The organism is Imperialibacter sp., assembly GCF_040222815.1.
GTDB lineage: Bacteria > Bacteroidota > Bacteroidia > Cytophagales > Cyclobacteriaceae > Imperialibacter.
The window spans coordinates 57,672-288,357 of the sequence record NZ_JAVKCH010000001.1 but is presented as its reverse complement, the minus strand read 5'-3'; the positions used below and the strand labels follow the sequence as shown (position 1 = coordinate 288,357).

General features: G+C 47.0%; 179 protein-coding genes and 1 pseudogene (2 of these 180 only partly in view). 84 read left to right on the top strand and 96 right to left on the bottom strand.

Translation table 11 applies throughout. The features are described from left to right. Positions 1–604, bottom strand: the 5' portion of a protein-coding gene (ppgK, locus tag RIF36_RS01145; RefSeq protein ID WP_151996697.1) for a polyphosphate--glucose phosphotransferase. Its footprint begins 137 nt before the window's first position; 604 of the gene's 741 nt are visible here — the first part of the coding sequence; its start codon is at positions 602–604; its stop codon lies beyond the left edge, outside the window. Between the two features lie 129 nt (positions 605–733). Here ppgK and RIF36_RS01140 point away from each other — a divergent pair, with 129 nt between their 5' ends. Further along, complete coding sequence (locus RIF36_RS01140; RefSeq protein ID WP_350071692.1) at positions 734–1,066, top strand: PadR family transcriptional regulator; 333 nt, start codon at positions 734–736, stop codon at positions 1,064–1,066. After that, positions 1,063–3,723, top strand: coding sequence for an ABC transporter permease (locus RIF36_RS01135; protein ID WP_350118758.1), 2,661 nt, complete (start codon positions 1,063–1,065; stop codon positions 3,721–3,723). Before RIF36_RS01140 ends, RIF36_RS01135 begins: the two co-directional genes overlap by 4 nt. A gap of 19 nt (positions 3,724–3,742) precedes the next feature. Here the strand turns inward: RIF36_RS01135 and RIF36_RS01130 are convergent, their stop codons facing one another. Together RIF36_RS01130 and RIF36_RS01125 are read right to left on the bottom strand one after the other, a co-directional pair. Then, positions 3,743–3,994 carry a glutaredoxin family protein gene (locus RIF36_RS01130; RefSeq protein ID WP_151996694.1) on the bottom strand — a complete coding sequence of 84 codons (252 nt, stop codon included), beginning with the start codon at positions 3,992–3,994 and terminating at the stop codon, positions 3,743–3,745. After that, positions 3,991–5,163: a cation:proton antiporter gene (locus tag RIF36_RS01125; protein ID WP_350118756.1), complete on the bottom strand. Its 1,173-nt coding sequence runs from the start codon at positions 5,161–5,163 to the stop codon at positions 3,991–3,993. The genes RIF36_RS01130 and RIF36_RS01125 overlap by 4 nt, the downstream gene beginning before the upstream one ends. Positions 5,164–5,477: 314 nt before the next feature. Between RIF36_RS01125 and nagB the strand changes: the two genes are divergently transcribed. Beyond that, on the top strand, positions 5,478–7,442 hold the full coding sequence (nagB, locus tag RIF36_RS01120) for a glucosamine-6-phosphate deaminase (RefSeq protein ID WP_350118753.1): 1,965 nt from the start codon (positions 5,478–5,480) through the stop codon (positions 7,440–7,442). A gap of 33 nt (positions 7,443–7,475) precedes the next feature. Next, a complete protein-coding gene (locus RIF36_RS01115; RefSeq protein WP_350118750.1) occupies positions 7,476–8,426 on the top strand; it encodes a nitrilase family protein in 951 nt (316 codons plus the stop codon). Positions 8,427–8,456: 30 nt separating this feature from the next. On the opposite strand, the gene RIF36_RS01110 is transcribed toward RIF36_RS01115, so the two are convergent. Continuing rightward, positions 8,457–9,032 (bottom strand): 2'-5' RNA ligase family protein, encoded by a 576-nt coding sequence (locus RIF36_RS01110; RefSeq protein WP_350071707.1) that lies wholly within the window; start codon positions 9,030–9,032, stop codon positions 8,457–8,459. 95 nt (positions 9,033–9,127) lie between these two features. Between RIF36_RS01110 and RIF36_RS01105 the strand changes: the two genes are divergently transcribed. After that, a complete protein-coding gene (locus RIF36_RS01105) occupies positions 9,128–10,582 on the top strand; it encodes a gluconokinase (protein ID WP_350118747.1) in 1,455 nt (484 codons plus the stop codon). 16 nt (positions 10,583–10,598) lie between these two features. Here RIF36_RS01105 and RIF36_RS01100 read toward each other — a convergent pair whose 3' ends face one another. The 3 genes from RIF36_RS01100 to RIF36_RS01090 are packed head-to-tail and all read right to left on the bottom strand — an operon-like array spanning position 10,599 to position 13,953. Further along, positions 10,599–11,153: a Maf family nucleotide pyrophosphatase gene (locus tag RIF36_RS01100; RefSeq protein ID WP_350149248.1), complete on the bottom strand. Its 555-nt coding sequence runs from the start codon at positions 11,151–11,153 to the stop codon at positions 10,599–10,601. Further along, the gene (locus RIF36_RS01095) at positions 11,137–12,438 is read right to left on the bottom strand and encodes a DUF1015 domain-containing protein (RefSeq protein WP_350118741.1); all 1,302 of its coding nucleotides are present in this window, start codon (positions 12,436–12,438) and stop codon (positions 11,137–11,139) included. Before RIF36_RS01095 ends, RIF36_RS01100 begins: the two co-directional genes overlap by 17 nt. A gap of 9 nt (positions 12,439–12,447) precedes the next feature. Then, positions 12,448–13,953, bottom strand: coding sequence for an acetyl-CoA carboxylase biotin carboxylase subunit (locus tag RIF36_RS01090; RefSeq protein ID WP_350118738.1), 1,506 nt, complete (start codon positions 13,951–13,953; stop codon positions 12,448–12,450). Between the two features lie 159 nt (positions 13,954–14,112). Between RIF36_RS01090 and RIF36_RS01085 the strand changes: the two genes are divergently transcribed. Both RIF36_RS01085 and RIF36_RS01080 read left to right on the top strand, forming a co-directional pair. Further along, positions 14,113–15,363, top strand: a complete 1,251-nt coding sequence (locus RIF36_RS01085) for an aminotransferase class I/II-fold pyridoxal phosphate-dependent enzyme (protein ID WP_350118735.1) — start codon at positions 14,113–14,115, stop codon at positions 15,361–15,363. 95 nt (positions 15,364–15,458) lie between these two features. Beyond that, on the top strand, positions 15,459–15,632 hold the full coding sequence (locus RIF36_RS01080) for a BF3379 family histone-like protein (RefSeq protein ID WP_151996684.1): 174 nt from the start codon (positions 15,459–15,461) through the stop codon (positions 15,630–15,632). Positions 15,633–15,724: 92 nt separating this feature from the next. Here the strand turns inward: RIF36_RS01080 and dapA are convergent, their stop codons facing one another. The 9 genes from dapA to RIF36_RS01035 are packed head-to-tail and all read right to left on the bottom strand — an operon-like array spanning position 15,725 to position 23,302. Continuing rightward, positions 15,725–16,600 carry a 4-hydroxy-tetrahydrodipicolinate synthase gene (gene dapA, locus RIF36_RS01075; RefSeq protein WP_350118732.1) on the bottom strand — a complete coding sequence of 292 codons (876 nt, stop codon included), beginning with the start codon at positions 16,598–16,600 and terminating at the stop codon, positions 15,725–15,727. Further along, a complete protein-coding gene (locus tag RIF36_RS01070) occupies positions 16,593–17,114 on the bottom strand; it encodes a DUF6913 domain-containing protein (protein ID WP_350118729.1) in 522 nt (173 codons plus the stop codon). Before RIF36_RS01070 ends, dapA begins: the two co-directional genes overlap by 8 nt. Continuing rightward, positions 17,114–19,168, bottom strand: coding sequence for an NAD-dependent DNA ligase LigA (gene ligA, locus RIF36_RS01065; protein ID WP_350118726.1), 2,055 nt, complete (start codon positions 19,166–19,168; stop codon positions 17,114–17,116). Before ligA ends, RIF36_RS01070 begins: the two co-directional genes overlap by 1 nt. Before the next feature lie 49 nt (positions 19,169–19,217). Beyond that, on the bottom strand, positions 19,218–19,418 hold the full coding sequence (gene xseB / locus RIF36_RS01060) for an exodeoxyribonuclease VII small subunit (protein WP_350071727.1): 201 nt from the start codon (positions 19,416–19,418) through the stop codon (positions 19,218–19,220). Then, the gene (gene xseA, locus RIF36_RS01055) at positions 19,411–20,715 is read right to left on the bottom strand and encodes an exodeoxyribonuclease VII large subunit (protein ID WP_350118723.1); all 1,305 of its coding nucleotides are present in this window, start codon (positions 20,713–20,715) and stop codon (positions 19,411–19,413) included. Before xseA ends, xseB begins: the two co-directional genes overlap by 8 nt. 30 nt (positions 20,716–20,745) lie before the next feature. Next, the gene (locus RIF36_RS01050) at positions 20,746–21,711 is read right to left on the bottom strand and encodes a hypothetical protein (protein ID WP_350118720.1); all 966 of its coding nucleotides are present in this window, start codon (positions 21,709–21,711) and stop codon (positions 20,746–20,748) included. A 48-nt stretch (positions 21,712–21,759) separates the two neighbouring features. Further along, positions 21,760–22,257, bottom strand: coding sequence for a hypothetical protein (locus RIF36_RS01045; RefSeq protein ID WP_350092923.1), 498 nt, complete (start codon positions 22,255–22,257; stop codon positions 21,760–21,762). Between the two features lie 10 nt (positions 22,258–22,267). Then, positions 22,268–22,720 (bottom strand): hypothetical protein, encoded by a 453-nt coding sequence (locus RIF36_RS01040; protein ID WP_350118718.1) that lies wholly within the window; start codon positions 22,718–22,720, stop codon positions 22,268–22,270. A gap of 42 nt (positions 22,721–22,762) precedes the next feature. Beyond that, on the bottom strand, positions 22,763–23,302 hold the full coding sequence (locus RIF36_RS01035) for an RNA polymerase sigma factor (RefSeq protein WP_350092929.1): 540 nt from the start codon (positions 23,300–23,302) through the stop codon (positions 22,763–22,765). 184 nt (positions 23,303–23,486) lie between these two features. On the opposite strand from RIF36_RS01035, the gene RIF36_RS01030 reads away from it, so the two are divergent. Further along, complete coding sequence (locus RIF36_RS01030) at positions 23,487–23,939, top strand: MarR family winged helix-turn-helix transcriptional regulator (RefSeq protein ID WP_350071738.1); 453 nt, start codon at positions 23,487–23,489, stop codon at positions 23,937–23,939. A gap of 16 nt (positions 23,940–23,955) precedes the next feature. Here RIF36_RS01030 and RIF36_RS01025 read toward each other — a convergent pair whose 3' ends face one another. From RIF36_RS01025 to RIF36_RS01015, 3 genes are all read right to left on the bottom strand, one after another. Next, positions 23,956–25,608 carry a glycerol-3-phosphate dehydrogenase/oxidase gene (locus RIF36_RS01025; protein WP_350118715.1) on the bottom strand — a complete coding sequence of 551 codons (1,653 nt, stop codon included), beginning with the start codon at positions 25,606–25,608 and terminating at the stop codon, positions 23,956–23,958. 65 nt (positions 25,609–25,673) lie between these two features. After that, positions 25,674–26,597 (bottom strand): universal stress protein, encoded by a 924-nt coding sequence (locus tag RIF36_RS01020; RefSeq protein ID WP_151996672.1) that lies wholly within the window; start codon positions 26,595–26,597, stop codon positions 25,674–25,676. Positions 26,598–26,722: 125 nt separating this feature from the next. Next, complete coding sequence (locus tag RIF36_RS01015) at positions 26,723–27,808, bottom strand: aminotransferase class V-fold PLP-dependent enzyme (RefSeq protein ID WP_350118712.1); 1,086 nt, start codon at positions 27,806–27,808, stop codon at positions 26,723–26,725. Positions 27,809–28,016: 208 nt separating this feature from the next. On the opposite strand from RIF36_RS01015, the gene RIF36_RS01010 reads away from it, so the two are divergent. Both RIF36_RS01010 and RIF36_RS01005 read left to right on the top strand, forming a co-directional pair. After that, on the top strand, positions 28,017–31,466 hold the full coding sequence (locus RIF36_RS01010) for a ThuA domain-containing protein (RefSeq protein WP_350118709.1): 3,450 nt from the start codon (positions 28,017–28,019) through the stop codon (positions 31,464–31,466). A gap of 89 nt (positions 31,467–31,555) precedes the next feature. Continuing rightward, positions 31,556–32,164, top strand: coding sequence for a 3-keto-disaccharide hydrolase (locus RIF36_RS01005; RefSeq protein ID WP_502880832.1), 609 nt, complete (start codon positions 31,556–31,558; stop codon positions 32,162–32,164). Positions 32,165–32,767: 603 nt separating this feature from the next. Here the strand turns inward: RIF36_RS01005 and RIF36_RS01000 are convergent. Both RIF36_RS01000 and RIF36_RS00995 read right to left on the bottom strand, forming a co-directional pair. After that, a complete protein-coding gene (locus RIF36_RS01000; RefSeq protein ID WP_350071748.1) occupies positions 32,768–34,105 on the bottom strand; it encodes a vanadium-dependent haloperoxidase in 1,338 nt (445 codons plus the stop codon). After that, complete coding sequence (locus RIF36_RS00995) at positions 34,105–37,461, bottom strand: VCBS repeat-containing protein (RefSeq protein WP_350118706.1); 3,357 nt, start codon at positions 37,459–37,461, stop codon at positions 34,105–34,107. The genes RIF36_RS01000 and RIF36_RS00995 overlap by 1 nt, the downstream gene beginning before the upstream one ends. A 289-nt stretch (positions 37,462–37,750) precedes the next feature. Here RIF36_RS00995 and RIF36_RS00990 point away from each other — a divergent pair, with 289 nt between their 5' ends. The 3 genes from RIF36_RS00990 (at position 37,751) to RIF36_RS00980 (ending at position 41,062) form a co-directional block, all read left to right on the top strand. Continuing rightward, the gene (locus RIF36_RS00990; protein ID WP_350071752.1) at positions 37,751–39,259 is read left to right on the top strand and encodes an outer membrane protein assembly factor BamB family protein; all 1,509 of its coding nucleotides are present in this window, start codon (positions 37,751–37,753) and stop codon (positions 39,257–39,259) included. Positions 39,260–39,357: 98 nt separating this feature from the next. Continuing rightward, positions 39,358–39,807, top strand: coding sequence for a KTSC domain-containing protein (locus tag RIF36_RS00985; protein WP_350071754.1), 450 nt, complete (start codon positions 39,358–39,360; stop codon positions 39,805–39,807). A gap of 280 nt (positions 39,808–40,087) precedes the next feature. Then, positions 40,088–41,062, top strand: a complete 975-nt coding sequence (locus RIF36_RS00980; RefSeq protein ID WP_350118703.1) for a hypothetical protein — start codon at positions 40,088–40,090, stop codon at positions 41,060–41,062. Between the two features lie 134 nt (positions 41,063–41,196). On the opposite strand, the gene RIF36_RS00975 is transcribed toward RIF36_RS00980, so the two are convergent. Further along, positions 41,197–41,577, bottom strand: a complete 381-nt coding sequence (locus RIF36_RS00975) for a DoxX family protein (protein ID WP_350071758.1) — start codon at positions 41,575–41,577, stop codon at positions 41,197–41,199. A 217-nt stretch (positions 41,578–41,794) separates the two neighbouring features. Here RIF36_RS00975 and RIF36_RS00970 point away from each other — a divergent pair, with 217 nt between their 5' ends. From RIF36_RS00970 to RIF36_RS00955, 4 genes and pseudogenes are all read left to right on the top strand, one after another. After that, a complete protein-coding gene (locus tag RIF36_RS00970; RefSeq protein WP_350071760.1) occupies positions 41,795–42,172 on the top strand; it encodes a hypothetical protein in 378 nt (125 codons plus the stop codon). Positions 42,173–42,178: 6 nt separating this feature from the next. Further along, a complete protein-coding gene (locus RIF36_RS00965) occupies positions 42,179–42,736 on the top strand; it encodes a hypothetical protein (RefSeq protein WP_350071762.1) in 558 nt (185 codons plus the stop codon). 124 nt (positions 42,737–42,860) lie between these two features. Continuing rightward, positions 42,861–43,949: pseudogene (locus tag RIF36_RS00960) on the top strand (lactonase family protein); the annotation flags it as partial. 18 nt (positions 43,950–43,967) lie between these two features. Continuing rightward, positions 43,968–44,348, top strand: coding sequence for a nuclear transport factor 2 family protein (locus tag RIF36_RS00955; protein ID WP_350118795.1), 381 nt, complete (start codon positions 43,968–43,970; stop codon positions 44,346–44,348). 7 nt (positions 44,349–44,355) lie between these two features. On the opposite strand, the gene RIF36_RS00950 is transcribed toward RIF36_RS00955, so the two are convergent. After that, positions 44,356–46,059: a PQQ-dependent sugar dehydrogenase gene (locus tag RIF36_RS00950; RefSeq protein WP_350118701.1), complete on the bottom strand. Its 1,704-nt coding sequence runs from the start codon at positions 46,057–46,059 to the stop codon at positions 44,356–44,358. A gap of 251 nt (positions 46,060–46,310) precedes the next feature. On the opposite strand from RIF36_RS00950, the gene RIF36_RS00945 reads away from it, so the two are divergent. The 11 genes from RIF36_RS00945 (at position 46,311) to RIF36_RS00895 (ending at position 56,302) form a co-directional block, all read left to right on the top strand. Next, complete coding sequence (locus RIF36_RS00945; RefSeq protein ID WP_350118698.1) at positions 46,311–47,468, top strand: hypothetical protein; 1,158 nt, start codon at positions 46,311–46,313, stop codon at positions 47,466–47,468. Beyond that, positions 47,468–48,673: a ChbG/HpnK family deacetylase gene (locus tag RIF36_RS00940; protein WP_350118695.1), complete on the top strand. Its 1,206-nt coding sequence runs from the start codon at positions 47,468–47,470 to the stop codon at positions 48,671–48,673. The genes RIF36_RS00945 and RIF36_RS00940 overlap by 1 nt, the downstream gene beginning before the upstream one ends. A gap of 76 nt (positions 48,674–48,749) precedes the next feature. Continuing rightward, on the top strand, positions 48,750–50,000 hold the full coding sequence (locus tag RIF36_RS00935) for a hypothetical protein (protein ID WP_350118692.1): 1,251 nt from the start codon (positions 48,750–48,752) through the stop codon (positions 49,998–50,000). Between the two features lie 109 nt (positions 50,001–50,109). Continuing rightward, the gene (locus RIF36_RS00930) at positions 50,110–50,829 is read left to right on the top strand and encodes a LiaF transmembrane domain-containing protein (protein WP_350071774.1); all 720 of its coding nucleotides are present in this window, start codon (positions 50,110–50,112) and stop codon (positions 50,827–50,829) included. Between the two features lie 2 nt (positions 50,830–50,831). Beyond that, positions 50,832–51,170 (top strand): DUF4288 domain-containing protein, encoded by a 339-nt coding sequence (locus tag RIF36_RS00925; RefSeq protein ID WP_350118689.1) that lies wholly within the window; start codon positions 50,832–50,834, stop codon positions 51,168–51,170. Between the two features lies 1 nt (position 51,171). Beyond that, complete coding sequence (locus RIF36_RS00920; RefSeq protein ID WP_350118686.1) at positions 51,172–52,212, top strand: sensor histidine kinase; 1,041 nt, start codon at positions 51,172–51,174, stop codon at positions 52,210–52,212. Beyond that, the gene (locus RIF36_RS00915; protein ID WP_350118683.1) at positions 52,209–52,943 is read left to right on the top strand and encodes a LytR/AlgR family response regulator transcription factor; all 735 of its coding nucleotides are present in this window, start codon (positions 52,209–52,211) and stop codon (positions 52,941–52,943) included. Before RIF36_RS00920 ends, RIF36_RS00915 begins: the two co-directional genes overlap by 4 nt. Positions 52,944–53,110: 167 nt before the next feature. After that, positions 53,111–53,317, top strand: a complete 207-nt coding sequence (locus RIF36_RS00910) for a hypothetical protein (protein ID WP_151996645.1) — start codon at positions 53,111–53,113, stop codon at positions 53,315–53,317. A 37-nt stretch (positions 53,318–53,354) separates the two neighbouring features. After that, positions 53,355–54,389 (top strand): alpha/beta hydrolase, encoded by a 1,035-nt coding sequence (locus RIF36_RS00905; RefSeq protein ID WP_350071782.1) that lies wholly within the window; start codon positions 53,355–53,357, stop codon positions 54,387–54,389. Between the two features lie 117 nt (positions 54,390–54,506). Next, positions 54,507–55,127: a hypothetical protein gene (locus RIF36_RS00900; RefSeq protein ID WP_350071784.1), complete on the top strand. Its 621-nt coding sequence runs from the start codon at positions 54,507–54,509 to the stop codon at positions 55,125–55,127. A gap of 284 nt (positions 55,128–55,411) precedes the next feature. Next, entirely contained in the window at positions 55,412–56,302 is an 891-nt protein-coding gene (locus RIF36_RS00895) for a fatty acid desaturase family protein (RefSeq protein ID WP_350071786.1), read from the top strand. A gap of 29 nt (positions 56,303–56,331) precedes the next feature. Here the strand turns inward: RIF36_RS00895 and RIF36_RS00890 are convergent, their stop codons facing one another. Together RIF36_RS00890 and RIF36_RS00885 are read right to left on the bottom strand one after the other, a co-directional pair. After that, positions 56,332–57,588: a multidrug effflux MFS transporter gene (locus tag RIF36_RS00890; RefSeq protein WP_350118680.1), complete on the bottom strand. Its 1,257-nt coding sequence runs from the start codon at positions 57,586–57,588 to the stop codon at positions 56,332–56,334. A gap of 172 nt (positions 57,589–57,760) precedes the next feature. Next, a complete protein-coding gene (locus tag RIF36_RS00885; RefSeq protein WP_350118677.1) occupies positions 57,761–59,188 on the bottom strand; it encodes a carboxylesterase family protein in 1,428 nt (475 codons plus the stop codon). Positions 59,189–59,471: 283 nt separating this feature from the next. Between RIF36_RS00885 and RIF36_RS00880 the strand changes: the two genes are divergently transcribed. Continuing rightward, positions 59,472–59,810: a PadR family transcriptional regulator gene (locus RIF36_RS00880; RefSeq protein WP_350071792.1), complete on the top strand. Its 339-nt coding sequence runs from the start codon at positions 59,472–59,474 to the stop codon at positions 59,808–59,810. Further along, positions 59,807–62,416: an ABC transporter permease gene (locus RIF36_RS00875; protein ID WP_350118674.1), complete on the top strand. Its 2,610-nt coding sequence runs from the start codon at positions 59,807–59,809 to the stop codon at positions 62,414–62,416. The genes RIF36_RS00880 and RIF36_RS00875 overlap by 4 nt, the downstream gene beginning before the upstream one ends. 118 nt (positions 62,417–62,534) lie before the next feature. Here the strand turns inward: RIF36_RS00875 and RIF36_RS00870 are convergent, their stop codons facing one another. The 3 genes from RIF36_RS00870 to RIF36_RS00860 are packed head-to-tail and all read right to left on the bottom strand — an operon-like array spanning position 62,535 to position 65,534. Continuing rightward, positions 62,535–63,209 (bottom strand): ABC transporter ATP-binding protein, encoded by a 675-nt coding sequence (locus RIF36_RS00870; protein WP_350118671.1) that lies wholly within the window; start codon positions 63,207–63,209, stop codon positions 62,535–62,537. A gap of 1 nt (position 63,210) precedes the next feature. Then, positions 63,211–64,470 carry an ABC transporter permease gene (locus RIF36_RS00865; protein WP_350118668.1) on the bottom strand — a complete coding sequence of 420 codons (1,260 nt, stop codon included), beginning with the start codon at positions 64,468–64,470 and terminating at the stop codon, positions 63,211–63,213. Continuing rightward, a complete protein-coding gene (locus RIF36_RS00860; RefSeq protein ID WP_350118665.1) occupies positions 64,467–65,534 on the bottom strand; it encodes an efflux RND transporter periplasmic adaptor subunit in 1,068 nt (355 codons plus the stop codon). Before RIF36_RS00860 ends, RIF36_RS00865 begins: the two co-directional genes overlap by 4 nt. Positions 65,535–65,757: 223 nt before the next feature. Here RIF36_RS00860 and RIF36_RS00855 point away from each other — a divergent pair, with 223 nt between their 5' ends. Beyond that, positions 65,758–66,441, top strand: coding sequence for a hypothetical protein (locus tag RIF36_RS00855; protein ID WP_350118662.1), 684 nt, complete (start codon positions 65,758–65,760; stop codon positions 66,439–66,441). Here the strand turns inward: RIF36_RS00855 and RIF36_RS00850 are convergent. The 4 genes from RIF36_RS00850 to RIF36_RS00835 form a co-directional block, all read right to left on the bottom strand. Next, a complete protein-coding gene (locus RIF36_RS00850) occupies positions 66,438–66,953 on the bottom strand; it encodes a hypothetical protein (RefSeq protein ID WP_350118659.1) in 516 nt (171 codons plus the stop codon). The genes RIF36_RS00855 and RIF36_RS00850 overlap by 4 nt on opposite strands. A gap of 123 nt (positions 66,954–67,076) precedes the next feature. Next, a complete protein-coding gene (locus RIF36_RS00845) occupies positions 67,077–67,637 on the bottom strand; it encodes a hypothetical protein (RefSeq protein WP_350118656.1) in 561 nt (186 codons plus the stop codon). Positions 67,638–67,743: 106 nt separating this feature from the next. Further along, positions 67,744–69,366, bottom strand: a complete 1,623-nt coding sequence (locus RIF36_RS00840) for a SusD/RagB family nutrient-binding outer membrane lipoprotein (RefSeq protein ID WP_350118653.1) — start codon at positions 69,364–69,366, stop codon at positions 67,744–67,746. 18 nt (positions 69,367–69,384) lie between these two features. Further along, positions 69,385–72,636 carry a SusC/RagA family TonB-linked outer membrane protein gene (locus RIF36_RS00835; protein WP_350118650.1) on the bottom strand — a complete coding sequence of 1,084 codons (3,252 nt, stop codon included), beginning with the start codon at positions 72,634–72,636 and terminating at the stop codon, positions 69,385–69,387. 616 nt (positions 72,637–73,252) lie between these two features. Between RIF36_RS00835 and RIF36_RS00830 the strand changes: the two genes are divergently transcribed. Continuing rightward, the gene (locus RIF36_RS00830; protein WP_350118647.1) at positions 73,253–77,326 is read left to right on the top strand and encodes a hybrid sensor histidine kinase/response regulator transcription factor; all 4,074 of its coding nucleotides are present in this window, start codon (positions 73,253–73,255) and stop codon (positions 77,324–77,326) included. A gap of 13 nt (positions 77,327–77,339) precedes the next feature. On the opposite strand, the gene RIF36_RS00825 is transcribed toward RIF36_RS00830, so the two are convergent. The 9 genes from RIF36_RS00825 to RIF36_RS00785 all read right to left on the bottom strand — a co-directional run bounded on the left by RIF36_RS00825 (position 77,340) and on the right by RIF36_RS00785 (position 88,325). Continuing rightward, the gene (locus tag RIF36_RS00825) at positions 77,340–78,239 is read right to left on the bottom strand and encodes a sugar phosphate isomerase/epimerase family protein (protein WP_350118644.1); all 900 of its coding nucleotides are present in this window, start codon (positions 78,237–78,239) and stop codon (positions 77,340–77,342) included. Between the two features lie 122 nt (positions 78,240–78,361). Then, entirely contained in the window at positions 78,362–78,970 is a 609-nt protein-coding gene (locus RIF36_RS00820; RefSeq protein WP_350086010.1) for a DUF2911 domain-containing protein, read from the bottom strand. 46 nt (positions 78,971–79,016) lie between these two features. Continuing rightward, complete coding sequence (locus tag RIF36_RS00815) at positions 79,017–80,237, bottom strand: hypothetical protein (protein ID WP_350118642.1); 1,221 nt, start codon at positions 80,235–80,237, stop codon at positions 79,017–79,019. After that, positions 80,234–80,758, bottom strand: a complete 525-nt coding sequence (locus RIF36_RS00810) for a TlpA family protein disulfide reductase (RefSeq protein ID WP_350118639.1) — start codon at positions 80,756–80,758, stop codon at positions 80,234–80,236. The genes RIF36_RS00815 and RIF36_RS00810 overlap by 4 nt, the downstream gene beginning before the upstream one ends. Continuing rightward, complete coding sequence (locus RIF36_RS00805) at positions 80,759–81,019, bottom strand: heavy metal-binding domain-containing protein (protein ID WP_350118636.1); 261 nt, start codon at positions 81,017–81,019, stop codon at positions 80,759–80,761. It abuts the gene before it with no gap. A 25-nt stretch (positions 81,020–81,044) separates the two neighbouring features. Next, positions 81,045–82,829, bottom strand: coding sequence for an efflux RND transporter periplasmic adaptor subunit (locus tag RIF36_RS00800; RefSeq protein WP_350118633.1), 1,785 nt, complete (start codon positions 82,827–82,829; stop codon positions 81,045–81,047). Between the two features lies 1 nt (position 82,830). Next, the gene (locus tag RIF36_RS00795) at positions 82,831–84,066 is read right to left on the bottom strand and encodes a TolC family protein (RefSeq protein WP_350118630.1); all 1,236 of its coding nucleotides are present in this window, start codon (positions 84,064–84,066) and stop codon (positions 82,831–82,833) included. After that, positions 84,063–87,866 carry an efflux RND transporter permease subunit gene (locus RIF36_RS00790; RefSeq protein WP_350118627.1) on the bottom strand — a complete coding sequence of 1,268 codons (3,804 nt, stop codon included), beginning with the start codon at positions 87,864–87,866 and terminating at the stop codon, positions 84,063–84,065. Before RIF36_RS00790 ends, RIF36_RS00795 begins: the two co-directional genes overlap by 4 nt. A 72-nt stretch (positions 87,867–87,938) precedes the next feature. Then, positions 87,939–88,325, bottom strand: a complete 387-nt coding sequence (locus RIF36_RS00785) for an HYC_CC_PP family protein (protein WP_350118624.1) — start codon at positions 88,323–88,325, stop codon at positions 87,939–87,941. A 362-nt stretch (positions 88,326–88,687) separates the two neighbouring features. Between RIF36_RS00785 and RIF36_RS00780 the strand changes: the two genes are divergently transcribed. The 4 genes from RIF36_RS00780 (at position 88,688) to RIF36_RS00765 (ending at position 95,604) form a co-directional block, all read left to right on the top strand. Next, positions 88,688–90,652 (top strand): tetratricopeptide repeat-containing sensor histidine kinase, encoded by a 1,965-nt coding sequence (locus tag RIF36_RS00780; RefSeq protein ID WP_350118621.1) that lies wholly within the window; start codon positions 88,688–88,690, stop codon positions 90,650–90,652. Further along, positions 90,649–92,649: a tetratricopeptide repeat-containing sensor histidine kinase gene (locus RIF36_RS00775; RefSeq protein WP_350118619.1), complete on the top strand. Its 2,001-nt coding sequence runs from the start codon at positions 90,649–90,651 to the stop codon at positions 92,647–92,649. The genes RIF36_RS00780 and RIF36_RS00775 overlap by 4 nt, the downstream gene beginning before the upstream one ends. A 301-nt stretch (positions 92,650–92,950) precedes the next feature. Beyond that, positions 92,951–93,694, top strand: coding sequence for a response regulator (locus RIF36_RS00770; protein WP_350086040.1), 744 nt, complete (start codon positions 92,951–92,953; stop codon positions 93,692–93,694). Between the two features lie 608 nt (positions 93,695–94,302). Then, a complete protein-coding gene (locus RIF36_RS00765) occupies positions 94,303–95,604 on the top strand; it encodes an aminotransferase class V-fold PLP-dependent enzyme (protein ID WP_350118616.1) in 1,302 nt (433 codons plus the stop codon). A 45-nt stretch (positions 95,605–95,649) separates the two neighbouring features. On the opposite strand, the gene RIF36_RS00760 is transcribed toward RIF36_RS00765, so the two are convergent. Next, the gene (locus RIF36_RS00760; protein WP_350086046.1) at positions 95,650–97,113 is read right to left on the bottom strand and encodes a sensor histidine kinase; all 1,464 of its coding nucleotides are present in this window, start codon (positions 97,111–97,113) and stop codon (positions 95,650–95,652) included. Between the two features lie 567 nt (positions 97,114–97,680). Here RIF36_RS00760 and greB point away from each other — a divergent pair. Then, positions 97,681–98,196: a transcription elongation factor GreB gene (greB, locus tag RIF36_RS00755; protein ID WP_350118613.1), complete on the top strand. Its 516-nt coding sequence runs from the start codon at positions 97,681–97,683 to the stop codon at positions 98,194–98,196. Positions 98,197–98,255: 59 nt separating this feature from the next. Further along, complete coding sequence (locus RIF36_RS00750) at positions 98,256–99,464, top strand: IS256 family transposase (RefSeq protein ID WP_350118610.1); 1,209 nt, start codon at positions 98,256–98,258, stop codon at positions 99,462–99,464. Positions 99,465–99,793: 329 nt separating this feature from the next. On the opposite strand, the gene RIF36_RS00745 is transcribed toward RIF36_RS00750, so the two are convergent. Next, positions 99,794–100,921 carry a hypothetical protein gene (locus RIF36_RS00745; protein ID WP_350118607.1) on the bottom strand — a complete coding sequence of 376 codons (1,128 nt, stop codon included), beginning with the start codon at positions 100,919–100,921 and terminating at the stop codon, positions 99,794–99,796. Positions 100,922–101,140: 219 nt separating this feature from the next. On the opposite strand from RIF36_RS00745, the gene RIF36_RS00740 reads away from it, so the two are divergent. The 5 genes from RIF36_RS00740 (at position 101,141) to RIF36_RS00720 (ending at position 105,489) form a co-directional block, all read left to right on the top strand. Further along, positions 101,141–102,193, top strand: coding sequence for a sensor histidine kinase (locus RIF36_RS00740; RefSeq protein WP_350118604.1), 1,053 nt, complete (start codon positions 101,141–101,143; stop codon positions 102,191–102,193). After that, positions 102,186–102,881, top strand: coding sequence for a LytR/AlgR family response regulator transcription factor (locus RIF36_RS00735; RefSeq protein WP_350118601.1), 696 nt, complete (start codon positions 102,186–102,188; stop codon positions 102,879–102,881). The genes RIF36_RS00740 and RIF36_RS00735 overlap by 8 nt, the downstream gene beginning before the upstream one ends. A 121-nt stretch (positions 102,882–103,002) precedes the next feature. Next, complete coding sequence (locus RIF36_RS00730; RefSeq protein ID WP_350118598.1) at positions 103,003–103,683, top strand: porin family protein; 681 nt, start codon at positions 103,003–103,005, stop codon at positions 103,681–103,683. A gap of 48 nt (positions 103,684–103,731) precedes the next feature. Further along, positions 103,732–104,430, top strand: a complete 699-nt coding sequence (locus RIF36_RS00725; protein ID WP_350118595.1) for a DUF4386 domain-containing protein — start codon at positions 103,732–103,734, stop codon at positions 104,428–104,430. A gap of 144 nt (positions 104,431–104,574) precedes the next feature. Beyond that, positions 104,575–105,489 carry an NAD(P)-dependent alcohol dehydrogenase gene (locus tag RIF36_RS00720; RefSeq protein ID WP_350118592.1) on the top strand — a complete coding sequence of 305 codons (915 nt, stop codon included), beginning with the start codon at positions 104,575–104,577 and terminating at the stop codon, positions 105,487–105,489. Positions 105,490–105,620: 131 nt separating this feature from the next. Here the strand turns inward: RIF36_RS00720 and RIF36_RS00715 are convergent, their stop codons facing one another. Further along, entirely contained in the window at positions 105,621–106,520 is a 900-nt protein-coding gene (locus tag RIF36_RS00715) for a hypothetical protein (RefSeq protein WP_350118589.1), read from the bottom strand. Between the two features lie 26 nt (positions 106,521–106,546). Next, positions 106,547–107,488, bottom strand: a complete 942-nt coding sequence (locus tag RIF36_RS00710; protein ID WP_350118586.1) for a TolB-like translocation protein — start codon at positions 107,486–107,488, stop codon at positions 106,547–106,549. Between the two features lie 366 nt (positions 107,489–107,854). Between RIF36_RS00710 and RIF36_RS00705 the strand changes: the two genes are divergently transcribed. Both RIF36_RS00705 and RIF36_RS00700 read left to right on the top strand, forming a co-directional pair. Then, the gene (locus RIF36_RS00705) at positions 107,855–109,321 is read left to right on the top strand and encodes a histidine kinase (protein ID WP_350118583.1); all 1,467 of its coding nucleotides are present in this window, start codon (positions 107,855–107,857) and stop codon (positions 109,319–109,321) included. 4 nt (positions 109,322–109,325) lie between these two features. Further along, on the top strand, positions 109,326–110,024 hold the full coding sequence (locus RIF36_RS00700; protein ID WP_350071863.1) for a LytR/AlgR family response regulator transcription factor: 699 nt from the start codon (positions 109,326–109,328) through the stop codon (positions 110,022–110,024). Positions 110,025–110,087: 63 nt separating this feature from the next. Here the strand turns inward: RIF36_RS00700 and RIF36_RS00695 are convergent, their stop codons facing one another. The 3 genes from RIF36_RS00695 to RIF36_RS00685 form a co-directional block, all read right to left on the bottom strand. Beyond that, positions 110,088–111,161: a WD40/YVTN/BNR-like repeat-containing protein gene (locus RIF36_RS00695; protein WP_350118581.1), complete on the bottom strand. Its 1,074-nt coding sequence runs from the start codon at positions 111,159–111,161 to the stop codon at positions 110,088–110,090. Positions 111,162–111,409: 248 nt separating this feature from the next. Next, positions 111,410–112,477 carry a Fic family protein gene (locus RIF36_RS00690; RefSeq protein WP_350118579.1) on the bottom strand — a complete coding sequence of 356 codons (1,068 nt, stop codon included), beginning with the start codon at positions 112,475–112,477 and terminating at the stop codon, positions 111,410–111,412. An 80-nt stretch (positions 112,478–112,557) separates the two neighbouring features. Beyond that, positions 112,558–113,190 carry an SPOR domain-containing protein gene (locus tag RIF36_RS00685; RefSeq protein ID WP_350118577.1) on the bottom strand — a complete coding sequence of 211 codons (633 nt, stop codon included), beginning with the start codon at positions 113,188–113,190 and terminating at the stop codon, positions 112,558–112,560. A gap of 346 nt (positions 113,191–113,536) precedes the next feature. Here RIF36_RS00685 and RIF36_RS00680 point away from each other — a divergent pair, with 346 nt between their 5' ends. Continuing rightward, positions 113,537–117,034, top strand: coding sequence for a DUF8202 domain-containing protein (locus tag RIF36_RS00680; RefSeq protein WP_350118575.1), 3,498 nt, complete (start codon positions 113,537–113,539; stop codon positions 117,032–117,034). Between the two features lie 238 nt (positions 117,035–117,272). Here the strand turns inward: RIF36_RS00680 and RIF36_RS00675 are convergent, their stop codons facing one another. From RIF36_RS00675 to RIF36_RS00655, 5 genes are all read right to left on the bottom strand, one after another. Next, a complete protein-coding gene (locus RIF36_RS00675) occupies positions 117,273–117,884 on the bottom strand; it encodes a MarR family winged helix-turn-helix transcriptional regulator (protein ID WP_350118573.1) in 612 nt (203 codons plus the stop codon). A gap of 33 nt (positions 117,885–117,917) precedes the next feature. Beyond that, positions 117,918–118,385 (bottom strand): hypothetical protein, encoded by a 468-nt coding sequence (locus RIF36_RS00670; RefSeq protein ID WP_350118570.1) that lies wholly within the window; start codon positions 118,383–118,385, stop codon positions 117,918–117,920. A gap of 119 nt (positions 118,386–118,504) precedes the next feature. Next, entirely contained in the window at positions 118,505–118,768 is a 264-nt protein-coding gene (locus tag RIF36_RS00665; protein ID WP_350118567.1) for a DUF2024 family protein, read from the bottom strand. A 67-nt stretch (positions 118,769–118,835) separates the two neighbouring features. After that, entirely contained in the window at positions 118,836–119,411 is a 576-nt protein-coding gene (locus tag RIF36_RS00660; RefSeq protein ID WP_350118564.1) for a protoglobin domain-containing protein, read from the bottom strand. Positions 119,412–119,919: 508 nt separating this feature from the next. Then, positions 119,920–120,297, bottom strand: a complete 378-nt coding sequence (locus RIF36_RS00655; protein WP_350118561.1) for a Fur family transcriptional regulator — start codon at positions 120,295–120,297, stop codon at positions 119,920–119,922. 87 nt (positions 120,298–120,384) lie between these two features. Here RIF36_RS00655 and RIF36_RS00650 point away from each other — a divergent pair, with 87 nt between their 5' ends. Genes RIF36_RS00650 through RIF36_RS00640 form a run of 3 tightly spaced genes read left to right on the top strand, consistent with a single transcriptional unit; the run spans position 120,385 to position 122,264 of the window. Continuing rightward, positions 120,385–121,386 (top strand): NAD(P)/FAD-dependent oxidoreductase, encoded by a 1,002-nt coding sequence (locus RIF36_RS00650; protein WP_350118558.1) that lies wholly within the window; start codon positions 120,385–120,387, stop codon positions 121,384–121,386. A 16-nt stretch (positions 121,387–121,402) separates the two neighbouring features. Then, positions 121,403–121,648, top strand: a complete 246-nt coding sequence (locus RIF36_RS00645; protein ID WP_350118555.1) for a hypothetical protein — start codon at positions 121,403–121,405, stop codon at positions 121,646–121,648. 1 nt (position 121,649) lies between these two features. Then, a complete protein-coding gene (locus RIF36_RS00640; RefSeq protein ID WP_350118552.1) occupies positions 121,650–122,264 on the top strand; it encodes a class I SAM-dependent methyltransferase in 615 nt (204 codons plus the stop codon). 36 nt (positions 122,265–122,300) lie between these two features. On the opposite strand, the gene RIF36_RS00635 is transcribed toward RIF36_RS00640, so the two are convergent. The 3 genes from RIF36_RS00635 to RIF36_RS00625 all read right to left on the bottom strand — a co-directional run bounded on the left by RIF36_RS00635 (position 122,301) and on the right by RIF36_RS00625 (position 124,566). Beyond that, the gene (locus RIF36_RS00635; protein WP_350071887.1) at positions 122,301–122,978 is read right to left on the bottom strand and encodes a VLRF1 family release factor; all 678 of its coding nucleotides are present in this window, start codon (positions 122,976–122,978) and stop codon (positions 122,301–122,303) included. Between the two features lie 79 nt (positions 122,979–123,057). Next, a complete protein-coding gene (locus RIF36_RS00630) occupies positions 123,058–123,813 on the bottom strand; it encodes a DUF5715 family protein (RefSeq protein ID WP_350071889.1) in 756 nt (251 codons plus the stop codon). A gap of 255 nt (positions 123,814–124,068) precedes the next feature. Further along, a complete protein-coding gene (locus RIF36_RS00625; protein ID WP_350071891.1) occupies positions 124,069–124,566 on the bottom strand; it encodes a hypothetical protein in 498 nt (165 codons plus the stop codon). A gap of 278 nt (positions 124,567–124,844) precedes the next feature. Between RIF36_RS00625 and RIF36_RS00620 the strand changes: the two genes are divergently transcribed. Further along, positions 124,845–126,785, top strand: a complete 1,941-nt coding sequence (locus RIF36_RS00620; RefSeq protein WP_350118549.1) for a hypothetical protein — start codon at positions 124,845–124,847, stop codon at positions 126,783–126,785. A 62-nt stretch (positions 126,786–126,847) separates the two neighbouring features. Here the strand turns inward: RIF36_RS00620 and RIF36_RS00615 are convergent, their stop codons facing one another. The 5 genes from RIF36_RS00615 to RIF36_RS00595 form a co-directional block, all read right to left on the bottom strand. After that, positions 126,848–127,132: a hypothetical protein gene (locus tag RIF36_RS00615; protein WP_350118546.1), complete on the bottom strand. Its 285-nt coding sequence runs from the start codon at positions 127,130–127,132 to the stop codon at positions 126,848–126,850. A 57-nt stretch (positions 127,133–127,189) separates the two neighbouring features. After that, positions 127,190–128,527, bottom strand: a complete 1,338-nt coding sequence (locus RIF36_RS00610; protein WP_350071897.1) for an alkaline phosphatase PhoX — start codon at positions 128,525–128,527, stop codon at positions 127,190–127,192. Positions 128,528–128,598: 71 nt separating this feature from the next. Next, complete coding sequence (locus RIF36_RS00605; protein ID WP_350071899.1) at positions 128,599–129,696, bottom strand: phosphatidylinositol-specific phospholipase C1-like protein; 1,098 nt, start codon at positions 129,694–129,696, stop codon at positions 128,599–128,601. A gap of 81 nt (positions 129,697–129,777) precedes the next feature. Then, positions 129,778–131,529: a RagB/SusD family nutrient uptake outer membrane protein gene (locus tag RIF36_RS00600; protein ID WP_350071901.1), complete on the bottom strand. Its 1,752-nt coding sequence runs from the start codon at positions 131,527–131,529 to the stop codon at positions 129,778–129,780. Positions 131,530–131,578: 49 nt separating this feature from the next. Next, complete coding sequence (locus tag RIF36_RS00595) at positions 131,579–134,650, bottom strand: SusC/RagA family TonB-linked outer membrane protein (protein ID WP_350118543.1); 3,072 nt, start codon at positions 134,648–134,650, stop codon at positions 131,579–131,581. A gap of 490 nt (positions 134,651–135,140) precedes the next feature. On the opposite strand from RIF36_RS00595, the gene RIF36_RS00590 reads away from it, so the two are divergent. The 5 genes from RIF36_RS00590 to RIF36_RS00570 all read left to right on the top strand — a co-directional run bounded on the left by RIF36_RS00590 (position 135,141) and on the right by RIF36_RS00570 (position 141,488). After that, entirely contained in the window at positions 135,141–137,708 is a 2,568-nt protein-coding gene (locus RIF36_RS00590) for a M14 family metallopeptidase (RefSeq protein WP_350149247.1), read from the top strand. A gap of 236 nt (positions 137,709–137,944) precedes the next feature. Then, positions 137,945–138,565, top strand: coding sequence for a TatD family hydrolase (locus RIF36_RS00585; RefSeq protein ID WP_350118537.1), 621 nt, complete (start codon positions 137,945–137,947; stop codon positions 138,563–138,565). Next, on the top strand, positions 138,562–139,278 hold the full coding sequence (locus tag RIF36_RS00580; RefSeq protein ID WP_350118534.1) for a tRNA threonylcarbamoyladenosine dehydratase: 717 nt from the start codon (positions 138,562–138,564) through the stop codon (positions 139,276–139,278). Before RIF36_RS00585 ends, RIF36_RS00580 begins: the two co-directional genes overlap by 4 nt. 141 nt (positions 139,279–139,419) lie before the next feature. Beyond that, a complete protein-coding gene (locus tag RIF36_RS00575; protein ID WP_350149246.1) occupies positions 139,420–140,409 on the top strand; it encodes an SDR family oxidoreductase in 990 nt (329 codons plus the stop codon). A gap of 116 nt (positions 140,410–140,525) precedes the next feature. Continuing rightward, positions 140,526–141,488: a M14 family metallopeptidase gene (locus RIF36_RS00570; protein WP_350123470.1), complete on the top strand. Its 963-nt coding sequence runs from the start codon at positions 140,526–140,528 to the stop codon at positions 141,486–141,488. 103 nt (positions 141,489–141,591) lie between these two features. Here the strand turns inward: RIF36_RS00570 and RIF36_RS00565 are convergent, their stop codons facing one another. Next, on the bottom strand, positions 141,592–143,613 hold the full coding sequence (locus RIF36_RS00565; protein WP_350123467.1) for a M13 family metallopeptidase: 2,022 nt from the start codon (positions 143,611–143,613) through the stop codon (positions 141,592–141,594). 195 nt (positions 143,614–143,808) lie between these two features. Here RIF36_RS00565 and RIF36_RS00560 point away from each other — a divergent pair, with 195 nt between their 5' ends. The 8 genes from RIF36_RS00560 to RIF36_RS00525 all read left to right on the top strand — a co-directional run bounded on the left by RIF36_RS00560 (position 143,809) and on the right by RIF36_RS00525 (position 155,014). Next, complete coding sequence (locus RIF36_RS00560; RefSeq protein ID WP_350123464.1) at positions 143,809–144,849, top strand: helix-turn-helix domain-containing protein; 1,041 nt, start codon at positions 143,809–143,811, stop codon at positions 144,847–144,849. 84 nt (positions 144,850–144,933) lie between these two features. After that, complete coding sequence (locus RIF36_RS00555; protein ID WP_350123461.1) at positions 144,934–146,046, top strand: type 1 glutamine amidotransferase domain-containing protein; 1,113 nt, start codon at positions 144,934–144,936, stop codon at positions 146,044–146,046. 251 nt (positions 146,047–146,297) lie between these two features. Continuing rightward, positions 146,298–146,441, top strand: a complete 144-nt coding sequence (locus RIF36_RS00550) for a hypothetical protein (RefSeq protein ID WP_350123458.1) — start codon at positions 146,298–146,300, stop codon at positions 146,439–146,441. Then, a complete protein-coding gene (locus RIF36_RS00545; RefSeq protein ID WP_350071927.1) occupies positions 146,434–147,030 on the top strand; it encodes an RNA polymerase sigma factor in 597 nt (198 codons plus the stop codon). Before RIF36_RS00550 ends, RIF36_RS00545 begins: the two co-directional genes overlap by 8 nt. Positions 147,031–147,130: 100 nt before the next feature. Then, positions 147,131–148,135 (top strand): FecR family protein, encoded by a 1,005-nt coding sequence (locus RIF36_RS00540; protein WP_350123455.1) that lies wholly within the window; start codon positions 147,131–147,133, stop codon positions 148,133–148,135. Between the two features lie 45 nt (positions 148,136–148,180). Next, positions 148,181–151,747 (top strand): SusC/RagA family TonB-linked outer membrane protein, encoded by a 3,567-nt coding sequence (locus RIF36_RS00535; RefSeq protein WP_350123452.1) that lies wholly within the window; start codon positions 148,181–148,183, stop codon positions 151,745–151,747. A gap of 11 nt (positions 151,748–151,758) precedes the next feature. Further along, the gene (locus RIF36_RS00530; protein WP_350123449.1) at positions 151,759–153,276 is read left to right on the top strand and encodes a SusD/RagB family nutrient-binding outer membrane lipoprotein; all 1,518 of its coding nucleotides are present in this window, start codon (positions 151,759–151,761) and stop codon (positions 153,274–153,276) included. A 253-nt stretch (positions 153,277–153,529) separates the two neighbouring features. Further along, positions 153,530–155,014, top strand: coding sequence for a mandelate racemase/muconate lactonizing enzyme family protein (locus RIF36_RS00525; protein WP_350123446.1), 1,485 nt, complete (start codon positions 153,530–153,532; stop codon positions 155,012–155,014). A gap of 103 nt (positions 155,015–155,117) precedes the next feature. Here the strand turns inward: RIF36_RS00525 and trxA are convergent, their stop codons facing one another. The 4 genes from trxA to RIF36_RS00505 all read right to left on the bottom strand — a co-directional run bounded on the left by trxA (position 155,118) and on the right by RIF36_RS00505 (position 156,932). Then, complete coding sequence (gene trxA, locus RIF36_RS00520; RefSeq protein ID WP_350071107.1) at positions 155,118–155,477, bottom strand: thioredoxin; 360 nt, start codon at positions 155,475–155,477, stop codon at positions 155,118–155,120. A gap of 715 nt (positions 155,478–156,192) precedes the next feature. After that, a complete protein-coding gene (locus tag RIF36_RS00515; RefSeq protein ID WP_350123443.1) occupies positions 156,193–156,324 on the bottom strand; it encodes a hypothetical protein in 132 nt (43 codons plus the stop codon). A 59-nt stretch (positions 156,325–156,383) separates the two neighbouring features. Then, on the bottom strand, positions 156,384–156,755 hold the full coding sequence (locus RIF36_RS00510) for a hypothetical protein (protein ID WP_350123440.1): 372 nt from the start codon (positions 156,753–156,755) through the stop codon (positions 156,384–156,386). 9 nt (positions 156,756–156,764) lie between these two features. Then, positions 156,765–156,932: a hypothetical protein gene (locus tag RIF36_RS00505; RefSeq protein WP_350123437.1), complete on the bottom strand. Its 168-nt coding sequence runs from the start codon at positions 156,930–156,932 to the stop codon at positions 156,765–156,767. Between the two features lie 62 nt (positions 156,933–156,994). Here RIF36_RS00505 and RIF36_RS00500 point away from each other — a divergent pair, with 62 nt between their 5' ends. From RIF36_RS00500 to RIF36_RS00430, 15 genes are all read left to right on the top strand, one after another. Then, on the top strand, positions 156,995–157,831 hold the full coding sequence (locus RIF36_RS00500; protein ID WP_350123434.1) for an ABC transporter ATP-binding protein: 837 nt from the start codon (positions 156,995–156,997) through the stop codon (positions 157,829–157,831). Next, positions 157,821–158,618, top strand: coding sequence for a hypothetical protein (locus RIF36_RS00495; protein WP_350123431.1), 798 nt, complete (start codon positions 157,821–157,823; stop codon positions 158,616–158,618). The genes RIF36_RS00500 and RIF36_RS00495 overlap by 11 nt, the downstream gene beginning before the upstream one ends. 1 nt (position 158,619) lies before the next feature. Then, positions 158,620–158,976 carry a GntR family transcriptional regulator gene (locus RIF36_RS00490; RefSeq protein WP_350123429.1) on the top strand — a complete coding sequence of 119 codons (357 nt, stop codon included), beginning with the start codon at positions 158,620–158,622 and terminating at the stop codon, positions 158,974–158,976. Between the two features lie 5 nt (positions 158,977–158,981). Continuing rightward, entirely contained in the window at positions 158,982–159,662 is a 681-nt protein-coding gene (locus RIF36_RS00485; protein ID WP_350123426.1) for a GIN domain-containing protein, read from the top strand. Positions 159,663–159,760: 98 nt separating this feature from the next. Further along, complete coding sequence (locus RIF36_RS00480) at positions 159,761–160,651, top strand: ABC transporter ATP-binding protein (RefSeq protein ID WP_350088617.1); 891 nt, start codon at positions 159,761–159,763, stop codon at positions 160,649–160,651. After that, the gene (locus tag RIF36_RS00475; RefSeq protein WP_350123423.1) at positions 160,648–163,980 is read left to right on the top strand and encodes a golvesin C-terminal-like domain-containing protein; all 3,333 of its coding nucleotides are present in this window, start codon (positions 160,648–160,650) and stop codon (positions 163,978–163,980) included. The genes RIF36_RS00480 and RIF36_RS00475 overlap by 4 nt, the downstream gene beginning before the upstream one ends. Before the next feature lie 5 nt (positions 163,981–163,985). Beyond that, the gene (locus RIF36_RS00470; protein ID WP_350123420.1) at positions 163,986–165,509 is read left to right on the top strand and encodes a TolC family protein; all 1,524 of its coding nucleotides are present in this window, start codon (positions 163,986–163,988) and stop codon (positions 165,507–165,509) included. A 41-nt stretch (positions 165,510–165,550) separates the two neighbouring features. Continuing rightward, the gene (locus tag RIF36_RS00465; protein WP_350149245.1) at positions 165,551–166,609 is read left to right on the top strand and encodes an efflux RND transporter periplasmic adaptor subunit; all 1,059 of its coding nucleotides are present in this window, start codon (positions 165,551–165,553) and stop codon (positions 166,607–166,609) included. A 34-nt stretch (positions 166,610–166,643) separates the two neighbouring features. Continuing rightward, positions 166,644–167,357, top strand: a complete 714-nt coding sequence (locus RIF36_RS00460; RefSeq protein ID WP_350123414.1) for a CPBP family intramembrane glutamic endopeptidase — start codon at positions 166,644–166,646, stop codon at positions 167,355–167,357. A gap of 94 nt (positions 167,358–167,451) precedes the next feature. Next, complete coding sequence (locus RIF36_RS00455) at positions 167,452–167,652, top strand: hypothetical protein (RefSeq protein WP_350123411.1); 201 nt, start codon at positions 167,452–167,454, stop codon at positions 167,650–167,652. A 34-nt stretch (positions 167,653–167,686) separates the two neighbouring features. Beyond that, on the top strand, positions 167,687–167,911 hold the full coding sequence (locus RIF36_RS00450; RefSeq protein ID WP_350123408.1) for a hypothetical protein: 225 nt from the start codon (positions 167,687–167,689) through the stop codon (positions 167,909–167,911). Positions 167,912–167,942: 31 nt separating this feature from the next. After that, a complete protein-coding gene (locus RIF36_RS00445; RefSeq protein WP_350123405.1) occupies positions 167,943–171,119 on the top strand; it encodes an efflux RND transporter permease subunit in 3,177 nt (1,058 codons plus the stop codon). After that, on the top strand, positions 171,112–175,845 hold the full coding sequence (locus RIF36_RS00440) for an efflux RND transporter permease subunit (RefSeq protein ID WP_350123402.1): 4,734 nt from the start codon (positions 171,112–171,114) through the stop codon (positions 175,843–175,845). The genes RIF36_RS00445 and RIF36_RS00440 overlap by 8 nt, the downstream gene beginning before the upstream one ends. Beyond that, positions 175,817–176,518, top strand: a complete 702-nt coding sequence (locus RIF36_RS00435; protein ID WP_350086681.1) for an ABC transporter permease — start codon at positions 175,817–175,819, stop codon at positions 176,516–176,518. Before RIF36_RS00440 ends, RIF36_RS00435 begins: the two co-directional genes overlap by 29 nt. 944 nt (positions 176,519–177,462) lie before the next feature. Next, positions 177,463–177,984: a hypothetical protein gene (locus RIF36_RS00430; protein WP_350086678.1), complete on the top strand. Its 522-nt coding sequence runs from the start codon at positions 177,463–177,465 to the stop codon at positions 177,982–177,984. Here the strand turns inward: RIF36_RS00430 and RIF36_RS00425 are convergent. The 9 genes from RIF36_RS00425 to RIF36_RS00385 all read right to left on the bottom strand — a co-directional run bounded on the left by RIF36_RS00425 (position 177,973) and on the right by RIF36_RS00385 (position 188,693). After that, positions 177,973–178,131, bottom strand: a complete 159-nt coding sequence (locus tag RIF36_RS00425) for a hypothetical protein (protein WP_350086674.1) — start codon at positions 178,129–178,131, stop codon at positions 177,973–177,975. The two genes, RIF36_RS00430 and RIF36_RS00425, sit on opposite strands and share 12 nt — an antisense overlap. A gap of 18 nt (positions 178,132–178,149) precedes the next feature. After that, positions 178,150–178,476: a hypothetical protein gene (locus tag RIF36_RS00420; protein ID WP_350086671.1), complete on the bottom strand. Its 327-nt coding sequence runs from the start codon at positions 178,474–178,476 to the stop codon at positions 178,150–178,152. Positions 178,477–178,647: 171 nt separating this feature from the next. Next, entirely contained in the window at positions 178,648–179,904 is a 1,257-nt protein-coding gene (locus RIF36_RS00415) for a hypothetical protein (protein WP_350123399.1), read from the bottom strand. Between the two features lie 29 nt (positions 179,905–179,933). Further along, a complete protein-coding gene (locus tag RIF36_RS00410) occupies positions 179,934–183,218 on the bottom strand; it encodes a type I restriction endonuclease subunit R (protein ID WP_350123396.1) in 3,285 nt (1,094 codons plus the stop codon). A 52-nt stretch (positions 183,219–183,270) separates the two neighbouring features. Beyond that, entirely contained in the window at positions 183,271–183,888 is a 618-nt protein-coding gene (locus RIF36_RS00405) for a hypothetical protein (protein WP_350123393.1), read from the bottom strand. Then, positions 183,885–184,634 (bottom strand): PDDEXK-like family protein, encoded by a 750-nt coding sequence (locus tag RIF36_RS00400; protein ID WP_350123391.1) that lies wholly within the window; start codon positions 184,632–184,634, stop codon positions 183,885–183,887. The genes RIF36_RS00405 and RIF36_RS00400 overlap by 4 nt, the downstream gene beginning before the upstream one ends. Beyond that, a complete protein-coding gene (locus tag RIF36_RS00395; protein WP_350123388.1) occupies positions 184,631–185,812 on the bottom strand; it encodes a restriction endonuclease subunit S in 1,182 nt (393 codons plus the stop codon). The genes RIF36_RS00400 and RIF36_RS00395 overlap by 4 nt, the downstream gene beginning before the upstream one ends. Before the next feature lie 106 nt (positions 185,813–185,918). Next, complete coding sequence (locus tag RIF36_RS00390; protein ID WP_350123385.1) at positions 185,919–188,054, bottom strand: type I restriction-modification system subunit M; 2,136 nt, start codon at positions 188,052–188,054, stop codon at positions 185,919–185,921. Between the two features lie 48 nt (positions 188,055–188,102). Further along, positions 188,103–188,693, bottom strand: coding sequence for a hypothetical protein (locus RIF36_RS00385; protein ID WP_350123382.1), 591 nt, complete (start codon positions 188,691–188,693; stop codon positions 188,103–188,105). 98 nt (positions 188,694–188,791) lie between these two features. On the opposite strand from RIF36_RS00385, the gene RIF36_RS00380 reads away from it, so the two are divergent. Further along, positions 188,792–190,405, top strand: coding sequence for an ATP-dependent nuclease (locus RIF36_RS00380; RefSeq protein ID WP_350086648.1), 1,614 nt, complete (start codon positions 188,792–188,794; stop codon positions 190,403–190,405). A gap of 214 nt (positions 190,406–190,619) precedes the next feature. Here the strand turns inward: RIF36_RS00380 and RIF36_RS00375 are convergent, their stop codons facing one another. Together RIF36_RS00375 and RIF36_RS00370 are read right to left on the bottom strand one after the other, a co-directional pair. Beyond that, the gene (locus RIF36_RS00375; RefSeq protein WP_350123379.1) at positions 190,620–191,045 is read right to left on the bottom strand and encodes an HU family DNA-binding protein; all 426 of its coding nucleotides are present in this window, start codon (positions 191,043–191,045) and stop codon (positions 190,620–190,622) included. A gap of 970 nt (positions 191,046–192,015) precedes the next feature. After that, positions 192,016–192,186, bottom strand: a complete 171-nt coding sequence (locus RIF36_RS00370) for a hypothetical protein (protein WP_350123376.1) — start codon at positions 192,184–192,186, stop codon at positions 192,016–192,018. Between the two features lie 341 nt (positions 192,187–192,527). Between RIF36_RS00370 and RIF36_RS00365 the strand changes: the two genes are divergently transcribed. Then, the gene (locus tag RIF36_RS00365) at positions 192,528–194,921 is read left to right on the top strand and encodes a caspase family protein (protein WP_350123373.1); all 2,394 of its coding nucleotides are present in this window, start codon (positions 192,528–192,530) and stop codon (positions 194,919–194,921) included. A 1,515-nt stretch (positions 194,922–196,436) separates the two neighbouring features. Here RIF36_RS00365 and ttcA read toward each other — a convergent pair. Next, positions 196,437–197,246 carry a tRNA 2-thiocytidine(32) synthetase TtcA gene (gene ttcA / locus RIF36_RS00360; RefSeq protein WP_350149244.1) on the bottom strand — a complete coding sequence of 270 codons (810 nt, stop codon included), beginning with the start codon at positions 197,244–197,246 and terminating at the stop codon, positions 196,437–196,439. A gap of 246 nt (positions 197,247–197,492) precedes the next feature. On the opposite strand from ttcA, the gene RIF36_RS00355 reads away from it, so the two are divergent. After that, positions 197,493–198,026, top strand: a complete 534-nt coding sequence (locus tag RIF36_RS00355) for a class I SAM-dependent methyltransferase (protein WP_350128332.1) — start codon at positions 197,493–197,495, stop codon at positions 198,024–198,026. On the opposite strand, the gene RIF36_RS00350 is transcribed toward RIF36_RS00355, so the two are convergent. The 3 genes from RIF36_RS00350 to RIF36_RS00340 all read right to left on the bottom strand — a co-directional run bounded on the left by RIF36_RS00350 (position 198,010) and on the right by RIF36_RS00340 (position 201,132). Further along, a complete protein-coding gene (locus tag RIF36_RS00350) occupies positions 198,010–198,657 on the bottom strand; it encodes a hypothetical protein (RefSeq protein WP_350128329.1) in 648 nt (215 codons plus the stop codon). The genes RIF36_RS00355 and RIF36_RS00350 overlap by 17 nt on opposite strands. Positions 198,658–198,732: 75 nt before the next feature. Continuing rightward, positions 198,733–199,308 (bottom strand): Crp/Fnr family transcriptional regulator, encoded by a 576-nt coding sequence (locus RIF36_RS00345; protein WP_350128326.1) that lies wholly within the window; start codon positions 199,306–199,308, stop codon positions 198,733–198,735. 75 nt (positions 199,309–199,383) lie between these two features. After that, complete coding sequence (locus RIF36_RS00340; protein WP_350128323.1) at positions 199,384–201,132, bottom strand: outer membrane protein assembly factor BamB family protein; 1,749 nt, start codon at positions 201,130–201,132, stop codon at positions 199,384–199,386. A gap of 134 nt (positions 201,133–201,266) precedes the next feature. On the opposite strand from RIF36_RS00340, the gene RIF36_RS00335 reads away from it, so the two are divergent. Beyond that, positions 201,267–202,547, top strand: a complete 1,281-nt coding sequence (locus RIF36_RS00335) for a hypothetical protein (RefSeq protein ID WP_350128320.1) — start codon at positions 201,267–201,269, stop codon at positions 202,545–202,547. 165 nt (positions 202,548–202,712) lie between these two features. Here RIF36_RS00335 and RIF36_RS00330 read toward each other — a convergent pair whose 3' ends face one another. From RIF36_RS00330 to RIF36_RS00310, 5 genes are all read right to left on the bottom strand, one after another. Continuing rightward, a complete protein-coding gene (locus tag RIF36_RS00330; RefSeq protein WP_350128317.1) occupies positions 202,713–204,626 on the bottom strand; it encodes a CASTOR/POLLUX-related putative ion channel in 1,914 nt (637 codons plus the stop codon). 243 nt (positions 204,627–204,869) lie between these two features. After that, positions 204,870–205,256 carry a hypothetical protein gene (locus tag RIF36_RS00325; RefSeq protein ID WP_350128314.1) on the bottom strand — a complete coding sequence of 129 codons (387 nt, stop codon included), beginning with the start codon at positions 205,254–205,256 and terminating at the stop codon, positions 204,870–204,872. A 173-nt stretch (positions 205,257–205,429) separates the two neighbouring features. Beyond that, complete coding sequence (locus tag RIF36_RS00320) at positions 205,430–207,484, bottom strand: beta-N-acetylhexosaminidase family protein (RefSeq protein ID WP_350149243.1); 2,055 nt, start codon at positions 207,482–207,484, stop codon at positions 205,430–205,432. 112 nt (positions 207,485–207,596) lie between these two features. Then, positions 207,597–208,088, bottom strand: coding sequence for a hypothetical protein (locus tag RIF36_RS00315; protein ID WP_350128308.1), 492 nt, complete (start codon positions 208,086–208,088; stop codon positions 207,597–207,599). 101 nt (positions 208,089–208,189) lie between these two features. Beyond that, positions 208,190–210,181, bottom strand: coding sequence for an alpha-amylase family protein (locus RIF36_RS00310; RefSeq protein ID WP_350128305.1), 1,992 nt, complete (start codon positions 210,179–210,181; stop codon positions 208,190–208,192). A 381-nt stretch (positions 210,182–210,562) separates the two neighbouring features. Between RIF36_RS00310 and RIF36_RS00305 the strand changes: the two genes are divergently transcribed. Beyond that, complete coding sequence (locus tag RIF36_RS00305) at positions 210,563–213,682, top strand: WD40/YVTN/BNR-like repeat-containing protein (RefSeq protein ID WP_350128302.1); 3,120 nt, start codon at positions 210,563–210,565, stop codon at positions 213,680–213,682. A gap of 40 nt (positions 213,683–213,722) precedes the next feature. Here RIF36_RS00305 and RIF36_RS00300 read toward each other — a convergent pair whose 3' ends face one another. Beyond that, on the bottom strand, positions 213,723–215,603 hold the full coding sequence (locus RIF36_RS00300; RefSeq protein WP_350128299.1) for a DEAD/DEAH box helicase: 1,881 nt from the start codon (positions 215,601–215,603) through the stop codon (positions 213,723–213,725). 239 nt (positions 215,604–215,842) lie between these two features. On the opposite strand from RIF36_RS00300, the gene RIF36_RS00295 reads away from it, so the two are divergent. Further along, entirely contained in the window at positions 215,843–218,821 is a 2,979-nt protein-coding gene (locus RIF36_RS00295; protein ID WP_350128296.1) for a DNA polymerase III subunit alpha, read from the top strand. A 53-nt stretch (positions 218,822–218,874) separates the two neighbouring features. Here RIF36_RS00295 and RIF36_RS00290 read toward each other — a convergent pair whose 3' ends face one another. The 9 genes from RIF36_RS00290 to RIF36_RS00250 form a co-directional block, all read right to left on the bottom strand. Further along, on the bottom strand, positions 218,875–220,071 hold the full coding sequence (locus RIF36_RS00290) for a tetratricopeptide repeat protein (RefSeq protein ID WP_350078182.1): 1,197 nt from the start codon (positions 220,069–220,071) through the stop codon (positions 218,875–218,877). A 77-nt stretch (positions 220,072–220,148) separates the two neighbouring features. Continuing rightward, on the bottom strand, positions 220,149–222,701 hold the full coding sequence (gyrA, locus tag RIF36_RS00285) for a DNA gyrase subunit A (protein WP_350078180.1): 2,553 nt from the start codon (positions 222,699–222,701) through the stop codon (positions 220,149–220,151). A 100-nt stretch (positions 222,702–222,801) separates the two neighbouring features. Next, positions 222,802–223,923, bottom strand: coding sequence for a hypothetical protein (locus RIF36_RS00280; RefSeq protein ID WP_350128293.1), 1,122 nt, complete (start codon positions 223,921–223,923; stop codon positions 222,802–222,804). 53 nt (positions 223,924–223,976) lie between these two features. Then, on the bottom strand, positions 223,977–224,936 hold the full coding sequence (locus RIF36_RS00275; protein WP_350078176.1) for an FKBP-type peptidyl-prolyl cis-trans isomerase: 960 nt from the start codon (positions 224,934–224,936) through the stop codon (positions 223,977–223,979). A 60-nt stretch (positions 224,937–224,996) separates the two neighbouring features. After that, positions 224,997–225,611 carry a hypothetical protein gene (locus RIF36_RS00270; RefSeq protein ID WP_350128290.1) on the bottom strand — a complete coding sequence of 205 codons (615 nt, stop codon included), beginning with the start codon at positions 225,609–225,611 and terminating at the stop codon, positions 224,997–224,999. Positions 225,612–225,732: 121 nt separating this feature from the next. Further along, positions 225,733–226,254 carry a hypothetical protein gene (locus RIF36_RS00265; protein ID WP_350121620.1) on the bottom strand — a complete coding sequence of 174 codons (522 nt, stop codon included), beginning with the start codon at positions 226,252–226,254 and terminating at the stop codon, positions 225,733–225,735. A gap of 131 nt (positions 226,255–226,385) precedes the next feature. Next, entirely contained in the window at positions 226,386–227,795 is a 1,410-nt protein-coding gene (locus tag RIF36_RS00260; RefSeq protein ID WP_350128287.1) for a COG3014 family protein, read from the bottom strand. Positions 227,796–227,918: 123 nt separating this feature from the next. Next, the gene (locus tag RIF36_RS00255; RefSeq protein ID WP_151996521.1) at positions 227,919–228,509 is read right to left on the bottom strand and encodes a penicillin-binding protein activator LpoB; all 591 of its coding nucleotides are present in this window, start codon (positions 228,507–228,509) and stop codon (positions 227,919–227,921) included. Between the two features lie 52 nt (positions 228,510–228,561). After that, positions 228,562–230,686 carry the 3' portion of a TonB-dependent receptor gene (locus tag RIF36_RS00250; RefSeq protein WP_350128283.1) on the bottom strand. It continues 260 nt past the right edge of the window, so the window shows 2,125 of its 2,385 coding nt (coding positions 261–2,385); the start codon falls outside the window, past its right edge — the gene reads right to left on this strand; it ends in the stop codon at positions 228,562–228,564.

Genomic DNA, 230,686 nt, shown 5'->3' with positions numbered 1-230,686 from the left:
CGACAATTAGATCGGGCCACAGCAGAAATTCCAGCCTCTTGAGGTATTCATTAAATCTTTTGCCCCAAACTTCCCAGTCAAGCTCTTGTTTTTCCTTCACACTGGCAGATGCATAGTGCTCACCGAAGGTGTTGTTCACCATGATATACCCCAGCTCAGTATTGGGAAAAAGCCTTTTCTTGTAGAAGATGGAGGTGCCTATGCCCGTTCCTGCAGCCACCATGATTACGGATCCTTTTTCCTTTTTGCCAGCGCCAAACTTCACTTCGGCTAATCCAGCGGCATCCACATCGTTGATAAGGTGTGTAGGGCAGCCTGTAGCCATTTCGAAGGCTTTACCAGCATTGAGGCCAATCCACTTTTCGTCGATATTGGAGGCGGTCATCACAATTTCTTTCTTGATGGCAGCCGGGAAACCAATGCCAATGATGCCTTTCCAGTCAAAGTGTTCAACAATGGCTTTAACAGTGGCAATCATTGCATCTGGTGTGGCTGGGGAGGGTGTAGGGATTCTGAACCGATCTTCCATGAAGGAGCCTGTTCTTGTATCCACGGGAGCTGCTTTCATGCCTGTGCCACCAATATCAATGCCTAAAACCACCATTGTACTCTGTTTAAAGGATGTTTCCGCTAAGCTATAATATCTCTTTCTATATAAAAATTATTCTTTTGCTCTCTTTTGTAGAACAAATATCCCCTTACCTTCGTATTAGTTCTACAAAATAGAGTGACTATGAAAGGCGACGTATTGGGTGAGTTTGAAGAAATCATCTTGTTGATAGTAGGGGTGCTTGGCCAGGATGCCTATGGACTGGGTATCCGAGACGAGCTTGAAAAGCAAACAGGGCGCAGTGCTGCCATTGGTGCTGTGCACGCCACGCTCAACCGCCTGCAAGAAAAGGGATATGTGGAGTCCGGCATGAAGGAAGGCACGCAGGAGCGGGGAGGAAGACGAAAAAGGGTCTTTCAAATGACTGGTTTAGGGAAAAAGGCCCTGACTGATTCAAAGGATGTGCGGGTTAATTTGTGGAGTCAGCTCCCCGATTTGAATATTGGAAAAGTATGAACAATTCGTCTCCAGACATCGGAAGACCACCCATTTGGGCCGACAGGTTGCTGGAATTCTTCTGTAAGGGCGAGTTGCTGGAAGAGGTGCAAGGTGATCTTGCTGAGTACTATTTCAGAACTTATAAACAGAAGGGAAGGCGGAAGGCGGGTATCGTCTATTGGTACCATGTGATCAACTTTCTGCGCCCTTTTGCATTGAAAAAGCTAAAGTCAAACTCAAATACAACAACAATGATTCGTTTCAACCTAATGATTGCTCTCAGGAACCTGAACCGCTACCGGTTCTATTCTTTCCTGAACATCTCCGGCCTCGCCATAGGGTTGGCAAGCTGTCTTTTTATCATGCTTTTTGTGATGGATGAGCTCAGCTATGACAAGTTCCATCCCGACTATAAAAGGATATACAGGGTGGCGTCAGACCTGAGGTTTGGCAACAACCAATTCGATTTTCCTGTCACGCCTGCTCCTATGGCAGAGTCATTTTTGAAGGACTTCCCTGAGATTGAAATGGCCGGCAAAATGCGAACCTACGGTACTGGCCTCGTTAAAAAAGGAGATGCTTTCTATAAACAAAAGAACATATTTTATGCTTCGCAGGGGCTGCTGGATATTTTTCGGTTTCCCACCATATACGGCTCCCTGGATAATGCCATTACCGAACCCAATACTATTGTATTGTCTCATTCTTCTGCTAAAAAGATATTCGGCGATATGAACCCCGTTGGGGAGAGCGTTAAGATAGATGAACGGTTAACCGTAAAGGTTTCCGGCGTGTATGAGGATCTGCCTGAAAACAGCCATTTTCATCCGGAGCTCTTGATTTCGATAGAAAACGACCGGGGCAATGACAATGTTTGGCTGGGCAATAACTACTACACCTATTTTTTGCTGAATGCCCAGAACGACGAAACAGGCCTTGAAGCGAAATTTGCCTCGGTGTATGAAAAGTATTTTGCTCCGCAGCTCAAGGAAATGGTGGGTGTGGACTTTAATGAGATGATGGCAAGTGGCGATCATATCAACTATTACCTTCAGCCAGTGGCCGACATTCATCTTAATTCTCATTTGGCCGTTGAAGTGGAGGCCAATGGAAGCATGGAATATGTTTACATTTTCAGTGCCATCGCTTTATTTATTCTGGTTATTGCCTGCATTAATTTCATGAACCTGTCTACAGCAAGAGCCGCCATGAGGGCCAAGGAGGTAGGGATCAAGAAGGTGCTCGGATCGGTGCGCCGACAGCTCATTAGCCAATTTCTTACTGAATCCATTCTGTTCGCCTTTCTGGCTTCCCTGGTCGCTGTTATTCTCGTGGTATTGCTGCTGCCGCTTTTCAACAGCTTCAGCGGAAAAGAAGTCGGGCACATCCTACTCGATCGGCCAATTGTTTGGGTTTATCTCGTTGCCGCCGTGTTTGGCATTGGTGTATTGGCCGGGCTTTATCCAGCCTTTTACCTGTCGAAGTATCAGCCGACTGCGGTTTTGAAAGGCACTTACCAGGCAGGTAGCAGGGCTAGCTGGTTTCGAAACGTGCTGGTGGTTTTTCAATTCGCCACTTCGTTGTTCCTTATTATTGGGTCTCTTACGGTGTACAGTCAATTGAATTACACTCAAAACCGGGACCTGGGCTTTGACAGAGAACAGGTAATAATACTTGAAAATGTTGGTAACCTTGGAGACAAGAACAAAGTGCTCAGGAACGAACTAGCCAAGAATGCTTCTGTCGTAAATACCTCTATATCCTCTTTTTATCCTCTGAGCGACTTCCGCTCCGACCAGCCGTTTCTCCCCGAGGGCACAACCAGCATTGAAGAATCAGTTTCGTGCCAGGTCTGGTCTGTTGATTTTGATTACCTAAAGACCTTTGAAATGGAGGTTCTCAGCGGGCGGGACTTTGATATCCAAATGCCAAGTGATTCTTCGGGGGTTGTGATCAATGAAACTGCTGCGAAAAGGTTTGGCATTGAGCAGGCTACGGGCCAAAAGATTAAGGTGCTGGGTGATTTCGGTGTGCAAGGTAAAAAGGAATTCACGGTTCTTGGTGTGGTAAAGGATTTTCACTTCGAATCGTTGAGAAACAATGTAGTGCCTGTTTTACTATTCATCACAAAATACTCAGCAGACCACATGGCTGTAAGACTAAAGACAGACAACCTTTCCAGGACATTGGCCGACCTTGAAGAAACCTGGAGTCAGGTCGCCGGGGGCATTCCTTTCGAATATCAGTTTCTGAACCAGTCTTTCGAAGCAAAGTACCGGTCGGAGAGCCAGCTAGGCACTATCTTCGCCGTTTTTTCAGGGCTAGCCATCTTTATAGGCTGTCTGGGGCTTTTTGGACTCTCGGCCTACACTGCCGAAAGAAGAAAGAAGGAGCTTGGTATTCGCAAAGTGCTGGGTGCTGAGGTGTTCTCGCTGGTGAGGCTGCTCTTCACCGAATTTTCTATCCTCCTGGTGATAGCCATAATTGTCGCCATTCCATTAGCCTGGTATGCGATGAACCTTTGGCTGAACGATTTTGCTTACAGAGTTGGCTTGAGCCTGGGCACTTTCGTTGTGTCCAGCCTGATAGTCATCCTTGTTGGGTTGGTCACTGTCAGCTTTCAATCCTTCAAGGCTGCGAGATCAAATCCGGTTGATAATCTGAAATACGAATAGTAAGTTGGCAGGCAGGCGGTCACACCAACTTGTTCCTTTTCAAGCTCTCCCGTAGTTTTTCTATGGGAGGGTTTTTCATTTTGTCGTCACCCACCACAACCATCGGGAATTTGACCAGCCCTCCGTTCATCGCCTTCACTTCCTCCATCGCCTTATCGTCTTTTTCGATGTCCAGAAATTCGAAGTCTACCCACTCACTTTGAAGATAATTACGAAACCCTGATGTTTTGGGGCACCAATCGGCACCATATAGTTTTGGTTTTTCGCTCATGCAGAAGCTGGTTTAGCAAAAATGTTAGAAAGCCTGTCGGCGTTTTGAATGACCAACGGAGTAATGGCCATCGTTATGATAGCAACCGGAATGAAAACCTTAAAGTTCGTTTCTGAAATCAGTCCCTGATTGAATCCAGCTTTGACCAGGATGAAGGAAAACTCCCCAACCTGCATGATCATAAGAGAGGAAATGATTGCAGTCTTCGTGGGTACCTGCAGCGACTTTCCGGCAAAAAAGCCACCGAAAAACTTAAGGATAAGAACGAGAAATACTCCCATCATCACAAGCAGTGGACTTTCAAAAAATATGCGATAGTCGAGGAGCATGCCAAGCGAAATAAAGAAGAAGCTGATAAAGACATACCTGAAAGGTAAAAAGCAGCTAATGGCCAGTTTATTATAGTCGGTTTCAGCCACAATCAAACCCGCAATAAATGCTCCCAGTGCCAGCGAAAGGCCAAGGTAGGACGTGATGGTGGTTATCATGCAAACAATAAAGATGGTGGCAATCAGAAACACCTCCTGGCTTTTAGTTTTCATCACAATCACTAAAAAAGGTGGAATAAGGTATCGGGCCGCCAGCACAGCACCTGCCAAAAGTGCCGCAAGCTTGAGTACCAGAATGGCAATGTCCATGACCCAATCGCTGCTCTGCCCCGAAAGGATAGGTACCAAAAGCATCATAGGAACGATGGCAATGTCTTGAAACAACAGAATGGCAAGGATCAGCTTGCCGTGGCTTGTAGGAATTTCTATTCTGTCCTGGAGCTGCTTGATCACTATTGCAGTGCTGCTGCAAGTGACAATAAACCCAAGGAATACTGCCTGATTCCATGAAACACCAAAGAGCCTGGAGAGAAGCGTTGAAAGCAGAATTGTGAATATCACTTGAAGCGTGCCTCCCACTAGCACATATTTCTTAATCTTCAGCAGGTTCTTGATCGAAAACTCAAGCCCAACCGAAAAAAGAAGTAGAATGACACCAATTTCTGCAAACACTTCCACCTCGGTAGCACCATTTAAGATACCGAAGGTGGTGGGGCTTACAATGATTCCTGTGAGAAGAAAACCAACGAGGTAGGGGATTCTAAAATTATTACATACAAGTACAACCAGGATAGTTATACCGAAAATGATGCCTATAGTAAGTAAAATAGGAAGATGCATAAAGGAACTGGGTTGGTCGTATGCTTTTAGCTAAAATTTCATGAAATTTCCTACAATAGCAAAAATTCAATCGCAGAAGTAGTAATTTGAAAGGCTCACACCTGAAAAATGGACATAAAAGGATACGCCCAGCGGAGAAGGCCCTGCCGGAGCAGAATTGAAGGGTTGCTCTTGGAACTGGTAATGATAGATACTCCGGAGATTGTGTTTTCATCAGTTGATTGAACAAAACTAAAAAAAATGCTTTCAAATAGCTTTGTGTGCGCACACATTTTTTATACCTTGCAACAGATTTGGAAACAAACGACACCAAGATGACAACAAAAACCGCCAAAGGATACGACTTCGTCGCTGTGCCTGACATCAGAACAGTAGATAAAAAGGAACTGACTCGTTTTGAGAGAATTCCCACAGAGATTTTGCCCACCAGTCAGCTTGCTTCGCTCAATGTGGCCAAAGAAATTGCTGAACTGATAAAAGCTAAGGCTGCCAAAGGAGAAAAGTGTGTGCTGGGGCTTGCCACCGGTTCCACCCCAACCCAGGTGTACAACCAGCTCGTAAGAATGCACAAGGAAGAAGGGCTCAGCTTCAAAAATGTGATCACATTCAACCTGGACGAGTATTTTCCTATGCAGCCGAATGAACTACAAAGCTACGTGCGGTTCATGAAAGAGTACCTTTTTGACCATGTGGACATAGACATGGCCAACGTAAATATACCTGACGGCACCGTAGCTAAAGAAAACGTTTATGAATATTGCCGCAACTATGAAGCGAAAATTGACAGCGTAGGAGGTATTGACCTTCAGCTTTTGGGCATTGGCCGCACAGGTCACATCGGCTTCAACGAGCCGGGTTCTTCCATAACCTCACCAACAAGAATGATTACCCTTGACCACATCACAAGGGTAGATGCTGCAAGCGACTTTTTTGCGCAGGAAAATGTCCCTCGTCATGCCATCACCATGGGTGTAGGCACTATCATGAAAGCCAAAAAGATTATTCTGATGGCCTGGGGTGAAGGAAAAGCCAAAGTTATAGCAAGAACAATAGAAGGCGACGTGTCTGAGCAAGTGCCAGCTACGTATCTGCAGCGTCATTCAAACACACAGTTCTATCTGGATATTTCTGCTTCGGCCGAACTGACGAGGGTGAAAATGCCATGGCTGGTAGGTGAAGTAACCTGGGACGACTACCTGACGAAGAAAGCCATTATCTGGCTTTGCCAGAAGATGGATAAGCCTATTTTGAAATTGACCGACAGAGACTATGCCGAACATGGCATGAGTGATCTGGTGACAGAACATGGCCCTGCCTATCAGATCAATATCAGGTTGTTCAATGAGCTGCAGCACACCATTACCGGATGGCCTGGAGGCAAGCCCAATGCTGACGACACGCATCGTCCGGAAAGGGCAATGCCTGCCACCAAACGTGCGATCATCTTCAGTCCACACCCCGACGACGATGTAATCAGCATGGGCGGTACGTTTATCAGGCTGGTTGACCAGGGTCACGAGGTTCATGTAGCTTACCAGACATCTGGCAATATTGCGGTGTTTGATGACGATGTGATCCGTTTTGCTGACTTTTTCCGTGACTTGAGAAAAGAATTCAACTATTCCAATCCTCAGGAAACAGATCTCTATAAAGGAGTGAAGGAAGCTTTGAAAAAGAAAAAGCCAGGAGAGGTAGACACACCAGAAGTGATGAAGATCAAAGCATTGATCAGGCGCTCAGAAGCCAAGGCTGGTGCTCGTTATGTGGGCATTCCTGACGAGCAAATGCACTTCCTGGATATGCCGTTCTACGAAACAGGTAAAGTAAGAAAGAAACCGATTGGTGAAGATGACATCAAGCTCATCATGGACTTGCTTGACAAGGTGAAGCCTCATCAAATCTACGCAGCTGGTGACTTGTCGGATCCACACGGCACGCACAGGGTATGTCTTGATGCCATTCTCCAGGCCGTCGACAGAATGAAGGGTGAGAAATGGATGGATGACTGTAGGGTTTGGCTCTACAGAGGTGCATGGCAGGAATGGGAGATTGAGAACATTGACATGGCCGTGCCTATTAGCCCCGACGAGCTGATGAGAAAACGAAAGGCCATCTTCAAGCACCAGTCGCAGAAAGACGCTGCTGTGTTCCCCGGCAACGACGCCAGAGAGTTCTGGCAACGAGCTGAAGACAGAAACCACGACACCGCCAGGATTTACGATTTACTTGGCCTTGCTGAGTATGAAGCCATTGAAGCATTCAGAAGGTATTATTTCTAACAAAAAAGGGGCTTCGAGCCCCTTTATTTTTCTATGGAAAAGAAGCCGATAAAAATTGCAGTTGCCCAATTTCAACCTAAGGATGGCGACAAAGCTTACAACCTCTCAGTGATTGATAAGCTCACCAAAGCTGCCAGCGATAAGGGTGCCGACGTGGTCAGCTTTCATGAAATGTCCATTACTGCCTACACCTTCTTCAAGAACCTTTCAAAGGATGAGGTATTTGCTCATGCCGAGACAGTTCCTGATGGATCAAGCTGTCGGCGGCTGATAGACATCTCCAGAAAACACAACATAGCGGTGCTGGCCGGTCTTGTGGAGCTGGACGGAGATAAAGTATACAACACCTATGTGTGTGTAACAAAAGATGGTGTGATAGCCAAGTTTCGTAAGCTTCATCCATTCATTAGTGAGTACCTCAGTCCAGGTAACGAATATGTTGTTTTTGACCTGCTGGGTTGGACATGTGGCATCCTGATTTGCTACGATAATAATGTGGTAGAAAATGTGAGGGCCACCGCACTGTTAGGTGCTGAGGTCATTTTTGCGCCCCACGTAACCATGTGCACACCTTCGGCCATGCCTGGCAGGGGGTATGTTGACGATGCACTCTGGCAAAAAAGAGACACCGATCCTGTGCCGCTTCGTATGGAGTTTGACGGGCCCAAAGGCAGGGCATGGCTGCTTCGCTGGCTACCCGCAAGAGCCTATGACAACGGCGTGTACTATGTCTTTTCCAACCCCATCGGCTACGACGGAGAGCACCTGAAAAATGGCAATTCCCTTGTCCTTGATCCTTACGGCGAAATATTGACCGAAATTCGGAGTTTTGAAGATGAAGTGAGTGTAGCCACTATCACGCCGGAGAAGCTAACACTGGCAGGAGGCTACCGATACAGAAAGGCCAGAAGACCGTCGCTCTATAAGGATATTATTGGGAAAGAACACGAGTCGATCACTAAGCCGACGTGGCTGAAATCATAGTACCGCTTGCCGTGAATTGCATGTCTGCTTCTAATTGCTTGCCAGCATAATTTCCCGGTACGGGCCCCACTTTAACGGCTCTTCCTTTTGCTGTTTTCTCTTGAGTACGACCAACCTGTCGCAGGTAAAGGATTTTTGAAAACGCAGGGTCTTAATATCATCCCAGGCTTTCTCAAACAAATCAATCGGGATCGTTCGTCCAAGGGTAATGTGCGGGTCGTAGCTATGTTTCCGTAGTCTGAAAAAATTGGCCAGCCACTTTTGAAGGTAAACGATACTGTCCTTTCTCTCTATATTCACGTAGAGCGTCCGGCTTTTTTGCCCATGAGAGTAATAGTCAAATCCGTTAACATCTACCTGAAATGAAGGCATCCAGCTGATATTCATCAGCTCCAGCATGTGATCCATTTGGTCAGTGCTGGAGATATTAAAAAGAGAGATATGTGGCGTGGAATGGTGACCCGCATATCTGCTGCCAATGGCGTTAAAAACTCGATCTTTCAATGCTACAACATCTTTTTCTATCTCTTTCAAATGGATCAAAAACAAATATTCGAACACCTGCTGACTTCTCTGGGCTGGAAACAAGGAAGAACTTTCGCTCATCTGGATCAAATTTTAGTCTTGGTTTTCATATTAGTAAAAAGAAACGATTTAATTCGCCATAAGTTTACAGATCATAGGTTTTCGAAGATAATTGGATGCAGTACCTCGTCGGTTTAGATATTGGCACTACCAGCACAAAAGCAGTTGCATTTGGCATTGATGGCAGGCAACTCAAAGTAGTCAATAATAATTACCCTCTTATTTCTCCACAGGAGGGTTGGTTTGAACAGGCTCCAGGGCAAATTGTTCGTGCATCGGAGACTGCATTGAAAACGCTGATTGAGCAGCTAGGAGAAGAGCCGCTGGCTGTAAGCATTTCATCGGCGATGCATGGACTAATGCTGATAGGTAAGAATGGCGAGCCTATCACCAACCTGATTATTTGGGCAGATAACCGAAGCGACAAGGAAGCCAGACAGCTAAAGGCCAGCGACGAGGGTTCAGCCATCTATTTTGCGTCAGGCACGCCTATTCACCCGATGTCACCGTTGTGCAAACTGCTCTGGCTGCAAAAAAACCGACCCGATCTGATGCAGCGGGCAGAGAAATTCGTGTCGATCAAAGAATACATTATTCATCGATGGACAGGGGAGTACCTGTTGGATCAGTCGCTGGCTTCTGCCACCGGCTTGTACAATAACGAGTCGACAAAATGGAATGACCTGGCATTGCGGGTGGCCGGAATAAACGAGGGGCAGTTGCCTGAGGTAGTACCAACAACGACAATTCTCCCGAAGCTCAAAGTCGGCGTCGCTCAGCAGCTTGGTGTTGAAGCCGATACTCCGGTGGTTATAGGGGCCAGCGATGGTTGCCTGGCCAACCTGGGATCAGGTGTGCTCGACGCAACGACTGCCTCGCTGACCATCGGAACCAGCAGCGCCTACCGTAAAACCATCGATAGATTTGTCATTGATGACAGGCAAAGTGTGTTTAACTATATCCTTACAAGCGACTTGTACGTTGTTGGCGGGCCGTCTAACAACGGAGGTGTGGTGGCACAGTGGTTTGAAAAGGAATTTGGCGACGGTGAGTTTGATGAGCAGGCACTCAGGTCGATCAAATCCGGTAGTGACGGTTTAATTTTTCTCCCTTATCTGCTCGGCGAAAGAGCCCCGATATGGGATCCGGAATCAAAGGGTGTGTTTTTTGGCGTGCAGATGAACCACACCAGAAATCATTTCTATAAAGCGGTGTGGGAAGGTGTTTTCCAGGCTGCACATCATATTGCGGAAACTGTTGATCACGTAACGGGAGAGGTGGAAAACGTGGTAGTAAGTGGTGGTTTTGCGAAGTCAGACTACCTGATTCAAACCCTGGCCAATGTGCTTCAAAAGCCTTGCTGGCTATGCAACTCTGCCGAAAGTTCATCTTTTGGTGCCGCTATTCTTGGCCTGCATGCCATTGGCGAACTAAAGGACCTGAAGGACGCATCCGGGCTGGTACATTTTGAAAAGGAGTTTTTGCCAGATCCGACGGAGGCGCAAGTCTATCAGGAAGGCCTGGAAAAGTCGAAAAGAATTTATAGCAAGCTGAAAGATGAGTTCAGATAAAGTACCTATAGGCAGTTCAAAGGCTGTATTTCATCAGTCGTTGGTATACTTCCTGAATGGGTAAACCCACCACATTAAAGTAGGAACCCTCTATGCCCGTGATGCCAATCATTCCGATCCACTCCTGTATACCATAGGCACCTGCCTTGTCGAATGGTTTGTAATTACTGATATAGTAATCAATTTCTTCATTGGTCAGCTCTTTGAAGGTTACCTGGGTTGATACCGAAAAGGAGTCAGCCCCGTCTGGTGCTGCAATGCAGACGCCCGTAATTACGTCGTGCGAACGGCCCGATAATCTGCTGAGCATTGCAAAAGCCTCTTTGCTGTCAGCGGGTTTTTCCAGCAGCTCATTGTCCAGCACAACTGTCGTATCGGCTGTTACAATGATGGCATCTGAAAGTTTTTTGCCGTAAAAGGCACTTTTTTTCCTGGCCAGGTATTCGCCGACCTCCATTTTTTCGAGGGAGGCTGGATAACTTTCATCCACCTGCTCGGTGTATACTTCAAAACTAAATCCCGCCTCTCTTAGCAATTGCTGTCTTCTGGGAGAGTTAGAGGCTAGAATCAAAGGGTGACGTAAATTCATCTTCTTGAATGGATCCAAATAGAAAACCGCAAATGACTTTGGGGTAAAAATAAGTAGACTTTTGAGGGAGGGTATACCCACTCAAACACACTTCTTTGATTGTTTCGATAGATATGTCTTTGGTAATCACCGCAAAATGCGCCTCTCCGCTCAATACACTTGAATGGCACTCGGTGAAGTTTCGCTCGAACGATATTTTTTCAGACCTCGTTTGATCTTTGCCAGCGATACCCAATATCTTTTCAAAAATGAAGAAATGCATGACTGTCAAATCGAGTTCTTTAATTTTATCAGGAAAGTTCCATTCAATAAGGCCGATGCACTCCGGTTTCAGCCTGATTTTGTAAGCCTCGTCACCCATGAGTAAACCAAAAGCCCATTGCTTACCCAGGATAATCTCATTGACATCAGAAGCATTTTCCACCGGCTTTATGATAAAGTACGCTGCCAATTGAGTAAGCAGGTGTGCCGGATCAAATTTTGGCAGGTTTTTCACCAGGCGATGGGTAGGCAAAATTCTTAAATCGTGCGCCTCCGTGTTGGTGAAGTACATCATGTGGTAATTGAAGGCTTCTTTGCCGGTAGCCGTAGGCTCTGTAGCCAACTGCATTTTTTTGTATCGCAATGATCCTTCGTACCTGTGGTGGCCGTCGGCCAGTATTATCTGCTTATCTTTCATGATGGAAACGATTTTTCGTATCGATTCCGCATCGTTTACTACACCCAGTACATCCCGTACTCCCTGATAGTCCTCTGCTTCATAAATTGGCCGTTGTATGCTGGCATCCAGAATAGCCTCTATTTGGAAGTCCGGGTCGGTATACAAACCGTGAGTGGGGCTCACGTTGAGTTTCGTTTCTTCAAGAATGGCCACCCTGTCGTCAACGGAATGCTGCATCGTGCTTTCGTGTCGCATCAGCACTTTGTCCGACCAGTCGTAAGCCCGGATAAAGGCGACAAATCCCTTTCGGCAGTATTCTTTACTCTCACCGGGTAGAGTAAAATACTGGAAGTAGCTATAAATGCCCGGCACCATGTCCTGAACAATCACTTTTTCGTCCTTCCAGTTTTGAAGGGTTTGCCCTGCTTTCCAGGCGGCGTTTTCTCCCTGCGGCACCGACAAATGGATACTGTTGTGTGGGTGCTGATACAACCTGGCCCTCTGCTTCTCAGAAACGACGTCAAAAAGGGGGGAAGTTAGTTCGTCAATTTGTTTTCGCAGCTTGTAGTTATATCTCCAGGCTTTAAAGGGTCTTATCTCTGCCATTCCTTTTTGCTACAGTTTTGCTCTTTGTTTCCACCGGCTCAGCTTTACATCCGACGGGGAACTGGATGTACTTTGTCCGGAACTATTTTGAGTGACGGCTATTTGCTTTACTCCCAGGAGGGCTGCTATCTGCGCTTCCTGTTCCGTTAGGTCAACATCCAGCGACGCCGGAGTGAAGTATTTCTCAACAAACCGGGTATCGAAATTTCCAGATGCAAAGGCCTCATGCTGAAGAACAAAGCTGCAAAATGGCAGCGTCGTTTTTATGCCTGATATTTTGTACTCGTGTATGGCCCTGAGCATTCTCCCGATGGCAAGTTCTCTTGTTTCAGCATGCACGGTCAGTTTGGCAATCATTGGGTCGTAATATATAGGTATATCCATGCCTTCCTCAAAGCCATCATCCACCCGCACGCCAAGCCCTTGCGGGCGCACATAGGTAACCAGCTTCCCTATGTCAGGCAGGAAGCTATTGGCAGGGTCTTCTGCGTATACCCTCACTTCCAATGAGTGGCCATGTATTTTTAAGTCCTCCTGTTTGATTTCCAGCTGCTTTCCTTCCGCAATCAATATCTGCTGTCTTACAAGATCTATACCTGTGATCTGCTCAGTTACCGGATGCTCTACCTGCAAGCGAGTGTTCATTTCAAGGAAGAAGAATTCCAGATTTTCATCCACTATGAATTCGACCGTGCCTGCGCCGTAGTAGTCGCATGCTTTGGCCACTCTAACTGCTGCCTCGCCGATGGCCATTCTTTTCTCATGACCATAGACAGACGAAGGCGCCTCTTCGATGACTTTCTGATGCCGCCGCTGAATACTGCATTCTCTTTCAAAAAAATGAATGGTGTTGCCATGCTGGTCACCCAGCACCTGCACCTCAATGTGTCGTGGCGAGGTGATATACTTTTCGATAAAAACAGCACCATCGCCGAAAGCTGATTCTGCTTCACTTATGGCCCGCTGCATTTGTTCTTCAAATTCACTCTCTTCGTTCACGATCCTCATACCTTTGCCACCGCCTCCTGCACTGGCTTTAATAAGTATGGGATAGCCCACCTCAGCGGCCTGTTTTTTGGCTTTAGGTATATCCGTGATGGCAGTTTGAATACCAGGCACCATTGGTATGTCGTAGTGAGAAACAGCCTCCTTGGCCGCCAGCTTACTGCCCATTACCTCAATAGAAGCTGGAGACGGGCCGATAAAGATCAGTCCGGCTTTCGCTACCTTATCTGCGAAAATGGCATTTTCAGAGAGAAAGCCGTAGCCGGGGTGAATGGCATCGGCCCCGGCTTTTTTCGCTACGTCAATGATGGTGTCCATCTTAAGGTATGACTCCTTTGATGGTGGGGGGCCAACGCAGAATGCTTCGTCCGCATATCTAACGTGTAATGCTTTTCTATCTGCTTCGCTGTAAATCGCCACAGTCTTTATCCCCATTTCCCGGGCTGTTCGCATCACCCGCAGGGCGATCTCACCTCTGTTGGCAATTAATATCTTCTTAATGTTGGGCATTGATGTTGTTTTCACAGTCAGTAAGCACAATGCTACCTATTTCAATTTTAAATTCTAAACTCCACATGTATTATTTAAAGTTGGTTTGATATGCCGAATTATTCCTATTAGATTTGTGTGTTTTTTGAAAAACTCGCACAGATAACACTAAATTAATAAATGGATCTTTTTGAGAAACTTCTTCAGGACAAGGGACCACTAGGTCGTCATAAGTTCATCGATGATAATTACTACATGTTCCCCAAACTTGAAGGGGAAATAGCTCCAAGAATGATGTTCAAAGGCCAGGAGGTACTTACCTGGAGTCTCAACAACTACCTTGGTTTGGCTAACCACCCGGAGGTGAGAAAAGTAGATGCCGAGGCAGCTGCCAACTGGGGACTTGGTTATCCGATGGGTGCGAGAATGATGACTGGTAATTCAAACTACCATGAGCAACTTGAAAGAGAGTTGGCCAAGTTTGAAGAAAAGGATGATGTGATGCTGCTGAACTACGGTTATCAGGGGATCATGTCGGTTATAGATGCTCTTGTTGATAGAAAAGATGTTATCGTATACGATGCAGAATCTCATGCATGTATCATAGATGGTCTTCGTTTGCACATTGGCAAGCGCTTTGTGTATCCACACAATGACATGACCAGCCTTGAGAAGCAACTTCAGAGGGCAACGAAGCTTACCGAAGAATCTGGTGGGGGTATCCTTGTCATTACCGAAGGTGTTTTCGGAATGAGTGGCAACCAGGGTAACCTGAAAGGTATTGCAGCGCTCAAGAGCAAATACAACTTCAAGCTTCTTGTGGACGACGCACATGGTTTTGGCACTATGGGCAAAACAGGCGCTGGCACAGGAGAGGAGCAGGGAGTTCAGGATCAAATCGACCTTTACTTTTCTACTTTCGCCAAATCTATGGCGAGCATCGGTGCTTTTGTGGCCGGTGAAGCAGAAATTATCGACTTCCTTCGTTACAATACCAGGTCTCAAATTTATGCCAAGTCTATCCCAATGCCTTTAATCATTGGTGGGCTTAAGAGATTGGAAATACTAAGAACTCAACCTCAGCACAAGGACAACCTATGGAAGATTGTTCACGCTGTGCAAGACGGCTTCAGAGCCAAAGGCTTTAACATAGGAACTACTACCTCACCGGTAACGCCGGTATTGTTAAAAGGTGATCTTTATGAGGCAGCAAACCTTGTTAGAGACCTGCGAACTAATCATGGAATTTTCTGCTCAATGATTGTTTATCCAGTGGTTCCCAAAGGAGTGATTATGCTCCGCATTATCCCAACTGCTGTGCACACTCTTGAAGACGTGGAACTGACCATTGCCGCCTTTGAAAAAGTTAAAGGCAAATTAGATGAAGGAATCTATGCAAAAGCAGGGTCAAAAGGTGCTACAGTTGGATAGTTTTCCACAAATTAGCACTCGGGATATGCATTTTTAAACAATTTATTTATATTGCTCAACCTTTTTAATTCATCAATAACCTAAAATTCTTACATATGAAAAGATTTGACCAAATCAGAGATTTAGTTATGTCACTTGAAGGAGACTTCGTGAAATTTTATGACAAAGAAAACCAAGCTGCCGGTACGAGAGTACGTAAGGGTATGCAAGAGCTGAAGAACTTAGCTCAAGAAATTAGAATTGAGGTTCAGAACAAGAAAAACGGTTAATTAGTATATAACCTGCTTACTTAATAAAGGAATCTATGGCCTTCGGAATTTTTTCCGAAGGCTTTTTTATTGCCAATACTATTGGTTGATTTCTATATGCTGCGAACAGCAGACTTTATCTTTTCCCTCAGTGCGTTACTAGCTGAAACCAATGGCATTCTCACCCGGTCATTGCCAATACCGAGCTCACTCACAATGGCCTTGATGCCTGTAGGGTTTCCTTCTTCAGTAGTGAGCTGAATTACTTCATACAATTTGTGCAAAATAGCGCTCGCCTTTGCCGTCTCTCCGGCTATTGAATGACGAACCATTCCACTGAACTCGGCTGGAAATGCATTGGCTATGACCGATATCACACCGCTACCTCCAATCGAAAGTATGGGTACAGTTAACACATCATCTCCCGATATCAACTGAAAGCCTTCAGGCATTGACCTGGCAACTTCTATGCACTGCACCAAATCGCCCGAAGCTTCTTTGATGGCAATGATATTGGGGTGCTTTGCCAGCTCCAGCGTAGTTGACGCCTTGATATTGCAGCCAGTTCTTCCTGGTACGTTGTACAGTATGATGGGCAGCTTGCTATGGTCAGCCAGGTAGGTGAAATGTTGTAGCAAACCTGCCTGGTTAGGTTTGTTGTAGTAAGGTGTAACAGAAAGGAGTGCCTTCAAAGGATATTGCTCCAACTGCGGCATGAACTCCACAAGCTCTTTGGTGTCATATCCTCCCAGGCCAAACACCACAGGCAGGTTCTTGCTGTTGTTCTTGAAAACGAATGAAAGTATTTTGTGTTTTTCCGCTATGGAAAGAGTAACAGACTCACCTGTTGTGCCCAGCACCACCAGGTAGTCAACCCCGCCTTCGCTTACGTGATCAAGCACTTTTTTTAAAGCGTCGAAATCTATCTCCAGCTGTTCATTAAAAGGAGTAATCAGGGCTACCCCAGTCCCACTTAACCAATCATGCATTTGCCCTTAGTTTTTTGATATAGAAGTAAATCTTGTCGAGGAATACCTCGAAGTCAGTAGAAGGGTCAATGTGTATCATCAGTTGGTAGAAGTCTTTCCTTTCTACCATAAAGTGTCCAATCTTACACTTTGCATTCGCTCTGGATAAGATGTTGTCAACGAACTCATGAGATTCAGTATCTAAATTGATAAGGAAGTCAAAGTTGCGAGTCAAAAATAGGTCTATTTCTTCAGAAGTTAGCTTACCCCACACAGATAAGTTGTCGGTGGAGTAACGAGGAATTCTATATTGGGACATGGCTTCCTTTTTTGGAAAGAATGCCAATGTGGTCACTTCTTTTTTGTCTATTTGAATTTGGCGAACAAAGCTCAGCACCTTTTCATAGTGTTCGTCGTTCAAATACTTAAAAATGACCCCTATTTGATCGGCGTCGGAATAACCAGGCGACACTTGCAGTGTACTTTTTCTTATTGCTTTCTTCGTATGAACCGGTAGTAATAGTTTTCCCAGCATTAGTTGATCATTTTTAGGAAGTCGTCTTCTGAAATAATTTTTACACCAAGCTCATTGGCCTTCTCAAGCTTTGCAGGCCCCATGTTGTCGCCCGCCACCAAAAAGTTGAGTTTGGCCGAGACTGAGGATACGACCTTGCCTCCATTTTGTTTGATGACGTTCTTCAAATCGTCCCGTTCAAAACCTTTGAACACGCCACTAATAACAAAAGTTTGTCCGGCTAGTTTGTCGCTGGAAGCAACGAAAGCTCCACCCTCTGTTTTGAGTTTCAACCCGGCTGCCGAAAGTTTGTTGACGAATTCGACACTTTTGTCCGAACCAAAGAAATCAATTACCGACTGAGCGATTCGTTCGCCAATTTCCGGTGCCTCCAGTAGCTGTTCGTGGCTGGCTTTGCTAATCTCCTCAATGCCACCAAAGTGAGTGGCTAATTTTTCGGCCACTGTTCTTCCCACATACCTGATGCCCATGCCGAAGAGGACATTTTCGAAAGGCTGTTCCTTAGACTTTTCAATTGCATCGATAATGTTGCGGGCAGACTTTTCTCTCAGGCTTCTGGTGACTATATCGCCTTTTTTCTCCGAATAGCTGGAAAATTCCAGGCCATTGAGCTGTTCAAAGGTCAGGAAGTAGATATCCGCCGGGTCTCTGATCAGGCCGTGACTGAGCAGGCCAGCAATAGTTTCCGGCCCCATACTTTCGATGTTCATGGCATTGCGCTGAATGAAATGCTCAATGCGGCCTTGTATCTGCGGTGGGCAGCCGTCGGTGTTGGGACAGTAGTGGGCTGCTTCGCCTTCCGTTCTTACCAGAGGGGTTCCACATTCCGGGCACTTATCAAGATAAACTACCGCCTGGCTGCCCGGTTTCCTTTGTGCCGTGTCGACACCAGTTACTTTGGGAATAATCTCACCCCCCTTTTCAACAAACACCATGTCACCCACACGCAGATCGAGTCGGGCAATTTCATTGGCATTGTGTAACGACGCCCGCTTCACAGTGGTGCCGGCCAGCAGCACCGGCTTCAATTCTGCCACTGGGGTTACTGCGCCAGTTCTCCCGACCTGATAGGTGATGTCGAGCAGCTCCGTAACAGCACTCTGTGTTTTGTATTTGTAGGCAATGGCCCAGCGGGGGCTTTTGGCCGTGAAGCCAAGCATCCGTTGCTGAGTGATAGCATTCACTTTGATAACGACACCATCGGTATCAAGGGGCAAGTCGAGCCTTTTTGTTTCCCACTCAGCAATGTACTTCAGCACATCGTCTATAGTGGCACATTTACCATAAGTAAGAGATACGTTGAATCCCCATTTTTCCAGCAAATGCACGGCTTCTTCATGTGTTTGAATAAGGCTTTCTACGCCAAGCAGTGAGTAAACATAACAGTCGAGGCGGCGCTTCGCCACTGCTGCCGAATCCTGCTGCTTGAGCGTGCCTGAAGCAGTATTTCTTGGGTTAGCCAAAAGCGGCTCACCTATATCTTCCTTTTCAGCATTGATTTTGTCAAACATTTTCCTCGGAAGGAACACTTCACCCCGCACTTCAAATTCCGATGGATAATTACTGTCGTTGGTGAGTCGCAGCGGGATACTGTGAATAGTTCTGGCGTTGTTGGTCACGTCATCGCCCCGGGTACCGTCACCTCTGGTTACCGCCCGGGAAAGACGACCGTTTTCGTAGGTAAGGCTGAGTGCCACGCCATCAAACTTCATTTCGCAGAAATACTCATAGGGTGCACCCTCCAATGCTTTGGCGACCCTTTGATCAAAATCACGGAGCTCCTGCTCAGAGTAGGTGTTTCCCAGCGACAGCATAGGATACTTGTGCTCAACCGTTTCGAAGTCTTTGGTGACAGTACCACCAACCCGAAGTGTGGGAGAGTTTTCATCCACAAACTCAGGAAACGCAACTTCGAGTTCCTGAAGTTTTTTTAGTAGGGTATCAAAATCAAAGTCGGAGATTTCAGTCCTGTGCTCCTGATAGTAGAGGCGATTATGGTAATTTAGCTCCTGGCTAAGCCTGGCTATTTCTTCTCTGGCTTCTTCCTTGGTCATGATGGCAAATTAAGGCCCTTAAATTTCTACAAATAAGCCATCAAATGCATCATTCTTCTAACTTTTTCATAGCCTCGGTCAGCTGGGCTTCTGTTTGTGTAAGTCTTTCTTTGCAGTAGAGGATCAAATCAGTCGCCCGCTGGACCATTTTCGTTATTTCATCCACATCCAGTTCTGCACTTTCTATCTTCTCCACTATACCCTTTAGCTCTTCCAGTGCCTCAGAATACGATAATTGTTTATTACTCATGGTCATCAAGGCTTTTTATTTGAGATGTTAAGACCCCATGGCTGTAGTGAGTCACGATGGAATCCCCATTCTTTAATTTACTGTTCTTCAAAAGTTTCCCCTCCAGGGTGGTAATGCTGTATCCCCTTGCTAATACTTTTTTCGGGTCGCTGGCTTCAATCGACTTTTCCGCCATAGCCAGCTGGTTTTTTGCGGCTTTCAAGTGCTCATTCACTGTATGGACAGTAGTGGCTGAAACTTCTCTAAGGCGGTTTCGTTCCCGTTCTATCTTCCATTTTGCCGACTGCGCTATATCTCTTTTAACGCTGTTGATATAGGAGAGGCCCTGCGCCATTTGCTGCCTGGCCAGGTAGTTTAGGTCTTTCGAAAGTTGACCTAGTAAGTGCTTTTGCCCCGTCATTTCTTCATCGACCTGCCGCAAGAGCCTACTCGCCATCCACTGAATAGATTCAGTGAACGACTCGAAACCCTCCAGGATAAAATCGGCCACAGCGGTGGGGGTCTTGAGCCGGGTGTGAGCCACCATATCGGCAATGGTTTCGTCCCGTTCGTGGCCTATACCGGTGAGCACAGGCAGGGGAGCATTGGCTATGGCGGCGCAAACATTGTATTCGTTGAAAACGTCCAAATCGAGCTGCGCACCACCACCACGGATAACAACAATGGCATCGAAGTCATCTTTTTCCTTGGAAGCGTCTCGAATAGCGGCAAGGATGGCTTGCTCGGCCTCATCGCCCTGCAAAGTCACAGGAAAGAGCTTGGTTGATACAGCATAGTGCTTCTTGTTATTTTCCAGGTGATGTAAAAAATCGCCATACCCGGCAGCAGTGGAAGAGCTGATGACCGCAATGCGCTGCGGCACGACCGGAAGCACCAAACCTTTGTTGCGATCAATTAGGAGCTCTTCAGTTAACCGTGATATGACCTCCTGCTTTTTTCTTTCCCTTTCTCCAATGGTGAAATTGGGGTCTATGTCTTTGATCGTCAGATTAAGGCCGTACACTTCATGAAAGCTCACCTGTGCATTGGCAAGGATCTTAATTCCCTGTCTCAATGAGTTGCCGGTTATTTTTTCAAACCATTGATTAATATTCCTGAAGTCGTAGGCCCATATAGCGGCCCGAAGTTTGGCCTTTACCTGCTGATGGTCTTTTTCAAGCAGCTCAAGGTAGCAATGCCCCTTGGCATTCACTTTCATGTCGCCAATTTCGGCTGTTACCCAATAGGAGGGAGCGAGGTTGCCGGAAATGGCATCCTTGATAGTAAAGGCCAATTCTGAAAGGGTTACTGTCTGCATTTGAACACGAAAACCCAAATATAAAGAATCTTACTTCTTTTGGCGGAGTGGAATCATATAACCCAGGCTTGTGCTGAAATAGCTGTTGGGCTTGGTGTCAGCCAGTGACTCTCCGGGCAATTCAACTGGTATGTTGTAGGTATAGGAGAGGAGCAAGCTAAACTGTTTGTACCTGAGGGAGATGGGTGTAGAAAAGCTGACGTTCATCAATCCAAATACATCGTTCGTTTCGGGTGTCACCACTCTTCTTCGTAACCTGGGGAAGCGCCTGATTAAACGTTGGACTCGTGGATCGGTCAGATCTACATTGAAGCGGTAGGAGACAAGCTCCTCGTTGCCAAATAGAAAGTTGGCGGAGGGGAACAGCGTAATTTTATCGATAAACCAGACTTTCCGAAACACAATGTTCCCTGACAAAGCACCGGAAAGACGGTGTGCATCGCCATTGCCAAAAAGGTATGTATAATCAATAGTGGCATACAACCAGTCGGCGTCAAAAAATAAAGTGCCATTGAGCCCATTAGGTGGTGCCGCAATGACAGAATCGGAGGCAGCCTGGGCGTAAAAGGACCTTTCGAAGGCAATATTGTAGGAGAGCCACTTGGTGGGAAGACCAAGATAGCCAGCGCTCAGGACTGTCAGGCTGTAGTTAGGTTCAAACTGACTGTTCCAGTAGCCGGAAACATCTGCAAATGCTCCACTGTGATGATAAAAAGAAACGCCTGGCGTTAGCCCGTACTGTTTCACACTAAAATCTCTGCCAGCTGACGTGACCCTGCTTGTGTAGGAAAGGCGCACATTCAGTGTTGAAGATTTTTGAGTAGCGGAAAGCACACTGTCGATCAATCTAAAGATTGACAGCGAGTCCATGTCGTCAAAAATGGACAATGAGTCTTCATAAGTTAGGTGATAACCTGTAGTGGTGTCCTCCTGGGCCAGTGAATTGAAACTCAAAAAGGCAAAGCCTGCTATCAACGCAAGCTTTGCCCATGCCAAACGGACAAAGTGTTTTCTCCCCCTTATGATACGCAGTGCTATATAAATTCAGTTACCTCTTCTACCATTAATCCTGTCCTGGTTTCTCTCCCGAAGATTCTCCCTCATGTTTTGTTGCCTGGCCCTTCTCTCGAGCTGTTCCAGCACCATTCGTCGGAAATCGTCTTCAGCCTGCCGCAGTGAAACCAGCTGTCGGGTACTAATCACCCGGAGCAGTTTTTCGGAATATTCTTTTTCCAGATTAAGCTCTCTTTCTTTCACCTGAAAGTTCAGATCCATCATAGCCCTGTTTTCTTCCTCAGTGGCTGTTTGAGGATTGAAGTCTCTCCGTGCATCTCTCATCTCTCCCAAAATGCTTCTTCTTTTATCACTAAACTCCCGGTAAATAGGCCAGAACTGCTCCGCCTGTTCGGGTGTTAAGCCCAGCCGCTCGGTTATCACCCCGATTTTGGCGGCCTCTACTTTTTTCATTGCCTCTGGGTCTTGCGCCTGCAAATAAGTGGCTGATAGCAAGATCATTAGGACTATATATGTAAAACGTTTCATAATCATTCAATTAAAGGATTTCATCCTGTGTACTTAACTGATCATAAAGCAGTAGCAGTTCTTCATCAGTCATTTCTTCTTCTGGCAACAAATTTAGCTCACCGTCATTCCAAATTGAATCTTCTGCTTCAGCATGATTCATCAATTGCACGAGCTCATCGGCACTGACAGATTCGATTTCCAGATAGTAGATAAGGTCAGCTGTGGCGACTGCGTCGAGAGGGTTCAAATCTACCTCTGTTGCCTTATCGTTGTTCCAAACAAATAATCCAACACCCAGCATAAGCACCATGCCAAGCGCCGACAAAGACCATTTGGGAGAAAGCAAGAGCTGCCACACTGGAGAGCCAGCAGCTTTTACTTCTATCCTTTTCTGCATCCTCAACGGGAACTCATCGAAGTACTTTTCAGGGGCCTCAAACGGCTCTTTTTTTTCTATGTCGTCGAGCTTGAACTTGTTCATCAGAAGTCAATTAATACTTTGATTGTTTTTTGGGCTAAAGGTTTAATCAGCAGTAACATATTCCTCTATTTTTTTTGCTGCCAGGTGATAACTCGCCTTCAGCGCACCAACGCTTGTGCCGGTTATACTGGCTATCTCTTCAAATTTCAATTCATCATAATATCTCATGTTAAAAACGAGACGCTGTTTATCTGGTAGTTTCAAAATGGCCTTTTGCAGCTTCAGTTCAATCTCGCTACCAGACAACCCCGGCGACTGCTCCGCTTTTGCAAACAATTCACTGCTAATGTCATGAATAGGGAGGAAGAACCGCCTCTTCTTTTTCGCCAGAAACTGCAAACACTCATTACTGGCTATCCGATAAACCCAGGTGAAAAGTCTTGCATCTTCCCTAAAGTTATCAATTCCTTTCCAAACCTTTAAAAAGACCTCTTGAAGCACATCGTCAGCATCATCATGGTCTATTACCATCCGTCTAACGACGGCATACATTGGCTTCTGGTAATGGCGTACAAGCAGAGAGAAGCCAAACTGCTTCGACGATGGGTTCCTTATTTTCTCAAGAATGTCTTTCTCCTGCAAAGCCAAATTTTAACTATTAGATAAAGATACAAAGGCAAGGTTTAAAGAGGGAGGCGGTTTTTTTTCCACAAAAAAAACATGTACCTACAACTATCCCGTAATATATTTCGTTGTTTTCTTACAAATAGGTGTCGACAAAGGAGTTATATAGTAATTTAGAGCACCTGGAATATAATTTAGTAAAATGGGAATAGCCGAAGACATCAAACAACCGAAATTTAAAAACGAGTTTCAGAAGGCGACGATCAACCTCTTTTATACTGCTAGTTGGGTTGGGGAAAAACACCATACTTTTTTTAAAGGCTATGGCATTACAGCGGCACAATTCAATGTGCTCCGCATTTTAAGGGGCCAGTACCCACAGCCATCTACTGTGAACCTGATCATTGATCGCATGATTGACCGGATGTCGAATGCCTCCCGGATAGTGGATAAGCTTGAAAGCAAGGAACTGGTGATAAGAAAGCAGTGTCCCAACGACCGCCGTGCTGTTGACGTATTGATTTCTGACAAAGGACTGAAGCTTTTGAGTGAAATGGATGACGAAATGGAGGTTTATGAAAAGAAGATCTGCAACCTGACGGAAGAAGAAGCTGTTCAGTTAAATGATTTGCTTGATAAATTCAGAGCCGTTTAGCTAAGATCGGATTGTCTCAGACAAAGGATGTTACCCTTTTCAGCGCTTCATCAATGGCTTGTGCTTCTGAATCTATTCTGGCCTGATCCCATCCAAACTTTCCTGCGAAAAACTTCAGAGTTATATCGGAGAATTCATGGATACTCTCAATGTCAAAGTAAAGCCTCCCGGAACGTTGCACCAGATAGTCGACCGGCCTGCAAATCATTTCATTTTCAAACGAGAAGTCCAGTTCGGCCATTAGCAGCTTCTCTCTGATGTCGTCCACCTGCTGGTAATCGGGCAGCATGCTAAGAATAGTGTCTGTCTGTTTCCCATAAGTTGACACCAGGTACCATGACTCATAGGGCGACGCTCCAAGCTTTTTTAGCGCTTTTCCAATTTCGGAGATGTATTTTTCAACGGCCTTATAGTTCTTAAAATCACCGCCAGGCAATGTAAGGCTGTCTGTGCTGCATTTTACGAACTTGTGTTCATTCTTCTCGTACATCCGCTCCATCACCACATCCACAATGCGCTCAGCCATCTTTCTATAACCGGTCAGCTTGCCACCAGCAATGGAGAGCAGCCCGCTTTCTGACTCGAATATCTCGTCCTTTCTTGAAAGCTCGGAGGCCGACTTGCCATCTTCATGAATCAGAGGACGAAGGCCCGCCCAGGAAGAGCACACATCTTTGATAGTGAGATGTACGGAAGGGAAGGTATTCATCACCGCCGAGAGCAAGTAGTCTGCATCTTCTTTTTTGGTAAGCACGAGGTCTTTGTTATCCTTATAATCGGTATCGGTTGTACCTATATAAGTGATTTTTCCTCTTGGAATAGCGAAGATCATTCGGCCGTCAGGCACATCGAAATACACCGCTTGCTTAAGTGGAAACTTGCTGTGTGGCACCACTATATGCACTCCCTTGGTGAGATGAAGCCGCTTGCCTTCCAGAGAATGATCTTGATCCCTTAGCATGTCTACCCACGGGCCGGCGGCATTGATGATATAGTTAGATTTTACTTCAATCTCCTCACCGGTAATTTCATTAAACACCTTTACGCCAACAGCCTTTGACTTTTTGTAGATAAATTCCTTTACATGGCAGTAGTTGTACGGCATGGCACCCAACTGGGCTGCCTTCTTCATGTTCTCGATGGTGAGTCGGGCATCATCGGTTCTGTATTCTGCGTAGTATCCGCTACCGATAAGCTTCTCCGGGTTGAGCAGTGGTTCCTTTGCCAATGTTTCCTCATGGTTGAGCATTTCCCGACGATCATCGCCGTCAACGCCGGCCAATACATCGTACACCCACAAGCCGAGGGAGGTAGCCCACTTTCCAAAAGTGCCGTCTTCTACCAGGGGAAGGAGCATTTTTTCAGGAATGACCATGTGTGGGGCCATTTTGTGGACAATGGAGCGTTCCATGCCTACTTCTCGCACGAGGCCAATCTCCAGTTGCTTGAGATAGCGCAGGCCGCCGTGTATAAGCTTGGTCGACCGGCTGCTGGTGCCAGAAGCAAAGTCGCCCTTTTCAAACAACACTACTTTGAGTCCTCTTTTCGCAGCATCTACAGCAATGCCGGCTCCTGTGATACCGCCACCAATAACAATGACGTCAAACCGACCGGTTGAGAGCGATTTGAATTGGTTGAAATGAGACGACGCCGAAAATTGGAATTCCATGCCAGCAAGTTATGATAAGAGGGCTTATTATAAAATCACATTGCGGCAAGAATGTTTTAAAATAGTTACAGTTCTTTCAGGTACTCAAGCAAACCCTCCGTTCTTCCCGTAGGTCTTATTACCAGGATGGGGATTTTTGAGTCAATTTGAACCAGTTTCTCTGCATTTGTACCTATGAACAAGGCGGCTGTTGCCGAGCGCCCTTTGGCACCGATGATGATGATGTCAGCGAGACTCTTTTTAGCAACGGCAAAAATAGTCCCCATTACGTCGTCGTGCTTGTCGAGTGAATAAATCGGTTCAATGTCAATGCCTTCAGTATCTATTTGTTTAATAAACTTCTCATAATTTTTTTCTGCATTGGCTTTCATTATGGCAGCAAATTCCTTGTAGGATTTGCCCGTGTAGTGGTAGCCCTGAGGCACGTTGTAGACGTTTTGCGCTATGATTTTTACCGGCTTAGTATTGGATCGGGCAATTGCCACTGCCTGTTGCATGGCGTCAAGTGAGTAATCAGAAAAGTCGATAGGTACAAACAGCTTCTCAAGCGCATGGTCATATTCTTTGGGCACGATAAGCAGAGAGCATCCTGCACGCCTTGCAAGACGGTTGATAATGATGCCGCCGCTCTTGGGCTTTGGTTTCCGGCCCACCATGATCAAGTCTATTTTTTTCTCGTCAGCAAATTTCATGATCTTTTTGGTAGGCTGTCCCTGCTTCACAAGGAAGTTGACCTTTATTCCGTCCGGAAAACTGTAGTACTGATTGACTTTATTCTCCATCTCATGCTTTCTGTCGACAATAAGTTGTTCCACAACAGTTGGGAATTCCTTGATAAGCTCTTCAGGCACGCTGAAGTCCCTGATCACATTGTAGAAGTAAATCTCTTTGGACTTAAACGCAGTGGTGATGAATGACGCTGCTTTGATCAACTGCTCATCAATATCAGTCAAGTCGAGTCCTACCAGAATTTTATGAAAATTATGCATCTACTTCATTAAGGTTTTGTCAACACAAAGTTACTTTACTAAAACTAATTTATTCTTGAAACAACTCCGCCTAAGAAGTATTTGTACGGTATTTTTTTAGCCATTAGCAGTTAAATGGATAAAAATCACTGCCGGAAGGTGTCAATCGTATCGACCAGCAGTTCGATGCTTTCTTTTGAGTGTGTTGGAAAGTTGGCGACCCGGATATGCGAATCTTTGAACGGGCCATAGCCGCTACCCACCACCATGCCTTTAGTTTTCAAAAAATCGATCAATGCCGCTGTGTGTTGCCCTGTTTCTGCCACAATCACGGTTTTGGATCTGGCGCCTGCATTTTTTACAAAAGGAGCAAACAGTGGATGACTTTCGAAGTAGGTGTACAATACGGTTGCTTTGTATTCCGCTTCGATTCGGATTCTGTCAAGGCCTTTGGACAGCATATCGCCAGCGACTTTGCCAAGCAGGTAGATGAACAAGACGTTTGGTGTTTCTGGCGTCTGTTTCTTGAGGCCACCTTCGTGCAGCTTGAGCAGGCTGTGGTAGGAGCCAATGACCTGACCTTTTGCCTGTAAGGCCTTTGCTCTTTCGAGGCAGCGATCATTGTAAAACCAAACACCCAACCCCGCCGGCAAGCCGAAGCATTTCTGCACTGAAAGGTAGGCAGTGTCGATTTTGCTAAAATCGATATTGGAAACTGGGGCTGAGCTTACAAAGTCTACCGCAATCAACGCATTAGGATAGGCAGCTTTAAGCTGTTCTATCTCATTTTGCGGGAAGGCAACGCCCGTACTGGTTTCATTTTGCGTCACCGAAATAAGCTCTGCGGAACCTGAAATGGCAACATCGCTGATAGGGGTGTAGCTGCCGTAATCGGCCTTTGCCATTTTGGCTGTCCGGCCCAGCTCTCCGGCTATTTCATAAAATCTCTGAGAAAATGAGCCATTGACAAAATGGAAGGATTCTTTCTCTACGCAGTTTTGAATCAGTCGCTCCCACACCTCGGTGGCGGAAGCGGTAAAAGCCAGGTGAAAATCGTTGGGCAGGCCAAACAAGGTGCGGAGATTGCTTTCAGCTTCCGCATAAATTTCCTGAAACCGCTTACTTCTATGAGAAATAGCAGGTATTTGCTCTTTGAGGGCGTTTTTCAGGTGCTCCTCCACAGTGAAATAGATGTCGGAGGGGCCAGGGGTAAAGTAAATTTTCTTTGCCATAAAGGGTGGATAAAAAATCGATAGAACCGTTGCGCAAAAATGAGGAAGTAATGTGGCTCTAACAAAGAAATAAGCCGGGAAAAGTGTTCGTGTCTGACAATTTGCTGAGGGCATCAAAAGCTTTCATCCTTCAAATTTTCCATTCATAAACTCTAGAATCAGAAAGCAGCGAGAATAGCCTTACATTTAATTGCTTAAGCTACATCCTATGAAACTACTTCTTTACTCCAGGCGGCTCCTTTCTGGCTATGTTCTTTTACTTTCACTGCTAACGCTTGAATCGTGCGACAGTGGCTCAAACGGCCCAAGGGTGCTGGTTTTTTCTGAAACCAAGGGCTACCAGCATGGCTCAATTCCCTATGGGATAGCCGCTATTCAAAAATTGGGCGAGGAGCACGGCTTTGCCGTAGACACCACCAGTAACTCTGAGGCATTTGCCGACGACAACCTAAAGAAGTATAAAGCAGTAGTGTTCAATTGCACGACCGGTAATGTACTGAATGCCAAACAGCAGGCGGCCTTCGAACGCTACATTCAGGCAGGTGGTGGCTATGTTGGTATTCACTCTGCCGCCGACACCGAATATGACTGGCCGTGGTATGGCAAACTCATGGGAGCCCACTTTTCCAGCCATCCCCGAAATTCCAATATCCAAAAAGCCACTGTGCTTGTCTCCGACACTACGCATATTTCAACAAAAGGGCTTCCAGTCAAATGGGAAAGAACGGACGAGTGGTATAGCTATAAAAGCTTTTACTCCGAGTTGAATGTGCTCGCCTACCTGGACGAAAACACCTACAATGGCGGCACCAATGGAGCCAACCACCCCATTGCTTGGTACCATGAGTTTGACGGTGGTCGAGCCTTCTACACTGGCGGCGGTCATGTGGAAGACAGCTTCAGTGACCCCTTGTTTTTGCAGCATATTTATGGTGGTATTCAATATGCTATGGGAGAAAATGTGACCCTGGATTACTCTAAGTCATATGCGGTGGAGGCACCTGAAGAAAACCGTTTCGTGAAAACGATTCTGGTGAATGACCTTGATGTGCCGATGGAAATGGCCATTGCTGACGACGGAAGGCTTTTTTACACCGAAATGTTCAACGGAAAGGTGTGGATGTTTGACACAAAGAGCGGGGAGAACAAACTGGTTCATCAGCTTGATGTGATGAACAAAGGCGGCACCGGGTTAATAGGAGTGACGCTTGACCCCAACTTTGCCAGCAATGGGTATATTTATCTGTATCACTCACCGCCGATGGAGGGAGAACCATTTTTCTTCCATTTGTCCCGATTTGTGGTAACTGCCGACAACACGTTAGACCTGAATTCGGAAAAAGTGCTCTTGAAAGTGCCTGTGCAGATCAACAGCGGGGCACATCATGGTGGCTCACTGGCCTTCGACAAGGACGGGAACCTGATTCTATCGACCGGGGATGGCACAACACCATTTCCCTCCAATGGCTATGCACCCATCGACGAAAGGCCTGAGCCGGAGTACTTCCCTATGGATGCCCAACGGTCAGCTGCCAATACCAACGATTTCAAAGGAAAGATTTTGCGGATCCGTCCGCAGGAAGATGGAACTTACACTATCCCAGAAGGAAATTTGTTTGCCCCTGGCACAGAGAAGACTTTGCCTGAAATTTACGCCATGGGTTGCCGCAACCCCTACAGGATAGCCATCAACCCTAAAACAGGAACCATCTATTGGGGCGAGATAGGGCCGGATGCAGGTGAGGACAGTATACAAGGCCCGAGGGGCTACGATGAATTTAACCAGGCCAAAAAGGCAGGCTACTTCGGCTGGCCATACTTTGTTGGCGATAACTATGCCTATACCGAGTGGGACTTTGCCACAAACACCGCAGGGCCGAAATATGACCCGGCAGCACCGGTGAACAATTCGCCGAACAATACGGGCCTTGCTAATCTGCCGCCAGCCACGCCGGCAATGATTTGGTACCCTTACGCTGCATCACCCGACTTTCCTGAGCTGGGCAAAGGAGGACGAAGTGCCATGGCGGGGTCTTTTTACACATATAATGCTTCGCAGAAGTCGCCAAATGGGTTTCCCGAGTATTTCGACGGCAGCTTGTTCGTGTTCGATTGGATGAGAAACTGGGTCATGGTGCTGCGGTTCGATGAAAACGAAAACTATGTGCGCAACGAGCCCTTTATGACCAACAATGGCGACTTCCGAAGACCGATTGATATGGTGTTCAGCAAGGAAGGCGTGATGTACATGCTGGAGTACGGGTCGGTGTACGGTGCCGATAATGACGATGCGAGGTTGGTCAGGGTGGAATACAATACCGGCAACCGGCCACCAATTGCCAGGGCAAGCATTGTCGATTCCGTAGCTATGGCGGAAAAGAGGGCCAAAGCTTTTGTGACGTCTGAATCACGCTACAGGGGCCCGTCGGAGATCGCTGGAGTGGCACCACTGGCGGTAAAGTTCAGCAGCGCTGGAACAACCGACTATGATGATGACGATGAAATAAGCTTCCAATGGTTGTTTGACGGGAAAACGGTGGGAGCTACTGACCGCAACGCAAGCTATACCTACGAAACACCCGGACTGTACAATGCGGTATTGCGGGTAATTGATAAAGCTGGTGCCGTTGGTTCGGACACTGTGCTGGTGAGAGTGGGCAACGAGCGGCCAAAGGTGGCAGTTGAAACGGCTGGCAACAAATCATTTTTCTGGGACAATAATCCGTCGTTCTCTTACAAAGTGGTGGTAAACGACAAGGAAGAAGGGACTATACCCCCCTCAGCAGTGACTGTATTGTTTGACTACAATCCCACGCCAAGTATGGCAGCGGCGGAAGCAGTTGGCCATCAGGCAGTGCTGAGGGATAACTCTCTGGGTAAATCACTTATTGAGGCCAGCGATTGCAAGGCCTGCCATACGGTAAAAGACATTTCCGTTGGGCCCGCCTACCTGAAAGTGGCAGAAAGATACAAGGGAGATCCTTCGGCAGTCAATACATTGGCCAGGAAGATTATTCAGGGAGGGGGCGGCAATTGGGGTGATGTGCACGTGATGGCAGCCCACCCACAGATTCCCATGGACGACGCCAAAGAGATTGTTAATTATATTTTATCGCTGGCTAACCCGTCCACAGCTACTACGTTGCCTGCAGAGGGTAAGGTGGCTTTGAGCAAGCACAAAAAGGACGACAGGCGTGGTGTGTACAACCTGTTGGCTACTTATACCGACAAAGGAGCTAACGGTGTGGAACCTTTGACCGGCTCTGAGATAATTTCGCTTCGAAATGCCAGGGTGAGCACAGTATTTGCGGATGCGCATGAAGGCTTTCCCAGGTGGGGCAATAGCCTGAGTCAGGGAGGCCATAAATCCTATATTCTCCTGAAGAACATTGACATGACTGGCATCAAAGGATTCAGCTACGAGTATGCGGCAGACAAAAAAAATGGCTATATAGAAGTGAGACTGGATTCATATGCCGGGCCCATTGTCAGCAAGACAGATTTTGTTGCTACGGGCTCCTGGGGTGATAGCGGTACTGTTCAAGGAACACTGAAAAAGCCCTTGGAGGGACGGCATGATATGTATTTCTTCATTATGAAACCAGAAAAGCCGAATGACAACCTGGCCGTATTGAAAACGATTCAATTTGAAAAATAACCTTTGCTATGGTAAGTTTCGCCTTTGGAGTCGACAGCAGGTAATACAATTTAATAGCTAATACAGATATACTTAAACAATAAGCAACAATGAAAAGAATGAAATTAACGGGGGTATCCCTGGCGATTGGCCTGGCGCTTTTGATGACTAACGGGGCGTTTGCTCAAAAGTCCATTTTCAATGGCAAGAACCTGAAAGGATGGACGATTTACGGCACTGAAAAGTGGTTTGTAGAGGATGGATTACTGGTTTGCGAAAGTGGGCCAGATAAAGGATACGGCTATTTTGCAACAGAGAAAACTTACAAGGACTTTGACCTTACGCTCGAGTTTCAGCAGGAAGCCAATGGGAACAGCGGTGTGTTTTTCAGGTCGAGCATTGAGGGCACAAAGATCACTGGCTGGCAGGCAGAAGTGGCGCCTCCTGGACATGATACTGGGGGAATTTACGAATCCTATGGCAGAGGTTGGTTGATCAAGCCAGACCCTGAAAAGGACAAGGCACTGAAGATGGGGGAGTGGAACACCATGCGCATCAAGGTGGTGGGCGATGAAGTGACTACGTGGGTGAATGGCACCGAGATGATCTCTTTCAAAGATGAGAAGATTGGGCAGGCAACGGGGTCAATTGCCCTTCAAATTCACGACGGAGGTGGTATTCGTGTGAAGTGGAAAAACATCAAGATCAAAGAGCTTTAAGGCGCATGTAAACGATGCTTTTTGCCATTTATTTCGGTTCGAAAAATTAATAGAAATATTGGTTCCTTCTCTTTGTCAAAAAGTATCGAATGCTCTAACTTCGTATTAAATCCTGAGCAGGCAGATGGTCCTAAACCTAACATGAATACAATACCGGGTTAACCTTCTTGCCAAAACCAGGCCTCATCCGCCAACTGGCGGACCTCGCCCGCCAGTTGGCGGACAGGTTAACAGTGGAAGGTTGCGATAAGGAGGAGCCTAAATCTTGTCTAAAAGAGGTTTAGTTACCTCATTCCTGAGCAGGTAAAAAGCTTTCGGGTTCGCCCGAAAGCTTTTTTGTTTTCAGTCTCACCGGGTAGAAGGCAACGATTACAGGTCAGGCGGAAAATCTTGGGGGGATTACGGATCAAGCAATAAATCTGGGGAGTAAAACTCAAAAATAGAGTTATCCTATTCAGCGATTGGAGATCATAAAGAAGCAAAAGGTCCAAGCGGGACGCATTGAACCAGTTTGCTTTTTTATTTAGCTGCACACCGATCCATTCAATCCCCAAGAATACAGATTGATTGATACTCGATCCGGCAGAAATACCCGCTACTTTTTCAGTTTGTGCCCTTGCTGGCTGGCTTCAGAACTTTGTTGATGGAGTTTGTGCCCACAGCCCGGCCTTGCTTCACACCCTCATCGCAGGCGTCTCGGTAGTGGATGCCGCCGTAAAGCCTTGAAATGGCCGCTTCGGCTGCAGCCTCGTAAAAGGAATTGAAGTCCCTTTCCGGTAATCCAAAATACACCTCAGAGTCGTCTCTAAAAGCGAAATTATCGCCGAGAAGTGTTGTGAGCACAACAGAAGAAGCAGCAGACACTACGCTGTGCCCACTGGTGTATTCAGGAAACGGAGGTGTTTGGAGAATTGGTCGCCATTCGGAATCAATGTACTTGTTGATCATGGTTTCAGGCCTGATCCTATCACTCCGGTATTTTTCATCCCAACAGCTTATGAAAGCATCGTGCAGGGTAGTGCCCACCATGGCATGCACAAAAATGGTAGAGTCGAAGGGTATATCTGCCTTTTCACAAGCGATACCGGTAATACCCATCCAGTGGCCGCCAGGAGAGATCTTCTTCAAGCCGATGGCCATGTGGCCCGAATAGGCTACGGCAAAAGGGTTGCAGTCCCAAAAGCTGGCGACAAGCTTCTGCTCAGGCGTCAGGTTCCTCACAACGTCATACACCTCCATGGTTTGCTTAAAAAACGAGCTGGCGGTGTCAAGGCTGAAAGGAGCAGGGGCTGTGGGTACAAACTGGTCGTACGACTCAAGAAAGAACGGTCTGATGGTTTTCCATTGCGGCTCAATGGCCGACATGTATTCAGGAGGCGTAGGGTACCACCGACCTTCCTCTTTGCTTGGCGTGTATCTGGTGTAGGTGCTCAGCTTATTGTACCCATCGCTTTTGGCATACCGAATGATTTGGTCTGCTATTTCAATGGCGTACTTCTTGTTAGCTTCAACAGACCGGGCTGAAAGCTTGTACTGCTCTTTGAACTGTGTTTCCAGCTGCTCCTGATTGGTTTTTAGCAGGTAGCCCGACGGCATGATCTTTTTTCCCACCTCCAGCATGGCATAGGTGGCTGCAAAGGTCAGGTCAAAGCCTTTTGCGGAGTAGGGGGCATGAACGCCCGGGTTTACTTTGAAGTTTGGGCCAATTTGAGGAATGTTGCTACCACTGGTGGTCGCTGTGTAGTAGGCACCCAGCATTGCATAAGCATAAAACCGGCTGGCGGCAGGTGGGTTAGCCACATCGTGAAGCATCACTTCCGACAGGTGGAAGGCGTTCTCGGCGAACACTTTGGCCGCTTCCGTATTGCTCAGGCTGGTCTGCGCAGAGGCGGTAAATTGCATAGTGCCCAACAAAACACCCAGTATAACAGTCTTTTTCATCACTTATTCAATTTATACGCTTCGATACCCACATTATTCACACCCACGAGCAGGAACTGCTCACCTGCCACATCTATCACGTCAAGTGACTTGGTATCTCCAGTGAACCTGAAGCCAGATTTTGACTGTGATACATATTTGAAATGTCCCTTGCCGTCACCTTCGTACAATTGCCCAAAATTGGCATCGATCACTCCCATGCGAATGCGAATAGAGCTTTGATTGCCCGCCACAACGAGATCCATGTTGCCATCTTTATTGTAGTCGACCAGCGCCATTGCATAAACGGGAGCGAACTGTGCCTCATCCGGTAAGGCGTGAGGAATGAGTTTGCCATCTCTGTTTTCCAGGTACATACTGCGCAGTTCGGTGGCCTTCAGCTCTTTGGCATCTTTTAGGTCAGCTTTTGAGAAGATGGTGCTCAGCCTGGCATCGGCATAGGAAGAATAGTCAGTATACTTGCTTCGCATGGCGTAAATCTGGTCAAGCAGTTCGTCTCTGCTGGCAAACGGTACCGATTCACCTTTGATATAGTAGTTGAGAATGGGATCCACAGAACCATTGTTGTCAAAATCTTTGTAAACAAGAGTCATGGGTTCTTTTTCGCTTGCATGGAGCTGGGTGTTTAGCCCGAAGTTCCCCACAACAATATCCGGGTCGCCATCTTTGTCGAAGTCATGAACAACCATCTTGCTCCACAAACCAGAAACTGGCTTGTTGAAATACTGGCTCGTTGAACCCTCCAGCGATTTCCCCTGCTTGTTAATGAAAACTTCAATAGCCATGAACTCTCCAACCACTACCAAATCGTCCCATTTGTCGCCATTCAAATCCACCCACGAAGCATCAGTGACCATGCCTATCGCACCCAGCTCTTTGGCCTTTGCGGCAGTCACATCCACAAACTTGCCGTTTCCTTCGTTCTCGAGGAAGAAGCTTTGAGGTACTTCCGGATACCTGCCGGGAATCACCCTTCCGCCGAGCACAAGATCCATGTCACCATCTTTGTCAAAGTCGGCGTAGGCGATACATGATTTGCTCACGAGCATGTCAGGCAAGGCATCTGTCGCTTTGGTGAAATTTCCCTTTCCGTCGTTCAGGTAAAGCCTGTCTTGTGTGGCTTTATCTTTCTCACTGTAATCATTGTAGCCACCGCTAACGAGATAGAGATCGAGGTCTCCGTCCTTGTCGGCGTCAAAGAAGCTGGCACCAGCATCGGTATACTGAAGATCGGCTTGTGTAACAGGGAAATTGCCAGGCTCGAACGAACCAGTGGCTGATTGAATGAATAGCATGCCAGGGTTCTCCTGGGCGCCACCCACGAAGATATCTTCTCTGCTATCGCCATTCACGTCGCCTGTAGTCATAATAGGGCCGCAGTTAGTAAGCATGGTCATTAGCAGAGGTTGTCGCTTGAAGTCGTTGAAACCATACTCGAGATGTTCGTAATAGACAGGGCATTCCACTCTGGAAAAATTAGTTGGCTCAAATGATGCTTTGGCAGACGCAAATAGGTAAGGCTTTTCGAGATTTTTTTCCTCTATTGTGATCGTTTGATTCGCAGCAATGCCTGAAAGCTTCTGCTCGGCACCAGTTAGCCATTTCACTCGGATTGAGTCAATTTTGCTCTGTTGCCCAAGCCCGACATGAAGCCTACCGGTAACCGACGATTGAAAGCCTCTGGTAGGCATTTGCTCAAAATACTGCACCTGTCCGCCTGCATACACATGCACTTTGGCACCGTAGCCCCTTGAGTTTTTAGAAAGTCCCTTGAGCGTAATGTCGAGGTAGTTGCGGTCGGGATGCCTTTGTTGGGTTTGATTTCTATAGATTGAAACAGCGTTGTTTTGATTGTTGACGATCAGGTCAATATCGCCATCGTTGTCAAGGTCGGCATAAGCTGCGCCACTGGAAAAGCCCGGATTGGCAAAGCCCCAGTTGTCGCTCATATCGGTGAACGTCAGGTTTCCATTATTTTTGTAGATGTAGTTATGTACGGGGGTGGATGTCATGGTGGAAACCAGATGAAAGGTGTCCGCAGGCTGTTTTTCTCTCGCCATATCAAAGAAGTAGTCGCCCTTGTATTTCAGGAAGTCACGGTTGGTGTAGTCACGGAAATAGCCATTGCTGATGAACAGGTCTTTCCATCCGTCGTTGTCGTAGTCGGCGAAGAGGGGGGACCAGCTCCAGTCGGTGTTGGAAATGCCGGAAAACTGCCCAATCTCGCTATAGGTTCCATCGGTGTTGTTCAGATGGAGCATGTTCCTCATATTCTGGAAGTAAAAGCCGTTGATTACAAGCAAGGCAAAATGCTCGTAATTTTCCGGCCCGTAAAGCAGCTTTTGTCGCTTGTTGTCTTCCGGCAGCATGTCGAGCGTGTAAATGTCGGGCCAGCCGTCGTTGTTGATGTCGCTGATGTCGCAGCCCATGGAGAAATAGGAGATGTGCTGCATGTAGTTGGTCATCTCATCAGTAAATGTGCCGTCGCCGTTGTTGATGTAGAGGTAGTCGGGCTCTACGTAGTCGTTGGATACGTAAATGTCCTGAAAACCATCCTGGTTCACATCGGCAATGTTGACGCCCAAACCGAAACCAAGTGGGTTGCCTTTGATACCAGCTGCGGCGCTGATGTCGACAAAGCGCCCATTGTCGTTCCTATACAGCTTGTCGCCAGCGTAGGGATCACGTGTTTCTTTTGCCTTGGCAAACTCAAACTCACGGATCACAGTAATGTTGTGGTTGAGCAGGTACATGTCCAGGTCACCATCATTGTCGATGTCGAAAAAGGCTGAGTGCGTGCTGTGCGATGGGTCATCCAATCCATATTCCGCTGCCTTCTCTGTAAAGGTCAGGTCTTTGTTATTAATGAAGAGTTTATTACGCCTGGTATCGGGAGCAGTTTTTCCTGAAAGGCACACATAAATGTCGAGCCAGCCATCGCCGTTAATATCCACCATGTTTGCACCAGTTTTCCATCCCTGGCTTACAGCAGTGCCCGATGATTTTGTGATGTCTTTGAAAGAGAAGTTTCCCTGGTTGAGGTAAAGCTGATTTTCTACCATATTACCAATGAGGTACACATCGTCCAAACCATCGTTGTTGATATCCCCAATGGCCACGCCGCCGCCGTTGTAGAAGTATTCGTAGGTAAGTACGTTGGCAGTCGGGCTCTCCGTCAACATGTTCTTGAATGTAATGCCTGTTTTAGCTGTGGGCATCAGCTCAAAAAGCGGTCCTTTTTGTTGGGCAAGGGACAAATTGCTTATGAAAGACAGTGCTATGATTAAATTAACAATCAAATAATTATTGATCGAAATAGCGCTGAATTGATTCAATATATATCTACGGGTGTCCATCAGGGAAGAAGTAAAAATCCAACATCGCAATTCGTAAGGGTTCAATTCTCAAATATGGCTGCATTTTATCAAATGCGGGTCAGAGATTTGGATATTTCTTCGATCCAAACCAAACACAAGTTAATGTTTATAAAAAGCATATGGTAGTGCTTAAAAGGTTTTTTAAACAGTGTTGTTGCACCTGCTGCGCCGGGGCCTATTTTACCGGTGTTGAAAGGTGTTGCTAGCCCCCATTTGTTTAGCTTTATGTTCGTTTTTCAATACTTTAGCGGCCGAAACGGCCATCACTATGAAATTTTTCCATCAACTGTTGCTCTTGCTTGTTGCGTGTTTCTGCGTGGCAGTTACCTCCTGCAAAAAAAAGAAAACAGAAGTAGCCTGGGTGCAGGATTTCTCAATCATTGGTTCTCAGTCGTCGCCACGTGCCGCTGACCTTAATCGGGATGGTGTGTTGGATATTGTGATGGGTGCCGGGAAGAACGAATACCAAAAGTCAGAATTTGGTGTGATGGCACTGGACGGAAAGACTGGCGAGTTGATTTGGAGGCAAGAAACCACTGACCAGGTGTTTGGTTCGGCGACACTCTACGACGTGAACGGAGACCAGGTGCCAGAGGTGTTTATTGGTGGGAGGTCGCCTCACTTAAGGGCGCTGGATGGAAAAACCGGCAAGGTGATTTGGGCCTATGACCATGAGTTGTACCAGGAAGACTCCATCCTTCAGTATGCTCGCTTTAATTTTTACAATAGCGTGCTGGTGCCCGACCAAAATGGGGACGGACTCAAGGATCTGCTGGTTGTGAACGGCGGAAATTCCAAGGTTGAGCCATTTTCCACCAGCAATAGATTTCCTGGCGTATTGATGCTGATGGACACCAAAACCGGTGAGATTCTGGCAGCAGATACGATGCCCGATGGTAAAGAGTCGTACATGTCGCCGATTGCGTTTCAGCAGCCAGGCAGCGGCGGCGTTACTATCCTGTTTGGAACAGGAGGGGAGACGATCTCAGGGAGTCTGTATGTAACTACCCTGGGAGCTTTAAAAGCTCGTCAGCTCTCTAAAGCCAAAATCCTGGCGACGGAAGTTGGCCACGGCTTCATTGCACCGCCTTCTATAGCAGATATCAATGGAGACGGCTTTTATGACCTTGTAGCTATTTCACATGCCAGCAGCATATTTGCCATTGACGGCAAAACAGAAAAGCCTGTTTGGACAAAAAGGATTGACAATTCAGAGTCGAGCAACAGCTTTGCAGTAGGCTATTTCACTGACGATGACGTGCCCGACTTCTTTACGTTTGTGAGCAGGGGTGCCTGGCCGGAGAATACCGGATCAGTGCAGGTGATGGTTGACGGGAAAACTGGTGAGGTCGCCTACATGGCCGAAATGGGCTGCACAGGGTTCTCTTCACCAGTGGTTTATGACCTCAATGGCGATGGAATCGATGAGGCGATTATCAGTATCAACGAATTTGATTGTGCCGAGGGGTTTGTGAACAAGAAATCGAGCGAGATACTTACAAAGCTTGTTGCGATTAATTTTACAGATAAATCAGTCATTCCCATCGATCAGCTCAATGGGTTCAAGAATATCTTCTCAACACCTTATATTGGAGACATGGACAATGATGGCTACCTCGATGTTGTTCATTGTCAGTACTTCAATCCAACCTCTGACCTGATGGTTTTTCTTGGCATGAAGATCAAGCGCATATCAACGGGTATCGAAATAGAAGAACCTGTGCGATGGGGGGCTTATATGGGTTCGAATGGAGATGGGGTGTTTCCTGCAAAGTGAGTATTGCTCTCAGCGGAATTCACATACGATATTTGCGACTACTTCGCTTTAGACCATTTAAATCTCTAGCTTTGCAGCCGAATTAACAGAGGGCAGCAATGAAGCGCATCAATGAATACAGGAAACTGTTTAATGCTGAGGCAGATACAGACCTTAAACAACTAAAAAGCACTTACCGGAACCTGGTGAAAGAGTGGCATCCCGATAAGTTTCAGCAGGATGATGAAAAGGCTGCCGAAGCAAAGCAGAAGAGTTTACAAATCATCGACGCTTATCATTTTTTGGTGAGCATAGCGCCCGAAACCAAGGAAGCCAATTTGGCTGAGTACACCACTACCACAACCGAATCCGGCATCGTCGATTTCAAGCTCAAAGGATTGGTACTTGAAGTAACCTTTCTGGATGGTACCACCTATGAATATTTTGGTGTGACAAAACACGTCTATCAAGGCCTGATCAATTCAGACAAGCCCTACAGGTTTGGCAAGCGCAACATCTTCAATTCATTTCTTTACAGAAAGTCAAAAAGGGACTTGGAGCCGGCGTAAATTTTTCTGCTCAGGAAGTTCCGGTGCGGAGTGGTAAGCAGGGCGAGTGAGGTGTATCCTGTTGAGATGGTTAATGAATTGTTCGAAAGGCTTTAATCCACACCTAATTTCTAGCGGCAGGTGGTGATTTTTTTCCAAAAATACCTCCCTAGTAATTCACTAATGGATTATATACGTATTGTTATATAAAATATTCGTATAATTCAATATTTGTCAGACTGGTATTTGATTGTTAATTTATTGAACTAAATCAATTAATTAACCCATTATCTACACAGTTATGAGAAAACTAATCACATCATTACTAACCGTTCTTTTATTCATTTGGAGTTGCGAGCCAAATGAGAATACGCCACAAACCGTTGAATTTAACCCTAAGCTAAAGGACAAGCTAACAAGGGTGGATCCATCATCAGTAGAAAACAGGAATGGCAGAACTGCCGGCTTAGAACAATGGATTGCCGGTGTCAATGAAACGATAGCCTCTCAGGGCTTAGCCATAGAAAAAATGGAATTTCTTGCTGCTGAGCAGGCTGGGAACACTGTTTTTTTTGCCAACAACGGTAATAAGCAACTATCGTCCGACTTCGTGCCGAACGATCCACGCAATGGTACAGGGATTGAGGTTCCCTATGTTATCGACGGCACGGAATTAGGGACATCTTCCGGGATGTCTGAATTTGAAACCTACAATGCAACAGTGACTGCTATGGAAACGTGGGACAACGTTGCCTGCTCGTCCGGGTTGCAGATCCCGAATTTGGGTGTTACTCCCTTTGATATAGGCTACGTGCAATACCTGCTTGGTTTTGGTGGGATTGCCGGATACTTCCCTGGCACTGTAGTTCACGCAGGCATCTTGCCTGGTTCGTTTTTCGATGCAGTTGACCCTGGAGGAGCAACCTCTATTTTAGGTGTGACATTTACCTTTGTATGGCTCGATGACCTTGATGCAGATGGAAAATCTGATGTGGCCATCAAAGAAATCTACATCAACGATGGATTCAACTGGCAGGATGCTCCCGATGATGTGCTTGGCAATGGCATTTATGACCTGGAAACCGTCATTCTTCATGAAGCAGGCCATGCGTTGAGCCAAGCCCATTTTGGCAAGGCCTTCGTCAGTGGAAACGAAAAATTACACTTTGCGCCTGCGGCACTGATGAATGCCGGATATAGTGTTGCCCGAAGAAATATATCGGGAACTGACAATGCCGGCCATTGCAGCAACTGGTCAAATTGGCCAAGCAATTAGATTATAGCGATAAAATGATAAGAAAGGCCTCTATTTAGGGGCCTTTTTTGTTTTTCCACCGGTGCTTGATAATCGCACTTCATCTCCGGATAACTACATTTATTCCCACGCTGCGACGGGCCTGTCGTCAACCGCTAACTTGCCAGTGAAAGCTCCAATCGCTTGTGATAGTAAATATAGGACAATGCCTCAATCCCAAAAATCAGCACCATCATCAGCATGCCAGGATCAAATCCATTGACGGCAATACCTGAGTAGGTAGCGCCGATGAGGTCAAAAGTCAGTCCAGCATAAGCCCATTCTTTGACCCTTGGGAATCCAGGTATAAAAAGGGCAATTACACCAAGTGCTTTGGCCACTCCAAGAAACGGGATGATATATTCTGGGTACCCTAGCTGGCCCGACACCATTTCAACGGCTTCTGGCACAGAAATAATGTCGGGGATAGCGGAAAACATCATGAAGCCGCCAAAGAGGCCGGTGAATACCCAGTAGAGTATGTTGATTCTTTTCATAATAGTTGGATTAAGTGATAAGACAAAGATAGCACCTGTTAGCACAACTGTCGCTGCGTGATAACGTCATTTTAGTGGGGCGTTTGCGGCATGGAGTACCAGGAATTGAACTCGTGGCACTCACTATCTGCTCCTGCTCTCACCGCAGCATTCTCTTTTGCTCTAAATTTTCCTATTTTGTTGAACGGAATTCATTCCAACCTACTTCAACCAAACTATGAAAAACATTCTTGTCTACCTACTTATAGCTGCGGCCCTTGGGCTGGCGGCCCTTAGCTTTTTTCAAAATAAAAGGATCAGGAACCTCAGGGAGATTCAAAAAAACTACGAGGCTTTGACAGAGAACTTTGCTGAGTTAAGTAAGAACTACAAAAGCACCCTTTTGAAATACCAGGAAATTAAAACGTCACTTGACCAGACCACAATGAGCCTTGACTCCATTAGCCAGCGGCTGGACAGTGTAAATAGGCAGAGTACACTACTGATTGCCTCTGCACACGCCAATATCGTGGAGATCATTCAGGAAGTGGATACCCTTGAGTTGGACGATGTGGAAACGATAAGAAGCCTTAGAACGCTTCTCAATGAAAAATAATTGGATATGAGATATTTAGCCATTCTGTTTTTCATGATTAGTTACAGCGTGGAAATCCAGGCTCAGGTAAAGCCGTTTACGTCACAGGACACAAAAATGACCTTGTTTCGGGGCGACACAGTGGCCATAGAGGCCGACACTGCTTCTTTACTGAGTTCCAGTGTGATATATCAGATCAATGAGCTTACCTATAAGTACGAAGCATTGCTTCAACGATACAATACGAACATTGGTGTAAACAAGCGCTTGCTGGCGCAACTCACCACAACCAAGGAGTCGCTGGAGAAGCTGCTGGACAATAACACCGAGGGCAACGTCCAGATTGGAGCGTTAAATGATGTGGTGGCCAGGCTTACGAGCTTGTCAGTCAGCCTTAACGACACCAACAAAAACCTCGAAGCAAACACAACCGACCTGGATGCGATGATTCAGGAGTTAAAAGAACAAAACAAGGAGCTGAAGCGGCAGATCAACCTGATGGGCTTTGATAAATTTAAAGACAGGTTGTTGTTCGGCGCCATTGGGGCCGCCGTAATAAGTGTTGTTTGGTTGGTGGCAGGCTAGATCGGTCAAACGTTCCTTTAATGCCAAATTCAAGATAACATCCCACGAAGTGGCAGGCACAATTGACGGAAATCTGGTACTTTAGCACCAACACGTAGCATTGTTTTCACAAACACCCTCCTGAATGAAAAAGATTGCTTTTGTTTTCCTGTGCTGTCTTGTCGGCGCTGCTTCCAGCAAAGCCCAAACAAGCAACCAGTATTTTCTTTTTATAGGCACCTATGCCACTGAGGATGGCCCCAACGGCATCCACACTTACCATTTCGACGCTGAAGCGGCCACGTTGAGAAAGGTACAGCCGGTTACCGAGCTGGATAATGCTTCCTTTCTGGCGGTTAACAACGACCATTCCAATCTGTACGCAGTAAGCGGTTCCAGGGTGAATGCCTACACTTTAAATCCTGGCACTGGTAAGCTATAATTCCTCAATAGCGTTCCTTCAGCGGGATCTTGCTATGTATCAGCAGCTCCCGATGGCAGCACTGTTTTTGCAGGCAACTATGGAGGCGGCAATACGGAAGCTGTTCGCACCAATGCCGATGGATCGTTCGACGAGGCAAGTGTGCAGCTTCTTCAGCACCAGGGGAGCAGTGTGAACAAAGAAAGACAGGAAGCACCTCATGTGCATGCGACGGTACTGTCCCCCGACGGCCGCTACCTGATGGTACCCGACCTGGGAACGGACAGGGTGTACCAGTACGAACTGACTACCACATCAGGCCAAATACTGGCGCCAGCTTCGAAGCCATGGTTGTCGGTGCCCAAAGGTGCAGGGCCAAGGCACCTTGAGTTCCACCCCAATGGTCAATACGCCTATCTGGTACTGGAACTACAGGGTGCCGTGATGGCACTCGACTATCGGGAAGGTATGCTGAAGGAAAAGCAGATCATCAGTATGGTAGACAAAGGCTTCAAAGGCCGCCTCTCTGGGGCTGACATTCATGTGTCGCCCGATGGGAAGTTCTTGTATGCTTCGAACCGGGGAGACGCCAATGAAATTGCCATCTATTCTATTGATAGGAACGGTAAATTGAACCGTGTAGGCAGACAGCCTGTAATGGGGAAAACCCCCAGGAATTTCGCTATCGACCCGACGGGCAGGTTTCTGCTGGTAGCTAACCAGGATACGAATGAAGTGATAGTTTTCCGGCGAGATGAAACCACAGGTCTTTTGACTTCTACAGGCCAAAGTATTGCTGTCGATAAACCGGTTTGTCTCAAGTTCGCTCCGGTGCAACAAGGGCCAGAAGAAAAACTGGTGGCTGAGGCTGTTGAACGCTTCCGCCAGGCCATGACCGACCCTGACAGCGAGGTGCTGGCTTCCCTTGCCAGCGACGACCTGGAGTATGTGCACTCCAGCGGCACTGTCAGAGACAAGCAAGGCTTTATTGACGAATTCATGAAGCGCTGGACCAACTTTAGCAAAGTGGATATACTGAATCAAACGATCAAAATATCCGGCGACAATGCTATTGTGAGGCACAGGCTGGTGGCCGATGCCAACAACCCCGGCTATCCTTCAAAGGTTGACATTATCATTTTGATGGTATGGAGAAAGGAGGGCGTTCAATGGAAAATGCTGGCGAGGCAGGCCGCCAAGATACCTGAATAGCCGGGCATCAGTAGGCCTTTATGATCTTCCAGATCCTTCCGTCTGCTTTGGTTATGACATACATCTCTTTTTCGACACGATCGTAGCCAATGCGCAAATGCTGGCGCTTGATGCCTGTCAGCTCCTGCATGGTGGTTTCCTTTCCGTTTTTGGCAACGGAGAGTTGGTAAATAGTCGAATCGCTGAGCTGGGGATTGATATTGACAAAGAACAGCTTGCCGTTTACAACGTCGCCGAACACATACTTGTCTTTGAGGACTTTCAAGTTTCCTCTATACACATAGCCACCGCTGATGGCATTGCCTGTTTCATGGTCGTATTGGGCAAACGGGCCTTTGTACAGCAACTGGTCTGTGGAGCTGAGCTCGTAGACTGCTTTGAGGTTCTTGATGGTATTGATGCCGCAATTGCCTTCCCGCACCGGCCAGCCATAATCGCCGCCAGCCACTACTATATTGAGCTCTTCGATATTCGCTTCACCTATGTCGGTGACGAACATTCTGTTGTCATTGGCTTCATCCCAGGCCATACGGTGAGGGTTGCGGAAGCCGTAAGCATATATTTCCCTGACCACGCCATCACCAGTATCCTGTGAGAAAGGGTTGCCGGCTGGTATCCCGTATTTACCGTTGTTGCTGTTGCTGCCAGCAGGATCAATCCTCATGATGCTCCCCAGAAACGATTGAGGGTGATGGCCCAGCTCGGGGTGATGGATGTTGTTGGAGCCGCCGTCGCCATAGCCAAAATACAGCAAGCCATAATCGGGATGGTTTTTATCCAACCCAGGAATGAACCCGATGTCCTGCATGCCATGGGCAAAGGTAGGGGCATGCACCCGCAATAGTTCTCTGTAGGTTCCTGAGAAAACCGTGTCCATCGGATTGTTAACCTTCCACTCACCAACGATCCACTGCGCCACCGACCGAAGTGTGTCGGAAATGACGTAGTCCGCTGGCTGGCCCTTATAGGCTTCGGCATGGCCGATATAGAGCAGACCATTGTTCTGAAAGTCTGGGTGAAAATCGAAGCTGCCAAGGCCGGTGGCGATACCCGGGCCACTTTGGAAGTCGGGAAGAACGTTTCTGAGATCCATAAACACCGCCGCCTTTCTATCTTTGATGCGATAGATGACGCCATGCTGGTCGCTGGCAAAGATGGCACCATCACCAACAGGAGAGGAGCGCAGAGTGACCACGCCGAGGTCGGAAGATTCACCCAAAGCTGGTAGCTGAACGACCTCTTCCAGTTCTATACTGATACCTGATGGTTGAGGTTCACTTACCAGTTGCCCTGAGAGTCCTGCTTCTTTGCTTTGTTGCGCCACATCCAAAGGGGGAATATCGAACAGCTCAGTTTGCTGCTTAAGGTAGGCCACAATAGCGCTGATATCTTCTTCCGGCAACCATTCAAAAGGTGGCATCACCAGCTTGTACTTTTGCTTAAGTAATGAAAACCTAACATCCTCTGAGTCAATATATTTTGATGGGTCTTGAATGAACGCAATGAGCTGCTTCTCTGCCAGTACTGAAGTCACGCCCCCAAGCGGTGGGCCTATGCCGTCATCCTGTAGTCCGTGGCACGACATGCAGTGTTTGGTAAACAAGTCCTTGCCTTTGGCCAGGGTAGCCTCATCAGGTTGTGGGTTACAGCTAATAATGGCGAGGGCGAAACCAACGGGGAGTGCGAGGGTAAGCAGCAGACGTTTAGACATGGAGTGAAGATAGCAATCGTCTTCCAAATATGTTGTCACGTGCTCAACTCGCCTTGTGAAATGTTACATAAGACCCTGGCAAGCCGGCTGTTATTGAAAGCGCCTTTTTCGAATCCATTTCATTGAATAGTGCGTGGAATAGTTGATAATGATATGATTATTAGGTTGTTACCTTCAAAATACCGATAAATAGGGATTGCAATAGCGTGAAAATTTGCTGAAATTCATTGTCTTATCAACCACCTACTGCAATGACCGGACTTGTTGTGCTCGATGTCTTCATCAGCCTGATATTCATTTTTTTGTTGTACAGTCTTTTTGCTACCACCATTGTGGAGTCCGTCACCTCTTCGTTTGGCTCCAGGGGCAAAAACCTTCTCGCAGGTATTGACAGGATGCTTTCGGATGACGGTAACACCAATAGATTCAACTACACTTTTCTCAATCTATTTATTGCCTTTCGTGGCAACGGCTTCACAGAAGCCTTCTACAAGCATCCTTCTATTAAATTTCTGGCACAGAAGGGGTTGGTTAGCCTGGCAACCAACAGGCCTTCTTACATTGCACCCGAGAGGTTCAGTGCTGCCATGATCGATCTGTTGAGAAGTGGCGATTACGACGACGAAGGAGAAAACATCAGCGCCTCGCTCGGCATCATTCCCCGGTTTGACCTGAAAGAATTGCAAGGCCGGATCGATCAGCTCGAAAGCGACATCAGCCAGCTTGACGCCAAAAAGGATTTGTTTGAATTCGAGGCCTTTTCTGAGGAGTTAGCCTACCTCAAAGGTGATCTTCAAAAGAAAGCCAATCGCAGTAGTGCGGACATCCTTCAACCCTTTACTATCGACAAGGAAACCAACTACCAGCTAAAGTCACTTTGGTTTGATGCTGCAAATGACATAGACAAATTCAAGGCATTGATAGAGAAATGGTACAACGAGCAAATGGACCGCATTGTGGGCTGGTACAAGCGCAAGGTGACTTTCCTGACCTTCCTCGTCGGGCTCGGCCTGGCGATTACATTTAAAGTGGACACTATTCAAATTGCTTCAGACCTGTCGAAGAACGAAGACATGCGGGCAATGTTTGTTGCCGGTGCCACACAGTTTCTGGCCCAGCACCCCGACAGCCTTGATGTTCAGACTTTTACGCAGCAGAAGCAGTACATGGACTCCGTGAAGAGCGAGATTGCGAAATACAATGCTGTGTTAAGCAGTCAAAAAGAAGAAACCAACACCTGGCCCGGATTTGGCTACCTCATTACAGCCTTTGCTATTTCGCTGGGCGGGCCCTTTTGGTTCGACCTGCTGAATAAACTGGTGAAAATCAGAAGCTCTCTGCAAATGCCGGTGGCAGCGAAAGAGGACGAGAAGAAGATGGTGACGGTCAGCACAAAGGCAGTTGGGTAATGGAAAAGATCAAAGGAACCGTCACTCAGCTGGTGAATGTGAGACTGGACAAGCCTACCGTCAGAGCGAAAAGAGCACCGGCGTTGCCGGTTGGAACCGTGGTAGAGGTTTCGCATGCCATCAGAGGCGAGAGGTATAAGGAAGTTGACATTTGGTACGTGCTAGCCAACCAAACCTTTGTGTGGAGCGGCGCCATCAACGCCAGTTCTGAAATACCATTTATAGAGAAGAAACTAATTGTCACCGCTGATGATATTGGTGTGGTGGACGACATTGATATGGGCGCTAAAGTCGCCTTGAGATATGGTAGGATCAATTCCATCGCCGTGTTCGTTAACCGGCCCAAAGATGCTGATGGTGCCTATCTCAAAGGCTGGTACAACTTCCTGCGCAGCTATGAACGGGTGGGCGACAGCCGTAAGCTTTACGAAACCACCCATGTGGGGCTGCACTTTACCATCACCTCAGGAGAGCCTGTCTCTAACCCGCAGGGAGTTGGCAACCTGCTCATTGGCAAATACTTTCGCAAGTACACCGATTTCGATACGGACTACGAGCGGGAGGCTTTTGTTGATCAGATCAAGGCCGAGCTCGATGCCCAGTTCGAGAAATTTAAGGCGGTGTTCAAGCGCAAGCCTGACCATTTGACGTCGCATCACGATATACTGACGTTCAACAAGCCTCTTTTTCGATACATGCAGGAATGGTCACAGACAAACGACGTTCCTCTCAGAACGCACAGATTCCTGCCCGCATCGAAGAGGTTTTGGTACGACACGCTGGTCATCACCGACATTGATCTGCCTTCGATTGACAAAATGAATGCATGGGAAGAAGAGTTTGGGTCGAAAGTAGAAGGGGCTCAACATACTATTGTTGACCACTATGGGCCATTGCCCCCTTTCGCTGTAATTAACTACCTGAGCCAGGTGAAGAAAAAGCAGGGTAAGCTACAGGAATGGCTATTCGATTTTTTGGTAAGTAAAGACCACACGAGGGAGATCGTTATTCACCTTCTCAAAACTACTTTGCGGCGGCAAAGGGATCTGGTACGCCATTACAAAGACCTGGATACGTCTTACCCGGGAGTCAATATCAAACATTTCGACGGGAGGGTGGCTGAATACCTGTCGCTTGAAAAAGGCAGCCCCTGGAAGTCGGATCCAAGTTTGGCATTAAGCCCTGTGGTGGTGAGGAAGGCGTGATGATCCCTGAGTGCCAATTTCGCAAGAGGTTTTCGTATTTAGTATATTACATAGACAAACCAGCTAATAAGCTCTTATGAACGTCAAGGGAAAATACATACTGTTGATTGTTTGCGGTTTCATTCTTGTTCTAGTGATTTGCATCCAACAAAGTGCGACAGCACAAGACAGAAAAATTGACCGGGACAAGCTTGGCAAGATTTTCAAAGCCAATTCCACACAGCTAAGAGAGGCCACGTTTCAGCAGCAAGAGACTGTGCCTGAGATCAACATTGTTGAAGACGGTGAAATCACCCTGCGGCAAAACCAATTAAAGGCGGTTCGCTTTGGCGACAAAGTGGAAGTGGCTGGTGCCGAGGCCAGGGAGGTACTCCAGCAGCAGGAAACAAGGCCAGTTTTCACAACCGGCGACACAACTGTATCCCCGGAACAACTGATCCCCGAAGTGTTTGTGCTGCCGGGCCAAACTGAAAGCCAGGACATCAGATACTACATCTTTTTCACCTCGGCGCTGCCGCTACAGTACGACTTTTCTCAAAACGCCTTTTTGGGCAGCATCAATTTCATTTTACTGCCTGAGTCGGGCGGTGGACATTTGCCTACAATCGACCCCGTCTTCATTGAACCTGCCTCTCTGGAGATAGGAGGCATCAGCCCCGGCTGGATAGAGATTGATCATCTCAACCTGCCCTCGTCAAGTATCAAACTCACAGCTACCGACAACTTGAAGGATTCGGCAGAGCTGAGGCTCCGTACCCGGCTGAACCCTGAAGGATATATCACCAAAGTGGGGGTGAAGTCACCCCTTACGATCAAAGCCCGCAAGAAGTTCGCACAGGGCTATGGCATACAGGAGGTGCCCGTTGAGGTGATATTGAAGGGAATAGGAAGCGGCAACGCTGAGATCAGGTTCTCGTTTGAAGAGGGAGCAGGCACATTGTCGGAGGAGAGCTTTGTATTGAGCAACAACGAAACAAAAACCGTATACATCCGCTCCCAGGGCGACGGGCCGGTGAAGCTGGCCGCCTTCTCCACCGGCTTTAGCTCCAACCTGGAGGGCTTTCAGTACGACTTTCCTTACACCTTTCTCCTTTTCACACTCATAGGCGGGCTCATTGGAGCCAGCGTTAAATACCTGAAGAGCGACAGCAAGTTTTCCTGGAAATCGTTCAGTGGCGGCGTGCTGGTAGGTTTGCTGGCCGTTGGGCTTTGGTATGTGCTGGGCATCAATATCCTCAGCATCTCCCTCGACGACGTGTACAACGAAGGCTCCGTACTTCTTATCAGTGCCGTTGGTGCCTGGGGCGTGGGATTGAAGTGGGGGTGACTTCGTTTACCGACGCTAACCCCTTGTTCACCGACTTCTCTCGGGCGGTGGCCTTTTTGCTGTAGCCAGGGTCGTTTTTCTGCCGTTACTTTCAGAAAAACTTAATCAAATGGATACACGAAACACTTCTCCGGAAAACGCCCAAAGGGCTTCTCCAAAATCTAATCGCCCGCTTGCGGGAGTAATTCTGATAGTAATTGGCTCGGTGCTGCTGGCCAAACAGATGCACCTCGACGTGCCCCGTTGGATCTTCTCCTGGGAAATGATCTTGATAGGTATCGGTCTGTTTGTAGGTGCCCGCAGATCGTTTCAGCCAGGTGGATGGTTGGTGCCGATAGCTATTGGAACTATTTTCCTGCTTCAGGATGAGTTTTTGGGTTATGAATATCGCCACTTTTTCTGGCCTGTCATCATTATCGGTATTGGTCTTTATATGATCCTAAGGCCAAAACAAAACCGGTGGGAGAGAGGCTATACCACCGAAAACTCTTCTGATGACTTTGTCGACTCATCTGTGGTTTTCGGCGGTGTGAAAAAAAAGATAATCACTAAGAATTTCCAGGGCGGAAGAATTGACAACATATTCGGCGGCACCGATCTGGACCTGATGCAGGCCGACTTCACAGGCACTATCGTGATGGATTTCAATGTGGCTTTCGGTGGTGTTAAACTGGTAGTGCCCCCACATTGGAATATCAAGAACGAGGCCACGGCCATTTTGGGGGGCATCGACGACAAACGACCAATCGTGCAAGCCGATGACCACAACAAGGTGCTGATATTAAAGGGCACAGTAATGTTCGGCGGACTGGACATTAAGAGCTATTGACGATGGATTGGTACTTGTCAAAAATCGTATTTGAGATTTGTGCAGGTGATCGGCCGCAGTTTGATGAAACGCTGCGGCTGATACAAGCCAGTAGTGATGAAGAGGCCTTTCAGAAAGCACGAATGCTTGGCCGCAGTGAAGAAGATACTTTTGCCAACGTGCATAATCAAACAGTGAAGTGGAAGTTCATCGACGTTTGCGATGTAATTCCGGTAGACGAATTAAAAGACGGAGTTGAATTATTTTCGCAAATTCACGAGCCGGAAGAAAGTAACGCATATATTCATTATGTGCATCAAAAGGCGGCTTTGCTTCAGCTGATGCATAACCCTGCGTTATAACATGACCAAACCAATCGCTTCCTACTCCACCATTGCTCTGATCTACCTGGCCTGGTGGGTGTTTTGGATGGCCGTTCAAACCTATGCCATGGTGCAAGTGGGCTTTGACTGGGAAACGGCATTGACCGATGGTGCCATTACCCAGTTGATCTATGCTGTGGCGGGCTACACCATGAACACCTCCATGCATGCCTATCAGCCTGGCCGACGCACGGCAATATTTGTGCTTATGCGGGCAATTGTCTTAAGCATTATTTGCCTTGTGGCACAGCAATTTATCCTCGAACAGGTCAATGCCAAAACGCCTGGCTATGAGGAGTTTCTTGCCAGCACCCGGTCGATTCGGGGCACCGTTGGGTTGCTTATGATGCTGCTGGTGGCCATACTCACCTGGTTTTGGGTGTATGTCAGCGAACGGACGGAAACAGAACAACGGAAGGAGGATGCCATGGGGCTTTCCCGTGAGGTGGAGCTCAGCCAGCTCAGGCAGCAATTGCAGCCGCATTTCCTGTTCAATAGCCTCAATTCTATCAGCGCATTGGTAGTGACACGCCCGGAGGAAGCCCGCAGCATGATTCAGCAACTCTCTGATTTTTTGCGGGGCACCGTTAAAAAAGAAGACGGTAAACTAGTGACGCTGGAAGAAGAACTGAGGCATTTACAGCTTTACCTGGATATCGAAAAGGTGAGATTTGGTCATAGGCTACGAGTAGAAATTTTAAAAAATGATGATTGCATGACCCATAAACTTCCCTCTCTGCTGTTGCAGCCGATAGTGGAGAACGCCATTAAATTTGGGCTGTATGACACGGTGGGAGAAATCACGGTTTCAGTGAAGGCCGCCATGCAGGGTACGATGCTGCATATTGAAATAAAGAACCCTTACGACCCTGAGACATCAGTCACTGCCAGAGGAACTGGTTTTGGATTGTCGTCGGTAAAACGCAGATTGTACCTGCTTTATCATAGAAACGATTTACTCCTCACCTCGCAGCAGGGGGGAGAATTTACCACCACCATTAAAATTCCGCCATCGATATGATCAAAGTGATATTAATAGATGACGAGCCCCTGGCCCGCAGCATGGTAAAGGAATATCTGGGCGCTTATGCCGACATAGCTATTGTTGACGAATGCAATGACGGCTTTGAAGGTGTAAAAGCCATTGCGCAGCACAAGCCCGACCTTATTTTCCTCGACATTCAAATGCCCAAAATTAATGGCTTTGAAATGCTGGAGTTGTTGGAGAACCCTCCCGCAGTCATTTTTACCACAGCCTTCGACGAGTACGCTATTCAGGCTTTCGAACAGCATGCGCTGGATTACCTGCTCAAGCCCTTCAGCAAAGAGCGGTTCGACAAGGCCATTCAGAAATGGCGAAGCCAGCAAGGTGTTGCGCCGCAGGACACCACAGAACTGCTCGAAAACACCTCATTGCCCGAAGAGCGGCTACGGATTGTTGTGAAAAAAGGAAATAACATTGTGATCCTTCCCATTCAAACCGTACACTATTTGGAAGCCTACGACGACTATGTGAAAATCCACACAAAGGAGGGTTTTTACCTAAAAAAGAAGACCATGGGTCACTTCGAAAAAGTGCTTGACCCTAAGCAGTTTGTGCGCATCCATCGCTCTTATCTGATGAACCTGCAGGAACTTACCCGCATTGAGCCGGCAGAGAAAGACAACCATGTCGCCCTTTTAAGAAGCGGTACACGCATTCCGCTGAGTCAGAGCGGGTACGGGAAACTGAAAGAGGTGTTGGGGATTTGAGGTGTGGAGGGCGATAGGGCAATTCAAAAACCAGATCTACCTGCGACTGCAAAAGAAATAAATGTGATTGTGTATATTCGGTAGGTCAATTTGTTTGAATTGCTGTCAGTCAAAACGATCAAAACCTGATAAAGGCTCAACCAGTACACAAACCAAAAACATTTACCATGCCCAAACACAGCGTAAAACTCAATTTGCCTTCCACTGAGATTGGAAGTTCCGACGTAATCATTGATGTGACCCAGGACGGTGGCAAGCTAGGCACCTTAAAGATATCAAAAGGAGGACTTGACTGGACGCCCAGGTATGCCAAAATCATCTCCCTCAACTGGACACAGTTTGACAAACTCCTTCAGGACAATACAAAGAAATAGGGCAGTGCAGACGGCCACTTATTTAACACCACCTACTATGCTTTTAAAATCATTTCTTCTGCTGGCTATCGGCTGCTGCCTGCTAACCGGTAGCCTCGCCGCACAGTCAAACAATGACAGCGGCAATGGCAATTTTGTCGTTGGCCCCGACTATACAATTGACCCGGCACTTACCGACCTCGGCAACCCAAAAGGTAAACTCTTTGAGTTTTCGATGCGACTGGCCGATAGTAAGATTTTTCCAGGTACTGACGCCACACTCGACCCGAAAAAGCCAGTAAGAGAAACTCGGCAGATTTTTGTCTACGTGCCCGCTGCCTATAAGGACGGCACGAAAGCACCAATCCTGGTCACTCTTGATGGGCCCAGTCGACTAGACCTTGTGCGGAACGCCCTGGACAACCTCACAATTTCACAAGATGCGGCTCGCAAGTTGCCCGCCTTCATCACCATCGCCGTGCAGAATGGGGGAGATGACGCCAAAGGCAGCGAGAGGGGTCTTGAATACGATACGATGTCGGATCGCTTTGCCCGCTTTATCAATGACGAAGTTCTGCCTGCCGTGCTTAGCAACCCAGCCATCAAAGCGTCCTATCCCAACATCGCCTTTACTGCTGACCCCTGGGGAAAAGCCGTGATGGGTTGCAGCTCAGGTGGTGCCGCTGCACTTACCATGGGCTGGTTCAGGCCAGACCTCTTCAGGCGACTGATTACCTACTCTGGCACCTTCGTCGACCAGCAGGACGATGATGCAGCCGAAGAAGCTGCCTATCCACTGGGGGCCTGGGAATACCACTCTGGCATGAAGCTCATTGAAACTAGCGACAAGAAGCCGCTGCGCATCTTCACACATGTATCAGAGTTTGACCTGCGTTACGATGATGCGGAAGAAACCTACCACAACTGGGTAATGGCCAATAACCGAACTGCTGACGCCCTCAAAGCCAAAGGCTACGACTACCGCTATGTTTTCAGCAAAGCCACCAAACACTGTGATACCAAGGTATATGAGCTGACCCTGGCGAACACACTGGTGTGGATGTGGAAGGGGTATGAAGGGGGTAGTAAGTAAATGGTAAATAGTCAGTAGTAGGTAGTAAGGGATCGGTATAGCAAGCCTGGCATGAGGCGACACTAAAAAGAAAACTCTTTTGGAGGTGATGCTTAACTTTGCAAAAAAAACGAGAACATGAGAGTGACCAAAACGGTACTTATCATCTTTTTTATGATGGGTGCCAGCATTGTATCTTGTTTGAATCGAAATGGTAGTTGTGATCCGGTGCCGCCTCATTTTAGGATCAACGATATTGGATCTACTAACATGATGCTCATAAATTCACAGCCAAATCCCTGGCGAAGAATCGCCGAAAACGAAAAGGCTCCGTGGGCTGGTTTTTTTATTAGGTTTAATTTTGAAGTAGAATATATCGCTGCTACGTCATCGAATCACGGACAATCTGCAATGGCCCTTTCTTGCATTGAACAGGGTTATGCCGGTGACAAAGTCGGAGTAGACAATATTATCGTTCAAACGATTTATGATTACAACGATAACTACGTTGCTGGCGATACTATCAACGAAATAGTTCTTACAAATGACTGGACTTACTTTTACGATGATTTCGAAAAGTTTCTACCACTTTCGAATTACATAGCCGACAATCGTAAGGGTGTTCTTTTTGAGGTTTTTGAACTCAAATTGTCCGAAGCCCCGGCTGAAAGCGATTCCTTCTCTCTTCAACTATCCTTTGTCCTCAACAACGGCGAAACATTTCAACACACTACAAGCCCGCTCGTTTTGACGAAATAAATGTTAACGTTTCTTTGAAAACGTCTATCTCCAGTAAATTCATGACTGAAAGGAAGCAGGCCAACTATCCAGGCTCACAAGCAAAAGAGCAGGTTTGCCAGAGCAAACCGCAAAGTTTTTGATGTACTGTACTTCGAGCCTTATTGCCTTTGTGGCTAAAAAGAAGTGCTTTCGTTTGAAAGCCAGCTAAGCACTCACGCAAAGGCGCAGCGGGTCAAATCAAGATGTTTTCAAAGGTTCTATTCATGCTTTTGTATATTCGCCCATCACCTAAACCTGATTGAGTGAAATATAAAGCAGATATCCGTTCCGTTGCCTACATGATCATCACCAGCCTCATGTTTGCCTATCAATGGCAGGCTGGGTTTACAGGCTTCGGGCTGGGCAATTGGGCATTGTACATCGTCTTTTTACATTTTGCAGTGGCTGTTTCGGTCATTACCCACAACCACAATCACCTTCAAATCTGGAACAGCGAAGTATTGAATGTACTCACTGATTGGTGGCTAACAGTGTTTTACGGCATTCCTATTTTCACCTGGATTCCCACGCACAATCGCAACCATCACCGGTTTGTCAACAAACAAGGCGATAGCACGGCTACCTATCGCAAGACAGAGTCGAACGACCTTTTCACTTTGGTGAGCTACCCAGGCATGAGTAGCTACTATCAGATCACAGAGGGCATTATCCCCTTTATGAAGGAGATGAAGCAAAAGGATAAAAAGCGCTACTGGGAATACTTGACTCAATGTTTTGTACTGATTGCTTGGTGGCTTCTTTGGATAGTAATCGACTGGAAGAAGGCCCTGGTCTTTGTCATTATTCCACAGCAGGTGTCGGGGTATATGGTGCAGATTTTTAACTATGTGCAACATGTACATGCCGATGAGGAAACGAAATACAATCACTCCCGTAACTTCATGGGAGTGAACCTGTTTTTGTTCAATAACGGCTATCACACAGCCCATCACGAACGTGCCAGCATGCATTGGAGTGAAGCACCCGAAGGTCATGCGCAGATCGCAGATAAGATTGATCCGTCACTCAATGAAAGGAGCTTTTGGGGCTATATCTTTCGAACCTATGTAGTTGGGTCAGTTTGGAAAAAATACAGCTCTCAGTCTATGCGCCTGGCGAGGCAGGAACGGGAGCAGCCTTCTGAAGTTGAATGACCGGTATCCATCCTAAATCGTTCGAAAGCTTACAACGTGCCAATCATATCGACCTCTTCCTGCTCCACCTCTTTGAGCGTAGCGGCAGCCTTGTGCTTAACGATGCTTCTCCCCAGATGAAAAATACTCAGTGACGACAAAGCGCAGCAGGCCATCACGCCCGCCATGGGCAGGGGAGTGGGGTCGTGGAAAACACTCACCAGCACTGAGGCTCCTGCGCCAATGGCCATTTGAATGGCACCCATCAGCGCCGATGCGTTGCCTGCATTGGTGTGGAAAGGAGCCATGGACAGCGCCGACGAATTAGGGAAGATAAAGCCCTGGCAGCATAGAAAGACAAAAACAAGAGTGGTAACACTGTAGAAGTCAGCCAGACCAAAGAAACTTAAAGCTACCAATCCCACTCCAGCGGTCGCCTGAATTGCGAGCCCCACCCCAATGATCTGTTCGCTGGAGTACTTCTTGAGCATAAGGTTGTTTAGCTGCGTAGAGCCAATCAACCCCATGGCGATAACAGCGAAGACCCAGCTAAACTGACCTTCCGTTAGCTGAAATACCTCCATGTACACATGGGGCGAGCCGCTAACGTAGGCATACAAGCCAGCTGCGGCTACTGCACCCGTAAAGGCAAATGTAGTGAACTGGGCATATCTGAACACGCTGGCAAAGTTTCGCAGGATAGGCCTGGGCATGAGCGAAAAGGAAGGGTCCGGCTTTTTACTTTCCGGCAACAACCAATAGACTCCCACCAGAACGCCAATGGCCACCACAACAAGGGCGACAAAGACATAACGCCAGCCAAACACAGAAGTAATCAGCCCGCCGACTGTGGGCGCAATAATGGGCGAGACCGCCACCACCAGCATAAGCGACGAAAATATCTTGGCGTTTTCCTTTACTTCGAACAAGTCACGCACCATAGCACGGGCCGCCACCATGCCGACACAGCCACCTAGTGCCTGCAAAAACCTGCCAGCAATTAGCATCTCTACCGAGTTAGCCATTGCACAGCCTACCGAAGCCACCAAGTACATGCTCAGTCCGAAGTAAAGAGGGTTTTTGCGCCCAAACCTCTCCAGCAGAGGGCCGTAGAGCAATTGCCCGACTGAAATACCCACGAAGAAGCTGGACAGCGACAGCATTACCTGGTCGACACTGGTGTTGAGTCCCCTGGCAATACCCGAAAAAGCAGGCAGGTACATATCCACCGAAAAGGGGCCAATGGCGGTAAGCAGCCCCAGAATAAAGATCAGAGAGAATTTACTTTTGGGACGGTGGTTGGTCATTGAACAGTTGAGGCGAACCTTGTGGCTTAACAAAGCTCTATGATACCAAAGGTAAGCATGGAAATCCTTTCCTGGCAACGTTTATCCAACAACGGTTTATATGTCTGAACAATTTACTGTGAACAACGGTTTTGGGTCAAATTTATTACTGCACCGACTGGATACCCCCTGGTTATTCTTTTGCCTGTGCAAACATCCAGTCCATCAAACCGGGGGTTTCTCTTACCTGCTTCCAGATATCGTGCCCACGGTCAGGGTACTCAGTGTAGCGAGGGGAGCCGCCGGCATTCTTCACCGCCTGAATGATGTGCTGAGAGCCTGATACCGGCACGTTCACGTCAGTTCGCCCATGGAAGGCCCAAACGGGGACGTCGACAATTTCCTTAGCAAAGTCAGGATCACCCTCGCCGGATATTGGAATGGCAGCAGCAAACATTTCGGGCCGTGTGCTGATAAAGTGCCATGTACCATAACCACCAAGCGAAGAGCCCATGACGTAACGCCTCTTTTCATCGATGTTAAATTCCTTTTCGAGCTCAGCCATTGCTTCAAACACCAGCGAGTCGATGGACTTATAGGCAGGTATGCCTCCCCAGCTGTGCATAGGCGGACATTGGGGGACAAAGAGAAATGCCCGGTACCTTTCCCTGCTGGGATAGTCGGAGAGCATTTGCGCTGCCAATGATCCATCAAATTGCCTGGTGTTGTCCGTTCCCCATCCAGCACCACCATGCAGGCAAACGACCATCGGATATTTCTTCCCCGGCTCGTAGTCGAGAGGTTTCAGAAACCTGTACTGCAACGTTTCACCTTTGTTGCTGGTGTAGGAGCGAAATTCGTAAGGATTCGCCATTTTTCGGGCGGCAGGGGTGGGGTGAGTATTGTAATAGCCTTGCTTGACTATCATGAACCCAAAAAGGAGGATAAAAAACACCCCCATAAAACTGAAGAAAGCGTATAGATCTGCGATCGATTTTCTGCCTTCCGTGCGTACAGGTTCTTCTTTCAGCAGACTGCGCTCTTTCATAAACTGCCCAATGAACAATGCCCATACCAGCCCACCGGCAATGGTTGTCCATTCCGCCAGCTTTTGGACAAAGCTACCAGTGGCAGAGTTGTTGCCCGAAAGCAACATCCAGGTGAGGAAAATGAGTAAAGTCACATTCACTATACCCATCACGAGGCCGACGATCTTGAGCAAGGGCTTCTTTCGGGCATCAGAAGTCAAAAGACCTGCAGCGTGAAGAAGGCCGGCAAAAAGCAACAGGTAAAGAACTGGGTTGTAAAAATCCTGCAATTGCCTGGTTCGTAATATGGTTGTTAAGACAATCACTTGTAGCAACACCATGATGCTGGATGCCACAGTGCCGAAGAAAGCCAACCGGTACTGATTTTGGTGATAGTACTTTAAGAGGAACAGGGAGGGAAGCAGGTAAATAGCACAAGTAACAAGCAGCCAGCTACCAAACGACGGCAGCCAGAACATTTGGTAGCCCACCCACATTTGGACACCTGTTTGGAGTGTGTTAGCGACAATGTACAGGCCAATAAGAAAGCTTCCAAAAAAATAGAAATCTCGGTTGATGGGAAAAGCTTTCATAGTGGTAAGTGTTTAATGGCCAGTGAATTCAATGAAATATACGAAAGATAACGGTAATGTTTCGTTCAAATTATGTTCACTCAACAGGAGCATTCTGCCTCCAATGGGCATTCAAACATCTCCACATCAGGGTTAGGTGGTGGCAAAATTTTACGTCTCATTGTTACCTTCTCCATTAATCGCAGTTATACCATCATGAAATCACTGAATTCATGTGCATCACCATTAAGATTACTTTTAGGATTTAAATATTTTAATTACATTTAGTATTAAAATAACAATCATGGGCAAATATTCAATAGGGGAGTTCGAAGAAATTGTGTTGTTGACGGTGGCGGTGCTGTACGAAAATGCTTACGGCATTGCTATTAAGGAAGACATTGAGACGAGGCTGAAAAGGTCCGTAAGCGTAGGCGCCATGCGAATAGCACTAAAGCGCTTAGAGAAGAAAGGATTCCTGACGTCTGAATTCGGAGAAGCCACTGCCGTAAGGGGAGGGAAGAGGAAGAGGTACTTCAAGGTAACGCCCTTCGGCAAGAAGGCACTCGAAGAAGCCATGGCTGCCCGCCAGCAACTTTGGGAGGCCATTCCGTCAGTCGCCTTCGACTTTAAGTTTATATGAGCAACAAACCTACAGAAAAGCCCATTCCATCGCCGCCCAGGTGGCTGCTGGCGTTTCTTTGCTGGTTCTGCGAGCCCGACCTGCTGGAGGACGTGGAAGGCGACCTGACTGAATTGTTCAAGCGCCGGGCGGAAAGCAGTCTGACAAGGGCTCGATGGCTATTTGTGCTGGATGTTTTAAAGCTCTTCCGGCCCGGCATCGTCAAAAACTTTGCATTTGTCACAACTCAAAATAACAACGCTATGCTATTCAATCACATTAAAATGGCGATTCGCCATGCGCTGAGGTACAAGGGTTACACTGCGCTTAATCTTTTCGGGCTCGTTGTGGGGCTTACTTCTAGTATCCTTATTCTACTGTGGGTCAACGACGAGGTAGAAAAGGACCAGTTTCATGTAAATGCCGACCGCATCTATCAGGTATGGCGCAATATGTACCAGGCCAACGGTGAAGTTATCACCACCGGAAGCATTCCCGGCCCTTTAGGAGAGGCACTGGCCAATAACTACCCTGAAGTGCATGAAGTAACCTACTACAGCTGGGAACTGGAACTGTTGTTTCGCCTCGGCGAAAATGTGTCTTATGAAAAGGGAAGGTATGTGTCGCCCGAATTCTTCAGCATTTTTAGTTTCCCTTTTGTCGCAGGAGACCCGGCTAGTGCTTTGAAAGACCCACATTCGGTGGTGATCTCTGAAAAACTTGCTGAAAAGTATTTTGGAGAAAACTGGAAAACAGATGCGTTAAGTAAGATGATTAAAATAGATGAAAATCAGGAGTTTACAGTATCTGGTATTTTCATGGACACTGGTAGCCAATCGTCAATGACTTTCGACTTTGTTCTCCCGGCCCACGAATATATTGCCCGTAACGAGTGGATTAAGAGCTGGTTCAATGGTGGTTTCAATATTTACTTTACGGTGAAGCCCGGTGCCGACCTTGCTGCCGTACAGCAAAGGATAGAGCAGGAGATCAACAATAACACTGACCATGCAGCCGACGAACGGCTCATGGTGCTGAAAGCGACAGACAGCTACCTGCACTCCAATTTCAAAAACGGCGTGCCCTCCGGCGGACGTGTGCAATATGTTAGAATACTTACCATCATTGCTATTTTCCTGCTCGTCATTTCCTGCATCAACTTCATGAACCTGTCCACAGCCAGAGCCAGCCGGAGAACGAAGGAAATTGGAGTAAGGAAGGTGCTCGGTGCCCAAAGGCGCACGCTGGGACAACAGTTTTTAGTTGAATCGTTCATGATCACTGTCGCAGCCGTTACACTGTCCATTGGGTTTGTGCTGCTTATCATCCCTTACTTCAACGGCCTTACCGAAAAGCAACTTCTCCTGGATTTTACAGATTCACGGTTTTGGATCGGCATAAGCGCTTTGATTGCTGCTACGGGCTTGCTTTCTGGAAGTTATCCAGCCTTGTTATTGCCCTCCTTCAAAGTCACCAACTCCCTCAAAGGAACAATCAAGCAATCCACCTCAAGCATCTATTTCAGAAACGGCCTTGTCGTTTTCCAGTTCGCTTTGTCCATCATCCTGATCATCGGAAGCCTGGTGGTTGCCCGGCAGATGAACTTTGTGCTCAACAAAAACCTGGGTCTCGACAAAGAAAACCTGGCATACCTGTATATGCCGCAGGATCTGGCTAACCGAAGGGACGTATACAAAACCGAGTTGCTCAATATACCAGAGGTAAAGGAGGTGTCTTTTGCCAGCGGCAATCCACTACAGTACGGCCGCTCGACTGGCAGCTCGCAGTGGGATGGCAAAGATCCCAATGCAGAAATAGAAGTCAACGTGTTGATGGTTGATTTAGGTTTTTTATCATCCATGGGAATGGAGATAGCCAAGGGTCGTGATTTCTCAAAGGATTTTGCTTCAGACACCACCAATTATATCATCAACGAAGTAATGGCCGACATCATGGGTTTCGACGAGCCACTGGGCCAAAACCTGTCTGTTTGGGGCAGCAAAGGCAAAGTAATCGGCATCGTGAGGAACTTCCACATGCAGAGCCTGTATGAGCCAATTGCGCCTCTTGTAGTTGCCTACAATCCCCCATACACCTCGGTAGCACTCATCAGGCTTCAAAACGACATACCCAAAGCCATCACAGGTATTGAAAAAGTAACGACGGCGCTTAGCCCTGCCTTTCCCTTCCAGTATGAGTTCATGGACACCAGCTATGCCGCTTCCTACCGCACTGAAATGTCGCTCAGTGCGCTGGTGAATATTTTTGCCATTGTCTCCATCTTTATTTCCTGTTTGGGGCTTTTTGGGCTGTCTTCCTTTTCTGCCGACCAGCGATCCAAGGAAATTGGCATCAGAAAAGTGCACGGTGCCAGCGTACCAGGGCTCGTCATGCTGCTTTCCAGAGACTACGCACGACTGATGATCGTCGCTTTTGTGCTGGCAGCACCAGTAGCCTGGTATTATATGCAGGAATGGCTCAACGGTTTTGCCTTTAGAACTGACCTAACGGTGACAGCATTTCTGCTGGCTGGCCTCACAGCATTTGTGGTGGGGGCGCTTACAGTGAGTGTGAAGTCATATCAGGCAGCCATTGCGAATCCAACGAGGACGCTGAAGGATGAGTAGGTGTCAGGAGCCCTTATGTCAATCCTGTTGATATAAGGGCATTCTTCCTTGGCTAGAAGAAATACCACGCCCAACAAGCACCTTCGTATAGCAAGTAATCACGGAGAAACCCTTGAAATCAAACAATCCGCCCATCTTCCATTTCTATGATCCTGTGCGTCTTTTCAGCGAACTCCGGATCGTGGGTGACTATGAGTAGCGTTTGATTCAACTCTTCAGACATTTCCTTGAAAATATCGAACACAATTTGACTATTCTTTTTGTCAAGGTTGCCGGTTGGCTCGTCACCCATAATGATGAGAGGGTCGTTGATCATGGCCCTGGCAAGTGCTACCCGCTGTTTTTCCCCGCCTGATATCCTGTTGGCTTGTTTCAATGCCAGGTCTTGCATCCCAAGCAGCTTCAGCCGTTCCATGGCATTGTGCTCAATTTCCTTTTCGGAATACTTGTTGAGTTTCAAGCCGGGCAGCATCACGTTTCTCAGAACAGTAAACTCGTTCCACAAGTAGTGAAACTGGAAGACAAAACCGATTTTTTCGTTGCGGATGCGGGCAAGGTGAGGTTCATTCTTACCCTTTGTTGACTCCTGATCAATCAGCAGGTCTCCCTTAAAATCGGTGTCCATGGTCGAGAGAATGTATAGCAGGGTTGACTTACCACAACCGGATTTGCCCATCATTGAGACGAACTCACCCTTATTCACCTTGAAATTGATGTCTTTCAACACCTTCACAGCGACGGGGTCACGAAAACTTTTGTTGATATGCCTGGCTTCTAAAACTACCTGTCCCATGCTATTTCCCTCTTATAATGATGACCGGATCGATATGACTGGCTTTGCTGGCAGGGAAGAGCCCCGCCAGGTAAGTGGTGACCAGGGAAAAGCCCAGACCAATGCCATAATAAATCAGGTCGTAGTTGACCGGATAGGTGGTGATGGTGGGCAGGGCAGCTGTGTTAAATGGAATATGATCGATCCCGACTGACGCCAGCAGCCCGAAGAGCAAGCCGGCAAGCCCTCCCGAGACACCTATGCTCAGGGCGATGAGAATGAAAATCCGGTTCACATCCTTGCCGGAAAACCCAGTAGCTTTTAAAATGGCAATGGAATCCATCTTCTCATAAATCATCATGTTCAGGATATTGTAAATCCCAAAACCTGAAACAATTAATAGCGTAATGCCGACGGCATAGGAAATAAGAGATCGCACAAAGCTGCCCGTTTCAAACTGTGAATTGGCCGTTTGGATGTCCTCCGCATCTACCTGAAATAATCGCTGATACTCCTTAGCCACAGCCGGTGCCCATTCCAGGTCATTCAGCTTCACCTGTATGTCGGTTATGTATGACTTACCCCGGCCAAAGAGTTTTTGGGTGGTGCTTAGTGAAGCATAGCTTTGGGTCTTGTCAAACTCCTGAATGCCGGATTGGAAGTAGCCTACCACCTTCAACGGAAACCTTTCGCCCCCAGGGGTAGTGACATAGATAAGGTCGCCGATACCGGCCATGAGCTTGTCGGCCAGAGCCTTGCCCAAAATGATACTGTTGGGAATGCTGGCAATGTGATCAGGTCTGCCTTCGGTTACATAGTCAGCGAAGTGAAAAAGCCGGCTTTCAGCTTCCGCATCTATGCCGTTTACCACCCCGGTGATGTCGATGGTGCCAGTGTTAAAAAAGAGGGGAGCACTTACCTTGGGCGCCACGCCAAGCACCCGCTCATCCTGCCTGATGGCATGTAAAACAGCCTGGCTGTTGTATATCTCCTGACGAGAATTGGTCGGCTTAATCGACCGGACAAAATTATGGCCCGACGTAAACCCATTTGCTCTATCAATTGGCTGATTGGGGTTGACCTTCACTTCGGAATATAAGCGTACGTGGGCCGTTCTGTTGAGAATGAGGCCGTCAAGCAAGTCGTTGAGGCCATTCATAAACCCGAGCAAGGCAATGAACATAGTGATGCTGAACATGACGCCAACGGCAGCCACCAATGTTTGCTTCCAGCGTGCCAGCAGGAGGGAGAGGGCAATTGAAGATATGAGCTTGTAGTTCAATTTTCTGGCATTAAAATGTACTCATCTGCCGACAAACCACTAATGATTTCCACTTTCTCATAGTCCTTTAATCCGGTAACCACAGCCCTTTTTTCGCCGTTTTCCAACAAGACAGACGACTCATCCACCAGGTATTGCCGGGGTATCGTTAGGGCATCTTTTTTTGTTTGAATCACGATGTTTGCTTCAGCGGTCAGAAATGGGTAAAGCACCTGAGGTTTGGAAGCGAAATCAGCCATGACCGTGAAGGACTTACTCCGTTCGTTCATCGCCGGAATCACCCTGGTGACCACTGCCTCAAATACTTCGCCTTTGTAGCTGTCCATGCTCACAAAGACCTGCTGGCCAGTTTCAATACGAACGATATCATACTCATCTACCTGAAGTTCGAGGTAAAACTGGCTGTCGTCGCCCAGCAGTGCCACCGGACTTTGCACGCTGACCAGCTCTCCAACCTCTTTCGAAATAGTGAAGACCCTTCCATCAATTTCACTTTTTATGATGTACTCGTCGGCCAGTGTGCTGCTTATTTGCAGGTTATTGCTTGACTGCCTGGCATTGAGTGCCAGTTGACGCTGGAGATCATCGTAACGTGTCTTGGCTGACTGGTACGCCACAACAGCGTTTTCGTATGCTAAAGTGGCTTGCTCCAGCTCCACCCTGGTGCCGATATCCTGTTTCCACAAGTGCTGCTTTCGTGCTAATAGGGAGGAGTCATTGGCTAGCTTTGCCTTTGCAAAGTCCAGGGACATTTTTGCTTCATCGAGTTTTTGCTTGTTTTCGCTCAATTTGGCATTCTCAGCAGTAAGCTGTGCGTTTCTCACATTGAGGAGTGAGGCTTTATTGGATATTTTCAGCAGTGGCGCTCCCTTGGTCACTTTGTCACCCTCTGCTACAAATATGTCTTCTACAATTCCGTTCACCGAAGAAAAGGCCTGATATTGGTCACTGGTTTTCACTGTTCCCGAAGCGTAGACAGATTCAGAAATGGCTTCCACAGCAGGCTGTACTTTTTCGGTGTCGTCCTTACAGCCAGCTGTTAACATCAGGACAGCGATTATCATAAGACCATGTCTTCGCATAATTCTTTTTATCATTTGAACTATGCAAGATGGTTAATCCAGTGGGCAGACCTCATGAGGATTGTCACCCTGTGAAATGACATACAGCAATTGGGGCAGATGGTTGGTTTTTGATGTGTCCAGATGTATGGGAGATAACACACGCCGATGCGATAACAGAATCCGAATATTGTCTTTAGGGACGATTGACCTTAACTTCAATAAGATGGAAAGGAACTTAACAAAATTTATACTCCTCTGTGCTGGTTTGTTGGCAGGCTGCCAGCAGAGCTACGAAATCCAGGACATTGAAGGCCTCTGGCAACTTGAAACCTACGAACAGGATGCTTTGGCGAAATCATTTAGCCCTGTCTTTTTAGAAATCAATGACAATAGAAGTTTTGCCGTTTCCCGGGTAAAAGGAGACCTGACGGGCGTGTACAAACTACAGTCAGACAAGCTGGAGATGTACAGCACGGACGTGGAGTGGTTCAATTCCACCTGGTCAGTTTTTCGATACCAAGACCTCCTTAAGCTGAAAGGGAAAGATGACAGAGACCGAAATGTAACGTTGTCTTTTACCCGAATAAGCGAGGTGCCTGGCTTCGAAGAATTCGAGCACACCATTGTAGGGGAGTGGGAGCTTTACAAAATAAGGAACCACAACAAAGTAGAGCGATTAAAGAATACCCTTTTCAGTATTGACAATCAAGGCAATTACACCATTCTGGCGGCAGGCGATGTTCAGGAAAGTGGCCTGGCAGTCATCAACACAAGGCACCGGAAAATCATTTTTGAACATGACAAAACCGAGTGGAAAGCGTGGTTGTACGGTAGCGAGCTACGGCTTACTAATGAAAAGACGGGAGTAGAGTATAGCTTGAAAAGGAGGGAGCTGAGTTTGAACTAGTTGTTCAATGCCCCATCGTCTACCCAGCAGGCAATCATGTCTATTTCGGCCGCAGTAAGTGTTCCGTTTCTAGGCATGTCCCCCGACTGCGTGCGTGACTTGATGTCCGATGGGTTGAGCTTAATATTATCGAAATCATTGTAGTCGATGTTCCCCGATCCATCATGGCAGCCACTAATGGCGCAGTTGGTTTCAATGATTGGTTTGATAGACACTGAAAAGCTTATGCCTGAATAGATTTGAACGTCCAGCGAGCTGGAGCATCCCTCTGAATCTTCTACGCCGACGATGTATTTTCCTGGTGCTACGCTACTGAAGACTCCGCTATTTTGAAAGGCTCCATCGTCGATTTGGTAACGGTAGCCATCAAAACCGCCAGACGCCGCTACCTCAAACCCACCGGCCGAGGCCCCGCAGGAAGTGTCGGTCGAACTAAGTAATGTCAATGTCAGTCCGGATCCGCTACAATCTTTATCAATTCCATCAGCTTCCTGATCACAGGAGGTTACCATGAGTAGAAAAAGTAATAGTAATAAGTTGTTGAGGCGATTGACATCCATTCCCGTAAAACAGGAATACCGTGAAATTGTTTTGGTCGGCAGGTGATAAGGTGGAAAAATATCGGGTTTGCAGGACTAATTGAAAAGCGCCCCGTCATCTACCCAGCAGGCTATCTGCTCAATTTCGTCATTCGTTAAGCTGCCGGTTTTAGGCATGACTCGTGCCCCTGTAAGCCCCTTGATGTCGGCGGCAGATTTTTTAATGTTTGCAAACACCTTAAAGCTAATGCTACCGGACCCGTCATGACATGTGCTGATGATGCAGCTATTCTCGATGATGGGCTGTATCGATTCTTTGAATGAAATTCCGGATGAGATATGCACGCTCACTGCTCTGCTACAGTACAATGAGTCCATCACGGAGACAGAATAGATGCCTGGTCTCAAGCTATGAAACACACCTGTTTTTTGAGCCGGGCCATCGTTTAAGAAATAGCTTTTGTCGCCAAGGCCACCTGAAGAAAATACCTCAATCCTCCCGTTTGGTATGCCGCAATCTGTGGAGGTGACGTTAATAATGGAAATAGCCAGTCCCGACCTTTCACAATCTGAAGTGGCAGGATCTAAAGAATCCAGGCAAGCGACTGTGGAAACAACCAAAAGAATGATAAAGAGCTGACCGAATTGCTTTCTCATTATTCAATCAAGTTAAATGAATTTCTACTGACCCACAAATGAAAAAAGTCCCCGACAATAATCAGGGACTTTTCCACTATGTTTTTGATTTATGGTTTATCGAAAATCAATTCACATCCCACCATACCCTAGTGGTTGGCTGATCAGGCAAAGTAGCGCCTGCATTAATATTATCCACATTCACAGCTACTTCATGCGTTGGAAGCCTCAGTTTTACTGGAATAGTGCCACCAGTCACATTGCCTTGATAGTCGACAGGAATTAACACTGGAAATCCAGTTCTTCTCCAATCCGACCAGGCCTCCCACCAGTTGAAAAACTTGCTGACCCACATTTGGTTGCCAATCATTTCAAGACCAGCAGCACCAGCTGTGTAAGGACGGGCCGCAAGATATGCGTCCACCTGGGCATCAGTAACAGTAAGGGCCTCTTCAACGTCGGGATCGCCCTGTGCAAAAGGAGTATACATTTGCATGGCAGCACGCACACCAGCATTGTAGTGACCAGCAGCACCAGTTACTCCACCAATTCCACGCTCAGCTGCTTCGGCAAGCAAGAACTCAACCTCAGCATAGTTCATCAGCATGTATGGATCGTTGTCGTCTAACAGAGCTACATTAATGGAAGAGAAAACGGAACTCGGACTTAAAGTAGGGTCACCAAACTTCTCACCAATATAAGCACTTATGGTACCTCCATCTTGTCCGTTTGGCATACCTTCCTGAACCAGTGGATCCTGATCCCCACCAACACCATCAGTAAAGATGAGAAGTCTTGGATCATCATCTGCTGTGCTTGCAGCATTTGCTCCCTTGAGCATGTCAATAAAAGTCTTGCTCAAGATCGATGGTTGACCACCGTCACCGGAAGCAAATGCTCTCGAAATACCGTTCTGGTTAGTCCACTCACTTGGGCCTAAATCCATAGGTACCCATGTGTTGTCGTCGTTGCTGGTGAAAACACCACCGGAAACAGCCTTACCTACATAGGTTGCAGCAGTTGTGGCGTCCACATTAGAGATACGCATGGCCAACCGAAGCATCAGAGAATAGCCCCACTTTTTCCACTTGGTAACGTCGCCGTTATAGTACAAATCGGCCGCCGCAAAACCTTCGTCAGGATTGGAAGCACTCAAGGCAGCAGTAGCCTCATCCAACTCCTTCAGCAGATCCAAATAGATGGATTGCTGATCGTCGTAGGTTGGAAGGAAAGTACCCTGTATTCCACTCAATGCGTCGGAATAGGGGATGTTTCCGTAATAGTCGGTTAGTCTGTGGAAATTAAATGCACGAAGGATTCTGGCAGCCTCACGCATATTCTTTCTTTGACCTGCTTCAAACCCGTCAGGGCCGGTTTGTCTTAGCACCTCAGCCAGGTTCTTTAGCTGATCGCCATAGATAAACTCCCATGGTGCGTTGTAGGATTCAACGTTGTCAGTGTATTTGTCACCGGGAGCTATGCCGCCACTAACGTTGGCCAGCTGCTGAATAGCATGCGCACAAAGGCCAATGTTTGTTCTCCAGTCAATATACCTGTTGTCGCCAGCTGAACCACCCGCTGCAGAACCAAGCTGAGCCGCAGTAAACAAATAATTCATGTTTACTTGATTCAGGGCCTGGGGGTTGATATTCAACTCATGCAATTCATCCGTATCGCAGCTTGCCGTGAATGCAAATATTGCGACAGAGGCGATGATGATCTTATTTATTTTATTTCTAACGTATTTCATTTCTTAGCTATTTAATGGTTAGAATCCTACTCTTAAGTTGACGCCGTAGCTACGAGTAGTAGGCATCGCAAAATACTCAAGGCCCTGTGCACCAGCATTAGCTGAATAGGCAGATTCAGGATCTACGTTGTCGATATTCTTGAAAAGAATAGCAAGGTTTCTTCCCACAAAAGAAAGTGACACATTCTGGAAGGGAGTATTCTCAAGCATAGTTCTTGGCAGGCTGTAGCCTAATGTCAATTGTCTCAACTTCATGAAAGAAGCGTCGTACAGGAACATGCTGGAGATGGCAGTACTTTCGCCACCAACCGAGCCCCAATAACTGTTGGCTTCATGCGGAGTAAGATCTCTATCCACTGGGGTGTAAACTGGAGCATCAGATGTTCCGGTATTAACAACTCCCTTAATGTGTAGAGGCTTTTCACCGTCACGTCCGATAAGTGACTGCTGATGCAATCCCCACTGAGTCAAACGGTTGTTAGTTCCAGAGAAGATGTCACCACCTAATTTGATGTCGATCAACATGCTCAGGTTAACACCTTTCCATGAAACAGAGTTGTTGATACCACCTGTCCAGTCAGCCAAACCATTGCCAATAGGAACGTAAGTGGTTGACGCCAATGGTCTGCCATCTGCAAGGAAAATAGGCTCGCCAGTAGGGCTCATTTGCTGCACACGGCCAGTGATGGTGCCAAAGGGCTCGCCTACTATATGCTTAATGAATACGTTTCTGGTACGGGGTTCTTCCAGGGTAAATTCTGTCACACCGTCTACAAGGTTTATCACTTTGTTGACGTTTTTAGCAAGGTTCACCGAAATATCCCATGTCACTTCTCCTCTTACTGGTGTTCCAGTCAAAAGAAGCTCAACGCCCTTGTTCTGAAGCTCACCAACGTTCACATTGGTAGAACCAAAACCTGAAGCACGGGAGATAGTGACGCCCAAAATATCATCAGTTGTTGTTTGATGGTAATAAGCTAAATCAACGCCAAATCTGTTGTCAAAGAACTTCGTATCGAAGCCTATTTCAAATTCAGTAGAAAGTGCTGGCTGTAGCTGAGGGTTAGGAATATTTCCGTTGTTTCCACCTGCTGAAGAGAATGTTCCCATGGTACGCCCTAAGTGAGAGTTACCATTCAGAGAATATGTCAGGTTCGCAGCGTAAGGATTGATATTTACGATACCCACTTGTGCCCACGAAGCTCTTGCTTTACCAAAGCTCAACCAGCTAGGCATTCCTGTGAATGCATCAGTGAATACGAAGCTAGCACCTACAGAAGGATACAAAATGCTATTGTACTCAGGATTCAATACTGAGAACCAGTCATTTCTGGCAGTCGCAGTCAAGAACAAGTAACCATTGTAACCGATCTCAGCTGAACCAAACATCGAATTGATGCCAGATTCTGAGAATCCATAACCATAGTTTCTCGTAGCTGCGTTGTTAATAGCAGGGAAGAAGTCCACGTTGAAGCCATTACCGTTGGCAGCGATTCTCTCGCTTGATCTTCGCATCACGTTACCTCCAACGAAAGCATTAACACTAAACTGGCTGAAAGTTTTGCTTCCGCCCAATATCCACTGAGTGTTGGTTTCACGCACACGATCCTCACCTTCAGACATGGATCCGCCCAGCTGGTAGCCGGTTCCCTGAGGAGTCAATGACTTGTCTCTTCTGGTATACCAGTCCATTTGGATACTTCCTGAAGCGTACAACCAGTCGGTAATGTCATAGCGCACCTCGCCAGATCCGATCAAACGGTCTCTCGTATCGTCGTTGATGAACTGCTCAGTAGCCCAGTAAGGGTTTTGTCCCCAGTTGTTAGCAGCAGGTAGCAATTCCTGGCCTGCTCTTCTGGCATTTGCGTCGCTTCCTTGTCCATAAATGATCAACTGCTCCTGAGTTGTGCCTTCGGGGATAGCCCCTAACTTGTTAGGGTCACCTTTATAGGTTTCCACATTGATGTTCCCTGGCGTTCTCCAAATAGACTGAACAGCATTTCCTGGTGAATCGGAAAGCACCGGACGGTTATGCGCCGTTTCATGAGTGTACATCATTTTTGATGTAACAGTTAACTTGTCGGCAAACTTCGAGCTTGTAGACAAAGTAAGATTGGTTCTGTCGTACCCCGAATTAGGGATGATACTATTACTTCTCAAATCAGCTGCTGACAATCTGAAAGTCTGCTTGTCACTTCCACCACTGATCGAAATGCTATTAGTGAGAGCATTGCCTGTTTGATAGAAGCGTTTCCAGTTGTCACCCTGATAAGAGTAGGGGCGAGCCACACCATCGAACTGCAAAACCTGGCTACCGTCAAATTTAGGTCCCCAGGCCACATTGCCCCACCCAAACGCCTCACGGGCATCTCTGGGCTTTGTGGCAACTCCATTACGAATACCATCATTGGACTGATCAACATAGTTGCCAGTGCCATAGTCTTTCTGAAGGTCACTCAGGTTGATAGCAGTTTCCGCCACATAGTTTGAGTTGAACTCAATACCAAGACCTTTTCTTTTGGTACCTTTTTTGGTTACTACGTTAATAACACCATTACCAGCACGTGAGCCGTAAAGGGCAGCGGCGCTGGCACCTTTTAGCACTGTGATAGATTCGATGTCGTCGGGGTTGATACTGGTCAAACCATCTCCTTCGTCACGACCACCCCAAAGACCAGCCTGACCGAAGCCAGAGTTGTCCATAGGCACACCGTCGATTACATACAAAGGCTGGTTTTGTCCACCCAGTGTTTTGTTACCACGGATAACGATACGTGAAGAACCGGCAGGACCACCAGAAATTTTGCTAACGTTTACACCAGCAATTCTTCCTGAAAGGGCATTACCAAGGTTGTTTTCACGTGCCTGAGTGAAGTTGTCACCTGACACAGTTGTCACCGATGACTGAAGCGCTTTCACACTTCTTTCTACACCAAGGGCAGTTACAACAACTTCGCTAAGTTGGGTAACGTCTTCAGCCAGTGTGATGTCCAGAACAGAACGGCTTCCAACAGTTACTTCCTGAGCTGAATATCCAATGAAGGAATAAACCAGCACGGTGTTGTTGTCAGGAACGGCGATTTTGTACTCGCCATCCGCATTGGTAGTGGTACCGGTAGCAGTCCCTTTAATAATTACGTTGACACCGGGAAATCCTGTGCCATTAGGGTCAACTACTTTACCACTTACAGTTCTTTGCTGAGCGAATGCTGTTGAGCATGCCAGAAAGAATAGCAGCGATAAGCTAATAAGTAGGTAATTGTTTTTCATAACATGAATGAATTGGTTTAAAATGATTTAACCAGTGTTTGTTGTATACACCGGGTGTGCGGGGAGTCATGAACTGAATCCTCCACATTTGAGTTTTAAGGATTTTGCTTTGGGGGTTAATTTCATAGGCATTATTTTATTTAAGCTTTACGAGGTTATATTACAAGATAATATAAATATTAGATTTTTCGAAGTGTGATTGTGCCAGGTGTTAGGTTTCATACGCTAAACGGTAACACATGCATAACATAGCACATTTTTGCATTATCACAATTGACACAAGTTGAGAAGAATAAAACAATTGAGGAGGTATAAATCCTTCAAATATAGATGACAAATGTTTCCAAAACCCATACGGGGGCTTCTCGGGGGCTGACTGCGGATACGTCAACCTTCGTTGTTATATTTGCGGATAATTGTACAATTGTGATATCGAAAACGGTTTGCTTTTTTTGCGGGAGACTTAGATGAAGGCTGCCGTAGCCTTTTAATGCTTACATGCTATTTGATCAGAGATTAGACTTTTTTAAGATATTCAACTAAATTAGAAGGGTTCAGTGATTAAGCCGGAATATTGTTTTGATCTGGTTGCGCCTATTTGACTTTTACATATTTTATGAAGCCATTTTACCTGCTTTCACTTTTTTTTGGAATTTGTTCTTTGTTGCCGTTGGCTGTACTGGGGCAGGGCAAGAATGAGTCTTTTTCGAGCCTATCGGTAGAGCAAGGGCTTTCGTCGGTCACTATTTCCGCCATCCATAAAGATAGCAAAGGCTATTTGTGGGTAGGCACCGAAGACGGCCTCAACCGCTACAATGGCTATGAATTCAAAATATACAGGAACGATCCGTCGGACGAGCACACTTTGCTTACGAATCGTGTGCTTTCAATTTTTGAAGACAGCAGCGGCACTTTGTGGGTAAGCACAGCAAAGGGTACTTTGCACCAGTACAACAGAGAATTAGACACCTTCATTCGGATTCCTGAATTTAATAACCTGGTTATCAACGACATCAGGGAAGACAGCGAGCAGCGGGTGTGGTTTGTGGGCACTACAATAAAATCGCTTTACCTGCCAGACAATAGCTGGACTGACCACACAAACAACTTTAAGGGGCGTTTGTCGATCATAGGCATTGAGCAGATTCATAAGAGTGATTTTTGGATAGCGGCAGATACTGCTCTTTACAGGTGGAATCGAAAGACAGGCAACCTCAAGGTATATGCCCATGATCCCAAAGACCCCAATTCGCTTGGCTACAATTATTTGTATTCAATTGCCAAAGACGAAATTGGGAACTTGTGGATTGCTACCAGGGGAGGTGGGCTAGATAAGTTCGATGTTAAGGCCAACAGATTTATTCACTACAGAACCTCCGAAGTTAGAGAAAATGGCCCTTTGGTAAATGTGGTGAGAACTGTTTGCCCCGATGGGAATTACATTTGGGCGGGTACCGAAAATGGTGGCCTAAGCCGGCTCGACATTCGTACAAACAAGTTTGAGCACCATGTAGCCGACAAAGATTATCCTAAATCGATCAGCGACAACTCCATCAAGGCGCTGTATAAAGATAATGAAGGAAGATTGTGGATAGGGACGTTTTCATTTGGGTTGAGCGTGATAGACCCCTATCAAAACAAATTTACGTCGTTTAAGGCGGCCTATCAGAACACCGTAGTTAACGCATTGTATAAGGATTCGAAAGGACGCTTCTGGATAGGCACCGAAGGCGGTATTATGAAGTTGCACAAAGGCAATACTTCTTACTACCTGAATGATCCCATTGAATCGGGGCAGAACGGAATCCCGGTGCTGGCGATTTATGAGGATCGTGACCACAACATTTGGGTGGGAACGTGGGCCGAAGGTGTTTTTGTTTTTAATGAGACCACACAAAACTTTGACCGGTATGCTACAGCGGGAAATTCAAGCCAAGATTTAAGTAATCAAAATGTATATGCTGTACGTCAGGACAGGCAGAGTGCCAATATTCTGATGGGAACATATTATGGACTTAACCTACTTTCCTCAAAAGATCAAAAATCATTCACGCATATTGTGGATTCAACCTGGGCGGAAGACGCTTCCATCAACAACTTGAGAATAATTTTCGAGGACAAACATTTCAATACCTGGATTGGAACAAACAGCGGCTTAAAGCTATATAACTCCGAAAAAGTGAAAATGGAGTCGGTGTTTTCAGAGAGTGAAAATTATAGTGAAAACATACTCTCCGTTATTTTTTGTCTGTTCGAGGACAGTAAGGGGCGTCTTTGGGCAGGCACAGAATCTGGACTCTATCACCTGAAAAGCAAAGATTCCTTTGAGAGGTACACCATTGACAATGGGCTGACCAATCACAACATAAAAGGCATATTGGAAGACAGCCAGGGGCACTTCTGGATAAGTACAAGCAATGGCATGAGTGTTTTTGATCCCGAAAATGAAACCTTTAAAAACTACGATGACTCCGACGGGTTATTGGTCAATGGCTTTAAGGGAAATTCATCATTTAAAGACGCCGACGGACTTTTGTATTTTGGAGGAAGCAACGGAATCATCACTTTCAATCCGTCAGAAATTCTTGACAATCCACATCCTCCTTTGGTGGTGCTGGAAGACTTTAAAGTGTTCAATAAGTCGGTCAGGGTTAACAGCAAAGACTCCATTCTAACCAGGCACATCAGTGAAACGAAGGAGCTGAGTCTGGAAAGTGATTTCAATATTTTCAGTATTGAATACGCCGCTCTCAACATGTCGGCCAGCGATAAAAACCAGTATGCCTACCGGCTGATTGGTTTTGACGATAAGTGGAATTTTGTGGGCGAAACCAGGTCCACAACCTATACCAACCTCGATCCGGGAAGGTATGTATTTGAAGTAAAAGCAAGTAACAACGACGGCGTTTGGAACAACGACCCGACCCGCCTGACCATTACTGTGCTTCCTGCCTGGTGGGAAACATCCTGGGCTTATCTGGGGTATATGACGATTGTGATATCGCTTCTTTACCTGTTTCGCAGGATAACGCTGATCAGGGCTCACTTTATCAATGACTTGCGACTGGAGAGACTAAAGCTCGAAAGTGTGGAGCGACTGAACAAAACCAAGCTTCAGTTTTTTACAAACATTTCCCATGAATTCAGAACACCTCTGACACTGATTATAGGCCCGATACAGAACCTTATCGACTCCGAGGGAATTGAGAAAGGGGTAAAGGGAAAACTTCAATCGGTTAATCACAACGTGCTGCGGCTCCATAAGCTGGTTAATCAATTGCTCGACTTCCGCAAAGTAGAGTCAGGGAATATGAAAGTGACGGCCATGGAAAGCAACCTGGTCAGCTTTATCAAGGAGATCAAGTATTCTTTCGATACACTGGCCGAGGAAATGAACGCCGACTTTACATTGCAAAGCAGTCATGAGGAAATCATGGTTTGGTTTGACCCGGATCAAATGGAAAAAGTGATTTTCAACCTCCTTTCAAACGCATTTAAAAAGATACCCAAAAAGGGTGTGGTTAGTATCAAACTGGAGCAAACTACTGACAATGTTTATGTTTCCGTTTTCGACAATGGCACGGGGATAAAACGGGAACACTTAACGACTATCTTCGAGCCCTTTTTTAGTTATGATGAAGGAAAGCATTCTACCGGAACAGGTATCGGCCTCTCCCTCAGCAAGAGCCTGATCGAATTGCACCACGGATCAATAGGCGTAGAAAGTATTGAGGGACAGTTTGCAAGATTTACACTGACGCTTCCTCTGGGCAATATTCATTTCAAACCTACCGAGGTTGTGGAAGGAAAGATAGAGGTGCCTGTAGCCTCACCCCGTGACTCAAATGTGCTCGGCCCGCCTGTGGTTACCCTACCCGAACCTGTGCAGCACTCTGACGACACGCCGACAGTTTTGATTGTGGAAGACAACAGGGAGGTATCAGCCTATATTCAATCTATTCTGGAAAAAGACTTCAAAATACAGATAGCATTCAATGGCAAAGAGGGGCTTGAGAAAGCGTTGAAGACGAACCCCAACCTCGTCATTTCTGATTTGATGATGCCGGTGATGGATGGCATTGCTCTTTGCAATGCGCTTCGGCAAACAGAAGCTACCTCTCATATCCCAATTATCTTGTTAACAGCAAGAACTTCAGAGGTATATAAGATTGAGGGACTGGAAACAGGTGCGGATGATTACATCACAAAACCATTCAATAGCAAAGTGCTGGCACTCAAGGTGCGGAATTTGCTGGACGGAAGAAAGAAGCTAATAGAAATGTTCGCTGACAGCAGGACATTGACGCTGGAACCTAAAAGTATTACCGTAACCTCAAGAGATGAAATATTTATCAACCAGGCACTTAAGAGTGTTGAGTCGAACATATCTAATACCAACTACTCTGTCGACGACCTGTGCAAAGATGTAGGGATGAGCAAAGCCACTTTGTTTAGAAAATTGAAAGCCTTGACAGGGCAGTCGGCCAATGAAGTAATACGAACGATCAGGCTTAAGAGGGCTGCGCAAATATTGGCGGAGGGCGACTTTTCAATCTCGGAAGTGGCTTACATGGTTGGCTTCAATGATCCCAAGTACTTCAGAAATTGCTTTAAGAAAGTTTTTAGCCAGAGCCCGTCTGAATATGCCGACCAGATGAAGACCGGCCAGTCAAAAGATATAGCGAGCTGAAAGCCTGCCCGGCTTATTTTTTTCCGTAGGTACTCAGTGCTTCGTTGTCTCCAATTGACGATAATATAGCCTGCAGGCCTGAAAGGTTGCGCTGCAAAACAATCGCCACATCCTCATCTTCAATGTGCCCCAGGACACCAATCTGGCCTTTGAAGCCGACTTTTTTCAGGTAGGACATCATCTCGGTTTCCCTGTCCCCGGAACCGATGGGTAATATCTTGGGGCCTTCTCTTTTCATGCCATTCAGGTTTACCGCCCATAAATAGGGGAGTGCTGCATCGATAATGTCAGTATACCTGTCGAGTTGCTCATGGGCATGATGGAAGTTGTAGATGATGCCTACATCTTTAAAGCCGCTGGCCTCAATTACCTTCACCTGATTGGCGGGCTCTCCAAGCCAGTCGCCATGGTTATAAAGTGCTATGGTACACCCGACCTCTGCGGCTTTTGCGTGAAGATAGTCCAGCATCTCTTTAGATTTGCGAACTTTCGCCTCTTCATCAAGCCCTTCCAGAAAATTGGCATGAAAGCCAACCCATAGCTGCGTTTTCAATTTGGTTTCCTTTAGATAGCTAAGTAGCTGGAGGTTGGCGCTGCTAAGCTGCTGAGGGCTATCTGTATTGGCATCTATCCAGATCCAAACAGCATTGACTTTGATGTTGTTCTTTTTTGCCAGCTTCCACTCTTCCACCGAAGTGGCCAAATGTTCCGCCCTCCAATCGTAGGCATATGACTTGAAACCCAATTCTTTAAGCATCGCTATTCTCTCGGCCGGGCTGCGGTGTTTGATATCGTAGGGCACAATGCACCAGGCAAAGAGGTTGCTCTTACTGTAGATACTTTGGGCTGTTGCGTTGCTGAGAAGCATCAGAGCAAGACTAACGGTGGCAGCAATGGTCTTGAAAGATTTCATATTTAAGCAGTTTGGCATATCACCAAAGATAGGCGCTACCTTGACAAAACCCTGATTTAAAACAAAAGCCCCGTCCAAAATCGTTTGAACGGGGCCATAAGGTGTTTTGGAAATTGTTGTTACTACTTCAGCGTGCTGGTAAAGCCTTCCAGTTTTTGACTCACCTGAGTGTCGACCATAAAAGAAAGCCTCACTTTATCCCAGGCCATCGTTACTTTGGCTACTTTGTTGTCTTCAGCAGATACAGAGTAGGCAAGCCTTTCCATCGAGTCAGCTGCCATAACAGGAGTTGCTTTCACGGAAACAACATCATCTTTAGCTACTGCCTCTTCATCAATTTTTCCATCCTTCATGTAGGCAAATACTGAATTGCCTTTGCTGTTCAAGTGGATCGTCCACTCACCAGATGCCTGCGGAGTGATGAAAACAGGGTATTTACCTGCTCCTACATTTTTTCCACCGATACTCACACTAGTGCTGAATTCAATTATCGTTGGTCCGTTAGCGCCAGCTCTCCAGGTTACACCGTACTTTTCCAGGTCACCAAAAACTTTTCTGCCTTTTACTGCTGGCGATGAATAGTCAACGCTAATTTTTGTAAAGCCAACATTCTGCGAAACATAACCTGCTGGGCTGGGCGCAGGAGCTTGAAGCTGAGCCATTGCACTTTGGCTCGCCGTAGCGAATAGGATAACAGCCAATACACCAAAAAATAATTTAACGTTTTTCATTACTTATAAGGGTTTTAGTTAATAACAGGTTAATTGATCAAATATACTAGAGTTCTTTGAGTGCTATCATTGCTGTGTTAACAGCATTGTCGGAAGTCCATGCAATAATAAGGCTTTTTCCGTCAGAAGTCAGCTGTGGAAACCCTGTCTTCCTCTCGGTTGAAATCTCTGTGATGTCCCATTCTTCAAGCCGCTGACCATCTATGGTGAACACGGCCACTTTCAAAACGCCGACTTCTTCAACTACCTCTATCCAGCTTACGGCCACGTAGTCTTTGTCGATAAGTTTGACGTCTGCTCTTCCAACAGTCGACTTATGGCTGACTTTGATAGGAACCGAGGGATGCTCCCCAGCATCACCGGACAGCGAAAGCTGCACCTTGGGGTTCTCATCGGCTGCTGTAAACCAAACAACAGCCACCTGCTCATCTATAGCATCCGACTGAGGGCCATTTACCGGACAGGCCATGATGTCCCAGCCATCCTCACCAAGCAGGCTGGGCGCTGTCCATCCTTCTTCTGTCCATCGCACCTCGGCTATATCTCTCACTTCATCACCGGAGCGATCCCGGTAGAAAGTAATCAGGCCGTGGTCACTTAAAACAGAACTTGTCTGACAACAATCGCATACCCGCTCGTCAAGCAGTTCTTCTCCTTCAACATGTCCGTCAACCGCCACATAGCCGCCCATAAGGGTCATTTCGTTACTGAGGTCGTGTCCGCCATGTTCGCTGGCAGGTGGATACTTGCGTCCGTCGAGCCATGAAGCAAACATACGGCCACTGGGGAAGGGAACAAGCGAAACGAAGCCATGCTCCCTCGGAAGGGTGTCGCTGTGCAAAGTAACTGGTGTGTTCCAGGAAGCACCGAAGTCCTGCGACCGACTGACTTTTACGTGGTAGTTTGTGCCTCCCGTCCAGTTTTTCTCCAGCCAGTGTGCAGCCATTTTGCCATCTCCCCAGGAAATGACCGACGGGAAGTCGGCCCAGTTTACAAACCAGTTGGTGTCTTCCGCTACTTTCACCGGTGCACTCCACTGTTGGTCAGCAAGTGTGGTGAAATGCAATGCCGCCGAAGAATCATTATCCACTACATAAGAGAGGATAACCTTGCCGGAAAAGTCGGTTGACAAAAAGGGTAGGGAAGCTCCGTTTAGGTGAGTGGCCTCGAGCCTTTGTACCGGCATCCGCTCTTCACTCGGCGCTGGCGCACATCCTTTTAAAATCAATCCACCAACGATGATGGCTCCAAGTAACTCTTTCTTCATAGCTTATTTGTCTCGTTAATTAGCTTAATGCTTTCTGGGCTATCCCATTCCCGGGCCCCAGTTTCTTTGAATACCAGTTTTCCCTGCTCATCGAAAATGAAAGTAGTAGGCAAGGCAAATATTTCCAAAACACCCAAGTCGGCTTCTGTGGCAACAATATTAAAAGAATAGCTATTCTTGTCTTTAAACTTCGATATCCTGTCAAGCTTTTCATCCGAGGCTGCCAGCATCACGACGTTTTTCGCCGCAAGTAATTCGGTTGCTCTTTCAATGGAAGGCATTTCGGCCAAACAAGGCTTGCACCAGGTAGCCCAGAAATTGACAAAAACCCGCTTGCCTGCCAAAGTGGTGACATCCAACTCGCTACCGTCGAGGTTTCGAAGCTTCAGTGTAGCAAGAGAAATGTCTTTCGCAGCCAGCTTTTGTCCGGAGGACGTCGCTGTGCCAGACTTGTTTCCGTCGCTACAGGCAGCCAACATAAAAACCGCACAGACCAATACTATATGAATAACTCTCATCATTTACTTTTCTGCAGGAGTTTCTTCAACCGCAACGAGATCCATTTTGCAAACAGGACACTTGCCAGGTTTGTCACTTGCGCTGCCTTCGCATTTCATAGGACAAATATAGGAAGCGGCTACCACAGTAGTGTCGGAGGCAGCTGCTTCGTGCTGATGGGTGTCATCATGTGTCGCTGCTTCTTCAGTAGTTTTTGGGTTGCTGTTGCATGCACTCAACGCCAATGCTGCAGCAAAAAGGGAAGTCAATACAATGTTTCTCATAATAGGGATTAAAATTAGTTAATAATTATTTTACAGGGGTAATTGTTCTTTCTACAGACCCGCAGGAGAGCATAGCATCTCCATAGTAGGGGTTTCTTATTTCTTTCTCCAGGCTGAGCCAGTCAGCACCTTTGTTGCTGTCGGCCATAGGGCAATGCTGCTGATAGAAGGTCGTGTTCGCTACGCCAAATTGCTCCACTGCCTGAATGAGTGCAGAAGAAAGGGGCACGAAGGCTACTCTCTGAGTGGCCAGTTCGCCGGAGTTGGCGATCACAGCCAAGTTTTCTTCCAACAACTCCAGTGTGCTCATCCAGGCCATATGAACCTGGTGGTCGCTCAAGAGCTTCATGTCAATTTTCGATAACTTTTCCTTTGCTGCTCCCGCCAGTTTTTGAGCCTTTTCGGGGTCGTCGTTGACCAACTCATTCTTTAGACTGATGTAAGCCATGGCGAAATCCGTCAGCTGGTTTCTGAATGCCGGAGGCACACCCGAACCAGATTGACTCTCGGCTGTTTTCTGAGCAGTTAGTGTGACCATGTGATCATGATTAAAGGCCGCCTTACCATCAGGCTGACGATTCATCATGCTGGGCTTTCCTGCCAGCTGTGCGGCTGCGTCGATGCTGAATGTGCCATTGACTGCAATCTCCACGCCGTTTTCGAGCCCTTCCTTCACTATGTAACTATCGCCAAGGGCAGGCCCAAGCACCACGTCTCTGATGATAAAGCTAACTGACTGGTTGCTCGCCACTTTTACGTACACCACCGACCGCTGACCTGTCCACATCACTGCAGTTTTAGGAACGACGATGTTTTCAGCCTTGCCGGGAAGGTTGGCCTCCAGCGTACCCGACACAAACATTTCAGGCTTCAGCTTCGATGCGCTGTTCTTCACTTCCACTCTTGCTTTTGCCACCCTCGTTTGGGCATCAATAATGGGATCGATGAAAGAGATGGTGCCGCTGAAGGTTTCGCCGGGCAAGGACGCCACAGTAAAAGGTATCTTGTCGCCTTTTTTGACCCACGTCATATCCGATTCATAAACATCAAAAAGCACCCATACGCTGGATAAATCGACTATTTCGTAGATCACCTGGCCCTGTGCGACGTGGTCATGCCGGTTCACTAGTTTGTTAGTTACATAGCCAGAGTTATCAGCAAGCAAAGGAAACGATTCTTTGACGACGCCGCTTTCAAGTATTTCATCGATCTGGCTATTGGTCAGCTTCCAATTTCTAAGCTTTTCTTTGGCTGCCTCAAGAAACTGCGGCTGGGCGGCCTTCATTTTCGATGCCTCCAAAAGCTCTTTTTGCGCATTCACAAGATCAGGAGAGTACAAAAAGGCGATGGTTTGCCCTTTCCGTACATATTCTCCCGTAAAATTGATGAGCAGCTTTTCAATGCGGCCAGGAATATGAGATGATTGCGAAAAAATCAGGCGCTCGTCGGCCTGCACTTTGCCAATGAGCTTCACCGATTTGACTGGCGCCATTGAGCCAACCACAGCTGTGCTCACGTTGGCGAGCCGCATAGCCACAGGCGACATGCTGATGGCCATTGGATCAATGCCTTCGTCCATGCCACTTTCAAGTGGGATAAGATCCATTCCGCAAATGGGGCATTGCCCAGGCTCATTTTGACGGATCTGGGGATGCATTGAACATGTCCAGACTGTTTCTTCTGCTGAACTATGCTGATGGTCTTCATTTGCTGATATTTTTGGTGACCCTCCAAAAATAAGCCACCCAATCAATAGCCCCATTACCAGGGTAATCAGGCCGGTTATTACTGTTTTTTTATCTATTGTCATTTCAATAAACTTTAGCTGTCACATAATACAATTTGGCGAGTGCCGTCTGGTAAGCTGCGGCTGCCTCGACTTTCATTTTCCGATATTGCAGCAATTGTTGCTCCGTGGCCAGCACTTCTTCGAAACCAGCTTCCGAATTACTGTAGGCTGTGAAAAGAAGTTCCAGCATACGGTCAGTTTGAGCGGATTGTTCTTCGTAAAGACCTATCAACTCCCTTTGTTGAGCAAGCTCAAACCTTGTGACTTCGTAGTCGGTAGCAAGGGCATTGACGGTGGCCTGCTTCTGAAAGGCATAGCTTTCCTGCATCAGTTGTGCCTCTTTCACAGCCGCCCGGTATTTCTTTCTGAAAATGGGGAGACTGACAGAAACCATTGGCATGATGGCGTCCTTGCCGTTGTCGGCTGGCGGTGCAGCACCTGCAGCTAAATCCGTCCTTTCCCCAACGATGATGTAATCGAGTCCGACGCCCAGTTTCGGAAGCCCCTGCTTTCGGGCTGCATATTCAGCCGCCTGGCTCCCCTCAATTTTCAACTCCAGTTCGGCTATCCGTGGGTGGGTGGCGGGCAATGAATCGTCGGCAGTTAGGGCGTCGTCCACTGCCAGCGAGTCGATAATAAATATGTCCTCAGCTACATCCCGATTCAAAAGGTTGTTGAAGGCAGTCTTCAGCGACGCCTCTTCCTTGTTAAGAATAGCCAACCTTGTGTTGGCACTTTGGAGCATGATGTCCACCCTGAGCACATCCACCATCGTGCCGCTGCCACTACTGAATTTTGCTGTCGCTATGGCCTTGTATGATTCCAGAAGCCGGATGTTCTCTGCTTCGATGGTCTTAAAGGCGTTGAGCTTGTAAAGTGGATAATAAGCCGCCGCCACCTGATAATACAGCCTGTTTCGGTCTTCCAAAAATGCCTGGTACTTCGACTCAGCCATCAAGGCGGCCACATGGCCCTGGGCCTTCAGCGTGCCAAACCATGGGAACATTTGAGAAAGACTGAACCGGGCTCTTTGGGGCCCTACACGGGTTTCGATCATTTGACCAAAAGCACTGACGGTAAGATTCGGATCCTGCAGGCCACTTGCCTGCGACACCTGCTCGAGGGTTGCTTCAAATGCCTTGTGAATTGCCTTCAGACCAGGATTGTTCTCTGCGGCCATTTGCTGGTACTCTTCAAGCGTTTGTGCTTGTAGTACCCCGGCGGTCAAAATCAAGATGATATAGATGATACTTTTCATTTTGCCTCCCTGATTTGTTTTTTGATCACTGTTTCCCTCCAAAATGCCTGTAGCACCGGCACTACGAACATGGTCATGATTTGAATCGTCATGCCGCCGAACGTTGGGATGGCCATGGGCACCATGATGTCAGACCCCTTACCGGTGGATGACAGCACTGGCAGCAGCGCAATAATGGCAACAGCCGCCGTCATCATGGCTGGTCGGACTCGCTTTTTGCCCGCCTCCAGCACTGCTTCACGAACTCCCTGAATGGTCGTTGGTTGCTTTTCCTCAAATACCTGATGGATATAGGTTCCCATGATCACGCCGTCGTCGGTGGCAATGCCAAACAGGGCAATGAAGCCCACCCAAACGGCCACACTCAGGTTGATCGTGTGCATTTGGAACAGGTCTCTCAGATTGACATCAGCCACGGAGAAGTTCAGGAACCAGTCCTGTCCATAAAGCCACAGCATAATGAAGCCACCTGCGAAAGCCACAAACACCCCGGAAAAATGGATCGAGGAAGCAATGACCGTTTTGAATTGGAAGTAGAGCAGCAGGAAGATCACCAATAAACTGATGGGGATAACGATAGAGAGTCGCTTCACAGCTCTTACCTGGTTTTCGTAACTACCTGAAAATTTGTAGCTAACACCGGCAGGCACCTTGAGCTGTCCGGCATCGATCTTTTCCTGAATAGCGGCCTGCGCCCGGTTCACAACTTCCACCTCGGCAAAGCCATCCCTTTTATCAAACAGCACGTAGCCGACCAGAAAGGTTTCTTCGCTCTTGATCATTTGTGGACCTCTTACATACTCCATCTCCACAAGTTGGCTCAATGGAATCTGAGCGCCGGAGGGGGTGGGGATCAGGATTCGCCCCAATGTTTCGGGGTCGTCCCGCAGCTCTCTCGGATAGCGAACCCGCACCGGGAACCTTTCCCTTCCTTCCAGCGTCGTCGTAATTTTCATACCGCCAATGGCCGTTTCGATGCTTTGCTGCACGTCTTCCACTGTCAGGCCATACCGGCCAATCGCCTCCCTGTTGATATTGAGATGGAGGTAGGGCTTGCCAACAATCCTGTCAGCAAAAACAGCCTCCGCTTTTACTGACGGCACTTCTTTTAAAATACTTTCCAGCTGCATGCCGAACGCCTCAATGGTAGGGAGGTCGGGGCCATAAACTTTGATGCCCATAGGCGCTCTCATGCCTGTTTGAAGCATGATCAGGCGAGTTTCAATCGGCTGAAGCTTCGGAGCGGACGTAACGCCGGGTATCTTGGTCACCTGCACAATCTCGTCCCATATATCGTCGGGTGACTGGATGTGGGGGCGCCAGTTTCTAAAGTACTGACCGTCCTTATCTCGGATGAGCTGGCTGTATCTTGTTCCCAGCCGCAGTGCCTCTTCGTTGGATACCGCCGCTCCTGATGTCAATACAAAATTACCGTCGTTGTCAGTTTTGAACCTTGACCTGTGCCCGTCTTCATCCACCACGTACTCCGGCTTATAGTTGATGATGTTTTCGTACATAGATATTGGTGCCGGGTCAAGCGCCGACTCCGTTCTTCCCATTTTCCCTACCACCATATCGACTTCAGGAATCTGGCTCACCATCATATCGAGCTGGCCAAGCACTCTTCGGTTTTGCTCCACGCCGGCATGAGGCATGGAGGTGGGCATTAGCAAATAACTTCCCTCGTTGAGCGAAGGCATAAATTCAGACCCTACACCAGGGAATTTTTCAGCCATCACCTTCCACGGTCTGGAGGCTCTGACATTTTCGCCAGCTACGCTGAAAACCGTGTCGAACCCGAGCCAGATCACAACGCCAAGCAAAATGGTAAATGCGGGGAGAAGCATGAACTTGCCTTTATTCACCAGGCACCATTTCAAGATCGGTTCATAAAAATGAACTACAGAAAGGAGGGCAGCCAAAATCGATCCTATCAACACCATGACAAAGAGGTAATTCAGCACGAGGGAGTTTCCCACACCCAGCGGCATCCATTCTTCAGCCAGAAAATAGGTGGCAATGAGGACTGCCAGTGCCAGGTTAAGGTAGCTGGTATATTGCCTGATCTGTTGAGGCCACTTGCTTTCCAATATGTTGTTGATACCTGCAACGGTGAGTGTCAAAGGCAACCACATCTGAAAGTAGGCCGACAGCATGATTCCCGCCGCAATGAACGTCCAATTCCAAACCCGTCTTACTTTCTTTTTGTCGTAGTTAATGCCGAAAATGAAATAGGCGAGGGTAGGGAGCACCACAAGGCCAAGTACAAACGAGGCCAGCAGCGCATAGGTCTTTGTGAAAGCAAGCGGCTTAAACAGTTTTCCTTCAGCCGATTCCATGGCAAACACGGGAACGAAACTCACCACTGTGGTGGCAAGGGCAGTGGTGATGGCCGACGCCACTTCCACTGTGGCTTCATAAATTACCTTTAGGAGCGCAGTGCCGCTGACCCCCTCGTTTTCTGGCATTTCCAGGTGACGAATGATGTTTTCCACAAAAACAATCCCAACGTCGACCATCACTCCAATAGCAATGGCAATGCCCGACAAGGCCACCACATTGGCATCAACGCCTGAGTACCGCATCACGATAAATGTGGCAAGCACACCCACGGGGAGCAAACTGGCGATAATAATCGAGGCCCGGAGATTGAGTAGGAGAATGAGCACCACAATCACACTGATGAGTACCTCGTGCGACAGGGCGGTTTCAAGCGTTCCGATGGTTTCATGAATGAGCTGAGTACGGTCGTAAAATGGCACGATGGTCAGCTGACTTTCGACGCCATTGGCCAGCGTCTTTTTGGGAAGGCCCGACGCTATCTCTGCTATTTTGGCCTTCAAATTGTTGATCACTTCCAGCGGATTCGAGCCATAACGAGCCACTACTACGCCGCCGACCACTTCTGCGCCTCCTTTGTCGAGTACCCCACGCCGGGCAGCCGGGCCAAGGCTTACCCGGCCAATGTCGCTGATGCGGATGGGTACGTTGTCCTGCACGGCCACCACAGCCTTCTCAATATCTTCTACCGACTTGATATAGCCGAGCCCTCTCACCAGGTACTCGGCCTGGTTCATTTCAATGGTTTTGGCACCCACATCCCTGTTCGACTGCCGCACAGCCTGCATCACTGCCATCAAGGGAATATTGTAGGCCTTTAGCGCATCGGGATTGACGTCGATTTGATACTCTTGTACAAAGCCGCCTATGGAAGCCACTTCTGATACACCTTCGGCAGCGTTGAGCCCATATTTCACATAGAAATCCTGCACAGTGCGGATCTCATGCAGGTCCCAGCCTCCTGTGGGATTGCCCTCTTTGTCTCTGCCTTCGAGCGTATACCAAAATACCTGGCCTAGGGCTGTGGCATCGGGCCCCAGCATGGGTTGCACGCCGTCGGGCAACAATCCGGATGGCAGCGAGCTTAGCTTTTCGAGTATCCTGGACCTGGACCAGTAAAACTCGATGTCTTCACTAAAAATGATGTTGACCATCGAAAATCCGAAAACTGAGGAGCTTCGGATCGATTTTACGCCGGGTATACCCAGCAGGTAGGTAGTCAACGGATAGGAGATCTGGTCATCGATGTCCTGCGGCGACCTGCCCGCCCAGTCGGTGAAAACAATTTGTTGGTTTTCGCCAATGTCGGGGATGGCATCTACCGGCACAGGATCTCTGGGGAGAGCGTCTACCTTCCAATTGAATGGCGACGTAACAATGCCCCAACCTACCAGCACTATCAATATAAGGATAGTAACCAGCCTGTTATGTAGAAAAAAGCGAATGATTTGATTTAGCATAAAGTAAATTCATTGGTCTGATGCAAATGGATATTAAAGCATGGGAACATGCTTTGTGCAAAAGACCAACGGCTAAATCAAGAGGGCCCCGAAGGAAATATAGGCCGGATACAAAGGCAAAGGTGGCCCCGTATCTACAGCAAATGATAGTGAATGAGTTGAATATGCTTCGTTGGAGGAAAGAAACTCGGGAAGCTCAATAGCGTAGAGCACCAAAAGGGAGGGAGACCCAACCGCCAGTTTCTCCACTTTCACAAAGCTTTCATCCAGGCTCTGGTACTCTGTTGTGTTTTCACAGCAATCGTTGGGTTCGTCGGCAGCATCCATGCAGCAGTGCTTGGTGGAGTGCCCCAGCTCAACGTTCTTCAGGAAAGGGCCACAATAATGCCTTGACACGACTACCCCTGCAATGGAGAGGAGCCAAGTGAAAACAAGCGCTATTTGTAGGATTCTTCTCAAACTGGGTCAAAAATCGACAAAACAAATAACGAAAGCAAACCCGCCTGGGTTTTATCAGTTGTGTGACTGAGTGCTACTTTTTCGAAAAGACACTAAAAAATTCGCTTAACTTTATACTTTATGATTGATTGTTTATTTGATTTTCAATCAATTAGTTACAGTAAAATAATACTATGCTTCGGTCTACAGCCTTTGTATAAACCTTCGCTTGATATTTTTTCCGGACCGCACATATAACAGAGCTGTCGATAGCACTTGGCTTCCTTTGATGTACAAACATTGATTAATCTGCAAAATTGCTCTTAAAAGCACTATATTAGCCTCTCAACGAAGGACTACACCTATCAAAAGCAAGCTGAAAGATGATCAAGAAAACATGCCTGTTGCTTTTTGCTGTATTGGTAGCCTCCGGCTATTTGCAAGCCCAGACAGATAGCCTGCAACAGCTTTTTCAGGCTGCCAAAGAGCCAGGTGTGAAAGTTTCCTTGTTGATTGACATGGGACAGCAAAGTGCTGAGACTGATTCTTCGTCTGCGTTAAATTACCTGAACAGAGCGCTTAAACTTGCGAAAGCGCACAACCTGACAAAAGAAAGTGGAGACGCCAATTTGGCTCTCGGAAAGTTTCACTATGAGCATTTCAGCTACGATTCGGCAAAAAAGTATGTTGATTCTTCCCTTGCAGCCTATCGTGAATCGCAAGACAAGGAAGGGGTTGCCAGGGCTAATTTGCAACTCTCTGAACTGTACGAAGAACAAGATCGAAGCGCAGAGGCCATTAAGGTGCTTTTTGAAAACCTTGCCTACTACGAAAGTATCAACGACTCCCTGGAGGCTGGCAAATTGCTCAACAGAATTGCCAACTCACAAAATTATCTCGGCTATCACGACGATGCTATCCTTCATTACACCCGTGCCATGGATATTTTCGAAACCATCGGGTATCAGCGAGGAGTGGCCGTGGTGTTGTCGAACATGGCTATCATTTATGGGGAAGAAGGTGATTCAAGAAGGTCTGTCAAAAACTACCTGAAAACCATTGCCATCTATGAGGGGCTTGACAATGAGCCCAACCTGCCAAGCGCCTATAACAACCTGGGCAATGACTATACCGAGCTAAAAATGCCGGACAGCGCTTTGTACTACTTTAACAAGTCGCTGGCGCTATCTAAAACCAGGGGGGATCTTCGATCGATGGCCTTTAGCTATTTCCATCTGAATAGTTTGTACAACAGCATTGACATACCGGAAAAGGGAGCTTACTACGGCAACAAGTCTCTCGAACTGGCCGAAAAAATAAACAATCACCAACTGAGAATTAACCTGAGCCACAGCCTGTCAGAAAGCTATGAAAAGCTGGGTAACTATCAGCAGGCACTGCGTTACCATAAGCAATATCAGCAACTGGAGGACTCCGTCTACAATATTGAAAACAGCCAGGTCATTCACGATATGCAGGCTAAGTACGAAACTGAGAAAAAGGAAAAGGAGTTGGTACTCAAGCAGGCTGATATCGACAGGCAGCAGGTATTGCTGACACAGGAAGCCAGGCTTCGGTCGCTGCTCATAGGAGGGATTGTCATTGTGCTTTTACTGGCCGGGCTCATTTATAGGGGTGAACGTGCCAAAACAAAAGCGTATAACCAGCTAAGCATTCAGAACCAGGAAATAGAAACCAAAAATAAGCTCATTGAATCGGCCTTGGCAGAAAAAGAGTCGTTGCTCAAAGAAATACATCACAGAGTAAAGAACAACCTTCAGGTGATCAGCAGCATTCTGAATATGCAAAGCCGGTCTACTGCAAGCCCCGAAATGCTCACCGCCATTCAGGAAGGGCAGAGCAGGGTGAAGGCAATGGCCCTCATCCACCAAAAGCTCTACCAAACTGAAAAGCTATCAGAAATTGACTTCAAAGAATATGCCGAAGAACTCACCGATCACCTCTCTTCTATTTTTGAGTCGTCTACCGGCGAAAGCATAGTAAAAACGGTTACCTCACCCGACATTAAACTGGACATTGATATGGCGATTCCTTTGGGGCTGATTCTTAACGAGCTGATTTCCAACGCATATAAGTACGCCTTTGAAGGAAAAACTGGAGGTGCCATCAGCGTAGAGCTGAAACGGGTAGGAGAGGATCAATTACAACTTGAAGTGGCTGATAATGGCAAAGGTCTTCCGGCTGATTTCAACCTGGAGAAGGCGAAATCTCTGGGACTGAAATTGGTGAACATACTTACACGGCAACTCAACGGTCAACTCACCGTGCACTCAGTTGGTGGTGCCCGTTTCTCAATTGTCATTCAAAACATGAAAGTGAGCGTATGATAGGCTCCTCAACTAATTGGATGCACCGCTGCAGGGTGCTCTTTGTTGCCTTCCTGATCCTTGTCTCTGTGACTGCTATCGCCCAAAACGACAGGTTTGACAGCCTGAGGCAACAGCTCAAAACAGCCCCCACGGATTCTCTCCGGCTGGTGTTTTTGGATGAACTCGCATTCAGCTTTGTGAGACAAAATTTTGATTCCACTGTCTATTATGCCCACTTACAAAAAGAACTGGCGCAAGCAGCCCACGATAGCGCAATGCTTGCCTACGCTTATAAAAATTACGGACGGGCTTTCGAAGAACAAGGAGAGATGGACTCGGCAATACGCTATATTGAGAAAGCGCTAACGATAGAAAAAGCCAGCCACAACGAAAGCGGAATGGCAGGCTCCTACCATAATATAGGCCTGGTGTACGACCGGCTGGGCAATATGAACCTTGCCATGGAGTACTATCTAAAGGCACTGGAGATAAAGGAGAAGTTGGGGAATCCAGTTGCACTTTCTTCCACCGTTAGTGCTATTGGGTTTGTTTACAAAGCTCAGGATCAGCATCGAAAGTCTCTGGAACAGTTCCAAAAGGCACTCGATCTTCTCATTGAGGGCGGAGGTTCCAGTAACAGAATCAGAGGTGCTTACAACAATATTGGTCTGGCTTATATGAATTTAAAGGAGTATGATTCGGCACGGAGCTATTACCGCCGATCAGTGGCCGGGCTGAAAGAAGACGACAACCTCCGGGGCTTCGGTGCCTTCTACAATAACATGGGAGTTACCTACGACGAGAATCTTCAGTTCGACTCAGCACTCTATTATTACACACAATCTCTGCGTGTAAAGAGTCGGTCGGGCGATAAATATGGAGTGTCGAGCACCAACCACAACCTGGCTGTTAACTACCGGCGGGGTGGTTTTCCGGAAAAGGCCATTCCGCATGAGAGGGCTTCGATAGCATTGGCCAAGCAGTACAAATTTCTGGAACTACGCATGAAATCCACTGATGGGCTTCGTGAGTCATTTGCTGCCACTAATCAAATAGACTCAGCCTATTTTTACACGCTGGTTTGGAAGGAGCTTTCGGATTCTCTTCAGCGCATTGAAAGAGGAGAAACAGTGATGCAACTTGAAGCCAAATATGAAAGTGAAAAAAAAGACAAGGAGCTGGCCCTGAATCAGGCGACGCTCACCCGGCAGCAGTCAGCCCTCAGGTCGGAGGCCCGGCTTAGGTACTTGTTGCTTGGCGGCCTTGTTTTATTGACGGTCTTCCTGGTTTACGCTTATCGCTCTGAAAGAGTCAAGTCAAAATCCAACACTTTGCTTCAACAGAAAAACCAGGAGATTGAGGAAAAAAGCCTGGAGCTGGCCCGGTCGCTGGGCGAAAAGGAAGCCCTGCTAAAAGAGATACACCATAGAGTGAAAAATAACCTTCAGGTAATCAGCAGTATCCTCAACATGCAGAGCAGGACAACTGCCAGCCCTGAGATGATTTCCGCCATTCAGGAAGGGCAGAGTCGGGTAAAAGCCATGGCCCTTATTCATCAAAAGCTTTACCAAACGGAGAAACTTTCCGAGATAGACTTCCGGGAATACGCTGAGGAGTTGGTGCAATATCTCTCCACTGTTTTTAGGCAAAGTGGGCAAGCCGGAATTGTGAATAAGGTTACTGGCTCAAACATTAAACTAGATATTGATCTGGCTATACCATTAGGCCTTATACTCAACGAGTTAATTTCAAATGCCTACAAGTACGCTTTTGAAGGAATGCCTGGCGGAGAAATAAGCATAGAGCTGACAAGAACGGCGGATGGTCAACTGCAACTTGCGGTGGGCGACAACGGAAACGGCTTGCCTCATGACTTCAGCATAGACAAGGTGAAATCACTGGGATTGAAACTGGTAAATATTCTTACCCGTCAGCTGAACGGACATTTGTCTTTTCACTCGGTGAAAGGGGCTCATTTCTCCATTGTACTTCATGAGGATGGGCTTACCACTTAACAAATTTCACAAAGGAATAGGTGCTGGTTTTAGTGCCGACTGGCTACAGCGCTACGTTTATACTAAAACGTTTTGCTATTAAACCACCAATCGTTACCATTACAGCCCAAAGCGAGAGTTGCTATTTAGTAATGCGTATAAAGCAATTTTGCAGCATTGAAAAAACAACATTAAGCAGGGAGAAACATAGTTTTTTGCCCTGAGGCATTCCCCAAAGGTTTTCATTTTTAAAAAAGCATTTACCGTTTAGTCTTTTTGGTCTATATTAGATTCTAGCCGTGTAGAGGGATTCGCCAAGCCGATGAGTAAAGTAAAAATTCTGATTGTAGAAGATGAGTTGATCATAGCTGAAGACATGCGTGAGCTGCTTGAGGGCATGGGCTATGAGGTGCCTTTTGTGGCAATGAACCTCAAAGAGGGGCTGGAAGCTTTGGACAAATATCAGCCAGACCTGGTCATGCTGGATATTATGATGGGAGGGAGGCCTTCTGGTATTGAGCTGGCTCGCCACATAAGAAGCAACTGCGACCTTCCCTTTGTCTATTGCACTTCTCATGCCGACAAGGCCACCGTGGAAGAGGCCAAGTCCACCAAGCCCAATGGCTACCTTGTGAAACCGTTTAATGCAGACGAACTATATTCATCCATAGAAATTGCCCTCGTCAATTTTGCCATACCTGTTAATTCAAACGCTGCACCAGAAGCTTCCCGGCAAACAGAAATGCTGGTAAAGGACGGCATGTTTGTTAAAAATGGGCAAATGTTTGTAAAGGTGAAATTTGACCAGATGCTTTGGCTGGAGCCGGATGGCAACTACACCAATATTGTTACAGGGGCATCAAAGTATGTCGTTCGATCCAGTCTGAAGGATATTCTGGATCACCTGCCGAAAGATGCATTTTTCAGAGCCCACCGATCTTATGTGATTAACCTCGAGCACGTGCAGGCCATCGACCTGCACCAGGTAAAAATCGCCGAACACCTGATCCCACTGGGAAAAGTATATCGTGACGAGTTAATACGCAGACTCAATCTGATGCAGTAAAGGCGTCAATTGGATCGTTCAACTGCCTGGCTCAGCACTTTAGTCACCCCGGTAAAGCCATATCTTTTTCTTAAAATCGTCCAAAAAAGAGAAATCCTAAATTTTCGTCCCCTGTTATCGGGTGTTCATCGATTATTTTCTGTCTTTTATCCCAAATAGTTGCCAAAATAAATATATGTTGATACTTTAGTTATGGTTCTACACAAACCATAATGCTCAAAGGTTAGGCTGGTAGGGAGGGAAAATACAGTCATAGAAGCTATCGACATGGATTTCCTTCCCTTTTTTTAAGCAAACGCCAGCAATTGACTCACCTCTCGCCTGCGTCAGCAGACCCAACAAACTCCTTTCAAATAAATACCAAATCAGGCACTTATTTTTATGAACAAGTCATTGATAGGCGGAAACATTTAGCCAATTCCAATTTTGCTTTGCTTTCTGACGGTTTTATCTGCTTTGTATTAATAACAAATCCTTAAAGACTTTTTGAAGGTTTTATTGGTAATTTGAAATTCGGAAAAGAGGCCGCATGCCGGGCTTAATATATAAACGGCTCTAAGTCAGTTGTGTATCTCTTCGCCTGCCAGGCCACACATAAACCATTGTCCATGAACAGAAGGAAATTATTCAAAATTTTGGGAGCTGGAGTAGGCTCGTTGCCACTGATGGCTTATGGCAGAAACTACGACAGGGAGCTGTCGGCTAAGCGCCCAAATGATTTGTTCGAGCAGTGGGAAGGGAAGTTCAGCGAAACTATCGTGAACGACGAAGCTTTCTGGCAACGCTTCGCTGTAGATTTTTATGACATATCGCCTGACTTCATCAACCTGGAAAATGGTTACTTTGGCGTTCAGCCTATTCCTGTCAATGCCGCCTACCACCAGTTTGTCGACAAAGTCAACCGTGAGTCGTCCCGCTACATGCGAATGGAGTACTGGAACGACTGGCAAAGGGTGATGAACAGCCTCGCCGGTTTCACTGGTGCTTCAAAAGACGAGTTGCTGGTCACCCGCAACGCCACGGAAGCTTTGAACATTCTGATCAACGGCTTTCCGCTCAAGGCAGGGGATGAAGTAATACTTCAACACCACGACTACCACAGCATGATTGAGGCCTTTCAAATGCTGGAAAAGCGGAAGGGCATAAAGCTCAAATTTATCGACGTACCACTGTTGCCAAAAAGCAACGATGAAGTAGAAAAATTGTACGAATCGGCGATTTCACCCGTAACAACCCTCATTTTGGTCACACATTTGACCCACCTGACAGGACAGGTGCTGCCAGTGAAGAAGATCTGCGACATGGCTCGCAAAAAAGGAATAGAGGTGATGGTAGATGCAGCACACAGCTTTGCTCACCTGGACTACAAGCTGGCCGACCTGGGCGCCGATATGGTTGGGGTCAACCTTCACAAGTGGTATGCCAATCCGCTTGGAGCTGGCTTGCTGTATGTGAAAAAGGAAAAAATCAACAAGCTATCGCCCATGTTTGGCGACTTCACGCAAGCGGCTGACAGCATCAGTAAACTGGGACACTTTGGTACACTGGCCAGTCCTGCACTACTCACGATTCCCGTGGCCGGGAAATTCAATAACCTGGTGACGATCAAAGTTAAACAAGCGAGGCTCCACTACCTGAAAGCTTACTGGGCATCGAAAGCTGCTGACATGAAAAGGGTAGAGGTGCACACTCCGATGGATCCCGGACAGAGCGGTGCCATAGCTGCGTTCAGCATCGCTGGTATCAGTGCTGACGACACAGTGAAAAGACTTTTGGATGAATATGGCGTATTTACGGTGAAGCGCAAACTAAAAGACCGGGAGGTGGTGAGAGTGACCCCCAATCTTTATAACAGCATGGCGGACCTGGACAGACTGCTGGAAGGCATCGAGGGACTTAGTCGGGGATAGTGTGTAGCATACATTCAAGCAAGAACGTATGCCACAACTAACAACTTAGTTTTTAGGAATTGAGAACCTTATCGTTGTGCCGCTGCTTTGTTTGGAGATAATTTCGAATGTGCCGTGATGAAGCTTGATAAACTCTTTGACCAGCATAAGTCCCATTCCTGAACCCTTTTCTTTGTTGGTGCCAGGCGTGCTGGCCACATAGCCTTCATTGAGAATGGTATCCACGGTTTCATCATCCATCCCAACACCTGAATCGGATATTTCTACCACAGCTGCGTCGTCTTTGCTTTCTGCGTGGATATTGATCACGCCACCTTCGGGAGTGAACTTGATAGCATTGTTGAGCAGGTTCCTGATCACCATTTCTATCATTTCACGGCCAGCCTTAATCTGAAGGTGCTCATCGGAATCGTTGGTGATGGTTATGTTTTTCGCTTTGCTAGTCTCTCTGAAGACTTTGGTGAGGTCCGTAAGGCTTTCAGTGAGGTCAAAATCGTCTTTTTCCAGCGATATGCCCTTCATTTGACTTTTTGACCACACAAGCAAATTGTTGAGTAGCTCATTGGTTTGCTCAAAATTTGTCTCCAGTTTTTGCAGCAACATGTCCGATTCCTCCGGAGTAAAAATCTTATTATGGAAGCCTATGATGGCACTTTGCAGGTTATTCAGTGGTCCACGCAAGTCGTGAGAGAGCACAGAGAAAATTTTGTCCTTCGCCTGGTTCACAGCCATGAGCTCCTCGTGTTGTGACTCAATAATGCTCATTTGCATCTTAAGGGCCTTAGTTCGCTCTTCTACCTGGCTTTCGAGCTCTTGATTTTGTTTTCGGATCAGCTCAGCACGTGCATCCCTGGTTTCAATCAGCTGCGCCGATACCCGGAGCGACTTTCGGAAATAATAAACGTACAGCATCATTGTGGGGAACAACACCAGGAGCAAGCCAATCTGAGCCAGGTAGAGGTTCATCGATGCCGACTGATAGCGCTCATCTGCTTTGGCTTTCACCTGGCTCTCAAACTCATTAACCTTTTGACTGAATTGTTCATATTTCAGCCACAAGTCATATCCTAGGTCGGGGTGAAGCATGGCTAAGAATATTGAGTCGTTACCACGGTCAAGCTCCATTCTCATTTGCTCCACATAGGCGATATAGGCATCCATGGAATCTCTGAACTGGTAATACACCGGCATATCAAACTCCTGGTTGAGAAGGGCAGTTTCAACATCAGCAAACAACGAGTCACTTTGGCTAAGGGCGGTAGTCATCGGATCGATAAAACGTTCCTCACGAATAAGGCCGTAGCCACGGATCCCCAGGTCAATACCCTGGATGGTTCCCCAGAGAATTTCCGAAACATTGCTGCGGATTTGCTCGGCCTCAGTTTCAATCACATGGTTTTCGTAAATGACTTGCTGGTTGTAGTACGTGTAGAAGATACTTAACGAAAGCAGAGCCGTAACAAGCGCAACAGGCAACCAGATGAGGTATGGTTTCTTATCTGCAGTCATAAGTATAGTAGGTAGGTATAAATTTCAATAGCTGTCTCATACAAAGATAACGATCAAGTGTTTGATAAAAAATACGTCTCAGCGCCATATAGTAACCAGCAGGACAGGGTGTTATAGATGAACGAGGAGCATGATTCGATGAACAGCTGATTTTAAGTGAGGAAAGAGCAGTGTAGTATTTGACAATACTACTTAACATAATATAAATTATATAACATTCACGAACGTTAAGAAGGCTGCCAGTGGCAGGCTTTAGTGAGTGAAAGCTTGTAGGGTTGGCTTCATCACGAATAAGCGGATGATTGTTAAGATACCTACCAGAACCAGGCCAAAAGCAAATCACAGCTCCCAAGACGAGTTATTCAAAGTAGTGTGATCATCAGTCTTCGAATTGACACAGCTACAGGTGGCCCTTTCTGCCGATCAGGCAGATCCGACAATGACTGACTTCTTAACTGTGTAACATAAAACTGCTGACGTGATATAACATCTATTGATCGTTCTGCAAGAACAAACTATCCATCATTATATTACCTTGCGATAGTTGTCAAAACAAGGTCATTTAATATGAGGCGAAAAATCCCGGAATCAACGCTGCCAAAACTCAATCGCTCGCAAATGATTACTTCCGAAGGCTTTCAAAAATTAAGGGAAGAACATGATCACTTGTGGCGGGTTGAACGTCCAGACGTTACCGAAAAGGTTACATGGGCAGCAAGTTTGGGGGACCGCTCAGAAAATGCCGATTACCATTACAACAAAAAACGTCTTCGGGAAATTGATAATCGGCTTCGTTATTTGCGGAAGTGTATTGATGACTTTAAAATCATTGACTACCACCCCAACCAGGAAGGGAAAGTGAATTTTGGTGCCTGGGTAGAAATTAAAACCGAAGAGAAAGGTTTTCAAAACCGTCTTCGTATTGTTGGCTACGAAGAGTTAATAGGTAACAAAGATCATATCTCTATGGACTCCCCAATGGCTAAAGCACTTCTTGGTAAAACTGTGGGAGATGAAGCCATCGTAAAAACCAAAATGGGTGATTTTGTATGGAAAATTCTTAAAATAGAGTATCAGAAGTGAGAGTGTTACAATAACTGTGTCAAGTCATTGATTTAGTAAAAATCGATAACTTGATATAAATGGAAAAAGGAAAATTTGACTATGAGACCTTCAAGAAGAGCGCTACTCAGCGGCTCAAGCAAGGAGACAGCCTGTTAGGCAAAGAAGGTGTCTTCACTCCATTACTTAAGGAATTTCTTGAAGAAGCTCTTTCGGGTGAGTTGGATGCTCATCTGGACGAGGAAGTGCCTAATCGCAAGAATGGTAAGGGCAGTAAGGTTTTGAAAACGAGTCTGGGCAATGTCGAGATAGACACGCCCAGCGATCGCAACGGCACCTTCGATCCAGAGATGGTTCCCAAGCGCCAGCGAACCTTAGGTGTTGACCTGGACAGGCAAATACTAGCCCTGTATGCCCGTGGAGCCAGCTATGGTGATATCAGCGATCATTTACAGGAAATGTATGGCCTAGACGTGTCTACCGCCACCATAAGCCGTGTAACAGACAAGATACTACCTCTAGTGCAAGAGTGGCGCAGCAGGCCTCTGGAGTCGGTCTATCCCTTTGTTTGGCTGGATGCTATTCACTACAAAGTTCGTCATGAAGGCAGGGTACTCAATCGTGCAGTGTATTGTATGATTGGATTGAATCAGGAGGGCTACAAAGAGCTTCTGGGCATGTATATCAATGAAAATGAGGGCTCTAAGTTCTGGTTGCAGGTGCTTACAGATCTGCAGAACCGTGGTGTTGAAGACATCTTCATTGCTAGCATAGATAACCTGACAGGCTTTGCTGATGCCATAGAGTCAATCTTCCCTAATACTGAGGTACAGCTGTGTGTGGTGCATCAAATCCGTAACTCTCAGAAGTACTTGTCCTACAAAGACCTCAAGGCATTTATGAAGGATCTTAAGCCAGTCTATCAGGCTTCCACCAAAGAGTTAGCAGAGAGACAGCTGGATCAGCTAGCTGCTGTCTGGGGCAGCAAATACCCTAAAGTGATCGACTCCTGGAGAAAGAACTGGGCCAGGCTTTCCTGCTACTTCCAATACTCCAAGGAGATCAGGCGTATCATTTACACTACCAATATCATAGAAGGGTTTTACAGACAGATACGCAACGTAACCAAGAGCAAAGGAGCCTTTACTTCTGAAGATGCTTTGATGAAACTGCTGTTCCTGGCTCAGGAGAATATCTGTTCAAAGTGGAACAGGCCAGTACACAACTGGAACCAGACTTTAGCTCAACTTTCCATTATCTTTGGAGACAGACTGAAGCTTAATATTTAAAGACTGACACAGTTAATGTAATACTACCTCAGAAGTAGTATAACCAAAACAGCTCTCTGGAGCTGCTCGGCCTACGCTAGTGGCTGACGCTGGCCGTGTCCTTTGCCAATGGTATTAATAGTTTTCCTTCCAACGGTCTTTTGCCCGCCGAAATGCCCGGGCCACGCTGGCTGGGCAACTGCCGGGCACTACACATAGGAACAGTTACCTGCAAATGAGCTTCGTGAGATTTGCGTGTACGATGCCAATACTTTGTTTTTCCCCATTTGCATTGTTCTAAGTGTAAGCTGGTTTAGAAGGAGTTTATGTAAGCATCTCACTATTGTCCTCTATAGCCATTTCAGCTCACGATTGATGAGAAAGGGGAATTTTGCCACAAAATAAGTCATTAAACCTGCATTTACTGAAGCAATGACAGCCACTGCCCTATAAAACCAATCAACCTGGCCATTGATCAGAAGCAAAACAAACGGAATTAGGACACCAAAAACCAGACTTATGGAAACAAGCGACAATATGAGAAGGTTTATACTGGTGATCCCCCTCTTCAGTACTAATAAACATTTGTAGAGTTCTTTTAAGTAATGATTTTCAATATCATCCGCCATTTCCTTAAGGAGATTATTATCTAATTCGTAATCAGTATATTTTTCATCAAATCTTGCAGCAGCTTGCTTGATATATTCTTGATTCTCTCTTCTAAATCGACCGAAATAAATCCAATTCCTATCTGGAGTCAGCCAATACGAAATTGTATTAAAGATGTTTATGTCGATCCACTTTTCAACTATGTTTATATTATAGATTCCTTTGGTATCAAAATGCTTGTAGAGTTCTTGTTGCCATCTATAATCTTTACCTCTATCTTCAACTATGGAGATCATAGCCAAGTATGTCATCGAAACTCCTTCAGAAAAATCGTCATGGTTATAGAGTTCATCAAAAAGCTCATTCTTTTTGCTATCGGTAATTAGATACAATCTAAAGTCATAAAAATCAATTTTTCCGAATTTGCCATGGTCAAGCAACGATTTGGAATGTCGATCTTGATTGACCCATACATTGTAATAATCTGTGAGTACCTTAAGGATTCTTCTAAACTCTGTTATTTTCCGGGATATTCTGATCGCTTCTTCTCTTGTTTCCAACTTTCGATCTTTTGCCCAAGTTATTCGTGTGAATAAGTATGTAATTAAAATAGCTGAGAATACTCCGTTTACTGTTAGTAGATTTGATAGGATAGATTTATGATCAAATCCAATAAAACACTTCACCCAGAAGAAATAAAACATCAAAAGTGAGACTGTTAAGGCAAGTGCAATCAATGCAAAATTTATCCAATCAAATCTTCTTGCTCTATAAATGAGATAAAAAAAACTTCCCTTTACCGACTTTAACTTTTTTGATATTCTTTTCTTTAAGTTCAATTTGACAAAAAACTGTCTCATTCTGCTCATTTCTTTGAATTTATTAGAAGTTGAATATATATAAATCTCTTATAACCATTTCACTAAAAGAAGGGTTGGGACATAACTTGAGTGTTACCCTTCGGTCCGGATTTCAACAATATATGCTGTCAACGCAGGCAAGATCCTTTGCTGCATCCCCCAAACCCCAACTCATTTTTCACCACCCCTACTTGATTTTGAATCTCGTTTTATTCGCTACATTTCGCCATGAAACGACCCTTTGTCATTTTGCTTCATGTGGGCTTTTGGGCCTGCTACTTCCTGCTGGTGTTTATAGCACTGGGCCTGTATTATCGGAGCCATCATGATGTAGGTCGTCTGATGAATGCGCTGTACAGCGTGCTGCTTTTTGCTGCCGTGCCTTCCGCCCTGTGCTTCTACTCCTACTACTATTTCCTGTTTCCCGGCTACCTTCAGAAGAAGAAAATTCTTCAAGCCATTTTTATCGGGTTGCTGATGGCCATCCTGGCGGGTGTTGTGAGCTATATTTTAATCCGCTTTTTTATTGAGACGGGTCGCATTGAGGATATGGATGAAGGAGGACGGCACGGCAGGTCTACAGCGTTTCAAACCATCGTGGTCATGACGGTCATTGGCCTGGTGAGCGGAGGCGTGGCCCTGGTGATGAAGGGATTTGTTACCTGGTTCAATGAGATCAAACTGAAGGAGGCTTTGCGGGAGAAAAACCACGAGATGGAGCTGCAACTGATTAAAAACCAGTTTGATCCCCACCTTTTCTTTAACACCATCAACAATATCGATTCGCTGATACTGAAAGACGCCGTGCTGGCCTCCGACTATTTGAACAAGCTGTCCGACATTATCCGGTTTGTGCTGTACGAAACCCGGGCCGATAAAATCCCGCTTTCGAAGGAAATCGAATACATGGAAAAGTACATTGCCCTGCAAAAAATAAGGACGGCCAATGAAACCTATGTCCACTTTTCGATAACAGGCACGGTTGACGACAAGTTGATTGCCCCCATGGTGTTTATTCCCTTTGTCGAAAACGCTTTTAAGCATACCACCAACAAAAAAGTGGAGAATGCCATTACCGTACACATCGCCATTGATGACACCTGGGTTCGGCTGACCTGCAGCAATAAATACGACTCAAAATTGCCTGCCCAGCCACACGGCGGCCTTGGCAATGAGCTGATCAAGAAAAGGCTGAACCTTATTTACCCTGGCAAGCATGAGTTGGTAGTGGATAACGACAATGAGTTATATTGTGTAAACCTGGCCATTCAACATGGATAAATATACCTGTGTGATCATTGAAGACGAGCCCCTGGCTTTGGAGAAAACAAAGGCCTTTGTAGAAAAGGTACCTTTTCTGCAATTGAGTGCCACATTTGATAACGCCCTCACCGGCCTCTCCTATCTCAACAGCCACAAAGTGGATGTGCTTTTTCTGGATATCAATATGGACGAGCTATCCGGAATAGAGCTCCTGGAAAGCACAAAAATCAACAGCCAGGTGATCATTACCACTGCCTACCAGGAGTATGCCCTGAAAGGTTACGAGCTGAAAATAACGGACTATTTACTGAAGCCCTTTACGTTCAACCGGTTTATACAGGCAGTGAACAAAGCGCAGGAGAACCTCTCCTACCGCCAGTCGGAACCGGCCCCGGAATTTATATTCGTGAAAACGGAGAACCGGCTGGAAAAAATCATGCTCAATGAAATAGTTTATATCGAAGGGATGCGTGACTACCGCAGGATCCATACGCCAACGAAGAAGATCATGACCCTGCAGAATTTCAGCGAGTTCGAAAAACTGATTCCACCGGGCGAAATTTGCCGGGTGCACAAGTCGTACATGGTGTCGTTGAGCAAAATAGTATCCGTAGAGCGTGGCCGCATCAGGATAGCCGACCAGCTGATACCGATTTCCGATACTTACAAGGACGTGTTTTACCACCTGATCCAAAGCAAGGCGTAATTTCCCCATTTATTTCGCAGACTAAAAGTGGCACTATGCAGACATCTTTGCGGCTGTTGCATAATAAAATTTCAGGACCAAGGCCGCTCATTTTCCTTTGTTAAAAAATAACCAAGGAACAATGAAAAAAACAATCAAGAAGGCTATCGTACTAGGTATGGTTGCCTTGTCCGGAAACGTAATGGCTCAAAATGCAGACTCTCTGTCTGCGCAATTCACCGACAAAAAAGCACCTGTTACGTACATGCATCCACTGCTTAACCTGGCAGCCACCAGCCTAAGCCAGGAACAAGGAGCTATTGGTGGCGATAAAAAATCGGTGATGTCTCTTCAGGCAGGCCTGGCATTTCAGGGTGGCATCTCGTCTCACTTTTCAGTAGTGTCTGAATTGTATTATCTGGTAAAGGGTGGACAGCTTGGCACCTACAATCCCCTGACTGCCGAGAATGGAACGCTTCGGCTACATTCGGTCGAAGCGCCTGTGCTGGCCAGGGTTCATTTTGGTAAGTTCCATGTGAATGCGGGCCCTTCAGTAGCCTACAACCTCGGCGGCAAAGTAAAAGCCGACGACAAATCGAGCAAAGTGTCATTTGATGACAGCGACGGGCTCAAACGTTTTGAAGCTGGCGTGCAGGTGGGCGGCGGATACACTTTCCGCATCAAGCAAAAGCAGTATGCGCTGGATATCAGGTATGTGCACGGACTCACCAATATCGTCCACGCCGATAACCTGTACAACCGCAACCTGAACATCAGTGTGTACTACATACAGCCCTGGAAGAAGAACCCACTTGCGAAGTAAGAGGCGAATGATGTATTCGGATGGTCATTAAAAAAAATGGCAAAACTTATGAAAGCATTCAATTCAAACAGAAAAGCCTCGCTGACAGCAGGCATTCTGTACCTGCTCACCTTCGTCTCCGTGCCCACGCTGGCGCTTTATGCGCCGGTGCGTGAGGCTGGCTACCTGGTCAGTTCTCTTTCGGATACTCCCGTGCTCATCGGGGGTATTCTGGAAATCGTAGTGGCGCTCACCGGCATTGGCACCGCATTGGCGCTTTATCCGGTATTAAAATGGCAAAATGAGGGCATGGCGCTGAGCCTTGTCGGCTTCAGGGTGCTGGAGGCGGCAACCATCTTTGTCGGGGTGATGTTCCTGCTTACGGTGGTTGCACTGCACCAGCCGGGGGCCGCAGCCGAAGCGCTGGTTACCGGCCAAACCCTGGTGACGATGTACGACAGGATGTTTCTTATCGGCCAGAGCTTCATGCCTGCCATCAACGACTTTGTGCTTGGCATCTTGCTCTACAAGTCTCGTTTGGTGCCCAGAGGGCTGGCTGTGATTGGGATCATTGGCGGGCCGGTGCTGCTGGCGGGCACGTTTTCAGCGATGTTTGGCCTCATCGGGCAACGGGATCCCCTGGCCGGGCTGAGTGCTGTGCTGGTAGCTGGCTTCGAGCTGTCGCTGGGGATTTACCTGATAAGCAAAGGGTTCAGGCCGTCGGCTATAGCGAACCTTGGGCCACAGCCTTTAAACCCTCTGAGCTGATCAGCAGAAGGTTCGATAACCCGGGCAGGCATGGAGAGGCTGTCTCAAAAATCTCGCACCAGGTTTAGGGCTTTTGAGACAGCTCCATTCCTTTGTCCAGGGTACCCTTTAAAATAGACTAACATATAATTAACATTTTGACGAATGAAAGCTGTCGTTTATGAAAAATATGGTTCACCCGATGTGCTTGAACTAAAAGAGGTGGACAAACCATCCCCAAAGGAAAATGAGGTTCTGATAAAAATTTACGCTACCACGGTCACGGCAGGCGACTGGCGGCTACGCAAGGCCGACCCCTTTCTGGCCCGGATTTTCAACGGGCTGCTGAAACCCAAACGGGTAAAAATACTGGGCTTTGAGGTGGCCGGGGTAATTGAAGCGGCGGGCAGCAAAGTAAGTAACTTCAAAAAAGGAGACGCTGTTTTCGCCTCGTGTGGCCTGCGGTTTGGCGGATACGCTGAGTACACCTGCCTGCCTGCCAACCACTTGATGGCCATAAAGCCCTCGAACATGACCTTTGAAGAAGCTGCTACCGTTCCCGTTGGCGGGTTGACGGCGCTGAGATTTTTGAGGCAGGGCGGCATCAAACCTGGCGACAAAGTATTGATTTATGGTGCCTCAGGTAGCGTAGGCACCTTTGGTGTGCAGCTTGCAAGGGCTTTTGGAGCAACGGTGACGGGGGTGTGCAGCACGGCCAACATCCCGCTGGTTGCCCAGCTGGGGGCTGAGTCTATTCTGGATTATACAAAAGATGAACACACAGCGACACCGGAAAGCTTCGACGTTGTTTTTGATGCGGTGGGAAAGGCGACTAAATCGCAGCTCCGTCATTTGCTGAAACCAGGCGGTAAGTACGTTTCGGTGGCTGGCAATGCGAAAGCAAAGGATGATGACCTGACAGTGCTGAAAAACCTTATCGAGGCCGGAAAGTTGATCACAGTCATTGATAAACGATACAGCCTGGAGCAAATCAGGGAAGCCCACGCCTACGTGGAGTCATTTCGAAAAAAGGGCAATGTGGTGATCAATGTGATCGATAACGAAAGGCGTGCGGGCTAGAAAAAAAGCTCTTTTGACTAAAAAATAGCAGGCAACAGCTCCATTGTGGAGCCGTTGCCTGCAAACTACTCTGGTGAGAATTAAATGTGTGCCCGGTTGTCGGTTACTGTTTACCTATGTACTCTACGTTGTTATCGGGGTCTGAGATTCTCAATAACCTGAGCATCCACCCAATAAGGTTTTCCTACCCAATTGGTGCTTCCATCTTCTCTGACCTCCCACTCTCCTCTCGAAAAAAACAGATATTTCCCATCGTATGTTACCGATGGGGAGCTTTCCTGGAGTGCTGTGTTTATCTTATTACCCATGTTCATTGCAGGTTGCCAGGAACCGTCTTTCGCTCGAAAACTGATATAGATATCCGACCCACCATACCCATCTTCTCTTTCAACGTCCCACATTAAATAGGATTCATCCGGAGCAATGTAAGGATGCGCAATATCTATTCCGGTATTAATTTCTGTACCCATTTTGACCGGTGTTTCTTGTTTGCCGTTTATGAAACCAGAATAATAGATAGCGCCGTTTACCCCGCTATCATTGTTTTTATAAACAGCAAAATAATAGGTTCCCCGAGAAGAAATCGACATACCATGTGCCTGATCTTTTAAGAATTCACCCAGACTTTTGAGTTCAGACCACCCTGTTGCAGTTCGTTCCCTATACTCCTTTCCAAGGTACATTGTGTTGCCATCCTCAGAGAACCCCGGCCATTTTATATCAGTCTCTGTTTCGTTCCCCCATTTCCCATTTTCATATCGAATAACAAAAAAAGTACGTCGCTCATATTTTCCATTTTTCCTGGTGAAATAGTATTCCTTCATGTCTGGAGAATGGTTACCACCTTCAAAAAGTCCTTCTGGAGAAACAATGTCAGGAGCAAAAAGTACAGGAATCAGGCCCGGTGGTTTTTCTCCAAAATAGCGATCCTCTAAGGGCGGTTGGCTGGCATCGTTTTCAATTTTTTCCTGAGCAAGAGCTGTATTGATTGAAATGGAAAATGCCAACATTAGTAATTTCATTGCATTCATATTTGCTTCCTTTTTTTGATGAGTTGTTATTGGGGTCTGAGAGTTTCAATGATTTGTGCGTCAACCCAGTAGATGTCCGTATTTCCGCCGCCCACCTTTCTATTGAACAAAAGGTATTTGCCGTCAGGGGTAACGGTAGCATAGGCATCCCATTGAGCGGAGTTGACCTTGTCGCCCATATTGATGGCAGGCCCCCAGGAATCATCTTTTTGTCGGAAGCTGATGTAGAGATCAGAGTCTCCATAGCCCCCTTCCCGCTCGCTGTCCCAAATGAGGTAGCTCTCGTCTGGCGCAATAAATGGGTGAGCGGTCTTTTTGCCTGAGTTGACCACTGGCCCCATTCTCGTTGGCTCCTGGCGCTTGCCATCTTTGATGGTCGAAATGCGAATCGCATCTTTGCTTTTATAGTCATCAAAAACATAGGTGCCCTTTGCGGATGCCGACAGGCGCATAATACCCCAGTCTTCCCGGTCAAACATGGGCCCAAGGCTTTTGCGTTCGGACCAGTCATCGCCCACACGATCTTTGTACCCTTTGGCCATGTGCATGCGCTGGCCGTCTGGCGAGAAAGTGATCTCTCCCCTTCGCTTAAACTCAATGAATTTCTTCCAGACATTGTTTTCCTGCCGGAAGCCAATTACAGTTGGGTGGAAATTGTCAGGGTTGTAGCTTGTGTATTCACCGAGGTCTCTCGTGAAGTAAAACTCTTTCATACCCGGGGCAAAGACGCCCTCTAGCTCCCAGCCTTCTTTGGAGATGATACCTGGAGCAAATGGTTCTGCCACCATGCCCGGAGGCTTTTGCCCCATATTGGGCCCCTCCATGAGTGGAAAATCAGTGTCGCTTGCAATGTTTTCTTGAGCAAACCCACTACTTAGGCATACAACGTTCGCAAATAGGAGCATTTTCGTGATCCGCATTCCCCTCCTATTGTTGATATGTTTGATATACTTGTCTAAAATGGTCATAAGTTGAGATTGAGTTTTTGAAGGGTATACACCAAAATTCCTGTGAGAGTTGTTGATGTGCATTGTTTATTTTGCCAACTGCTCTATGCATGAATGAACTACTCAAAGAAGCCATATTATAATGGTTTCTTTACGTCAGTAAAACCTTGACAAATGAATTTGAGATCGTTACCCTGTTTTTTTTTAGCATTGATACTTGTGACATCTTGCTCCCAAAGTCCCGTTTTCAAGGGGTACGAGACGGTATTCAAAATAGGAGATCAACAAGAGTGGGCTGCAAAAAACTGGAATGATGAGGGCTGGAAAAGTGGAAGGTTTGTAGTGGATGGCGGTCGGGTTTTCTGGTCCCGAACTAAAATTGACATTTTGAAGGCTCCGGAATCATTACATCCCTATGGTCTTCAGTTACATGTATATGGTGAGTATGAGGTTTTTTGGGATGGAGTATTGATTGGGAAAAATGGGAACCCCGGTCAAGAAGAATTGCTTGGGCCTGAAGGTAAAATGTGGGCTACTTTTAGCATTCCTACTCACCTGACGGAAGCGGGAGAACATTTACTGGCCTTGCGATCGAGTCTCTATTATTTTCCAAATCATACAAGAATAGAGGAGCTGGACATCGCTTATTATGATGAGTTATTAACCGACCGGCTCATCGAATCTTCCTATATGCATCTGTTTGCAGGAGCCTTTCTCATCGCAGCATTCTATTTTCTTTTTCTGTTTCTGAGTGACAAAAAAGAGTATGCAATGCTAATTTTTAGTGTAAGCTGTTTTCTCTTTTTTCTCCTGATACTTGCGGAGTTTATTAAAGCCTATGTTCCCATCCATTACAGTCTGCATGTCATACGTTTACAGATCATAGGCATTCTAATGCTCGGTATTTCTTTTTTGATCCCGTTCTATTTTTCCATGCAGTTTCCTTTCCCTAAGCGAAAATTGCTGCTGATCATTTACGCCGGAGTTCTATTGTTCATTTTCCTTTCAAAATATGATTATTTCGAATTGACGGCCAATAATATGACTTTAAGCATGTGGCTTTTTTCTTTTGGGATAGCGGTGTTTGGAGGTTACAGAAAAATGAGAGGCGCCCGCCTCGTGCTGCTGGCGCTACTATTATCCGTGCTTATAAGTTTTGTCACTTCCTTTAACAAAAGCCTGTTCGCAGGTTTCAGTCTTATTCTCCTCAGCATGTTCTATTTGCTTTCTCTCCGAATCAAAGAACAACGGTTGGCCTATGAAACTTCTCTCGTTCAATCCACTCGGCTACGCCTGGAACTGCTTAAAAAGAATATTCAACCTCATTTTCTAATGAATACCCTGACCTCATTAATAGATTGGGTAGAAGAATCTCCCAAAAAAGGAGTTTTGTTCATAGAAGCGCTCGCTAAAGAGTTTGATCTTTTTAATCAGATAGAAAATCAAACATTGATCCCTATTGCTCAAGAAATAGCGCTTTGCCGTGCGCATCTTGAGATTATGGCGTACAGAAAAGAAGTCAACTATTTCTGGGAAGAAGAAGGTATAGACCCTGAACAAAAAATACCCCCCGCCATTCTTCATACGCTATTGGAAAACGGCATTACGCACAGTTTGCCTTTGGAAGATAATAGCATCAAATTTAAGTTGATATTTGAATCGAATAGTCAGTACAAGTGTTTTACCTTTTTGACGTTTGCTGCTGCTGTGAGGCAAGCATCGGGAGATAGAGAAGAAGGCACAGGACTGAAATACATAAAGGCTCGATTGACAGAAAGTTATCATTCGAATTGGGATTTCACCTCCGAACCGACAAACCATGGTTGGAAAAACGTCTTAAAAATATACACTTAAGGAGATGAATGTTTTAATCGTTGAAGATGAATCAAGGATTGCCAAAAGAATTGAAAGGATGACCCGTGACATTCTTGGCAACAACTTACACTCTCTCACCCACATTAACACACTCTCTGAGGCATTGAAATTTATTGAAAAGAGCTCACTGGATCTGGTTCTCCTGGATTTGAATCTTAATGGAGAAAGTGGTTTTGACCTCCTGACGACGGCGGTTTCTGAGTCGTTTCATACCATCGTAGTTTCCGCTTACAAAGACCAGGCAATTACGGCTTTTGAATATGGGGTGTTAGATTTTGTACCTAAGCCCTTTAACAGAGGTCGGCTGGAGCAAGCTTTCAACCGTGCCATCACCAAAGAAAAAACAGCGGCGAATAGGGTTAGGTTTCTAGCTGTAAAAAAAAGACAAAGGATACAGCTGATCCCCATTGAAGATTTGCTTTTTATTAAAGGAGCAGGAGTCTATTCCGAACTCTTTCTGACGGACGGAACAAAAGAACTGCATGATAAGTCGCTTGAAAAACTGGAGCAGCTTTTACCTCCTGCTTTTGAACGTATCCATAAATCATACTTGCTGAAGATGTCTGAGGTAAGGGAAATTATTGTGAAACCCGGGAGCAAATATATGGCCGAGCTTAAAAATGGGGCGCTTATCCCTATCGGAAGAACAAAATACAAAGACATAAAGGCGAAGTGGCTTTAAACACTTTGTTGATACGGAAAGAAAACCCTCGAAACAATTCCGATGACACAAACCACAAATTTTTTAGCATCCCTCAGCCATGGGGAGGGCATAAACAACATCGCCGGAAACAGATAAGCTGAAGACCCTTTCCCCGATAGAAGGGCGCACCAGTTCCCATGACTGTCCCCTGTCCGATGAACGAAAAATGCCACCAGGATGACCGCAAAAGAGATAGTCGCCCATCTGAACAATGGAGGTAATGGATAGGCTTGCCGGAAGGCCGGCATCAATGGCCTGCCAGGTTTCGCCGCCGTCGTAGGATGTTCGCACCCTTCTGGTCTCCGACGCTGTGTTGTAAGTAATAGCAGCAAAGCCCCCATTGATAGGTTCTACAGCGATGCCGACACCACCCTCGCTGATCACCAGGTCCCAGGTTTCACCCTCATCGGTCGACCGTATGATCCCCTCCTGACTCGTGGCCATCAGTATGCCGTTTTGCTCTACCAACTTCATAGCCCAGCCTCCGGCTCGAACTTGTTTCCAGGTTTCGCCACCATTAGCAGACTTAAAAAGGCCGTTGTCGCAGCCAATGAAAACGGTGCCTCCATCGCTTTCAAATACGGTGCGTACTTGTTTCTCCGGAAAGTTGGTGTACATAGGCCACCATATACTCGTTGCGTTTTTTCTTTTTAGAAATTGGCCATTCCAATAGTTGTAGGTATAGATTCCGGTCTTGCCAGGCGCTATGCTACTATTTTCATCGGCGAGTATCTCTTTTCTCCAAAAAGGAGTTGTCGAATTTGGTTCACTGCGATAGAGCCCATTTTCTATAGTCAAATAGAGCTCACCATTATTGGCAATGAAACCACTACCTGCCTGCAAGTTTTCGGGCAACCCTTCGCTGATGTCCTGCCATGTTTGTCCGCCGTCGGTAGACCTAAAGACGATATTGGCAACTGCCGACTTATGGCTACGTGGTTTGTGCGTATCTTCTGTAACTGGAAGTGACGGCGGATATTCCAAAACCTCATTACAAGCAAAGGTGAGTGGAAAAAGGAGCAAAAGAGAAAGGTTGCGGATTTTCATGACGATAAATTGCTTTGCTGAAACAATGTCATGAAGGTATTGGGTGCCAATGACCTCGCAGCTTTTCAATTGTAAAACGTTTGTAAAATGATTGTAAAAGCTCCTCGTGATACTCAGCTACGATGTGGGCGATGGCAACTGACAGCATTGAATGGAGCCACCTAAGGTGTGCGTTAGTTGTACAGTGCAGGCCAAGGTTCCCATTTTAGAATACCTCATCGAACCCCCCAATTTCTTTACGTGTTCATTTTATGTGTAAAGAAAATGGCACTTTTCTTTACTTGTTTTGATTACATGTAAAGAAAACATCATTTTCTTTACATTTTGGCTACGCTCAGAAGCAGGTCAAACAAGGAAACATTGATGTAAAAGCTCTCTTTTCCAAACTTCTCTCGCTTCAGAATCTTTGTACGGCACATTTCCTCCAGGTACCTCGTAGCAGTAGGTCGGGAAACACCTAAATCTGCCATCACAAAATCGATCTTTGTATATGGATGCCTGAAAATGTTGTTCAACAAATCCTGGCTATAGATTTTAGGCAATTCAATGCGCATTTGCCTTTTACGCTCAAGCATTAGTTCTTTAATATTCTTTATCAAAACGATGGTCTGACTAGCTGTTTGCTCTATCCCTTCAAGCATAAACAACACCCATTCTTCCCAAGAATCTTCACGCCTTGTTTTTTGAAGCAGCCTATAATAATCTCTTTTGTTTTGATTGATATACCTGCTTAAATAGAGGATTGGCATATTCAACAAGCCCTCTTTTACCAGATAGAGTATGTTAATGATCCTTCCAGTCCTACCATTGCCATCATAGAACGGGTGAATGCTTTCAAACTGATGATGGATCACTGCCATTTTCACCAAAGGATCCCAATCTGACCAGTCTGGTGAGTTCATAAATCCTTCCAAATTACCCATGAGCTCTTCAATCTCTCTTGGGTCTTGTGGCGGAGTGTAAACTACTTCTCCCGTTTGCTCATTTTTTAGCGCCGTGCCCGGAAGCTTCCTGTAGCCGGCATCGTTCTCCTCAATGGTGGCCTGAATTTTCCGTATGTTATTTTGTGTCAATATGCCGGCTACTTTGACGGTCTCATATCCGGCTGTCAATGCCTTCGCATAGAGATGCACCTCCTTTGAAGCCAGTGTCTTGAACTTATTGCTAGCAACATCAGACTGATAGAGTTCATCCTGTGTAGTGATGATATTCTCTATAGCTGAGCTGTCTTTTGCTTCCTGCAGCGCCAGCGTACTAATTAATATGCTCTCATTCGGGATGTTTCCTGCCACACCCTTCATTTCCGCCAATGCGGCACGGGCTTCCGCTACTTTTTTAAGTACAGCTTTGGTTTCCACCTCTGTATCTAATGGAAGTAGCTTCATTGTATTTATATTTATTGATACGCTTCTTCTCCAGACTAAGGGGTTTCTATCTTTTTTAAACAACTAGCCATCAAACCATCTCAATACTTCAACACCCAAACGCCTTCTCCAAACGCACTGGCCGATGAGGTAGCTGCTACGGCTTCGTCCCAGGTGGGGTAATCGCCCACGGACACACGGTGAAATAGCTTGTTGGTGCCGGAAGGGTTAATTATTTTCAAGCTGTTTCCTTCCTTGGCCAATTTGTTGGCATAGTCCATGGCCAGGTCGCCATCCACGCTGCTGGAAACGACAACGTAGAAACGTCCTGTAGGTGAAGCAACAGTTTCAATTGTCCCGGGTGTTTGTTTGGCAGCTAATTCATCAAGTTTGGCCCTTACCAGTGCCAACTGATCTTTGGCATATTGCTGATCCGGCAAAAGAGCGGCAGCTTCAGCATAAAGAGAATTTGCTGTTTCCCAGTTTTCCTCTGCAAATGCCGCATCGGCATTTTTAATCAAGTTTTCGTATTTAACTTTTTTCTGAGCCTCCAGTTCCTGTCTCTTTTTCTCGACCTCTTCTTTGGCTATTTGTTCCAACCGTGCCTTCTCTTTTGCCTCTTGTGCGGGCTTGTACATGAACAAATAATATCCGCCCGCCAATACCACCAGTACCAGCACCAGGATAATAATGACGCTTGCGGTCTTGTTATTACCGTTAGAATTTTCAGCCATTGGTCAATTAACTTTAGTTGAAGGTTATACAATGATAAAGAAATTGGCATTAAATCCATTAACTGGCGTCTGGTAGTTTCTACTCCCTTTCACCTTTAGCCCAATTTCTATCTTCTGTCACTTTTGCATCGGATAAAGCCTAATAGTTGGGTTTTGTACAACTATTTTGATAAAAAATATGACAATTCGTAAAAGTAGCCTACCTTAACGCCAACGCCGCAGTGTAAGTTGTCCTGGCGTTGCGCAGTTTTATCCGTCCAATTTAATATTTCACACCAGCTTTCTGACAGGTTTAAGAGTTTGTTTTTTAGTAAATCTGAAATAACGAGAAATGAGATTTTTGGCGATGCGTTTTATATTATTTCTGGCCTTTTCGCTATCAATTGGTGCTTCCTATGGAGCTGAATTTTCCAGGAAACAATCTGGCACAACTACGATAGCCAATGGAAGTACCACCAGGACAATTGCCATTACCGCAATTGACAGGTCGAAGTCTTTTCTTGTCTTCTCTTCCACCATTGATTCTAATCAACCACAGCACTTTCAAGTTGGGGGTGCCATCACCAATGCTACTACGTTAACCTTTGCACGAACGGGGAATACAGGCGTGGTTTCTATCAGCTGGGAGGTTTTTGAGTTTGAAAGCGGTGTTTATGTACAACACGGTTCTTCCACAAATATTGCCAGAGGAACGCCCGTTGATGTGACCATTGGGTGTGTGGATCTCACGAAAAGTTTTGTGCTCATTAGCGCACGAAAGAGCGGTTCGCAGCTTGGTGCAGATGACGGGGTGTCAGCCAACCTGACAACGTCAACTAATATGCAGCTAATGATTAGCAATAATGGCCCCGGTGGAGCTAATATGGAAGAAGCCTATTGGCAGGTGATTGAATATCAGGGGGCTGTGGTGAAAAAGCTGGTGACGACACTGGCAGCCGGATCGCTGTCCACAACCGCAACGATTTCCCCGGCCATTGGCACACTTTCGAAGGCATTCGTTGTAAGTAATCATTGGTGGGAGGGAGACATAAATGCCTTTGATTTACCCCGTACTGAGCTAACAAATGCGTCAACCGTGACTTACACGAGGGCAGGCACAACATCCAATATGAACTTTGTAACCTACGTAGTTGAATTTACGGATGGCTCAACTGTGACAAGGGGTACACAAAATTTCACAGCAGGCGTCACTACACGACCCGTTGCCATTACTGCCACAAGTGCATCAGGGGTAATTGCCCCCGGAAACTTTGGCCGACAAGGTAGCACAAGCTTTTCCACCGACGACAACTCTGGCCACAACTGGTTTACCTATCAAATTACGAGCTCCACAAACCTCCAAATCACCCGGGGTGCCGGCACAGGTTCAACGGCCGATGCACCGTGGCAAATTATCACCTTCGAGGATACGGGGCTTCAGGGAAATACATTTTACTCACGCCTGGCGGGGCCAACTGCCTGGGAATCGAATACGGCATGGTCTTATACTCCAGATGGTTCCAGTGGGGCCGTGCCGGTGGGCGTTTATCCGAGAAGAGCCAATAATGTGGTGATTCAAAATGGGCATACCATTGCTATTGATAACGTCAACGACAACGATCCGTGTTCGCAGTCACCTGATGACTTGCCACTGGCTAATGTTGGCACATTCACGGGGTCAACCGATCAAATGTTCTATCATACAGGTGATATTGTGATAGCGGACGGCGGATTGCTTACTTCCACCGAGGAGCTGATGCTCGCCGGATACACACTCATAGCAGATGGCGGAACGCTCACTGTGAATGAAGACCTTGTTAATTTGGGGTACTTTGAGGTTGCTGAAAATGGAAATTTTTCAAATTCCGATGACCTGGTATTGTCTGGCAACAGCATCACTATTATCAATAACCTCTCTTTCGGCGCAGACGATATCTACATTGACTGGACAAATGCTACCTTATGCGGCGAGGGCGTGATGAACCTGGGGAACGGCGGAGCTGACCCCACCATCCAATTTTTCAATGGTGGATCGCTGAGTCAGGTTTGTGGTACATTTGCTGTGACTTGTACGGCAAATTGTGGAGCGTTTCCTATTGCCCCTACCGGTAGCTTCTCGTCGGGAAATTCCGGGCCAGGCGGGATTGGGAGTACCACCGCATCGGGCGATGTCAGGCTTTGGCTAGATGCCAATACGATTAATCAGGCAACAGGCACGAATGTGACGGCATGGACTGACCTTTCAGGATATGGCAACGATGCTGCAGCCGCCTCTGGAAGTGAACCAGTTTTTAGAACCGGCCAGTTAAACGGGTTTCCGGCAGTTCAGTTTGTAAACGCAAATTCTGATTATTTGCAAGTTGCTGACGATGCATCCCTTGATATTCAAAACGTAACTCTGATCACTGTGGGCAATTTGGCAGCTTCTTCTACTGCCTATGCGTCGTTTCTTTCCAAAATTCAATCGGGTGTTGCTGGGTTTAATGGATATGCGCTGCTAAGAAACAATAATCTACAGAGCGTATCGTTTGCAATTGACGCACTGGGTAACGAAGCGCAAAGTGCCATTTCTTACGGGGTAAATGCCATTCACACGGGTATATATGCTGATCCGGGGATGCAACACTTTGTCAACGAAAGTGGCCCTTCTACGGATTCTTATGCTGGTCCGATCACCTCTCACAACACTCCGTTATATATTGGTGGAACTGTTAATGCTGCCGGTAGCACTCCGGATCGGTTTCTTGAAGGTGACATTGCTGAAACGATAGTTTTTAGTTCTGTCCTGGACAACATTAAGAGAATAATTTTAAGCAATTATTTATCCTCAAAATATGGAATCGCTATTGCCAATGATTTTCATGCGATGGACACGCCAGGCAATGGGAACTTCGATTACCAGGTAGCGGGCATTGGCCAGGCCAGTGATGGTAGCTTTCATAAAGATGCCCGGGGGTTTGGCATCGTGAGAATGTGGAACCCCAGCGCACTTGGAAACAACGAGTATTTGATGTGGGGGCATGACAATGCCGCCCTTACCGGTACCACTTCGGGTGTCGATGGAATAATCATTGAACAGCGTTATGACAGAATTTGGAGGGTCAGTGAGACGGGTGATGTGGGAACGGTTTCTATATCTTTTGATTTCAATGGCATAGGAAATCCCCTCGGCTCTAACCTGAGGCTCCTGATTGACCGGGATGGCGATGGTTTTGCTGACAATGATGTCGCTCCTGTCGTTGGCACTGTTTCCGGTAATATTGCTGTTTTCTCAAGTGTTAACTTCCAGAACGGAGATCGCTTTACCCTGGGCAACACTGATATATCTTCACCTTTGCCTATAGAGCTCACTTCATTTGAGGCATTTGCAAGTGGGTCTTATGTGACTGTAAAATGGCGTACGGCTTCTGAACTCAACAACGATTTTTTCACTATTGAAAAATCTAAGGATGCTGAAAATTGGGAGCAGGTGGCTATTGTAAATGGAGCAGGAACCACACAAACACCACAACAATATGAGATAGTCGATACCAGTCCATTTACAACGAGATCCTATTATAGACTGAAGCAAACCGATTTTGATGGAAAATTTGACTATTCGCCGATTGCACTTGTGAAGTTTGATCACACAGATGTCCTCCATGTTTTTCCCAATCCTTCCGACGGGAGGTTCACATTGTCAGTGGATCATTTTAACTTATCTCAAATCAGGCTATGCAACAGTCTGGGGCAGATTGTGCAGGCGTCAATTACAATCAAAGACAAATTTGCGTTAATCGATATTTCGGATGCCAAACCCGGGGTTTATGTCCTTCAGGTCTTTGATGGTAGTTCTGTTCGCTCTGCCAGGTTGATCAAGAACTAGCGCCAGATCACCTTTACACTTTTAATGGGTCATACTGCCCCGTAGACAATCCCTTGTGCTTTCTGCTCAGGCAAGCCTTTTCGGCCTGGAAGGCTCTTTTCAATGGCCTAGCGCACGATCACTTTATCCTGTGATATGTTTTCATAGAAATAGCGTATGTCAAACATTTGCTGCCCTCCTTGCTTACGTCAATAGTTAAAGTCAGTATTTTGTGATCAACTTTCCTGTATCTGGCAAGTCAGTTCGACAGCTGATGTTCCGGACAATCAATTCGCAACTCCGAATTTTCCAGGTTTTTATTAAGTAGCTTACAGAAGTGAGGTTGCTTTCCTTCCCCTGGTTTAAAATGCACACACGACAAACACATTCGCTGAATTGTAATTACACCAGTCTTATTCAGGTGATCAATGACGCCTATCAAACTCAGCAATAGGTTTTCCTTATCGTCAGCTTTCAGTTTGTTAATGGGCACTTGTATTTGATTGGAAAATGCAGCAGTTCTCCCGGCTATGGCTTTGCCTTCATTTGTCAAATGAATGATATAGCTTCTTGTGTCGTGTGGTTCGTAGGCTTTACTTATAAGACCTTTTTGTTCGAGAGACTTTATCGTATCGCTGATCGTCGGTTTCGTCATATTAAACTCATCAGCCAAATAGGTTACTTTTCTTTTTTCATCACTATGGTGAAGCAGGAAAATAAGTACCTGAATTTGTATGGGGCTCAAGGAAAGCTCCTTGCTTTCATTCCACAACAACACCCGAAAAGCCTGCGATATTCGCTCAAGTGCGGCGATGATCCGGCTGTCTGTATTTTCGTTTTGTTGGTCGAGGTTAAAAGGCGATTTATTCATGGTTGTAACCGGTATTCATAACAAAATACTCCCTCAGTTTTTCTTCAATCGTAGGGCTATCCAGGTGCCCAAACCATTGAAAGAGTATCTCCATCCGGCTGTCAAATAGAATAAAAGTAGGAGTTCCACGCAATAAATTGGTAGCGAAAGTAACCCACATTGCTCGTAATGATTGAAATAGTTCTGAAGTGATACTTTGACTTGTGCCAATTCTGGTTGTGAAACAACACCAAATTGACGATGATTTGAAATGACTCCCTCTATATAATGCGGCTGGAGCATTTCTGCTCTGGTAGTCATGGTGTCGATAAGCACTGGAAAAGGGATGTGCGCTTCCCATTTGAGGTTCCTCGCATCAAATTCTTTTTTAGTTTCACCCACCAAAATGTTCTTCTTCAGGAGGAGTCTGGTATTTTCTATGGTATTTAATTCAAAATCCTCGAATGCTGTTGACAGGGCAAAGCAAGATAGCTTGTCCTTATACTTAGAATGCCAACTCATGATTTGCGGGAAGCCCTGCAAAAAACAACCCGGGCAGTTCACCTGAAAAACCATCATCAGATTGAGGTCAGCAGGTTTAAACGAGCCTTGCAATACGTCAGAGTACTTAAGATCAAAAGTCACTGGCAATTTTTGAGTTCAATAATAAAGTACCCCTTGTCATCAATGCCCTGGATGATCTCATCCGTTGCCTGCTCAATATGACAAAAAGCGCATTCTTCGGATGTAAGTTCATAACCATCGATAGATTTAGTTTGCAAGTACTCTTTCCCATATCCGTAAATTACCTTTTCGTCTTTTAGAGAATCAGGAACCATGATATCAAAATTCATTACTGTTCCATTTTGCTTTTTCACATAGGTATCCCAAACTGCTACTTTCATACTGATCAGATTTTAGAATGGATAGCTGGATTAGATGCTGTATCATAACCCAGCTATTTTAAAGTGCTTAAAATTCGTTCTTATTGATATAAGGATAAGTCCAGAGAATGACCGTTAACGTTACTGCTTTGAACCAGGCCGCATACATTTTCTCTACCGTTTCAGCATCCTGCCCTTTTTTTGTAAGGAAGTCTTTGATTGTTGCGGTAATTGGAAAAATGAATGCCACCAGGTAGCGATAGTGAATGATAGGCACTGCCTCTGCCCCATCGGTCTTGTTTTTCTTCGTACTGTGATGACGCAAAGCAATTTCGTGCTGGTAATTAAGCCAGTCCTGGTCGTACGGCCTGTTGCACAAGTCCACAATCCACTGGCCAAACCGCACCCTTACTGCCGCCAGATAATCCATGTCCGGCTTGCCGCCCTTTCCGAAGTAGTGAACTAAGTGTTCGTTGCCTCCAACAAACCCATACCATAAATCAAGTACTTCATTCGTTTGATCTTTTAGTACCTCTCCTGCCAGCCGTAGATATTTCTCGTCATCAGCTGAAAAGAGCACTGTTTTTTTTAGCAAGTCCAAGTCCGTTAATGATACAGGCGATTTTGCAACTTGTCCATACGTGTAACCTTTGATTTTTTCCATCGTGGTGGAGGGTTTTGTTAAACAATGTTCAAATATAGTTAGGATTCCTAACTATTCAAAATCCTTCTTTTTCAAATAGAGGTTTATTGCAATTGAGAGTGTCTACTGCATGAAAAATGGAGTGTCTCGACTAAATAGACGAACTCGCTGTTACGAAAGCACCTTGCTCCTATTCGCCTCAAACCATCACTCCCCGCTACCTGGCAGCATTATTTTGCCATTGGGTTTAATGGTCCAATGCACGTCGGTCAACACTGCTACCATTTTGTGATAGTGAAATGCCTCCCAGGGTACTTGTCCGGGTTTAATGTTTGGGTATTTTTTTGCCGAGGAAATCGTGTAGGTGTCTTCCAGCGGGTTCAGCAAGGGAGGATATTCGTAAAACAGCCACTGCTGCTCCTTCTGGTCATTCTCATATTATAGCTTCTAACTTTTAGTTCATGTACATCAGCCATACTCAACGATAAAAGTCATATTAATAACCGAACAAATCAGCAACCACCACCACCTAAGAACAATCGCTACACACCCCAATAAGCACGCAGTTTAGACTTCCGACTTTGTAGCCTGTGGGCACTGAAAAGTGGACAAGGGCCGGAAGGCACTCGATGGTTTCGCAGTTGGTGCAGCGAAAATGAAAGTGGTTGTCGGGCAATTTGGCCTTATCGTCACACTTCACACATACGGCAAAGTACTGCTTACCGTCATCGGCCACGATTTTGTGCGCAATGCCATCTTCGCAAAAGCGATTGAGTATTCTGTAAATGGTGGCCCTGTTGGCATCCACGTCTATTTCCTTTTCAATGGCATCCTGGCTCATTGCTTTTCTTGCATTGGTCAATACCGACAGCACTGCCTCTTTGGATGTTGTGTTTCTTCTTTTCATACTAATGCGACATATTTGCAATTAAATATTGCGACTATGTTGCAATAACGGAAGTGATGCCTAGCTTTGCAAACAGCTTACAAAAAAGTGACTAGGAGAAACCTATTGAAACATGGCGGGCTTGCTCTGACAGCATGGGCATTACCTCGTTCAACAACAGCATTTACACAACTTGATGAAATGACAGACCAGAAGCATTTTGAAGTAATCATTATTGGGGGCAGTTATGCGGGGCTCTCTGCCGCCATGGCACTCGGGCGGTCTTTGCGCCAGGTATTAATTATCGACAGCGGGCAGCCTTGTAACCGACAAACGCCCCATTCGCATAACTTCATTACCCAGGACGGCGAAAAGCCAGGCGTAATAGCCGGGAAAGCCAGAGAACAGGTTTTGAAGTACAGCTCGGTACAATTACTGAATGACCTTGCCGTTAGTGGGAAAAAGACTGCCACCGGTTTTGCCATCACCACGCAAGCAGGCCAGGCATTCACGGCGAAGAAGCTGGTGTTTGCCACCGGGATACAAGATAGCATGCCTGCCATCAAGGGCTTTGCTGAATGTTGGGGAATTTCGGTGGTGCATTGCCCCTACTGCCACGGATACGAATTACGAAACCGGAAAACCGGCATTATGGCCAATGGAGAAAGGGCCTTTCACCTGGCCTCGCTGGTCAATAACCTCACTGACAACCTCACAGTCCTCACATCGGGAAAGGCAGCGTTTGAGCCCGGGCAAATCACAAAACTCAAGAGGCACAATATAGAGATCGTTGAAACTGAAGTTTCGGAAATTGAGCATCATAACGGGCAGGTCAAAAACATCGTCTTTAACACCGGCGCCAAGATGGCCTTTGACGGCCTTTACGCAGCCCTTCCCTTCACCCAACATTCGCACATTCCAGCGTTGGTGGGTTGTGAGCTGACAGAGCATGGTTATATCAAAGTAGATAGTTTTCAAAAAACGACCATTGAAGGTGTTTTTGCCTGTGGCGACAACAGCTCTATGATGCGGTCAGTTGCCACTGCGGTTTATACTGGAAACGTGGCAGGAGCCATGATCAACAAGGAGCTGACCGACGAACAATTTTGATTGGGCCCTAAAAAAAATGGTAGAGGTTTTTGTCACAAGTATTCGGAATGAAATGCAGGCAGAGCGCATTTTAGCTGCTCTTCAAACTGGCTTTCCTGCCTTGAGAGTCAATATTGACCTATCTGATTCAGCAGCTGGTTTTCCCTGCGGTCACAGCATTTTGCGGGCTGAAGGGGCTACCTTTCAGCCAGAAAACATAAGAGTAGCAGTAAATGAAGCAGGGTTTATGTGCGATGTGTTAGAAGATAAAATTTGCAAATAACATGGGGGAGTTTTGGGAAACGAGCTTTGTTGAGAAGCAGGCCATGTGGGGCTTTGAGCCATCGAAGTCAGCGGTGTTGACAAAGGAATTTTTCGTACAGAAATCGGTGAAGAACATGCTTATTCCTGGCATTGGCTACGGAAGAAATGCACAAATTTTCAGAGACAACGGAATTGCGGTAACAGGGATTGAAATATCAAAGACGGCTATTGTGCTGGCAAAAAAGCATTACGGTTCAGGGATGACCATCCATCACGGTTCCGTGGTGGATATGCCGTTTGATGCTCATCAGTACGATGGCATATTTTGCTATGCGCTGATTCACTTACTGGACGCCAGCGAAAGGGAGAAACTGGTTCGTGACTGCTACAATCAACTGTCACAAGGTGGCTACATGGTTTTTACTGCCATTTCGAAAGAAGCGCACACCTATGGAAAAGGCAAGCTTGTGAGCAAGGACAGGTATGAAATATTCGAAGGAGTGAAAATGTATTTTTACGACAGAGCATCCATTCACGCAGCCTTTGACAAGGCCGGGTTGTTTGAAATAACCGAAGTCAATGAGAGCTTCCCCTTCTTTCTGATCAAATGCAGAAAGGCTGAGCAGGCGGGTTAAAATGCACCGAAATGCTATCGTTCATATCAGGCCTGCCTATTCAGCAGCTATCAAAGGCTCCATCAAGCGTTTGTTTGGCTCCTCGTAAAACAAGGTCGGTGCCTTTAGTTTTTTGATCGCTGCCTCCAGGTGGGTGAAATTGGACTGCGGAATGTGCACCGGTATTTTGTAGAGCCTGAGGTCGTTTTTCTCAAAAGGGCATTTCACCTTCGATTGATACAAATAAGGGATCAAGGTCGTATTGCAGTTGAGCGCCAGTCGGTCGATGGTATAGGTGTCCAAAATCTCCGTTAAAGTCAAATTGATCTTTTCAAAAAACTCAATTGTTTCAGCCAACCTCACTCTCGAACCGGCCCGGGATCTGCCTTTCTTTTTCAGGTATTTGATCTGGCTGAATCCCTGCTTCTTGCGGGTCATATAGGCCCCAAACGTGGTGTGATACACATTCTCCCCGCCCTGCATCATGCTGATCGTGGCATAGCCCGATTCCATGCTTATGTACAACACCTGCGCCTGGTCGGTGATGATGGACAGGTCCCCGTTCAGTGAAAAATGAAGCGGCAGCCGAATGTTTCCCAAGGGGTTCTGGTCAGCATCTTTCAATACGATAGTGTGTTTTTTGAAATGATACTCGTGTGCCGGAAAATGCTGCTTGACCAGCTTGCAAAGCTGCCTGATGGGTAGGTGGTAAAGGTTGGCACTTAGCTGACTCATCGCTTGAGCAAGTAAATGATAATCATCTTAATATCAATTAGATATACTACGCTTGTTCGACCTTTGGCATTGTTTACAATCACCTGACAGTCACATGAATGCATTTCGTCTGACTCTCCAGCAGCACATAACACTTGCCTTCCTCCTGCAGCTTGATCAATTCACGCAACAATAGATTTCTCAGGCGGTAGGAATACACAGGCGTGCTATTTCCTCTCTCAAAAAACCGTGTTTGGGCAATGTCAAACGTTCGTCCGTAATAATGCGACGAATTATTGGCCGTAGCATTAAGGTTGTTTTTGCGGAGCGACTTTTGATCTTCGATGGTTCGCAAGATAGATGTAACCGAAAATCGATAATTGATCATTCCTAACTCTTCCAATTGGTCGCAAAACCTTTCCCCAACAAGAGTTAGGAATTCTTCAGCAGGCGGCTGCAGGTAAGGCAGTGAATTGGTTAGGTGGGGAATTTCATAGTACTTGTTATCGGTTATTTCGACAAGTTTGTATCGGCTACCAAAAGCTTTGGCGTCTGTTTTATGCTCCGCTTTTGATGCCAATGGCTTTGCAAGCCCTTTTGCCTTGGCTACCTCAAGATGATAGTCGTTTATGTATCGGTGTACAGCTCTATTTTCTTCTTTTGAAAGCACCGCAACGGGCACCATATCTTCAGTTTTGCCTTTTGCTGTTGGACTTAGCGCTTCGAACAGTATAAACAAAGCCCCCGTTACCACTCCCGTAGCTATGAGGACTTTACGAGGGCTATATCTGCTTCCCTTTTGATTGGTGGCAAGGTTCCCCTGGGGAAGCCGTGGAAAATTCCCATGTCTATTCATGTGCAAAGCATGATTTCTACTGCGAAGTGAACACTTTATGCCGACTTTTCAGCGAAAGGGAGAATATTTAAATCTCTTTCATTGGCTGACGAGTGGTGATCAACACTTTCTTGAGCGGCGTGTCCCTATTTGAGGATGTCTGCTTTATTCGGGCCGTAAGTCCTTTTGAAAATGGCTTGGATAGCCCTTCCGACCAAAGGATAGCTTTTCACTATCAATGAATGCTATGCTCCAAGAAATCCAACTTGAAAGCATTTAGCTCACAATCACTTTATCCCGAGTGATATCCTCATAAAAATGATGAATATCAAACATCTGCTGAGCACCAAGCTTTTGACCAGCCTGGCTGAAGAGGTATAAACCTACTGCAAGCGCTGCTAGCACAGGAACGCCCCACAAAACCGAGGCATCTTTACCCAAACTCCAAAGACTGGCTCCCCATATGCCAACGAAGAGTGAAAGGATTCCTGTGGCCACGTACCCGAAAAAGAAAAAAGCCCAAACGGTGGGATTGGGGCCATATAAGCCTCTTACAATCACATCGTTGCCCTCCTGGTCAAATGACAAATGCAATTGCGGAGACCAAAAATGTCTTTCGCTGGGATGAATCCTTATATACAGGTGGTCGGGCAAGTGAGTACAGGTGAATTGTTTCCCCAGCTCCGGCGCCGTACGGATGGTTACTTCCAGCTCCTCTTTTTGGGTGTTTTCAATGCGGTGCTTGAACCGGGGTCTTATCCTAAAACTTGACATGGGGGAAAGTTAAGTGTTAATCAAGATTCTGGCAATGAGTTCTGTCAGCTGAGTAAGAAACTAATGCAAAGCTTCACTTTAAGCCATATAATTAATTGTTAATGAGCATATTAAAATCAGACAATCACTTCCATCCGTCACATGCCACGGCTAACTGGCATTTTCCGAAACACCAGTTGGAAATGATTCCCCATTGCTTACAATATTCCGAAAATTGATTATTTTTCTAATTATTGCTCGATAATTTCAAGTAGTTCCCATTAAGTAACGTCAAAGCTATGTTCCGATCAAGAAGAATGATTGTCTGGTACGGTCTGTTGCTCATTGGCTGTACACCCAAAGAGGATGCTAAGCAACCTGTTGATTCGCCAGAATTATTCCCTACCTGGTTTGCTGAATTGAGGCGAGGTAGTCTGGAACAAAACAATAGCCCTGAAGATGTAAATCTGACTACTTCGGTGGCTTACAAGAATGAGGCTGAAGGGGTTGTTGTTGTGAATTTTTCAGAAACAGTCGGTTCTGCCACCCATAACTATGCGGTTGTATTGGGACTAAAAACCAACAACCTGGACGAGAGCGATGCGTTGGTTGATGTTCGTGAGGCGCTGAAAAGAGAAAATTTTATGGGATCTCTTTATAGTGGAAACTTTAAAAGCCTCGAAGCTGATTTCAACGGTGACACAATTCCCGAATTGGTTTTGGATGGAGTGAGAAATTTCAGGACAGATTTTCAGGGAGAACTATCGGTGTTTACTTTTTCGAGAAAGAATGATGGTTATGCTTTTGAAAGTGTCTTTAAGGAAACTGTTAGCTACGAGGCAGGAATTTGCGATGGCGTTATTGGCAATTCTGCCAATATTTCTGTCGATAAAAGCGATCCAAAAAAACCTATGTTGTCTGTAACTCGCCAAAGCGGCTATAGAAATGATAGCGAAAGCTGTAGCGACTATGAGCAAGCTGAGTTTCGAACTGGCTATTATTGGAATGAAGATATTGGGTCTTTTGTGGTGACATCTGGCCCATCCCCGGATCCGTTTCATCTGCTGTCGGTACTTCAGGCGAATTCGTATGAAGCCGACAAACAAAGATCTCAGGATAGTGAATCAGCCTATTCGACAGCGATAGAGCTTTTGCAGTATTCGAAAAACTCAGCGGTATACAATCAGCGAAGCATGATTTGTAGTGCAAGCTGCAACGCTCGGGATGAGGTTATTCTAGCGTTTGTTGACAAAGGTGTTTGGAGAGTTATTAACGCAAGTTTAAATGGAAAGTTTGCAGGTGAATTGAAGCTTGACGAAAACCGACGCCTTGTTCTCACAAAAGATCAGGAATTGCTTAACGCTGGTACGGTCGAGGCGGAGTACAACTTTCTCCTATTTCTTGTCGAAGGGAATACAAAAAGCACGAAAATTGACATAGCTGCCTATGGCAATGACCATTGCGAGTCTGAGCAATATCTCTTTCCTGAGCGTCTGGCGTTGATGCAAAACGGAAATAAACTGTGGGTGGAGAAAATTTATGAGGAGCGAACAGGAACAGAAAGTGGTTCTATTTGTGAGAACTTCGAGGTTGCCGTTACCGGAAGCGAACGATATGTATGGAATGAATTGACAGGGCGCCTGGAATTTGATTTTGGGCTTACGGAGATTGGTGAGGAAGACTTCGCAACCTCTGTCCCTTCTCCGTTTGACACTACCAGTCTCTCAAACCTTCTTACACCTGTTCCAGCCGAGTGGATGATAGAATCAAAAGGCGAAGCCACTGAGGTCAGGCTACCGGGCCTTCAGCCCATTGTTTTAGACGGGATGCTCATTTCAGACACTGATGGTGGAGATTATTCGGATAAAGAAGGGAAATTTCTATCTTTTGATGGCGTCTTGAATGATAATATTCTGGTGGTAAGCATTACCGGTTTTGAACAAGGAGGTATGCTTTTTATCGAAAGTAAAACTGGTGCAGTTTTTTCTACCGAAGCTTATATCATGCGAGCGGTCGTATTCCCCAACATGCGCCATATAGTGTTTTTTGTAAATGATGTTGTAAGTGAAGGAGGCTCCATTAAAATTTTTACAATGAGCGGCCCCTTGCAAATGGAATCTTTGACGGATTACAGCTACGTCGGAGGAAATGAATCGCCCCGGTTGACAGGGGACTTTACTGTGGACTACAGAAGCGCCGCAAACGGCCGATACAAGAGACTGAGGATTGGGGGGAGTTAAGCGAATTGCGTCTGGAGCAACTTGGATTAAGGCCCCCCTTATCTGACGCTGAAAAGTAAAGCTCACCCCACTTTCGACTCCGAATACAAATCATAGGCCGCTATCAATGATTCATTGCTGCTGGCAACGGGGTACCTTTCGTAAGTCTGTATTTTCTCTCTGGCCTCGGCGTATACTGGGAGATACTTTGAGTCCAGCTCGTCCCAAATGATCAGCATATAGGTGTAGCTGAGCTTGCTGTTTCGGCCCGCTTCCAGCCAGTCATTAAAAACCTGTTCGTCAAGTGTTGTGGGGAAATCTGAGCCGTGAAACATAGAGGAAGGAGAATGAATTGTGTGAATTTTCACGCAAGTTAAGGAGCCACCCTGGTTCACCAAAATAGCCCCTTTTTTTAAGCCAGTAAATTACACTACCTGAAGCTTTTCCCACGGCCCGGTGATAGCCAGCGTTTCCCCATTTTCCTGCACATTGACAAAGAGTGTTTTGCCTGAAGGTGAAAAAACGGCACCGGTCAGCTCCGATTTCGAGCTTTGGTTGACAGCAAACAAGCGCAGCTCCCCTTCTCTGTTGATGAAGTGCATGCGGTTGAGCTCACCGTTGTCTTCACAAACCAAAACTTCTCCCCATGGAGCAATAGTCACATTGTCGCACATGTGCAGGACGGTCTTGTCTTCTGATTCAGCGAACAGTTCCAACTGTTCTTTCTCAATGTCGTATCTAAATATTTGCCCGAAATTTTTGGGGCCACCATTGGTGCAGGCGAAGTAAATTTGGCCGTCGGCATGCCACATGCCCTCGCCCCGTGCAAAGCAGGCTGCTCCTGCTTCAAATCCCCTGATTCTCAGGTCGTCAAGTGGAGAATCGACCCCGTCCACATCCTGCCATACCACAGGATAGCCTACCCCCTGCTCTACACCTCGCTCCTTCCAGTTTCTGGTGTCCAGTTTGGGGCGGTTGTCTATGGCCAACGCCTGAAGCTTTCCGCCCTGATGCAGGTCTTCGGGGTTTTCAGGAATAAAACGGTAGATGAGGCTGTCAGATGCATCTTCAGTCTGGTAAATGATGCCCGTTTGCGGGTCTACAGCTACGGCTTCGTGATTGAAGCGGCCCATGGCTTTAATAGGTCGAGGATCTACCAGCCCCTTGGCGTCAGCAGGCACATCAAACACATAGCCGTGGTCTTTTTCGATATTTTCGCCATCCGCTTTGGTGGTGTCTTCCTCACAGGTAAGCCAGCTGTTCCATGGTGTGACTCCCCCTGCACAGTTGCGGTAGGTTCCCGCCAGACTCATGAACTCTTCTACTACCTCCCCTTTTTCTTCATCGTACACCAATGTGGTTGTACCACCCAGCCCCGGGAGCTCGCCTTTCCCCGCATCATACAGTTTGGATATATCGACCAACCCAAGCAACTTCCCTTCCAACCCAAAAGGGCTGTTTTCCAGTGGTGCTGGGCTATTCTCGTGATTACGAATAATGACAACCTTGCCATCAGCCCGTGCAAATGCACCCATTCCATCTGCTCTGCCGGGAATCCGCAGGCCGTCGCTCATTGTGTTGCCCGCTTTGGAAATGATTTTGTAGGAGAAGCCTTCCGGCAAATCCAGGTATTTTTCCGGGTCGGATTTTAACAGCAGAACGTTTGATTCGGCGGTGTCCCGACCCTTTTGCACGCATCTGGACAATGACAGGAAACCAAGAGATACTACAGAGGTTTGGTAAAGGAAAGTGCGGCGTTTCACTGGCTTAAGAGTTTAGTTAATGGTTATAAAGTTAATAGGATTTGTTCACGAAGGGTATTTAAACATTCGTATTATGGCAGATCGCATGTTGATGATTTTGTCAATACAGGATTGCATCGCTGATACCTGCCATCACCAAAAACAATCTCAAAATCTTTATTGGGACTGAGCGACTTTAGGTAGTAGTCGGTGGTAATTACCTGGGCTCCCGACCGCATGGCGGCGTCAAACCTGGTTTTGTCTCCCAGCCGTGCCTCTCTGGTGTCGGCATCTGAGCGGGTGCGAACCATGAATCCCTGTTTTACCAGCCCGGCGATCTCTTTCTCCTGCTTTACGGGGTCGTTCATGATAAAGAATGCTGCGTGAGGGTTGTCGCTTTCTGCATTGGCAAACATTGGCCTTGCATAGGCCTCGTCGTTTTGCAGGTACACATCTGTTAGCTCCTTCCCCGCATCGAACACAAAGAGGATTTTGCCTCTGGCATCCGACAGATCCGGCCAGCCCTTGTCTGCCACCGCATCCCGCAGTGTGGCTTGCTTTCCTCTCAACTGCTTGGGGGTGATCAGCTCACTGCGTTCAAAAACCTCCCATATCTCCCGGTCCAATGCGTCCAGCACCTGCTTGTCGAAAGGAATCACTTTGGCAAAGCCAGGCCGGTCGAGCCCATCGCTTTTTGGGTTAATGGTAATGATGATCGGCAAATGATTGTTATGTGCCTTCGACCAGGTGAGGACATCAGAAAGACAACCTTTGAAAGTGGCACAGTGGCTCCTGAAATCAATGTCCGGCACGTGAAGCACCTTGAAACCAGGCTCCCTCATTGGCTCCGCATCATAAGGCTGTGCGTTTACCCCAGCAGTTGTGAGCATTTCCAGTCCTTTAGGGTTCGAAAACAGTCCGCCCTCAGGGTCATATACTACATCAATTTCGAGGCTTCTCAAGCCCAAATCCAATTGATCGGTGATCGGGATATGGGTGTAGGCCAACCCAATGGCCTCGGGGCGATCGGTCAGGATCATGTCCATCAGAGGCTGTTCTATCCCGATTTTGTAGCTGTTGTGACTGCCAATCACCTGGGTCTGATTCATTTTGAGTCCCTGACCGTTCACAGCAGTGAAGCAGACACTGGTCAATATCGCTACAAAAAGATGCTTGTCTCTCGTTTTCATTTAGTGGGAATGAGTTAAAAAAGGTCGAAAGCTTTGGCCTTCGACCTTTTGTAGTGTGCTCTTTAATTAGTTAGTAGTCAATTAGTATCCTTCATTTTGCACCAGGAATCCCTTTTCACTGGACGCACCGTCGATGGCTCTCTGAGGAATAGGGAATAATCTTTTGCGCACATCTGCATCATCTTTGCCTGTCCAGCTGTCCTCGTACTTACCAAAGCGTATCTGATAATTTCTTCTCAGACCTTCCCAGTACAACTCAAATCCAGTTTCACGGAATAATATTTCCGTATCAATAGAAGTCAATGCTGCCGGCGTCTGCTCAGGACGGGCAGTTCTGGAAGTTCTCAGGGTATTGACGTCAGCCAAAGCTCCTGCATTGTCGCCTTTTCTCAATTTTGCTTCCGCACGCATCAAGTATATTTCACCCAAACGAATCAAAACGATGTCTACGCTACTGTAAGAGCAGCAGTTGGGGGCGGTGTGGCTAAACTGGTATTTTGAAAACCTGTATCCGGTGTTGTGCAAACTACCCTGCTCAGTGAAATCAACATTGAGATTATGATCCACATATCGGATATTGGCACCACTTGTCCTTCTGTTGATGACGGGATAAATCCTTACAGAACCATCATCACAAGTCATGATTTGACCGGTGGCATCTTTTCGGGGACCCCAGATAATACCACGAAGGATTCCCCTGTCAATTTCAAAATCCTGGGCTGGCACACAGTAGTAATGGTTTGAGTCATTTTCCGGCGTCACACCGGAAAGGTCTACCAGTTCATCTGGAATCATCGTGTTTTTCATATAAAAACGGGCATCGGCGTCAGCAGGGTCTACGCTGCCGTATGCATCCACCCAGTGCTGGTAAAAGTCAGGGGTGGCAGCCACAGCGTCCGTTCCTCTCGTGCTTGGAAATTCAGGTCTTGGCACCTGATCACCAGATATTGGCCAATAGGCCCAGCGGCCATGCTCAGTAGCCAGCACACCTCTTTGATCCAGGGCAAAAATAAGCTCAGACTTGGTGTGGTTATCGTCGCTGAACAAATCGAAGTATTCGGCTGACAAGGAATGAGAACCAGCAATGATGCTGTTGGTGTATTGAATCACCTTGTCCATGTCTTCGCTTCGGAAGTCAGGAGTACCGTAAGGATCACGATAAACCGCTGCGTTCAGGTACAAGCGAGCTAACAAGGCACTGACGGCGTCTTTGTTCATCCGGCCAGGGCCAACGTCATTGCTCATCACGTCCACTACCGACAAAAGCTTACCTTCGATATAGTCGATGGCTTCCTGTCCTCTCAAAAGCACAGACACGTCAGAGGAACGGTCCTTCTTGAAAACCAATCCCCAGTTGTCTAGTGCCAGCATATTGAGGTATGCATGCATGGCAATCATTTCATAAAGTGGCCCTTGCGCATCTGCATTTCCTTTTTCTACTTCTTCCCTCAGCCTTTCCTCGGCCACAACGGCCCTCGAAAGCGTCAGGGTAATATATGTCCAGGAATCCGCCACCAGTGAGTTGCTGGGAGTCATCAAATGCTGGTGAACGGCGATGAATTTGCCGCCATCAAACCAGTCGGTACCACCACGGTATGGCAAAATGGCTTCGTCGGAAGCCACTTCCTGAAGCCCGAAGTTGACGGTATGCAGCCAAACCTGACGAAGAAGGCCATATACCGGTGCAATGGAACCGCTAATGACTTCTGCCTCGCCTGTTCCAGTCAGCGACTCGTCCAAAATGTCTTCTTCGAGATCGGTACAACCAACGAATGTGAGCAGCACTACGATGATCGGCAGTACTTTACTAAATCTTATATTTAAAAAGTTCATATGATTTCTATTTTCTAAAGTAATACTAAGAGAACTGAGTGTTTTCTTTTTAGAACGTGGCATTGACGCTGATCAAAAACGTTCTTGCCTTTGGATAAGTGAAACGGTCGATACCAAAGGTTTGAATACCACCTGTGGTTGATCCTGTGTTGATTTCAGGGTCAAATCCGGTGTAATCTGTGATCACAAACAGGTTTTGACCGGTTACCGATACACGGATGTTCTGGAAGGCATCTCCCAAGCCGACCTTGTCTGAAGTCAGGTTGTAGCCCAGTGTAGCATTGTTCAGCCTCATGAAGGAACCATTCTCCAAATATCGTGTGGATACAGTGTTGGCATTTGAAATTGCCTCATTAGGGTATTGAGTCACAAAGTCAGTGGCATTGTTCGACTTGGTGAGTTGCGCCTTGGTAAACAGCGTCATGGCAGTGTGATTGTATATTTTGCTGCCGGCAATTCCGTTAAAGTTGAAGCCCAGGTCGAAACTGTTATACCTGAAATTCAGGTGATAGGCATACAGCAGTTTTGGAATAGCACTGCCCACAACGGTGCGGTCATTATCCAATATAGCGCCATCTCCGTTAACGTCTCTAAACATGTTAAGTCCATCGGCTCCAATGCCGTCAAATTGGAACATGTAGAAAGATCCTATCGGCTCATCGTTGATGTAGCCATTGATGGTTGCACCAGTTTGTCCAGAACCCTGAGCGGCACCAGTGGTCAATACAGCGTAAGGAGAGTCTTTTACCGTGTTCTGGATGGATGTCAGGTTGCCTCCGATGTTGTAGGAGAAGCCGCCCTGTCCTTTGCCATTGTATTCCAATGCCAGCTCAATGCCATTGTTCTGAATCTTCATGTCCTGGATATTAGTCCAGTAGGTGGACGTTGGCTGCACGGGGTCAGCAGGTGTAACTTCCAGCAAAATATTGGACGACTCTTTATTGAAATAATCCAGGCTACCGGTGATCTGATTGTCAAAGATGCCAAAGTCAACGCCGACGTTCAGCTGGGTGGATACTTCCCACTGCAGATCTGGGTTTGCCAGGCGAGTGAAAACAATTCCGTAAGGATAGCTGTCAATTGAATTGCCATCAGGATCCAGCGGGTACGTGCTAAGGCTTTCAGCGCCTGTTATCAACCTGTCTTCCGAATAGCTTGCCTTGGTGATCTTAGAAGGGATTTCCTGGTTACCGGTTTGTCCCCAGCTTGTACGCAACTTCAGGTTATCGAAAAATGAATTGTCCATGAAGTCCTCATTGCTGATGTTCCAGCCCAGGGCAACAGACGGGAAATACCCATACTTGTTGTTCACTCCAAACTTTGAAGACCCGTCAGCACGAAGCGTGGCAGTAAACAAATATTTTTCGTCAAAAGTATAATTAACCCTTCCGAAGAATGACTGCAACTCGTTTCTAATGGCAGACGAGCTTACTGAAGTAGGATATTCAGCTGTGCTGGTTTGATCCTGGTATTTTGGTTCGATATTGTTGTTGGCAAAGCCCCTGTAATCGAAGTTCCTGTTTTCTAAAAGGAATTCCTGGTAAGAGTGACCACCAAGTACGGTAAGATTGTGCACATCCTTGATCCAGTTGTAGGTGATCGTGTTTTCGACCAGACTATTGGTATTGTTACCTATAAGTGTGGACAGTGATCCGTCTGAAATATTCGACTCATTGATCACATCAGGAAAAGGCTCATACTGAGCATCCCTGGTCGTGGCAGAGTAGTCAACCCCAAGATTCAACTTATAAACAAAGCCATCAAACAGTTCAATTGACGGGGAAATACTCGCCAGGATGCGGTTGTTAACAGCCAGGTCACTGTAGATGTCATATCTGGTGAGTGGGTTCAAAGCATTTGTTGTCAACAATGTAGGCTCACCGTCGGTATAGGCCGGAATGGTTGGGTTCAGGCTAATCATGTCTGCAATGGTAGATGTAATACTCGGGCGCAGGTTTTCTGTGTGCGACGCAGTAAGGTTATAGTCTACCTTCAGCCTTCCATTGAGTGCCTTTTGGTTCATATTCAGTTTCCCGGAATAACGTTCCAGGTTGCTATTCTTCAAAATACCTTCCTGATCCTGAACACCAACTGAAGCGTAGTACGAGAACTTCTCAGAAGCGGCCCCGCCAACGGAAAGGTCGAATTGCTTCGACAGGGCGGTTTGGGTCAATTCATCCTGCCAATCAGTATTTCCACCGAAGTCTTCCAGCGTTCCACCTTCACCCGTCACATTCTGCCGAAACTCGTCGGCACTAAACACATCAATTTTCTTAGACATCTTAGACCAGGCAGTAGAAGCTGAAAAATTCATTTCTGTTTTTCCAGCCTTTCCTTTTTTGGTAGTGATAACTACCACGCCATTTGACGCTCTGGAACCATATACAGCGGTGGCACTGGCATCTTTCAAAACGTCGATGCTTTCAATGTCGTTGGGATTAAGGAAGTTGAGGGGATTGGTATCAAAACCTTGAGAGCTGTTGTCAAGCAGGAAACCATCCACCACGTAAAGCGGTTGCGTTCCAGACCGCAAACTGCCAATTCCCCGGATGATCACATTCTGTGCAGCACCAGGTTCACCACTGGCAGTTGTTATGTTTACACCAGCAACTTTCCCCTGGAGCAATTCCCCTGGGTTAGTTACAACTCCACGGTTGAAATTTTCACTCTTCAATGAACCAATGGCTCCGGTTATGTCGGACCTTTTCTGCGTACCGTAACCTACCACGACCAGCTCGGCCAATGTTTCAGAGCTCCCGGCAAGTGATACCGAAATCTCCGACTGACCACCAACCGTTACTTCCTTTGTTTCAGCGCCAACGAAGCTAAATACCAGGACGGCGTTGGCCGACGATACATTTAGTCGGTAGTTGCCATTGACATCACTCACAGTTCCGTTGATGGTGCCTTTTTCCAGAATGTTCACTCCGGGCATGGAAGCACCTTCTTCGTCGGTAACTGTTCCGGATACTATTATTCCAGCCTGGTACATGCTGTTTTTTGCCAACAGCTCTTGTGATGGCAGGCTGCCCAAAAACAACAAACCTGCTATCATTGAGGACTTAAAGCCCAATGTTAGCAAGCGGCGCCCCGTGTGGAGCATCTGGTACAAATTTTTCATAGAAACGCTTTTAAATATTATGGATTACTAAATTTTCCTCCGGCCTTGTTCAGCCGAAATAAAATTCAAAATAAAGGGAGATCGGAAAGACGAAATGAAACTCTCTGTTAAGCTTAGGTTAGTGGCTTACTAAGGTTTTGGACGTTACTTAATGTAGATTTCACCTATGGCCCAAATCGCACTTCAATTTGCTGACCGCCCACTTTTTGGCCGCCTTGGCTGAAAACACATTAAGTGCTGAAAAACAAAATGTTATTGCAAACCATAAGCCTTAAGGCTTTAACTGAAAAAGTTGACAGACTTTGAATAGCACTTAACGGTTGCTTAACCTATGAACAATAGGATCAACGATGTGCATCACCACCAACCGCCCTTCATCCTATAGAGCAAACCATAACCTGAGTCCTTTCAATTTCAGTAGCGATGAAATAGATTGAAAATATCAATCAATCCAAAACCATCTCACATGACTCAAAATGCTTTACTATTAATGAAACGCTTCCTGGGAGCAGTCCTTCTGGCAGCATTTTTAATCCCCTCCTACGCTCAATCACAGGACATTCCCACGCCGGAACAGTTTTTCGGCTTCAAAATGGGTGCCGACCGGAAGCTGGCCCACTGGAATGAGCTGGTGAAATATTATAACCAGCTAGGCGAAGCCAGTCCACGCATGAAAGTGGTCAATATGGGAAAAACGACCCTGGGCAATCCATTCCTGGCCTTGTACATCTCATCGCCAGAAAACCTGGCGAAACTGGATGAGTACAAGGCTATGAACGCCAAACTGAGTGACCCCAGAGGCGTGCCACAGGCTGAAATTGATCAGATCATTGCGGCAGGGAAAGCCGTGGTGGTGCAGTCGTTCGGGCTTCACTCCAGCGAGGTGGCCGCTTCGCAAACGGCAGCAGAGTTTACTTACGACATGCTCAGCCGCAATGACACAGAAATGACCACCATTCTCGACAACGTCATTTCCATTGTGATTCCCTGCTTCAATCCTGACGGTGAAATCATGATCACCGAATGGTATAGAAAGTATGTGGGCACAGAATACGAGGGTAACAGTATGCCCTACCTCTACCATCACTACATCGGCCACGACAACAACCGGGATGCCTACATGCAAAACACCATTGAATCTGTGTACGGTGCAGACATTATTTTCAGACAATGGATGCCACAGGCCTATGTAGATCATCATCAGATGGGTGCTTACGGTGCCAGGATCTACGTGCCGCCTTACGCAGAGCCCATCCGTCCCGACGGCGATCCGTTGGTGTGGAGAGAAATGTCGTGGTATGGTGCACACATTGCCTACAAAGAAGAAGAGAACAACAAGTCGGGAGTGGTGAATGCGGCTATTTACTCAGGCTGGGGCCATTTTGGGTTTCACTGGATCACTCCTTTCCACAATATTGCCGGTATGTTGACCGAGTCGGCCAGTGCCAGGTTGGCCACACCGCTTTATGTGCATCCTGATCAGCTGGAAGGTAGCATTCATGGCATGCCGAAGTACGAGGCCCAGACCTCCTTCCCTAACCCATGGCCCGGCGGATGGTGGCGGGTGCGTGACATTGTAGAGCAGCAAAAGATTGCCGCACTGGCCATTGCGGACATTGCAGGTCGCAACAGAGAAACCGTATTGAAAAATGCCTACCTGAAAGCTTCCAGGCAAACGCAACGTGGTGCCGAAGGTGAAGTAAAAGCCTACATCATTCCGGCGAAGCAGCACGATGCACTCACGGCCAACAAGCTGGTAAATGTGCTACTGGGTCAGGGTGTGGAAGTGAAGAGAATTGACTCGCAGCTGATTCATGAGGGTAAAGTGTATGGCGCCGGTTCTTACGTGGTCAGCATGGCACAGCCCAAGCAAGGCGTGGTGCGCTGGTTGCTGGGCCGTACGTTCTACCCTGACAATGAGTACACCCGTGACCGCAACAACGACCCCATCAGACCCTACGATATGTCGACAGACAACGTAGCCGAATACATGGGTGTGCGGGTTGATCCGGTGGGCACTCCTTTAACTGGTAACTACCCCAGGGTAACGGAAAAAGTGGTGCCTAAAGGCACGGTGTATAAAGGAAGCAAGGGCTACGTGTTGTCGGGCGCTAACAACGATAGTTTTACAGCGCTTAACTTACTGTGGGACAATAAAGTAAAAGTAAGCAGGGTGGCCAAAGCAGGCAGCGGGGTTCAACCTGGCGACTTCGTGGTGGCTTCAGTGTCTGCCGATGTGGCCGAAAAAATCGCTACGGAAACCGGCGTGGACTTTAAGCCGCTGGAAGCAGATGTGGCAGCCATTACCCAGCCGATGACACGCCAGCGTATTGCACTATTTCAGCGCTATATGGGTGGTAACATGGATGAAGGCTGGACGAGGCTACTGCTGGAGAATTTCAAATTTCCTTATACCACTTTGATGGACAAGGAAATCCTGGCCGGCGAGCTTAACAAGAAATATGATGTGATTGTGTTGCCCGACGATGGCCTGGGTGCCATGACAGGTGAAGGTGGCGGTGGCCGCAACCGTGCTGAAGACTTTCCGCCCGAATACAGAAGTGGTTTTGGGCAAAAAGGCGTGGATGCCCTCAAGGCCTTTGTTGAAAACGGAGGAACACTGGTAACGTTTGGTAGTGCCGGTGACTTGCCTATCGAAAAATTCAAGCTGCCAATTCGCAATGTGGTAAAAGACGTAGCCAGTCAGGAGTTTTGGTCCCCGGGCTCTACCCTTCGAATGAACTTCGACAATTCGAATCCACTGGCCTACGGCATGCCTGACTCAGGTTATGGATTGTTTGTTGGCAACAACGATGTGTATGAGATAGTGCGCTCCGACGTAGGGCATACGATAGACCGCATCATCACTTACCCAAAAAGGGACATTTTGCAAAGTGGTTGGTTGCTTGGCGAAGACGTTATCGCTGAAAAGGCAGCGATGGTGTCCGTTGGTTTAGGCCAGGGAAAAGTGGTGATGATCGGCTTCCGTCCTCAGCTTAGAGTACAGACTCATGGCACGTTTAAACTAGTATTTAACTCACTGATTTTAAGCAAATAATATCGCTTAAATTAAAGTGAAAATTTGAGACGTAAGGCAGCGGCTTTACGTCTTTTTTGTGCCTATTTAGGTCTGTCGGTCACTACATTTTAGCTGGCCTTGTAAAGTTCTTTCGAAAACCGGAACGACACGGTATTTCAGGGCTAAGCACTATCTTTGACCCCGACTGGATCGTCCATCGCACAATGAACACCATCTTCCGCCACTCCCATTACCTCGATTTCCATACACACAGTATGCGGCAGACAGACCGTGCCAATGTGATGGAAATTGTGTCGTTGCACCTGAGAAAAGACAAACCACACCAATACTTCACGGTCGGGATGCATCCGTGGTGGACAGAACAACCCGTAACGCCAGCGCAAAGGAAAGAGCTGGAGGTAGCACTTTCCGACCCTAAATGTCTGGCCATGGGCGAAATGGGACTGGACAACCTGAAAGGGCCGGCAATGGGCATGCAAATGGATATCTTGAGAAGTCAGCTGGCGATTGCAGAAGAGCTGGGTAAATCGGTGATTATCCATTGCGTTCGAGCTTTTGGACAGTTAAGCGAAATCAAAAAACAGTTTCCTGGTATTGAGAAATGGTGCGTGCATGGCTATGGCCGCCATGCTACACTGGCTAAGCAGCTGATCGATCAGGGGTTTTATCTCTCGCTTATGCCTGGCCTCCCTCCCACTAAATACATTGAGTTATTTAAGTCCATACCGTATGATCACCTATTTTTGGAAACAGATAGCATGCCTGATGTGAGTATTATCGATGTATATGAAACGGTCGCCGTATTGATAGGTATAGAGATGACTGAACTTCAACGGCAAATGAACAATAATGCAAGAGAGTTTTTCGGAGTATGAGTGATTGGTTAGAAAGAACAGAGCTGTTAATAGGCAAAGAAGCCTTAGACAAACTAAGAAACGCCCACGTGCTGGTAGTTGGTCTTGGCGGCGTGGGCAGCTATGCAGCAGAAACGCTTGTAAGGGCTGGTCTGGGAAAAATCACCATCATTGATGGAGATGACGTAGACCCTACCAACAAAAACCGGCAGCTCCAGGCATTGAACTCCACCATCGGCAAACAGAAGGCTTTTGTACTCAGAGATCGTTTTCTGGACATTAATCCTGAACTGCAGGTTCAGGTAGTGGATAACTTCATGGAGCCTGATGTTATGCATGCCTTTCTGCTACAGAACCATTTTGACTTTGCCTTGGACTGTATCGACAGCATTGTTCCCAAAATGTCGATGATATTGACTTTGAAACGGATGAAAGTCAAATTCATTTCGTCGATGGGTGCCGGCGGCAAGCTGGATCCATCCAAAATACGGTTGGCCGATATCAGCAAGACCCGGGAGTGCAAGTTTGCCCAGCAGGTGCGGAAGAACCTGAAAGGCAAAGGCGTAACCAAAGGTGTTTTATGTGTTTATTCTGAAGAGGTGCAGCCTGCACATTCTCTTAAGCTTACCGATGGCTCTAAATACAAGAAGTCGTTTTATGGCACCATTTCCTATATGCCCGCAATGTTCGGCATGACCATGGCCGCCGAGGTGATTAAAAGGCTGACGGTTTAGGAGAGTAAAGAGGTCGCCCGGCTGGATGCTCTATGCTTGCGGACAGAGCATCCAGCCGGGCGACCTCTTTACTTCATGGCCACAATCCTCGCAACTTTCCCCGATCTTCGTACCTTAGCCACCTAAGCAGAACCGTAGAAAATGAAGGTATTATTCATCGGAGGAACAGGAAACATCAGCACAGCCACGAGCAAATTGGCCATTTCAAGAGGGATAGATTTGTACCTACTCAACCGGGGCAAAAGCCCTCTCACAGTCGAAGGTGCCAAGTCCATTACCGGCGACATCAACGCACCAGCCCAACTGGGGCAAGCATTGGCCGGGCATGAATGGGATGTGGTGGTCAACTGGATTGCTTTTACAAAGGAAGAGGTAGAACGAGACATCAAGCTGTTCGCTGGCAAAACCAAACAGTATATTTTCATCAGCTCCGCCTCGGCCTACCAGAAGCCAGCCACGCACTATCTGATCACTGAATCTACCCCGCTTTTCAATCCGTTCTGGCAGTATTCCAGGGACAAGATAGCCTGTGAAGATGCCCTCACCCTGGCTTATCGGGAGCAGGGATTCCCTATCACCATTGTACGCCCATCGCATACCTACGACACGGTGATACCAGTAGCCATGGGCGGCTGGACGGAGTACAATATCGTGGACAGGCTTCGCAAAGGAAAAAAGATCGTTGTACATGGCGACGGCACCTCCCTGTGGACGCTCACCCATTCCGACGACTTTGCTGTCGGGTTCGTTGGTCTGCTGGGCCACCCAAAAGCCGTTGGTCATGCATTTCACATCACCTCCGACGATGTGCTGAGCTGGAACCAGGTTTACGAAGGACTGGCAGATGCCGTTGGCGTTGCCCCGAACTTTGCCCACATTCCGTCCGACTTTATCTGCCAGCACTGGCCCGACCAAACCGGCAATCTGCTGGGCGACAAAGCTCACAGTGCCGTATTCGACAACACAAAGATCAAAACCTTTGTGCCGGCATTTAAGGCCACCATTCCCTTCCATCAGGGTATTCGCCGCACACTGGCATGGTTGGAAGGAGATGCCTCAAGGAAGGTAATCAACCCGGACACTGAAAAGGAACTGGATAAGCTTATCGAAAAGTATGAAAGGCAGCGCTGATTGGAGCCAACTATAAAAAGTAACGCCACTACCGATCACAACATAAGTTTGGCCCGTCAAAAACACGGCTTTTCGCTGCAGTTTCTTTTGTACATTAATGCCGCAAAATGACCAAAATGAAAGAACTGATAAGACAGCTGGTGCCCGGCCTTAAGGCGCTGACAGCCGGAACAAAAACAACGGGCCATATTCCGGTAGCTGGAACGCCCATTGAGATGCCCTTTACTTTGATCTGTGGCACAAAGCAGGGAAAAGACATTCTTATAACTGGCGGTGTTCATGGGGGTGAGTACCCCTGCATAGAAACGGCCATACAACTGGCCAAAGAGCTTGATCCAAAGGAGGTCGCTGGCACGGTGCTTATCATTCACCCGGTCAATACCGCTGCTTTCCTGACCCGAATGCAGTATTACGGGCCATACGACGGTAAAAACCTGAATAGGGTGTTTCCAGGCAAAGCCACCGGCACCGTCAGTGAGCGAATAGCCTACGTTGTACATCAGCTTCAAAAAGAAGCAGACTTTTTCATTGACCTCCATGGTGGCGATATCCATGAGTCGCTGATTCCTTTCGTTATCTATTCCAACGTGGGAAGCAAAGAAGTGGCCGAACAATCTCGTCAGGCGGCTGCCCTACTGGGCTTCCCCTACGTGGTGGGCTCAGTATCTGAAAATGGTTCCATTGGCGGTGCTGCCACAGTTGGCACACCGGGCTTTCTGGCGGAGCTTGGGCAATGCGGGCGATGGAATCAGGACGAAGTAGAACAATACAAAGCGGCTGTCAAAAACGTGCTCCGTTCATGGGCTACGATACCCGGGCAAGTTCAAACGCATCAGGTGGAGTATCTGGAAAAAATGCTGGTAGCCACTGCTCTCCATGAGGGGTGTTGGTACCCTGAAGTGAAACTCGAAGCCAAGGTGACAAAGGGGCAGAAATTGGGCGAAATACGGGACTTTTTCGGCACCAAACTCAGCGAGTATCATGCAGAAGGTAACGGTATCGTCCTGTACCTGGTCACTTCTCTTGCTATCACAGCCAATGATCCCCTGTATGCTATTGGTGTTCAGGCCGCAAAATAGCACTGTGGCTGGAAACTCCGTATCTGAACCTCCAGCCAGCTATTTAGGCACGGCAAAGCCATAAAACGATGCCGGCTTGCCACCACACTACTATCGTATTACACTACCAAATTCTGATTCTCTCCTCTACCGGCTTATAGTTCTTATCGCCGGGCTGCACGTTGAAAGCTTCATAAAAAGGCGTGAAGTTCATCAGCGGCCCGTTCACTCGCCACATCGCCGGAGAATGGGGATTGGTATTGACGTAGGTGCGTAAAAACTCGTCACGTGTTTTCACTCTCCAGATCCTGGCGATAGACAAAAAGAAGCGCTGATCCGGGGTGAAACCGTCAATTTTCGTCGTGTCCTGGCCCTGCGCTGTCAGTTTAAAGGCGTCGTAGGCAATGGCTATACCGCCGTTGTCAGCTGTGTTTTCACCCACAGTCATCGCACCCTTGATATGCACGCTATCCAGCACGGTAAATGAGCTGTAGCGATCAATTACCTGCTGTGTTTTGGCTCTGAATTTCTCAAAGTCCTCATCCGTCCACCAGTTTTTAACATTGCCATCTTTGTCGTATCGTGCTCCCTGATCGTCGAAAGCATGGGTCAGCTCGTGACCTATCACCATACCAATGCCGCCGTAGTTAATAGCATCGTCGGCATTCACGTCGAAATAAGGATATTGCAGAATGCCTGCGGGGAACACTATTTCGTTGAATGAAGGCCTATAATAGGCAGTAACTGTGGAAGGTGACGGCCCCCATTCGTGCCTGTACGGGGCCTTGTTTAGTTTCCCCAATTGATATTGATAGTCATCCTTTCTCAAAGCAAGGACGTTCTCAAAGTATTTGCCCCTGTCCATTTGAACATCATACTCTCTCCAAATATCCGGGTAGCCCAGCTTTTTGGTGATCGCATTCAGCTTTTCTTTGGCCTTCACTTTCGTGCTGTCGCTCATCCAGTCGAGCTGAGTGATCCGGTTTTCGAATGCCTTCTGGAGGTTGTTTACCAACTCCGAAACTCTTTTCTTCGCATCCTCCCCAAAATACCTCTTCACATACAATTGGCCGAGCGCAAAACCCATTTGCCTGTCCACAACGTTGGCGATTACCTGTGCCCGGGGCTTTTCAGTGGCCTGGCCCGACAATGCTTTATTGTACTCGAAAGACGCATCTTCAAAAGCCTTACTCAATATCTGATCGTAGGAGGTGATAGAGCTAGCCTTCAGGTACACCTTCCAGTCGTTGATCGACACAGTGCCCAGCATAGCATTCAGCTTGTCAAAATAGGCCGGTTGCCTGATATCTACTGAGTCGGTATCCAAACCAAGCCTCTCAAGCAAGGCCACCCACCCGATATTAGGTTGCTGCTTTTGCAACGCCGCCACCGCCATTTTGTGGTAATTTTCTTTCACATTTCTGCGTTCTACCCTCGTTTTGTGCGATGTAGCCAGCTGCTTTTCAATATCGTAAACAAGGCCAGCCTTTTTGGCCGCTGCGTCTGGAGCGTCGCCCGTCAGCTCAAACAAGGCGGCTATATAGCCTCTGTAGGCACTCTGAATACCGAGCGACGAGGAATCGGTCTTGAAATAATAGTCTCTGTCAGGTAAGCCGATGCCTGACTGGCCAAAATGGGCAATATTGATGCTGCTGTTGGCATCGTCTGGAGAAATGCCAAAGCTGATGATGGAATTGTCGTCCACTTTTGCTTCTGCAGCCACGAATGTCATGAGCGAGGCCAGGTCTGTAATGGCATCGATGCTGGCAAGAACTGGCTTAATCGGTTCATATCCCCGCTGGTTGATAGCGGCTGTGTCCATGCCGGAGGCAAAAAAATCGCCAACTTGTTGTTCAATGCTACCAGCAGGGTTTTCACTTTCCGACACTTCCTCCAGAATACTTTGCAGTAGTTTTTTCTGAGGAATATTCAGGAAGCTATAGGAGCCCACGCCTGATTGATCGTCAGCAATTCTTGCTGTGTCGTACCAAATGCCGTTCACATAGTTGAAGAAGTTGTCGCCAGGTTTGATGGAAGGATCAAGTCCCGCCACATCCACATATTGTCTTTGTGGCGCACTTTGCTCTTGCTCTTTACAAGCAAACACAAAAAGGGCCAATACAACGAAGTAAAGTATTCTGTTCATAGGTTTGATTAGTTTTTCGGAAGTTAGAAAGAATTCAAAATGGTGCATCGCACTATTCCGTTAGCGGAAAGCATAGCAGGAATTTCGCATGATGACCAAACTCAATATACACCGGTCATTGCTTTTCCTGCCGGGCTTGCAACACAGGCAATACAAACCTTCAGATACTCATAATTATTTGAGTAATTTCAGCCCATGTCTGCAAATGATATTGTGTTGGTCATTGTGAGCGGCCTGGGCGTCATACACGGCCTGTTTCTTTCCATATTCTTGTGGATTTACAGCAAAGGAAATAGCTTGTCTAACAAGCTACTGAGCGTGTTACTGATCGTCCTTTCGTTCAGAATCGGCAAGTCCGTATTTCTGGAGTTTGCCGAACATCTCGATGTCAAGCTAATCTTTGTTGGGCTAGGAACAATTATGGCCATAGGCCCGCTTTTCTATCTGTTTGCACAATCTTGCGTTCGAAAAGCAAAGTCACTCGATAAATTGAAGTGGGTACATTTCGTACCAGCTTTGGTTGGTGTTTGGTTTGGTTTATGGTTGGACGAACCCGATTTAGAAACTATCCCCAAGTGGGTATTCGCAATACTTTTTTTAACCTACTATCTGCATTTTATCATCTACCTTGTTGCTGGCCACAGCTACATCCGAAGGCATCGACTTGAACTCAATCAGGATGTGTGGAAACTTCTTCTCTTGCTGTTTTATGCCTTGTTAGCCATTTGGACTGTGTACGTGTTGAACCTTTTTGATGAGACCGTCCCCTATATTGTTGGACCGGTACTGTACTCTTTTGTGGCCTACGTAGTTAGCTTTGAGGTGATCCGCAAAGGGTATATAGCGAAGATTCACCTGACAAAATACAAGACCACACCAGCGTCGGAAGAGCAAATAGACCAACTATTCGAACGGGTGCTGAAAATCGTTGTGGAAGACTCGCAATATAAAAACCCTGATCTTTCTTTGAACTCACTGAGCAAGGCCGTTCATGCGAGTCCTCAAATGCTTTCTATGGCCATTAACCAAAAGAGTGCGAAGAACTTCAATAGCTTTGTGAACACGTATAGGATTCAGGAAGCCACCCGACTGTTGCAGAACTCCCGGTACGACAACCTGACCGTTGCCGCCATTGCTTTTGAAGTAGGTTTCAATAGTATTTCAAGCTTTAACACGGCCTTCAAGACCCAAACAGGACAAACCCCTCAAACTTACCGCAAGCAGTTACCGAAATGATAGTTTAATCTATCGAAATGGTCATTTCGAAAGCTATTGATAAGGCATAGGCTCACATTTGCCTCAAACAAATATGAAAATGCTATGTCAAAGAAGAAAGCAATTATCAAATGGACAGCTGTCGCATTCGTAGGTTTGATTATCTCTGTTTTTTCGTTCGGCTATTGGTTTTTGAGCCTCATCCCGCCTCCAGTGGTAGCGAAAGCCACCCTGCGGCAGACGGTAACCGACGACCTCCCCTATTTGGCTGAAAACACCATTTCGGGCAGAGGAAAAATTCTGGCCGTTGTCACCAATACTGCCGAGATGGGCGACAGCGAAAAAACAACAGGTTATGAATTAACAGAGCTAGCAAGGGCGTACTATGTTTTTCATGCCAATGGGTTCGAGGTCGACGTTGCCAGTCCGTTGGGTGGCACGCCACCCGTGGTAATAGATGCCGACGACATGAGGGAGTATGACTACGCATTTCTAAATGACAATGTAGCGCAACAAAAGATAGCCCACAGTTTGGCGATGCAAGACGTAAAGCCAGACGACTATCAGGCCGTATTCTTTGTGGGTGGCAAAGGTGCCATGTTCGATTTCCCGCAGAATACACATGTCCAATCTCTTGTCCGTCGGTATTATGAATCAGGAAAAGTGATTGGCGCCGTTTGCCATGGACCTGCAGCCCTGGTTAACGTTAAGCTGGCCAGCGGTGCGCTGTTAGTAGCCAACAAAACAATAAGCAGTTTTACCAATGAGGAAGAGCTTTTGTTGATACCGGATGCCATGGATGTCTTCCCATTCCTTCTTCAGGATAAGCTGATGGAGAAAGGGGCTTATTTTAATGAGGGCAGCATGTACCTGAATCAGGTAAGCATCGACGGGAATTTGGTAACCGGACAAAACCCCTGGTCTACCTGGAGCACAGCGGAAAGCGTTGTGGAACAACTCGGCTACACACCTAAACGCAGGGAAATAACTACGGAAGAGAATACCGTCGCCATTTTACAAGCTTATGAAACCGGGGGCTACAACAAGGCGAAGGAAATACTCAGCAACCACTGTAATTCCAATCCCAATGCCATTGATAGAGAGCTCCTCGCTGTGCATAGTTTAGTGGCGGCAATGCAGTTCGACCTTCTTAAGGCAATCGAGCTAGTACAACTTCTGTCATTTAGTAATGATGCTGTAATCAACAAATCAATATAAACTAACAGGCGCTTGCCAAAACCGTCAATTCCCTATACTATTCAAAATCAAGCGGAAAAATTGCTACTGAAGAGTGGTTTAAACATTTTTCTCTTGCTTATTCATTAGCTCATTTGCGCTTATAGTAGTATATTCAGTGTCATAACGTCTGCAATGATGGTGTCCTTCTTAAGTTGCCGTCCGGGACATCATTGGGTTTCTATACTTTGAAGCCCTGACTTGTGGATTTTCAGCCAACTAGCGGAAAGAAAATGCTAATAGGGATGGTGAGCGCTCTCTTTAGGGTGAAAGATACGGTGCCAGTGAAATTCTCTCAGGCGGCAGTAGAGGTATGGCCATCCACCAGAAGCACCATCCCGATCAAACTCATCAATCCAGCACACCTCATTGAATAGCCGGGCCCTCATATCGACAACTGAGGCAGGATCGCTTGATGATGAAGTGCTTTGGGGGCAATTCAAGGCGGGTAACGAACTGGCATTTTCTGTGCTGTACAAGCGGCATGTGAACAGGCTCTTCAACTATGGGATGCACAACTGTCGTGACAGAGAGTTGGTCAAAGACTGCCTCCAGGAGCTTTTCGCCAGGCTGTGGAGCAAAAGAGAGACGCTGGGAGTAGCTGGTTCAGTGAATTACTACCTGTTCAAATCCTTCCGCCGACTGCTCATCAGTCGGATCATGGCCAACCGGAAATTTACTCTCCCGTTTCAAGGCGACCCCGACAGCATGTTTGAATTCATTCCATCCACCGAAGAATCGATGATTGCCGGGGAAACCAAAAAGCAGCAACTCGAACTGCTAAAGCTAAGCTTTGATGCCCTGACGAAACGGCAACGGGAAGCCATTTTTCTCAAGTTTTTCAACGAGTTGAGCTATCATGAAGTCTCCTCTATTATGGAGGTGCATGTGGATTCCGTCTACAACCTGATATCAAAAGCACTAACGGTGTTGAAGAAAAAACTGAAGGATAATCCCTCCTTCTGACCTCCTTTCGGGCTTTTCTTGCGTGATAAAAAAAAAATTTCAAAAAAAGTGATGAGAAACAGGCGATGCTCTTCTCTTCTAAGTATTAAATAAGTTTCTAGTGAAAGACTATTACCACTTTTCGGCGAACGACTTCGCAATGGACGATTCCTTTCGGACCTGGGTTTGGAAACCCAGCGACCAAAGCAATGCCTTTTGGAGGGAATGGATCGCAAAACATCCGGACAAAGCCGCCGATGTTGAAGAAGCTATTGCGCTGCTGAAAAAGCTCGACTTTCCGGCGTATGCGCTTTCTGATTCGGAAGTATCAGGACTTTGGAACAGTATAAAAAACGATCCTCATCATGCTACAGGAGCCATCCAGGCCGAACCACGCCGTCGACGATGGTTGTGGTCTGCTGCGGCTGTGGTGGCCCTGGTAGCCATCGGGTTGTCGGTATTTTTTATTGCCAATCGGAACGCCACCTTTCGCTACGAGACTGCTTACGGTGAAACCAAGGAAATACAACTCCCAGATAGCTCTTCAGTGGTTCTGAATGCTAATTCGAGCATTGAGTTCCGAAACGACTGGAGCGAAAAAGGGCTAAGAGAAGTTTGGCTGGACGGGGAAGCTTTTTTCGAAGTGGTGCATACCCTTAACCACCAGCCATTCAGGGTGAAAGTGGCAGATGGGGTCGCAGTAGAAGTGCTTGGAACCAGCTTCAACGTATATCATCGCAAAGCCGACACCAAGGTAGTCCTGAACACAGGCCAGATCGCCCTTAGTTTTCCAGGCAAAAACAAAGAAGAAAAGATTTTAATGCAGCCGGGTGAATTGGTCGAATACAAAAACAAGCAATTCAGCAAGCGACAGGTAAACACCGAAGTATATGCTGCCTGGACCGACAAAAAAGTGATCCTTGATAAAACGTCTTTGAGAGAAATGATAGAAATGGCCAACAACAACTTTGGAGTGACCATACGTGTTGACGCCGATGCAATGCTGGATCAAACGGTGTCGGGGTCGATGCCTGTGGGAGATTCAGAAAGTTTTGTCCTTCAGGTAGCTAAGGTTTTTCAGCTAAAAGCGGAAAAAAAGAAGGATTACTACCTTTTAAAGGATTGATAATACTTACGTAAAAAATAATGATAACACCTACTTTAAACTATTATGAGAAAGCTTTATCTGATTGTTTTTATTACCTGTTTGGTGGCACATCAGGCAGTCTCACAGTACGAAAACGTACTTGCGTCAGCTTTTAGACCGCAATCGATTGCGGACACCGAGTCTGAGTCCATTTTACTAGAAAAGGGCTTGGAGCAGCTGGAAAGGAAGTTCAATGTGTCAATTGCCTATCGGGATGAATGGGTAAAAGACAAGAAAGTGCAGGCACCGTCCTCCGACATACGAAACGTTGAGGAAGCGCTTGGTGAATTGTTGAGTGAAACAGAGCTTTACTATGAAAAAGCAGGCTCAGGTTTTTACGTTATCTCCTTAAAAAGCCTCAGGAATGCCGGGCTGTCAGAGTCAGCCTCAACGTCAAAGGCACCTGACCTTTCAGCCGGTGTAACCTCTCCAGCTACCAACCTCGATTTTAAGGTCTTCGGAAAATCAAACCACAAACAGAAACGGGAAAGCCAGCCTGATTTCACAGTAAGTGGCACCGTAAAGGATGAAAATGGAAATGGGTTTCCGGGTGTGAACGTCATCCTGAAAGGATCTTCAAGCGGAACATCTACTGATGCAAGTGGAAAGTATTCACTTTCAGTGCCCGATGAAAATACGGTATTGGTTTTTTCTGCCATCGGTTATGCTACACAGGAAGTGACTGTGGGGGCAAGAAGTGTGATTGACATCTCCCTGCAACTGGACGTTAAGTCGCTGGAGACAGTGGTAGTGACTGCCCTTGGCCTGGAAAGATCGGCCAAAAGCCTCGGGTATGCTACATCAACAATAAACTCTGATGAGCTTTCAATCAACAGAACGCCCAACATGATGAATGCGCTGACGGGCAAAATCGCTGGTGTAAGCATCTCTGGCCTTGGAACCGGCCCTGCGGGCACGTCAAAGATCCGCATCCGTGGTCAGTCTTCTATTTCCGGTCAAAACAACCCTCTCATCGTTGTCAATGGCGTACCCATCGACAATACAAACTTTGGCAGCAACCCCGGTAATTCAGGATCTGACAGCTCAATTGGCGTTAGAGGCGGGGGAAACACTTCCGATGGCGGAGACGGACTTTCCAGCATCAACCCTGATGACATAGAAAGCATGACCGTGTTGAAAGGAGCGGCAGCGTCGGCCCTTTATGGTTCTCGTGCAAAAGATGGGGTTATCATGATCACGACCAAATCAAGGGGAACTGCTAAAGGTCTAGGCGTTACCTACAACATGAACTACACCAACGACACACCTCTCGACTTCACCGACTACCAATACGAATATGGTCAGGGTGAAAACGGTGTACGTCCTACAACAGCCAACCCCACGTCGGGCCAGTGGTCGTTCGGTGAGAAATTTCAGCCAGGCATGACCCATGTGTTGTTTGACGGACTAACGGTTCCCTACGAGCCTCAAAGAGGAAGACTGAAGGACTTTTACCGCAACGGCCAAAACCTCACCAATACGGTATCATTGGCTGCAAATTCAGACAAAGGTGGTCTCAACCTGTCTTTTGCTAACATGAACAGCCAGGGAATAGTACCCAACAACACATATGAAAGAAAAACTATTAACCTCGGCTTTGGCTACGACTTATCAGATAAACTGAGCTTCAAGGGAAATGTCAACTACTCCAACGAGTACAACAAAAACCCGCCAAACGTCGGCCAGCAAGACAACACCATTCCCACCTCTCTGATGGCGATGTCCAATTCAATGCCTCTGGATGTGTTGAAGGCAAATAGCCACGATGCGGATGGGAATGAGTTCGTTTACTCACGCTTTAGAAACAGAACGAATCCTTATTTCGTTTTGTCGGATCAGTTTCAGAATATCCGTCGTGACAGAATATTTGGTAACATTTCCGTCAAATATGACATTACGAACTGGCTCTTTGTGCAGGGTCGTGTAGGTCAGGACTACTGGTCTCGTGACCAGGAATACAACAACTTCCCCACAGGGCAGGCATCACGTGCCACGGCGCCGGCTGGCTTCGTCAATGGTCTGTATACGCAGGATTCTCGGAGGTTTAGAGAGATCAATTCCGACTTCCTGATTTCTGGAACCAAAGAATTTGGTGACATCGGGGTTAACATCACTGCCGGTGGCAACCAGATGTACAGAAGGTCAGACCTAAATAGCGTGCAGGTGACCGATTTCGTTGTGAGAGATCTCTACACGGTTCAAAACGGAAGAGCCAAGGATCCAATTTACGACCTGTCCGAAAGAGGGGTTAATTCTCTGTATGGGTCTGCCGAAGTGAACTACAAGCGCTTTGTTTACCTGAACGCAACGCTTCGTAACGACTGGTTTTCCACGCTGTCTGAAGAGAACCGAAGCATTATTTACCCATCAGTATCAGCTAGCTATGTGTTTTCTGAGTCCTTTGACGCACCTAGCTGGCTAAACTTTGGCAAGTTCAGAGCTGCTTATGCAAGGGTGGGTAGCGACACCGACGTGCCCCCCTACTCCAATGTCCTGTTTTATGGTGTTAATTCCAATTTAGCACTCAACCCGTCGGGGTCAGGTCAGCCCGTTGGTGGTTCAAACGGCAGCACAGTGCCTAACCCGAACCTAAGGCCAATGGAAATTGCCGAAACCGAGCTGGGTATTGAGCTGAAAATGTTCAACAATCGGGTTGGGTTAGATCTTGCGGTTTACAAAAAAATAACTACTGACCAGATCGTTTCTGCTCAAATATCTGATGCATCTGGTTTTGTCGATTCACGTATCAATAGCGGCCAAAGCCAAAACAAGGGTATTGAAATGTTGCTCAATTTCAGTCCTGTCCGAACAAGTGACTTCTCCTGGGACTTTACCTTTAATGGTGCCTACAATATTACCAAGGTACTCAGTCTCCTAACGGATACGCCAGGAGAACGAATCACCGTGGGTACCCACGTGTTTAATGGAGAATTGAGGCAAATAGTGGGCGAGGAAATGGGGCAGATTGCCGGTTTCGGCTACAGAAGGGATGACAGCGGTCGTCAAATATTTGGAACGAATGGTCTGCCCCTGAGAACCCTGGAGTTGGTTAATTTTGGCAGTGCACTTCCAAAGTGGGTTGGCGGCTTTAACAATGCCTTTAATTACAAAGGTGTAAGCGTATCCTTCCTCATCGATTTCAAGTTGGGAAACAAGATGCTATCTGGCACCAACTTCAATGCCTACCGTCATGGTCTTCACAAAGCTACACTTGAAGGCAGAGAAAACGGAGTTGTGGGCGATGGCGTTGACATCGACGGTAACGTGAACGCCGTGGTGGCGCCTGTTCAGTCCTATTGGGAAATAGTGAGGTCTCAGGCACTTATTGAACCTGTGGTGTACAATGGAGGCTACTGGAAGGTGCGTCAAATAACTGCAGGTTATGACTTTACCAGGTTCTTTGAGCCCAACTCATTTATTAAAGGTTTGCGACTCAACCTGGTTGCCAACAACGTGTTTCTGCTGAAAAAATGGGTGGACAATATTGACCCCGAAAGCTTTGGTTACAGTTCCGACAATTTGGTTGGTATGGAATCGCCAGGTCTTCTCACTACCCGAAGCATGGGTTTCAACCTAAATGTTAAATTTTAATCAGCCCTATCATGAAAAACATAAATAGACTCTTTCTAATTGTTCTTTCGTTTGTCTTCATCACCTCGTGTGACAAGGATTTTGACGAAATGAACGAGAGCAAAACGGCTGCAACGGCCATCGACCCTGCTTTTATACTGAACAGGGCCGTTCTTAACTCTTCCTTTCAAACCGCACAGCTTGTGTATGAAATTGGAATTGTACAGCAAATAGTGACGCCCAACTCTGGTGTGCTTACCGGGGCCAATTACAATCAGGACAACCGGGCATCCACTCAGGGAAACTGGCAAAACTATTACCGAAATGTCATTCGAAACACCAAGGACGTAATTGCGCAAGCAAGTGGAGATCCTGCCAGAGTCAACCTCGTAAGCATGGCAAGAATTCTGCAAGCTAACGCCTTCATGGTACTCACCGACACGTACGGTAACATCCCCTACTCTGAAGGAGGAGATGGCTACAACACGCAGATTTTCTTCCCGGCGTATGATACCCAGGAGTCGATCTATCCGAAAATAATTCAGGAGCTCCAGGAGGCATCTGCTGCGCTGACCGCTAGCGGCAGAGTGGAAAGAGCGGATGTGCTTTTTGGCGGAGACGTGGAAAAATGGAGAAAATTTGGCTATTCTTTGATGCTTCGAGCTGGAATGAGACTTAGTGAAGTTTCACCCGCAACAGCGCAATCCACTGTAGCAGCGGCTTTCAACGGCGGGGTAATACTCACCAATGACAACAATGCATTTATCAGGCATGACGCCAACTATGCCAACCCTATGGGGAATACGCTGAACTCTACCGAAGCAGCCAATTTCTACCTGGCAAAACCATTTGTTGATGCATTGCAGTCTACAAATGATCCTCGCCTGTCGGCCATAGCCATACGTTACGTAGGTGCCACCTCCGGGCCCACACAAGTGGTTGAAGTGGGCTCAAAAGCAGCGGCCGACCAAATCGGTATGCCATTGGGTCATGACAACGGAACAGTGACAGGCGCCGCAGAAGACGACGGGCTAGCCAGTTTTTATGACTACAGCCAGGTTGACCGTCGCAGGATGGCCAAATTGGCCTCTCCAGCGTTTTTGGTAACAGCAGCACAAACCAACCTGTTGCTCGCAGAAGCGAGGTTCAGGGGCTGGATTACCTCTGGCACCGCAGCCCAGTACTTTGCAGCGGGCATTAGTGCACACATGGATCAACTGGCTACTTTTGATGCCGCTTCAGCTGTAGCTGCAACCGATAGAGACACCTACTTGGCTGCAAATCCATTAGGTGCTGGTACAGAACTGGAACAAATCAACACGCAATATTGGATAGCTTCGTTCCTGAACGGGCCAGAGGCATTTGCCAACTTCAGGCGGAGCAGTTTCCCAGCGTTGTCACCGAATCCTTTTCCGGGAAGGGAAGTAACATTCATCAACCGCCTCACCTACCCCAACTCTGAAATTTCGGTGAACACGGAGCAGGTCAATGCAGCCATTGCCGCACAGGGGGCCGACGACCTTGAAACCAGGGTATGGTGGGATAAATAGAAATAGCCGGGTTGTAGGAGGTTGATTGTAAACACCTCTTACAGCCCAACTATTCTGACTCGTTTGTAGGCGCCAAAACTAAGAGTGGCAAATCAGAATACATGGCACCCCTCACAATCTTGTAAAATAATTGCTTGAGCCAGCAAGAACAGATGCAGTTGAGTAAGTTCCTAAAGGACATTACCGGGTACTGCCATGCATCCAATGCCCAATGAATTGATTCAAAAGATCATCCAAATAACAAAACAACCCCATGAAAAACATATTACAAGAAATCATCCAAAAGAATAAGCAGCGGGAGAGCGAAGCTGCGCTGTTGCGCCAGGCTGAAATTGACAATGCGGAAACGCCCGATAACAGACGCAGCTTTTTAAAGAAAACTGCTCTGGGAGGTTTGTCACTCGCTGGTTTGATGAGCTTGTCCTTTGAGGACGGCATGGCGCAAACCACCTCCAAAGTTCAGAAGGCGTCTGCTCCCTCCGATCTCAAAATTACCGACATGCGCTATTGCCTTACAGGCGTTATGGGAGGCACAGCCATCATCCGCATCGACACCAATCAGGGCATTTACGGCCTTGGCGAAGTGAGAGATGCGGCAGACCCCCGCTATGCTTTGATGCTCAAGAGCAGGATACTGGGAGAAAACCCGTGCAATGTAGAACGGGTGTTCAAGATCATTAAGCAGTTTGGAGGACAAGGACGTCAGGCAGGAGGTGTGTGTGCAGTAGAAATGGCGCTTTGGGATTTATGCGGCAAAGCCTACAATGTGCCCGCCTGGCAACTGCTTGGCGGCAGGTACCGGGATACCGTTCGAATCTATGCCGACACGCCAGAGTCACCCGACCTGGAAGTTTTCAAGGAAAAAGTAAAGTACCGTACCGTCGACCAGGGCTATACCTGGCTGAAAATGGATGTTTCCATTAATGTGTTGAGAGATATTCCGGGAACACTGGTTAACCAGGCGTTTTGGAGATCGAATGGTTCTCAATTTTCAGGTGACTTTATGTCGTACGCAAATGCAAAGCACCCATTTACCGGCATCCAGGTAACGGAAAAGGGATTTGAAATACTGGCCCAACGAGTGGCCGACGTCCGTGCCGTGGTGGGAGACGAAATTCCAATGTCTACCGATCATTACGGGCATTTTGACCTCAACAATATGATTCGTTTGGGTAAGTCTCTCGAAAAATACCGTCTTGCCTGGCTTGAAGATATGGTGCCCTGGCAATACACCGAGCAGCACAAAACAATTACCGACGCATTGGAAACGCCAACTACCACCGGTGAAGACATCTATTTGCTGGAAAACTGTAAGCCGTTGATCGACGTTCATGCTGTCGACATCATCCACCCCGACCTTGCCTCTTCCGGTGGACTTCTCGAAACTAAGCGCATCGGCGATTATGCTGAGGAAAAAGGCATCTCGATGGCCATGCACCAGGCTGGCACACCTGTGTCTTTTATGGCCAACGTGCATTGCGCTGCTGCCACTCAGAACTTTTTGGCGCTGGAGCACCATTCCGTTGATCTGCCGTGGTGGGAAGGCATGGTAAAAACCACAGACGGAAGAAAGCTGATTGACAAAGGCTTTGCCCCCGTTCCCCTCAGTGCACCAGGGTTGGGGATTGAGTTAGTAGATGATGTGGTGAAACAACACCTTGATGCCCGTGATACCTCGTACTTTGCTCCCACCAAGGAATGGGATGCGAAACGTTCTCACGACAGGACTTGGAGCTAGAGATGAAGTACAATACCGGAGTAGAGCCGCCAATATCAGGGCACAAAAAAACTGCACAGCAATCCTGTGCAGTTTTTTTTAACGAGGCCTTTGGGCTCGTGACCTACGCAGAAGCCACCAACTCTTTTTCAATGACCTCTTTCAACGTATGCTTGGGTAAAGCACCAGCCTGCATCATAGGCTGTTTTGTCATTGGTATAAAGAGCATACTCGGGATACTTCTTATTTGAAAAACGGCGGCCAGCTCCTGCTCTACCTCAGTATCAACTTTGTAGATAGTTACTTCAGGATGCTCATTGGACAGCTCCTCAAGCACCGGTGCCACCATTTTGCAAGGCCCACACCAGTCGGCGTAGAAGTCGATAATAGCGGGTTTCTCACCTTTATATTTCCACTCTTTTTCGGTGGTATAGTCAAAAACATCGTCTTTGAATTGTTGCGTAGTCAATTTGACAGTTGCCATGGTTGCTTGTTTTAAGTTTCTACAAAAGTACTAGTTCCGCTAAAGGAATTTTGTGACACATGTCACGTAAGCCGAAGAAGCAGAGTCAACATCATAAAACCTGTTTCCGTTCAGTCAAGGGGGAATAGGCATTATCTTATTTCTCGCCCTTTTAATGTCACGCAAAGACTCCAAGGTACAGAGAAAAGCTCACTGCCCGATATCTCCGCCGATCTGGTATGCACTATGCTGCTGAAACTGCCTTTGCGGCCCGACTTGTCGGGCTTGCGGCTTTGCGTGCAATTTTTTTTTCACGCAACACCCCACTAGGGAAAATAGCAAAGGATTACTATTCCAGCATTCCGCTCTCTCATCGGCGGCTGACAGCCCCGACCCTAAGCCAATCGCTGCTGTACCGACGCCTGAACAATCGATGTCTTTCCGAAACCAACTTTGCGGCCCGACTTGTCGGGCTTGCGGCTTTGCGTGCAATTTTTTCTGCTTTCACGCAAATCTCCATAAGGGGGAAACGCAGAGGCGCATAGGGATCATTCTCCGTCCTCCCTGTTTTTCTCATCTGAGGCTGACAGGTTCAAACCTTGGGCTAGCGCTGCCGAACTCCCTACGTCAGGTTTCCTACTCTTGGAGCCACCGCCCGTAACTAACCGGCTTCCGTCTTTCTCGGACTTCTGCTATTTAACCCGGCGGCTGACGGTTTCCTTCGCACTTTCCATCGCTACCGTACCGACGCCTGACATACCGACTTCCATCTCCTGTCTTCGCTCACCGGTCTTCCATCTCCCGACTCCTTCTGAGCATCCGAGCGTCTGAATATCCGAATGTCTTTCTCCCGTCTTCTAACTTCCATCTTCGATCCTATAACTTCTATCTTCTGTCTTCCCACCTTACGGGCGGCTGACGGTTTCCTCAGCACATTCCATCGCTACCGTACCGACGCCTGACATCCCGGCTTCCGTCTCCGGTCTCCCGACTCCTTTCTGAACATCCGAGCGTCTGAATATCCGAATATCTTCTTTCTCCCGGCTCCGGTCTTCCGTCTTCGGTCTTCCGTCTTCCGTCTTCCCACCTTACGGGCGGCTGACGGTTTCCTCCGCACTTTCCACCGCTACCGTACCGACGCCTGACATACCGGCTTCCGTCTCCCGACTCCTTCTGAGCATCCAAGCGTCTGAATATCCGAATATCTTCTTTCTCCCGGCTTTTCACTTCCGTCTTCGATCCTCTAACTTCCGTCTTCTGTCTTCCAACCTTACGGGCGGCTGACGGTGTCCTCCGCACTTTCCATCGCTACCGTACCGACGCCTCTTTCGGTCTTCCGACTTCCGTCTTCGGTCTTCCGTCTCCCGACTCCTTCTGAGCATCCGAGCGTCTGAATATCCGAATGTCTTCTTTCTCCCGTCTTCTCTCTTCCGTCTCCTCCAACTTTTTAAAAATTCTTCCCCCCTCCTTTTGCATTTCCAAAAAACCTTTTCTACCATTGTACCGTACTAGTGAAGTAATACAGTAAATCACATACAATGATTGACATCAAGAATCTTAACTTTAACTATGGCAACAAGCGCCGACCGCTATTTCGGGAGCTCGACTGCCAGATCAACGCAGGCAGCATTGTTGGCTTGCTGGGCAAGAACGGCGCCGGCAAAACCACGCTACTCAAGCTAATGATCGGATTGCTGTTCCCCGATGGCGGCACGGTAAACGTGAACAATTACGAACCTGGAAAACGACAGCGGGCATTTCTTGAGGATATGTTTTTCGTATCGGAGGAGTTTTATCTACCGGGAATCTCCATTAAGAACTTCATTAAAGCCAATGCAGGTTTTTACCCCAGGTTTGATGGCGCTCTGCTACAAAGGCTGCTGAAAGACTTTGAGCTTCCTGAAACAGAGAGCTTGCAGAAGCTCTCCTACGGCCAAAAGAAAAAATTCCTGATCTCGTTTGCCCTGTCAACCAAGTGCAGGCTGCTTGTGCTGGACGAACCCACCAACGGGCTCGACATCCCTTCTAAATCCATCTTCCGAAGGGTGCTGGCAGGGGCTTTGGACGAAGACCAGTTGGTTATTATCTCCACCCATCAGGTAAAAGACGTGGAAAACCTGATTGACCGCATCATTATGCTCGAGAATGGGCAATTTATTATGCAGAAAGACCTGTATGACATCTCTTCTCTACTCCACTTTTCAACAAGCGCAACGGCTGAAGGGGACGATATTCTCTACAGTGAAATGGTGCCAGGTGGGTACAAGGTAATTACCTCACAGTCGAACGGTAACATGAACTCTTCTGTGGACATCGAATTATTGTTTAACGCCATACTAAGTGGCAACGAAAAACTGAAAAGCCATGTCCAATAACATATTCAACGGCCACCGTTTTGTGCTGCTGTGCAGGCAGCACTTCGTTCACAACAACAAGCTACTACTCTTTTCTTCAGGGGCATATGTTGGTGTGGTGTTTATTCTGCTGTCATTTGTTCAGGCCAGCGAGGGGCTTCGACCTCATGATTTAGACAACTTCCGTGGATTCCTCATCGGCTTTGTCATTGTGTTCGGATTACTCTATGTGGGGTATTCATTTCCAGGTTTTCGTGCGAAAGAAAGCACGATGAACTACCTGCTGGTGCCTGCTTCTCTGATGGAAAAATTCGTATTCGAGTTAGTCAGCAGGATTGGGGGCATGCTACTACTGCTGCCCTTACTGTTCTGGATTACTTTCAATCTGCAGGGGTACTTCTTTACCCTGTTCAATGAATACCCATTTGACCCTATCGGTATTCAACAGCTGGTTACAATCGAAATGCCAAATGGTGTTGATTCTGTCGGTTGGTTCATATTGATGATCACAGCCCTGAGTTTGTTGCTGTTTGTGGTTCCATTCACAGGTGCTGCCATGTTTTCAAAACAACCATTGATTAAAACGCTCTTTTCGGTGGCTGTCATTATCATTTTCTACTCCACTGTCATTTATGTGGTAGCAGATCCGCTGGGCCTCAATCAATACCACCCTGATCCTGAAGAAGGAATGTGGCTGGTGCCAACGAGTGAGCACTCAGCTTTCCGCTTCTTCGCCATAACGGCGGTCTTTGCCAATGCGGTCATGTTATTTGTGGCCTACAGGAAACTTAAAGAAAGGGAGGTGTAGTATGGAATTTCAAAACGGTAAAAGCATTTTTCTGCAGATCGCAGACACCATCACCGACAAGGTGGTGAGTGGTGAATTTCCGGCAGGAGAGAAAATCCCTTCTGTTCGGGAGCTGGCATCAGAAATGGGTGTAAACCCCAATACGATCATGAGAACTTATAGTGAATTACAAGCCATGGACATTATCGAAAACCAAAGAGGTATCGGATATTTTGTCAACAAGGACGCTCAAAAGATTATCCTGGAAAGTAAGAAGCAGGAGTTTTTCACTAAGGTGCTCCCCGACTTCCTGCGTCATGCAGCTATGCTCGGCATTACGTCAAGTGAATTGAAAAAACACATTGAAACTTTAAAATGACCACTATGAAACTCAGCAATAAGATTCTCATCGGGTTCTTCGGATTTATCTTTCTGTATATGATGGCAGCGTTCACTGAGGTGAGACTTCGTGGATATAAAAGAGATTTGAATGGTGTGGAAACTCAAATTGAAACGGCGCCACTGGGAGATATTGGATACATCGTCCTTTCTGACCTTGATCATCGGGTAATCATAAGTTCATCGGATGAGCCCCGCATTGAGGTGAAAAGCATCGGTGGCGGCTATCTCTCCAGCATCGACTACGAGATGACAGGAGACACATTGCGGATCAAAGCTGTTGATATTACGACAGGCAAACCTGCCCATGTTATTGTTTATGTAGCCAATCTCAGAGGATTACATGCTACCCGTGCGTCAGTCAGCATAACAGATTTGAGTCAGCAGGAAATATCCATTACGCAATCTGGCGGCAGCATCAGAATGGATGGAGAAATCAATGTAACGAGCCTTAGCATAGCAGCGTCAGACAATGCAAACCTGGATGCAAGTGGTTTAAGTGTGAACTCACTATCAGTACAGATGGACGACTCGAAAGTGATGATCTGGTCGCCAGTTGTGCAACTGCGTGGCAGCATACTTAACGATTCTTTTTTAAGGATCGACGGGGTCGACGACATACAATTCACTAAAGACAAAAGCAGCAAAATCCAAATCCAGGACTAAGAGCTGACTGTGTATCACGATTTGAATTCGTATTTCAGACAAACAAGTTTGTAATCTCAGAAAGAAAACAAGCACCTATTGTAAGTATTCTGTAGCTGATGAACATTGAAATAAGAGGGCTTTCAAAAATCTATCCCAACGGACATGCGGCCATACGCAATGTCGACCTTGACATAGGCAGCGGCATGTTTGGCTTGCTGGGCCCCAACGGCGCCGGCAAGTCAAGCTTCATGCGCACCCTGGTGACCTTGCAAAGTGCTACGTCTGGCTCTATTCTCATTGAGGGAATGGATATCAACGAGCACCGCCAAGAGATCAGGGCCATGATCGGCTACCTGCCTCAGGATTTTACCTTTTTCTCCAAACTGAAAACATGGGAGTTTCTTGACTACGCCGCCCGGCTGGCCACCAACTTGAAAAAGAAAGACCGGCTGATCAAGGTCGATCACCTGCTCGACCAGGTAGGGCTGCTGGACGTGAGGGAGCGCATGGCCAACAAGCTCTCAGGCGGTATGAAACGACGGCTGGGCATTGCCCAGGCACTGATCGGTGACCCCAAGCTGCTGGTGATTGACGAGCCAACCACGGGCCTCGATCCTGAAGAGCGCATTAGGTTCAGGAACATCCTCTCCGACCTCAGCCAGAAAGACGTTACCATTATCCTGTCTACCCACATCGTAGGCGACATCAGCAGCACCTGCCACAACATGGCGATGCTCAACAAGGGCGAAGTAGCTTTCAAAGGTTCGCCTGAAGGCATGATCGATCAGGTGCGTGGGCACGTGTGGCAGGTGACATTGGGAGATGAAGAGTTTACAGCCATCAAAAACAAGTATTCGGTAGTGTCTACCATTCCCGTGGAAGGCCAATGGGAGGCACAGCTCATCGCTACCGATCAACCGCATCCAAAGGCAAAAACGGTGAACCCTAACCTGGAGCACGCCTACGTCTATTTTATGGAAAATCAATTGGGCGTGTCGCTGGTATGAGTGCTATTTCGAACATACTGACCATCGCCCGCTATGAGTCCAAAGTGGTTTGGCGCAATTGGTTTTTCCGGATTGTGTCGCTGGCAGGAATTGGCTTCGTGGTCATTTTCAACCTGGCCATTTTCTCGGAAATAGACCAGCCAAGGCGGTTTGAGCTTTCCAATAGCTGGATGATGCCCTACACCACCATGGTCATGATCAGTATTGCGCAGGCAGCCGCTGTGGTCTTTCTGGCTACAGGTCTGATCAAAAAAGACAAGAAACTCGATACCAACGAGGTATTCTTCGCCCGCCCGATCTCTAATCTCGATTACGTACTGGGCAAAGCGCTGGCCCTGTTCAACCTCTTCTTCTGGTTGAATCTGCTGCTTTTGTGCATACCACTGGTCGTCAACCTGACCAACCCCAACACTGCTTTCAATCCGCTGGCCTTCGTCATTTATCCCTTGCTCACAAGTTTGCCATCCGTCGTCTTCACCACGGGCATTGCTTTTCTCTTTGTTACCATTCTACGCAACCAACCCATCACTATCGTGCTGCTATTGGGACTGTCGGCTGTAGAGCTCATCTATTACTTTGATAAGTTCTCCTACATCCTCGACTTCATGGCTTTCCGGTTACCCATGTTTGCTTCGGAGATGACAGGCTTCGCCCACCTTGATTCGGCCCTATGGCAAAGGGCATTCTACCTGGTGGCTGGCGTGGCCTTTCTGTTCCTCACAGCCTTCTTCCTTGATCGACTGGCCAGCCACAAAACAACAAAGCTGGTGACTGGCCTTGTTGGGCTTTTATTGGTGGGTGTTGCGTCCTTTATCATGCTTCACCTGCTCGACATGCGACAAACGCCAATTGCTCTCAGGCAAGACATGATTGCGGTGAACGGGCAATGGGCTGAAGTGCCGAACATCGACATTCTCACCCACCACATTCAGCTTCAGCAGGTAGAAGACAAGCTTGTATCCACTTCCACCCTAACGGTGAAGAACAACCACAGTGAGCCACTGAACGGCTTCTACTTTACCCTGAACCCTGGCCTTGACGTCAGCAGCTTCACAGTGAATGATCGCAGCGTGGAGTTTGAGAGGCATTTGCAGGTGATTTCGGCAGACAATACGCTCCAGCCGGGCGAAGAGGCAACTGTCAAAATAGACTACCAGGGCACGATATGGGAGTCAGTGGCCCATCTTGAAGTAGACCAGGAACGATACGAAACGCCAAAGGAGTACCTGATGTTTTCCCTGCCCAAAAAATACGCTTTTTTACAATCCGACTATGTGCTGCTGACCACCGACGTGCTTTGGTACCCCGACACGCAAATTGGCTACAGCCGGGAAGCCCCCAGAAAAGAAAGAACGGCATTCATCGACTTTCAGCTGGAGGTGAAGGCAAAAGATGGTCTGATACCGGTTTCACAAGGCCAGGTGACGCAAGACGGCATTGTTTTCCGGTTTCAGCCCGAATACCCTCTTCCGCAGCTTTCGCTGGCCATTGGTGCCTACGAAAAGAAGGAGCTCACTGTTGATAGCGTGACCTACGCAGTGTATCACTACCCCGATGATGACTATATGTCGGAGCACCTCAGCCAGTTGACCGACACCCTCAGTTTGCTCATCAGAGACATCGTGAATGAATATGAGGACGGGCAGAAGATCACCTACCCTTTTCGCAGGCTTCAGTTTGTGGAAACGCCACTACTGTTCACCGCCTATGACAAAGTGTATGAAAGTCAGCAAGCCTATGTGCAGCCCGAAACGGTGTACTGGCCGGAAGAAGGCGGCGAGATCAGGGAGTTTGATTTCAGACGACAGCTGAAGGACATGGACGAGCAAGCAAAACGGGACAACCAGGTGCTCAGCGACAAAGAAAAGCAGGCCAATGTTTTCAACGACCTGATCAAGAAGGTGTTTACCAAACAGTCGGGCACCGTTTGGTACTATGGTGGCCGAAATGAGGACCAGCCCGATTATTCGCTGTTCCCTCACTTGTACAGCTACAACTCCGGGGTGGTGAGCCAGGACTGGCCCCTGCTCAACCGAAGCATTTCGAGCTTCCTGCGCAAAGACCAGCAGGTAGAGAACGATTATTCCCGAAACATGAATGGCATCTCGTTCGAAGAAGAGTGTAACGAGCTGCTGCGAACGACGATGATCAACGAGATCCTGACCAATGAAACAGATTTCAACAAGATCAGTAAGTCCGTCTCACTGAAAGGCCAGTACCTGTTTGCTTACCTGGGGCAATTGCTGGGGCAGGATGAGTTCAAGGGTTTTGTGCAAAACTGGGTCAACAGCCATCAGCACCAGCTTACTACCTACGATGATTTCCGGGTGGCGCTGCAGCAACACTTTGGGCTCGACATTGACCCGGTGATCAGGCAGGTGTATTTCAACACGGCGCAACCAGCGTTTGAAATAGACGACGTGCAAAAATTTGAAGTGCTGGACGGTGACAGAAAGCGCTATCAGGTGCTGCTGGACATTAAAAATACCGGCGACAACGACGGGGTGATTGAGGTAAAGTTCAATGCCGATGACGGTGGAAACGACAATCAATTTTCCCGGCGAAGGGAGAATCAGCAGGTAAAAGAGGACGTACCGGGCTATCTGTCAGTCATCAAAGTAGGCGAAGCAAAACAATTGGGCTTTGTGCTTGATGAGAAGCCTGACAAAATAACGATTAATACCCTCATTTCGAGGAATATTCCTTCGGTGATCACCATGTCAACGGGCATATTCAGCCCCCGCAAGCTCACTACGCTTTTCGAAGGAGAAAGGGTGCTACCACCCACCGAAGCCACCAGCCAAAGTGAAGTGATTGTCGACAATGAGGATTCTGGATTCAGCACGTTCAGCCCTGTGGAGCCTACCTACCTGCGGGCTTATCTCGATAGTAAAAGCCCTTCTGATCAAAAGTACTTTGGTAGCTGGCACCGCTCCCGCTCCAAGTGGAGGGCCACTACAGGCTCCAGCTTCTACGGCAAATCTGTCCGCTCTGCCCACTTCACCAGGTCGGGCAATGGCGACAAGTTAGCCACCTGGGAGGCTAAACTTCCGGACGAAGGCTTCTACGATGTGTACGTGTACATGATGGGCAAAAACCAGAATGAGTTCAACGGGCGGGACGACGACAACCGGCAATTCGACTACGATTATATAATCCACCATAGCGACGGAGCGGACGATATCAAATTCAATATTTCCAAAGCAGAGTATGGCTGGAACTACCTGGGCTCCTACTACTTCGGTCAGAATGGTGGGAAGGTAGTAGTCAGCGACAAGAGTGAATTTGGAACTGTATATGCCGACGCCGTGAAATGGGTGAAACAATAAACGATATGAGCTTTAAAAGACAAACCGAAGCGAATCCTATGAGACCAAATGCTTTCCAGCGGCCCCTCCTGCTTCTTGGGGCCATAGTGGCGGTAATCGTGCTGAGTCTGCTGTCGGCGCAGGGTGCCTTTGCACAGCAAGTGCTCACACTTGAAGAGGCCATCCAGATTGCCCAAACCAGCAGCCCGGATATCAAGAAATCGAGGCTCAACCTGTACAGCAACCGAAAAAGCCTCGATGCCCAGCGGCTGGCAATGAAGTCGAGGTTTGGCCTGGACGTGACGCCGTTCGACTATAACCGAACCAGGCTGTTCAACGACCTCGTTTCCCGCTGGAACACCAACGAGGACTATAATTCCTTTGCTAACTTTTCGGTCTCCCAGCCCATCGCAGCCACCGACGGCACGGTCTCGCTCATCAACCGGTTTGGATACAGAGATAACTATTCTGAATTTCAGGATGTTAGAACAAAGACCTATAGTAATAATTTATACCTTCAGGTAGACCAACCCATTTTCACCTACAACCGAAACAAGCTGCAAACACGGGAATTGGAACTCAACCTGGAGAACGCACAAATCAGTAACGCCCTTCAGCTACTGACGCTGGAGCGAAACGTTACCCAGACCTTCTATTCGTTTTACCAAAGCCAGAACAGCCTGGAGATTTCCAGAGCTGAACTCGAAAACCAGGAGATCAGCTACGAAATCACCAAAAACAAGGTAGATGCTGACCTGCTGGCCAAAGAGGAGCTGTACCAGGCCGAGCTTAACCTGGCCACCTCCCGCTCGACGCTGGAAAATAACCAGGTAACGCTTGACAATGCAGCAGACGACCTAAAGCTCCTGCTGGGCATTGGCCTCGACGAAGAGATTGCCGTGCAGGTCGACATCAAGTTTGTGACCCGGGAAGTGGACCTCAACCAGGCCATAGAGATGGGCCTGCGCAACCGGGTGGAGCTAAGGCAACGTGCGATTGATATTGAACGCTCACAATTTGAGTTGACCAGAACCAAGTCGCTCAACGAGTTCAAGGGTGCCGTGGCCTTGTCGATGGGGATCTTCGGCGACAACATCAATGCCCCGCAGGTATACGATTCGCCAACAGTCAACCCACGGGTAGCAATATCATTCAGCATCCCGATTTGGGACTGGGGCGAGAACAAGGCACGCATGGAAGCCAGCAACGCCAACCTCGACATCACCAAAATAGACCTTCAAAACCAGAAGAATGATATCATTATCAATATCAGAAAGACGTACAGAAGCCTCCAGAACCTGGAAAACCAGATAGAAATAGCACAGCAAAACGTAAAGAATGCACAGCTGACCTACGAGATCAACCTGGAGCGCTACCGCAATGGCGACCTGACAAGCATCGACCTCAACCGCTTTCAGAGCCAGCTGTCGGACAAGAAAAGTGCGCTGGCCAGTGCGCTTATCAACTATAAAATTGAGTTGCTGAACATGAAGATCCTTTCACTTTACGACTTCGAACACCAGCAGCCTGTTATTCCTAATTCTAATTAAGACCACTACTGATCATACGTATTATGACACGGACGATATACATGAAAAGCGTTAAAAATACTATCGGAGCCCTGCTGGTGCTGCTGGCCGTCACTGCCTGCAACAACGAGGAATCCAATATCCAAACCGAGATAAAAATCCCCGTTTCTGTGGCCATCATCAAGCCCCAGTCGATCTCCCGGTTCATCGAAACCACAGGCACCGTCTATTCCTCCAAGGAAGGTGCTATCAAATCGGAGCTGACTGGTTTGTACAGGCTTCAAACGAATCCTGCGACTGGCAGACCTTTCGCCCTTGGCGACGCAGTACGGCAGGGCCAGGTCATCATCAGACTGGAGGACAAGGAGTTTGAAAACAATCTCCAGCTCGACGGAAAAAAGCTCAGCCTGGAAGTATCGGAAAACAACCTCAACAAACAAAAGTCGCTGTTTGAAAAAGGGGGTGTGACCCAAACAGAACTCAACCAGGCGTCAATTGACTATGTAAATTCGAAATACGCCTACGAAAATGCGGAGATCCAGAAAGCCAAAATGTTCGTAAAAGCGCCATTTACAGGGGTTATTGTATCGATTCCCTACCATACCGATGGCGTCCGCATCGATCAGGGACAGGAGCTTTTCAAAGTGATGGAGTACGAACACCTGCTCATGGATGTGAAGCTGCCCGAGAAGCACCTGCCAGAGGTAACACTCAATCAGCTGGTGCAGATCACCAATTACAACCTGGCCACCGACACCATCATTGGAAAGATCAGCCAAATCTCCCCTGTCATAGACACAGAGACCAGAACCTTCCAAAGCGTACTCCAGATCAACAACGACAAGAAACTGCTCCGCCCAGGCATGTTCATCAAAGCAGCCATCCTGTCTGAGCAGCGTGACAGCACCATCGTCATCCCCAAGGAAACCATCATCTCCCGCCAGGATGGCAAAGTGGTGTTCACGGTAGAAAATGGTATTGCTACAGAGAAAAAGATCACGACAGGCCTGGAAAATCAGGACGTCATTGAAGTACTCAGTGGCTTGAAACTCAACGACCGCCTGGTGGTCACCGGCTTTGAAACGCTCAGGAATAAGAGCAAGGTAAGTGTGATACAATAGTTTAGTTATTAACTGATCCAGGAAATTATAATTGATGAAAAACGTCGATGAATCAAGAAGCCCTGTTTTATCCAAACAATCTGCACAGGTGCAGCCTCTACATGCATTGGTAGATCTGGCTATTTTCCTTTCAGTTATGTTTCTGGTTAGGGAAATCAAATTTGATAGCCTGGGTTTCTGGGGATACTCATTATTCAAGTCGATTACCACGGTAGGAGTAGCCACACTACTACTCTATTTCAGAAAGCAATCGTGGAAAGACCTCGGCCTCTTAAAGCCAGGTAGCTATAAAAAAATGCTGGTGGTGGCAGTCATCATTCTGTTAGGCACCCTAGTGTCAATAATGATTTTTGAAATGTTCCTGCGAGATATCCTATTTACAGGTACAGACTCAGCTTCAAAAGCTAATAGCTTCAGCGAGCTCGAAGGAAACATTCCTTACTTCTTCTCTATCATATTCTTTGTCTGGATTGAGTCTTCTCTGGAAGAATTACAAGATCGGGGATTCTCACTTAACCGATTTGAATCCCTGTTTACTAAAGTCCCACTTTCAACTATACTGGCAGTGCTAATGCAAGCGGCAATTTTTGGTTTTAGACACTCTTATGACTTTTCGCCAAGATCTATAACCACAGGTTTAATCGGGCTAGTCTTTGGGGCTGTCTATGTACTAACTGGCAGAAATCTTTGGCCTTTAATAATTGCACATATAGTACTGAATACCATGTCAATGGTTGAAAGGATTTGATTACAGAAAGTAGATAAAATGAACATACGTACTCATCACCGTAAAAAAGAATCAGGAATAACCCTAAGCTGGGGTAAAATCTCAGTCGAAGGAAGTGAGGAAAGACGGAAGTTGGAAGTCGGTAGACCGGAGAGCGAAGACGGAAGTTGGAAGTCGGAAGACCGAAGCAGGCGTCGGTACTGTAGCGATGGAAAGTGCGAGGGAAACCGTCAGCCGCCCGAAAGGTGGAAAGACAGAAGACGGAAGTTGGAAGTCGGAAGACCGTAGCCGGAAGACCGAAGTGACCAATAACTAATAACGAGTAACATTTAACGAATAACCCCAAAAGCGTGAAAAAGATAGTCTCCCTGGCCACATTTGAACCCCTGCCCCTAAAGGGTGTATGGTGGATCATTTCGTTTCCGTTAGCTACTGGTGTAAAATCTCTGTTCAGGAACACAAATACAGTAGAGACCCCAATCGTCATTATTGCACCCTTTAGGGCCGGGGTAAAATCTCAGTCGAAGGAAGTGAGGAAAGACGGAAGTCGGAAGACCGAAGTGACCAATAAATAACGAGTAACATTTAACGAGTAACCTCAAAAGCGTGAAAAAGATAGTCTCCCTAGCCGTGTCCTACCCCATTACCATTCTCATGATGGTGATGGCGGTCATCCTTCTTGGATCCATTTCCTTCGATAAGCTTGGGATAGAGCTCTTCCCCAACCTGAAGAACCCCACCCTCTTCGTGGAGCTCAAAGCCGGCATCAGGCCGCCGTCAGAGATCGAAAAACAGTTCGTGGAAAACATCGAATCCATTGCCATCCGCCAGAGTGGTGCTGTGGAAGTCAGCTCCATCAGCCAGACGGGCTACGGCAGGGTAACCGTGCACTACGACTGGGGCAAAGACATGGACGAGGCCTTCCTCGATCTGCAGAAGTCGCTGTCGAGCTATTCGCTGAACGACGACATCGACGAGTTTGCCATTTCGCAGTTTGACCCCAACGCCACACCGGTCATGATCCTGGGTATCTACAACCCAGCGTCGAATGACTTTGATGCCCTGCGCAGAGTAGCCGAAACCAACTTCAGGAACGAGCTCATCCGCCTGCCGGGCATTGCCGAAGTGCGCCTGTCGGGAGAGCAGGAAAAAGAGATTGTGCTCGAAACAGACCCTCATCAGCTAGCATCTTTTGGGCTTACGGTGAATGATCTGGTGGCCAAAATCCAAAGCTATAACCGCAACGTTTCCGGTGGCTTCATTGAAGAGCTGGGCAGAAAGTATATCATCAAAGGCCTGGGCATTATAGAGCAACCCGAAGACCTGGAAAACCTTGTGGTGGGCTACACTACCGCAGGAACTTCCACATCGGCAGCCAGCACAACACCCGTAACAACTACTTCAGCTGAAACAGCACAAACATCTAATAATCAACCAGTAAACACTAATCAAGTTCCAGTACTGCTTCGGGAGGTAGCCACGCTCAAAATCATGGACAAAGAAGCTGGCAGCATTGTGCGGGTGAACCAACGCAGAAGCCTGGGCATGTCCATTTATAAGGAAACCAGGTACAACACGGTGAACGCCGTGAACGAGCTGACCGAGGTGCTGGAAGACCTCAAGACGTCCGTGCCGGGCTATGAGTTTGTGATCATCCAAAACCAGGGAAGGTTTATCCAGGGCGCTATCGACGAGGTAAAAGAATCGGGCTTGTACGGTGCCCTGTTTGCCATGCTGGTGCTCTTTGTTTTCCTGCGCCGCATCGGCTCCACGCTGGTCATCAGCATCGCCATTCCCATCTCCATCATTGCCACTTTTAACCTGATGTATTTCAATGGGCTTACCCTGAACGTAATGACGCTCGGTGGTTTGGCCCTCGGTGCAGGCATGCTGGTCGATAATGCCATTGTGGTGGTGGAAGCCATCTTCCGAAAGCGGGAAGAAGGGCTCAGTGTCATAGACGCCGCCATTGCTGGTACAGCCGAGGTAAGCGGGGCCATTACCGCCTCTACCCTCACCACCATCATCGTGTTCCTACCCATCGTTTACTTGCAAGGCCCGTCCGGTGAACTCTTCCGTGACCAGGCCTGGACGGTAGCATTTTCACTGTTGTCTTCGCTGGCCGTGGCTATACTCGTCATTCCTACCTTGTTCGCCAGGGTCTTCAAAAACGACAAGACAGTGCTGGAAGTACAACCCCTGAAGTTTACCCGTTACCGCAGCTTCCTCAATGGCGTGCTTAAATACCGCATCGCCTTCATCATCGCCTCGTTGGTACTGGTGGTGGGGTCGTTTCAGCTTGTGTCGGTCATTGGCAGCGAATACATGCCGCAGTCGGGCACACGAGCCATCTCGGTAGATCTCAAGCTCGCCAACGGCACCGCCCTGGCCCGAACCTCATCGACGGTCGGACAAATCGAGGCACAATTGTTCCAGCTTTTCGAAGGGCAGCTCGATAAGGTGTATGCCCACATCGGGCCGGAGCAAAGTCAGTCGGGTATTGAAAACGAGAATGTGTACGAAGAGAACACAGCCAACCTGAAGCTGATCTTCAACGAAAGCACCGAGTTGGCCATTGCGGCCATCACCGACAGGCTGTCCACTTACTTCGAAAGTATTCCCGGACTGGAAGCTACTTTTTCTAATGATGAAAGCGCCCTGAATGCCGTGTTGGGCGAAGAGCAAATGCCTTTGGCTGTAGAGATCAGTGGCACCGACTTCAAAACACTCGGCTCCCTGTCCGACTCCGTCATAGCAGTGATGACCCGGAACCCCGACATCTACGAGCCCATGTCGAACCTCGAACATGGCGTGCCGCAGATCCAGGTGGATGTGGACAAGTACAGGGCTGGCCTCTTCAAGCTGTCCATCGAAGACGTGGTCACCCAAATCAAAGACCAGCTGGAAGGCAAGCATGCGGGCACCATTGAACGGAGCGGCGAAATGCAGGACATAGAAATAAAAGTGCCCGAGGTATCGCTGGCCGACCTCGACAATATGCGGATCAAAAGCGGGGAGCAGGAAATTCCTTTAGGTGAGATCTCCCACATCACGACTGAGTTTGCCACCAATTCCATTTACCGCAAAAATCAAAACCGGGTGGTGCTTATCAGCGCCAGGGTGAACCAGGAAAAGCCTTACGACAAAGTAGTGAAGTCGCTGGAAGACGGCCTTTCAGGATTGACAGTACCGCCTCAATATAAGATCGACGTGGCAGGCCAGGAGCTGAAGCGCAAGGAATCGATGCAGAACCTTACTTTCTCACTCATCCTGTCCATTGTGTTGGTGTACATGGTGCTGGCCTCGCAGTTTGAGTCGCTGCTCCACCCCTTCACCATTTTGCTTACCATTCCGCTGGCCGGTGTGGGTGCCCTCCTCTCCTTCTTTATCCTGGGGATGCCCCTGAACATGATGGCCTTTATCGGCATCATTATGCTCACAGGTATTGCCGTGAACGACGCCATTATCCTCGTCGACAGCATCAACAAGAACAAACGGGACGGTATGCCCATCCGGGACGCTATCCTCGATGCGGGCCAGCGACGGTTCCGGCCCATCATCATGACCAGTCTCACCACCATTTTGGCCCTGCTGCCCCTCACCTTCGGATTTGGTGAAAGTGCTGCACTCAGAGCGCCGATGGCCGTGGCTGTCATTGGTGGATTGGTAACGTCTACCCTGCTCACGCTGATTGTGATCCCGTGTTTTTACGAAACCATTGAAAGCATTGTCGAACGACTGGCCAATGTGAAACGCCGCCTGACCAAAGCCTCTCATGTCTAACACCGGACTTTTACATACCATCATCAAGCGGAAAGTACTGGTATCGATGCTCTTCATCGGGTTTTCGGTGATGGGCTACATCTCGTACAACAAGCTGCCGGTGGAGCTCTTCCCTAATGTGGAGCTGCCCATCCTCATTGTGCAGGTGAGTTCCGCTTCAGAGGTAGACCCTACCTACATGGAAAGCCAGGCCATCATTCCGCTGGAAGGCGTGATTGGCACGCTGGAAGGCATTGACGAGATCAGTGCCACGGCCGACAGCCGGCAAGGGATGATCTTCATCTCCTTTGTGCAGGGCACCAATACGAAATACGCCTACCTCAAGCTGGAGCAAAAGGTAGCCAGCATCAAGGCTGACCTTACGCCGGAGTTTGTTGTCAATATCATCAAAGTAGATACCGACCAGTTTTCCAACGCCTTTATGGATGTGCAGGTGCTGGGCAGCGGTGGTGTGGACAGGGTGCGGAACGTCACCGACCAGTACATCTTCGACCGCCTGAGTGAGATCGATGGTGTGGGTGGCGTGGAAGTATTTGGTGGCAGGCAAAAGACTGTGGAGATCATCATGGACAAGGCAGTGTGCGAAGCCCATGGCATCACCCCTAATACCATCAGCGGTGTGCTGTCGCAAAACTCCAACAAGAGTGCCTTTGTGGGGCAGGTAGAGCTCAACGGGCAGAATGTGTTTGTGAACGTGACCGCCGAGCTCAAAGACATCAACAATATCGAAAGCCTGGTGGTATCGGAAAAAGGGCCTTTGCTGCTCAGCGACGTCGCTCAGGTCTTCTTTGGGGTAAAAGAGCAAACTACCCTCAGCCGGGTCAATGGCAAGGACGCTGTGTCCATCCGCCTCTCCAAAGACCGGCAGGCCAACCTCATTGCGCTTTCTGACAAGACACTCGCCGCCATCGATGAGCTCAACGACGAGCTGGAGCCCATGGATGTGCAGATTGTGGTGCAAAACAACCAGGCCGAGGCGATGAGCAAAAACATCGACCAGATCCAGCAGCTGGCCATTACCGGCGGACTGCTGGCCATCTTCGTGCTGTGGGTATTCCTGCGCAGGCTCAAGTTCATCCTCAGCATTGCCCTGGCCATTCCCATTTCAGTCTACACGGCCTTTAATTTCTTTTACGCCTACGATATTTCCATCAATAGCCTCACGCTGATAGGCATGGCCCTGGCCATTGGCATGCTGCTCGACAACAGCGTGGTGGTGATCGAAAACATCTACCGCCATGTGGTGAACAAAAAGCCCCCTGAAGAAGCCGTGGTGCAGGGAACCAAAGAAGTAATGCGGTCAGTCATTGCAGCTACTTTGACTACAGTCACGGTGTTCCTGCCCTTTATTTTCTCTACCAACTTCCTGGCGACCACCATTGGCACACAAATAGGCGTTTCTATTATCTCCACCCTGCTGGTGTCGCTGGTCGTAGCCCTGGTGCTGATTCCCATGCTGGCCCACGCCGCCATTGGCAAGACCGATGAGGCCAAAGCGCCATTGATTAAAAACGCCTCTATTCGCCAGCGCACGATCCAGATGTACATGGTCATCCTGAAATCGTGCTTCAGAAGGCCCGCCTTTACCATCATCGGTGGGATTGTGTTGTTCTTCATCACCATTGGCCTCAGCCTGCTGATCAGCGTGGCCAGTCTCAACGAGGTCGAAACCGAGAACATGAACATGTTTGTGACCATGCCACAGGGCGCTACGCTGGCTTCTACCGATTTGCTCACGCAAAAGGTGGAAGAAAAGGTGATGGCCATTCACGTGGTGGACAAGCTCATCAGCCAGGTGTCGGAAGGAAGTTCCGTGCTGACTGTGCAGGTGGTGGAAGGCTTCAACAAACTGGACACCATTTCGGCTGCCGACCTGAGAAACAGGCTCAGTGCCATATCCAAAGACTTTGAAGACCTCGACATCTCACTCGATGCGCCACCTGCTTCCTCAGGCCAGGATGGCAGTGGCTTCTCCCCTTCCGACGACTTCGAGCGCATGCTGGGTATTGGCAGCGCTTCTGAGCAGGTCATCATCAAGGGCAACGACTTTGAAGCCATGCAGTCCATCGCCAACGACATCAACACCTTCGTTGCAGGGCTGCAGTCGGTGGAGCGCAGCACAGTGAATGTGAGCCCGGAGCGGCCGGAAGCCCATATTTTGTTTGACCAGCGCCGCATGAGTGCCAACAGCATCACCCAGCAGGATGTGTCCACGGGTCTCAACGACTTCCAACCCTCTTTTGCCTCCGGCTCCAACTTTGTGAGCGGCGACGAAGAGTTTGAAATCACCATCCGCACGCAGGATCAGGTGGAACTGGCGGCCAAAGACATGAACGATCTGCGGGAAATGGACATCACTAATGCAGCAGGCGCTACGCATACGCTGTCCGACATTGGCTCGGTGATTTACTCGGCGGGTGAAAGCCGGATCAGGCGGCTCAACCAGGAGAAACGCATTGAGATCACCTACAGCTTTATCGACGAAGTGGTGAACTCCGAATCGCTGCTGGAAGCGTCCCGCCTGGAAATCGACCAGATTGTGGCCGGTATCAACATCCCCTCCGGCATTGTGGTGGACGTGGTGCACGACGAAGGCCTGTTCGACGAGTTCTATTTCCTCATTGCCGCTGCCATCGTCATCATCTTCATGATCCTGGCGGCTGTGTTCGAATCGCTCTACCTGCCTGTGGTGATCATGTTCTCCATTCCGCTGGCTGCCATTGGGGCCTTTATCGGCCTCACGTTTACCGGCAACTCCCTGCTCAACGCCAATACCCTCATCGGGTTCCTCATCCTGCTGGGTGTGGTGGTGAACAATGGCATTATCCTCATCGACTATTCCCACCTGCTCCGCCGCCAGGGCTACAACAAATACAGGGCCCTCATCATGAGTGGCATATCCCGCATCAGGCCCATCCTTATCACGTCCATCACCACCATTGTGGCCATGCTGCCACTGGCGCTGGGTGAGGCGGAATACGTGGTCAGCATTGGACAACCTTTTGCTATTACCGTGATGGGCGGCCTCGCCTTTGCCACCATCCTCACGCTGATTTACATCCCTACCATGAGTGCAGGCTTTGAAAGTGTGCTCGACTGGTTCCGGGGATTGAAGCCAGTGATAAAATTCACACAGATCGGGCTGATGACCTTGATTGCCGTTCTCATCTTCACCCAGATAGAAGGCTTCCTCTGGCAGTCGATCTGGTTCCTGTCTGCGCTGATCCTCGTGCCGGGCGGCACACACTTTATCATGACCTCGCTGCGCCAGGCCAATGCCAAAATGGTGGGCAAGGACGAGAAAATGCATATTGAGGTGCAAAACCTCACCAAAGTGTATGGCAGACCCGGCCGCTGGCTGAGGGAATGGAAAGGCAATAAGCACCTGTTCGACGAGCGGGGTGAAGAAATCGTCACCGGCAAAAGCATTCTCCAAAACCTCATCTGGCAGGTGGCCCTGATCGGTTTCCTCGTCTACTTCATCTACTTCTTCCTCGACAAAGCCTTCTGGCAGCTGGTGTTCATGATGGCCCTGCATGCCCTGCTCCTTTCCATCTTCCACGATGTGGAGCAGTGGGCCGACGACAAGCGACCACGACTGTTCAGCTTCCTGAGCGGACTCCTCTACTGGGTCTTCCCCATTGCCAGTGCCGTATACCTCTACGCCGATATCCAGGTGAAGGGCCTGGGCATTGTGTTGATTCTGCTTTGGTTCATTGGCCTGTTCCTGGTGCGCATGGCCAATAAGCTGGCGAAGCAAACAGTAGACCCGCAGCAAATTACCGGGCGCTTCAAAGGCATCCGGCGCCTGTACTGGAAGCTGATCCTGGCCATTCCCTTTGTAAAGCCTAAGAAGTCGCAGTTCAAAGCGCTGAAAGGTGTGAGCCTCACCATTGAGCAGGGCATGTTTGGTTTGCTGGGCCCCAACGGTGCCGGCAAAACCACCCTGATGCGGATTTTGTGTGGCATCATGGACCAGAGCTATGGCAAGATCTGGATCAATGGCCACGACACCACCCTGAAACGGGAGGAGCTCCAGGGCCTTATCGGCTACCTGCCCCAGGCCTTTGGCACCTACGAAAACATGACGCCCTACCAGTTCCTCGACTACCAGGCCATCCTGCGGAAGATCAGCAACAAAAAGGAAAGAGAAGACAGGGTGCAGTACGTGCTCAAAGCCGTGCACATGGACGAGCACCAGCACAAGAAGATTGGTTCTTTCTCCGGCGGTATGAAGCAGCGCATTGGCATTGCCCAGATTTTGCTCCACCTGCCTAAAATACTCGTAGTGGATGAGCCCACGGCTGGTCTGGATCCTTTGGAGCGCATCCGCTTCCGTAACCTGCTGGTGGAGCTGAGCCGGGAGCGCATTGTGGTATTCTCCACCCACATCATCGAAGACATTGCCAGCAGCTGTAACCACCTGGCGGTATTGATTTCCGGTAATATTGAATACAACGGCAGTCCTACGAGCATGGCCGAGCTGGCCAAGGGCAAGGTGTGGGAGTTCCACCTCTCGCCGGAGCAGTTTGAAGAAAAAAAAGGCCATTATGTGATTGTGCACCATATGCGGGAAGGCGACAAGATTCGGGTGAAATGCCTGGCGGGTGAGCAGCCCCGGGCCGATGCCACGCCGGTGCGGGCCAACCTCGAAGATGCTTACCTGTGGTTAATGAAAAGTAAAAACAACAAAGCCAATGAAGAGCTACCTGTTCCTGCTGTATAGACTGATCACCTACAATATCAAGGTGATCTTCGCCAACAAGTTCGTCTACTTTGTGGTGGCGGCCTTCCTGTTCTTTGGGCTGATCATCACCATTGCCATCTTCGACGACCCCAACTTCAACGAGGCCGTTATCTACGGCTTCCTCGTGTTCCCCGGCCTGCTGCTCATCTTCTACCCCATGGCCTATGGCATTCAAAACGACGACGACTCCAAAATGCTGGAAACCATCTTCGGCATTCCCAACTACCGCTACAAGGTGTGGCTGGTGCGCTTTGTAATCACCGCCGGCGTGGCGGCCAGTATCCTGCTCGTGCTGGCAGCGCTGGCCAACTTCACCCTGCTCCGATTCGACATTTTGCCTATGCTGGGTCAGGTCATGTTTCCCATTGTGTTCCTTTCCTCGGTGGCCTTTGTAGTGTCTACACTCATCCGCAACGGCAACGGCACCGCCATCGTGATTGTGATCATTGCCTTTATGTTCTTTGTGTTTGCCAACCCGCTACAAAGCAGCCCCTACAACGTATTCCTCAACCCCTTCAGCGAACCCCGTGACATGAGCGAGTTCATCTGGACCACCATCATCTTCCGCAACCGCCTCTACCTGTTGGTCGCCACCAGTCTTTGCCTGCTGTATGGGATGTATAATTTGCAGTATAGGGAGAGGTTTATTTGAGGGAATTGAAAGTAAACACGAGGATTGGTTCGAATCCGCTCTCGACCTCACTGCAATTATTGTTATAGGAATCTGGTGGGAAGAAGAAATATGAACTGTGGAGAGTACCAGAACACAATCGTCAGCCATACAGCCGAAGCCCGACCAAACTTCGTCATTTCGAACCGTTCGCTGCAAGCGAAAAGGGAGCCGACGTGGAACGGAATCCCCAAGAAAAACTGCCGAAGATGGCTACGGAGCCATATCCTTCAATTAGCCATTACCCCGTGACATGAGCGAATTCATCTGGACCACTATCATCTTCCGCAACCGCCTCTACCTGCTGGTGGCCACCAGCCCATGCCTGCTGTATGGGATGTACAATTTGCAGTTCAGGGAGAGGTTTATTTAGGGGTTGATGGGAGTTGGGCATACTGCAAACCCACTTCCAAAGCACCTACCACCACCTGCCCGTCTTTGCGAAGCTGCCTCAGTGCTTGTCTATTATGTGTGAAATCTCAAGGACAGCTGTGTTTCCCCGTCACGGGCAATCTGTCTAATACGGAGCTCGATCTTTCCGAAGCCTAATACCTCTAAAGCACTGACCCTACGGCACCCCCATTGTCTTCAACTTTGAGTAAATGAAAGCTATGATCGTCGCAATCGTTAAATTGTGTGTCTTCACAAAGCTTTTGTCTCTGATCCCTGCCAACGCAATGCGGTATTAGATTGAAAACGCATTTTTCTTGAGTTTTAGGTGCAGCTTAGGGTTCAATACTTAGTTGAAAAATGGCTCTCTCGTTCATGCTATTTTAAAGCACCATCTCTAAATTACGAATAAAATTATGCAAGGGGTGTGTATTAAATAGATAAATAGAATAGATAAAGTGCGACAATACTTATAAATAAGTATTGATAGGTGTAGTAATAAATACAAAATTTATTGCAAAAATTAGTCTACTAATATGAAAAGCCTCATTCTTTCAATATTTGCCCTCCTATCTTTTTCCACTGTATGTCATAGTCAACTTACTGGAAAAAGGCACCATATTAGTATAAATGGAACTCCTAACGGTTTTTTCCTATACAATACAAAAGATAAAGCTACGTTCGTCGGTCTCTCAGTATTACCTGAGCTAGAGTATTCATATGATTTGAATAAAGTTGCAAGAATATACGTTTCTGCACTGTGGACGGGCGTAAACACCTTGACTGCAACAGAAAAAATCGATGGCCCTCAAGTACAACTTACCAATACAGGGAACACGAACCTAGCCGCATCAGTTGGTTTCAATTTTAAAATATCAATTGATGATAGTAAAGAGTCGATCACAATTCCGATGTTAAATTCCTTTTCTGTTGGGTTAGGATACGGTAACTTTTATACGGAAACCGTCAACGATAAGGATGTCTACACAAATGGGATTTTATTAATAGTTGGCTTCAAAGTGCGAGGACTGTCTTTCAATATAGGGTCAGAGAATTGAGCGGCGAAGTATGTTACCCCATTGCAGGTCGGTTAGGTAGAGCGCACCCCAAAAACCTAAAAGTGTTCCGATAATCGTGATAAATAAGTCGAGCCAGAAAGACCCCGACTCGCCCACCATCGTATCGACATAATATATCTTAAACATGATTGAGGTTTCTTTGACTTATTCCAGTCGTTTCAGAATCTCTATGGCTTCATCTATTATCTTAATAATATCTTGTTGCTCTTTAGCTTCCCAAACATCGTTTTCAAGAGATTTAAGACCATCAATAGCTTTGTTTTCCGGGTTATCAACAATCAGCTTAATTAGAGCTGTAGAAAGAGCCCTTCTTCCTCTCAAAGTAATTTCGCCGACAAAATTATCATACACCTCCTGAGCAGCATATTTAAATGGATCGCCATATTTACCGCAATTGTCAAATGCAGCTCTTACAAGACCCTCATATCTAAATGCAGGATCATCGTCGTCAATGAAGATAGCATATTTCATAATAAGTCATATTTAAAGTTATAATTAGACATTATTTTAAATACGTTACACTTTTTACACTGATAATCAAAGTATTTTATTGTAAGCTCTCAAAGAAAATAGGCTTGCTGGATGCAAGAATCTTCTGCTGATCAAGGGCAGATTCAACTCAAAACTTCGCTACCCATAAAATTAGATACTTATTTCATCCCAGTTATCGTAAAACTCTTGCCCAATTCCCTTCCACCATAATCTTACTCTTCCGTCTTTGGACTCACCCCAGTCTTTCTTTAAAAAATAGTAATCGTCTGGAAATTCTGCCTCAAAAATATTAGTTAGCTCATGGCGACATTGGTAAATATCTTCAGTGAAAGGTTTTATAGGAGGTTTTCCATCCTTTGGCTGGGCGACAAAATGGTTACACGCCACTATTGTTTTGGTTGACAGGCTAAGCAAGTTATTTACGTGGGTATCTCCAAATCCATACCCGATAGTCAAAATCAAATCAGACTCAATGATATCTTTTTGAAATGCGTAATAGAAGTGCAGGAAAGGGCTATACTTCATTCGCTGCATTTTGTTGTAACCGGAAATGATAGGTGTTGGAATAAGAGGCTCTCTATTTAGCCCGTTATCTGACGACTGAACTTGACCTGCATAGTTTGCTACTTTGGCTTCTTTTCTTACTCTGTCAGGATCTATAAAAGTGTCCCAATAAATGCATCCATGTAGATTATAATGACAGTCACAGTTTGTATCCGAAAATATTTTACTTCCGATCAATCTTCCATCTTCGTCGAATCCATCGAAAAAACTACGGTACCTCACAAGCCAATTGTCGTAATTAAGGGTGTAAATTCTTCGAGTGTAATCCGATTCCTGCAATCTGATGGATAAGAAGTCATTTGAAAATAGCTCCATCCCAGCATTGCGCTCGTTCGAATTGAACGCTTCAAGCTTGTGAGTTATATGATGGATGAAATAACGATAAATCATACTCACCAGTGGGTATATAATCGATTCGCTGTTGAAGTCTTCCGAGGCTCTCTTAAAATCTGCCTCTACTACAGCTGATAGCTCCAAAAAAGCCGGCTTTATACCTTTGAAGGGATAGTTTCGGGTTCGATCTGAAGCATCACAAGAATCAAAAGAATGCCTGGATGATTGAAATGCGTAAAGTTCCTCAAGGAAGTGTATGATTGTTTCAAAATTTACCACGTCCGTTCGAGTGGCTGGTGTTGTGGCTTCCAATCCGTAATGGCGGCATAATTTCCTATAGAGATACTCCCCAGGCATCAAGCCACCCAAAGTAATACTATGGATCGATAGTGTCCGGAGCTCATCTGTCAAAGAGGCGGTTTCGACCCCGGCAAATGAATCAGTTGAAGTAAACCCAGCTCCCGTAAGAATAGTTATCTTCTTCTTGATAGTTATCTTCTTCTTGGTCATAATAGCTTAAGTTAAGTTATCCTCCGGTTTCAAGCCGCAAACCCTCTTCCCATCTCCGCCAGTTCATAAAAATGCTGGAAGATAACATCAGACTTCTCGGCAAAAACCTTTCGGTCATACGACTCTGGAAGGGTCTCATTCAAAATCTTTTTGATCTCCTGCCGCACCATCTCCTGAGATGCCTTTTCTCTATGCCATTCCTGGATCAATATTTTTCTATTGGAGTCAAAAAGTATCTCTAGCAGGCTGGACGCTGCTAGCTTCACATTCTTCTCTTCCTCCTTTGTCAGCTTTTCCTTTTTTAGCAGGTCAAACAGTTCAAGCTCCGACTCGGTCATGTCGTTTCTTGCGGCCCGTTCCTGTTCATCTGAAAGCTCCTCGGCTTGCTTTATCAGCTCTTTGTAGGCTTCCTCAATTGAAAGGCTTCCTGAATTATAATCCTTAATAATATCCTCAAACCGCTCCAGAAATGCACCCCTGGTTTTGTTCTGCCCCATCATTTGATTCAACTTGATCTCCATCAGGCCTCGTAAATCAGCAAACTGAATATTCTTGTGTTTCTTTTCTGCAAACTCTGCACGCAAAGTGGCGAAGTCCAGCTTACTCAGGTCTATTTGCCTGGAGGTGTCACGGATGTACACATGATCGTGATCCCGCAAATCACCCATTCCCTGAACGCTCGTATCCAATAAATTGTCCAGCCTCTTTTTCGTTCGCTTTATCGCCTCGTCCTGGTCAACATTTCTATCAACTACCTTCCGAAGGTACTCTAACACGTCTCTGTCAGCTTTTATTTCGGGGTGCTCATATATTTCAGGGCGGGCCGAATCATACAAGCTGCTGATTGTATTGACATAAAGACCTAGCTGCTTGCGGTGTTCATCTTTCGCCAAAATCAAATTGGCGTAATCCCTGAATAGCTCAATTTCTTTAAATCCCTTTTCCCCCAGTACGAGTATCTGTTCAAGATCAGCGCCCAAGTCCTTACAGAATTGCTTAGCCTCTAAAATTGCCTGTACAAGCATTACCAATAGCTCCTCGAACTCCTTCACAGGTAATTCGTCCTCATCTTCTTCGCTGCCTCCCTTGGTTCCCTCAGCATAAGCGGCCAGGGCCTTCTTTAGATTTCGAAATACACCGAAATAGTCAATGACCAACCCGTTCTTCTTTCCGTCAATTACCCTGTTGGCCCGGGCGATTGCCTGCATGAGTGTATGATTTTGCAGGGGCTTGTCGAGATATAGTGTGGAGACGGCCGGTGCATCAAAGCCAGTCAACCACATGGCAGTGACAAACACAATCCTATAAGTGTTATTCGAATCCTTAAAATAGTCCTCAATGTTGCGGCCGTCGTCATCAGGGTATTCCATGAGCTTACGGTGTGCCTTAATGGCAAGCCCTTCTGACTCAAACTTCTTCACTTCCTCCTTTTCGGTTCCCTCAAGGCTGATCACAGCAGCCATCTTGGTTTCCTCCATAAAAGCGATGGCTCGCTTATATCTTTTCTTTGTATCGGTATCTAAAGACAGGTTGATCTTCTTCCTTAGGTCTTTGATTTCCTCCCTTTGGGCCTGCTGCACAAATTCGAACATGCGAACAGCCGTAAACTTATCGATGCAGACCACCATGGCCTTCATGGGCCTACGGGCTCCTTCATCATTGATCACATCTAACCTGTAAGGATAATGCTGCACAATGTGTTTGGCAATCTCTTGTAGCCTGTCTTCTCGTTTTACAATTTGAAAAAGCGTGGTATACTCCCTGTCTAGTTTCTTTCGTTGTTCCTCACTCAGTTTTTCGTCTTCAAGAATTTCGGCGGCATTCCCTATCAGATCTTCATTTACCTGCTCTACCCTTGGCACAGTCTTTTTGTAAAACAAAGGCACGGTAGCACCATCATCTATGCTCTGGGCAAAGTTGTATTCCGACACGTAAGGGCCAAACCAATCCCTGGTAAGCTCATTTCGTAACAATGGTGTCCCGGTAAAAGCGATGTACTGCGCATTGGGTATAGCAATTCGCATATTTTCCGCCAGCCCTTTGTACTGCGTGCGGTGGGCTTCGTCCACTATTACAATCCAATCGTCTCTATCCGTCAGGTGTGGATACTTTTTGCCCTTCTCAATCCCGAACTTGTATATCATAGAGAACAAATAAGTCCGGTTGGACTGCATATATTCCCTCAGCTTGTCCCGACTAGAAGGGCGGTAGTAGTTCTCCTTCTGCTCTTTAGTTTCAATGATTGTGTCTGTTTCCTTGAAGTTTCGATAGATTTGGTCGTCGAGGTCTTGCCGATCAGTAATAATAAGGAAGGACCAATTGCCCGTCATCTTGCGGCGAATCTTCCGGGTAAAGAAGATCATCGAGTACGACTTACCAGAGCCTTGTGTATGCCAAAACACTCCAAGCTTCCCTTTCTTTCCATCTCTGTTCCTAAATGACTCTATGGCATTGTTTACCCCAAGAAACTGGTGATTTTTGGCAATTATCTTTGCCTTATTGTTATGGTAAAGCACGAAGTTTTCATAGTAATCGAGCAGGCTTTCTCTGCTACAAAGGCCTTCTGCGAAAAGCTTCAAACTGAGGTGTTCACCGCTGGCTTTGCCCGCTGCTTCCACTTCCTGACGGCCGAGTTGATCGTGAGTGATGGCAGTATCATGAAGCTTGACCCAGGAAAAAAAATGACCCCAGGGAGCGTTAAACGCCCCAACCCTGGTTTCTATGCCATTGGAAATACATACGAACAAATTGTACCAAAACAGCTGAGGAATGTCCCTCCGGTAGTCCTTGAGGTTCTTATCAAATCCCACTTTCACTTTTTCTGTGGCATTCTTGAGCTCGATCATGACCAACGGAAGCCCGTTGACATAAATTAGCAAATCAGGTCGGCGTGTAATGATATCCGTTTGCAGGTATTCAATGCTGAGCTGGGAAACAAGAAGAAAGTCATTCCTTTCTGGCTTTTCAAAGTCCAGCACCTTCACATAGTCATTTACTTCAACACCATCCTTGTCCTTGTATGCTACCTGAATGCCGCCTTTTACCAGACCATAGACCTCTTTATTGGCCATAACAGGCGTCATGGTTGCCCGGCTTTTACAAAGCTCAGCAACGGCATAGTCAATCTTATCTTCGGGGATGGAGGAGTTGAGAAAAGTAAGTTTGGCCTTCAACCGATCTTTTAAGACCACATCTTTCATTTGATCCCGGCCTACCAACTGCTTTTCCCAGGCGTTGAGGTGCTCATAATTAAGCACCTGTTCAAAAAACTGGATGTCGGACTGCTCTATATGTGATTCATTGATAAAAGCCATTCAGAATTGAAAATATGCAATGCTCTGTATATTTTTTGCTGGAATTTGGTAATTATTTCCCCCTTTGCCATTTCTTGGCTTCTCTGAGGGCTGTCGGCATTTCTTCTTCAATAGCGTCCAACATATCAAAGGCAACTGCAATTACCTTGTCTAATGCAGACTGTCTCGTTTCAGGTAATATCTCATAGAGCTTCTCATGACTTGTGAACTCAAAGGGAAACATCTGCCAAATGACCCACCAGGGATCGTCAGGATCATTTGAATCGTAGTCTTTTAATTTCTTCTTGCCACGGAGGAGTGATTTTATAGAGTCAGTTTTATATTGATTGTTTTCTATATCGACAAAAATGCCAACGAAGGGCCTTCCTCCATAATCTAGCGCTTGAAAAGCTACTGCGATTAGCGGCCCGTTTTTGTCGGTAGGCCATTCCTTCTTATATATCCAAAGCTTAGTCCACTTATCATCGAATCTTCCAGAGAAGTCCACTATGAAATCTCTTCTCTCTTCTTTCATTTTCTCTTTCAACTGCTCTTTCAGCAGCTCCCAAAATTCCCTGATGAGTCTTTTGCTTACAACGTCAAGATGCGAAGCCACCTTCACCATTGTCTTGAAATTCTCCTCCATAGAGAAGAATTCGTAGATTTTGTCTTCATATTTATTTGAGGTCATAATCCTTCAAGTACTTTAATATATTGGAACATAGTCTGGCGAACCGTTGGCGATAAAATGGCAGGAAAACAACCTTCGAGCCACGGGATGATGTGTTGATGATAACCTTTCAATACCAATTGCCCAGTGCCTCGAAGTTTTGCCGCTAATACGGAGTTAATCGAGCCGTCGGTAGGCGGGTTGCCAGTCCTTGTAAGATATAGAAGTTTAAAGCATTGCTCAGAAACTTCCAGCTCTTCTGTAATATACTTAAAATATCTATCGACCTGCTGTGGCTGATCTCCTGCATATATTTTATTCTCTAGCAGAACGCAGTAATATGATCCGTCTACTTTGAATTCTATAAAAATATCAATACGACCATAGTCTGTCGATAGCTCCTCATATATTTCAAAACCTTCCATCTTGCCATAGTTGTATGGCAAGAAAAGTATTTGAGTCATGAAACTATCCAAAAACAGACTCCCTTGCTGATGACTTTCTTCCGGATTTAGTAAATGGCAAAGAAAGGGTGTGTGTAGCCTCGTTTCGTAATGACCGATATTGAGAATATGAAAGACGTTAAAAAAGGGAGTTTCCTTTTTTAGTAAGCCTTGAAGTTCAACATCTAAAGGCGTGTAAGACACTTGTAGCAACTTAAATTGATTAATTTCTTCCTCTATCCGCTCTTGCCAAAATTGTTCCTCAAGCTGAATGTATTCAGTGAAAAAGCGCTTACATCTATTTAGATCAAGCTGTTCTGTCATTTTCTTTTTGCATGATAAATAGCCTCCTCTTCGGCCACCATAGAAAGTGGTTCCTCGTCTATCTGATGAGGTAGGTTCTCTATATCCAACTTGCCACTCATAAGGCGGGGAAGAAGTAAGTCTCTGGTTTGCTGGAGGAGTTGATTTTTTTGAATTAATAGATGTCTTTGATCGAACAAAGGCACTATCAGGCCATTAAATTCTGTAAGAATTTGGGGCAGAGGCTTAAGTAAGCTGATTCGATTTAAGTTTTCTCTATTTATCTTAGGTTGAGCAGCCCCAGTAACATGGCCACTAATAGCATATCTCGACAATGATAGATAAAGATACTCTGTTGAAAAATCCCCCTGTCCCTGTAGGACATGAGCATGATTACTTACCCAGAATTTATCATTGACAAATTGAAGAACTGGGTATCCTTCAGAAGTGATTACTGATCCGTCTTCTGCAACCAATAAGTACTTTCCCTCAAAAATATAGTCATCAATGTAATCGATAATCTTGGCTGCACCATAGTAAGGAAACTTACCATGCATATTTGCCCTATTAATTGAAGAAATGGGTCTACGTTTGCTACTGAGGTTTTTGCATAAAAGGTTTAGCTGCTTAATCTCCCACCCCTCCGGTAAAGCCCCGAGTGTGCTATGCGGTACTATTTTACCTTGCGGATCGATAAAATTAACATCTTTATAGCCAGGGAACCGGAGCCGCACAAACCACTCCCTGTAAATTTCCTCGGCCATTTCTTCCAGCAGCTTAATGCGTTGGTTGTTGTTTTCAATGAGGTCGTCGTAGGCGGAGAGAATGGAGGCTATTTTCTTTTGTTGTGCATAAGACGGGTAATGTATAGGCAAAGACCGAATCATTTCAAGGCTTAAAAAACCCTGGGCCGAACCACTCTGAATTCTTTTTAAGCTTTGCTGAAAAAATTGTCCTTTCATCCAGTATGCCAAATAATTCGGAAGTAACTGGGGATTTGCAACTCTTATTATCGCTAAACTACTTGAAATGCCGAACTCGCCGATTCCTTCTTCCACTCGATAGGGTACACCTAGGCCAGCACCAATGATACCAAGTAAAATATCACCCGGAAGCGGCTTAGTTAATGCTTTGGACTCAGCTTTAAAATATTTCTTAAAGTTTTCTGGAGAAATGAATGAAACATCTTCGAGATTCAATCCTCCAAAGGTTAAATTCTTTGCGGATAGATATATAATACCAGTCGCACACCTCTCAATACTGGCATGAGCACCATCTCCAACTGCGCACTCTCGTCCGATTTTACTATACCTCCACATACCTGATTAGGTTTTCAAGGCCAGTTGAAATTGATCGTTCTATTTCCTCTGATGCACTAGACAGCATCCTAAATCGAAGATAAGCCTCATCTAGACGGTTTCGAAATTCTTCTTGTGAAACCAAATCAGCTTCATCTTCAACGCCTACGAACCTTCCTGCATTCAGTGAATAATCCTGCTCTTTAGCATATTCTTCCCGCCTGGCGGTTTTGCAAAGGCCGGTAATGTCTTCATATTGGGCATCAGGGAATCGCTTTTGCAGCCATTCCATGTTTTCCAGCCAGTAGCCGGTTTCCTCCCTTGTGGTAGTATAGCCTTGAATCGCTTCTTCTATTGCTTTGCCGGCCCTGTTTAGTCCATTCTCCGACCAATCTTTGTCATTCTTCAGCTTCAAGTCATCATTTGCCTGTTTCCAAAGGGCCATCAGAACATCGCTATCCACTTTCAGCGCCTCCCATTGGTATTGTTCCTGCTTTAGCACATCGGCCAAAAAGTTGGCTGCTTCCAGCTGAGCTTCATTTTCGGTAGGTGTTTCATCCAGGGCATGCTTCAGGGGCTTAATGGTGTCAGTCAATCTTTGTGCTTCGGCTTTCTTAAAGTTAGCTAGCTCGCTAAAGAAATTGGCTTCGTCCAACTTTTTGCGCTTGGCAGGAGTTAATTTTCCCTTGGCTTGTTCAGCATTTTTCTTCAAACCGTTTACCAGGGTTTCTAGTTGGCTTTCCAATTGCTTGCGTCGGGGCACTATCTCTTGCAGGTTGTTGTTTGCTCGTTTCAGATAACCATCAATTAGCTCCAGATAGCGTTCTGTTTCGCCTCTGTACAGTCGCACAATGGCCGCTAGGTTCTGTTGTTGTTCCTCCGTCCACTCCCGATGCGCCCTGTCAATCTGCCGGTACACATTGCGGGCATCAATGAATAGTATTTTGTCTTTGCGGTCGGTGCTGACCTTTCCCTTATCAAAAAACCAAAGTGTGGCTGGCAAGGTCACCGTGAAGAACATGTTGGAAGGCATACTTACCATGCAGTCGACAATGCCGCTGTCCACTATCTTTTTTCTTATCTCATACTCTGAGTTGCGGGCATCCGAGGCCGAATTGGCCATCACAAAACCCGCCCTGCCTTTTTCATTGAGCGAAGTAGCAAACAATGAAATCCACAGGTAGTTGGCATCAGTGATCTTATCATCCTTTTTACCTTTGTTCTTTGGCAGGCCATAGTGGTAAAAGCGCTGGTCGTTTTGAACAGTGGCCTCCTTTACCGACTTCACATTAAATGGCGGATTAGCCATTACATAGTCAAATTTGCCAAAGCTGTCATAGGGGTCAGCTTCATAGGAGTTCACTTCGGTTATTTCTCCCCTAAGGTTATTCACCATCAGGTTCATTTTTGCGAGACGCACCGTTTCACCCATAAACTCCTGCCCGCACACATAAATATCGTTGAGATCATGTTTAGTCCGTTTTAAGAACGTGGCCGATTGCACAAACATGCCACCAGAGCCACAGGCGGGGTCGTACAGCTTGCCACTGTAGGGTTCAATTACTTCTACTATAAATCGCACTACCGATGTGGGTGTAAAAAACTCCCCACCCTTTTGTCCTTCGCTGTGGGCAAACTTCCCTAAAAAGTACTCATATATCTTACCGAACACATCGCCAGAGGCGTCCTGAGGGATGTCAGAAAAAGTTTTGAGCAGTTGAGGTAGAATGTCGGCCCTTTTCTTTTCAATCTCATAATATGCCGCAGTCGGCAACACTCCCTGGAATTTTGCGTCCTGGTATTTTTCGATGTCCGACATAGCCTCATCAAGCGCTTTAGCCATACTTACTTTGCCGGGGAGGTTCAACAGATGCTTAAAACGGGCGTGTTCAGGTAGATAAAAGCCGCAGGCAGCCAGGGCTATTTCCTCAATGGATCGCTCCATTCTACTGCCTTTGCCCTTTACATACTCGTCCAATATCTGTGGCTCGTAGTCGGAGTATTTATTATCTGCAAACTTGAGAAAAATAAGACCCAGCACCGGCACTGCATAATCGGCTGCTTTGATGCCGCCATAGGCCCGTAGCGAGTTAGCGGAATCCCACAGCTTATCTTCAAGCTCCTTTAGTTGTTCGTTGGTCATTCTCCTTATGAGTATTAGAAAAATTGGGGCTGTAAACTACAACCATATTCAGCTATTTCCTTTTTTCGATCTCCAAAATACCAAATCAAGATGCACCCTGGCAATGCCTTTTTGATGAGCCAGCTCATTTGCCTTTTGTTGTAGTTCTTTGCTAAAGTCAGGAGTAAGCGATTTAATGCTATACCACGGTGGAAGCTGACGTTTATAGCAGCGCTTTATCCCTAATGCCACATCTCTATCCAGTGGCACTTCAAGGTTAGCCAGGGCAACATGATTTTCGGGCAGACTATCTGGCAATTGATACTTCTCGGCAAAGTATTTGTTGTAAACAACGTCCCGGAAAAAGAGATTGAGCGCCTTGCGAGCCACTCCCCAACTGGTTCGAACCGTAACAGGAAACTCAGCCAACAGTTGGTTCGTTTGAGCATCCAAAAAACGCTGATAGTCAGCGGCATTTGGCATCGCTTCAAAAAACTTTCCCAAGTCGATCTGCTCAAAATAATCTCTACAGCTTTTTACTATTCCCCTTGCCCCTTGATTTCGTAAGGCAGCCGCTCCTACAGCGGTTTGAGCGATTCGGTGCTGGACGGCATGGTGGAATTGAGCTTCTGTCATTGTTTTTAAAAGAAGTAGTGCCATAAATTAGTTACTTTCCTTTAAAAATAGGTTACTTTCAAATAGCAAATAACTTCCTGTTTCTCTTCACGAGTAATCGGGTACAAATCAACGGTAAGAAAATGTGGATTGAAGAGGTATATCTTAGAAATGTTAGGAGCTTCGAAAAAGCAAATTTGAAGCTCTCTAAAGGCATCAATGTTATTATCGGACACAACAATTCCGGAAAATCAACGATTATAAGGTCGATTGACAGATTTCAGGGTGGTCATCATACGACAGAAGGATTCGTACGGAACGGGGAATCTATGGCAGTGGTAGCAGCTAGTTTCGAGGGCGATGGAGTGAAGTATTTTTCATACAAAAATCAATCGGGGAAGCTCAAACGGATAGTAATGGAGCAAAACAATACGTCTATATTACTTGCGAACCGAGAGAAACAGTATTTGGGGCTTCTGGAATCTAACTTAGATGTCACAGAAGAAATTGATAAAATAAGAAGTATCCCTATTGACGAAAATGGCGATACTACTCATGACAGTATTAAGCTTATACATCCTTTTTCAAGTGAAGAACCAAATAACGTTTTCTATGCTGCCTACGGTAGGAAAGGATATATAGATTCTAATATAAGTGAAGAGAGCACCAGACAAATAAGACAGGATTTAGGCAATCTTACCTCTAGACTACACAAACTGAATAATCCAGCTCACCCTTCTCATTCAGACTTTAATTCCGCTTGTGATCGCATCCTTGGCTTTACACTAGGAACTATAGCACAAGGAAAAAATTCAGGTTCGAACCTAACAATTGGGATATACACCGATAATATCGATACGATCAATATTAATAATATGGGGCAAGGTGTTGGACAGGTCTTGGGTCTGCTTTCTATTTTGTACACCCAAAAAGCTAAGATAATACTTCTTGAAGAAATAGAAACGGATCTTCACCCCCAGGCTCTTAAACAACTATTGGATATAGTTGCAGAGAAGTCAAATGAGAATCAATTTATTATTTCAACCCATTCGAATATTGTGTTGAAACACCTGGGTTCTTTATCGGACACCAAAATATTTCAGACGTCTTGGGAAATGAAAAAAGGAGATGGAATCAGTCTCCCATATTCTACTGTAAAAGAGATACCCAATGATCCACAAAATAGATTACAAGTTTTGGCGGAACTGGGGTATGATTTAATTGATTTTGAGCTGTGGCAAGGTTACTTGTTGTTCGAAGAGTCGACTGCAGAACGAATTGTTAGAGATTATCTAATTCCCGTCTTTTTTCCCTATCTGGTTCACAAAGTCAGAACCATTGCTGCGCAAGGAGTTAACGATTTGGAGCCGAGGTTCAAAGATTTCTTACGTCTATTTGTCTTCATACATTTATCAGGTGCATACATGCACAAGGCATGGGTCATTGTCGATGGAGATGACGCTGGAAAGACGGTTCGGGACTCACTAGAGAAAAATTTTCCAGATTGGGATGAAAGTCATTTCATCTCTTTGTCCCACGATGACTTTGAGTTGTATTACCCCAAAAGGTTTGCTCAAAAAGGTGAAAAGGTGCTTTCAATGCCACATGGACAAAAGAAACAAGATGCAAAAGCTGCTCTTTTGAGAGAGGTTATCGACTGGACGAGGGCAAAGCCAGCGGAGGCTAAGAAGGAATTTGAGACAAGTGCGAAGGAAGTAATAGAAATTTTGAAGAGCATAGATCGATCATTGAAGTAGTAGGTGAAATGAGGTAGTAGAAACTGAGGGAACGCTACAAAAAAAAGGCCCGAAGGCCTTTTTCATCATTTTCACCGGCAGTGAAACTGCTCACTTCCGGGGCTTTTTACGTCGGGTCTTTAAAAGTTGGCGGTGAGTTTTGGTTTTCCGGCCAACTTTTCTGAAAAGTTCACCATCTTTTTTCAACTCTTCACCAACTTTTTCAGGCCCCAAATCAGGGAGTAGTACCGTTAGTTGGCTCCGGTGGCATGCTGCCATTGTTTTTCCTTTTGAAATCCGCTGCCTGGAGGGTTCTCATAAAGATTTTACCCGGCTTAAACCTTACTTTGGCTGCCGAGATATTACTCTTCTTGAACTCTTCGGGGCTGGCTGCTCCTTCTGACTTCACACTGGTGTAAAAAGTACCCAGCTCACCCAGCCTGACGATCTTGCCATCGGCAAGCATCTTGGGGATCATGGTAAGCAAAGCTTCTACCACAGCCATGCTGTCGGTAGGTGTTACAGTAGACCTTTCAGCGATTTCCTGGGAAATGTCCCGCTGGTTAACTTCTCCTGTGGCGTTCACCACGGCATAGAACTTTGCCGGTGCACTCTGATCGATGGGATTCCTTCTTCCCACAATGTTGAAAGCGATTGACATGGGTTTAAATTTTGGTGAAAAAATAATTACTTACTGTAATTCAGTATTTTATGTCAAAAATGGAAACTATTTATTTAATTATTTTGAGGTAAACGTATGCTATTTAAAAGGTTAATATTGGATAAATACAAGCTTGTTATGGCAGTTATCATTGACAAAGTATCAATTTGTCTTTGAATAGTTCTATTTCTAGCGTTTTCAAGAAAAATGTAGGGTTTCGGGACTTGGGGGTGGTTGTGGTGGTTTTTTGGAGGTTGCCAGGCATGTTGGCCGGCACTGTGAATAAAGACCTTCGCCACTCCGATCATTAAAGGGGTTACACTTGCGGGGTGGTGAGAGTAACCCCTTTAATTACATTCGGCTCCGAAAGGTGTTACTACTTCCCTACTCTTAGTTCATAGGTAAAGAGGTAGAAAAAGCTGAAGGAAGTTCACTCATATATGCCGTACCTACGGCACTCAGCCTCGCTGCGAACACCAGTTTTACCGGGATGGCGTCCCTATGGGACTTGCGGAGGCCTGTGCGGTGATACTGAGGTAGATATAGACTTAAAAGGAATTGAGTTATTTCTCGGAAAATACGCTACAACCTGGTCTTCAACGAGGGATCACACCAGACTGCTGCCTTTCTGCCACCCTTCCGGCGTCTGACGGTCGCCGCCCAAGAACCCTCCCTGCCGTACCGACGCCTGGCAGCCAAGTCCCGTAGGGACGACATAACGGTCAGCTCAGCCACCAGAAATCCATAAACAGCGAGTGCCGTAGGTACGGCATATAAGCGCTGGTTTTCAAACTACCTGAGCTAAATTGACGAGTCATGACTGTCTACCCAAGCTCCGATTGAGCAAAGCCGGTCGATGCTTCCCCACATCTGGGCCCCGAAATGGGGTCTGGCACCGTGAATAAAGACCTTTGTCGCTTCGACCATTAAAGGGGTTACACTTTCTGGGCGGCGAGAGTAACCCCTTTAATTACATTCGGCTCTGAAAGGTTGCTCCTCTAAATAGCTGCCTTTCTGGCATCACCCCGGCGGCTGACGGCCGCCGCCTTATAGCCTTCCCTGCCGTACCGACGCCTGGCCCCAACAGCGCCCCGAAGCGAAAGCTGGCATCGGGAATAAAGACCATTGTCGCTCCGATCATTAAAGGGGTTACACTTGCAGGGTGGTGAGAGTAACCCCTTTAATCACATTCGGCTCTGAAAGGGTGTTGCTGCTTCCCTACCCATACCTCAGGTTGTAGTTTGTTGGAACCGGAATGGAATCCCCCGATGTTTGCAGTGTATTTGTCCGGCTCAGTGCCATCATCTGGGGGATATCTCCCTCGTTCCTTGGTTCGATATGACGCTGGTGTGGAGGAGGTGGCTGTAACCAGGGAATAAGACCCAATCTCTGATCGGTTACTCCCAGGGTGATGACTATTCCAACTGTATTCCTAACCGTCCTTTACTGGCATAGCCTTCAAAAATTTATTACCTTCCTTTTATGAAACAGCTTACCTGTTCCATATTTTTTCTGTTACTGCTTTCTGCATGGAGGCTTCAAGGCCAGGTAGTAGACCCCACCCGGCTGGAATATGATGAAGACGCTCTTCAGGCCCGGCAGCTGGGCATGACAGTGTCGCCGGATAAAAAGCTGGCGGCCTTTCTGCTGAGTAGCGGAGAGCTTAGCGTACTCGATCTGCTACATACCACCTTCGTTAAAACTTTCAAAATAGAGATCGGGGATGTTAAAGAGATTGTTTTCACGCAAGACCAGCAAAGCGTCCTGGTTGTCGAAGAAAGCAGTTTTCGACTGGTAAACCTTGAAAGCGGGGATGTCACGCTTACACAGACTACCAAAGATTTTATCAAAACTACGGATATGGGGATTGTGAGCAATCACTTTGCCATTGTGTCTGGGAAAGAGGTTTTCATTTGGGACGCCTCCACCAAAAGCCTGACCACCACCATTGCGCTCGACAAAAAAATCTCTATCGTGTCGTTCAGCCCTTTTGAAAAGAAAATACTGATTACCCCTACCATTGGTGCTTTCAAGAAGCGCTACTCCCTTGAATATCTATATGAAACAGGTACACAGCTACAGAAATACGAGGGCATCTACCTGGGAGACTACGACCACCTGCAAAAAGGCCAGGTCATCGGCTGGAAAAACAGGCCGGTGCAATCAGCCATCTCTGTTCCGGTGCTGAGGCATGCTCCCCCAGGCAATCCCGACGCCGGCACTGAGCTATTTATTCTTGGCGTAGTGGATGGCAAATCCAACGAACAGCGGGACGACGTGGGTTTCTACCTGACTTTTCTTCGGGTAAAAGACAAAGTGTTGGGCACAGTGGCTTTCCGTGGCTTTAGTGTGTTCGACGTCCACGGCAGTGGTAAGGTGTTTACCACCAAGGTCAGTCTCAACGATAGAAACCGCAACCTCAGCCCCAAAACATATCTTGCGCATCCACATTACGCCCTTAACGACGATAAGGTGTTAATTAATGCCTACGGTGACAATATTAATCAGATCTACAGCGCCTCTCAGAATGCCATTATCGGTTACATCTTTGTGGATGCTGGCGGCAGCCTGGCGGTAGTGACCCGAGATGGCCGGTTCGACGGCACTGCCGATGCATCAGAGAAGCTGTACTGGGCAGCCAGGAGATCACTTACCCGAACGAAGCTGGAGAGCACCTTCAACCAGCAGTTCAGTCCCGGTTTGTTAGCTGAGCTGATGACGGGTGAAGCCGCCATCCCTGAAGTAGACTTGGAAGCACAGATAGCCAGTGTACCGACTCTCAGGATCAAATCGTTCAATGGTGCTGCTATATCCGGGAGCCAGGAAATACCGAAGGTGAAGTCGGCCACCCGGGCGTCGTCCATTACCCTTGAAGTAACCGAAAACATTGAAAACGCCAGTCAGCTCAAGCTGTTTCACAACAACAAGCTGGTGGGTAGCACTGAGCCGGTCAACGGGACAGCGGAGTTTGATGTGAACCTGACTACTACATTTGGGGAGGAAAACTACTTCTATGCAGTGGCAGCAACGGCTGATGGCATGGAGTCGGAAAAGAAAAAACTCGTCGTGCGCTACCAGGGCAAAAGTGACGACCCACCAAAACTATACCTGCTCACTGTCGGGATTGATAGCTACCTCAACCCGAAATACAACCTTAATTACGCCACTGCCGATGCCGATGCCTTCGCACAAACGATGGAGCAAGGCGCCTCGGGTGTATTCAGCGAGGTGGAAACCATCACTATTCGCAATGGCGACTTTACCAGGGAAAGCGTGATGGAAGCGCTGGAAACTATTGGTCAATCGGCACATGAGCAGGATCTTTTTGTGTTCTACTATGCCGGCCACGGTGTGATGTCGGAAGGAGGCACACGTCCGTCCGACTTTTTCCTGGTGCCGCACAACATTACCCACCTGTATGGCAAAGACGAAGAGCTGTTTGAACAAGCCTTATCTGCTAACGAACTCAAAAACATTGCTCAGACCATTAACGCCCAAAAGCAGGTGTATATCCTCGACGCATGCCAGTCGGCTGCCGCCCTGGGTGCCGTCGCAGCGAGAGGTGCGGCGGAAGAAAGGGCTATTGCCCGGCTGGCCAGGAGCACTGGCACGTTCTGGTTGATGGCGGCAGGCTCTGAGCAGTTTGCAACAGAGTTCGAATCACTGGGGCATGGCGTGTTTACTTATGCGTTGCTGGAAGGCCTCGCAGGCGCTGCCGACGGCGCCAATGCTGACCAGCAGATTACTATCAAGGAGCTCAGCGCCTGGGTAGAGTCACGGGTGCCTGAGCTCTCTCAAACCCACAAGGGCAAGCCACAATTCCCTTCTGGCTACTCCTATGGCAACGATTTTCCGCTGGTGGTGTATGACAAGTAGAGTGCCTGGCTGCTGCTGGCCCTAAATGGGTATCGTCACGATGGATAAAGCCCATATCGTTTTGGAAATTAAAGGGGTTACACTTGCAGAGTGGTGAGAGTAACCCCTTTAATTAGATTCGGCTCTGAGAGGTTGCTCCCCTATAAATAGCTGCTTTTCTGTCATCAACCCGGCGGCTGACGGTCGCCACCCTATAGCCTACCCTGCCGTACCGACACCTGACAACCTAGTCCCGTAGGGACGACATAACGGTCAGCTCAGCCACCAGAAATCCATAAACAGCGAGTGCCGCAGGTACGGCATATAGGTGCTGGTTTTCAAGCTGCCTAAGCTAAATGGAGGAGCCTTGGCCGTCTACCCAAGCTCCGATTGAGCAAAGCCAGTCAACGTTTCCCTACATGGCAGCCCCGAAATGGGATCTGGCGCTATGAATAAAGACGATTGTCGCTCCGACAATTAAAGGGGTTACACTTGCAGAGTGGCTAGAGTAACCCCTTTAATTACATGCTGCTCTGAAAGGTTGCTCCTCTTTAAATTGCTGCTTTTCTGCCATCACCCCGGCGACTGACGGCCGCCACCCTATAGCCTTCCCTGCCGTACCGATGCCTGACAACCAAGTCCCGTAGGGACGACATAACGGTCAGCTAAGCCACCGGAAATCCATAAACAGCGAGTGCCGTAGGTACGGCATATAAGCGCTGGTTTTCAACCTGCCTAAGCTAAATGGAGGAGCCTTGGCCGTCTACCCAAGCTCCGATTGAGCAAAGCCGGTCGATGCTTCCCACACACCGAGTCCCAAAATGAAGGCTGGCACCTGGAATAATGACCATTGTCGCTCCGATAATTAAAGGGGTTACACTTTCAGAGTGGTGAGAGTAACCCCTTTAATCAAATTCGGCTCTGAAAGGTTGCTTCTTTAAATAGCTGCCTTTCTGCCACCATTCCAGCGGCTGACGGCCGCCACCCTATAGCCTTCCCTGCCGTACCGACACCTGACAACCTAGTCCCGTAGGGACGACATAACGGTCAGCTCAACCGATAGCAACCACATCTACAGCGAGTGCCGTAGGTACGGCATATAGGTGCTGGTTTTCAGCCTGCCAAGGCAAATTTAGGAGCTGAAAAAAATTTACGAGCCATGGCTGTCTACCCAAGCTCAGACTCAGCAAAGACAATGCCCTGCTTCACAGTATCGACGCCAAAACGGAAGTTGCCACCGTGAATAGAGACCCTTATCGCTTCGAAAATTAAAGGGGTTACACTTTCAGGGCGGCGAGAGTAACCCCTTTAATTACATTTGGCTCTGAAAGGTTGCTCCTCTTTAAATAGCTGCTTTTCTGCCATCAACCCTGGCCTCTAGGTTGCAATTTACCGAGTGGTTCACTTGTGCAGCGAAGAGTCATATTTCGGCAAAAAAAACACTGAATACCAGAAGGTTAGGTGCTCACAAAAGTTTCTTAACCCAAAACATGGTGAAGTCAAAAAGTCGGAGCAGCGTTGAGCGAGGGTGACGCCCTACGGCACAAATTCATCTATCCTTCCGACTTTTGAAACCAGTTCATCAAAGTCGAAAATATCTTTATCGAATAAATGGGATGGTGAAACGTTCTTTAGGGCCGTGAGCATGATCTCCGTGCGGTCGGGGAATTGCTGCTCCCATTGCTTCATCATTTGCTTGATCACCTTGCGCTGCATATTGGGCTGAGAACCACACAGGTTACAGGGGATGATCGGGAATTGTTTTAGTTCAGCATACTGAATGATATCTTCCTCTTTGCAATAGGCCAGCGGACGTATCACCACGTGCTTACCGTCGTCTGTTCGGTACTTAGCAGGCATGGCTTCCAGCTTGCCGCTGAAAAACATATTGAGGAAAAAAGTTTCCAGCACATCTTCCCTGTGGTGCCCAAGCGCAATTTTAGTGGCACCTAGCTCCTCAGCAGTGGTGTAAAGAATACCTCTCCTGAGCCTGGAACAAAGGCTGCACATGGTTTTCCCTTCCGGCACCTTATCAACCACCACCGAATAGGTATCTCTTTCTACAATGCGAAAGTCAACGCCAAGATTGGTCAGGTAGTTGGGCAGCACTTCCTCAGGAAAGCCCGGCTGCTTTTGATCGAGATTAACGGCTATGATGTCGAAGTCGTGCTGCCTCGACTTCTGCACGTGCAGCAGCATGTCGAGCATGGTGTAGCTGTCTTTGCCGCCGGAAAGACATACCATTACCTTATCGCCCGCCTCGATAATACCAAAATCTTCCTGCACGGCCCACACCTTCTTGTGCAAACGCCTGATTAGTTTTTCTTGCTCTAGCTCTGACAACATGCTGCCTTCAAATTGCTTTTTCCTGCGCAAAATTAAACCCTGAATTTTGGATTACAGCGACCGTCAATCTTTTATTTAGCCAATGGGTGCTTTAAATAAATCATAACAAGAGGCAAAACCATAAAGGTTAGCGCATATAGAGTGAGAAAAGGATGAGAATTGAATTGATGCCTTTCAGTACCATAATGTTTTTATGAACAAGATAAACTATTTCTCAGGCTTTCGATGTTTACTCCTCACACAGAAATGGAACTAAGCACCGCAATCAAATTGATAGAGAATGGCGTATCCAATGCTGGGGACGCCCAATCCTGGCTTGATTTGGGTGCTGGTAGTGGCTTATTTACAAGAGCACTGGCATCAACACTGCCTTCAGGCAGCGTAGTTACCGCCATCGATAAAAGCAGTTCATTCTTCCTCACTCAAAGCGACCACAAAGGCACCACCCGTATCGAAACCAGGTTGGCAGATTTCACTAAAATTGACCTGAAAGATTTGAACGTCCACGGCATTTTGATGGCAAATTCTCTCCATTATGTGAAGGATCAGGAAGGATTTCTTGTCAAAGTGTTGAACAGTTTGTTGCCAGGTGGTAGACTGATAATAGTAGAATATGACACCGACAGGGGAAATGCCTGGGTGCCCTACCCGCTCAGCTTCACTTACTTAAGTGATCTGGTGAATGGAATTTCGGGCTGTACAATTACGAAGCTGGCCATCACCCCTTCTCAGTTTCAGGGAGGCAGTATTTATAGCGCACTTATCAGGTCTGCAAGATAGCCGGCTTCCTGGCCATCGCCACACCAACGGCAAGAAGCCAAATCACAAAAGCCCCGATAAAAATGCGAAGACCCAGCAAATCGGTAAAAACAAACCCGAAAAGCGTCATAGCAATGGCAAGAATGCCAACCACCAATCCGAGAAATCCTAGCCACTTTTTTAGCAGGCCCGTTCTTACGATCGCCCACGACCAGAGCACGGCGGCACCAGACATCGCCAGGATAAAGATGAGGTCGAAGGCTTTATTGAGTGAATAATTGTAGGTCAGCACAGCTCTGATCATGCCACTGTTTTCGCTGGTGATCTCCCCCATTCGCTCCAGGAAAAATGGTACTGCGAGGCCATTCAATGCCGCTGCCATCGTCACAGCTACAGCACTAAAGGCGAACAGCACTGCCCCTCCATAGGACAAAACGATGTCGGACTTGAGCTTGATTGCGAGTCCTACCATGCCGTAGGAAAGCACAATGATGGACAGAATTGCCAGAGAGTGGCTGACGATAATTATGTCAGACATTTGCCTGATGTGGGCTGTATCGCCACCAGCCGGGTGCAGTGCCATTGTAAGCACCATGAATACTGAGCCAATAACAATGGCTACTCCGCTTGATTTCTCCAGTCTGCTGTCCATTTCTTGTTCTTTTGAATGATGAACAATAATAGAGGCTTTACAAATGGAACCACTTGATCGTAATCAAGAAGTGTATCACTTGATGCGGGAGCGAACCCTACTCAGTGTTTCGGGGGTGATCTGGAGATAAGAGGCGATCAATTTCAGGGGAAATGTTTGAAGAACTTTTGGCCTCGACTGCATCAATAGCAGGTACTTCTGGTCAATGGAGCTAAGACTGCCTGCTTCCTCAACGCCATCGAACCTGTTTTCAAACAGTGTTCCCAATCGAAAAAAGAGTTGCGAAATACCGATAAGTTCATGAATAGCATCGATGTCCAGTTCAAAGACCTGACTTTCTTCGAAGGCTGTAATACTTGTGTTTGACGGTCTCCTGGACACAAAACTCCTGTTGTCCATAAGCCAGTCGCCAGGCGTGAACAAACCTGTTACTACCGCTTCCCCATCTCCGTTTCGCTTTTGCGTCAGGCTTCCATGGTCGAGGTAATAGAGTCCGTTACAAACCTGTCCTTCCCTCAATAGCAGCTCACCCTTTTTCAACCTATGAAGCTTCAACCTTTCTTTGATCAGGCCGAGCTCAGCGGTTGAAAAAGGGTGCAACTGTAGGAGGGAATTCGATACCTGAGCAAACATTGTTATCTCTTCCGTCACGAAACGAGGCTTTAGATTGAACTTTTACAAAGCCTAAGTTTGCTAATCTGGCATTTTCCTCCAAATCTCTTTGGCCTAAAGTCCGTGTTCAGCCAACTTTCTTATCGTTTCCAAATCACTTTGCCGGATAGGCATATAGTGCCACGAACAAAATGATATATACCCGCCATTCATACTACCCAGTGGTTTCCAAAAGGCAGCTACCCGCCCATGTTCATTCACTGCCAGGGGGATAATACCCTGACCACCAGAGATCGAAGACCCCAGGGATTCGAAGGACTTTGGAACACCCCATTTCAGACCTTCTTCAGTTGCTTTTGCGTAGTACACGCCAAAATCCATGTTCACATCAAAGTTGATGTTTAGGAGATCGGTGGAATACTGTGTGTTGGACGCCACGATATTAAAGTCCTTGTTTGTCACCCAATAATTAGGGAAATAACCAAGCCAGACAACTCTGCCGCCCGCCGCCATATATTGGTTCAACAGGCTTCCCTCTGCTTCTTTCCCCACCACTGCCCTGGGTATATATTGATGGGCAAATACGATACTGCTCTGCTTTTTGTCTGCAATCCTGTCTTTCATAAACATGGTCAGCGTCGTCGTATCCAGCCGGACATAGCCGAGCGGCTCCAGATAGGGCAAAATCTTTTCTGAGCTTACCATCTCCTTTTGTGCCTTCAGCTCCGGGTAGTAGACAGCAAGCATCCTTTCCTCCCCTTCCTCAAAGGCATATAATGAACCATCGTCGCTGCCAACGTAGAGCGTGCCATCATCCAGGATAGGCGAAGACATGACGGCTCCTTGTGTCTGGTACTTCCACACCACCCTTCCGGTCGTTTTTTCAAATGCATAAACCAACCCGGTAAACGAGCCGATATACACATGTTTTTCGTCCACCACTGGTGTGGAGTAGAAATAGGATCCTCCATCGAATTTCCACAGTTCCTTCCCGCTTGTCATATCCACTGCGGAAACAGCGAGCGCATCGGACCACCCAACATATACCGTATTTCCATCAATAGTTGGTGAGCTCCCTACCCAGGAGGATCCGTAAGTAAACCTCCATCTCTTCTCAAGTGACACGGCATCAATACTGTACAAGCCACCATCCCTTGCACCAAACACCACCTGGTTGTCCTTCATGGCTGGCCTGGAGATTAGTGATGTTCTGTCCCATCCGTACACTTCGGTGTAATAACTTACCCCCTCGGTCTCATATTTCCCTTCCTCTTTGCCGCTGGCAGCATTCACTACATAAAGAAATCCGTTGAAGTCGGGTACATATACTTTATTCCCACTCACCAGTGGTGTAGCCCTGATCTTATCGGCCGTTGAGAATTTCCATGCCAGCTTCCCACTTTGCAGGTTGAGCGCATAGAGATTGTTGTCACCTGAGCCAATCAACACATTGTTGCTATGGGCGACAGGCGATGCATCGTAATAGTCCCAGCCCCAGGTGTGCGGAACAGGCTTTTCCATTTGAAACGACCACAGCAGTTTGCCTGAAAGGGCATCAACGGCATACACCTTGTTGTCCCTTGCCTGGAAAATTGCCTTTCCGCCTGCTAAAAGTGGCTGTGATACAATGGCACCACCTGCTTTGAAGTGCCAGATTTCCCTGGCCGACTCCTTTTCAACGCAGTACAAAGTACCTGCAGAGTTTCCAAAATAGAGCTTGCCATCATTAATTGAAACCGTGCCTCTTACAGGCGCTCCTGTTTCAAACCTCCACTTGACTTGGGGATGGCTGAGTGAGCCATTAGCGATGAGAAGATTCGGAAGTGCTGCGAGCACCAGCAGAATAAGTAGTATTCTTTGCATACTTTTGAGTTTTTGTTTCAACAAATCAATTGAAAAGAATGACAGACTGTCGAGAAACGCTCTTACTTGTCTGTTCAAACCTGCTCAAGTCGGTTCAACTATTTTTTCAAACCCTATTCAGCTAAATTTTGGGCATGGAGTCAGACGATATCAATATAAAAGAATGTCTTGTTGAAATAGAGAGGCAGCTCAACTGGGGGCCTGGCGAAGCATGGACTACCAACGACTTCAAGGCGCTCAGCGAGAAGATCCACGCTGCCACTGGCACCAACCTTAGCGTGGCCACTTTGAAGCGCTTGTGGGGCACCATTGATTACCAAAGTAAGCCAACAGCCACCACACTCAATGCACTTGCTCAGTACCTCGGTCACGAGAACTGGAAGGCCTACCAATACGCCAGCAGCCTGCCGAAAGAAGACATCCAAAAAAAGCATGCTTCAGCTCCGGCGAAAAAAAAGCGTCCGATTGGCATTATCGTTTCACTTCTCATCATACTTCTATTGGGCGCATGGCTGCTGTTTTATATTTCGACCGAAAACCATGAAGAGATAAAATCAATGCCAGATTCCAGCCTCTTCAGCTTCAGCAGTATGCAGGCAGTGTCAGAAGGCGTGCCCAATTCCGTGATTTTCGATTATGATGCATCGCCCGCCAGCGCAACCGACACGGTCTTTATCCAACAAAGCTGGGACGAAAGGCTTCGCCAGCAGGTACCCTACGATAAAAAGGTACACACCTCTATCTACTACTACCCAGGCTACTTTCAGGCAAAGCTGGTCATCAACGACAGTATTGTGAAACAGCACCCTGTTTATATCACCTCAATGGGTTGGTTGCCTTTGGTAGAGCAGGAAAAGGTACCGGTATATTTCAAAGTTGAAGAGGCAATCAAAGGCGATGGAGCTTTGTCGCTTCCACTTGAAAAGCTGGTTAGCAACAATATTCACCTGCAACCAGAAACGCCCTGGACATCCTATTTCTATGTCAGGCCATTTGATAGAGTGAAGTCCGACAATTTGGTGTTCGAAACAGAAATACGGAATGATTTTAGAGAAGGCGCAGGCATTTGTCAGCATACTGAGATTCATCTCCTGTTAGCCGGAGGAGCACTGATTGTTCCACTTGCCATCAAGGGTTGTATTTCTGATCTGGCCATGTACGATGTGGATGGAAAAGTGGAAGACCCTACACCCCTGGGAGTAGACTTTTCAGGTTGGGTAAAGGTGAGGTATGAAGTCAAAGATATGACAGGGCGGCTTTTTATCAATGATGAATTGGCCTATGATAGCCTGAACCTACATTTTGGGCCGGTCGAGGTAGTTGGTTTGAAATTCCGGTTTCAGGGAACGGGAAGTGTCAATTATGTAAAGCTTTGGGGAAAAGATGAAGAGCTCGTTTTCGAAGAAAACTTCTAATTGCCCTGGTCCTTTCCCCCTCAGGTCTGAGACCAATGTCGTTAAGTTAAGCCTTTTCAAGCCCAGCCCTGAAGGGAGAATAACGAACTTTCCTTGTCCTTTGAGAATTGGGGTGAGTGACGTTTATTGTTCCAATTCCTTAACTTAACGACATTGGGCATGAGACTAGCTCTCGGAAATCACGATCACCCTGTCCTTCCAGCTGAACTCTATCAGGTCTGACTTTTTAGGGTTCACCACCACTCCATAGCCCATCTCCACATTTTTGGCGTCTGACATTCGGCGGTAGCCAATGGCAACCTCATTTTGGCGTGCAGCCGACTCCAGCACCGTGTAAAAATTGGTCGTCACCATGCTGTTTGCCTCCAATGAAATGTAATCTGTAATTGGCTTGATATAGATTTCAGCCCCGTCGGCATCAAGCAGTTCCTCGAAAACACGCATCAAATACTTGTTTTCAGCCACCTGGGTCATGAGCAAACTAAGTAGCTTATCACTCACAATAAAGTCATCGGCGCTGGTCACATCTGCCAGCTGGCGATTGCGGATATCCATCATTTCCGAAACCAGATTCACTTTTGTTGGTGCACTTTCCAGTATATTCCTGAGGTGCAGCAGGGTAATCAGCGTTTGTGCGTCTGCTTCCTGAAGTGGAAAGTCGTCCTGATAGCACAGCATGATGATGTAATTGTATTGCTGGCAGTTGAGTTTTTCAAGCTCAGTTCTGTTAGTCGTGTCGCTGTGCTGAAATTCCAACCGGATATTCTCCAGCGAAGCCTGTAGTTTGTCCAGGCGCTCTTGGCTTAGCTTAAATTTTGAAATAATATGCACAGTCGATCCTTCATCCACATACTTATCCAACTCTCTTATCACCAGGCTGGCTCTGTGGTTCCAGCCAATAACGAGAATCGACTCGACAACGCTTGGCTTCTTTTCCCTCCGAACGATGCGCTGCTCGTCAATCACAAACGATTTACCCGATACAACCATCGTATCGTCATCTTCCGTGATGCCGATGAGCTTATCTCCCTTTTGAATGAGTTTGTTCATCGGTGGGTTGATCAGTATCTCAACTTCATCAGCCGACTGCATACCAATGATGGCAGAATCCTCGTAGCTGAAGACGGCCTCTCTGAAGGTTTTACCTACCAGCTTTGGCTCCTCCATGAAATAGATTTCATCACCACCGAAATCCATCAGTTCCGTGTAAACAACAGAGAGCCCCGACTGCAAACTGGTTTGCACCATCACCTTCGACACAAATTCGTCGGAAAGGATCAGCTCTACTTCCTCCTTCCCTACCATCTTGGCCACTTCATAATTCTCGCTGTGCTTTATCTCGGCGGTAATGTGATAAGGCGTCTCCCTTCGGGTATCGCTAGAAGTAATCGCCAGAATTGTCTTGATAATCTGGCTGTCTGAGTTTTCATTTTCCTTGTCAAGAATGATGATCGACTTTGATCCTGCGGGGTTCCCTATATCCAGGTCATGCAGGTCAATCGGATCCCCGGTCCGACAAACAATCTTGGTGTTCTTATGGTCGGGTATTTTATCACGAATCTTGTCCTCCATCTCAATCTTGTCCTTGTCAGCCAAAATCACAATAAGAGGATCTTTCTGGTTTTCATTGGCTATTATTAGTTCAGACACGATGGTATAAATCTTCGATGACCAACCGAGAATCAACACGTGGCCGTCGTCGACAATGCGGGATCTTCCTTTGCGCAGCCGATCAATCTTGTCCATGATACCATTGGAAATAAGACCAATCAACGTACTGAGCGCTATGATACCGTAACCAGTGACCACAAACATCCAAAACTTGTAAATCCAGTCCCCCTCATGCTCTGCCAATGTGCCAGGGTCAAGCGTATGCATCAAGCCGAACCATAGTGTATTGATATAGCCGTCAGGCAGGGCTTCATCGGGATGAATGTTAGCAAAAAAGAGAATGCAGGTAAAAACAGAAAGTATAATTGTAGAGAAAATAGTGAGATAAAGTATGAGGGCCACCGGACCGGCCGACATCAAATTATCGAACTTATAATTTAGTTTTTCCCGAAAAGGGTAATTTTTCATTTGAAGAAACTTTTTGACAGAATTTGCCTTAGAAAAACATTTTTGTCTGCATTCGACTACTCCCAAATTCACAATAAAAGGAAAAATGCCGATGAACTATACCAGGAAACACAAATAACCCATCAGGCTACCCGCTAATTTCAATATAGCAGTTTGGCTGCAGGAGCAGGTCACCAAAATTCCTCAAGTTCAATATGATGCAAAAATGCAAGAGCTAAAAGCTGAACTCAGGAAACTTTGGCGTCAGGCTCTAGCCTTAGGCGGAGGGGAGCTAATCTCCAGAACGTTTTGAGGTATGTGAAGAGAAGGATTTCTGAAGGTATGAACCACAATCACAAAATCGCTGCTGAGCACTGTTGGCACTGGAGTTGGTTGCTGGCAGTAGACAACATGATGGGTGAAAAAATGGCCATTACTGCCATCTTGCTCATCGTGCTCCTGCATGGCGTTTTCAATGCCAAGCACCGATTCCAAAGCAAATTCCAGGATACTTTCAATATCGTTGTGCGTCAAATCTTCGGCCACATGGTCTGGCTGGGCATCCCTGCCATCGATGCTATAGTTCAGCAAATAGAGGGCGAGGAAGTAAGCGAGGAATTTGCGTGTGAATATGTACCCCCTGACTTTCATTTTTGACTAAAATGTAAATATAGGGGATTTAGCATTGGTTAAAGAAATGGAATACCAATCTTATATTTTGGCTTCCCGAAAGGCACGAAGGGCGTTTTCGAAACTTTAACGCATGAAGTGGCCTCTCACTCCAAAAAGAGATTACTTATTCTGAGGATAGTTTTCTCGAAAGGTCACTTTTGAAAACTGGCAGATTTAGCCACCTCAATATCTCTTTCAACTTCTGGAATAAGACTTTTCCATGAAAAGTAGTCTTTCCTTTCATCCTGAAAACCAAAAACACCTCCAACGATGTAGGGCACTTCGAGGTAGTTTTTGGAGGTTACCTCCGAAAGTTCCTTCCAGGTAACAAGAGCCTCTTCCAACGCTTTGATGGCATCTCGTTTTTGAATTGCTTCACCGGTTTTTCTAAAAAGTTCAAGGTAGACACCCGCCTTCAGCTTCCTGGCGAAATAACGGCTCAAGAGCGACCAGGCCCGTAAATCATCTATTTCCTGATTGTATTCGCTGGTGTAAATAGAGCCTTTTGCGGCCAAAGTCTCTATCAGCATGTCTGCCTCCGTCGCATTCGCAGTCAATTCGTTTGCTAAGTCCAATGGCGTCTTTTTGTTCTCGGCCACTTTTTCCTTTTCAGCCTGAATAGCCACATAATCCTTGATAGAAAGGTAGCTAGGATCCAGCACCTTATGATCCATCAACTCTTCCAAAGAAATAAAGAAAGAGATTTTGTCATCAAAACCATACCCCGGAGGCGTCACCGGCGACATAAAACCTTCTGCGTAAAGTGTGTAGTCCCAGGTAGAGCCAAAGAACGAAGCCAGCCTTAAAGGCATCTTACTCACCAGCTTATACGCATGCAGCATCTGCCGCCCCTGATCCATATGGTATTTCCGATTGAACTGTTCTTCAAATACCGTATCAGGCGTGTTGATATCGTACAGTAGCCTGCCCCAAAGACTGTAAAACAACCACTGGCGCTCAAAGGCGTAGTTCCACGTACGACCAATTTCAGGTTTGGTGAAGTATTCGAAAGCAGGAATATAACCCTCTGAACCAATGTAATATCCATTCATGAAGTCAGCCGTATTGGTTTTGATATGGCTCCTTATGAAGTCCGGCTCGCCCCACCGGAGGATGAAAAAGTCTTCGTTACGCACCATCCACTCAATTTTGTAGTTCTCAGGGGCAGGATTCCAATAGCCGGTATTCACAGCCCCGGATTCGCTGGCATGGGTGATCAAAAGCTTTGGTGTTGAATGCCCATGGCTCCAGTTGAACTTCACTTCCACCTGCACAGGGTCTTGAAAATCAGCAGCATCCAATATCCGTCTCATTTCATTGCTTGAGCCCGACAACACTGCCCGGTGCAGAAACTTCACAGGCCTATCTGCCGCTTTCATGCCTGCCACAAACGTCTCAGCAATCCAGTCCTCCCGCTCGGCTGCTGTCATTTTCGTCATCCAGTCGGCCAGCGTTACACCCAGCCCTCCCAGATCCTCGTAGGTATTAATTACGGTTGTTACCGCCTCTTTGGTGTAGTCTAGTACAACTTGAGAAGTGTCATTTAGCGCCTTAATTCCATGATGTTTGGCAAAAGATTCAGGCACTACAATGTTCCAGTTAACGATGAACACTTCTACCCCTCTTTCTTTGGCCATACGGAACAGCCCTTTCCAGAACACCTGCCAGTCCGCCATTTCCTGATCGGTAAAAGGACTGGCTTCCGGATAGTTGGGCAACTTCACCATGTATTGAAATGGGTGCATGTTGTACAAAGCCAGCTGGTTGAAGCGGTTTGCCATCATCATATCCAGAAAAGCCTCCCAAAACTTCAAATCCCGGCAAGTGCTCAGGTGGTAGTCCATGCTGAGGCTTTCTCTGTAGGCATCCCAGGGCAGGTTGAACTTGATAGCCCGGACTTCCATCGAAGGATTGACCTGCCTTCCATCTATTTGGTCTGGTTTCCGACCGTTGGCAATTTCCTCGGTAAAAGCCAGGAGGCCGTACCGGGCACCCGAGAAGTCATTAGCTGAAATGACTGTTTGGTTCCCGTTCCAATCTATCCGGTAGCCTTCCATTTTTAGGGTGGGATAAGCTCCAATCTTAATGGCTATATCATAATCGGTAATCCCATTGGCGGCAAGCACTTCTTTGGTCTTCACAATCAGGCGCTCCATTCCGGGCATTTCCACTGGATAGTTGATGGATTGAGCAGCTGCGTAAGACATCGCTAGCTGAAAGCAGAACAACAGAGTATAATTTCTCAACATGCCTGAAAATAACAAAAAACGCCGTGATTGAAGCATCATAGCGTTTTACAATTGCATAATGATAGGAATGTCATTCCCCCGAACCGCCAAACTTCTTTTTGACTGCCTCGGCCTTAGCTTTTAGCTCAGTCATTTTGATTTTGTCGGTAACAATAGCCTTGGCCGAACCATCAAGCAATGCGGTGGCCTTCTTCACTCCCTCAGCGCATTTTGGAGCCTTGGTGCCGCACTGCGAGCTGGCCTTCGAAGCGCTAGTTCCCTCACTGGAAAGTTGCTTTGAGTCCGCATCCAGGGATTTGTAGGAGCCTTCGAGGTCTTTGAACCTGGTGAGCAGACCATCGATAGCACTCTCGTCCTCCTCCTTTGACGCATTGTCGATATCTCCATCCAGCTTTGCAAGGGTCGAAGACAGCCCTTTTTGTTTTTTGGCAAACTCAGTGACAGAGGCAATGTATTTGTCGATAGTAGCATTGCCGAACTTTTCGGTTTTAGTACCATCATCCTGCCCAATCGCCAGGTGGGCAGTGAGGGACAATAAAATAATAGAAAAAAATGTTTTCATAGTTTTAAAAATCATTGGTTGATGAAAGCTACGCAAAAGCCTCAGAATATCGTGCGTCAGTGAAAAGAAAATATATGTACTTTCGCCTGAATAACTTTTCGTTACTTTTCTACGACAACTGCCTCATATTGCCCAACCTTATCCACCTTCAGAGTAAGGTAGCCGCTAGCCACAGAGTATTCTACTGGCTGCCGACCTACCATGGTAAAAATGCGTCCCGGTTGAAAGTCGCAGCGTATCCTGAATTCCAAATCCCTTACCTCCAAAGGCTCAAAAAACGTATTGCCACTAAACCCTGTAATATTCACCAGATGCAAAATGATGCCGTCTTCGTCCTGCCTACCAAAGTTTTCAGGTGTATTCTCCACATATTTTTGCAACACGGCTTCTACTCTCGGGTGAGCATTGGTCGTTAGCAAATCACTGATGTTAGGCTCCAGGTAATTGATCATATCAAGCAGTATTTGCTTATGCTCTTCATAGCCATGTATGTAGTACAATCTGCCCAGGTTGATGGGCATCAGAACGGCCTTGCTTTTTGGGTGCTGCTTGATACCCACGGCCCGGTAGCCTGTGGGTTCATGGCCGCCAATTTTCTCAGGAGGGCCGGGTCTGCCTGGTGTATAAATAGGCAAATATGTCTCGTCTACATTCTCAAAATCATAAAAGCCAAGATTGAACTTAAACATGATAAAGCTCTGTAAATCAAAATTTTTAAAAATTGATCTATTTTCAGGGGCAAGGTAATACCCTGCTCCGTCGTGATCCGGTTGCACAGCCTTTGCGCCAAATAGTTCCAGCAGTGCCTCCGGGTTCCCACTCAACGATTGGTTGGTCGCAATCAGGTGTGCGCCGCCTGCAACTGCTGCCTTAATTACAGCCAGAGATCCACTGTCCAGGCTCACAATTTCCGGAAGGATGATCACCTTGTAGCCTTTCATCTTATTTCTCAGCTTCGATAGCTGGGCATCTTCTATCAGATCAAATTGAAGGTGAGCCTCTTTGAGCATCAGCTGAATGCCCCTGTATTCCTGCCCACGCTCGCCTCCCGGCCAGTAGCCTGGCGACACCACGGCGATTTCAGCCGACGAGGTATAACGACCATAGTACTTTTCGTTGGCTTTGTGGTGAGCATATACTTCTCTAAAAACTTCATAACTCCTTTCGTCTTCATTCCCTTGAAAATCGCCCATAATGCTCATGTCGAGCCCTGAACCGTTGGCAATGTTTTGATACAACCTGATAGCGGACTCCTCAGGTTCGACTGCATTGTACCTCGACTGAAACGAAATCTGTTGGATACTGGCGTTGCTTACGATATGGTCGGGGTAGCTGTTTTCTACATTGTTCACATTATCAGATGCCGAATAGGGCCAATAAGGCAAGCCACTTGGGTGCGACTCATGTCTGATGATGTCAACATAATTCCCCATATACGTGCAAATGGCGATCTGCTCATTTTTTGTCTTGACCACGTTGTGTAGTCGCTTCATCAGGTCGTCTACAGTAAACTTCTTGAACTCCTGGTATTTTTGAAACGCCGGATCTTTGTCGTCCTCGACCAACGGCAGCTTCATGCCGCTGTACGCCATAAACCGCTCTTTATCGTAGGGATTTTGGTCTATGCCGTGATAAACACCTTCATAAGCATTTCGTGTTTGATAACCCGGCATGTTAATAAAAATGCCATCGATAGGATACATATCTATCACTTCACCCACTATGTCGAACAGGACTTGCTGCTCATACGGGGCATTGATAGAAATAACATACATGTCGTCGTTTCTGATCCTCTCCCCTTTTGGTGACAGGTAAAACCAATCGGGGTGCCTTTCGAAAATGCTTTCATGTGCCCGGCTGAAGTCAAATCGCACAATTACCCTGATGCCATTGTCATGGCACTTCGCAATCACATCCCCCAGCATATTTTCCTTCATAAAGGGATTTGTATACTGATCCGCCAGTTGGGTTGGGTAAAATGCCATAATGCCACCCGCATTGATGATCAATGTATTGACTGAGAACCCTTTGAGGTCATTGATCAGGGAGTCTACATTAAGATCAGCTTCATAGGCTGGTAAATTGGTCTGCATCGTACGAAGGTTGTTTGCCTTCCACCAGGGAATTGAGTCTGGCCAGGTGATTTGTTCACCAACTGCTTTCGTCCCCGACTGTGGAGGAGAACATGACAGGGTAGTTAGCAACAACACTAAAAACGTGGAGAATCTTAGAATTTCCCTCATAAAGCTCATCTAACTTATTTCTATAAATGTAAATCAATATCGAAACAGTTTCCCTGAATCTTATATAAACGTTGGTAACTGGCGCAATAACGGAGGCGAAATACCCACCTTAGCCGTCTCTAATCTGCCCCTATTATCCTTATTATCGGCCAGCGCTACGAAATTGGTTAACGCTCAAAGCCTATTTCTTTATACTTTGAGCCTAACAATTGAAGATCAAACAACTTAACCATGAAAAGACTTGCGCTCCCTTTGCTGCTGTTGACTTTTGCAGTGACCGCCCTCGCACAACGAAAAGCCCAGACAACCCAATCTCCCAAAACCATTGACCAAAAATATTTCTCACAAATGAAATACAGGTCAGTTGGCCCCTCCAGAGGCGGAAGGGCTACTGCGGTAGCTGGCATACCTCAAAATCCCTTCACCTTCTACATGGGATCGCAAGGGGGCGGCGTTTGGAAAACGGACGACGCAGGCTGGAACTGGGAAAACATTACCGATGGCCAGTTTCAGGTGGGCTCCATTGGTGCTATTACCGTGGCTCCCTCCGACCCAAATGTGATCTACGTCGGCACAGGCTCCGCCTGTCTCAGAGGCAATGTTTCTCCCGGCATCGGTGTGTACAAAACCATGGACGAAGGGAAAACCTGGGATTTTATTGGGTTGCCCAATGCCGGGCAGATCGGCAAAATTATCATACATCCCTCTAACCCGGACGTGGCCATGGTAGCTGCTTTGGGCAATGCCTTTGGCCCTAACCCAGACCGGGGCGTATATAAAACGACTGATGGCGGGAAAAACTGGAAGAAAACCCTTTTCGTCAGCGACAGCACAGGTGCAATTGACATTGAAATGAATCCCGCCAACCCTCGCATCATGTATGCGGCGATGTGGCGTGCAGACCGGAAACCATGGGCCATGACGGACGGCGGCATGGAAGGCGGCATCTGGAAATCCAAAGACATGGGCGATACCTGGGAAAAGCTGGAAGGCGGACTGCCAACTGGCCTTCTTGGCCGCATTGGGCTGGCCATTTCACCTGCTCAACCTGATCGTGTTTGGGCATTGATACAAACGGCCGACGAAAGCAAAGGCGGGGTGTACCGAACCGATGATGCCGGTAATTCGTGGAAGAAAATCAATCGGGATCATGAACTTCGCCAACGAGGCTGGTACTATACCCATATCACCGCCGACCCTAAAGATCCCAATACGGTTTACGTCAACAACGTGGGCTTCTACAAATCGATTGACGGTGGCAAAACATTCGATACCCGCATAAGAGTGCCCCATGGTGATAACCACGGCCTTTGGATCAATCCAGACAATACGGACATCATGATCCATTGCAACGATGGTGGTGCTACAGTTTCTATCAACGGAGGCAAAAGCTGGTCGCACCAGCAAAACCAACCTACTTCAGAGTTCTACAGGGTAACTGTCGATAATCAGTTTCCTTACCGCTTGTATGCCGGCCAGCAGGACAACACCACCATCTCCGTTCCCTCCTATTCGTCCGGCTCTCTCACCGACACCGAAGAGTGGTTCGGTGTTGGCGGCGGCGAATCAGCTGACGTGGCGGTGGATCCAACCAACCCCGACATCATTTACGCAACAAGCTATAGTGGCGAGATTACGTTCTACAACAAGAAAACCGGCGAAATGCGCCAGGTAACGGCCTACCCTCACTATACGGAAGGAACTGAGCAGAGAAACTTGAAGTACAGATGGCAATGGAATTTCCCTGTACTGATTTCGAAATTCAACACAAACGTTATTTACGACGGTTCCAACTATGTGCACAAGTCAACCAACAAAGGGCAGTCGTGGGAAGTGATAAGCCCGGATCTTACCACTAAGTTCGCTGAAACGTTGGGTATCCCTGGTGGCCCTATTCAGCACGACGGCACTGGCGTGGAGGTGTACTCAAGCATTTTTGCACTGGAGGAGTCACCCTTCAATGAAGGCGAGCTGTGGGCCGGTTCGGACGATGGGCTGGTGCACATCACCAGAGACGGCGGCAAGTCGTGGAAAAACATCACCCCGCCGGGCATGCCTTCTATGGGCACCGTCAATAAGATTGAGTTGTCGTCTCATCAGGCCGGGCGGGCGTTTGTGGCTGTGTACAAATACCGAAGGAAGGATTTCAGTCCTTACATTTTCATGACCAACGATTTTGGCGCTACCTGGTCGACACTGACCAATGGAAAAAACGGCATACCATCCAATCACTTCGTGCGTGCCATTGCTGAAGACCCTGACAGTAAAGGGCTGCTTTACGCCGGCACAGAATTTGGTATGTACATGTCTTTCGATGAGGGTAAAAACTGGCAGCCGTTTCAGCTTAATTTGCCCGTAACACCCATTACCGATATGGAGGTGCATGAGAAAGACCTCGTCATCAGCACCCAGGGCCGGGCTTTCTGGATACTGGACGACCTGACGCCACTACATCAGCTCAACGATGCCCTGATGGCAAAGGATGCCTTCCTTTATAAGCCGAGAGACACCTACCGAACCAATGTGGGTGGATGGAATGGTCGATCTGCTGATATCAACTTCTTTGTGAGCAAGCTTGACGACAAAGTGACTTTAGAAATAATGGATGCCAAAGGAGTCACGCCGGTAGTTTACTCAAGCAAGCCCGACAAGGCAAAGGGAGAAAAAGAGCTCGAAATAAAAGAAGGCATGAACAGCCTATCCTGGAACCTGATGTATCCCGGCCCAAAAATGGCTGACAACTTTATGGCGATGGTGTTCAGCGCCAACCGAACGCCAGGCCCAAAAGCTGTGCCCGGCACCTACACAGTGAAACTAACGGCCGGAGACTATTCGCAAACAGAGACTTTTGAGTTAAAGACAGACCCCCGCTGGCCTCATATTACAGCAGCCGACTACCAGGCCCAGTTTGATCTCGCTTCTGAAATGACTGACTACATCACCAAAAGCCAGGAGCTGATCAGAAACATGAGGGCTATCAGGGAGCAGGCAAAAGCCATTGCAGAAAGGTCGGAAAAAGCTGGCTATTCGTCAGCAATCAAAGACAAGGCAACTGCGCTGAACAAGAAGCTGACAGAAGCAGAAGATGCTATCTTCCAAAACCAGATTGAAACCAGCCAGGACGAAATCAATTTTGAGCGGAAGTTCACTAACCACATAGCCAGGCTTTACGGTGTGGTGATTGACGACCACAACAAACCGACTGCCGGTATGCTGGAGAGGTACGAGGACTTGAAAAAACAGTTTGAAGACCTGAGGAAGCCTTATGATGAAGTAATAAAGACCGATTTCCCTGCTTTCAATCAGCTCCTTGAAAAAGAAAACGTGCCCAGAATAATTACAGAGAAATAGACACAAAAAAGCCTGGTCGATGCCAGGCTTTTTTTATGCTTTATCCTTTCGGTTCGTCTTTATTGACTCTCAGCTCCCGGCCGTCGATAACAAGCCCCTTGAAGCTGTTCGCCACTTTGCCGGCGCTCTTGGCGTCCACTTCAAAAAACGAATGACTCTTATTGAGCTGAATCTGCCCAATATCGTCCTTTCTTAGTTTCGTCTGATCACAAATGAATTTGAGCAATTCTCCCTTATTCACCTGATCCATACTGCCGATGTTGATGAAAAAGCGATCCATGCCCTTACCTGCTGGTCCCGAACCAGTTTCACTATTTGTCCGTTCCCGTCTCTCCGACCTCACGGGCCGGTCGCTACTCTCAGACCTCACAGGCCTGTCACTTCTTTCAGGTCTCGAAGGCCTTTCAGGTCTGGCTGGCTTGTCAAAGCCACGATCAGGGCGGTCGCTTCGCCTGTCGGGACGCTCGTCTCTGCGGTCGCTTCTTCTTTCGCTGCCGAAATCGTTACGATCTCTCCTGCCATCTCTTTCACGGCGGTCACCCCGGCGTTCCATGCCCCGGTCATTGCCCCGGTCATTACCCCGATCACCGGTACGATCGTCGTTCAGGTTCTTGTCCGATACTTCTTTATAGCCAATGAGCTCCATTTGTCTGGACAACAGCTTGGCAAGCAAGGTTTCCTGGTTCATCTCAGCAAACATGGCTACCACCTTTTCGTGAATTTTGATATCGAGGCTTTCGTTCACCTCGGTTTCCTTCACTTTGTCAGCCCAGTGCTCAAGCCTGCTGTTCAATATCTGGCTGACTGCCGGCACCTGCACCTTCTTCATCCCAATGCCCAGCTTCTTTTCTATGAAGCGAATCTTACGGATATCATGGTGCGTGATCAACGCCAAAGAAATACCTGTTTTCCCCGCCCTTGCTGTTCTGCCGCTTCGGTGTGTATAATACTCTGAATCATCCGGCAAAGAGAAGTGAATAACGTGGCTCAGGTCGTTCACGTCAATACCCCTCGCAGCCACGTCCGTCGCAATCAGCAGGCGAACTGCATGGGCTTTGAATTTCTTCATCACCTGGTCACGCTGCTGTTGCGAAAGGTCTCCATGCAAAGCTTCAGCGTGATAGCCACTCTGTGTAAGCTCAACAGCCAGGTTTTGCGTATCGATCTTGGTTCTGCAAAATACGATGCCCAGCATATCAGGCTGGAAGTCAATAAATCTGCGCAGTACCTCTATTTTGTCGGATGCCCTGATAACGGCATACTGATGTTCAATATTGGTATTCACCACATTGCCCGATTGCACCGAAACCTCCACCGGATCCTTCATGAACTTCTTGATCAACGATCTGATTTCACGAGGCATAGTGGCCGAAAAAAGCCATGTGGCTTTCTCTTCCGGCGTATGGGACAAAATGGCGTCAATGTCTTCCTTAAAGCCCATGTTGAGCATTTCGTCCGCTTCATCAAGGACGACAATGTCAATGGTCTCAATTTTCACGACCTTCCTGTCAATCAGGTCGATGAGTCTGCCGGGAGTTGCCACAATGATCTGCACTCCGGCTTTTATGGCTTTTATCTGAGGCCCGATTGGCGCTCCACCATAGACTGTCTGAATACGTAAATTGGGATAATACTTGGCAAATGCTACAAGCTGCGCTGCAATCTGCTGGCACAACTCACGTGTGGGCGCTATTATCAGCGCCTGTGTGGTAAGGTCACTACTATCCACATGATCTAACAGCGGCAAACCAAAGGCCGCAGTTTTTCCTGTTCCCGTTTGAGCAAGACCGATAAAATCGATGGGCTCACTTATTAATAACGGAATGGACTGTTGTTGGATGGGAGAAGGAGATTCAAACCCCAATTCGGGAAGAACCCTTAGCAAGGGCTCTGATAACCCAAGCTCAGAAAATATACTCATTAAAACTTAATATAGATTAAGCTGCAAAGGTACAGCAAATTATTTGGAGTTGTGCTATTGGCGGATAGCCTTAACAAATAATATTCTGAAACCCACAACATAAAGGGCAACAAGAAACAGTCACGCCTTCAAAAGATTGCGAATTATACCTCTTACAAAACTAAATTATATAGCATTAGTGAGGATGGTTTGGCTAATTAATTTAGTACTTTAGCGGAGTAAACATAAAGCCTGTTACCTTGTACCTGAACACACACTCTTACTACAGCTTCAAATACGGCACCATGGGTCCCAACGAGCTGCTTGAAGAAGCCAGAACAAAGGGCGTGTTCGCACTGTGCCTGACAGACATTAATTCAACGGCTGGCTGCCTTGAGTTTGTGAGAGAGTCCTCCAAATATGGCATCAGGCCCCTTCTGGGGGTTGACTTCAGAAATCATCTTCAGCAGCTCTACGTTGCCATCGCCAGGAACAATGATGGCTTTCAGGAAATAAACGAACACCTTTCAAAGCACCTAAGAGAAGGCTCACCCCCCATTCCCCCAGGTGCGCCTCAAAACTGGCAAAATGTCACCGTTATCTATCCGTGGGAGATTTATAGAAAAAGCCTTCACAACTTGCTTCCTCATGAATGGGTCGGCATCAAACCGCATGAAGTTACCTATCTGCACCTACAGAAAGAGGCACTTCCAAAAGACAAGCTCGTCGCATTGCCAACTTCCACATTCAGACACAAGAGAGACTACAACACACATCGGCTTTTAAGAGCCATTGCTGAAAATGCCCTCCTGAGTAAGCTCGAACCCTGGCAGCTGGCTGGCGATGTCGACCGCTTTTACTCACCCTCGGAACTGGCTGCCATCTATAAAGAAACGCCACAACTACTGCTCAATGCCGAACGAATAGCCGGCGAATCCGGGATATTTTTTGACTTCAGTGACGGCCGACCCCACCAAAACCTGAAAACCTACACCGGCTCCGACGCCAACGATTTTCAGCTCATTTCCAAACTTTGCCAGGACGGTGTCTCCTATCGCTATGGAAAACCCACCCGACAAATTCAGGAGCGCATCAACAAAGAGCTGGAAACTATCCGTGCAAAGGGATTTGTAGCCTACTTTCTTATCAACTGGGACATTCTCCGCTATGCCCGCAGCAAAGACTACTTCTACGTCGGGCGGGGCAGCGGGGCAAACAGCATTGTGGCCTACCTGCTGCACATAACAGATGTGGATCCGATTGAGCTTGATCTGTACTTCGAGCGCTTCATTAACCTTTACAGAACAAATCCTCCAGACTTCGACATCGACTTTTCGTGGAGAGACAGAGAGGATATCACTCAGTACATTTTCAACCGTTTTCCAAACACCGCTCTACTGGCTACCTACAGCACATTCCAGTACAAATCGGTGGCCAGGGAGTTAGGAAAGGTGTTTGGGCTTCCCTCCATCGAAATTGAGGAGATGAATACCAGCCGAAAAAGTGGGAAAGTGCCAGATACGCTGGTGCAGAAAATCATGAGCTATAGTCAGCTGATCCACGGTTTTCCCAGCCACCTGAGTATCCACGCCGGGGGCATTCTTATCGGTGAAAAACCGATGACGTGTTTCACCGCTACTTACCTGCCCCCCAAAGGATTTCCCACCACCATGTTCGACATGGTGCTTGCCGAAGACGTTGGTCTCTATAAGTTCGACATTCTGAGCCAGCGTGGCCTGGGTAAAATAAAAGAAGCCATCAATATTATTAGCGACAACCATCCGGCTGATCCAAAAATCGACATCCATGATATCAAAAGATTCAAAAAGGATGAAAGGGTGAAAGCGCTTCTCAGGGGGGGTAAAGCCATCGGCTGTTTTTACGTCGAGTCGCCCGCTATGCGCATGCTTCTCAAAAAACTAAAGGTAGAGGACTACCTTGGCCTGGTGGCCGCCAGTTCCATCATAAGGCCAGGCGTGGCAAGGTCGGGCATGATGAGGGAATACATTCTCCGCTTCCGTTTTCCAGAGCGAAGAAAAGAGGCCCACCCGGTGATGATGGACATTATGCCTGAAACCTACGGTATTATGGTTTATCAGGAAGATGTGATAAAAGTGGCACATATGTTCGCAGGGCTGTCGCTGGCCGAGGCAGATGTATTGCGCCGGGGCATGTCCGGTAAGTTTCGGTCAAGGGAAGAGTTTCAGGAGGTGAGGGAACGGTTCTTTAACAATTGTTCCGCAAAAGGCTACGAAAAAAAATTGACCGAAGAAGTGTGGCATCAGATTGAGAGCTTTGCAGGCTATGCGTTTTCTAAGGGGCATTCAGCCTCCTATGCCGTGGAGAGCTACCAAAGCTTATTTCTGAAAGCCTACTACCCCCTCGAATACATGGTAGCCACGCTCAATAACGGTGGTGGATTCTACAGGCCTGAGCTCTATGCCCACGAAGCCAAAATGCATGGAGCTGTTATTGAGGCTCCTTGTGTCAATAAAAGTGAGAGCCAAACCACTATCAATGGAAAGACCATCACCATCGGGCTTGGCTCAGTGAAGGACCTGGAAGTGAACACCATCGAGAGGGTGCTGGGTAGTCGGGCGGAAAAAGGAGCCTTTCTGAGCCTGGAAGACCTTGTGAGCAGAACGGGTATTTCGTTGGATCAGCTCACACTTCTGCTACGAGTTGGCGCCCTTCGCTATACTGGAAAGACTAAACAGCGGCTGCTTTGGGAGTCGCACTATATGTTTGGTAAAATGGGCGGCGGCAAAAGCAAAATGCAAGAGCAGCAGTTGTTCGGACTTCCTTCAATCAAAGATTTCGAGCTTCCTGCCTTAACTGTTGATCCCCTGGACAATGCATTTGATGAGCTGGATTTACTCGGCTACCCCCTCTGTGACCCTTTTTTGTTATTGCGAGATATTCCCTTTCAGCCGGTCATGGCGTCGCAATTTCCAAACTTTCTCGGGAAGACCGTCACAATGCTGGGCTACCTGATAGCTACAAAAAACACCAGTACTCTCAAGGGGGACGCTATGCACTTTGGCACATTCATCGATCAGGAGGGCAGTTTCATTGACACCACGCACTTTCCACAGGTTGCCAGGAAGTATCCCTTCCGTGGCAAAGGGTTCTACAGATTGACAGGAAAAGTAGTTGACGAATTTGGCTTCTATAGTCTGGAGGTGACGGAAATGGAAAAGGAAGCTTTGCTTTCCAGTATCAAAATGGAAAGTGCATAAAAAAGCCCTGCCGGTATTTCCAGCAGGGCATTTTCGACCTGAGTCAAGTATTATTAGTTACAGCCAGCAGCATCTTGCGCATCAGCAATTTCTTCTGCCTTCGCATTCTTCTTCAATTGTGTGTACACCGACATCAAGGGCCCCATTACTGAACAGTCTTCAGGCTCAGCTACATGGGCGGCTTCAAGATAAGGCAACGACTTAGTCAATACCTTGTCGCCTTCTTCTACCAGCTTACCACCTTCTTTTTGATAGGTTTTCAAATCCATGGCTCTCGCCTTGTCGTAGAACACTTTGGCTCTGTTCACCCAGATAACGCCGAGGTTGAAGTTCCCAACATAGTTACCCGGCTCGATAGCCAGTGCTTTTTCATAATTTGTCTGAGCTTTAGCTATCAAATCCTGCGTTTCAGCAGCATTTCCTGCTTCCTCAGTGCCCACACTCAAGTTATCATAAAGAACTGCCAGGTTAAGGTAAAGTGAAGCATTGTCTGGCTCCTTTTCAATAGCGCCTTTCAACTTTTCAATGGCCTCGGGGCCTTTTTTCATAGCGATCAGAATATTGATTTCCTCACGCATAAAGTCTGCATTCTCAGGATAAGCCACCTTCGCTTTTTCAAGAAGCGCCAAAGCCGCAGCATCATTTTTCTTTTCGCTTCTCTCAAGGTACACCATGGTTGAGTAGATGTCCTCATTGGCATCACCCTGCTCAATCAACTTGTAATACACAGTCATGGCTTCATCTGTCATTTCAGCCTGCTGCGCCGCAACGCCAGCATAAAACAAGGTCAATGAGTCGGTTGGCTTGATAAGAGAGGCCTTGTAAAAGTTCTCATACGCACCTTTGTAGTCCTCTTCCCCATAAACCTCTCCGCCTGTGTTCAGGTACTTGCTCCAAAAGTCTTCCACTTCGTATTCGGCAAAGTTGTAGTTTACCGACCCTTCCGACTCCAACATCATCGCCTTTTTGAGTGCTTCGGAAGCCTCAGCAATGGCCTCATCTGTACCCATAAGTCCACTGACTGCTGGATCTTCACTCAGAGCAATGGTCTTATAAATTTTCCCTTTAGTAAGAAAGGTCTTACTCTTACCAGCATTCTTTTCAATAGTAACAGCAACATCTATCTCGGCTTTGGCCTCAGCCACATCTCCTTTATTAAGGAGACTTTCAGCCTTCGTCACATTGCCTTTTTGAGCATAACTCGCCGTGAACAAAAGCACACCAGCGAGAAGTAACAGCATGTTTTTCATAGTGATAATCTTCTTTTGCAGTTTTAGTTTATTTCCTTTGGTTGGTTCGATTGAACAAATTTACAAATCATTTAGAATTATTCGTCTTGTGGCTCATCGTTATTAGCGTTTTCAGCGTCTGAAGCTTCAGGGCTTGTGTTTTCGCCATCAACCTCACCACCCTCTTCCGCTATTTCGTCTTCCTCAATGGCCTCTATTTTCTCTACCGAGGCAATCGCATCAGTATCGTTGAGCTTGATAAGTCTCACTCCCTGGGTGTTTCGTCCCATTACTCTCAGCACCTCTACCGAAATCCTGATGGTGATACCCGAACGGTTCACAATCATCAGGTCATCGCTATCCACAACTTCCTTGATGGCCACCAGCGAACCAGTCTTTTCGGTAATATTAATCGTTTTAACACCTTTTCCTCCACGCTTGGTAATGCGGTAGTCCTCTATTGAAGAACGCTTACCATAGCCCTTTTCAGAAACCACCAACAGGTTGGTGTCCTCTCTTGATACAGCAACCATGCCAACTACGACATCATCTGCTCCTTCTCTGGTAACACCCTTTACTCCAGTCGCATTCCGTCCCATCGCTCTCACATCTGATTCGTGGAAGTGGATTGCCTTTCCTTTGCTCTTGGCAATTACTATGTGGTTGTCGCCGTTGGTAAGGCTCACGCTCAGCAACTGGTCTCCCTCCACCACATTGATGGCGTTGATACCGTTTGTTCTTGGCCTCGAGTAGGCTTCAAGCGAGGTTTTCTTGATGGTACCTAACTTAGTACACATCATGATGTAGTTATTATTTATATAATCCGCATCAGAAAGGTTCTTCACGTTAATAACGGTCCTTACGGAATCACTTGGCTCAATATTAATAAGGTTTTGTATCGCCCTTCCTTTGGTTACCTTACCGCCTTCAGGGATTTCATACACTTTCAACCAAAACACACGTCCCAGTGCCGTGAAAATCAGCAGATAGTTGTGAGCTGTAGCTACAAAAAGGTGCTCAGGGAAATCATCGTCCTTCATGGTCACTCCTCTTGAGCCAACGCCACCTCTGCCCTGTGTTCGGTACTCAACAAGGGGTGTACGCTTGATATAGCCCTGATGTGAAATAGTAATGACCATTTCATCGTCAGCGATCATATCCTCCATGGTGAATTCATCTCCAACCATTTCAATGGCCGTGCGACGCTCATCACCGTATCGATCCTTCATTTCGAGGAGCTCGTCTTTGATAATGCCCATACGAAGCTCTTCTTTCTCCAGGATTTCCTTCAGCCTGTCGATCAGCGCCATTACTTCATCATACTCCTTCTGGATTTTCTCACGCTCCATGCCTGTGAGGCGCTGAAGTCTCATTTCCAGAATGGCCTTGGCTTGTATTTCGCTCAGGCCAAACTTCTCCATCAACCCCGTTTTCGCCGTGTCAGGATCCCTTGATGAGCGAATCAGGTTGATTACTTCGTCGAGGTTGTCCAAAGCAATAAGGTAACCCAGCAAGATATGGGCACGCTTTTCAGCCTCATCCAACTCAAACTGTGTTCTGCGGATCACCACCTCATGCCTGTGCTCAACAAAATAGTGAATCAGGTCTTTGAGGTTGAGCGTTTGCGGACGTCCTTTAACAAGCGCCACATTGTTTACTCCGAATGAAGTCTGAAGCTGGGTATATTTGTACAGCTTGTTGAGTACGATATTGGCAACCGCATCTCTTTTTAGCTCATAAACGATCCTGAAGCCGTCCCTGTCCGATTCATCACGGATGTCAGATATACCTTCTATCTTCTTTTCGTTTACCAATGCGGCAGTTTTTTCAATCATCGAGGCCTTGTTGACCTGGTAAGGAATTTCCGTAACGATGATTTGCTCTCTGCCAGACGGCATTGCCTCGATTTCAGCTTTGGCACGCATCACCACTCTGCCCCTGCCTGTTTCCAGCGCTGCTCTTACTCCGGAGTAGCCATATATGATGCCCCCGGTTGGAAAATCAGGTGCCTTTACGTACTTGATCAGCTCCTCAACAGTAATCTCTTTGTTGTCGATATAAGCAATAGTGCCATCCACCACCTCACTCAGGTTGTGAGGGGCCATGTTAGTAGCCATACCTACGGCAATCCCGCTACTTCCGTTCACCAGCAGGTTAGGAAACTTGCCAGGCAACACAGTAGGCTCTTCCAGCGAGTCGTCAAAATTGGGCTGAAAATCAACCGTATTCTTGTTGATGTCTGCAAGCAGCTCTTCTGCAATTCTTTTCAGTCGTGCTTCAGTGTAACGCATGGCCGCCGGCGAATCACCATCGACACTACCAAAGTTACCCTGCCCATCGACCAGCGGATAGCGCAATGACCAATCCTGAGCCATACGTACCATGGTATCGTACACCGAGGAGTCACCATGAGGGTGATACTTACCCAGTACCTCACCTACGATTCTCGCCGACTTCTTATATGCCTTGTTGTAGTTTACACCGAGATCAAGCATGCCGAAAAGCACCCTTCTGTGAACCGGTTTAAGACCATCCCTAACGTCGGGAAGTGCCCTGGAAATAATCACCGACATGGAGTAGTCGATGTAGGCACCCCGCATCTCATCTTCAATATTAATCGGGATGATATTTGACTTGTCTTCTTCTGCCATAAATTATGTTCAAACGCTCCGAAAAAACAGAGCGCAAGTTAGTTAAAATTATTGTTGACGACTAAAAAAAATGCAATGGATAAGTGATCATTTTCATGACCTAATAAGGCTCAATTTTATTGCGGTTTTTCCACTTGTAGCGGAACAGTTTCCTATGGTTTTGCCCCATTTTTGGATTCTGATGTTTTGTGATGGGTTGGCCTCTTACAATTTCGTTGTTGCCATTGTGTGCATGCTTCAACTGAATGGCACAGGAAGGCAAAGGGCAACGCCGGATATCGGGAATATTGATAGAAACACCAGCTTGAATAAAGAAAGTTTGCTGCTTATGTGGTATAGCAATACCGGCTTCTGTCAGGTTGGTGTTGAATGTGTGGTAGTCAAAAGAGGGTTTCACAATTACCCTGAAATACTCAGAAAGGTTCTTTTCAATTGAAATCCCCAAATTAAAGAAAGCTCCCCGCTGTATCACAGCATAGTCATAAATGGGCTGCTCACCTTTTATTTTACCTCCCCCACGCAAAACGCCTATTTGTGCTTCACCGGCAAAAGAATAGCTCCAGAAATCGTAGAACTTGTAGCCCACCGTGACAAAATACCTTTGGAAGAATACTGGCGACACCTCCGGTTCGAAAGGCCGGATCGTTTCTTTGAAAGTAGTTGGTTTAAAAGAGGTGAAATACTGCCTTTCAAATGTTGCCCCTGCTCCTGCCCGGAAATTTTGATAGTTGAAATGTACAACCACTCCTATGGGGATACTGTGCGACAATGACCTAAACTTCAATGGCATGGTGTCGGTTGCCATACTGAACTCTCTCCTTAGCTCAGGATTGAATACAGGCTCGTCTAAAGGTCTGTATGGTACTTCAAAATAATTTGTGAGGTCAAGGGTGTCTCCGTAGGTGCTTCTGTTGAACCAGTTGCTATTGCCTGCTATTACTCCTGTTGGGGCAGGCTCTCCATCAACAATAGGAACGATGATTTGATTGCTTTGCGACTGATAGAAATAAACATTGTTAAGCTCATGGCTGTACATGGCCAAGCCATAACCAGTTGTTCCGGTGATGGAAAACTGATTGAGCATCACCCTCACAGGGTTTCTGTAAAGGTCGCTCGACTTTCGGCGTGGTGGAGGTACAAATCCAGGTTTTTGCCCAAGCGCAGTCTCGGCGCAAAGTATCCATACACCAAAAAGAATAAAAATAAGCTTAAATAACTTCAACCTGTTTAATTTTCCAGCCTTGAAATTAATCAATTTTTAGGAAAAAGCCCCAACTATTGATATTCAACTACAGTTACGACAAAGATTAATGGCGTATAGGGTGGGATAACTGCCCCGTAGTCAGGAATAATCTGCTTTTCAATCAGTAAATCCTGAAAACCAGCACTATGCGGCACCGTCTGAACGCTCGCTCCATAGGCCATTTCAGACGGGATGAGCAGCTGAGCTTCCTCACCAAGCCGCATGTTGTTCAGCCCTGCTTCTAAACCTGTGATGACTTCATCAGCCCCCATATTCACTTCAAAACCTGATTCGCTGCCGAAAGAGTCACCACTAAAGAATTTTCCGGCCCAATTAATCGCTACGGTGCCGCTCGAAGGCACCTCGGCAGCCTGTTTGTCTCTTTTTGTCTTGATGATAGAAAGCCCGGAAATGAGATTGATAACCGTATCAGGGTTATTACTGATTTCAAAATCGCCGATGTAGTTGTTGATCGACTGTAGCTCCTTTTGTCTGATCTGGTTAATACTTTCCTCCGCCACCACTTCAACTTCGATAATGGCGATGGAATTGGCCGGTAAATCCCCTGACACTTCCAGGCTCCCGTATGCTTTATGCGAAGGAAATATAAAAACATAGCTGTCACCGGTGGCGAGTATCTGAAGGGCTTCGTCGAGCCCCGGAGGATAGATTGTTTTGGTATCTCTTTGTGCCTTAATGGGCTCTCCGCTGCTGGCTGTGTGGGAAGCCACAACAACGCCATCTATGTTTTTTACTGTATAGTAAAACGAAATGATATTGGATGAATTGGGAATAGCGTTTCCCTCTACCACAGGAAAATAATAGAAATCCTGATCCGACTTTGTGGCATTGTCTATCTCATTTTCTACCAAATAGTTCTGAATGGTCAAATCCTGCTCTTCAGGAAGCGGTAGCGGCTCATCCTTGTCCTTGCAGCCTGTCAGTCCCGTCAACAGCCACACTCCTGCCGCCAACACACAAAGTTTATTCATGGAAATCTTTCTTATGCTAACGAAATGCTATCAGAAATAGTACCAACAATCCACAAACCTTTAACCCTTTACTTTGAATGTCAGACAAAACTGCTGAAAAACAGGAATTCTGTGCAAGTCAAGCTTCTGTCCAATATCCAGAAGCCGCTCGTAATCAGTTTTATTCATGGTTCTTCGCTGAATAATATGCTCGTCGTCCTGAAGGAAAAAGGAGGAAATAAATCGAATGAGGATGTAAGGAGTGTTAAGCACCGTCCTCTTGTATTCGTCATAATCACCTTCGACAACAGCTGCCTCTTTTGTCTTTAGCTTATCAATGTCGAAGGAACTGTTCATCGCTATTTTGAGCACGTCAAAAAATTTCTCCTCCCACTTGGTGTAGTTGTCCAACAAAAATTTCATGGCGTAAACTGTTGGATCCTTTTTGAGGAAATAGCCGCCTTTTGACGCCTTCCTGGCCTTTTTATTCAGCGCCAGCTCTTCAAACAGGCTCACACTTCCATTGGCCAGCGCCACCCCCACTGTTGGGGCCAGCATGATAAGTCCAAAGAAATCATGATCACCTATCTCAAGGTAAGGCGCATCAGTCCTGATAAAGTCTTTTTTTAACTTCTGAGTGGCTTCAAGGATGGCCGGAATCTCCATCATTGTCTCAATTTCGAATTCTGTCAACATGAGGTTAGGCGGATATTAAGTGATCCTTTAAATATAGCACTTACTAATTATAAATCACCAGTTGATACTAGTAAGACATGAAAAAAGGGCTGATAACAGCCCTTTGATACCCTATGTTTCGTTAGTTACTCCCGCCGTCGTCGGTTTCGCTTTCGCTTTCGTCAGTACTTTGCATGCCGGCGAGTAGTTCGTCGTATTTTGTTTTAAGCTCAGCATCGCTTTTCATTGCGTTCCTGACCTTATTGTACAACGCCGCACCTAAATCATCTTTTATCAAGTTTGGATATACTTCCTTAAACTCCGCCACCATGTTATCATACTCATCAAGAATTCCCTGATAAGCCGCTTTCTCCTCGTCTGTGGCGCTAATTTCAGCTAGCTTTGCATCGTCGCCCCAGGCTTTTTTCAATTCCAGAAACCTTCGACCCTCATCCATCAGCTCATTATTCTTGATGACCTCATTGTATCTAACCTGTAGGTCCTCCTTCATTGAGTCAATTTTATTCATCACAGTAGCGTACTGCGTCAGTTCTTCGTCGGTTACAGCATCGGCATCTTGTGCAAAAGAGCTTTGAAGGGAAAGGCCAGCTGCAAAAGCTAACGTCAACATAAACTTCGCTTTCTTCGTCATCGCTTTGAACATTGTATTTATTGGTTTTTGTTAAAACTATAATTTTTTCCAACCTCCAAAAAAGGGAAATCTTGCTTAAATACCAACTCCTAAAGGTATTTATACCCTTATACGACTATGAATGGCGAATGAATGGTGCTAAACTACCAGGTGCGGTAAGGATTGGCGGCAGGTATGTCTTCCAACGACTGAAAAACATGAAAGACGGTCTTCCCTTTACGAACGTCGAAAGTAAACTCTTGCTGCTGCGTCCTACCTGTTGCAGAAGCCAGGTTCAATTGCACTTTTTGCTCGCCCTCTGGCAAGGGCACTCTTGAGTAATAGATGGTATGAGGGATCGTTTGCCAGTTGCGGGTATCAGCCTTTTCAGTGAGCGCATTAAAAAGTCCGATAGCGGCACCCAAATCCTGATTCTCGCCTCTTACCGAATACTCCGCAGCCTTTTTTAACGCAACCCGCAACAGTGACTTACCAAACTCGGCCAACATGCGTTCCTGCAAGCATTTAAACGCAATTGCGTTGACATCCTCGGCTGCTTCCAGGTCATACTTTTTCCCATTGGCCGACAAGGTGGCACTGTTGAAAAGAACAGGGCGTTCCACATACTTGGGAAATGCTACTCTGAAAAACTCCAGAGCTGCGAGCCCTTGTTTCTTATCTTCTTCGTTGCTTTCCAGGAAGAAAGGGAAGTTAAAGCCGTAGTCGCTGTTTGCAAACGTAACCAAACCGCCCTGGCCATGAATAACGGAAAAGTTGATCGACCACTCCGCTTTCACCGGCCCCAGTCCGTTGTTCCAAAAGAAAACAAGCTCTCCCCCATTCCTTGGCGAAGGCGTAAATTTCATACCAAATACTTCTTCATAGCGGCGAACTTCATCACTGAAACCATTCAAATACGCTGTTCTGAGCAGATCCTCCTTTAACTGATCGGGAGCCGTCATACCAAACAATTTCTTGTAATCGCCTTCGTAGGTCTCATATGCATTCCGGTAAGCAACAAAAGCGTTGTTGACATCACCCGATGCCTCATAGATAATACCCATCAGGTTGTTTACAAAGGCATCCTTCTTGTATTTATCAGGGTTTTTATACTTGTCCGAAAGTGTACCCAGCCGAATGTTTAGCCTGCGACACTCCACCAATGCCGACTCGTAGTCTCCTAACTTCAGGTAGTTGATGGCCTTGTAGTACAGCAAAAGCAAGTGTTCATGGTCTTCCCCTTTGTACTCTGTCATCGTAGGGTTGGTAAGTAACGAGGCTGCTTCATTGAGGTAATTCATCCGATAGTCCTCACCGAAAATATAGGCTTGCTCAAAGGCTTCGTTGCTGATTTCGTAGTTGCCGAGCAGTGATTGAACGATGCCCTGGTTCAAAAAATACAGGAACCTGGCCTTTCCCTCGGCTGCCTTTTTGTTCTTTTCCAACACTCTTGCTGCCTGCTCCAGGTCACCAGCCTCGAAACTCTGATTGAATTCATAGTTCATTTGGTAATAGGTCGCACAGGAAGCCAGCAGCAGGCCGCTAAGCAATAAGATTTTGATCGGAAAACGCACAGATATTGTTTTTGAAGAGCTTTTTGAGACTGAGCAGCAAGCAGCCGGTACTGTGGAGATATTACTCACCGGCAACCGGATGCTTGTTACCTTATTCTGTTTTGATATTTGAATAGCGTCAGATTAGTTCCTTATGAACTTCTTGATCTCCTTGTCTCCTATCCAAACTTTCTCGTTGGTTTGAAGATTGGCAAGTTCAAGGTCAACTTTGTACAGCACCACTTTTTCTTTGTTGTAAGAGTCGACGATGGAATTGATCGTACCAAACAGCATGAAGTCCGCTCCCAGCTCAGCGCCCCACTTCTTCTGGGTTTCTGGCGAAGCAAATTCCTGCTGATCAGCTCTTTCTTCACGCATTTTCTCACGGAAAACAGAATTTTGTACTACTCTGACCATGCCGGAGTTGATGAACTCTCTTTCGATGTCCTTTATAAAAGTTTCAGATTCAATATGCTCGTGGCTTTTGTTGGTAACCAGCCCAACGATTACCACTGGTTTGGCATTTTTTGCTCTGCTAAAGTCCTCTCTCCATGGACGATTGAGCACGTCACGAATCATTTCCTCCGCCACAAGTTTGGAATCGGTGTCATTCCAGCGACCGCTAAGGTCAATTTGCTGATCGGGGCTTACCCTGGTTACAGTGCGTTGCGAACAACCGGCGGCGATGAATAAAACGGCCAAAGAAAAAACAGAAGCTTTAACTATTGATTGCATTCTCATAATTGTTTGTTTGTCTTGTATCACTTATAAAAATAGGCAGAATACCTCAGAATCTACCTGAAAGCTTCACATTCAAAAACCTTGCCGATAATGAATTGGGTACGGCAAATTGCTGGTCGAACACGTCTTTGACCCAGGTGTAAGAAATTGTGTTCTCAGCACCAAGCAAATTGAGGATTTCGGCGGTCAGCCAGAGGGACTTCAGGCCGCCGAAGATTTTTCCTTCGTTCTTTTTCGAAAACACCTTTGTGAAACCAACGTCAACCCTGTAATACTCATCTCCCTTGAAAAAGTTGCGATAAGCGGCATTATTTGGCGGGCTAAAGGGCAGACCGCTTCCATAGAGCGCACTGACGTAAATTCTAACACTTGGATCGTTGGGCAAATGATCCTGAAAGAAAATACCAAGTGTAACCCGCTGGTCGGATGGCCTGCGAATAAAGCCGAGCGTGTCTCCTTCTATGTCCTCTATGGTTCGAAGCAGACCGAGACTGAACCATGACTCAGTACCTGGAATAAACTCACCGTTTACCCGGAAATCAACGCCATAGGCCCACCCCTTGGCGAGGTTGTCTCCGAAGTATCGAAGCCTGACATTGTCGATATCGTAGGGCACAAGGTGATTCAGATACTTGACGTAGGCCTCTGAAAAGAAAACAAAGTTTCTGCCGTTCATTTGAAACGCATAATCCATCCCCGCCAGCGCATGGTAAGACACCTGCGCTTTCAGGTCACGATTGATAACCCCTTGCCTGTTACGCATTTCTCTGTAAAAAGGCGGTTGCTGATAGACGCCCCCGGCTACCTTAAAGGCAGTTTTTCGTGACCAGGCCGGTGTAAACACATATTGCATCCTCGGGCTCACGAGCAGCTGTCCGTTTACTGTCCAGTAGGCTGTGCGAACGCCGGCATTCAGAATGTGAATAGAATCCCGGGAAAAAACTGTGTGCTGCAAATAACCAGTCAGGTGATACCCATCAACCAGGTTTTCGGCCCAAACCCTGTCGGTGGTGCTGGCATAGCCGGAAGAGTCCTGAAAGATGTATTCATTCAGCACATCTTCGATTCTTTCCTTTCTGGCACCAATGCCAGCTTCGGTTAGCTGGTGGTCGTTCCAGCGAGCAGAAAACCGGCTCTCTGTATTAAATAGCGTCGCCTGCAGCTTGTTGCGGCCGTAGTGGTAATTGCTGCCAACGCCAAGAATCACCACGCAGTCCTTGAACTGGTCGCTGGCCGGGTTGTTGTTCACATCGCAGAGCCGGTAGGCACCCTCGACTTCAAAATACTCCCTTTCGGCTGTGTAAACGCCTGATGCAATCACGTCCAGGCTAAACTTGTCGTCCCAGGTGTTGGTCCATTTCACTCCGCTTTGGTAAATGTCGTAGTCAAGCACCTCTTTGCCATCAAAAGCCGCCACCATGCGGAATGACCTGCCAAACGTACCGAATTCCACTTCCTGTGATTCTGGCTTTGTGAAGTACCTGTTTTGGGCATAGGAGGCAAGAATCGAGATCTTTTGCCTGTGTGCTTCGGTCTGCTGGCCCAATTTAATAGAAACAAGAGACTGAAAGTCGGCGAACCGAGGCAAGTATTGGCCTTTCACGGAAATCGTGTTGAGCAAATACCTGGAGTTTTTGTAACGAACCCCCGCTGTATAGTTTACCCTGTCGTTTTTGCTAACGCCTTCCACATGTGCTGAGCCACCTAATAGCCCCAGATTGACCGATCCAGCTTGCTCAACGGGGTTTTTATAGCCTACATTAAGCACGGACGAAAGCTTGTCCCCATATTTCGACTGCCAACCTCCTGATGAGAAGGTTATGCCCGAAACCATATCGAGATTGACAAAGCCCAATCCCTCCTGCTGACCTGCCCTTACCAAAAAAGGCCGATATACGGGAATATCATTTACGTACACCAGGTTCTCGTCGAAGTTACCACCTCGGACGGAATAACTGGAAGACAGTTCATTGCTGGCCACCACTCCAGGAAGCGTGGCCAATATCCTCGAAATATCTGCTGTGGCAGCCGGGAAATTTGCCAATTCTTTGCTCGATACACGAAATTCACCAGCTCTCGGAGGGCCCTGCTCTCTTTTGCCTACCACGGTTACCTGGGCCAGAAGCGTTTTATCTTCATTCAGTGTGGCCTGGATAACCAAACTGTCGCCT

Bases quoted from the DNA above. Each gene is read 5' to 3' on its own strand.
- RIF36_RS01140 (WP_350071692.1), top strand. From the start codon at position 734: ATGAAAGGCGACGTATTGGGTGAGTTTGAAGAAATCATCTTGTTGATA.
- RIF36_RS01135 (WP_350118758.1), top strand. From the start codon at position 1,063: ATGAACAATTCGTCTCCAGACATCGGAAGACCACCCATTTGGGCCGAC.
- RIF36_RS01130 (WP_151996694.1), bottom strand. From the start codon at position 3,994: ATGAGCGAAAAACCAAAACTATATGGTGCCGATTGGTGCCCCAAAACA.
- RIF36_RS01125 (WP_350118756.1), bottom strand. From the start codon at position 5,163: ATGCATCTTCCTATTTTACTTACTATAGGCATCATTTTCGGTATAACT.
- nagB (WP_350118753.1), top strand. From the start codon at position 5,478: ATGACAACAAAAACCGCCAAAGGATACGACTTCGTCGCTGTGCCTGAC.
- RIF36_RS01115 (WP_350118750.1), top strand. From the start codon at position 7,476: ATGGAAAAGAAGCCGATAAAAATTGCAGTTGCCCAATTTCAACCTAAG.
- RIF36_RS01110 (WP_350071707.1), bottom strand. From the start codon at position 9,032: ATGAGCGAAAGTTCTTCCTTGTTTCCAGCCCAGAGAAGTCAGCAGGTG.
- RIF36_RS01105 (WP_350118747.1), top strand. From the start codon at position 9,128: ATGCAGTACCTCGTCGGTTTAGATATTGGCACTACCAGCACAAAAGCA.
- RIF36_RS01095 (WP_350118741.1), bottom strand. From the start codon at position 12,438: ATGGCAGAGATAAGACCCTTTAAAGCCTGGAGATATAACTACAAGCTG.
- RIF36_RS01090 (WP_350118738.1), bottom strand. From the start codon at position 13,953: ATGCCCAACATTAAGAAGATATTAATTGCCAACAGAGGTGAGATCGCC.
- RIF36_RS01085 (WP_350118735.1), top strand. From the start codon at position 14,113: ATGGATCTTTTTGAGAAACTTCTTCAGGACAAGGGACCACTAGGTCGT.
- RIF36_RS01080 (WP_151996684.1), top strand. From the start codon at position 15,459: ATGAAAAGATTTGACCAAATCAGAGATTTAGTTATGTCACTTGAAGGA.
- dapA (WP_350118732.1), bottom strand. From the start codon at position 16,600: ATGCATGATTGGTTAAGTGGGACTGGGGTAGCCCTGATTACTCCTTTT.
- RIF36_RS01070 (WP_350118729.1), bottom strand. From the start codon at position 17,114: ATGCTGGGAAAACTATTACTACCGGTTCATACGAAGAAAGCAATAAGA.
- ligA (WP_350118726.1), bottom strand. From the start codon at position 19,168: ATGACCAAGGAAGAAGCCAGAGAAGAAATAGCCAGGCTTAGCCAGGAG.
- xseB (WP_350071727.1), bottom strand. From the start codon at position 19,418: ATGAGTAATAAACAATTATCGTATTCTGAGGCACTGGAAGAGCTAAAG.
- xseA (WP_350118723.1), bottom strand. From the start codon at position 20,715: ATGCAGACAGTAACCCTTTCAGAATTGGCCTTTACTATCAAGGATGCC.
- RIF36_RS01045 (WP_350092923.1), bottom strand. From the start codon at position 22,257: ATGAAACGTTTTACATATATAGTCCTAATGATCTTGCTATCAGCCACT.
- RIF36_RS01040 (WP_350118718.1), bottom strand. From the start codon at position 22,720: ATGAACAAGTTCAAGCTCGACGACATAGAAAAAAAAGAGCCGTTTGAG.
- RIF36_RS01030 (WP_350071738.1), top strand. From the start codon at position 23,487: ATGGGAATAGCCGAAGACATCAAACAACCGAAATTTAAAAACGAGTTT.
- RIF36_RS01025 (WP_350118715.1), bottom strand. From the start codon at position 25,608: ATGGAATTCCAATTTTCGGCGTCGTCTCATTTCAACCAATTCAAATCG.
- RIF36_RS01020 (WP_151996672.1), bottom strand. From the start codon at position 26,597: ATGCATAATTTTCATAAAATTCTGGTAGGACTCGACTTGACTGATATT.
- RIF36_RS01015 (WP_350118712.1), bottom strand. From the start codon at position 27,808: ATGGCAAAGAAAATTTACTTTACCCCTGGCCCCTCCGACATCTATTTC.
- RIF36_RS01010 (WP_350118709.1), top strand. From the start codon at position 28,017: ATGAAACTACTTCTTTACTCCAGGCGGCTCCTTTCTGGCTATGTTCTT.
- RIF36_RS01005 (WP_502880832.1), top strand. From the start codon at position 31,556: ATGAAAAGAATGAAATTAACGGGGGTATCCCTGGCGATTGGCCTGGCG.
- RIF36_RS01000 (WP_350071748.1), bottom strand. From the start codon at position 34,105: ATGAAAAAGACTGTTATACTGGGTGTTTTGTTGGGCACTATGCAATTT.
- RIF36_RS00995 (WP_350118706.1), bottom strand. From the start codon at position 37,461: ATGGACACCCGTAGATATATATTGAATCAATTCAGCGCTATTTCGATC.
- RIF36_RS00990 (WP_350071752.1), top strand. From the start codon at position 37,751: ATGAAATTTTTCCATCAACTGTTGCTCTTGCTTGTTGCGTGTTTCTGC.
- RIF36_RS00985 (WP_350071754.1), top strand. From the start codon at position 39,358: ATGAAGCGCATCAATGAATACAGGAAACTGTTTAATGCTGAGGCAGAT.
- RIF36_RS00980 (WP_350118703.1), top strand. From the start codon at position 40,088: ATGAGAAAACTAATCACATCATTACTAACCGTTCTTTTATTCATTTGG.
- RIF36_RS00975 (WP_350071758.1), bottom strand. From the start codon at position 41,577: ATGAAAAGAATCAACATACTCTACTGGGTATTCACCGGCCTCTTTGGC.
- RIF36_RS00970 (WP_350071760.1), top strand. From the start codon at position 41,795: ATGAAAAACATTCTTGTCTACCTACTTATAGCTGCGGCCCTTGGGCTG.
- RIF36_RS00965 (WP_350071762.1), top strand. From the start codon at position 42,179: ATGAGATATTTAGCCATTCTGTTTTTCATGATTAGTTACAGCGTGGAA.
- RIF36_RS00950 (WP_350118701.1), bottom strand. From the start codon at position 46,059: ATGTCTAAACGTCTGCTGCTTACCCTCGCACTCCCCGTTGGTTTCGCC.
- RIF36_RS00945 (WP_350118698.1), top strand. From the start codon at position 46,311: ATGACCGGACTTGTTGTGCTCGATGTCTTCATCAGCCTGATATTCATT.
- RIF36_RS00940 (WP_350118695.1), top strand. From the start codon at position 47,468: ATGGAAAAGATCAAAGGAACCGTCACTCAGCTGGTGAATGTGAGACTG.
- RIF36_RS00935 (WP_350118692.1), top strand. From the start codon at position 48,750: ATGAACGTCAAGGGAAAATACATACTGTTGATTGTTTGCGGTTTCATT.
- RIF36_RS00930 (WP_350071774.1), top strand. From the start codon at position 50,110: ATGGATACACGAAACACTTCTCCGGAAAACGCCCAAAGGGCTTCTCCA.
- RIF36_RS00925 (WP_350118689.1), top strand. From the start codon at position 50,832: ATGGATTGGTACTTGTCAAAAATCGTATTTGAGATTTGTGCAGGTGAT.
- RIF36_RS00920 (WP_350118686.1), top strand. From the start codon at position 51,172: ATGACCAAACCAATCGCTTCCTACTCCACCATTGCTCTGATCTACCTG.
- RIF36_RS00915 (WP_350118683.1), top strand. From the start codon at position 52,209: ATGATCAAAGTGATATTAATAGATGACGAGCCCCTGGCCCGCAGCATG.
- RIF36_RS00910 (WP_151996645.1), top strand. From the start codon at position 53,111: ATGCCCAAACACAGCGTAAAACTCAATTTGCCTTCCACTGAGATTGGA.
- RIF36_RS00905 (WP_350071782.1), top strand. From the start codon at position 53,355: ATGCTTTTAAAATCATTTCTTCTGCTGGCTATCGGCTGCTGCCTGCTA.
- RIF36_RS00900 (WP_350071784.1), top strand. From the start codon at position 54,507: ATGAGAGTGACCAAAACGGTACTTATCATCTTTTTTATGATGGGTGCC.
- RIF36_RS00890 (WP_350118680.1), bottom strand. From the start codon at position 57,588: ATGACCAACCACCGTCCCAAAAGTAAATTCTCTCTGATCTTTATTCTG.
- RIF36_RS00885 (WP_350118677.1), bottom strand. From the start codon at position 59,188: ATGAAAGCTTTTCCCATCAACCGAGATTTCTATTTTTTTGGAAGCTTT.
- RIF36_RS00880 (WP_350071792.1), top strand. From the start codon at position 59,472: ATGGGCAAATATTCAATAGGGGAGTTCGAAGAAATTGTGTTGTTGACG.
- RIF36_RS00875 (WP_350118674.1), top strand. From the start codon at position 59,807: ATGAGCAACAAACCTACAGAAAAGCCCATTCCATCGCCGCCCAGGTGG.
- RIF36_RS00870 (WP_350118671.1), bottom strand. From the start codon at position 63,209: ATGGGACAGGTAGTTTTAGAAGCCAGGCATATCAACAAAAGTTTTCGT.
- RIF36_RS00860 (WP_350118665.1), bottom strand. From the start codon at position 65,534: ATGATAATCGCTGTCCTGATGTTAACAGCTGGCTGTAAGGACGACACC.
- RIF36_RS00855 (WP_350118662.1), top strand. From the start codon at position 65,758: ATGGAAAGGAACTTAACAAAATTTATACTCCTCTGTGCTGGTTTGTTG.
- RIF36_RS00850 (WP_350118659.1), bottom strand. From the start codon at position 66,953: ATGGTAACCTCCTGTGATCAGGAAGCTGATGGAATTGATAAAGATTGT.
- RIF36_RS00845 (WP_350118656.1), bottom strand. From the start codon at position 67,637: ATGAGAAAGCAATTCGGTCAGCTCTTTATCATTCTTTTGGTTGTTTCC.
- RIF36_RS00840 (WP_350118653.1), bottom strand. From the start codon at position 69,366: ATGAAATACGTTAGAAATAAAATAAATAAGATCATCATCGCCTCTGTC.
- RIF36_RS00835 (WP_350118650.1), bottom strand. From the start codon at position 72,636: ATGAAAAACAATTACCTACTTATTAGCTTATCGCTGCTATTCTTTCTG.
- RIF36_RS00830 (WP_350118647.1), top strand. From the start codon at position 73,253: ATGAAGCCATTTTACCTGCTTTCACTTTTTTTTGGAATTTGTTCTTTG.
- RIF36_RS00825 (WP_350118644.1), bottom strand. From the start codon at position 78,239: ATGAAATCTTTCAAGACCATTGCTGCCACCGTTAGTCTTGCTCTGATG.
- RIF36_RS00820 (WP_350086010.1), bottom strand. From the start codon at position 78,970: ATGAAAAACGTTAAATTATTTTTTGGTGTATTGGCTGTTATCCTATTC.
- RIF36_RS00815 (WP_350118642.1), bottom strand. From the start codon at position 80,237: ATGAAGAAAGAGTTACTTGGAGCCATCATCGTTGGTGGATTGATTTTA.
- RIF36_RS00810 (WP_350118639.1), bottom strand. From the start codon at position 80,758: ATGATGAGAGTTATTCATATAGTATTGGTCTGTGCGGTTTTTATGTTG.
- RIF36_RS00805 (WP_350118636.1), bottom strand. From the start codon at position 81,019: ATGAGAAACATTGTATTGACTTCCCTTTTTGCTGCAGCATTGGCGTTG.
- RIF36_RS00800 (WP_350118633.1), bottom strand. From the start codon at position 82,829: ATGACAATAGATAAAAAAACAGTAATAACCGGCCTGATTACCCTGGTA.
- RIF36_RS00795 (WP_350118630.1), bottom strand. From the start codon at position 84,066: ATGAAAAGTATCATCTATATCATCTTGATTTTGACCGCCGGGGTACTA.
- RIF36_RS00790 (WP_350118627.1), bottom strand. From the start codon at position 87,866: ATGCTAAATCAAATCATTCGCTTTTTTCTACATAACAGGCTGGTTACT.
- RIF36_RS00780 (WP_350118621.1), top strand. From the start codon at position 88,688: ATGATCAAGAAAACATGCCTGTTGCTTTTTGCTGTATTGGTAGCCTCC.
- RIF36_RS00775 (WP_350118619.1), top strand. From the start codon at position 90,649: ATGATAGGCTCCTCAACTAATTGGATGCACCGCTGCAGGGTGCTCTTT.
- RIF36_RS00770 (WP_350086040.1), top strand. From the start codon at position 92,951: ATGAGTAAAGTAAAAATTCTGATTGTAGAAGATGAGTTGATCATAGCT.
- RIF36_RS00765 (WP_350118616.1), top strand. From the start codon at position 94,303: ATGAACAGAAGGAAATTATTCAAAATTTTGGGAGCTGGAGTAGGCTCG.
- RIF36_RS00760 (WP_350086046.1), bottom strand. From the start codon at position 97,113: ATGACTGCAGATAAGAAACCATACCTCATCTGGTTGCCTGTTGCGCTT.
- greB (WP_350118613.1), top strand. From the start codon at position 97,681: ATGAGGCGAAAAATCCCGGAATCAACGCTGCCAAAACTCAATCGCTCG.
- RIF36_RS00750 (WP_350118610.1), top strand. From the start codon at position 98,256: ATGGAAAAAGGAAAATTTGACTATGAGACCTTCAAGAAGAGCGCTACT.
- RIF36_RS00745 (WP_350118607.1), bottom strand. From the start codon at position 100,921: ATGAGCAGAATGAGACAGTTTTTTGTCAAATTGAACTTAAAGAAAAGA.
- RIF36_RS00740 (WP_350118604.1), top strand. From the start codon at position 101,141: ATGAAACGACCCTTTGTCATTTTGCTTCATGTGGGCTTTTGGGCCTGC.
- RIF36_RS00735 (WP_350118601.1), top strand. From the start codon at position 102,186: ATGGATAAATATACCTGTGTGATCATTGAAGACGAGCCCCTGGCTTTG.
- RIF36_RS00730 (WP_350118598.1), top strand. From the start codon at position 103,003: ATGAAAAAAACAATCAAGAAGGCTATCGTACTAGGTATGGTTGCCTTG.
- RIF36_RS00725 (WP_350118595.1), top strand. From the start codon at position 103,732: ATGAAAGCATTCAATTCAAACAGAAAAGCCTCGCTGACAGCAGGCATT.
- RIF36_RS00720 (WP_350118592.1), top strand. From the start codon at position 104,575: ATGAAAGCTGTCGTTTATGAAAAATATGGTTCACCCGATGTGCTTGAA.
- RIF36_RS00715 (WP_350118589.1), bottom strand. From the start codon at position 106,520: ATGAATGCAATGAAATTACTAATGTTGGCATTTTCCATTTCAATCAAT.
- RIF36_RS00710 (WP_350118586.1), bottom strand. From the start codon at position 107,488: ATGACCATTTTAGACAAGTATATCAAACATATCAACAATAGGAGGGGA.
- RIF36_RS00700 (WP_350071863.1), top strand. From the start codon at position 109,326: ATGAATGTTTTAATCGTTGAAGATGAATCAAGGATTGCCAAAAGAATT.
- RIF36_RS00690 (WP_350118579.1), bottom strand. From the start codon at position 112,477: ATGAAGCTACTTCCATTAGATACAGAGGTGGAAACCAAAGCTGTACTT.
- RIF36_RS00685 (WP_350118577.1), bottom strand. From the start codon at position 113,190: ATGGCTGAAAATTCTAACGGTAATAACAAGACCGCAAGCGTCATTATT.
- RIF36_RS00680 (WP_350118575.1), top strand. From the start codon at position 113,537: ATGCGTTTTATATTATTTCTGGCCTTTTCGCTATCAATTGGTGCTTCC.
- RIF36_RS00675 (WP_350118573.1), bottom strand. From the start codon at position 117,884: ATGAATAAATCGCCTTTTAACCTCGACCAACAAAACGAAAATACAGAC.
- RIF36_RS00670 (WP_350118570.1), bottom strand. From the start codon at position 118,385: ATGAGTTGGCATTCTAAGTATAAGGACAAGCTATCTTGCTTTGCCCTG.
- RIF36_RS00665 (WP_350118567.1), bottom strand. From the start codon at position 118,768: ATGAAAGTAGCAGTTTGGGATACCTATGTGAAAAAGCAAAATGGAACA.
- RIF36_RS00660 (WP_350118564.1), bottom strand. From the start codon at position 119,411: ATGGAAAAAATCAAAGGTTACACGTATGGACAAGTTGCAAAATCGCCT.
- RIF36_RS00655 (WP_350118561.1), bottom strand. From the start codon at position 120,297: ATGAAAAGAAGAAACACAACATCCAAAGAGGCAGTGCTGTCGGTATTG.
- RIF36_RS00645 (WP_350118555.1), top strand. From the start codon at position 121,403: ATGGTAGAGGTTTTTGTCACAAGTATTCGGAATGAAATGCAGGCAGAG.
- RIF36_RS00640 (WP_350118552.1), top strand. From the start codon at position 121,650: ATGGGGGAGTTTTGGGAAACGAGCTTTGTTGAGAAGCAGGCCATGTGG.
- RIF36_RS00635 (WP_350071887.1), bottom strand. From the start codon at position 122,978: ATGAGTCAGCTAAGTGCCAACCTTTACCACCTACCCATCAGGCAGCTT.
- RIF36_RS00630 (WP_350071889.1), bottom strand. From the start codon at position 123,813: ATGAATAGACATGGGAATTTTCCACGGCTTCCCCAGGGGAACCTTGCC.
- RIF36_RS00625 (WP_350071891.1), bottom strand. From the start codon at position 124,566: ATGTCAAGTTTTAGGATAAGACCCCGGTTCAAGCACCGCATTGAAAAC.
- RIF36_RS00620 (WP_350118549.1), top strand. From the start codon at position 124,845: ATGTTCCGATCAAGAAGAATGATTGTCTGGTACGGTCTGTTGCTCATT.
- RIF36_RS00605 (WP_350071899.1), bottom strand. From the start codon at position 129,696: ATGAAAACGAGAGACAAGCATCTTTTTGTAGCGATATTGACCAGTGTC.
- RIF36_RS00600 (WP_350071901.1), bottom strand. From the start codon at position 131,529: ATGAACTTTTTAAATATAAGATTTAGTAAAGTACTGCCGATCATCGTA.
- RIF36_RS00595 (WP_350118543.1), bottom strand. From the start codon at position 134,650: ATGAAAAATTTGTACCAGATGCTCCACACGGGGCGCCGCTTGCTAACA.
- RIF36_RS00590 (WP_350149247.1), top strand. From the start codon at position 135,141: ATGAAACGCTTCCTGGGAGCAGTCCTTCTGGCAGCATTTTTAATCCCC.
- RIF36_RS00585 (WP_350118537.1), top strand. From the start codon at position 137,945: ATGCGGCAGACAGACCGTGCCAATGTGATGGAAATTGTGTCGTTGCAC.
- RIF36_RS00580 (WP_350118534.1), top strand. From the start codon at position 138,562: ATGAGTGATTGGTTAGAAAGAACAGAGCTGTTAATAGGCAAAGAAGCC.
- RIF36_RS00575 (WP_350149246.1), top strand. From the start codon at position 139,420: ATGAAGGTATTATTCATCGGAGGAACAGGAAACATCAGCACAGCCACG.
- RIF36_RS00570 (WP_350123470.1), top strand. From the start codon at position 140,526: ATGAAAGAACTGATAAGACAGCTGGTGCCCGGCCTTAAGGCGCTGACA.
- RIF36_RS00565 (WP_350123467.1), bottom strand. From the start codon at position 143,613: ATGAACAGAATACTTTACTTCGTTGTATTGGCCCTTTTTGTGTTTGCT.
- RIF36_RS00560 (WP_350123464.1), top strand. From the start codon at position 143,809: ATGTCTGCAAATGATATTGTGTTGGTCATTGTGAGCGGCCTGGGCGTC.
- RIF36_RS00555 (WP_350123461.1), top strand. From the start codon at position 144,934: ATGTCAAAGAAGAAAGCAATTATCAAATGGACAGCTGTCGCATTCGTA.
- RIF36_RS00550 (WP_350123458.1), top strand. From the start codon at position 146,298: ATGCTAATAGGGATGGTGAGCGCTCTCTTTAGGGTGAAAGATACGGTG.
- RIF36_RS00535 (WP_350123452.1), top strand. From the start codon at position 148,181: ATGAGAAAGCTTTATCTGATTGTTTTTATTACCTGTTTGGTGGCACAT.
- RIF36_RS00530 (WP_350123449.1), top strand. From the start codon at position 151,759: ATGAAAAACATAAATAGACTCTTTCTAATTGTTCTTTCGTTTGTCTTC.
- RIF36_RS00525 (WP_350123446.1), top strand. From the start codon at position 153,530: ATGAAAAACATATTACAAGAAATCATCCAAAAGAATAAGCAGCGGGAG.
- trxA (WP_350071107.1), bottom strand. From the start codon at position 155,477: ATGGCAACTGTCAAATTGACTACGCAACAATTCAAAGACGATGTTTTT.
- RIF36_RS00515 (WP_350123443.1), bottom strand. From the start codon at position 156,324: ATGGAAGTTAGAAGACGGGAGAAAGACATTCGGATATTCAGACGCTCG.
- RIF36_RS00505 (WP_350123437.1), bottom strand. From the start codon at position 156,932: ATGCAAAAGGAGGGGGGAAGAATTTTTAAAAAGTTGGAGGAGACGGAA.
- RIF36_RS00500 (WP_350123434.1), top strand. From the start codon at position 156,995: ATGATTGACATCAAGAATCTTAACTTTAACTATGGCAACAAGCGCCGA.
- RIF36_RS00495 (WP_350123431.1), top strand. From the start codon at position 157,821: ATGTCCAATAACATATTCAACGGCCACCGTTTTGTGCTGCTGTGCAGG.
- RIF36_RS00490 (WP_350123429.1), top strand. From the start codon at position 158,620: ATGGAATTTCAAAACGGTAAAAGCATTTTTCTGCAGATCGCAGACACC.
- RIF36_RS00485 (WP_350123426.1), top strand. From the start codon at position 158,982: ATGAAACTCAGCAATAAGATTCTCATCGGGTTCTTCGGATTTATCTTT.
- RIF36_RS00480 (WP_350088617.1), top strand. From the start codon at position 159,761: ATGAACATTGAAATAAGAGGGCTTTCAAAAATCTATCCCAACGGACAT.
- RIF36_RS00475 (WP_350123423.1), top strand. From the start codon at position 160,648: ATGAGTGCTATTTCGAACATACTGACCATCGCCCGCTATGAGTCCAAA.
- RIF36_RS00470 (WP_350123420.1), top strand. From the start codon at position 163,986: ATGAGCTTTAAAAGACAAACCGAAGCGAATCCTATGAGACCAAATGCT.
- RIF36_RS00465 (WP_350149245.1), top strand. From the start codon at position 165,551: ATGAAAAGCGTTAAAAATACTATCGGAGCCCTGCTGGTGCTGCTGGCC.
- RIF36_RS00460 (WP_350123414.1), top strand. From the start codon at position 166,644: ATGAAAAACGTCGATGAATCAAGAAGCCCTGTTTTATCCAAACAATCT.
- RIF36_RS00440 (WP_350123402.1), top strand. From the start codon at position 171,112: ATGTCTAACACCGGACTTTTACATACCATCATCAAGCGGAAAGTACTG.
- RIF36_RS00435 (WP_350086681.1), top strand. From the start codon at position 175,817: ATGAAGAGCTACCTGTTCCTGCTGTATAGACTGATCACCTACAATATC.
- RIF36_RS00430 (WP_350086678.1), top strand. From the start codon at position 177,463: ATGAAAAGCCTCATTCTTTCAATATTTGCCCTCCTATCTTTTTCCACT.
- RIF36_RS00425 (WP_350086674.1), bottom strand. From the start codon at position 178,131: ATGTTTAAGATATATTATGTCGATACGATGGTGGGCGAGTCGGGGTCT.
- RIF36_RS00420 (WP_350086671.1), bottom strand. From the start codon at position 178,476: ATGAAATATGCTATCTTCATTGACGACGATGATCCTGCATTTAGATAT.
- RIF36_RS00415 (WP_350123399.1), bottom strand. From the start codon at position 179,904: ATGACCAAGAAGAAGATAACTATCAAGAAGAAGATAACTATTCTTACG.
- RIF36_RS00410 (WP_350123396.1), bottom strand. From the start codon at position 183,218: ATGGCTTTTATCAATGAATCACATATAGAGCAGTCCGACATCCAGTTT.
- RIF36_RS00405 (WP_350123393.1), bottom strand. From the start codon at position 183,888: ATGACCTCAAATAAATATGAAGACAAAATCTACGAATTCTTCTCTATG.
- RIF36_RS00400 (WP_350123391.1), bottom strand. From the start codon at position 184,634: ATGACAGAACAGCTTGATCTAAATAGATGTAAGCGCTTTTTCACTGAA.
- RIF36_RS00390 (WP_350123385.1), bottom strand. From the start codon at position 188,054: ATGACCAACGAACAACTAAAGGAGCTTGAAGATAAGCTGTGGGATTCC.
- RIF36_RS00385 (WP_350123382.1), bottom strand. From the start codon at position 188,693: ATGGCACTACTTCTTTTAAAAACAATGACAGAAGCTCAATTCCACCAT.
- RIF36_RS00380 (WP_350086648.1), top strand. From the start codon at position 188,792: ATGTGGATTGAAGAGGTATATCTTAGAAATGTTAGGAGCTTCGAAAAA.
- RIF36_RS00375 (WP_350123379.1), bottom strand. From the start codon at position 191,045: ATGTCAATCGCTTTCAACATTGTGGGAAGAAGGAATCCCATCGATCAG.
- RIF36_RS00370 (WP_350123376.1), bottom strand. From the start codon at position 192,186: ATGATCGGAGCGACAATGGTCTTTATTCCCGATGCCAGCTTTCGCTTC.
- RIF36_RS00365 (WP_350123373.1), top strand. From the start codon at position 192,528: ATGAAACAGCTTACCTGTTCCATATTTTTTCTGTTACTGCTTTCTGCA.
- ttcA (WP_350149244.1), bottom strand. From the start codon at position 197,246: ATGTTGTCAGAGCTAGAGCAAGAAAAACTAATCAGGCGTTTGCACAAG.
- RIF36_RS00355 (WP_350128332.1), top strand. From the start codon at position 197,493: ATGGAACTAAGCACCGCAATCAAATTGATAGAGAATGGCGTATCCAAT.
- RIF36_RS00350 (WP_350128329.1), bottom strand. From the start codon at position 198,657: ATGGACAGCAGACTGGAGAAATCAAGCGGAGTAGCCATTGTTATTGGC.
- RIF36_RS00340 (WP_350128323.1), bottom strand. From the start codon at position 201,132: ATGCAAAGAATACTACTTATTCTGCTGGTGCTCGCAGCACTTCCGAAT.
- RIF36_RS00335 (WP_350128320.1), top strand. From the start codon at position 201,267: ATGGAGTCAGACGATATCAATATAAAAGAATGTCTTGTTGAAATAGAG.
- RIF36_RS00330 (WP_350128317.1), bottom strand. From the start codon at position 204,626: ATGAAAAATTACCCTTTTCGGGAAAAACTAAATTATAAGTTCGATAAT.
- RIF36_RS00325 (WP_350128314.1), bottom strand. From the start codon at position 205,256: ATGAAAGTCAGGGGGTACATATTCACACGCAAATTCCTCGCTTACTTC.
- RIF36_RS00320 (WP_350149243.1), bottom strand. From the start codon at position 207,484: ATGTCTTACGCAGCTGCTCAATCCATCAACTATCCAGTGGAAATGCCC.
- RIF36_RS00315 (WP_350128308.1), bottom strand. From the start codon at position 208,088: ATGAAAACATTTTTTTCTATTATTTTATTGTCCCTCACTGCCCACCTG.
- RIF36_RS00310 (WP_350128305.1), bottom strand. From the start codon at position 210,181: ATGCAGACCAATTTACCAGCCTATGAAGCTGATCTTAATGTAGACTCC.
- RIF36_RS00305 (WP_350128302.1), top strand. From the start codon at position 210,563: ATGAAAAGACTTGCGCTCCCTTTGCTGCTGTTGACTTTTGCAGTGACC.
- RIF36_RS00300 (WP_350128299.1), bottom strand. From the start codon at position 215,603: ATGAGTATATTTTCTGAGCTTGGGTTATCAGAGCCCTTGCTAAGGGTT.
- RIF36_RS00290 (WP_350078182.1), bottom strand. From the start codon at position 220,071: ATGAAAAACATGCTGTTACTTCTCGCTGGTGTGCTTTTGTTCACGGCG.
- gyrA (WP_350078180.1), bottom strand. From the start codon at position 222,701: ATGGCAGAAGAAGACAAGTCAAATATCATCCCGATTAATATTGAAGAT.
- RIF36_RS00275 (WP_350078176.1), bottom strand. From the start codon at position 224,936: ATGAATAAACTTTGTGTGTTGGCGGCAGGAGTGTGGCTGTTGACGGGA.
- RIF36_RS00270 (WP_350128290.1), bottom strand. From the start codon at position 225,611: ATGTTGACAGAATTCGAAATTGAGACAATGATGGAGATTCCGGCCATC.
- RIF36_RS00265 (WP_350121620.1), bottom strand. From the start codon at position 226,254: ATGTTCAAAGCGATGACGAAGAAAGCGAAGTTTATGTTGACGTTAGCT.
- RIF36_RS00255 (WP_151996521.1), bottom strand. From the start codon at position 228,509: ATGCAATCAATAGTTAAAGCTTCTGTTTTTTCTTTGGCCGTTTTATTC.